General features: G+C 69.5%; 213 protein-coding genes, 1 tRNA gene, 1 pseudogene and 2 riboswitches (1 of these 217 only partly in view). Of the genes and pseudogenes, 118 read left to right on the top strand and 97 right to left on the bottom strand.

The genetic code is table 11. From position 1 onward, the window contains the following. From MRBLMX7_RS04200 to MRBLMX7_RS04150, 11 genes are all read left to right on the top strand, one after another. Positions 1-836, top strand: the 3' portion of a protein-coding gene (locus MRBLMX7_RS04200) for an ABC transporter permease (protein ID WP_363366335.1). Its footprint begins 148 nt before the window's first position; 836 of the gene's 984 nt are visible here — the last part of the coding sequence; its start codon lies off the left edge, out of view; it ends in the stop codon at positions 834-836. After that, a complete protein-coding gene (locus MRBLMX7_RS04195) occupies positions 833-1,696 on the top strand; it encodes an ABC transporter ATP-binding protein (protein ID WP_363366334.1) in 864 nt (287 codons plus the stop codon). Before MRBLMX7_RS04200 ends, MRBLMX7_RS04195 begins: the two co-directional genes overlap by 4 nt. Further along, positions 1,693-2,529 carry an ABC transporter ATP-binding protein gene (locus tag MRBLMX7_RS04190; protein WP_050721446.1) on the top strand — a complete coding sequence of 279 codons (837 nt, stop codon included), beginning with the start codon at positions 1,693-1,695 and terminating at the stop codon, positions 2,527-2,529. The genes MRBLMX7_RS04195 and MRBLMX7_RS04190 overlap by 4 nt, the downstream gene beginning before the upstream one ends. 80 nt (positions 2,530-2,609) lie before the next feature. Next, a riboswitch (glycine riboswitch) is annotated at positions 2,610-2,704 on the top strand. A 1-nt stretch (position 2,705) separates the two neighbouring features. After that, positions 2,706-2,792: riboswitch (glycine riboswitch) on the top strand. A gap of 54 nt (positions 2,793-2,846) precedes the next feature. Then, on the top strand, positions 2,847-3,953 hold the full coding sequence (gene gcvT, locus MRBLMX7_RS04185) for a glycine cleavage system aminomethyltransferase GcvT (RefSeq protein WP_363366333.1): 1,107 nt from the start codon (positions 2,847-2,849) through the stop codon (positions 3,951-3,953). Continuing rightward, the gene (gcvH, locus tag MRBLMX7_RS04180) at positions 3,950-4,327 is read left to right on the top strand and encodes a glycine cleavage system protein GcvH (protein ID WP_363366332.1); all 378 of its coding nucleotides are present in this window, start codon (positions 3,950-3,952) and stop codon (positions 4,325-4,327) included. The genes gcvT and gcvH overlap by 4 nt, the downstream gene beginning before the upstream one ends. Before the next feature lie 61 nt (positions 4,328-4,388). Next, entirely contained in the window at positions 4,389-7,211 is a 2,823-nt protein-coding gene (gcvP, locus tag MRBLMX7_RS04175) for an aminomethyl-transferring glycine dehydrogenase (RefSeq protein WP_414685136.1), read from the top strand. A gap of 207 nt (positions 7,212-7,418) precedes the next feature. Beyond that, positions 7,419-9,089: a peptide ABC transporter substrate-binding protein gene (locus MRBLMX7_RS04170; protein ID WP_363366330.1), complete on the top strand. Its 1,671-nt coding sequence runs from the start codon at positions 7,419-7,421 to the stop codon at positions 9,087-9,089. A 101-nt stretch (positions 9,090-9,190) separates the two neighbouring features. Next, positions 9,191-10,117, top strand: a complete 927-nt coding sequence (locus MRBLMX7_RS04165) for an ABC transporter permease (RefSeq protein ID WP_363366329.1) — start codon at positions 9,191-9,193, stop codon at positions 10,115-10,117. Beyond that, positions 10,110-11,054, top strand: a complete 945-nt coding sequence (locus tag MRBLMX7_RS04160; protein ID WP_050721441.1) for an ABC transporter permease — start codon at positions 10,110-10,112, stop codon at positions 11,052-11,054. Before MRBLMX7_RS04165 ends, MRBLMX7_RS04160 begins: the two co-directional genes overlap by 8 nt. After that, the gene (locus MRBLMX7_RS04155) at positions 11,051-12,724 is read left to right on the top strand and encodes an ABC transporter ATP-binding protein (RefSeq protein ID WP_363366328.1); all 1,674 of its coding nucleotides are present in this window, start codon (positions 11,051-11,053) and stop codon (positions 12,722-12,724) included. The genes MRBLMX7_RS04160 and MRBLMX7_RS04155 overlap by 4 nt, the downstream gene beginning before the upstream one ends. 2 nt (positions 12,725-12,726) lie before the next feature. After that, entirely contained in the window at positions 12,727-13,287 is a 561-nt protein-coding gene (locus MRBLMX7_RS04150) for a PH domain-containing protein (RefSeq protein WP_363366327.1), read from the top strand. A 12-nt stretch (positions 13,288-13,299) separates the two neighbouring features. On the opposite strand, the gene MRBLMX7_RS04145 is transcribed toward MRBLMX7_RS04150, so the two are convergent. Next, positions 13,300-14,085: a CPBP family intramembrane glutamic endopeptidase gene (locus MRBLMX7_RS04145; protein ID WP_363366326.1), complete on the bottom strand. Its 786-nt coding sequence runs from the start codon at positions 14,083-14,085 to the stop codon at positions 13,300-13,302. A gap of 102 nt (positions 14,086-14,187) precedes the next feature. Here MRBLMX7_RS04145 and typA point away from each other — a divergent pair, with 102 nt between their 5' ends. The 3 genes from typA (at position 14,188) to glsA (ending at position 18,278) form a co-directional block, all read left to right on the top strand. Next, positions 14,188-16,101 carry a translational GTPase TypA gene (typA, locus tag MRBLMX7_RS04140; RefSeq protein WP_050721438.1) on the top strand — a complete coding sequence of 638 codons (1,914 nt, stop codon included), beginning with the start codon at positions 14,188-14,190 and terminating at the stop codon, positions 16,099-16,101. Positions 16,102-16,273: 172 nt separating this feature from the next. Then, positions 16,274-17,146, top strand: a complete 873-nt coding sequence (locus tag MRBLMX7_RS04135; protein ID WP_363366325.1) for a phospholipase — start codon at positions 16,274-16,276, stop codon at positions 17,144-17,146. Positions 17,147-17,264: 118 nt separating this feature from the next. Further along, on the top strand, positions 17,265-18,278 hold the full coding sequence (glsA, locus tag MRBLMX7_RS04130; RefSeq protein ID WP_363366324.1) for a glutaminase A: 1,014 nt from the start codon (positions 17,265-17,267) through the stop codon (positions 18,276-18,278). A 12-nt stretch (positions 18,279-18,290) separates the two neighbouring features. Here glsA and MRBLMX7_RS04125 read toward each other — a convergent pair whose 3' ends face one another. Then, a complete protein-coding gene (locus MRBLMX7_RS04125; RefSeq protein ID WP_363366323.1) occupies positions 18,291-18,599 on the bottom strand; it encodes a hypothetical protein in 309 nt (102 codons plus the stop codon). Between the two features lie 21 nt (positions 18,600-18,620). Here MRBLMX7_RS04125 and MRBLMX7_RS04120 point away from each other — a divergent pair, with 21 nt between their 5' ends. Next, complete coding sequence (locus MRBLMX7_RS04120) at positions 18,621-19,937, top strand: MFS transporter (protein ID WP_363366322.1); 1,317 nt, start codon at positions 18,621-18,623, stop codon at positions 19,935-19,937. A 2-nt stretch (positions 19,938-19,939) separates the two neighbouring features. Here the strand turns inward: MRBLMX7_RS04120 and MRBLMX7_RS04115 are convergent, their stop codons facing one another. Beyond that, on the bottom strand, positions 19,940-20,488 hold the full coding sequence (locus MRBLMX7_RS04115) for a helix-turn-helix domain-containing protein (RefSeq protein WP_363366321.1): 549 nt from the start codon (positions 20,486-20,488) through the stop codon (positions 19,940-19,942). Between the two features lie 93 nt (positions 20,489-20,581). Here MRBLMX7_RS04115 and MRBLMX7_RS04110 point away from each other — a divergent pair, with 93 nt between their 5' ends. The 6 genes from MRBLMX7_RS04110 (at position 20,582) to MRBLMX7_RS04085 (ending at position 25,046) form a co-directional block, all read left to right on the top strand. Continuing rightward, positions 20,582-21,292 carry an AzlC family ABC transporter permease gene (locus MRBLMX7_RS04110; RefSeq protein WP_363366320.1) on the top strand — a complete coding sequence of 237 codons (711 nt, stop codon included), beginning with the start codon at positions 20,582-20,584 and terminating at the stop codon, positions 21,290-21,292. Continuing rightward, positions 21,289-21,603 carry an AzlD domain-containing protein gene (locus MRBLMX7_RS04105; protein WP_050721432.1) on the top strand — a complete coding sequence of 105 codons (315 nt, stop codon included), beginning with the start codon at positions 21,289-21,291 and terminating at the stop codon, positions 21,601-21,603. The genes MRBLMX7_RS04110 and MRBLMX7_RS04105 overlap by 4 nt, the downstream gene beginning before the upstream one ends. A gap of 45 nt (positions 21,604-21,648) precedes the next feature. Continuing rightward, positions 21,649-22,134 carry a histidinol dehydrogenase gene (locus tag MRBLMX7_RS04100; protein WP_363366319.1) on the top strand — a complete coding sequence of 162 codons (486 nt, stop codon included), beginning with the start codon at positions 21,649-21,651 and terminating at the stop codon, positions 22,132-22,134. 9 nt (positions 22,135-22,143) lie between these two features. Then, entirely contained in the window at positions 22,144-22,464 is a 321-nt protein-coding gene (fdxA, locus tag MRBLMX7_RS04095; RefSeq protein ID WP_050721431.1) for a ferredoxin, read from the top strand. A gap of 3 nt (positions 22,465-22,467) precedes the next feature. Beyond that, positions 22,468-23,580 carry a succinyldiaminopimelate transaminase gene (gene dapC / locus MRBLMX7_RS04090; protein WP_363366318.1) on the top strand — a complete coding sequence of 371 codons (1,113 nt, stop codon included), beginning with the start codon at positions 22,468-22,470 and terminating at the stop codon, positions 23,578-23,580. A gap of 170 nt (positions 23,581-23,750) precedes the next feature. Further along, positions 23,751-25,046 (top strand): citrate synthase, encoded by a 1,296-nt coding sequence (locus MRBLMX7_RS04085; RefSeq protein ID WP_363366317.1) that lies wholly within the window; start codon positions 23,751-23,753, stop codon positions 25,044-25,046. 104 nt (positions 25,047-25,150) lie between these two features. Here MRBLMX7_RS04085 and MRBLMX7_RS04080 read toward each other — a convergent pair whose 3' ends face one another. Both MRBLMX7_RS04080 and dapD read right to left on the bottom strand, forming a co-directional pair. Then, on the bottom strand, positions 25,151-26,533 hold the full coding sequence (locus MRBLMX7_RS04080; RefSeq protein ID WP_363366316.1) for a DEAD/DEAH box helicase: 1,383 nt from the start codon (positions 26,531-26,533) through the stop codon (positions 25,151-25,153). Between the two features lie 260 nt (positions 26,534-26,793). Then, positions 26,794-27,747 carry a 2,3,4,5-tetrahydropyridine-2,6-dicarboxylate N-succinyltransferase gene (dapD, locus tag MRBLMX7_RS04075; RefSeq protein WP_363366315.1) on the bottom strand — a complete coding sequence of 318 codons (954 nt, stop codon included), beginning with the start codon at positions 27,745-27,747 and terminating at the stop codon, positions 26,794-26,796. A 65-nt stretch (positions 27,748-27,812) separates the two neighbouring features. On the opposite strand from dapD, the gene dapE reads away from it, so the two are divergent. The 3 genes from dapE (at position 27,813) to MRBLMX7_RS04060 (ending at position 30,355) form a co-directional block, all read left to right on the top strand. Then, positions 27,813-28,886, top strand: coding sequence for a succinyl-diaminopimelate desuccinylase (dapE, locus tag MRBLMX7_RS04070; RefSeq protein WP_363366314.1), 1,074 nt, complete (start codon positions 27,813-27,815; stop codon positions 28,884-28,886). Beyond that, positions 28,868-30,085 carry a hypothetical protein gene (locus tag MRBLMX7_RS04065; protein WP_363366313.1) on the top strand — a complete coding sequence of 406 codons (1,218 nt, stop codon included), beginning with the start codon at positions 28,868-28,870 and terminating at the stop codon, positions 30,083-30,085. The genes dapE and MRBLMX7_RS04065 overlap by 19 nt, the downstream gene beginning before the upstream one ends. 96 nt (positions 30,086-30,181) lie before the next feature. Continuing rightward, the gene (locus tag MRBLMX7_RS04060) at positions 30,182-30,355 is read left to right on the top strand and encodes a DUF3117 domain-containing protein (RefSeq protein WP_017203323.1); all 174 of its coding nucleotides are present in this window, start codon (positions 30,182-30,184) and stop codon (positions 30,353-30,355) included. 91 nt (positions 30,356-30,446) lie between these two features. Here MRBLMX7_RS04060 and MRBLMX7_RS04055 read toward each other — a convergent pair whose 3' ends face one another. Next, positions 30,447-31,082, bottom strand: a complete 636-nt coding sequence (locus tag MRBLMX7_RS04055; protein ID WP_050721425.1) for an O-methyltransferase — start codon at positions 31,080-31,082, stop codon at positions 30,447-30,449. Between the two features lie 89 nt (positions 31,083-31,171). On the opposite strand from MRBLMX7_RS04055, the gene MRBLMX7_RS04050 reads away from it, so the two are divergent. Then, positions 31,172-31,558, top strand: a complete 387-nt coding sequence (locus MRBLMX7_RS04050; protein ID WP_050721424.1) for a twin-arginine translocase TatA/TatE family subunit — start codon at positions 31,172-31,174, stop codon at positions 31,556-31,558. Between the two features lie 28 nt (positions 31,559-31,586). On the opposite strand, the gene MRBLMX7_RS04045 is transcribed toward MRBLMX7_RS04050, so the two are convergent. The 4 genes from MRBLMX7_RS04045 to MRBLMX7_RS04030 are packed head-to-tail and all read right to left on the bottom strand — an operon-like array spanning position 31,587 to position 35,055. Beyond that, complete coding sequence (locus MRBLMX7_RS04045; RefSeq protein WP_363366312.1) at positions 31,587-32,063, bottom strand: YcxB family protein; 477 nt, start codon at positions 32,061-32,063, stop codon at positions 31,587-31,589. A 9-nt stretch (positions 32,064-32,072) separates the two neighbouring features. Beyond that, positions 32,073-33,191: an Mrp/NBP35 family ATP-binding protein gene (locus tag MRBLMX7_RS04040; protein WP_363366311.1), complete on the bottom strand. Its 1,119-nt coding sequence runs from the start codon at positions 33,189-33,191 to the stop codon at positions 32,073-32,075. Continuing rightward, positions 33,188-33,739: a DUF1003 domain-containing protein gene (locus tag MRBLMX7_RS04035; RefSeq protein ID WP_363366310.1), complete on the bottom strand. Its 552-nt coding sequence runs from the start codon at positions 33,737-33,739 to the stop codon at positions 33,188-33,190. Before MRBLMX7_RS04035 ends, MRBLMX7_RS04040 begins: the two co-directional genes overlap by 4 nt. Further along, complete coding sequence (locus MRBLMX7_RS04030) at positions 33,739-35,055, bottom strand: magnesium transporter MgtE N-terminal domain-containing protein (protein WP_363366309.1); 1,317 nt, start codon at positions 35,053-35,055, stop codon at positions 33,739-33,741. Before MRBLMX7_RS04030 ends, MRBLMX7_RS04035 begins: the two co-directional genes overlap by 1 nt. A gap of 99 nt (positions 35,056-35,154) precedes the next feature. On the opposite strand from MRBLMX7_RS04030, the gene MRBLMX7_RS04025 reads away from it, so the two are divergent. The 4 genes from MRBLMX7_RS04025 (at position 35,155) to MRBLMX7_RS04010 (ending at position 37,608) form a co-directional block, all read left to right on the top strand. Further along, a complete protein-coding gene (locus MRBLMX7_RS04025; RefSeq protein ID WP_363366308.1) occupies positions 35,155-35,868 on the top strand; it encodes a general stress protein in 714 nt (237 codons plus the stop codon). Further along, entirely contained in the window at positions 35,868-36,488 is a 621-nt protein-coding gene (locus MRBLMX7_RS04020; RefSeq protein ID WP_363366307.1) for a DUF4870 domain-containing protein, read from the top strand. Before MRBLMX7_RS04025 ends, MRBLMX7_RS04020 begins: the two co-directional genes overlap by 1 nt. Continuing rightward, positions 36,488-37,138, top strand: a complete 651-nt coding sequence (locus MRBLMX7_RS04015; protein WP_363366306.1) for an alpha/beta fold hydrolase — start codon at positions 36,488-36,490, stop codon at positions 37,136-37,138. The genes MRBLMX7_RS04020 and MRBLMX7_RS04015 overlap by 1 nt, the downstream gene beginning before the upstream one ends. A 74-nt stretch (positions 37,139-37,212) precedes the next feature. Further along, positions 37,213-37,608, top strand: a complete 396-nt coding sequence (locus MRBLMX7_RS04010) for a VOC family protein (protein ID WP_363366305.1) — start codon at positions 37,213-37,215, stop codon at positions 37,606-37,608. Positions 37,609-37,611: 3 nt separating this feature from the next. Here the strand turns inward: MRBLMX7_RS04010 and MRBLMX7_RS04005 are convergent, their stop codons facing one another. The 3 genes from MRBLMX7_RS04005 to MRBLMX7_RS03995 are packed head-to-tail and all read right to left on the bottom strand — an operon-like array spanning position 37,612 to position 41,029. Beyond that, positions 37,612-38,505 (bottom strand): phosphotransferase, encoded by an 894-nt coding sequence (locus MRBLMX7_RS04005; protein ID WP_363366304.1) that lies wholly within the window; start codon positions 38,503-38,505, stop codon positions 37,612-37,614. A 9-nt stretch (positions 38,506-38,514) separates the two neighbouring features. Then, positions 38,515-39,948: an aminopeptidase P family protein gene (locus tag MRBLMX7_RS04000; RefSeq protein ID WP_363366303.1), complete on the bottom strand. Its 1,434-nt coding sequence runs from the start codon at positions 39,946-39,948 to the stop codon at positions 38,515-38,517. 52 nt (positions 39,949-40,000) lie between these two features. After that, positions 40,001-41,029 carry an endonuclease/exonuclease/phosphatase family protein gene (locus tag MRBLMX7_RS03995; RefSeq protein ID WP_363366302.1) on the bottom strand — a complete coding sequence of 343 codons (1,029 nt, stop codon included), beginning with the start codon at positions 41,027-41,029 and terminating at the stop codon, positions 40,001-40,003. A gap of 85 nt (positions 41,030-41,114) precedes the next feature. Here MRBLMX7_RS03995 and MRBLMX7_RS03990 point away from each other — a divergent pair, with 85 nt between their 5' ends. Next, a complete protein-coding gene (locus tag MRBLMX7_RS03990; protein ID WP_363366301.1) occupies positions 41,115-41,990 on the top strand; it encodes a PHP domain-containing protein in 876 nt (291 codons plus the stop codon). 65 nt (positions 41,991-42,055) lie between these two features. Further along, on the top strand, positions 42,056-43,075 hold the full coding sequence (locus tag MRBLMX7_RS03985; protein ID WP_363366300.1) for a DUF817 domain-containing protein: 1,020 nt from the start codon (positions 42,056-42,058) through the stop codon (positions 43,073-43,075). Here MRBLMX7_RS03985 and MRBLMX7_RS03980 read toward each other — a convergent pair. Further along, the gene (locus MRBLMX7_RS03980; protein WP_363366299.1) at positions 42,985-44,502 is read right to left on the bottom strand and encodes a DEAD/DEAH box helicase; all 1,518 of its coding nucleotides are present in this window, start codon (positions 44,500-44,502) and stop codon (positions 42,985-42,987) included. The two genes, MRBLMX7_RS03985 and MRBLMX7_RS03980, sit on opposite strands and share 91 nt — an antisense overlap. A 167-nt stretch (positions 44,503-44,669) precedes the next feature. On the opposite strand from MRBLMX7_RS03980, the gene MRBLMX7_RS03975 reads away from it, so the two are divergent. Beyond that, positions 44,670-45,383 carry a ferritin-like fold-containing protein gene (locus MRBLMX7_RS03975; RefSeq protein ID WP_050722041.1) on the top strand — a complete coding sequence of 238 codons (714 nt, stop codon included), beginning with the start codon at positions 44,670-44,672 and terminating at the stop codon, positions 45,381-45,383. Between the two features lie 16 nt (positions 45,384-45,399). On the opposite strand, the gene MRBLMX7_RS03970 is transcribed toward MRBLMX7_RS03975, so the two are convergent. Both MRBLMX7_RS03970 and MRBLMX7_RS03965 read right to left on the bottom strand, forming a co-directional pair. Beyond that, positions 45,400-45,687, bottom strand: coding sequence for a hypothetical protein (locus MRBLMX7_RS03970; protein WP_363366298.1), 288 nt, complete (start codon positions 45,685-45,687; stop codon positions 45,400-45,402). A gap of 6 nt (positions 45,688-45,693) precedes the next feature. Continuing rightward, the gene (locus MRBLMX7_RS03965; protein WP_050721410.1) at positions 45,694-45,918 is read right to left on the bottom strand and encodes a DUF3107 domain-containing protein; all 225 of its coding nucleotides are present in this window, start codon (positions 45,916-45,918) and stop codon (positions 45,694-45,696) included. A 157-nt stretch (positions 45,919-46,075) separates the two neighbouring features. Between MRBLMX7_RS03965 and MRBLMX7_RS03960 the strand changes: the two genes are divergently transcribed. Both MRBLMX7_RS03960 and MRBLMX7_RS03955 read left to right on the top strand, forming a co-directional pair. Continuing rightward, positions 46,076-49,315 (top strand): ATP-dependent helicase, encoded by a 3,240-nt coding sequence (locus MRBLMX7_RS03960; RefSeq protein ID WP_363366297.1) that lies wholly within the window; start codon positions 46,076-46,078, stop codon positions 49,313-49,315. Further along, positions 49,312-52,767, top strand: a complete 3,456-nt coding sequence (locus tag MRBLMX7_RS03955) for an ATP-dependent DNA helicase (protein WP_363366296.1) — start codon at positions 49,312-49,314, stop codon at positions 52,765-52,767. The genes MRBLMX7_RS03960 and MRBLMX7_RS03955 overlap by 4 nt, the downstream gene beginning before the upstream one ends. Here the strand turns inward: MRBLMX7_RS03955 and MRBLMX7_RS03950 are convergent. Then, positions 52,713-54,092 carry a hypothetical protein gene (locus tag MRBLMX7_RS03950; RefSeq protein ID WP_363366295.1) on the bottom strand — a complete coding sequence of 460 codons (1,380 nt, stop codon included), beginning with the start codon at positions 54,090-54,092 and terminating at the stop codon, positions 52,713-52,715. The genes MRBLMX7_RS03955 and MRBLMX7_RS03950 overlap by 55 nt on opposite strands. Positions 54,093-54,156: 64 nt before the next feature. Here MRBLMX7_RS03950 and nudC point away from each other — a divergent pair, with 64 nt between their 5' ends. Next, positions 54,157-55,053 (top strand): NAD(+) diphosphatase, encoded by an 897-nt coding sequence (gene nudC, locus MRBLMX7_RS03945; RefSeq protein WP_363366294.1) that lies wholly within the window; start codon positions 54,157-54,159, stop codon positions 55,051-55,053. Further along, positions 55,050-56,771, top strand: coding sequence for an ATP-dependent helicase (locus MRBLMX7_RS03940; RefSeq protein ID WP_363366293.1), 1,722 nt, complete (start codon positions 55,050-55,052; stop codon positions 56,769-56,771). The genes nudC and MRBLMX7_RS03940 overlap by 4 nt, the downstream gene beginning before the upstream one ends. Before the next feature lie 814 nt (positions 56,772-57,585). Here the strand turns inward: MRBLMX7_RS03940 and MRBLMX7_RS03935 are convergent. After that, complete coding sequence (locus MRBLMX7_RS03935) at positions 57,586-59,007, bottom strand: zinc-dependent metalloprotease (protein WP_363366292.1); 1,422 nt, start codon at positions 59,005-59,007, stop codon at positions 57,586-57,588. Positions 59,008-59,124: 117 nt separating this feature from the next. On the opposite strand from MRBLMX7_RS03935, the gene MRBLMX7_RS03930 reads away from it, so the two are divergent. The 11 genes from MRBLMX7_RS03930 to MRBLMX7_RS03880 all read left to right on the top strand — a co-directional run bounded on the left by MRBLMX7_RS03930 (position 59,125) and on the right by MRBLMX7_RS03880 (position 72,735). Then, a complete protein-coding gene (locus MRBLMX7_RS03930; RefSeq protein ID WP_363366291.1) occupies positions 59,125-60,219 on the top strand; it encodes a YlbL family protein in 1,095 nt (364 codons plus the stop codon). A gap of 80 nt (positions 60,220-60,299) precedes the next feature. After that, a complete protein-coding gene (locus tag MRBLMX7_RS03925) occupies positions 60,300-63,191 on the top strand; it encodes a UPF0182 family protein (RefSeq protein ID WP_363366290.1) in 2,892 nt (963 codons plus the stop codon). A gap of 98 nt (positions 63,192-63,289) precedes the next feature. Next, complete coding sequence (locus MRBLMX7_RS03920) at positions 63,290-63,895, top strand: hypothetical protein (RefSeq protein WP_363366289.1); 606 nt, start codon at positions 63,290-63,292, stop codon at positions 63,893-63,895. Positions 63,896-64,014: 119 nt separating this feature from the next. Further along, entirely contained in the window at positions 64,015-64,626 is a 612-nt protein-coding gene (locus tag MRBLMX7_RS03915) for a copper resistance CopC family protein (RefSeq protein ID WP_363366288.1), read from the top strand. Positions 64,627-64,637: 11 nt separating this feature from the next. Beyond that, the gene (locus tag MRBLMX7_RS03910; protein ID WP_363366287.1) at positions 64,638-65,186 is read left to right on the top strand and encodes a copper chaperone PCu(A)C; all 549 of its coding nucleotides are present in this window, start codon (positions 64,638-64,640) and stop codon (positions 65,184-65,186) included. Further along, on the top strand, positions 65,186-66,409 hold the full coding sequence (locus MRBLMX7_RS03905; protein ID WP_363366286.1) for a Dyp-type peroxidase: 1,224 nt from the start codon (positions 65,186-65,188) through the stop codon (positions 66,407-66,409). Before MRBLMX7_RS03910 ends, MRBLMX7_RS03905 begins: the two co-directional genes overlap by 1 nt. Before the next feature lie 85 nt (positions 66,410-66,494). Beyond that, positions 66,495-67,316, top strand: coding sequence for a nitrilase-related carbon-nitrogen hydrolase (locus MRBLMX7_RS03900; protein ID WP_363366285.1), 822 nt, complete (start codon positions 66,495-66,497; stop codon positions 67,314-67,316). A gap of 49 nt (positions 67,317-67,365) precedes the next feature. Further along, complete coding sequence (locus tag MRBLMX7_RS03895) at positions 67,366-68,856, top strand: purine-cytosine permease family protein (protein WP_363366284.1); 1,491 nt, start codon at positions 67,366-67,368, stop codon at positions 68,854-68,856. A gap of 169 nt (positions 68,857-69,025) precedes the next feature. After that, entirely contained in the window at positions 69,026-70,135 is a 1,110-nt protein-coding gene (locus MRBLMX7_RS03890; RefSeq protein WP_363366283.1) for a hypothetical protein, read from the top strand. 615 nt (positions 70,136-70,750) lie between these two features. Beyond that, the gene (locus MRBLMX7_RS03885; RefSeq protein WP_363370801.1) at positions 70,751-71,971 is read left to right on the top strand and encodes an MFS transporter; all 1,221 of its coding nucleotides are present in this window, start codon (positions 70,751-70,753) and stop codon (positions 71,969-71,971) included. Positions 71,972-71,973: 2 nt separating this feature from the next. Beyond that, entirely contained in the window at positions 71,974-72,735 is a 762-nt protein-coding gene (locus MRBLMX7_RS03880; protein WP_363370798.1) for a DUF6875 domain-containing protein, read from the top strand. A gap of 48 nt (positions 72,736-72,783) precedes the next feature. On the opposite strand, the gene MRBLMX7_RS03875 is transcribed toward MRBLMX7_RS03880, so the two are convergent. Then, positions 72,784-72,857 (bottom strand) — tRNA-Met (locus tag MRBLMX7_RS03875). Positions 72,858-72,950: 93 nt separating this feature from the next. On the opposite strand from MRBLMX7_RS03875, the gene MRBLMX7_RS03870 reads away from it, so the two are divergent. After that, positions 72,951-73,781, top strand: coding sequence for a carbon-nitrogen hydrolase family protein (locus MRBLMX7_RS03870; protein ID WP_363366282.1), 831 nt, complete (start codon positions 72,951-72,953; stop codon positions 73,779-73,781). A 16-nt stretch (positions 73,782-73,797) separates the two neighbouring features. On the opposite strand, the gene MRBLMX7_RS03865 is transcribed toward MRBLMX7_RS03870, so the two are convergent. Further along, positions 73,798-74,997: an aminotransferase class I/II-fold pyridoxal phosphate-dependent enzyme gene (locus MRBLMX7_RS03865; protein WP_363366281.1), complete on the bottom strand. Its 1,200-nt coding sequence runs from the start codon at positions 74,995-74,997 to the stop codon at positions 73,798-73,800. A gap of 100 nt (positions 74,998-75,097) precedes the next feature. Between MRBLMX7_RS03865 and MRBLMX7_RS03860 the strand changes: the two genes are divergently transcribed. The 3 genes from MRBLMX7_RS03860 to MRBLMX7_RS03850 all read left to right on the top strand — a co-directional run bounded on the left by MRBLMX7_RS03860 (position 75,098) and on the right by MRBLMX7_RS03850 (position 79,524). Further along, positions 75,098-76,771, top strand: a complete 1,674-nt coding sequence (locus MRBLMX7_RS03860; protein WP_363366280.1) for a S1C family serine protease — start codon at positions 75,098-75,100, stop codon at positions 76,769-76,771. Between the two features lie 66 nt (positions 76,772-76,837). Beyond that, complete coding sequence (locus MRBLMX7_RS03855; protein ID WP_363366279.1) at positions 76,838-78,091, top strand: CDP-glycerol glycerophosphotransferase family protein; 1,254 nt, start codon at positions 76,838-76,840, stop codon at positions 78,089-78,091. Then, a complete protein-coding gene (locus MRBLMX7_RS03850) occupies positions 78,088-79,524 on the top strand; it encodes a CDP-glycerol glycerophosphotransferase family protein (RefSeq protein ID WP_363366278.1) in 1,437 nt (478 codons plus the stop codon). The genes MRBLMX7_RS03855 and MRBLMX7_RS03850 overlap by 4 nt, the downstream gene beginning before the upstream one ends. 24 nt (positions 79,525-79,548) lie before the next feature. On the opposite strand, the gene MRBLMX7_RS03845 is transcribed toward MRBLMX7_RS03850, so the two are convergent. Further along, positions 79,549-80,574 (bottom strand): glycosyltransferase family 2 protein, encoded by a 1,026-nt coding sequence (locus MRBLMX7_RS03845; RefSeq protein WP_363370795.1) that lies wholly within the window; start codon positions 80,572-80,574, stop codon positions 79,549-79,551. A 153-nt stretch (positions 80,575-80,727) separates the two neighbouring features. Between MRBLMX7_RS03845 and MRBLMX7_RS03840 the strand changes: the two genes are divergently transcribed. The 6 genes from MRBLMX7_RS03840 (at position 80,728) to MRBLMX7_RS03815 (ending at position 86,650) form a co-directional block, all read left to right on the top strand. Then, the gene (locus tag MRBLMX7_RS03840) at positions 80,728-82,011 is read left to right on the top strand and encodes a CDP-glycerol glycerophosphotransferase family protein (protein ID WP_363366277.1); all 1,284 of its coding nucleotides are present in this window, start codon (positions 80,728-80,730) and stop codon (positions 82,009-82,011) included. A gap of 2 nt (positions 82,012-82,013) precedes the next feature. Beyond that, entirely contained in the window at positions 82,014-82,784 is a 771-nt protein-coding gene (locus MRBLMX7_RS03835; protein WP_363366276.1) for a biotin--[acetyl-CoA-carboxylase] ligase, read from the top strand. Positions 82,785-82,871: 87 nt separating this feature from the next. Further along, the gene (locus MRBLMX7_RS03830) at positions 82,872-83,390 is read left to right on the top strand and encodes a PH domain-containing protein (protein ID WP_363370793.1); all 519 of its coding nucleotides are present in this window, start codon (positions 82,872-82,874) and stop codon (positions 83,388-83,390) included. A gap of 78 nt (positions 83,391-83,468) precedes the next feature. Beyond that, positions 83,469-84,593, top strand: a complete 1,125-nt coding sequence (locus tag MRBLMX7_RS03825; RefSeq protein ID WP_363366275.1) for a 5-(carboxyamino)imidazole ribonucleotide synthase — start codon at positions 83,469-83,471, stop codon at positions 84,591-84,593. A gap of 138 nt (positions 84,594-84,731) precedes the next feature. Beyond that, the gene (gene purE / locus MRBLMX7_RS03820) at positions 84,732-85,199 is read left to right on the top strand and encodes a 5-(carboxyamino)imidazole ribonucleotide mutase (RefSeq protein WP_363370790.1); all 468 of its coding nucleotides are present in this window, start codon (positions 84,732-84,734) and stop codon (positions 85,197-85,199) included. Further along, positions 85,196-86,650, top strand: coding sequence for an LCP family protein (locus tag MRBLMX7_RS03815; RefSeq protein ID WP_363366274.1), 1,455 nt, complete (start codon positions 85,196-85,198; stop codon positions 86,648-86,650). Before purE ends, MRBLMX7_RS03815 begins: the two co-directional genes overlap by 4 nt. Before the next feature lie 213 nt (positions 86,651-86,863). On the opposite strand, the gene MRBLMX7_RS03810 is transcribed toward MRBLMX7_RS03815, so the two are convergent. Both MRBLMX7_RS03810 and MRBLMX7_RS03805 read right to left on the bottom strand, forming a co-directional pair. Next, entirely contained in the window at positions 86,864-87,436 is a 573-nt protein-coding gene (locus tag MRBLMX7_RS03810) for a hypothetical protein (protein WP_363366273.1), read from the bottom strand. A gap of 143 nt (positions 87,437-87,579) precedes the next feature. Continuing rightward, positions 87,580-89,346 (bottom strand): DUF4012 domain-containing protein, encoded by a 1,767-nt coding sequence (locus MRBLMX7_RS03805; protein WP_363366272.1) that lies wholly within the window; start codon positions 89,344-89,346, stop codon positions 87,580-87,582. 91 nt (positions 89,347-89,437) lie between these two features. Between MRBLMX7_RS03805 and MRBLMX7_RS03800 the strand changes: the two genes are divergently transcribed. Next, positions 89,438-90,511, top strand: a complete 1,074-nt coding sequence (locus MRBLMX7_RS03800) for a glycosyltransferase (protein ID WP_363366271.1) — start codon at positions 89,438-89,440, stop codon at positions 90,509-90,511. Positions 90,512-90,645: 134 nt separating this feature from the next. Further along, positions 90,646-94,065, top strand: a complete 3,420-nt coding sequence (locus MRBLMX7_RS03795) for a hypothetical protein (RefSeq protein ID WP_363366270.1) — start codon at positions 90,646-90,648, stop codon at positions 94,063-94,065. An 89-nt stretch (positions 94,066-94,154) separates the two neighbouring features. On the opposite strand, the pseudogene MRBLMX7_RS03790 reads toward MRBLMX7_RS03795, so the two are convergent. Continuing rightward, positions 94,155-94,718 (bottom strand): annotated as a pseudogene (locus tag MRBLMX7_RS03790) (dTDP-4-dehydrorhamnose 3,5-epimerase family protein); the annotation flags it as partial. Continuing rightward, complete coding sequence (gene rfbB, locus MRBLMX7_RS03785; protein WP_363366269.1) at positions 94,715-95,713, bottom strand: dTDP-glucose 4,6-dehydratase; 999 nt, start codon at positions 95,711-95,713, stop codon at positions 94,715-94,717. The pseudogene MRBLMX7_RS03790 and the gene rfbB, both read right to left, overlap by 4 nt. Positions 95,714-95,859: 146 nt before the next feature. Here rfbB and MRBLMX7_RS03780 point away from each other — a divergent pair, with 146 nt between their 5' ends. Next, the gene (locus MRBLMX7_RS03780; protein WP_363366268.1) at positions 95,860-97,422 is read left to right on the top strand and encodes a DUF2142 domain-containing protein; all 1,563 of its coding nucleotides are present in this window, start codon (positions 95,860-95,862) and stop codon (positions 97,420-97,422) included. Positions 97,423-97,480: 58 nt separating this feature from the next. Beyond that, the gene (locus MRBLMX7_RS03775; protein ID WP_363366267.1) at positions 97,481-98,380 is read left to right on the top strand and encodes a hypothetical protein; all 900 of its coding nucleotides are present in this window, start codon (positions 97,481-97,483) and stop codon (positions 98,378-98,380) included. 24 nt (positions 98,381-98,404) lie between these two features. On the opposite strand, the gene MRBLMX7_RS03770 is transcribed toward MRBLMX7_RS03775, so the two are convergent. The 4 genes from MRBLMX7_RS03770 to MRBLMX7_RS03755 are packed head-to-tail and all read right to left on the bottom strand — an operon-like array spanning position 98,405 to position 101,905. Beyond that, a complete protein-coding gene (locus MRBLMX7_RS03770; RefSeq protein WP_414685135.1) occupies positions 98,405-99,355 on the bottom strand; it encodes a glycosyltransferase family 2 protein in 951 nt (316 codons plus the stop codon). Positions 99,356-99,399: 44 nt separating this feature from the next. Beyond that, the gene (locus tag MRBLMX7_RS03765; protein WP_363366265.1) at positions 99,400-99,825 is read right to left on the bottom strand and encodes a GtrA family protein; all 426 of its coding nucleotides are present in this window, start codon (positions 99,823-99,825) and stop codon (positions 99,400-99,402) included. Continuing rightward, positions 99,822-100,784, bottom strand: coding sequence for a Gfo/Idh/MocA family protein (locus MRBLMX7_RS03760; protein WP_363366264.1), 963 nt, complete (start codon positions 100,782-100,784; stop codon positions 99,822-99,824). The genes MRBLMX7_RS03765 and MRBLMX7_RS03760 overlap by 4 nt, the downstream gene beginning before the upstream one ends. Then, positions 100,781-101,905, bottom strand: a complete 1,125-nt coding sequence (locus MRBLMX7_RS03755) for a DegT/DnrJ/EryC1/StrS family aminotransferase (RefSeq protein WP_363366263.1) — start codon at positions 101,903-101,905, stop codon at positions 100,781-100,783. Before MRBLMX7_RS03755 ends, MRBLMX7_RS03760 begins: the two co-directional genes overlap by 4 nt. Before the next feature lie 90 nt (positions 101,906-101,995). Here MRBLMX7_RS03755 and MRBLMX7_RS03750 point away from each other — a divergent pair, with 90 nt between their 5' ends. From MRBLMX7_RS03750 to MRBLMX7_RS03730, 5 genes are all read left to right on the top strand, one after another. Further along, positions 101,996-102,697: a UDP-N-acetylglucosamine acyltransferase gene (locus tag MRBLMX7_RS03750; RefSeq protein ID WP_363366262.1), complete on the top strand. Its 702-nt coding sequence runs from the start codon at positions 101,996-101,998 to the stop codon at positions 102,695-102,697. A gap of 98 nt (positions 102,698-102,795) precedes the next feature. After that, complete coding sequence (gene rfbA, locus MRBLMX7_RS03745; protein WP_363366261.1) at positions 102,796-103,671, top strand: glucose-1-phosphate thymidylyltransferase RfbA; 876 nt, start codon at positions 102,796-102,798, stop codon at positions 103,669-103,671. 74 nt (positions 103,672-103,745) lie between these two features. After that, complete coding sequence (locus tag MRBLMX7_RS03740) at positions 103,746-105,710, top strand: rhamnan synthesis F family protein (protein WP_363366260.1); 1,965 nt, start codon at positions 103,746-103,748, stop codon at positions 105,708-105,710. Then, a complete protein-coding gene (locus tag MRBLMX7_RS03735; protein ID WP_363366259.1) occupies positions 105,707-106,921 on the top strand; it encodes an acyltransferase family protein in 1,215 nt (404 codons plus the stop codon). The genes MRBLMX7_RS03740 and MRBLMX7_RS03735 overlap by 4 nt, the downstream gene beginning before the upstream one ends. Further along, positions 106,918-108,117: an alginate O-acetyltransferase AlgX-related protein gene (locus MRBLMX7_RS03730; protein WP_363366258.1), complete on the top strand. Its 1,200-nt coding sequence runs from the start codon at positions 106,918-106,920 to the stop codon at positions 108,115-108,117. Before MRBLMX7_RS03735 ends, MRBLMX7_RS03730 begins: the two co-directional genes overlap by 4 nt. Positions 108,118-108,189: 72 nt before the next feature. Here MRBLMX7_RS03730 and MRBLMX7_RS03725 read toward each other — a convergent pair whose 3' ends face one another. Both MRBLMX7_RS03725 and MRBLMX7_RS03720 read right to left on the bottom strand, forming a co-directional pair. Then, positions 108,190-109,041 (bottom strand): NAD-dependent epimerase/dehydratase family protein, encoded by an 852-nt coding sequence (locus tag MRBLMX7_RS03725; protein WP_363366257.1) that lies wholly within the window; start codon positions 109,039-109,041, stop codon positions 108,190-108,192. Next, positions 109,038-110,120 carry an NAD-dependent epimerase/dehydratase family protein gene (locus MRBLMX7_RS03720; protein ID WP_363366256.1) on the bottom strand — a complete coding sequence of 361 codons (1,083 nt, stop codon included), beginning with the start codon at positions 110,118-110,120 and terminating at the stop codon, positions 109,038-109,040. Before MRBLMX7_RS03720 ends, MRBLMX7_RS03725 begins: the two co-directional genes overlap by 4 nt. 213 nt (positions 110,121-110,333) lie before the next feature. On the opposite strand from MRBLMX7_RS03720, the gene MRBLMX7_RS03715 reads away from it, so the two are divergent. Further along, positions 110,334-111,257, top strand: a complete 924-nt coding sequence (locus MRBLMX7_RS03715) for an ABC transporter permease (RefSeq protein WP_363366255.1) — start codon at positions 110,334-110,336, stop codon at positions 111,255-111,257. Beyond that, positions 111,257-112,453, top strand: a complete 1,197-nt coding sequence (locus MRBLMX7_RS03710; protein WP_363366254.1) for an ABC transporter ATP-binding protein — start codon at positions 111,257-111,259, stop codon at positions 112,451-112,453. Before MRBLMX7_RS03715 ends, MRBLMX7_RS03710 begins: the two co-directional genes overlap by 1 nt. 16 nt (positions 112,454-112,469) lie before the next feature. On the opposite strand, the gene MRBLMX7_RS03705 is transcribed toward MRBLMX7_RS03710, so the two are convergent. Further along, positions 112,470-113,483 carry a glycosyltransferase family 2 protein gene (locus MRBLMX7_RS03705; protein WP_363366253.1) on the bottom strand — a complete coding sequence of 338 codons (1,014 nt, stop codon included), beginning with the start codon at positions 113,481-113,483 and terminating at the stop codon, positions 112,470-112,472. A gap of 83 nt (positions 113,484-113,566) precedes the next feature. Here MRBLMX7_RS03705 and glf point away from each other — a divergent pair, with 83 nt between their 5' ends. The 3 genes from glf to MRBLMX7_RS03690 are packed head-to-tail and all read left to right on the top strand — an operon-like array spanning position 113,567 to position 116,269. Beyond that, positions 113,567-114,703 carry a UDP-galactopyranose mutase gene (glf, locus tag MRBLMX7_RS03700; protein WP_363366252.1) on the top strand — a complete coding sequence of 379 codons (1,137 nt, stop codon included), beginning with the start codon at positions 113,567-113,569 and terminating at the stop codon, positions 114,701-114,703. Between the two features lie 10 nt (positions 114,704-114,713). Further along, positions 114,714-115,532 (top strand): ABC transporter permease, encoded by an 819-nt coding sequence (locus tag MRBLMX7_RS03695; protein ID WP_050721367.1) that lies wholly within the window; start codon positions 114,714-114,716, stop codon positions 115,530-115,532. Further along, positions 115,532-116,269: an ABC transporter ATP-binding protein gene (locus MRBLMX7_RS03690; protein ID WP_363366251.1), complete on the top strand. Its 738-nt coding sequence runs from the start codon at positions 115,532-115,534 to the stop codon at positions 116,267-116,269. The genes MRBLMX7_RS03695 and MRBLMX7_RS03690 overlap by 1 nt, the downstream gene beginning before the upstream one ends. 18 nt (positions 116,270-116,287) lie before the next feature. Here the strand turns inward: MRBLMX7_RS03690 and MRBLMX7_RS03685 are convergent, their stop codons facing one another. The 4 genes from MRBLMX7_RS03685 to MRBLMX7_RS03670 form a co-directional block, all read right to left on the bottom strand. Continuing rightward, positions 116,288-116,863 carry a hypothetical protein gene (locus MRBLMX7_RS03685; RefSeq protein ID WP_363366250.1) on the bottom strand — a complete coding sequence of 192 codons (576 nt, stop codon included), beginning with the start codon at positions 116,861-116,863 and terminating at the stop codon, positions 116,288-116,290. A gap of 4 nt (positions 116,864-116,867) precedes the next feature. Then, positions 116,868-117,824, bottom strand: coding sequence for a glycosyltransferase family 2 protein (locus MRBLMX7_RS03680; RefSeq protein ID WP_414685084.1), 957 nt, complete (start codon positions 117,822-117,824; stop codon positions 116,868-116,870). A 91-nt stretch (positions 117,825-117,915) separates the two neighbouring features. Further along, the gene (locus MRBLMX7_RS03675) at positions 117,916-119,214 is read right to left on the bottom strand and encodes an O-antigen ligase family protein (RefSeq protein WP_363366249.1); all 1,299 of its coding nucleotides are present in this window, start codon (positions 119,212-119,214) and stop codon (positions 117,916-117,918) included. Continuing rightward, positions 119,211-120,629 (bottom strand): O-antigen ligase family protein, encoded by a 1,419-nt coding sequence (locus tag MRBLMX7_RS03670; RefSeq protein WP_363366248.1) that lies wholly within the window; start codon positions 120,627-120,629, stop codon positions 119,211-119,213. Before MRBLMX7_RS03670 ends, MRBLMX7_RS03675 begins: the two co-directional genes overlap by 4 nt. 103 nt (positions 120,630-120,732) lie before the next feature. On the opposite strand from MRBLMX7_RS03670, the gene manA reads away from it, so the two are divergent. The 4 genes from manA to MRBLMX7_RS03650 all read left to right on the top strand — a co-directional run bounded on the left by manA (position 120,733) and on the right by MRBLMX7_RS03650 (position 126,991). Continuing rightward, the gene (manA, locus tag MRBLMX7_RS03665) at positions 120,733-121,878 is read left to right on the top strand and encodes a mannose-6-phosphate isomerase, class I (protein ID WP_363366247.1); all 1,146 of its coding nucleotides are present in this window, start codon (positions 120,733-120,735) and stop codon (positions 121,876-121,878) included. 150 nt (positions 121,879-122,028) lie between these two features. Beyond that, complete coding sequence (locus tag MRBLMX7_RS03660) at positions 122,029-122,346, top strand: WhiB family transcriptional regulator (protein ID WP_082297379.1); 318 nt, start codon at positions 122,029-122,031, stop codon at positions 122,344-122,346. An 83-nt stretch (positions 122,347-122,429) separates the two neighbouring features. Then, complete coding sequence (locus tag MRBLMX7_RS03655) at positions 122,430-125,612, top strand: glycosyltransferase (protein ID WP_363366246.1); 3,183 nt, start codon at positions 122,430-122,432, stop codon at positions 125,610-125,612. Then, a complete protein-coding gene (locus MRBLMX7_RS03650) occupies positions 125,609-126,991 on the top strand; it encodes a DUF5719 family protein (RefSeq protein WP_363366245.1) in 1,383 nt (460 codons plus the stop codon). The genes MRBLMX7_RS03655 and MRBLMX7_RS03650 overlap by 4 nt, the downstream gene beginning before the upstream one ends. 49 nt (positions 126,992-127,040) lie before the next feature. On the opposite strand, the gene MRBLMX7_RS03645 is transcribed toward MRBLMX7_RS03650, so the two are convergent. Continuing rightward, positions 127,041-127,463: a metallopeptidase family protein gene (locus MRBLMX7_RS03645; RefSeq protein ID WP_363366244.1), complete on the bottom strand. Its 423-nt coding sequence runs from the start codon at positions 127,461-127,463 to the stop codon at positions 127,041-127,043. Between the two features lie 83 nt (positions 127,464-127,546). Between MRBLMX7_RS03645 and MRBLMX7_RS03640 the strand changes: the two genes are divergently transcribed. Further along, complete coding sequence (locus MRBLMX7_RS03640) at positions 127,547-127,753, top strand: DUF3499 family protein (protein WP_363366243.1); 207 nt, start codon at positions 127,547-127,549, stop codon at positions 127,751-127,753. A 42-nt stretch (positions 127,754-127,795) separates the two neighbouring features. Here MRBLMX7_RS03640 and MRBLMX7_RS03635 read toward each other — a convergent pair whose 3' ends face one another. Further along, complete coding sequence (locus tag MRBLMX7_RS03635; RefSeq protein WP_363366242.1) at positions 127,796-128,605, bottom strand: RDD family protein; 810 nt, start codon at positions 128,603-128,605, stop codon at positions 127,796-127,798. Positions 128,606-128,621: 16 nt separating this feature from the next. Between MRBLMX7_RS03635 and MRBLMX7_RS03630 the strand changes: the two genes are divergently transcribed. Next, on the top strand, positions 128,622-129,614 hold the full coding sequence (locus tag MRBLMX7_RS03630) for a stage II sporulation protein M (protein WP_363370785.1): 993 nt from the start codon (positions 128,622-128,624) through the stop codon (positions 129,612-129,614). 26 nt (positions 129,615-129,640) lie between these two features. On the opposite strand, the gene MRBLMX7_RS03625 is transcribed toward MRBLMX7_RS03630, so the two are convergent. The 5 genes from MRBLMX7_RS03625 to MRBLMX7_RS03605 form a co-directional block, all read right to left on the bottom strand. Beyond that, a complete protein-coding gene (locus tag MRBLMX7_RS03625) occupies positions 129,641-130,948 on the bottom strand; it encodes a DUF58 domain-containing protein (protein ID WP_363366241.1) in 1,308 nt (435 codons plus the stop codon). Beyond that, positions 130,949-131,872, bottom strand: coding sequence for an AAA family ATPase (locus tag MRBLMX7_RS03620; RefSeq protein ID WP_363370783.1), 924 nt, complete (start codon positions 131,870-131,872; stop codon positions 130,949-130,951). It abuts the gene before it with no gap. 163 nt (positions 131,873-132,035) lie between these two features. Further along, entirely contained in the window at positions 132,036-133,226 is a 1,191-nt protein-coding gene (locus tag MRBLMX7_RS03615; protein ID WP_363366240.1) for a DUF4350 domain-containing protein, read from the bottom strand. Further along, positions 133,223-133,861: a DUF4129 domain-containing protein gene (locus MRBLMX7_RS03610; protein ID WP_363366239.1), complete on the bottom strand. Its 639-nt coding sequence runs from the start codon at positions 133,859-133,861 to the stop codon at positions 133,223-133,225. The genes MRBLMX7_RS03615 and MRBLMX7_RS03610 overlap by 4 nt, the downstream gene beginning before the upstream one ends. Next, on the bottom strand, positions 133,858-135,297 hold the full coding sequence (locus tag MRBLMX7_RS03605) for a hypothetical protein (RefSeq protein ID WP_363366238.1): 1,440 nt from the start codon (positions 135,295-135,297) through the stop codon (positions 133,858-133,860). Before MRBLMX7_RS03605 ends, MRBLMX7_RS03610 begins: the two co-directional genes overlap by 4 nt. A 95-nt stretch (positions 135,298-135,392) precedes the next feature. On the opposite strand from MRBLMX7_RS03605, the gene mtrA reads away from it, so the two are divergent. The 5 genes from mtrA to hpf all read left to right on the top strand — a co-directional run bounded on the left by mtrA (position 135,393) and on the right by hpf (position 141,023). After that, complete coding sequence (mtrA, locus tag MRBLMX7_RS03600) at positions 135,393-136,073, top strand: MtrAB system response regulator MtrA (protein WP_050721354.1); 681 nt, start codon at positions 135,393-135,395, stop codon at positions 136,071-136,073. 7 nt (positions 136,074-136,080) lie between these two features. Continuing rightward, positions 136,081-137,754: an MtrAB system histidine kinase MtrB gene (gene mtrB, locus MRBLMX7_RS03595; RefSeq protein WP_363366237.1), complete on the top strand. Its 1,674-nt coding sequence runs from the start codon at positions 136,081-136,083 to the stop codon at positions 137,752-137,754. After that, on the top strand, positions 137,751-139,472 hold the full coding sequence (locus tag MRBLMX7_RS03590; protein WP_363366236.1) for an LpqB family beta-propeller domain-containing protein: 1,722 nt from the start codon (positions 137,751-137,753) through the stop codon (positions 139,470-139,472). Before mtrB ends, MRBLMX7_RS03590 begins: the two co-directional genes overlap by 4 nt. A gap of 113 nt (positions 139,473-139,585) precedes the next feature. Continuing rightward, complete coding sequence (locus MRBLMX7_RS03585; RefSeq protein ID WP_363366235.1) at positions 139,586-140,242, top strand: ComF family protein; 657 nt, start codon at positions 139,586-139,588, stop codon at positions 140,240-140,242. Positions 140,243-140,366: 124 nt separating this feature from the next. Continuing rightward, positions 140,367-141,023: a ribosome hibernation-promoting factor, HPF/YfiA family gene (gene hpf, locus MRBLMX7_RS03580; RefSeq protein ID WP_050721350.1), complete on the top strand. Its 657-nt coding sequence runs from the start codon at positions 140,367-140,369 to the stop codon at positions 141,021-141,023. 87 nt (positions 141,024-141,110) lie between these two features. On the opposite strand, the gene MRBLMX7_RS03575 is transcribed toward hpf, so the two are convergent. Continuing rightward, entirely contained in the window at positions 141,111-142,448 is a 1,338-nt protein-coding gene (locus MRBLMX7_RS03575) for a hypothetical protein (protein WP_363366234.1), read from the bottom strand. Between the two features lie 63 nt (positions 142,449-142,511). Further along, positions 142,512-143,117 carry a PadR family transcriptional regulator gene (locus MRBLMX7_RS03570; protein WP_363366233.1) on the bottom strand — a complete coding sequence of 202 codons (606 nt, stop codon included), beginning with the start codon at positions 143,115-143,117 and terminating at the stop codon, positions 142,512-142,514. A gap of 165 nt (positions 143,118-143,282) precedes the next feature. On the opposite strand from MRBLMX7_RS03570, the gene secA reads away from it, so the two are divergent. After that, positions 143,283-146,090: a preprotein translocase subunit SecA gene (gene secA / locus MRBLMX7_RS03565; RefSeq protein WP_363366232.1), complete on the top strand. Its 2,808-nt coding sequence runs from the start codon at positions 143,283-143,285 to the stop codon at positions 146,088-146,090. A 77-nt stretch (positions 146,091-146,167) separates the two neighbouring features. Then, positions 146,168-147,394: a pyridoxal phosphate-dependent aminotransferase gene (locus MRBLMX7_RS03560; protein WP_050721346.1), complete on the top strand. Its 1,227-nt coding sequence runs from the start codon at positions 146,168-146,170 to the stop codon at positions 147,392-147,394. Here the strand turns inward: MRBLMX7_RS03560 and MRBLMX7_RS03555 are convergent. Both MRBLMX7_RS03555 and MRBLMX7_RS03550 read right to left on the bottom strand, forming a co-directional pair. After that, positions 147,318-148,550 (bottom strand): AAA family ATPase, encoded by a 1,233-nt coding sequence (locus MRBLMX7_RS03555; protein WP_363366231.1) that lies wholly within the window; start codon positions 148,548-148,550, stop codon positions 147,318-147,320. The genes MRBLMX7_RS03560 and MRBLMX7_RS03555 overlap by 77 nt on opposite strands. Next, positions 148,547-149,167: an SAF domain-containing protein gene (locus tag MRBLMX7_RS03550; RefSeq protein WP_363366230.1), complete on the bottom strand. Its 621-nt coding sequence runs from the start codon at positions 149,165-149,167 to the stop codon at positions 148,547-148,549. Before MRBLMX7_RS03550 ends, MRBLMX7_RS03555 begins: the two co-directional genes overlap by 4 nt. Before the next feature lie 98 nt (positions 149,168-149,265). Here MRBLMX7_RS03550 and MRBLMX7_RS03545 point away from each other — a divergent pair, with 98 nt between their 5' ends. Beyond that, a complete protein-coding gene (locus MRBLMX7_RS03545) occupies positions 149,266-149,544 on the top strand; it encodes a helix-turn-helix domain-containing protein (RefSeq protein ID WP_363366229.1) in 279 nt (92 codons plus the stop codon). Here MRBLMX7_RS03545 and MRBLMX7_RS03540 read toward each other — a convergent pair. Then, entirely contained in the window at positions 149,532-150,143 is a 612-nt protein-coding gene (locus tag MRBLMX7_RS03540) for a hypothetical protein (RefSeq protein WP_363366228.1), read from the bottom strand. The genes MRBLMX7_RS03545 and MRBLMX7_RS03540 overlap by 13 nt on opposite strands. Positions 150,144-150,270: 127 nt before the next feature. On the opposite strand from MRBLMX7_RS03540, the gene MRBLMX7_RS03535 reads away from it, so the two are divergent. After that, entirely contained in the window at positions 150,271-150,657 is a 387-nt protein-coding gene (locus MRBLMX7_RS03535) for an Rv3235 family protein (RefSeq protein WP_050721343.1), read from the top strand. Between the two features lie 24 nt (positions 150,658-150,681). Beyond that, positions 150,682-152,166, top strand: coding sequence for a sensor histidine kinase (locus MRBLMX7_RS03530; protein WP_363366227.1), 1,485 nt, complete (start codon positions 150,682-150,684; stop codon positions 152,164-152,166). 69 nt (positions 152,167-152,235) lie between these two features. Here MRBLMX7_RS03530 and MRBLMX7_RS03525 read toward each other — a convergent pair whose 3' ends face one another. After that, on the bottom strand, positions 152,236-152,484 hold the full coding sequence (locus MRBLMX7_RS03525) for a WhiB family transcriptional regulator (RefSeq protein WP_017203224.1): 249 nt from the start codon (positions 152,482-152,484) through the stop codon (positions 152,236-152,238). Between the two features lie 234 nt (positions 152,485-152,718). Here MRBLMX7_RS03525 and MRBLMX7_RS03520 point away from each other — a divergent pair, with 234 nt between their 5' ends. After that, the gene (locus MRBLMX7_RS03520) at positions 152,719-153,102 is read left to right on the top strand and encodes a hypothetical protein (RefSeq protein WP_363366226.1); all 384 of its coding nucleotides are present in this window, start codon (positions 152,719-152,721) and stop codon (positions 153,100-153,102) included. A 44-nt stretch (positions 153,103-153,146) separates the two neighbouring features. Here the strand turns inward: MRBLMX7_RS03520 and bcp are convergent, their stop codons facing one another. The 3 genes from bcp to aroA are packed head-to-tail and all read right to left on the bottom strand — an operon-like array spanning position 153,147 to position 156,022. Continuing rightward, positions 153,147-153,620, bottom strand: coding sequence for a thioredoxin-dependent thiol peroxidase (gene bcp / locus MRBLMX7_RS03515; RefSeq protein ID WP_363366225.1), 474 nt, complete (start codon positions 153,618-153,620; stop codon positions 153,147-153,149). Between the two features lie 9 nt (positions 153,621-153,629). Next, the gene (gene rsgA / locus MRBLMX7_RS03510) at positions 153,630-154,700 is read right to left on the bottom strand and encodes a ribosome small subunit-dependent GTPase A (RefSeq protein WP_363366224.1); all 1,071 of its coding nucleotides are present in this window, start codon (positions 154,698-154,700) and stop codon (positions 153,630-153,632) included. Next, positions 154,697-156,022, bottom strand: coding sequence for a 3-phosphoshikimate 1-carboxyvinyltransferase (aroA, locus tag MRBLMX7_RS03505; RefSeq protein ID WP_363366223.1), 1,326 nt, complete (start codon positions 156,020-156,022; stop codon positions 154,697-154,699). Before aroA ends, rsgA begins: the two co-directional genes overlap by 4 nt. Before the next feature lie 71 nt (positions 156,023-156,093). Between aroA and MRBLMX7_RS03500 the strand changes: the two genes are divergently transcribed. The 3 genes from MRBLMX7_RS03500 to MRBLMX7_RS03490 are packed head-to-tail and all read left to right on the top strand — an operon-like array spanning position 156,094 to position 158,358. Beyond that, positions 156,094-156,756: a sigma-70 family RNA polymerase sigma factor gene (locus MRBLMX7_RS03500; RefSeq protein WP_414685083.1), complete on the top strand. Its 663-nt coding sequence runs from the start codon at positions 156,094-156,096 to the stop codon at positions 156,754-156,756. Then, on the top strand, positions 156,753-156,998 hold the full coding sequence (locus MRBLMX7_RS03495; protein ID WP_050721337.1) for a zf-HC2 domain-containing protein: 246 nt from the start codon (positions 156,753-156,755) through the stop codon (positions 156,996-156,998). The genes MRBLMX7_RS03500 and MRBLMX7_RS03495 overlap by 4 nt, the downstream gene beginning before the upstream one ends. A 52-nt stretch (positions 156,999-157,050) precedes the next feature. Continuing rightward, positions 157,051-158,358 (top strand): GNAT family N-acetyltransferase, encoded by a 1,308-nt coding sequence (locus tag MRBLMX7_RS03490; RefSeq protein ID WP_363366222.1) that lies wholly within the window; start codon positions 157,051-157,053, stop codon positions 158,356-158,358. 84 nt (positions 158,359-158,442) lie between these two features. Here the strand turns inward: MRBLMX7_RS03490 and MRBLMX7_RS03485 are convergent, their stop codons facing one another. Continuing rightward, the gene (locus tag MRBLMX7_RS03485) at positions 158,443-162,138 is read right to left on the bottom strand and encodes a multifunctional oxoglutarate decarboxylase/oxoglutarate dehydrogenase thiamine pyrophosphate-binding subunit/dihydrolipoyllysine-residue succinyltransferase subunit (protein ID WP_363366221.1); all 3,696 of its coding nucleotides are present in this window, start codon (positions 162,136-162,138) and stop codon (positions 158,443-158,445) included. A gap of 159 nt (positions 162,139-162,297) precedes the next feature. Between MRBLMX7_RS03485 and MRBLMX7_RS03480 the strand changes: the two genes are divergently transcribed. From MRBLMX7_RS03480 to MRBLMX7_RS03470, 3 genes are all read left to right on the top strand, one after another. After that, positions 162,298-163,752, top strand: a complete 1,455-nt coding sequence (locus MRBLMX7_RS03480) for a GuaB1 family IMP dehydrogenase-related protein (protein ID WP_363366220.1) — start codon at positions 162,298-162,300, stop codon at positions 163,750-163,752. A 108-nt stretch (positions 163,753-163,860) separates the two neighbouring features. Then, positions 163,861-165,177, top strand: coding sequence for a hemolysin family protein (locus MRBLMX7_RS03475; protein ID WP_363366219.1), 1,317 nt, complete (start codon positions 163,861-163,863; stop codon positions 165,175-165,177). After that, entirely contained in the window at positions 165,174-166,235 is a 1,062-nt protein-coding gene (locus tag MRBLMX7_RS03470; RefSeq protein WP_363366218.1) for a hemolysin family protein, read from the top strand. Before MRBLMX7_RS03475 ends, MRBLMX7_RS03470 begins: the two co-directional genes overlap by 4 nt. Positions 166,236-166,298: 63 nt before the next feature. Here MRBLMX7_RS03470 and MRBLMX7_RS03465 read toward each other — a convergent pair whose 3' ends face one another. After that, complete coding sequence (locus MRBLMX7_RS03465; RefSeq protein WP_363366217.1) at positions 166,299-167,366, bottom strand: NADH:flavin oxidoreductase/NADH oxidase; 1,068 nt, start codon at positions 167,364-167,366, stop codon at positions 166,299-166,301. 67 nt (positions 167,367-167,433) lie between these two features. Between MRBLMX7_RS03465 and MRBLMX7_RS03460 the strand changes: the two genes are divergently transcribed. Genes MRBLMX7_RS03460 through MRBLMX7_RS03440 form a run of 5 tightly spaced genes read left to right on the top strand, consistent with a single transcriptional unit; the run spans position 167,434 to position 171,760 of the window. Then, positions 167,434-168,279 (top strand): NAD(P)H-hydrate dehydratase, encoded by an 846-nt coding sequence (locus tag MRBLMX7_RS03460; protein ID WP_363366216.1) that lies wholly within the window; start codon positions 167,434-167,436, stop codon positions 168,277-168,279. Next, positions 168,276-169,517: a hypothetical protein gene (locus MRBLMX7_RS03455; protein ID WP_363366215.1), complete on the top strand. Its 1,242-nt coding sequence runs from the start codon at positions 168,276-168,278 to the stop codon at positions 169,515-169,517. Before MRBLMX7_RS03460 ends, MRBLMX7_RS03455 begins: the two co-directional genes overlap by 4 nt. A gap of 4 nt (positions 169,518-169,521) precedes the next feature. After that, entirely contained in the window at positions 169,522-169,854 is a 333-nt protein-coding gene (locus MRBLMX7_RS03450; RefSeq protein ID WP_050721329.1) for a thiamine-binding protein, read from the top strand. A gap of 9 nt (positions 169,855-169,863) precedes the next feature. Beyond that, on the top strand, positions 169,864-171,081 hold the full coding sequence (locus MRBLMX7_RS03445) for an MFS transporter (protein WP_363366214.1): 1,218 nt from the start codon (positions 169,864-169,866) through the stop codon (positions 171,079-171,081). Between the two features lie 52 nt (positions 171,082-171,133). After that, positions 171,134-171,760 carry an NUDIX hydrolase gene (locus MRBLMX7_RS03440; protein ID WP_363366213.1) on the top strand — a complete coding sequence of 209 codons (627 nt, stop codon included), beginning with the start codon at positions 171,134-171,136 and terminating at the stop codon, positions 171,758-171,760. Between the two features lie 8 nt (positions 171,761-171,768). On the opposite strand, the gene metX is transcribed toward MRBLMX7_RS03440, so the two are convergent. The 3 genes from metX to MRBLMX7_RS03425 form a co-directional block, all read right to left on the bottom strand. Next, positions 171,769-172,977, bottom strand: a complete 1,209-nt coding sequence (gene metX, locus MRBLMX7_RS03435; protein WP_363366212.1) for a homoserine O-acetyltransferase MetX — start codon at positions 172,975-172,977, stop codon at positions 171,769-171,771. A gap of 63 nt (positions 172,978-173,040) precedes the next feature. After that, on the bottom strand, positions 173,041-173,994 hold the full coding sequence (locus tag MRBLMX7_RS03430) for an endonuclease/exonuclease/phosphatase family protein (RefSeq protein WP_363366211.1): 954 nt from the start codon (positions 173,992-173,994) through the stop codon (positions 173,041-173,043). A gap of 138 nt (positions 173,995-174,132) precedes the next feature. Next, complete coding sequence (locus tag MRBLMX7_RS03425; RefSeq protein ID WP_050721324.1) at positions 174,133-175,455, bottom strand: bifunctional o-acetylhomoserine/o-acetylserine sulfhydrylase; 1,323 nt, start codon at positions 175,453-175,455, stop codon at positions 174,133-174,135. A gap of 192 nt (positions 175,456-175,647) precedes the next feature. On the opposite strand from MRBLMX7_RS03425, the gene MRBLMX7_RS03420 reads away from it, so the two are divergent. Further along, on the top strand, positions 175,648-176,463 hold the full coding sequence (locus tag MRBLMX7_RS03420; RefSeq protein ID WP_363366210.1) for a MerR family transcriptional regulator: 816 nt from the start codon (positions 175,648-175,650) through the stop codon (positions 176,461-176,463). A gap of 59 nt (positions 176,464-176,522) precedes the next feature. Here the strand turns inward: MRBLMX7_RS03420 and MRBLMX7_RS03415 are convergent, their stop codons facing one another. Further along, positions 176,523-176,897, bottom strand: coding sequence for a hypothetical protein (locus tag MRBLMX7_RS03415; protein ID WP_363366209.1), 375 nt, complete (start codon positions 176,895-176,897; stop codon positions 176,523-176,525). Between MRBLMX7_RS03415 and MRBLMX7_RS03410 the strand changes: the two genes are divergently transcribed. From MRBLMX7_RS03410 to MRBLMX7_RS03395, 4 genes are all read left to right on the top strand, one after another. Next, on the top strand, positions 176,884-177,717 hold the full coding sequence (locus MRBLMX7_RS03410; protein WP_363366208.1) for a DMT family transporter: 834 nt from the start codon (positions 176,884-176,886) through the stop codon (positions 177,715-177,717). The genes MRBLMX7_RS03415 and MRBLMX7_RS03410 overlap by 14 nt on opposite strands. An 85-nt stretch (positions 177,718-177,802) precedes the next feature. Further along, positions 177,803-178,585, top strand: coding sequence for an SDR family oxidoreductase (locus MRBLMX7_RS03405; RefSeq protein WP_363366207.1), 783 nt, complete (start codon positions 177,803-177,805; stop codon positions 178,583-178,585). A gap of 2 nt (positions 178,586-178,587) precedes the next feature. Next, entirely contained in the window at positions 178,588-179,298 is a 711-nt protein-coding gene (locus tag MRBLMX7_RS03400) for a uracil-DNA glycosylase (RefSeq protein WP_363366206.1), read from the top strand. A gap of 41 nt (positions 179,299-179,339) precedes the next feature. Beyond that, complete coding sequence (locus MRBLMX7_RS03395) at positions 179,340-179,951, top strand: GNAT family N-acetyltransferase (RefSeq protein ID WP_363366205.1); 612 nt, start codon at positions 179,340-179,342, stop codon at positions 179,949-179,951. Between the two features lie 3 nt (positions 179,952-179,954). Here MRBLMX7_RS03395 and MRBLMX7_RS03390 read toward each other — a convergent pair whose 3' ends face one another. The 6 genes from MRBLMX7_RS03390 to MRBLMX7_RS03365 all read right to left on the bottom strand — a co-directional run bounded on the left by MRBLMX7_RS03390 (position 179,955) and on the right by MRBLMX7_RS03365 (position 185,850). Then, the gene (locus MRBLMX7_RS03390) at positions 179,955-180,749 is read right to left on the bottom strand and encodes an ABC transporter ATP-binding protein (RefSeq protein ID WP_363366204.1); all 795 of its coding nucleotides are present in this window, start codon (positions 180,747-180,749) and stop codon (positions 179,955-179,957) included. Beyond that, the gene (locus tag MRBLMX7_RS03385) at positions 180,746-181,537 is read right to left on the bottom strand and encodes an ABC transporter ATP-binding protein (protein WP_363366203.1); all 792 of its coding nucleotides are present in this window, start codon (positions 181,535-181,537) and stop codon (positions 180,746-180,748) included. Before MRBLMX7_RS03385 ends, MRBLMX7_RS03390 begins: the two co-directional genes overlap by 4 nt. Beyond that, positions 181,534-182,403 carry an ABC transporter permease gene (locus tag MRBLMX7_RS03380; protein ID WP_363366202.1) on the bottom strand — a complete coding sequence of 290 codons (870 nt, stop codon included), beginning with the start codon at positions 182,401-182,403 and terminating at the stop codon, positions 181,534-181,536. Before MRBLMX7_RS03380 ends, MRBLMX7_RS03385 begins: the two co-directional genes overlap by 4 nt. Next, the gene (locus MRBLMX7_RS03375) at positions 182,400-183,347 is read right to left on the bottom strand and encodes an ABC transporter permease (protein ID WP_363366201.1); all 948 of its coding nucleotides are present in this window, start codon (positions 183,345-183,347) and stop codon (positions 182,400-182,402) included. The genes MRBLMX7_RS03380 and MRBLMX7_RS03375 overlap by 4 nt, the downstream gene beginning before the upstream one ends. Positions 183,348-183,363: 16 nt before the next feature. Next, positions 183,364-184,884: an ABC transporter substrate-binding protein gene (locus tag MRBLMX7_RS03370; protein ID WP_363366200.1), complete on the bottom strand. Its 1,521-nt coding sequence runs from the start codon at positions 184,882-184,884 to the stop codon at positions 183,364-183,366. Between the two features lie 96 nt (positions 184,885-184,980). Further along, positions 184,981-185,850 carry an alpha/beta fold hydrolase gene (locus MRBLMX7_RS03365; RefSeq protein WP_363370780.1) on the bottom strand — a complete coding sequence of 290 codons (870 nt, stop codon included), beginning with the start codon at positions 185,848-185,850 and terminating at the stop codon, positions 184,981-184,983. 240 nt (positions 185,851-186,090) lie between these two features. Here MRBLMX7_RS03365 and MRBLMX7_RS03360 point away from each other — a divergent pair, with 240 nt between their 5' ends. From MRBLMX7_RS03360 to MRBLMX7_RS03350, 3 genes are read left to right on the top strand one after another with little or no spacing between them, the layout of a single operon-like run. After that, complete coding sequence (locus MRBLMX7_RS03360) at positions 186,091-186,567, top strand: carboxymuconolactone decarboxylase family protein (RefSeq protein WP_050722022.1); 477 nt, start codon at positions 186,091-186,093, stop codon at positions 186,565-186,567. Continuing rightward, positions 186,564-187,298: a tyrosine-protein phosphatase gene (locus MRBLMX7_RS03355; protein ID WP_363366199.1), complete on the top strand. Its 735-nt coding sequence runs from the start codon at positions 186,564-186,566 to the stop codon at positions 187,296-187,298. Before MRBLMX7_RS03360 ends, MRBLMX7_RS03355 begins: the two co-directional genes overlap by 4 nt. Before the next feature lie 33 nt (positions 187,299-187,331). Continuing rightward, on the top strand, positions 187,332-187,802 hold the full coding sequence (locus MRBLMX7_RS03350; protein WP_363366198.1) for an SIP domain-containing protein: 471 nt from the start codon (positions 187,332-187,334) through the stop codon (positions 187,800-187,802). A 12-nt stretch (positions 187,803-187,814) separates the two neighbouring features. Here the strand turns inward: MRBLMX7_RS03350 and MRBLMX7_RS03345 are convergent, their stop codons facing one another. The 4 genes from MRBLMX7_RS03345 to MRBLMX7_RS03330 form a co-directional block, all read right to left on the bottom strand. Next, positions 187,815-188,270, bottom strand: coding sequence for a Fe-S oxidoreductase (locus MRBLMX7_RS03345; RefSeq protein WP_363366197.1), 456 nt, complete (start codon positions 188,268-188,270; stop codon positions 187,815-187,817). Further along, positions 188,267-189,070, bottom strand: coding sequence for an arginase family protein (locus MRBLMX7_RS03340; protein ID WP_363366196.1), 804 nt, complete (start codon positions 189,068-189,070; stop codon positions 188,267-188,269). The genes MRBLMX7_RS03345 and MRBLMX7_RS03340 overlap by 4 nt, the downstream gene beginning before the upstream one ends. Before the next feature lie 65 nt (positions 189,071-189,135). Then, positions 189,136-189,882, bottom strand: coding sequence for a PspA/IM30 family protein (locus MRBLMX7_RS03335; protein WP_363366195.1), 747 nt, complete (start codon positions 189,880-189,882; stop codon positions 189,136-189,138). 55 nt (positions 189,883-189,937) lie between these two features. Beyond that, positions 189,938-191,983, bottom strand: a complete 2,046-nt coding sequence (locus MRBLMX7_RS03330) for a TPM domain-containing protein (RefSeq protein ID WP_363366194.1) — start codon at positions 191,981-191,983, stop codon at positions 189,938-189,940. 122 nt (positions 191,984-192,105) lie between these two features. Between MRBLMX7_RS03330 and MRBLMX7_RS03325 the strand changes: the two genes are divergently transcribed. From MRBLMX7_RS03325 to MRBLMX7_RS03305, 5 genes are all read left to right on the top strand, one after another. Further along, complete coding sequence (locus MRBLMX7_RS03325) at positions 192,106-192,945, top strand: DUF3097 domain-containing protein (RefSeq protein WP_363366193.1); 840 nt, start codon at positions 192,106-192,108, stop codon at positions 192,943-192,945. Between the two features lie 30 nt (positions 192,946-192,975). Next, entirely contained in the window at positions 192,976-193,701 is a 726-nt protein-coding gene (gene trmB, locus MRBLMX7_RS03320) for a tRNA (guanosine(46)-N7)-methyltransferase TrmB (RefSeq protein ID WP_363366192.1), read from the top strand. Then, positions 193,698-194,591, top strand: coding sequence for a CPBP family intramembrane glutamic endopeptidase (locus MRBLMX7_RS03315; protein ID WP_363366191.1), 894 nt, complete (start codon positions 193,698-193,700; stop codon positions 194,589-194,591). The genes trmB and MRBLMX7_RS03315 overlap by 4 nt, the downstream gene beginning before the upstream one ends. A 26-nt stretch (positions 194,592-194,617) precedes the next feature. Then, entirely contained in the window at positions 194,618-195,010 is a 393-nt protein-coding gene (locus MRBLMX7_RS03310; RefSeq protein ID WP_050721305.1) for a DUF1304 domain-containing protein, read from the top strand. Positions 195,011-195,072: 62 nt separating this feature from the next. Then, on the top strand, positions 195,073-196,149 hold the full coding sequence (locus MRBLMX7_RS03305) for a DNA polymerase IV (RefSeq protein ID WP_363366190.1): 1,077 nt from the start codon (positions 195,073-195,075) through the stop codon (positions 196,147-196,149). Between the two features lie 15 nt (positions 196,150-196,164). Here the strand turns inward: MRBLMX7_RS03305 and MRBLMX7_RS03300 are convergent, their stop codons facing one another. The 5 genes from MRBLMX7_RS03300 to MRBLMX7_RS03280 are packed head-to-tail and all read right to left on the bottom strand — an operon-like array spanning position 196,165 to position 200,061. After that, positions 196,165-196,566, bottom strand: a complete 402-nt coding sequence (locus MRBLMX7_RS03300) for a RidA family protein (RefSeq protein ID WP_363366189.1) — start codon at positions 196,564-196,566, stop codon at positions 196,165-196,167. 55 nt (positions 196,567-196,621) lie between these two features. Beyond that, positions 196,622-197,599 carry a zinc-binding dehydrogenase gene (locus tag MRBLMX7_RS03295; RefSeq protein WP_363366188.1) on the bottom strand — a complete coding sequence of 326 codons (978 nt, stop codon included), beginning with the start codon at positions 197,597-197,599 and terminating at the stop codon, positions 196,622-196,624. Positions 197,600-197,653: 54 nt separating this feature from the next. Continuing rightward, entirely contained in the window at positions 197,654-198,076 is a 423-nt protein-coding gene (locus MRBLMX7_RS03290) for an organic hydroperoxide resistance protein (RefSeq protein WP_363366187.1), read from the bottom strand. A gap of 59 nt (positions 198,077-198,135) precedes the next feature. Next, the gene (locus MRBLMX7_RS03285; RefSeq protein ID WP_363366186.1) at positions 198,136-198,600 is read right to left on the bottom strand and encodes a MarR family winged helix-turn-helix transcriptional regulator; all 465 of its coding nucleotides are present in this window, start codon (positions 198,598-198,600) and stop codon (positions 198,136-198,138) included. 60 nt (positions 198,601-198,660) lie between these two features. Next, a complete protein-coding gene (locus tag MRBLMX7_RS03280) occupies positions 198,661-200,061 on the bottom strand; it encodes a threonine/serine ThrE exporter family protein (protein ID WP_363366185.1) in 1,401 nt (466 codons plus the stop codon). 124 nt (positions 200,062-200,185) lie between these two features. Between MRBLMX7_RS03280 and MRBLMX7_RS03275 the strand changes: the two genes are divergently transcribed. Both MRBLMX7_RS03275 and MRBLMX7_RS03270 read left to right on the top strand, forming a co-directional pair. Continuing rightward, the gene (locus MRBLMX7_RS03275) at positions 200,186-200,683 is read left to right on the top strand and encodes a CGNR zinc finger domain-containing protein (RefSeq protein ID WP_363366184.1); all 498 of its coding nucleotides are present in this window, start codon (positions 200,186-200,188) and stop codon (positions 200,681-200,683) included. A gap of 55 nt (positions 200,684-200,738) precedes the next feature. Next, positions 200,739-201,668: an AEC family transporter gene (locus tag MRBLMX7_RS03270; protein WP_363366183.1), complete on the top strand. Its 930-nt coding sequence runs from the start codon at positions 200,739-200,741 to the stop codon at positions 201,666-201,668. Here MRBLMX7_RS03270 and MRBLMX7_RS03265 read toward each other — a convergent pair. Further along, positions 201,655-203,055 (bottom strand): glucose-6-phosphate dehydrogenase, encoded by a 1,401-nt coding sequence (locus tag MRBLMX7_RS03265; RefSeq protein ID WP_363366182.1) that lies wholly within the window; start codon positions 203,053-203,055, stop codon positions 201,655-201,657. The two genes, MRBLMX7_RS03270 and MRBLMX7_RS03265, sit on opposite strands and share 14 nt — an antisense overlap. A 76-nt stretch (positions 203,056-203,131) precedes the next feature. On the opposite strand from MRBLMX7_RS03265, the gene MRBLMX7_RS03260 reads away from it, so the two are divergent. The 4 genes from MRBLMX7_RS03260 to MRBLMX7_RS03245 all read left to right on the top strand — a co-directional run bounded on the left by MRBLMX7_RS03260 (position 203,132) and on the right by MRBLMX7_RS03245 (position 206,628). After that, a complete protein-coding gene (locus MRBLMX7_RS03260) occupies positions 203,132-204,934 on the top strand; it encodes a glycoside hydrolase family 15 protein (RefSeq protein ID WP_363366181.1) in 1,803 nt (600 codons plus the stop codon). 47 nt (positions 204,935-204,981) lie between these two features. Next, positions 204,982-205,116, top strand: coding sequence for a hypothetical protein (locus tag MRBLMX7_RS03255; protein WP_363366180.1), 135 nt, complete (start codon positions 204,982-204,984; stop codon positions 205,114-205,116). A gap of 163 nt (positions 205,117-205,279) precedes the next feature. Then, a complete protein-coding gene (locus MRBLMX7_RS03250) occupies positions 205,280-206,137 on the top strand; it encodes a tyrosine-type recombinase/integrase (RefSeq protein ID WP_363366179.1) in 858 nt (285 codons plus the stop codon). Positions 206,138-206,301: 164 nt separating this feature from the next. Then, the gene (locus MRBLMX7_RS03245) at positions 206,302-206,628 is read left to right on the top strand and encodes a hypothetical protein (protein ID WP_363366178.1); all 327 of its coding nucleotides are present in this window, start codon (positions 206,302-206,304) and stop codon (positions 206,626-206,628) included. 82 nt (positions 206,629-206,710) lie between these two features. Here the strand turns inward: MRBLMX7_RS03245 and MRBLMX7_RS03240 are convergent, their stop codons facing one another. From MRBLMX7_RS03240 to MRBLMX7_RS03130, 23 genes are all read right to left on the bottom strand, one after another. Then, a complete protein-coding gene (locus MRBLMX7_RS03240; protein WP_363366177.1) occupies positions 206,711-207,106 on the bottom strand; it encodes a hypothetical protein in 396 nt (131 codons plus the stop codon). Between the two features lie 15 nt (positions 207,107-207,121). After that, on the bottom strand, positions 207,122-207,742 hold the full coding sequence (locus tag MRBLMX7_RS03235; protein ID WP_363366176.1) for a hypothetical protein: 621 nt from the start codon (positions 207,740-207,742) through the stop codon (positions 207,122-207,124). Next, positions 207,735-207,995, bottom strand: coding sequence for a hypothetical protein (locus tag MRBLMX7_RS03230; RefSeq protein ID WP_363366175.1), 261 nt, complete (start codon positions 207,993-207,995; stop codon positions 207,735-207,737). The genes MRBLMX7_RS03235 and MRBLMX7_RS03230 overlap by 8 nt, the downstream gene beginning before the upstream one ends. A 25-nt stretch (positions 207,996-208,020) precedes the next feature. Next, positions 208,021-208,914 (bottom strand): M23 family metallopeptidase, encoded by an 894-nt coding sequence (locus tag MRBLMX7_RS03225; protein WP_363366174.1) that lies wholly within the window; start codon positions 208,912-208,914, stop codon positions 208,021-208,023. Between the two features lie 10 nt (positions 208,915-208,924). Further along, positions 208,925-209,569 (bottom strand): hypothetical protein, encoded by a 645-nt coding sequence (locus MRBLMX7_RS03220; protein ID WP_363366173.1) that lies wholly within the window; start codon positions 209,567-209,569, stop codon positions 208,925-208,927. Positions 209,570-209,579: 10 nt separating this feature from the next. Next, the gene (locus tag MRBLMX7_RS03215; protein ID WP_363366172.1) at positions 209,580-210,458 is read right to left on the bottom strand and encodes a hypothetical protein; all 879 of its coding nucleotides are present in this window, start codon (positions 210,456-210,458) and stop codon (positions 209,580-209,582) included. Beyond that, on the bottom strand, positions 210,455-211,573 hold the full coding sequence (locus MRBLMX7_RS03210; RefSeq protein ID WP_363366171.1) for a hypothetical protein: 1,119 nt from the start codon (positions 211,571-211,573) through the stop codon (positions 210,455-210,457). The genes MRBLMX7_RS03215 and MRBLMX7_RS03210 overlap by 4 nt, the downstream gene beginning before the upstream one ends. Positions 211,574-211,583: 10 nt before the next feature. Then, positions 211,584-211,778: a hypothetical protein gene (locus MRBLMX7_RS03205; protein WP_363366170.1), complete on the bottom strand. Its 195-nt coding sequence runs from the start codon at positions 211,776-211,778 to the stop codon at positions 211,584-211,586. A 12-nt stretch (positions 211,779-211,790) separates the two neighbouring features. Beyond that, entirely contained in the window at positions 211,791-212,603 is an 813-nt protein-coding gene (locus MRBLMX7_RS03200; protein ID WP_363366169.1) for a hypothetical protein, read from the bottom strand. 3 nt (positions 212,604-212,606) lie between these two features. Continuing rightward, positions 212,607-215,966 (bottom strand): tape measure protein, encoded by a 3,360-nt coding sequence (locus MRBLMX7_RS03195; RefSeq protein ID WP_363366168.1) that lies wholly within the window; start codon positions 215,964-215,966, stop codon positions 212,607-212,609. A 10-nt stretch (positions 215,967-215,976) separates the two neighbouring features. Beyond that, positions 215,977-216,237, bottom strand: a complete 261-nt coding sequence (locus MRBLMX7_RS03190) for a hypothetical protein (protein ID WP_363366167.1) — start codon at positions 216,235-216,237, stop codon at positions 215,977-215,979. A gap of 101 nt (positions 216,238-216,338) precedes the next feature. Then, positions 216,339-216,776: a hypothetical protein gene (locus MRBLMX7_RS03185; protein ID WP_363366166.1), complete on the bottom strand. Its 438-nt coding sequence runs from the start codon at positions 216,774-216,776 to the stop codon at positions 216,339-216,341. Between the two features lie 106 nt (positions 216,777-216,882). Continuing rightward, entirely contained in the window at positions 216,883-217,473 is a 591-nt protein-coding gene (locus tag MRBLMX7_RS03180; protein WP_363366165.1) for a hypothetical protein, read from the bottom strand. Positions 217,474-217,533: 60 nt separating this feature from the next. Then, the gene (locus tag MRBLMX7_RS03175) at positions 217,534-217,956 is read right to left on the bottom strand and encodes a hypothetical protein (protein WP_363366164.1); all 423 of its coding nucleotides are present in this window, start codon (positions 217,954-217,956) and stop codon (positions 217,534-217,536) included. Then, complete coding sequence (locus MRBLMX7_RS03170; protein WP_363366163.1) at positions 217,949-218,233, bottom strand: HK97 gp10 family phage protein; 285 nt, start codon at positions 218,231-218,233, stop codon at positions 217,949-217,951. Before MRBLMX7_RS03170 ends, MRBLMX7_RS03175 begins: the two co-directional genes overlap by 8 nt. Positions 218,234-218,416: 183 nt before the next feature. Continuing rightward, positions 218,417-218,809, bottom strand: a complete 393-nt coding sequence (locus MRBLMX7_RS03165; RefSeq protein WP_363366162.1) for a hypothetical protein — start codon at positions 218,807-218,809, stop codon at positions 218,417-218,419. Then, positions 218,809-219,330, bottom strand: coding sequence for a hypothetical protein (locus tag MRBLMX7_RS03160; RefSeq protein ID WP_363366161.1), 522 nt, complete (start codon positions 219,328-219,330; stop codon positions 218,809-218,811). The genes MRBLMX7_RS03165 and MRBLMX7_RS03160 overlap by 1 nt, the downstream gene beginning before the upstream one ends. 17 nt (positions 219,331-219,347) lie before the next feature. Further along, on the bottom strand, positions 219,348-219,779 hold the full coding sequence (locus MRBLMX7_RS03155; protein WP_363366160.1) for a hypothetical protein: 432 nt from the start codon (positions 219,777-219,779) through the stop codon (positions 219,348-219,350). Positions 219,780-219,781: 2 nt separating this feature from the next. Next, positions 219,782-221,023: a phage major capsid protein gene (locus MRBLMX7_RS03150; protein WP_363366159.1), complete on the bottom strand. Its 1,242-nt coding sequence runs from the start codon at positions 221,021-221,023 to the stop codon at positions 219,782-219,784. A 15-nt stretch (positions 221,024-221,038) separates the two neighbouring features. Continuing rightward, positions 221,039-221,875 carry an HK97 family phage prohead protease gene (locus MRBLMX7_RS03145; protein WP_363366158.1) on the bottom strand — a complete coding sequence of 279 codons (837 nt, stop codon included), beginning with the start codon at positions 221,873-221,875 and terminating at the stop codon, positions 221,039-221,041. Continuing rightward, positions 221,872-223,407, bottom strand: coding sequence for a phage portal protein (locus tag MRBLMX7_RS03140; protein ID WP_363366157.1), 1,536 nt, complete (start codon positions 223,405-223,407; stop codon positions 221,872-221,874). Before MRBLMX7_RS03140 ends, MRBLMX7_RS03145 begins: the two co-directional genes overlap by 4 nt. Further along, positions 223,407-224,996 carry a hypothetical protein gene (locus MRBLMX7_RS03135; RefSeq protein ID WP_363366156.1) on the bottom strand — a complete coding sequence of 530 codons (1,590 nt, stop codon included), beginning with the start codon at positions 224,994-224,996 and terminating at the stop codon, positions 223,407-223,409. The genes MRBLMX7_RS03140 and MRBLMX7_RS03135 overlap by 1 nt, the downstream gene beginning before the upstream one ends. 24 nt (positions 224,997-225,020) lie before the next feature. Further along, positions 225,021-225,332, bottom strand: a complete 312-nt coding sequence (locus MRBLMX7_RS03130) for a hypothetical protein (protein WP_363366155.1) — start codon at positions 225,330-225,332, stop codon at positions 225,021-225,023. Positions 225,333-225,546 lie beyond the last annotated feature (214 nt).

Genomic DNA, 225,546 nt, shown 5'->3' with positions numbered 1-225,546 from the left:
TCCTCGTGCTGTCCATCGTGCTGTTCGCGATCATCGCGCCGATGTTCACGCAGAACCCGCGGAGCACCGACAACGCAGCCCTGCAGCCGCCCTCCGCGGAGCACTGGCTCGGCACGACCAAGCTCGGCAACGACATGCTCGCGCAGCTCGCGATCGGCGCCCAGGGGTCGCTGCTCGTCGGTCTCGTCGCCGGCGGCATCGCGATCGTGCTGTCGCTCGTGTTCGGCGTGCTCGCCGGATACCTGGGCGGATGGCGCGAGGACGCGCTCGCGCTGCTCACCAACGTCATGATCGTGATCCCCGGCCTCCCTCTGGTGATGGTGATCGCCTCGTTCGTGCCTCAGCGCAGCTGGCAGCTCGTGGCGTTCGTCCTCGGCATCACGTCCTGGGCCGGAGCCGCGTACGTCCTCCGGCTGCAGACCAGGTCGCTGCGCACCCGCGACTACGTCTACGCATCCAAAGTCGCGGGGGAGAGGTCGTTCCGCGTCATCCTCGTCGAGATCATGCCGAACCTCCTGCCGCTGCTGACCGCGCAGTTCCTGTTCGCGATCATCTTCGCGATCCTGGGCGAGGCCGGTCTGTCGTACCTCGGTCTCGGACCTAACTCGTCGATCACTTGGGGCAGCATCCTCAACGATGCGCAGTCCGGACAGGCCCTCGGACGTGGCGCGTGGTGGTGGTTCGTGCCGCCAGGGGTCATGATCGCCGTGCTCGGCGCCGGCCTCGCCCTCATCAACTTCGCGATCGACGAGGTCATCAACCCGAAGCTCCGCAACGCACCGGATGCCGCGCGCCGTGTGCGCAAGGCCGCCAAGACGAAGGGGGTCGCCGCGTGAGCGCTCCGGAGGCCGTGCTGACGGCTCGCAATGTGTCCATCGAGTACCAGGTCGACCCGCCGGTCAAGGCGGTGCGCAACGTGTCGCTGACCCTGAACCGCGGAGAGATCCTCGGGCTCGCGGGGGAGTCGGGCTGCGGCAAGACGACGCTCGCGTACGGCATGAACCGGCTGCTCAAGGCGCCGGCGCTGATGACCGACGGCGAGATCGTGTTCCATGACCGCAGCGGCACCGACATCGACGTGGTCGCGCTCGACGGCGACGGGCTCCGCGCGTTCCGCTGGGACAAGATCTCGATGGTGTTCCAGGGGGCGATGAACTCCCTCAACCCGGTGATCGACGTCAAGGCGCAGATCTTCGACATCTTCGACACGCACCGTCCTGGGATGTCGAAGAAGGACAAGCAGGCGCGGGCCGAGGAGCTGCTCACCCTCGTGGGAGTCGACCCCTCCCGTCTCACGAGCTTCCCGCACGAGTTGTCGGGCGGCATGCGCCAGCGCATGATGATCGCGATGGCCCTCGCGCTGGACCCGCAGGTCATGGTCATGGACGAGCCCACGACCGCGCTCGACGTGGTCGTGCAGCGCGGCATCATCCGCGAGATCATGCGCCTGCGCGAGCGTCTCGGGTTCGCGGTCATCTTCATCACGCACGACCTGCCGATGCTCATCGAGATCAGCGATCGGATCGCCGTCATGCTGCAGGGCGAGATCGTGGAGCAGGGGACGGCCGAGGAGATCTACCGCACCCCTCAGCACGAGTACACCAAGCGGCTGCTGTCGAGCTTCCCGAGTCTCACGGGCGAGCGCGGCGACTTCGTCCGTACGGGCAGCCGTGCGAGCCAGGAGGAGATCCGATGAGCGTCACCACCCTCGAGGCGAGGAACCTCGTCAAGGACTTCCACCTTCGGTCGGGGTTCAAGACCTCGATCCTGCACGCCGTGAAGGACGTCTCGTTCACGATCGAGGCGGGCAAGACCGTCGCTCTCGTGGGCGAGTCCGGGTCGGGCAAGTCGACGATCGCGCGGATGCTGATGAAGCTGGAGACCCCCACCAGCGGGCAGATCCTGCTCGACGGGCAGGAGAGCGGCATGAGCGGCCGCGCCGTGGAGGCGTACCGCTCGCAGGTGCAGATGGTGTTCCAGGACCCGTTCGCCTCGCTGAACCCCTTCCACACGATCTTCCACCACCTCGAGCGCCCGATCCGCCTGCACCACCCGAAGCTGTCGACCGCGCAGGTGCGCGAGCGTGCGCTGGAGCTGCTCGAGCGCGTGCGTCTGACGCCCGCCGAGAGCTTCGCCGAGCGTCGCCCGCACGAGCTCTCGGGAGGTCAGCGCCAGCGCGTCGCGATCGCCCGCGCCCTGGCGCCCGGCGCGCGGTTCATCGTGGCGGACGAGCCCGTGTCCATGCTCGACGTGTCGATCCGCCTCGGGGTGCTGAACCTGCTGGCCGATCTGCAGCGCGAGGACGACCTCGGTGTGCTGTACATCACGCACGACCTCGCGACCGCCCGGCACTTCTCCGACGAGATCATGGTGCTCTACAAGGGCGACGTGGTCGAGCGCGGGCCGGCCGACGACGTGATCCTGAATCCGCAGCACGAGTACACGAGGACCCTTCTCGGGGCGGCGCCGGAACCGGAGAATCTGGGTCGTCTGCGCGACGAGGTGCGGGCGGAGCTCGCCGGTCTCTGAACGGCAGGGACGGGCCCCGCACTGCCGCTACACAGTCCCGCACTCCCGCTACACTGGGACCACAATCGAACATCGGCCGAATGGACCACGCGGGAGAGCCCCGGCGAACGCAGCCGGGCACCGAAGGAGCAAGCCTCCCCGCCAATCTCTCAGGTACGCGTACCGCGCGGTTCCGGCCACTCTGAAAAGCGAGACGCAAGTCTCCGCCGACGGTGAAAGCCCCTCTCGGGGGGCGAAGCTCTCAGGCCCATGACAGAGGGGGAGTTCCGAGGAACGGCGCTGGCGCCGTTCCGCCCGCCCACGCCCGGGAGAACTCCATGTCCGACCCCCGCTACACGCCGCTTCGAGACCGTCACGAGGCGCTCGGAGCCTCGTTCACCGATTTTGGCGGCTGGCAGATGCCGGTCCGCTACACGTCCGACCTCGCCGAACACCACGCGGTGCGCCAGGCCGCGGGCATCTTCGACATCTCGCACATGGCCGAGTTCACGGTGCGCGGAGTGGATGCGGGCGCTTACCTGGACTACGCCCTGGCGGGACGACTCTCCGCCCTCGCCGTCGGCAAGGCCAAGTACTCGCTGCTGCTGGCGGAGTCGGGTGGCATCGTCGACGACGTCATCGTGTATCGCCTGCAGGACGACGACTACCTGGTCATCTCCAACGCGGGCAACCGGGATGCCGTGCGCGAGGCGCTGTCCGCCCGCGTCGACGGCTTCGACGTGGCGGTCGACGACGTCTCCGACGACTACGCGCTCATCGCGGTGCAGGGCCCGAACTCCGAGCGCATCGTCGCCGCGACCCCCGGGATCGACGAGGTCAGCATCCCGTGGTCGGAGCAGAAGTACTACGCCTGGGCCTCCGCGCGCTTCGCCGACGCCCCGCTGCTCCTGGCCCGCACCGGCTACACGGGCGAGGACGGCTTCGAGCTCCTCGTGCCGACGGAGCACGCCGCGGATCTGTGGGATGCCGTGCTCGCCGCCGGGAAGGACCACGGTCTGGTGCCCGCGGGCCTCGCCGCCCGCGACACGCTGCGCCTCGAGGCGGGGATGCCGCTGTACGGCCACGAGCTCACCCTCGACACCGCGCCCGCGCAGGCCGGTCTCGGCCGCGTCGTCGTCACGGCGAAGGAGCGCTTCGTCGGCAAGGACGCCGTCGAACCGGCATCCGACGCTCGCGTCCTCGTGGGACTCGCCGCCGAGGGCAAGCGCGCCGGACGCGCGGGCTACGCGGTCGTCGCCGAGGACGACACGGTGCTCGGCGAGATCACGAGCGGCGCGTTGAGCCCGACTCTCGGCCACCCGATCGCGATGGCCTACGTGACTCCTTCTTCCGCTGAGGAGGGAACCGCAGTATTCCTTGACGTGCGGGGGACGAAGATCCCCGCGACCGTGACCGCTCTGCCTTTCTACCGGAGGACGAAATGACCGATCTGACCACCCTCAAGTACAGCGAAGAGCACGAGTGGGTCGCCCTCGACGGCTCCGTGGCCACCGTCGGGATCACCGACTTCGCCGCTGACGCGCTCGGCGACATCGTGTTCGTCGAGCTCCCCGCGGTCGGCGCCGCGTTCGCCCGCGGCGACGTGTTCGGCGAGGCGGAGTCGACCAAGTCGGTCTCCGAGCTCTACGCGCCGGTGACCGGCACGGTCACGGAGATCAACCAGGCCGTCGTCGACGACCCCGCCCTGCTGAACTCCTCGCCGTTCGAGGACGCCTGGCTCATCAAGGTCGAGGTCGCCACCGACGCGCTCGACGGATTGCGCGACCGCGACGCGTACGTCGCGCACACGGAGGGCTGATCGACCAGTGGTCTCTTTCGCCGATCGTCACATCGGAACCACCGACGCCGCCCAGAGGCAGATGCTCGACGCGCTCGGGCTGGGCGGCGACGCCGCGGACGCCAGTCCGGTCGACGCGCTCATGCGCGAGGCCGTGCCCTCCGCGATCTACACGCCCGCGCGCACCGAGAGCGTCATCCCGGCAGCGGCGAGCGAGACCGAGGCTCTCGCGCACCTGCGAGCGCTCGCAGCGCGCAACACGGTGAACCGGCCGATGATCGGCCTCGGGTACTACGGCACGATCACGCCGAGCGTGATCCAGCGCAACGTGCTCGAGAACCCGTCCTGGTACACCGCGTACACGCCGTACCAGCCGGAGATCTCCCAGGGCCGCCTGGAGGCTCTCATCAACTTCCAGACGATGGTGTCGGAGCTCACCGGGCTCTCGACCGCCAACGCCTCGATGCTCGACGAGTCCACCGCGGTCGTCGAGGGGATGCTGCTCGCGCGACGCGCCTCGAAGTCGGGCTCGAACGTGTTCGCTGTCGATGCGGATGCGTTCCCGCAGACCCGGGCGCTGCTCGCCGCGCGCGCCGAGGCCGTCGGCATCGACCTCGTGACTGTCGACCTCGCGGGCGGGGAGCAGCTGCCCTCCGAACTGTTCGGCGTCTTCGTGCAGTACCCCGGTGCCTCCGGACGCGTGTGGGACCCGAGCGCCGTGATCGACGCCGTGCATCTCGCCGGCGGGCTCGCGGTGGTCGCCGCCGACCTCCTCGCGCTCACGCTCATCTCCTCGCCCGGCAGCCTCGGCGCGGACGTGGCGGTCGGCACGACGCAGCGGTTCGGCGTGCCCATGGGCTTCGGCGGGCCGCACGCGGGCTACATGGCGGTGCGCGCGGGTCTCGAGCGCCAGCTGCCCGGTCGGCTGGTCGGAGTCTCGGTCGACGCGGACGGGCGCCCTGCCTACCGTCTGTCGCTGCAGACGCGCGAGCAGCACATCCGCCGGGAGAAGGCCACCTCGAACATCTGCACCGCCCAGGTGCTCCTCGCCGTGATGGCCGCGATGTACGCGGTCTACCACGGCCCCGACGGGCTGACGGCGATCGCGACCGAGGTCGCGGCGAAGGCCGGTCTGTTGCGTCGCTGGCTCGTCGACGCCGGTGCGGACGTCGTGCACGAGTCGTTCTTCGACACCGTGCAGGTGCGGGTTCCGGGGGCTGCCGCGCAGCGCACGGCCGCCGCGCACGAGCGCGGCATCCTGGTGCATGCGGCGGATGCCGACACTGTGGGAATCTCGGTCGACGAGACGACCGCGATCGGCGACCTCCACGAGATCGTCCGTGTCTTCGGCGGTCCCGACCAGCGGGCGTTCGCCGTCACGGGCGGGAGCACCGCGCTGCCCGACGACCTGATCCGCCAGGACGAGTACCTCACGCACCCCGTCTTCCACGCGCACCGCAGCGAGACCGCCATGATGCGCTATCTCAAGAGCCTCGCCGACCGCGACTACGCGCTCGACCGCGGCATGATCCCGCTGGGCTCGTGCACCATGAAGCTCAACGCGGCCACCGAGATGGCGGCCATCACGTGGCCAGAGTTCGCCGGCATCCACCCCTTCGCCCCGGCCTCCGACGTCGAGGGCTACCTCGAGCTGATCGATCAGCTCGAGGCGTGGCTCGCCGAGGTCACGGGCTACGACGCGGTGTCGCTGCAGCCGAACGCGGGCTCGCAGGGCGAGCTCGCGGGTCTGCTGGCGATCCGCGGCTACCACCTCGCGAACGGCGACGACCAGCGCACCGTGTGCCTGATCCCGTCATCCGCGCACGGCACGAACGCAGCCTCGGCCGTGCTCGCCGGCATGAAGGTCGTCGTGGTCGCGTGCGACGAGCTCGGCAACGTCGATCTCGCCGATCTGCGCGCCAAGATCGAGCTGCACGCGGACGCGCTCTCGGCGCTCATGATCACGTACCCGTCGACGCACGGCGTGTACGAGCAGGACGTGGTCGAGATCACCACGGCCGTGCACGAGGCCGGCGGCCAGGTCTACGTCGACGGAGCCAACCTCAACGCGCTGCTCGGCTACGCGCGCTTCGGCGACCTGGGCGGCGACGTCTCGCACCTGAACCTGCACAAGACGTTCGCGATCCCGCACGGCGGCGGTGGACCTGGGGTCGGCCCGGTCGCGGCGAAGGCGCACCTCGCGCCGTTCCTGCCCTCGCATCCGCTCGCTCAGCGCGCCGAGCACGCCGGAGGCTTCGTGTTCGACGGAGGTCCGATCTCCGCTGCGCCCTACGGCTCCGCCGGCATCCTGCCGATCTCCTGGGCGTACGTGCGCATGATGGGCGCCGACGGCCTGCGTCGCGCGACGGCTGCGGCCGTGCTCTCGGCGAACTACATCGCCGCGCGCCTCGGAGAGCACTTCCCGGTGCTGTACACGGGCGAGAACGGCCGGGTGGCGCACGAGTGCATCCTCGACCTCCGTCCCCTCAAGGAGGCCACGGGCATCACGGTCGACGACGTCGCGAAGCGCCTGATCGACTACGGGTTCCACGCTCCGACCATGTCGTTCCCGGTCGCGGGCACGCTCATGGTCGAGCCCACCGAGTCCGAGGACCTCGGCGAGATCGAGCGTTTCATCGAGGCCATGATCATGATCAAGGCCGAGGCGGACGCGGTCGCCGCCGGACGCTGGCCCGCTGCGGACAACCCGCTCGTGCACGCCCCGCACACCGCGGTGTCGCTCATCGCGGGGGAGTGGACCCATCCGTACACGCGCGAGGAGGCCGCGTACCCGGTGCACGCGCTCGTCGCCGGCAAGTACTGGCCGCCGGTGCGCCGCATCGACCAGGCCTACGGCGACCGCAACCTCGTGTGCGCCTGCCCGCCGGTGGAGGCCTTCGCCTGATCCGCGAGCAAAAACACTCGAGACGCCGTGCTCCCATCCGGGGCACGGCGTCCCGTGTTTCAGCGATATTACGGTTGATCACCACTCAGTAACGGTTCATTAGCCGAGTGCGCCCCGTGCCGAACGCCGGGTTACGCTCAATCCATCCCTACGTGTTCGACGATGAGCGCGCAGTCTGATGAATACCCGTCCACAGGAGGACACAAAGTGAAGCGCAACAAGATCGCCCTTTCGGGCACCGCGCTGTTCGCGATCGGCGCCTTGGCGCTCGCGGGCTGCGCGAGCGGCGGCAACGACGACGGCGGCAACGCCGGCGGCGACGTCAACGCGGATGCCATCATCACCACGAACGGCTCCGAGCCCGAGAACCCGCTCATCCCCACCAACACCAACGAGGTGGGTGGCGGAAAGATCCTCGACGAGATCTTCGCCGGTCTCATCTACTACGACGCCGACGGCAAGCCGGTCAACGACGTGGCCGAGGAGATCACCACCGAGGACCCGCAGAACATCACGGTCAAGCTCAAGGAAGGCGTGAAGTTCACCAACGGTGAAGAGGTCACCGCCGACAACTTCATCAAGGCGTGGAACTACGGAGCTCAGGCGGAGAACGCCCAGCTCTCCGGGTACTTCTTCGAGGACATCGAGGGCTTCGTCAACGACGCAGGTGACCCCAACAACCCCGACGACGACGTGTTCGGCGCCCAGGGCGACATGTCCGGTCTGAAGCAGGTCGACGACTACACGTTCACGATCGCGCTGAACAAGCCGGCGTCCGACTTCGCACTGCGTCTCGGCTACTCGGCGTTCTACCCGCTGCCCGACGTGGCCTTCGAGGACATGGACGCCTTCGGCCAGAACCCGATCGGCAACGGCCCGTACATGATCGACGGCGAGGACGCGTGGCAGCACGACGTCCAGATCGACCTCGTCCGCAACGACGACTACGCCGGTGGCCGCAAGGCAGCCAACGGCGGTCTGACCATCAAGTTCTACGCCACGCAGGAGGCCGCCTACGCCGACCTGCAGAGTGGGGACGTCGATGTGATCGACGCGATCCCGACGGGCTCCCTCCCGGTCTTCCAGGACGAGCTCGGCGACCGCGCCGTGAACCAGCCGTCCGCGGTGTTCCAGTCCTTCACGATCGGACAGTTCCTCCCGCACTTCAGCGGCGAAGAGGGCCAGCTGCGCCGCCAGGCGCTGTCGATGGCGATCAACCGCGAGGAGATCACCGAGACGATCTTCTCGGGCACCCGCACCCCGGCATCCGACTTCACCTCCCCGGTGATCGACGGCTGGTCGGACTCGGTCCCCGGCAACGAGGTCCTCGAGTACAACCCCGACGAGGCGAAGAAGCTGTGGGCCGAGGCCGACGCCATCTCCCCGTGGGAGGGCGAGTTCAAGATCGCGTACAACTCCGACGGCGGACACGACGCCTGGGTCGACGCGGTGAGCAACAGCATCAAGAACACGCTGGGCATCGAGGCTTCGGGCGACCCGTACCCGACCTTCCAGGATCTTCGCAAGAAGATCAACGACCGCACCATCACCACGGCGGCGCGTTCGGGCTGGCAGGCCGACTACCCGGGTCTGTACAACTTCCTCGGACCGCTCTACGCGACCGGTGCAGGCTCGAACGACGGTGACTACTCGAACCCCGAGTTCGACGACCTCATCAAGGCCGGCATCTCCAACCCCGACCCCGACGCGCAGCTCGAGGACTTCACCAAGGCGCAGGAGGTCCTGTTCAAGGATCTCCCCGCGATCCCGCTGTGGTACTCCAACGTGACCGGCGGCTTCAGCGAGGGCGTCGACAACGTCACGTTCGGCTGGAACTCGGTCCCGCTGTACTACGCGATCACGAAGGCCGGCGAGTAAAGTCTGACGGCACTTCACCTGTGAGGCGGTGACGATTCTTCGTCACCGCCTCACAGGCTTGTGTTCGCCTCGCTTTCTTCGCCCCTCAGAAGGGACAGCGGATGCTCGGTTACATCCTGAGACGTCTTCTGCAGGTGATCCCGGTCTTCTTCGGGGCCACCCTGCTCATCTACTTCCTGGTGTTCGCCATGCCCGGCGACCCGATCCTCGCCCTGTTCGGCGATAAGACGCCGAGCCCGGCGGTCGTCACGCAGCTGCGCGAGCAGTATCACCTGAACGAGCCGTTCATCGTGCAGTACGGCTACTACATCGCTGGCGTGTTCCAGGGAGACCTCGGCATGACCTACTCCGGTCGACCCGTCTCCGCCGTGCTCGCGGCGACTCTGCCGGTCACGGGTCGCCTCGCCATCATGGCGATCGCCATCGAGTTCACGCTGGCGATCATCATCGGCACGATCTCCGCGCTGCGCAAGGGCAAGATCTTCGACAACGTCTCGCTTGTCGTGGCCCTTGTCGCGATTGCGATCCCGATCTTCGTGATCTCGTTCCTCGCCCAGTACTTCCTGGCCATCCAATGGGGGTGGTTCAAACCGACGGTCGGCGCCGACAACGGCTGGGGTGGGCTCTGGCTCCCGGCGATCGTGCTCGGCTTCAGCCTCTACGCAGTGAGCATGCGCCTGATGCGCAGCTCGGTCATCGACACGCTCAACCAGGACTGGGTGCGCACCGCGTACAGCAAGGGCCTCTCGCGCTCGCGAGTGCTCCCGGTTCACGTGTTGCGCAACTCCCTCATCCCGGTCATCACCAACTCCGCCACGAACTTCGGCGTGCTGCTGGTGGGCGCGACCGTCACCGAGGGCATCTTCAACGTGCCCGGTGTCGGAAACACGCTCTTCCAGGCGATCCAGCGCGGCGAAGGACCGACCGTCGTCTCGTTCGTGACGGTGTTCGTCATCCTGTACGTGCTGGTGAACCTATTCATCGACCTGCTTTACGGTCTGCTCGACCCGAGGATTCGCTATGCCTGATCCCACCTCTCAGAATCACTACGTGGCCGCCGTCGAGACGGAGTCGATCGCGGTCGACGCCGTCCGGATCTCGGACAAGCCCAGCAACCTCTGGCGCGATGCCTGGCACGACCTGCGTCGCCGTCCGCTGTTCTGGTTCTCGGTCGTGCTGGCGCTGTTCTTCCTTGTGATGGCGTTGTGGCCGACGCTGTTCACAGCCACGCCGCCGAACGACGACTGCCAGCTCTCGAACAGCAACGGCGGACCGGCCGACGGGCATCCCCTCGGCTTCACCTTCCAGGGGTGCGACATCTACGCCCGCATCGTCTGGGGATCGCAGACGTCCCTGGCGGTCGGTCTGATCGCCACAGTGATCTCGTCGATCCTGGGACTGATCATGGGCGCTCTCGCGGGCTTCTACGGCGGGTGGCTCGACTCGATCCTGTCGCGCATCGGAGACATCTTCTTCGCGATCCCGTACATCCTCGCGGCCGTGGTCGTGATGACGGTGTTCCGTGATTCGCGCTCGGTGTGGACACTCGCGTTCGCGATCGGCGGCTTCGCGTGGGCCTCTACGGCTCGCGTCGTGCGAGCGGAGGTGCTCCGAGTGCGCCAGGCCGATTTCGTCATGGCCTCACAGGCTCTCGGGCAGTCGAAGTTCAAGATCCTCCTGAACCACGTCATCCCCAACGCGATCGCGCCTCTGCTCGTGGTGTCGACCCTCGGCCTCGCGGCCGCGATCGTCGCCGAAGCGACTCTGTCGTTCCTCGGGGTCGGTCTCGGCAGCGGCGTGATGTCGTGGGGACTCGACATCGGCAAGGCCCAGGCCTCGTTGCGCGTCGCGCCGATGGCCCTCATCTATCCGTCGATCGCGCTCACCCTCGCGGTGCTCGCGTTCGTCACTCTGGGCGAGCTCATCCGAGACGCCCTCGACCCGAAGGCGAGGGCACGCCGATGAGCGAGCGAGCAGTCGACCAGATCCCTCTGCTCAGCATCCGCGACCTGAAGGTCGCCTTCCGCACGCAGGAGGGATTGCGCGAGGTTCTCCATGGCGTGAGCTTCGACATCCTCCCCGGTGAGACGGTCGCGATCGTCGGCGAGTCGGGCTCCGGAAAGTCGACGACCGCCACGGCGATCGTCAACCTGCTGCCCGGGACCGGTCAGGTGACCGGCGGATCGATCACGCTCGAGGGGCGGGAGCTGACGAAGCTCGGCCGTCGGGACATCGAGGCGGTCCGCGGCCGGGACATCGGCTTCGTGCCGCAGGACCCCATGTCGAACCTCAACCCCGTGTGGAGCATCGGCTTCCAGGTCAAGGAGGCGATCCGTGCGAACGGCATCGCTCAGGGACGCCAGGCCGTCAAGGCCAGGGCGGTCGAGGTCCTGCAGCAGGCCGGGCTCGCCGACGCCGAGCGTCGACTGCACCAGTTCCCGCATCAGTTCTCGGGCGGCATGCGCCAGCGCGCGCTGATCGGGATCGGGCTCGCTGCGGACCCCAAGCTCCTGATCGCCGACGAGCCGACCTCGGCCCTCGACGTGACGGTGCAGCGGGTCATCCTCGATCACATGGCGTCGCTCACGCGCGACAAGGGCACCTCGGTGCTCCTGATCACGCACGACCTCGGCCTCGCGGCCGAGCGCGCGGACAAGATCATCGTCATGAACGGCGGCAACATCGTCGAGGCGGGGCCCAGCCGCGAGATCCTCGAAAACCCGCAGCATCCGTACACCAAGCGGCTCGTCGCCGCAGCACCCAGCGTGGCGTCGCAGCGGATCCAGGCCGTCGTGGAGGATCGCGGGATCGAGACGCTCGAGGACCTCGCCGACATCCCGCCGACGGTGCGGGTCGCGGGGCTCACGAAGGACTACAAGATCCGTCAGGGCGGATTCCGCAGCGAGGACTTCCGCGCGGTGGACGACGTCTCCTTCGAGATCCCCAAGGGCAAGACGCTCGCCCTCGTCGGCGAGTCCGGCTCGGGCAAGTCGACCGTCGCGAAGATGGTGCTCAAGCTCGAGGACCCGACGGCCGGCACGATCGAGATCGACGGCCAGGATGTGTCGAACCTCTCGAATGCTCAGGCATTCGGTCTGCGTCGCCGCATGCAGCCGGTGTTCCAGGACCCGTACGGCTCGCTCGACCCGCTGCGCAACATCGGCAACACGATCGCCGAGCCTCTGCAGATCCACGGCGTGGGTGACCGCACGTCCCGTCGGGAGCGGGTCGAAGAGCTGCTCGATCAGGTGGCTCTGCCGCGCACGCTCGCGACGAGGTATGCGAACGAGCTGTCCGGTGGTCAGCGTCAGCGCGTCGCGATCGCGCGCGCCCTGGCGCTCAAGCCCGACATCATCGTGCTCGACGAGGCGGTCTCCGCTCTCGACGTGCTCGTGCAGGACCAGGTGCTGCAGCTGCTCGCGGAACTGCAGTCGGAGCTGGGACTCACGTACCTGTTCATCACGCACGACCTCGCAGTCGTTCGCGTGTCGAGCGACCTCGTCTGCGTGATGGAGAAGGGCAGGATCGTCGAGCAGGGCACCGTCGACGAGATCTTCGCCAACCCGCAGCAGGAGTACACCGAGCGCCTCCTGCAGGCGATTCCCGGCGCGTCGATCACCCTGGGCGGTCACTGACCGTGTCGCAGGACTCCCGGCCCGGAGCCGCGCGGACTTTCCGCGCGGTCTCCGGGCCCGTGTCATTGGTGCTGTGCTCGCTCCTCGCGCTGTTCCTCCTCGGCGATGCCGTCGTGCGCGCCGGGTGGGGACAGATGCTCCTGCTCGCCCCCTGGGTGCTGCTCGGACTGTGGGTGGTCTACGAGATCGCCTTCGTGTCGACCGTGCGGATCGACGAGCGTGGCGCGACCGTGCAGAACATGCTCCGTCGCACGTCCTTCGGATGGAACCGCGTGCGCGACATCGACCTGCGCTGGCAGCTCGTGTTCTCGCTCGACGACGGTCGTGACGTCACCTGCTACGGCGGCCCGGCGCGTGCGAGGCCGGTGCGGCGCCCGACCGGAGACGAGGAGGCGAAGGTCCCGACCGGCATCGCCGACCTCACCGAGATCCGCGACCGCTGGGAGGCGGCCGGCCTCGGCGCGGATGCTCCGATCACGCGCACCTGGGACCTCGCGGCCCTCGTCGCGCTCGGTCTCATCGTGGTCTGGGCGGCCGCAGCGGTGCTGATCGCCGGCAGCTGACCCGACTCTCGCTCAGCCCGGGAGCCCGAAGAGGTCCGGCCATGTCGCCGCCGCCCACGGGTAGCCCACGAACACGGTCGCGTCGATCAGGAAGTGCGCGACGAGGAATGGCATCAGGCGGCCTGAGCGCTGGAAGAGCCAACCGAACAGCAGTCCCATCGCGAGGTTGCCCACGAACGCGCCCGGCCCCTGGTACAGGTGATAGCTCGCGCGCAGCAGGGACGTCGCCACGATGATCGGCCACGGCCCCCAGCCCAGCTGGCGAAGACGCGCGAACAGGTAGCCGAGCACGACGAACTCCTCCTGGAACGACGCGCGCGCAGCGGCGAGCAGCAGCACGGGCACGGTCCACCAGTGCGCGTCGAGCCCCGCGGGGTTGACCGCCACGAACCACCCGAGCGCTCGCCCGACGATGTACAGACCGAGCCCGGGGATGCCGATCGCGAGGACGAGCAGGACGCCGCGCCCGGCATCCGATCCGATCCTCCTGCCGTCGAGCCCCAGTCGCTCGAGGTGCGGACGTCGCGACTGCCACAGCAGGAAGCAGACGAGGAGGACCGGCACGATCGAGAACCCGATCGACAGGATCTGGTAGATCAGGTCGAACACCTCGCGGTCGCTGCGTGAGGGGTTGAGCGTCGCGGTCTGGTCGGCGAGCGGCGTGGTGTCGGTCAGCCGATAGGCGAGCTGGACGATCGCGTACACCGCGGATTGCCCGAGTCCGAGCGCCAAGACGATCGCGATCTCCCACCAGAGTCGGGAGCGCGAGGGGGCGGGGGAGAGGTCTGCGGCCGTCACGCTCCCGATCGTACTTCTCGTGCTCAGGAACCAGCCGTGCGCGTACGGTAACCTGGAATGTCGGCTTCCCGGCGAAAACCCACACTCTTTTAGGACACTTGCATGGCGCACGCCCTTCGCTCTGACCTCCGCAACGTCGCAATCGTCGCCCACGTCGACCACGGCAAGACCACTCTCGTCGACGCCATGCTGCGTCAGACCGGCTCGTTCGGCGAACACGCCCACGTCGACGAGCGCGCGATGGACTCCAACGACCTGGAGCGCGAGAAGGGCATCACGATTCTCGCGAAGAACACCGCGATCACCTACAAGGGTGCCCACGCGAACGGCGAGGAGATCACGATCAACGTGATCGACACCCCCGGACACGCCGACTTCGGCGGCGAGGTCGAGCGCGGCCTCTCCATGGTCGACGGCGTCGTGCTGCTCGTCGACGCGAGCGAGGGTCCGCTGCCGCAGACCCGCTTCGTGCTGCGCAAGGCGCTCGAGGCCAAGCTCCCCGTGATCCTCCTGGTCAACAAGACTGACCGCCCCGACGCCCGCATCGCCGAGGTCGAGGAGGAGGCGCACGATCTGCTCCTGGGCCTGGCCTCCGACCTCGTCGACGACGTGCCCGACCTCGACGTCGACGCGCTGCTCGACGTGCCGGTGGTCTACGCGTCCGGCCGTGCCGGCGCCGCCTCGCTGAACCGTCCCGCCGACGGCTCGCTGCCCGACAACGACGACCTCGAGCCGCTGTTCGGCGCGATCCTCGAGCACGTCCCCGCCCCGTCCTACGACGACGAGGCCCCGCTGCAGGCGTGGGTCACGAACCTCGACTCGAGCCCGTTCCTCGGTCGTCTCGCGCTGCTGCGCGTCTTCAACGGCACGCTCAAGAAGGGCCAGACGGTCGCCTGGGTGCGCTCCGACGGCACGACGAGCAACGCCCGCATCACGGAGCTGCTCAAGACCCGTGCGCTCGAGCGCTACCCGGCTGAGTCCGCCGGCCCGGGCGACATCGTCGCGATCGCCGGCTTCGAGAACATCACGATCGGCGAGACGATCGCCGACCCCGAGGATGTGCGTCCGCTGCCGGCCATCACGGTCGACGACCCCGCCATCTCGATGACGATCGGCACCAACACCTCGCCCCTCATGGGCAAGGTCAAGGGGCACAAGCTCACCGCCCGCATGGTGAAGGACCGTCTCGACCGCGAACTCATCGGAAACGTCTCGCTCAAGGTGGTCGACATCGGCCGCCCGGATGCGTGGGAGGTGCAGGGCCGCGGCGAGCTCGCTCTCGCGATCCTCGTCGAGAACATGCGTCGCGAGGGCTTCGAGCTCACGGTCGGCAAGCCGCAGGTGGTCACCAAGAAGATCGACGGCAAGACCTACGAGCCCTTCGAGCACCTCACGATCGACACGCCGGAGGAGCACCTCGGCGCGATCACGCAGCTCCTCGCGAACCGCAAGGGCCGCATGGAGAACATGACCAACCACGGCACCGGCTGGGTGCGCATGGAGTTCATCGTCCCCTCCCGCGGTCTGATCGGCTTCCGCAGCGAGTTCCTCACCACCACCCGCGGCACGGGCATCGCGAACGCGATCTCCCACGGCTACGAGCCCTGGGCCGGACAGATCACGACGCGCCAGAACGGCTCCATCGTCGCCGACCGCTCCGGTGTGGTCACGCCGTTCGCGATCATCGCCCTGCAGGAGCGCATGTCGTTCTTCGTGCAGCCGACCGCCGAGGTGTACGAGGGCATGGTGATCGGCGAGAACTCGCGCGCCGACGATATGGACGTGAACATCACCAAGGAGAAGAAGCTCACCAACATGCGTTCGGCCACGGCCGACAACTTCGAGTCGATGACGCCGCCGCGCGTGCTGACGCTCGAGGAGAGCCTCGAATTCGCGCGCGACGACGAATGCGTCGAGGTCACGCCGGAGAGCGTGCGCATCCGCAAGGTCAACCTGGACGCGAACACCCGTGCCCGCGAGACCGCGCGCCTGAAGCGCCAGGACGCCAACGCCTGAGCCTGGGTATACGCAGGTCCTGAGAGGGCCCCGCACCGTTGAGATCGACGGGGCGGGGCCCTCTCTCATGAAGCATCCAGGGTCGATGTTGCAGAATCGTTACCTTGCGCCCGGGGCCGACTCCCGATGAGGGTCCCGCGGAGGGCGCACGACGACCCGAAAGTCGATACCCATGTTGCAGAACACCCGTGCGCTCCGGCGCGCCTCCGACGTGGCCGAAGCGCGTGCCGCGGTCACCTCGCGACGTCCGAAGTGGATCTTCGGCACCGTCGCCGCCGGCGTCGTCGGCGCCGCCCTCACCGTCGGCCTGGTCTCGGCTCCGGCCGCAGGCGCCGAGATCCCGGATGCCGTCGCCGATGTCACATCCTTCGTGACCGGCTCGCCGCAGCCGACCGGCAAGTCGGTGGACGACTCGGCCATTACGATCTCCCTGGCCGAGGACGCCATGTCCGCGGCCGCCGCACTCCGCTCCGAGGTCGCCGCCTCCGGACTCGACCTCGCCGGAGCACCGGCTGCCGTCGACACGACTGACCTGACCGCGTGGATCGACCGGCTCGGCGAGCGCGACGACCTGTCGGCGCGAGAGGTCACGAGCCTGACGGCCTACACCGTCACGGGTACGGACGAGGTCGTCGCCGAGACCGCCGCGCTGCAGCAGGCGTACGCCGCCGCGCAGCAGCGCAAGGTCGCGGAGGAGCAGGCCGCCGCGGCCGCGGCCGCTCTCGCGCAGGCCAACACCGTCGAGGGCGCCAAGGCTACGGCGCGGCAGATGATGTCGAGCCAGTACGGCTGGGGCGACGGCGAGTTCTCCTGCCTGAACTCGCTGTGGACCAAGGAGTCCGGCTGGAACTACCAGGCGTACAACAAGGACGGCGGCGCCACCGGCATCCCGCAGGCTCTCCCCGGCAGCAAGATGGCCTCGGCCGGCAGCGACTGGCAGACCAACGCGGCGACCCAGATCGCCTGGGGCCTGGGCTACATCGACGCGGTGTACGGCTCGCCGTGCAGCGCCTGGGGTCACTCGCAGGCCTCGAACTGGTACTGAGACCCTCGCCTCCCACGACGGCCCCCTGCCTTCGGTCCTCGGACCCCTAGGCAGGGGGCCGTCGCCGCACTACCGTGAGGGAGGACGGGTGGGGCGTCGTCGATCCGGAGGAGGGCGCGTGGATCCCACAGCATTGCAGGGAGTTCCCCAGAGCGTGTCCACCGGTGCGCTGCCCGGCTGGGCCCGCGTCGACGAACTCGTCCTCGAAGCGCACGGCAGGTACGCCGACGACCGGACGGGGACCGTCGCCGACTACATCCCCGTCCTGGCTGCCGTGGACCCCGATCTCTTCGGACTGGCGCTGATCGAGGTCGACGGGGGAGTGCACGACGCCGGCGACGCCGACCATGCCTTCTCGATCCAGTCGATCTCGAAGCTCTTCGTCTACGCCCTCGCGATTCAGGAGCACGGTCACGAGCGGGTGCGCGAGATCGTCGGCGTCAACAACACCGGTCTCGCCTTCAACTCGGTCATGGCGCTCGAGCTCAATGGCGGACACCCCATGAACCCGATGGTCAATGCCGGGGCGATCGCGACGACCGCCCTGATGCCGGGGGCGACCTCCGTGGAGCAGTGGGAGCGGCTGCGCGAGGGGCTGTCGGCCTTCGCCGGTCGGCCGCTGGGCCTGGACGGGACCGTCTACGCCTCCGAGGCCGCGACGAACGACCGCAACCGCGCGATCGGGCGACTGCTGCGCAGCTATGGACGGCTGGAGGGGGACCCTGACGAGATCGTCGACGTGTACACGCGTCAATGCGCCCTGCTCGTCGACGCGCACGACCTCGCCGTTATGGGCGCCACGCTGGCGGACGGCGGGGTCAACCCGGTCTCCGGGGCTCGGGTCGTGTCGGCCGAGGTCTGTCGCGACACGCTCGCGGTCGCCGCAGCCACCGGCCTGTACGAACGCTCGGGGGAGTGGCTGTTCGAGATCGGCCTCCCGGCGAAGTCCGGCGTCTCCGGTGGCATCGTCGCGATCTCGCCCGGGAAAGGAGCCGTCGCGGGGTTCTCCCCACGACTCGACCACGCGGGCAACTCGGTGCGCGCGCAGCTCGCGATCGCGCACCTGTCCCGATCCCTCGGGCTCAACCTCTTCGCCTCCGCGCCCGCTGCAGCGCAGCATCCCGGGGACTGATATCCCTTTCCCTCACCGTCCCAAGGAGCTCCGCATGGCACACACGGCGTCGACCGAGGTCAGGAAGTCCTGGCTCCCGCTCATCAGTCTTTTCCTGGCACAGGTGCTGATGTCGTTCAACGTCGCAGCCCTCCCGATCTCCTTGGGCGGCATCGTGAGCGAGTTCGGCGTGCCGCCCACCGTCGCCAGCACCACGATCGTGATGTACGGGCTCGCGGTCGCCGCGCTCGTGATGACCGGAGCGAAGCTCGGGCAGAGGGTCGGATGGGTGCTGATCTTCCGCGTCGTCATCGTGCTCTTCGCGGGGTCCGCCGTGCTCATGATCGTCTCGCCGAGCGTGGGGTGGGCGATCGTGGGCAGGCGGTCGCGGGCGCGGCAGCGGCCATCATCGTGCCCTCGATCGTGGCGCTCATCGCCGAGAACTACCGCGGCACGCAGCAGGCCACGGCAATCGGGGCGATCGGCTCGGCGCGGGCGATCTCGGGAGTCACCGCGTTCCTCATCGGGGGCACGCTCGGGACGCTCGTCGGATGGCGTCCGATGTTCGTGATCGTGCTCGGGATCGCCGTCGTGGTCTTCGCGTTCAGCTTCACGCTGCGCAGCGACAGCGGCGACGCCTCCATCCGCATCGACCTCGTCGCTTCCCTCCTAATCGGAGCGGCGATCGTGCTGCTCACCCTCGGCTTCAACAACCTCAACGGGTGGGGCGCCGTCGCCGCGACCGAGGCTGCGCCGTTCAGCATCCTCGGTCTGTCGCCCGCACCGGTGTTCATCGTGGTGGGCGTCGTGCTCGGTCAGCTGTTCTTCCTGTGGACCCGTCGGCGGATGGCGGAGGGCAAGGTCCCACTGATCGATCTCAGCGTGCTCGACTCCTCGCGTGAGCGTGCGGCCGTGTACGCGATGTTCATCGTGGTGGCGCTCGAGGCGTGCGTGAACTTCACGATCCCGCTGTACATCCAGATCGTGCAGGGGCGCACGCCGTTCGACACCTCGCTCGCGATGATGCCGTTCAACCTCACGGTGTTCGTGACGGCGACGCTCGTCGTGCGGTTCTACCGCCGCTACCCGCCGCGCGTGATCGGCGTGGCCGGGTTCGTGCTGACGACGGCCGCGCTCGTCTGGCTCTCCTTCGTGGTCGACAACAACTGGGAGACGCTGCCGACGATCCTGGGTCTCGTGGTCTTCGGGATCGGTCAGGGCGCGCTCGTCACCCTCGTGTTCAACGTGCTCGTGACCGCGGCCCCCTCCGAGCTGGCGGGCGACGTCGGATCGCTGCGCGGCACCACGCAGAATCTGGCCTCAGCGGTCGGCACGGCCGTCGCCGGTGCGCTGCTCGTGTCGCTGCTCGGTCTCGGAGTGGCGCGCGCTGTCGTCGAGCATCCCGAGCTGCCGCCGGAGCTGGTCGCGCAGGTCGACCTCGACGAGGTGAACTTCATCAGCAACGACGACCTGCGTGCCGTCCTCGCGCAGACGGACGCGACACCGACGCAGATCGACGCGGCCGTCGAGGTGAACGAGCAGACACGTCTGGGCACTCTGCGCCTCGGGCTGCTGATCCTCGCGGGGATCAGCGCGATCGCGATCCTTCCTGCCTCGCGTCTGCCGCGGTACAAGCCGGAGGAGATCCCCGATCCGTCGCCCGCGACTCGCTCGGACTGAGGTCAGCGGAGCTCGGAGATGAGCACGGCGCGGGTGCCGACGACGGTCGCGTCGAACACGTGCGGCACGTCCCCGGGATAGGACAGGTAATCGCCGGGGTTCAGCAGAATGGGCGCGCCGACGGGGCCGATATGGGCCTGGCCCGACACGAGAATCACGTGCTCGGTGGTGCCGGCGTGATGCGGGTCGGAGCGACGTGGGTCGCCGGGCTCAGCGGTGATCACATAGAGATCGCGTCGTGCCCCGGGCGGGCTCGCCGAGAGCAGCGTCGCACTGTAGGCCGCGGCGGCGGAGGGGACGCCGGCGAGCTCGTCGGCCCGGATCAGGGTCGGCGCGTTCTGCTGCTGATCCACCAGGACGGCGAAGGGGATGCCGAGGGCGACGCCGAGAGCCCACAGTGTCTCGACGCTGGGGTTGGCGGCGCCGGACTCGAGTTGGGAGACCGTGGCCTTCGAGATCCCGGCACGTCGGGCGAGTTCCGAGACGGAGATCGCCGCGGCTTCGCGCTCTCGTCGGAGGGTGCGCGCTATGCGGGTGCGGAGGTCGTCCATTCGTTCATCATGTCAAACGATCGTTCGCTTGACTATCCATCCGTGAATGTTCAGAATTATGACCATGTGTTCAGTGAAGCGAACGATGCTCTCGTGACCGCCGAACGCGAGGTGTGGCGCGAGGCGCTCGGGGTCGTGCTCGCCACCAGTGCGTACGGCGTCTCCTTCGGCGCGCTCGCCGTCGCCTCGGGCCTCGACGTGTGGCAGACGTGCGTCCTGAGCCTGCTGATGTTCACCGGCGGGTCGCAGTTCGCGTTCGTCGGGGTGTTCGCGGCTGGCGGGGTCGCCGCGCTGCCGTCCGCGATCGCCTCGGCCGTGCTGCTCGGCGTGCGCAACGTCGCCTACGGCATGAAGATGTCGCCCATCGTCGGCACGACCGCGGGACGCCGCGTGCTCGCGGCCCACTTCACGATCGACGAGTCCACGGCCGTGGCGGTGTCGCAGAGCGACCCGCGTCTGCGGCGCGTCGGTTTCTGGGTCACCGGCATCGGCATCTTCCTCGGCTGGAACGCCACGACGCTCATCGGCGCGCTCGTGGGCGACGTGCTCGGCGACCCGAAGACGTGGGGGCTGGATGCGGCGGCGGCCGCGGCGTTCCTCGCGCTGCTGTGGCCGCGCCTCAAGCAGCGCCAGGCGGTCGCGGTCGGCATCGCCGCGGCGGTGGTCGCGGCCGCCCTGACTCCCGCGCTCATGCCGGGGTTGCCGGTGCTCGTGGCCGCCGTCGTCGCGATTCTGGTGGGATGGTTCGACTGGCTGGGCCGGGACGTCGACCCCGCTGCGTCGCAGCCCGAGGTGATCCGGTGAGCGTGTGGAGCGCCGTGCTGCTCGCTGCGGTGATCTGCCTCGGTCTCAAAGCCGTCGGCTACCTCGTGCCGCCGAAGGTGCTCGAGCGTCCACGCCCGGCCCGCATCTCCGACCTCCTCACGGTGGCGCTGCTCGCGGCGCTGGTGGCGGTGCAGACGCTGGGTGACGGGCAGGCAGTGATCGTGGACGCCCGCGTTCCCGCGGTGCTCGTCGCGGCGGGTCTGCTGTGGTTGCGGCAGTCGTTCCTCGTGGTGGTCGTCGCGGCAGCAGTGACGGCGGCCCTGCTGCGCCTGTTCGGCCTCGCCGGCTGAGAGGGCGGAAGACGGGTGCACCTCCCGCCCGCGTAGGATCGTTGCGTGCGTAGCGGATGGATCTCCCGAGTGCTGTCGTGGGTGGCAGCGGCCCTGGTCGGCGGTGTGTTCGGCGTCGCCGGGACGATCGCCCACAGCGTGACGTGGGGCCCGGTGCCCACGGGGCTCATCGTCGGCGCCATCGCCTGCGGCGCGATCCTCGTCGCGATCCGGGCGCTCACCCACGACCGTGGCGCGGCTCTCGCGGCAGGACTCGGCATGGTCGGGATGCTCATCCTGATCTCCGGCGTCGGACCCGGTGGGTCGATCGTCGTGCAGGATTCGCTGAGCGGTCAGATCTGGATCTACCTGGTCGCGGGTCTCGTGCTCCTCGTGGTGGCGTGGCCCTCGCTCTCGCGCGTACCGGTGCGTACCGAGGCGCCGGGCGCGGCATCCATCCCGGAGGACACGGCGCCGGCTGACCCGATCACCGAGGTGCCCGGCGTCGTCCCGCGACCCGCGCAGGGAGAGCGCACAGGCCACGGGTCGTAGACTGGAGGGGTGACGTATGTGATCGCCCTTCCGTGCGTCGATGTCAAGGATCGCGCCTGCATCGACGAATGCCCCGTTGACTGCATCTACGAGGGTGAGCGTTCGCTGTACATCCACCCCGACGAATGCGTGGACTGCGGCGCGTGCGAACCCGTGTGCCCCGTCGAGGCCATCTACTACGAGGACGACCTGCCCGAGGAATGGCAGGACTATTACAAGGCCAACGTCGAGTTCTTCGACGAGGTCGGCTCGCCCGGTGGTGCGGCCAAGGTCGGCGTGATCGCGCACGATCACCCCATCATCGCGGCGCTCCCGCCCCAAGGCGAGTAGCCCGTGAGCGTCCACGACCTGGCCGACTACCCCTGGGATGCGGTCGTCCCTTACCGTGAGCGCGCGGCGCAGCATCCGCAGGGCCTCGTCGACCTCTCTGTCGGCTCGCCGGTCGATCCGACGCCCGAGCTGATCCGCCGGGCACTCGCCGAGGCCACCGACGCGCACGCGTACCCGCAGACGGTGGGCACCCCCTCGCTGCGCGAGGCGATAGTCGCCTGGTACGCCCGTCGCCGCGGCGTCGAGGATCTCACGACCGACAACGTGCTGCCCACGATCGGCTCGAAGGAGCTGGTCGCGCTGCTGCCCATGCTGCTGGGCCTGGGGGAGGGCGACATCGTCGTGCACCCCCGCGTCGCATACCCCACCTACGAGGTCGGCGCGCGCGTGGTGGGAGCGACGCCGCTCGCGGCGGATGACCCGGCGGAGTGGCCCGAGGGTGCGAAGCTCATCTGGATCAACACCCCGGGCAACCCCGACGGTCGCACCTGGACGGTCGAGGAGCTGGCTGCGGCCGTGGTGCGTGCTCGGGAACTCGGCGCCGTCCTCGCGAGCGACGAGTGCTACGCGGAGCTGGGCTGGGACGGCCGATGGGCGAGCGAGCCCGTGCCGTCGATCCTTGACCCTCGGGTGACGGGCGGCAGCCGAGCGAACCTGCTGAGCGTGTACTCGCTGAGCAAGCAGTCCAACCTCGCCGGCTATCGCGCCGCGTTCCTGGCGGGGTGTGCGCGCATCGTCGGCGACCTGCTGACCGCACGCAAGCACCTGGGCCTCATGCCGCCCGCCCCCGTGCAGCACGCCATGGCCGTCGCCCTCGGCGACGACGAGCACGTGGCGGCGCAGAAGGAGCTGTACCGGGAGCGCCGCGATGCGCTGCGCCCCGCGCTCGAGGCTGCCGGTTTCCGGATCGACGGCTCGGAGGCGGGTCTCTACCTGTGGGCGACCGCGGGGGAGGATGCCTGGGCGAGCATGGGACGGCTCGCGGATCTCGGCATCCTCGCGGGGCCTGGGCCCTTCTACGGCGCGCACTCCGGCGAGCATGTGCGACTGGCGCTGACGGCGCCGACCGAGCGGGTGCTCGAGGCCGCTCGCCGTCTTCAGTCCGTGAGTCTGTAGGAAACACCCGGCAGATCGTCATTGTTTTGTCGGTTGTCACAGTAGGCCGATGCGACTACTAGGCTGTAAAGGCGATTCGGTCGCGTATCGACGATCTCGATCCGACTCGGCGCACGACGCCGTGACATCGCCACAAAAGGCTTGATGACGACCCCAGAGGAGGCCCACGCGTGAGCGCAGCGGCAGACCAGCAGGCGAAGGCGACGCTGACGATCGGTGAGACCACCGCCGAGTTCCCTCTCGTACGCGGCACCGCCGGGTACGACAGCATCGACTTCTCGACCCTGACCCGCCAGACCGGCTACACGGGTCTCGATTACGGCTACGTCAACACGGCGTCCACCAAGTCGGAGATCACCTTCATCGACGGCGACAAGGGCATCCTGCGCTACCGCGGGTACCCGATCGAGCAGCTCGCGGGCAACACGAGCTACCTCGAGGTCGCCTGGCTCCTCATCTACGGCGAGCTTCCCTCCGCCGCGGAGCTCGCGGAGTTCGACGAGAAGATCCGCCGCCACACGCTGCTGCACGAGGACCTCAAGCGCTTCTTCTCGGCACTCCCGCACACCGCGCACCCGATGTCGGTGCTCTCCTCGGCGGTCGCCGCGCTCTCGACCTACTACGAGGGTCAGACCGACCCCCACAACCCCGAGCACGTCGAGCTCAACATGATCCGCATGCTGGCCAAGCTGCCGGTGATCGCGGCGTACGCGCACAAGAAGAGCGTCGGACAGGCGTTCCTCTACCCGGACAACTCGCTCGGCTTCGTCGAGAACTTCCTGAAGCTCAACTTCGGCGTCAACTCCGAGCCCTACGAGATCAACCCGGTGATGTCGAAGGCGCTCGAGCTTCTGCTCATCCTCCACGAGGACCACGAGCAGAACGCCTCCACCTCGACCGTGCGTCTGGTCGGATCGACCGGCGCCAACCAGTTCGCCTCGATCTCGGCCGGCATCCAGGCCCTTTCCGGTCCGCTCCACGGTGGCGCGAACGAGGCCGTGCTCACGATGCTCGGTCAGATCCGCGACTCGGGTCAGAGCGTCTCGCGCTTCGTCGAGCGGGTGAAGAACAAGGAAGAGGGCGTGAAGCTCATGGGCTTCGGGCACCGGGTGTACAAGAACTACGACCCGCGCGCCAAGCTCGTCAAGCAGGCCGCGGCCGAGGTGCTGGCCGAGCTCGGGGTCACCGACCCGCTGCTCGACCTCGCGCAGGAGCTCGAGGAGATCGCGCTCGCAGACGACTACTTCAAGGAGCGTCGCCTGTACCCGAACGTCGACTTCTACACCGGCGTGATCTACAAGGCGATGGGCTTCCCGACGCGCATGTTCACGGTTCTGTTCGCGATCGGGCGTCTGCCCGGCTGGCTCGCCCAGTGGCGCGAGCTGCAGCTCGACCCGCAGACCAAGATCGGCCGCCCGCAGCAGCTGTACACGGGATCGGCGGAGCGCACGTTCCAGACCCGCTGACCCACGGGTCGCAGAGACGAGAAGAGCGGATGCCGTGACGGCATCCGCTCTTCGTCGTCTCCGCCCCCGCGTCTCATCCTGCGTCGAGAGGTGTGGGGGTGGCGTCAGCGCGCCTGACCGCCGCGTCCGCGGCCGCCCTGGCGAGAGCCCCCGCGCGACTGTCCGCCCTGACCCGTGACCTGTCCGCCCTGGCCGCCGGAGCGGGGGCGGCGACGACGGCGCGACGGCGGCGTCGTCGCGGACGACTTCTCGCCACCCTGCGGGCGCTGCTTCGGCGCTTGACGCTGCTGCTGCTGGACGGGTGCGGGGCGCACGTGCGGCGCGCGCTCCGGCACGAGCTCGGTCACGGCGGCCGAGGTGAGGTCCTCCAGGGGCGCGCTGATCGCGGCCTTGCGGAGCAGGTCCTTCACGTCGCGACGCTGCTCGGGGAGCACGACCGTGACGACGGTGCCGGCTGCGCCGGCACGCGCAGTGCGGCCGGAGCGGTGCAGGTACGCCTTGTGCTCCATGGGCGGGTCGACGTGCACCACGAGGTCGACGTTGTCGACGTGCACCCCACGGGCTGCGACGTCGGTCGCGACGAGCACGCGCACACCGCCGTCCTCGGGGTCCGAAGAGAAGGCGCCGAGGTTGCGCTCGCGAGCGTTCTGCGACAGGTTGCCGTGCAGGTCGACCGCCGGGATGCCCGCCGCGGTGAGCTGCTTGGCAAGCTTCTTGGCCTGGTGCTTCGTGCGGGTGAAGAGGATGCGACGGCCGGTGCCGGACGCGAGGTCGCGCACCAGGGTCGTCTTGTTCTCGGTCGAGTCCACGACGAGCACCCGGTGCGTCATCTCGCCCACCGGGACGCTGGCCTCGTCGACCTCGTGGCTCACCGGGTTCACGAGGAATCGACGTGCGAGCGTGTCGATTCCTCGGTCGAGCGTGGCGCTGAACAGCAGGCGCTGACCGCCCGCCGGGGTGGCGGTGAGGATGCGGGTGACGCCGGGCAGGAAGCCGAGGTCGGCCATGTGGTCGGCCTCGTCGAGCACGGTGACCTCGATCTCGCTCAGGCGCACGACCTTCTGCTTCATGAGGTCCTCGAGGCGGCCGGGGCACGCGACGACGATGTCGACGCCGCCGTTCAAGGCCTGCTCCTGCGGGCGCTGGCTCACACCGCCGAACACCGTGGTGACCTTGAGGCCGGCGGCGGCCGCGAGAGGAGCGACGGTCGCGGCGATCTGCGTGGCGAGCTCGCGCGTCGGCGCGAGGACGAGACCTCGGGGCAGGCCGGCGCGGCGCTTCCTGCCGGAGGCGGCGAGGCGCGCGACGAGCGGGAGCGCGAACGCGATGGTCTTGCCGCTGCCCGTGCGTCCGCGACCGAGGAGGTCGCGTCCGGCGAGGGAGTCGGGGAGCGTGTCGCGCTGAATGGCGAACGCTTCTGTCTTGCCGGACTCGGCGAGCACGGCGGCGAGATCGGCGGGAACGCCGAGATCGAGGAAGGAAGGCATGGGATTACTCCGGCAGCGCGCACGGCGGATCGCACGCGAGGGTTCTGGATGAGGGGTGGCGACGGCGCAGGGAGCGCATCGGTTCGCCGTGCGAAAGGCCAGCAGCGGCTGGTACGGGAGCAGCGTTCCGCGTGCTCGTTTCGGTCCTCGGAGACCCCGTTACGACGACGACATCAGCGGACGGGTCGTCCGGATGACGGTCCCAGCATATCAGCGTCGGGGTCGCCGAGGCTGAGCGACGCGTTCAGGCGTGCCGCGCCTCAGGCGTGGAGCGCCTCGTTCAGGGTCACGCCGACGCCTGCACGGCGCACCGCCTCGACCGCGCCGCTCAGCGAGTTGCGGCGGAAGAGGATGCCGTTCTCGCCCGACAGTTCCGCGCCCTTGACGGTCGGCCGTCCTCCGCCCGCCGTCGCGGGACCGTCGGCGACGACGATCTTGGTGCCGGCGGTCACGTAGAGCCCCGCCTCCACCACGCAGTCGTCGCCGAGGGAGATGCCGATGCCGGCGTTCGCGCCCAGCAGCGTGCGGGCGCCGATCGACACACGGTGGGAGCCGCCACCCGACAGGGTGCCCATGATGGATGCGCCCCCTCCGATGTCGCTGCCATCGCCGACCACGACGCCCTGGGAGATGCGACCCTCGACCATCGACGCGCCGAGCGTGCCGGCGTTGAAGTTCACGAAGCCCTCGTGCATGACCGTCGTGCCGGGGGAGAGGTAGGCGCCGAGACGCACGCGCGAGGCGTCCGCGATGCGCACCCCGGTCGGCTGCACGTAGTCGGTCAGGCGTGGGAACTTGTCGAGGCCCTGCACCTGGATGCCGGCCCGCTGCAGCAGCGGACGCAGGCGTGCGGCGTCGTCGGGATGCACGGGGCCCGCGTTGGTCCAGGCGACGATCGGCAGATGCGCGAAGATCCCGTCGAGGTTCACCTCGTTCGGGCGCACGACGAGGTGCGAGAGCGCGTGCAGGCGGAGGTAGGCGTCGGCGGTCGACGCAGGAGCCGCGTCGAGGTCGATATGCAGCTGCACGGTCTCGACCGTGACGTTCCGCCGCTCGTCCGGCCCCGCGACGGCATCCAGCGTGAGCAGCGCGGCGGCCGCGTCCCCGGGCGTCGGAGCGGTCGTGGACACCCCGGGGAACCACGCGTCCAGCGCGGTGCCGTCCGCGGCGATGGTCGAAAGTCCGGTACCCCACACGGTGCGCGCCTCAGTCATGCCTCCACGCTATCGCTCCCGCCCGGGCGATGACGTCCACGTGACGCGGTAAGTAGGCTGGGGGGATGGTGCTCGATCTGACCGCGTCCTCCCTCGATCTGACCCGCGCGATCTGCGACGTCCCGAGCGTGTCCGGCGACGAGAAGACCCTCGCCGACCTCATCGAGAACGCGGTGTCGGCGTACCCCCACCTCGAGGTGATCAGGCACGGCAACACGATCGTCGCACGCACCGATCTCGGACGGCCGCAGCGGGTCGCGATCGCGGGTCACATCGACACGGTCCCGATCAACGGGAACGTCCCGACCCGTGACGTCGAGATCGAGGGAGAGCCGTACCTGTGGGGTCGCGGCACTGTCGACATGAAAGCAGGCGTCGCGGTGCAGCTGAAGCTGGCGGCCGAGCTCACCAACCCCGCGGTCGACATCACCTGGATGTGGTACGACAACGAGGAGGTCGAGGCGTCCAAGAACGGCCTCGCACTGCTCGCCGCCGTGCGCCCCGACCTGTTCCAGGCCGACTTCGCGATCCTGGGCGAGCCTTCCAACGGTGAGGTCGAGGGCGGCTGCAACGGCACCATGCGGGCGATCGTCCGCACCTCGGGCGTGCGCGCACATGCCGCCCGCGCCTGGATCGGGGAGAACGCGATCCACCGGGCCGCCCCGATCCTCGCCCGGCTGGCCGAGTACCGGGCGAGGGAGGTGCCCGTCGAGGGTCTGCTGTACCGCGAGAGCATGAGCGCCGTGCGCATCTCCGGCGGAGTGGCCGGCAACGTGATCCCCGACGCCTGCGAGATCGAGGTCAACTACCGGTTCGCGCCGAGCAAGACCGCGGCGGACGCCGAAGCACACATCCGCAACCTCCTGGCCGGCTTCGACGTCGAGATCACGGATGCCGCCGAGGGCGCCCGTCCCGGTCTCGACGCCCCGATCGCCCAGGAGTTCGTCGCCGCGGTCGGCGCCGAGCCTCGCCCGAAGTACGGCTGGACCGACGTCGCGCGCTTCTCGGCGCTCGGCATCCCCGCCGTGAACTACGGCCCGGGCGACCCGCACCTCGCGCACCACGATGAAGAGCGCGTGCCCGTCGCGCAGATCGACGCCGTCGAGCAAGGACTGCGTGCATGGCTCAGCTCGCGCTGACCGCCGCGCGCCGCTGGGCCGGCATCCCACTGCCAGGACGGATCGCGATCGTCTACGTCGCGGCACGTCTCGTGACCACCGCTCTCATGATCGTCGCCGCCGTGCAGTCGACCTCGCTGTCGCGCTTCGGAGCCGACGCGGGACTCGCCGACTTCGTCGTCGGCTGGGACGCGCAGTGGTACTGGCTGGTCGCCGAGAACGGGTATCCCTCGGAGCTGCCGCTCACCGGCTCCGGTGACGTCGCGGAGAACGCGTGGGCGTTCATGCCGGTCTTCGCGTTCGCCGCGAAGGCCGTCGGGTTCGTGTTCGGCTCGTGGGGCATGGGCGCACTGCTCGTCTCCTTCGGGGCCGGGTACCTCGCATGCCTCGCGCTGCATCGACTGCTGCGGGACCGCATCGGACGTTCGGCGGCGATGTGGTCGGTGGCGTTCTTCGCCTTCGGGCCGCTCGCGGCGATGTTCCAGGTCGGGTACGCGGAGACGCTGTTCCTGCTTCTGCTGTTCCTCGCGCTCGACGCCACCGTGCGGCGCCGCTACGCCTGGCTGTACCTGCTGATCCCCGTCATGGCGTTCACCCGCCCCGGGATCCTCGCGTTCGCGCTGTACCTCGGGCTCCACGGCATCCTGCGCCTCATGCATCGCCGCGACGATCCGCTGTCGCGCGGAGAGGTCGTGCACATCCTCGTGCTCGGCGCACTCGCGACGGCCTGCGGCTTCGCGTGGCAGGGGATCGCCGCGCTCGTGACGGGAGACCCCGGGGCGTATCTCGCCACCGAGCTGGCCTGGCGCCAGCACTGGATCGCCGGCGGTGTGGACACGTTCATCCCGTTCGAAGGATGGATCCAGTCCTCGTCGTTCTGGTTCGCCCAGTGGGGACTGCCGGGGGAATGGGGCCCCGCGGCGCTCGCGCTGATGGTGGTGGCCGTCGCAGTGGCCCTAGTGCTCCTCCCTCAGGTGCGCGCGCTCGGCGCCGATCTGCGACTGTGGAGCGCGAGCTACCTGCTGTACCTGCTCGCCGTCTTCTTCCCGCAGTCGAGCACCTTCCGTCTCCTGCTGCCGCTCAGTCCGCTCTGGGGAGCGGTCGCCGTTCCGCGCTCGCGCCTCTGGCGCATCGGCGTGCTGGCCGTCTGCATCCTCGGCCAATGGGTGTGGATCTACCAGGTCTACGCACTCGGGAACACGTTCTGGCAGGTTCCGTGATTGTTAATCCTTGATGCATTTCTTCACGGGCGACGCTCAGGTTCGAGTGACACCCGATAAACTGATCGCATACCACCGGAGGAAAAGGAGCCCACGATGGCAGCGATGAAGCCGAGGACCGGAGACGGACCCATGGAGGCCGTGAAAGAAGGGCGACTCATCATCGTGCGCGTCCCGCTCGAAGGCGGCGGCCGTCTGGTCGTCTCCGTGAACGACGCCGAGGCGAAGGAACTCCACGACGTGCTGGCGGCCGTCGTGGCGCCGGCCTGATCGACTCTGGCCCGCTCTGAGGCGGACCCGCAAGAGGGCGACGGATGCGATCCGTCGCCCTCTTCGCGTATCCACGTCGCCTGGGATCGCGTCAGTCGGTGCCGATGCTGAGGAGCTGGAGCAGCCCCTCGGCGGCGGGGGAGACGGTCGCGAGGACAGCGGCCGACTCCTGGGTCTCCTGCACGAGAGAGCGGTATGCGGCGGTGATCTCATCGCGTTGCACCGGATCGGCGACGCGACCGCCGGCCAGCACGCGGGGGACGAGGACCATGCCGCCCGTGCGCACGAGACGCAGACCGTGCTCGACGTACTCGATGACGTTCTCGGGATCGGCGTCGACGAGCACGATGTCGTACGAGGCCTCGTTCATGCGGGGGAGGACATCCGATGCCCGGCCCGTGATGAAGCGCGCCTTGGTGGCCGGGATGCGGGCGTCCGCGAACGCCTGACGGGCGGCCGCCAGATGCTCGGGCTCGTTGTCGATGGAGGTCAGCACGGCCTGAGGGGCGCCGCGCAGCAACCACAGCCCGGAGACTCCGGCACCCGTGCCGATCTCGACCATCGAACGCGCGCCCGTCGCCGCAGCGAGCACGGCGATCTGCGAGCCGAGCGCGGCACTGAGGGGCGCGGCTCCGAGCTCGACGGCGTGGGCGCGGGCACGGGCGATCGAGGACGGCTCGACGATGGATTCACGGAGGAAGCGTGCGTTCGCATCGTTCTCGCTCATGGCGTGGATCTCCTGCCTCAGGGGTCTGTTCTCCCAGGGTATGCGCTCGGCGTGCGACGGGCGGGCAGGCGCGGCGGTAGCCTGGGGAGATGCAGTTCGGGATCACCTTCGAGAAGCTGCTGCTGATCGGTCTGATCGCTGTGCTGCTCGTCGGACCGGAGCGGCTGCCGCGCTATGCCGAGAGCGTCGCCAAGCTCGCGCGCCGAGCAGGCGAGTTCCTTCGCGACACCAAGAGTCGTGTGCGCGACGAGATGGGGCCCGAGATCGACGACGTCGACTGGCGCCGCCTCGATCCCCGCCAGTACGACCCGCGGCGCATCATCCGCGACGCGCTGTTCGAGGACGACAACACCCCGGCTCGCGCCACACCGACGCCCGTGGTCGCGGAGCCAGCCGTCGTGAAGCCGGATTCGCGGGTCGTCCGCCCCGACTTCTCTCGGGACAACCCACCGCCGTACGACCCGGAATCGACCTGACGGGCCGGAATCGACCTGACGGGTTCGGTCAGGCGACGCTGAGCCTCAGCCGGGCGATGTCGTCGTCCGTCAGCAGCACCCGGGGGACGACCGTGACCGCCGTGCTGTTGCGGATGCGCAGGATCACGGCGTCACGGCCCACCCGGATCCCCTCGAACTCGCGGTAGCGGATGTCGGACACGCGGCGGTCGGCACCGATCTGCAGGGTGTCCGGCTCGAGCCGGGCCCAGACCACCGTCCCCGGCGGAGTCGCCGTGCGCACGGCGCGACGGGCGCTCGACACGGTCGCGAGCACCGCGACGACGCCCAATCCGAGCGTGGCGAGGGGCAGCCACGCCGCTGAGTTGGCGTCATCGGCTGCACCGGTGCCGAGCGTCAGGAAGCTCAGGGCGAGGCCGGCAGCCAGCGCCACCCACATCACGATGGCCCACGGACGGGTCAACCCGTAGACGGCCGCGTCGCGCGCCATGCGGCGTAGGAGGCCCTCATCGATCGTGATGGTCATGGGATCCTCTCAGCCGAGGGACATGGGCAGCGGGCGCCCGGACAGGCCGCGCCCCCGGCGCGACAGCGAGCGTGCGAGATCGCGGATCGCCGCGGCGGCGGCATCCGTCGGATCCGCGAGCACGATGGGCGCTCCCGCGTCGCCGCCCGCGCGGAGACCCGGACTGAGCGGGATGCTCGCGAGCAGTGGGACGTCCTCGGTATCGGACAGCGCGTCCGCGACGGCCGTGCCTCCGCCCGAGCCGAACAGGTCGACCACGGTGCCGTCGGGCAGCGTGAGGGGGCCCATGTTCTCGACCACGCCGATCACCCTCTGTCCGGTCTGCCGCGCGACGAGGCCGCTGCGGATCGCCACGTCGGACGCCGCCGCCTGCGGTGTGGTGACGACGAGGACCTCGGCGTGCGGCAGGATCTGTCCGATCGAGATCGCGATGTCGCCGGTGCCCGGCGGCATGTCGATCAGCAGCACGTCGAGGTCGCCGAAGAACACGTCGGTCAGGAACTGCTGCACGGTGCGGTGCAGCATCGGACCGCGCCACGCGACCACGGCCTCCCCGACGCGCAGGAACATGCCGATCGAGATGGTCTTCACCCCGTGCGCGACGGGCGGGAGCATGAGGTCGTCGATCCGTGTGGGCTGGGTGCCGGCGGGGATGCCGAGCAGGCCGGGGATCGAGAAACCGTGCACGTCGGCGTCGACCAGACCGACCGCGAGGCCCTGCTCGGCGAGGGCGACGGCGAGGTTCGCTGTGACCGTGGACTTGCCGACTCCGCCCTTGCCGCTGGAGACGAGGATCACCCGGGTCAGCGAATCGGGGCCGAAGGGCATCTGCCGTGGCGCACGGCCGTCGCGGAGCTTGTCGGTGAGTGCCTTGCGCTCCGCGGGAGTCATGACCCCGACCTCGACCTCGACCTCCTCGACGCCCGGCACGGACGACGCGGCCGCGCGCACGTCGGACTCGATGCGCTGCGCCGCCGGGCATCCGACGATCGTCAGGACGATCGCGACGTGCGCGCGCGATCCCTCCACCGAGATCTCGCGCACCATGTCGAGGTCGCCGATCGGACGCCGGAGCTCGGGGTCCGAGACCGCCGCCACCGCCGCACGGACGGAATCCGCGGAGCTCATGGCGTCGAGCGACCGCTCGACCGGCGCTCGTCGACGTGCTGACCCGTGTGCGTCCCCGACTGGTCGTCGGAGTCGCCGAGCTCGGCCAGCAGCGCCTTGAGCTCCTGGCGCAGCACGTCACGCGTGACGACCTGGGAGTTGCGCTCCTCGAGCGACATGCGCAGCGCCACGATCTCACGCGCGAGGTACTCGGTGTCGGCGAGGTTGCGCTCGGCGCGCTGACGGTCCTGCTCGATCTGCACCCGGTCGCGGTCGTCCTGCCGGTTCTGGGCGAGGAGGATCAGCGGTGCGGCGTACGACGCCTGCAACGACAGCATGAGCGTGAGCGCCGTGAAACCCAGAGCGGCGTCGTCGAAGCGCAGGCGGTCGGGCATCAGGGTGTTCCATCCGATCCACAGGATGCAGAACAGGCTGAGGATCACGAGGAACGCGGGCGTCCCCATGGCGCGGGCGACCCACTCGGTGAAGCGGCCGAACCGGTCGCGGGACGTCGCCCGGGGCCTGGAGGATCCGCGGCCGGGAGCGTCGAGGCGAGGCGAGCGGGCCATCATCCGACCTCCTTCCGCGGGGTGGGAGCGCTCTGTGCGCGGGCGGTGGCCGCACCCGGAGCCGTGGCCTGCACGGGCTCGTCGCTGTCGTGCGTGCGCCAGTCGTCGGGCAGCAGGTAGTCGAGCACGTCGTCGATGCTGATCGCGCCGACCAGGCGATGCGCCGTGTCGATCACCGGCAGCGACACGAGATCGTAGCTCGCCAGCATGCGCGCGACCTCGGCGGCCGAGGCCGTGACGGGCACGGGCTCGAGGCTGTCGTCGACGATCGCGCCCAGGCGCTCGTGCGGCGGGTAGCGCAGCATCCGCTGGAAGTGCACCATGCCGAGCAGGCGCCCCGTGGGCGTCTCGAAGGGCGGCAGGGTCACGAAGACGGCGGCAGCGAGGGCCGGGTGCAGCTCGTGCCGGCGGATCAGTGCGAGCGCCTCGGCGACCGTGGCGTCGGCGGACAGGATGATCGGCTCCGGCGTCATGAGACCGCCGGCCGTGTCGGGGCCGTAGCGGAGCAGCATCCGCACGTCCTCCGCCTCCTCGGGCTCCATGAGCTCGAGGAGCTGCTCCAGACGGTTCGGCGGGAGCTGGGCGAGCAGGTCGGCCGCGTCGTCGGGTTCCATCTGGTCGAGGATGTCCGCGGCGCGCTCGTCGCCGAGGCGGTCGAGGATGTGCACCTGCTCGTCCTCGGGCATCTCTTCGAGAGCGTCGGCGAGACGATCGTCGGAGAGCTCCTCCGCCACCTCGATCATGCGCTGCTGCGGCAGATCGAGGAGCGTGTTGGCGAGGTCTGCGGCGTGCAGCTCCGAATAGGAGGCGACGAGCTGCTCGGCCGACTGCGCCTCGCCGGGCGCGCGCTCCTCGGCGACCTCGCTCCAAGCCGCGAATGTGGTCGATCCCTTCGCGAACGGCGAGGCGCTCGTCTTCGGGCGGCGCAGGAAGAGCTGGCTGATCGCCCATTCCCCGAGCCGGTTCGGCTCGATCGCGACGTCCTCGATGACCGCGTCACCGCTGCCGTCGACCAGGCTCACCCGACGCCCGAGCAGTTCGGCGAGCACTCGCACCTCGCCCGCCCTGGGGGAGAAGCGGCGCACGTTGATGAGTCCGGTGCTGATCACCTGGCCGGAGCGGATCGAGGTCACGCGTCCGATCGACAGGAACACCTGGCGGCGCCCGGGGATCTCGACGACGAGGCCGATGACGCGCGGGGCCGCGGTACTTCGGTACACGATGACGACGTCACGGACCTTGCCGAGCCGGTCGCCCACGGGGTCGAAGACGGCGCAGCCTGCCAGGCGCGCGGCGAATACCCGTTGTGTGCTCACCCGTCCAGCGTAGTCCGCCGGTCGTGCGTGCGACGCGGCATCCGCCTCCGATCCGGCCGCTCCCGGGCCGATCAGGGGGAGGCATGGAACAATGGCGGGATGAGCATGCTGAACCGTCCCGCCGACAGCCGCGACGAAGGGGAGATCGTCGCCTCGACGCGCGATTACGAGGGCGCCCAGAAGACGGTGTCGAAGCTCATCGCCCAGGAGGTGCCCGCGCGCGACATCACGATCGTCGGGCAGAGCGTGCGCACGGTCGAGCGCATCACCGGTCGACTCGGCTACGCCGCCGCCGCGCGATCCGGCGCCATCAACGGCGTGCTCATCGGACTCTTCCTCGCCGCGATCCTCGTGATCGGCAACCCCGAGGTGCCGATCCAGATGTTCGTCGGCTTCGTCTTCATCGGCGTCGCGCTCGGCATGATCCTCAGCCTCGTGACCTACGCGATCGTCCGTCGTCGGCGCGACTTCGCGAGTGTCACGCAGTTCGCCGCGGACCACTACGAGGTGCGCGTGCAGGCCGCATCGCTCGCGAAGGCGCGCCAGGTCCTCGGAGCGGTCCGCCCGGCCACGGTGCGTCCGCCCGTGAACCTCGACGAGCCGCCGCGGTACGGCGAGCGCATCACGCCCGGAAGCGGGGAGGGGCAGGCGCAGCCGCCGGCTCCCGCCGATCAGAAACCGCCCGCGGTCACGGCCCCTCCGGAGGGTGCAGAGGCGCCGATCCCCCCGCGCCCCGCCGACCCGGAGACGACGCCCGAGCAGGAGCCGGGCAGCGGACCGGCCGCCGGACCGAAACCCGCCGAAGGAGCCTGATGAGCGCCGACGAGCCGATCCGACCCGAGACGGCGTCCGCGGTCCCGCAACCGCCGGCGCCGCCTGCCCCGCCCGTCGTGCCGGGGCAGGTCGCACCGCCCGCGGCTCCCGGATTCCCGGCGCAGGCACCGGGACAGCCGACGCAGCCCCCGACGCACGCGGCCCAGGCTCCCGGGTACGCGGCGCCCGCTCCCGGGTACCCCGCTGGCGTCTACCCTGCGGCACCTCCTCCGCGCGGACTCCTGCCGTGGGCGCTCGGGCTGCTCATCCTCGTCCCCTTCCCGTTCGTCGGGGGTCTCGCCTCCGGCATCGCGATGGCGGTGAGCGGGGGAGCTTCGCGCCGATCGGGCGGTGTGGCCGCCGAGAACGCGCGTGTCGCGCTGAACTGGGGCCTCACATATCTCCTCGTGTCGACCGTGCTCGTGATCAGCCATTTCGTGCTGCTCTTCGCCCTCTCCGCACGCGGGCCGATCGAGGGCTTCTTCCCGTTCGGCACGATCATCACGATCTACTTCGCGCTGTCGGTGCTGCACGTCGTGCTCGTGATCGTGGGCATGGTGCGAGCCTCCGCCGGCAAGGTGATGCGGATCCCATTCGCTATCCCGTTCCTGCGCCGCTGATGCCCTCGATCCCGGTCCAGCTGTCCACCGGCTCCGTGACGGTGTCCGCGGACTGGAGCGACGGCACGCGCGATGACGTCGTGGTGATCGCCCACGGGGCCGGCACGGGCAAGGACCATCCGTTCCTGACCGGATTCGCGGAAGCCCTCGGAGAACTCGGCTTCGCGACGTTGCGGTTCAACTTCCCGTACGTCGAACAGGGTCGCCGGATGCCGGGGCCCGCCACTCATGCCGTGGCGACCTGGAACGCGGTCGTGACCTTCGCGCGTGAGCAGGCACCGAACTCGCGCATCTGGGCGACGGGCAAGTCGTACGGAGGGCGCATGGCGTCGATGGCGGTGGCCGAGGGGCTCGCCGTCGACGGCCTCGCGTACCTCGGGTATCCGCTGCACCCGCCGGGTCGTCCCGAGAAGCCCCGCGCCGAGCACCTGCCGGCGATCTCCGTGCCGCAGCTGTTCGTGGAGGGTTCGAACGATCCGTTCATCCAGCCCGTCGACCAGTTCGAGGCCGTCGTGCAGACCTGCCAGGATGCGCGCGTCGTGTGGATCGACGGCGGCGGCCACACGTTCGAGGTCAAGGGACGCAAGCGCCCGGCAGAGCAGATCGGCGCCTCGCTCGCGCCATATATTGCTACGTTCGCACAGGCTTGACAGCATGGCGGGGTGAACCTCGAACCCGGTGCCCCGATCCTCGCCCCTGCCGCTGTTCATCGAGGACTCCCGTCGTGAAGGGCCTGCACCACGTCGAGATCTGGGTGCCCGACATCGAGGAGGCGGCGCGCTCGTGGAACTGGCTGCTCGAGAGGCTCGGACTGGAGCAGACCGGGCAGTGGTCGGAGGGGCGGACGTGGGAGGCGGGGACGACCTACCTGACGCTGACGACCTCGCCCAACCTCGCAGCGCCCGAGCACGACCGGCGTCGTTCCGGCCTGAACCATCTCGCATTCTGGGGTGGGACGCCCGGCGAGGTCGACGCGCTGATGGGCGAGGCGCCCGAGCACGGCTGGAACCCGCTCTACCACGACCGCTATCCGCACGCGGGAGGGCCCGACCACTACGCGGGCTGGCTCGAGAACGCCCAGGGGTTCAAGGTCGAGATCGCCGCCGAGACCGACGATTGACGGTCACCGGAGTGCCGCCAGCTCCTCGTCCGACAGCAGGCGCCCCACGGTCGAGAGGCCTAGTCCGCTCATCGTCGGGTTGCTCTCCACGTAGTACCAGACGAGCCCCATCGCCTGCTGCAGCGCCCAGGCGGCTCCGCGGCGCCAGGCGACGGCATCCGCTCCCAGGCCGTCACGGACGATGTCGCGGCGGTCGGCGTCGAACAGGTGCCAGGCGGCGACGAGGTCGAGTGCCGGATCCGCAGGGCCGAAACCGCCGGTGTCCAGTACCCCCGCCAGGCGATCACCCGCGGAGAGCAGGTTGAACGGCGTGAGGTCGAGGTGGCTCATGACATCGGGTCCGGCCGTCGGCAGATCGCGCAGCGCACGCCACAGTCGCCTCACCCGACCGACGTCCACCAGTCGCGTGCTCTGACCCAGGCAGTGCTCCACCCAGTCGTCGTGGTCGCGCAGCCGACCTCCGCGCCCGCGCCCGTCGAAGACCCGGCCGCGCCGCGGCACCGCGCGAAGAGCGGAAACCACACCGACCACATCGCGAGCGAAGTCGTCGGAGGACTCGTGCGTGACGGGTCCGACCGGATCGCCCGCGACCCACGTCTGCACCGACCACGCGGAGTCGAAGTCCTCCGACGCCGCGCCCACCCCCGCGGGAACGGGCGCAACGACCGGCGAGGCATCGGCGAACTCGACCATGGCCGCGGCCTCGGCGCGCAGCCGCTGCTCCGACTCGCCCACGAGGGGGAAGCGCGCCACGTGATCGTCGCCGATGCGGACGATCGTGTTCACCGTCGCCGCGGTCCGCAGCCGACGCAGCGGCAGGCCGGCGAGCTCGGGGAAACGCTGCGCGATCAGCCGCGCCGCGACCTCGTCGGTGACCCCGAGCTCGCCGTCACGCACGTGCGGCGCTCAGCCCTGCACTCGGGCGATCCACGCCTCGATCTCGTCGGCGGTGCGGGGGATGTCCGCCGAGAGGTTCACCGGGCCGTCCTCCGTCATGAGGATGTCGTCCTCGATGCGCACGCCGATGCCGCGGTACTCGGCCGGAACCGTCACGTCGTCGATCTGGAAGTACAGGCCCGGCTCGATCGTGAACACCATGCCCGGGGCGAGGATCCCGTCGTAGTACATCTCCCGGCGCGCCTGCGCGCAGTCGTGCACGTCGATGCCCAGGTGGTGCGAGGTGCCGTGCACCATGTAGCGACGGTGCTGCCCGCCGGCATCCGCGTCGAGCGCCTCCTCGGCCGTCACGGGGAGCAGACCCCATTCGGCGGTGCGGGCGGCGATGACCTTCATGGCGGCCTCGTGCACCTCGCGGAAGCGCACGCCCACGCGCGCGGCCGCGAACGCGGCGTCCGCGGCCTCGCGCACGGTCTCGTACACACGGCGCTGCACCTCGGTGAACGAACCAGAGACGGGGAGCGTGCGGGTGATGTCGGCCGTGTACAGGCTGTCTGCCTCCACGCCCGCATCCACGAGGATCAGGTCGCCCGGGACCACGGTGCCGTCGTTGCGCGTCCAGTGCAGGTAGCAGGCGTGCGGACCGGAGGCCGCGATCGTGTCGTACCCCTCGCCGTTGCCGTCCTCGCGGGCGCGGCGGTGGAAGACGCCCTCCACGACGCGCTCGCCGCGGGCGTGCGAGACCGCGTCGGGCAGGGCGCGGATGATGTCGTCGAAGCCCTGGGCGGTGATGTCGACCGCGCGGCGCATCTCGGCGATCTCGTACTCGTCCTTGACGAGCCGCAGCTCGGACACGAAGCGCGTGAGGTCCTCGGACTCCTCGAGCACCAGCTCGCCGTCCACGGGGGCGAAGTCGTCGAGGTGCGCGGTCGCGATGCCGAGGTCGGCGGCGACGCCCGCGAGCGAGGGGCGCGGGCCGATCCAGAACTCGCCGACCGTCGCGTCAGCGTAGAACTCCGTGGTCGTGCGGTCGGCGCGCTCACGGAAGAACAGGGTCACGTCGTGGCCGTCGTCGGTCGGCTCGAACACGAGGATCGAGTCGGGCTCGCTGTCGGCGGCCCAGCCGGTCAGGTGGGCGAACGCGGAGTGCGCGCGGAACGGGTAGTCGGTGTCGTTGCTGCGCTGCTTGAGCGAGCCTGCGGGGAGCACCAGGCGCAGTCCGGGGAAGGCGGCGGACACGGCCGCACGACGGGTCGCGGCGTACGGGGCCTGCGCGCGGGGCGAGGGGAGGGTCTCGGGGCGCTCCGCCCAGCCGGTGGAGATCGTGTCGAGGAAGCCGCGGGGGAACGGCTGCTTGCGGTTCGTCGTGCCGGTCTCGGCCGGCTTCTCCGCGGCGGTCTCGACGGCGGGTTCAGCGATCGTGTCGCGTTCTGCGGTGCTCATCCCTCCAGTCTGTCACCTGAGACGGGGAAGCGGGATGCCGCGCCGGAGCGGCTCAGCCCGCAGGCTCCAGCTGCACCACGAGCGCCCGGTGGTCGCTGCCGCTCGCGTGGTCGATCACCTCGGAGCCCGTCGGGGTCCAGTTCGGTGAGGCCATGACGTGGTCGATCGGCGCGCCGAGCAGCGCGGGCAGCGAGCTCGGCCACGTGCCGCTCAGACCGTTGCCGGTTCGTGTGGCGACGTCTCGGCAGTACCCCATGTCCCCGCCGTCGACTCCGAGTCCCGCCATGTGGTCGACGGTCGCGTTGAAGTCGCCGGCGAGCACGAAGTTGCCCTCAGGGCACTGGTCGGCGATCCAGCGGAGGTCGCTGCGCCAACCCTCCATCTCCTCCATGCGCGGGGCCACGGCGTGCACGGCGACGATCGTCGGTGCGTTCCCGTTGCCGCCGACCGGCATGAGCACGGCACTCGGTACCGAGCCGGTGTTGCTCGTGCCGTCCTCCGAGGACTCGATGACCGAGTACTCGCCGAGCTCCGGCGACACCAGCACGGTCGTGAACCAGGACTTCGGGCCGTCGACCACATCGGGCTTGAACTGCACATGGTGCACCCACATCGGGCGTCCCTGATCGCGCAGCATGACGGCGACCTGCTCGCCGACGGCCTCGGTCGTCTCCGGGAGCGCCACGATGTCGGCGCCCTGGTCGAGCACCTCACGGGCGATCTGCTCGGCGGTGACCGCGTCTCCTGCGGTGTTCCAGGTGAGGACGCGGATGCTGGCATCGGTCGCGGCGGGGAGCCCGGCGGCCCCGAACCCCCTCGTCATCCCGACCACGCCGGTCGCTCCGGCCCCGAGCAGCGCCACGATGAGCACGGAGGCGGCGAAGCCGCGCAGCGGGCGCGCGATCGTCAGGAGCAGTGCTAGCACGGCGATGCCGAGGAATGCCGCCAGGACGATGCCGCGTGCCGCGACGGTCTGTGCGAAGGGGTAGGTCTGCTCGAGGTGGAAGAACTGCGGCCACACCACGATCGCCGTCCCGATCGCGAGCAGCACGGTGAACAGGATCCCCAGAAGTCTCAGCATCCCCTCCAGCCTAGGAGGACTCGCTGGGAACACCCTGCCGTGTCCGGGCGCGTCTCGGACCGGCCGCGCTCGGTACTCTCGGAGGATGGCCGTCGTTCGCTCGCACCGATTCGCGGGTCCCGCTGACCTGCACCTGCACTCCAACCACTCGGACGGTACGGAGTCGCCGCGCGAGGTCGTGCGCCAGGCCCAGGCTCATGGGGTGCGCACGCTCGCCCTCACGGACCACGACCGCACGACCGGATGGGACGCCGCCGGCGAGGAGGCCGTGAGCCGCGGCCTGACGTTCCTTCCCGGTATGGAGCTGTCGGCGAAGCACGAGTGGCGCAGCGTGCACGTACTGGGCTACCTCTTCGACCCTGCGCACCCGGGTCTCGTCGCCGAGACGCAGCGGATCCGGGGCGATCGGATCGGTCGCGCCGAGCGCATCGTCCGGAACATCGGCCGCGACTACGACCTGCACTGGGACGACGTGCTCGCCCAGACGACCCCGGATGCGACCGTGGGCAGGCCGCACATCGCCGACGCGCTCGTGGCGCGGGGCATCGTGCGCGACCGCACCGAGGCGTTCGACGGCATCCTGCATCCGCGCGAGGGCTACTACGAGCCGCACTACGCGCCCGACCCGCTCACGGCGGTGCGATTGATCACGGATGCCGGGGGAGTGGCGATCATCGCGCATCCCGTGACGAGCGGTCGCGACCGCATGATGCCGATCCCGTTCATCGAGCGACTGATCGCGGAGGGACTTGGCGGCTTCGAGATCGATCACCGCGAGAACACCGAGTCGGGCAAGCGGACGCTGCGTCGTATCGCCGCCGACCACGACCTCATCGTGACGGGGTCGAGCGACTACCACGGAAGCGGCAAGCCGAACCTGCCGGGGGAGAACACGACGGACGAGCACATGGTGGCGCGGCTCATCGAGCGGGCGACGGGAAGCGAGCCGCGCTACCCCTGACGCGATCGCGACGGAGCACCGCAACACACGGCGAACTGTCGAGGAGCGTCGATACTGTTCCGAGCATGCAGAGAGCAACACCCCTCGAACGACGCATCGACGCGATCGCCCACCGTGTGCTGCGCGATGCTCCCGCGGGGGGTCTCCGGGCCGGTCTCGTCGAGTTCGCGGTCTTCGTGCTCAAGCAGGCATGGGCCTGCGTGTTCGGCGCAGCGCTGCTCCTCGCGATCGTCGCGGCGCGGCTGTGGTATCCCGACGACGCGGCGCTCGCGCGCAACGATGCCCTGACGATCACCGCCGTGCTGATCCAGGTGGCGATGCTCGTGTTCCGCCTCGAATCGGGTCGCGAGCTGTGGGTCATCGTGCTCTTCCATCTCACCGGGACGGCCATGGAGCTGTTCAAGACCGACGTCGGATCGTGGGCGTATGCCGCCGACGGCATCCTCCGCATCGGCGGCGTCCCGCTGTTCAGCGGCTTCATGTACGCGGCGGTCGGCTCCTACATGGTGCGCGTGCACCGGCTGTTCGACCTGGGGTTCACCCGCTACCCGTGGCGGTGGGCGACGACCGTGCTGGCCGCCGCGATCTACCTCAATTTCTTCACGCATCACTGGTGGTGGGATGCGCGCTGGGTGCTGCTCGCCGCCGTCGTGCTGCTGTGGGCCCCGACGATCATGCACGCGCGCGTGTGGCGACGGACCATCCGGCTTCCGCTGCTCGCGGTGTTCGCGGGCGTGGCGGTGTTCATCTACCTCGCCGAGAACATCGGCACGTGGGCGGGTGCCTGGGCTTATCCCGATCAGGTGATCGCGTGGCAGCCGGTGTCGCTCAGCAAGCTCAGCTCATGGTTCCTGCTCATGATCATCTCGGTCGTGATGGTCACGTGGGTCTACCCGCCGCGTCCGCCGCTTCCGAGGCGGGCGGCCGAGACGACGGAGGGGGCGGATGCCGCCGCTGCAGCATCCGCCCCCTCGGACGTCCTGGTCCCGGGCGATCAGGCCCCGGCAACCGGTGTGGTCCCGGCTGCGCCCGAGCCGCCGCGACGGCGGCGACGGCGACGCGCGGGAGCCGGCTTGCCGTCGTGATGCTCCTTGCCGGCGCCGTCGTGCGTGCCGGCGCCCTCCGCGCTGCGGTCGGCGGAGGGAGCAGACTGTCCGTCGCCGGATGACGAGGCGTTCGCGCCCTCGGCGAACGTCGAGCCCACCGAGCTCGCCCCTCCGCGACGACGGCGACGACGGCGCGTGCCGCCCTCCGCGGTGCCCTCGGCCGCCGCGTCCGCCGCGCGCTCGGGGCGCGGCTGGCGGGCGGGCTTCTCGGCCTTCGGCGCCGTGACGAGACGGCCCTTGGTGCCGGCGGGGATGTCGAGATCCTCGTACAGGTGCGGGCTCGAGGAGTAGGTCTCCAGCGGCTCGGGCTGGCCGAACTCCAGCGCGCGGTTGATGAGGGCCCACTTGTGCAGGTCCTCCCAGTCGACGAACGTGACCGCGATGCCGGTCTTGCCGGCTCGTCCCGTGCGACCGGCGCGGTGGAGGTAGGTCTTCTCCTCGTCGGGGATCGTGTGGTTGATGACGTGGGTGACGTCGTCGACGTCGATGCCGCGGGCGGCGACGTCGGTCGCGACCAGCACGTCCTTCTTGCCGGCCTTGAACGCCGCCATCGAGCGCTCGCGCTGATCCTGGCCCATGTCGCCGTGCACGCCGCCGACGTTGAAGCCGCGGTCGCCCAGCTCGTCGACGAGGCGCTGCGCCGCGCGCTTGGTGCGCGTGAAGATCACGGTCTTGCCGCGGCCCTCGGCCTGGAGGATGCGCGCGATGACCTCGTCCTTGTCGAGCGAGTGCGCACGGTAGACGAGGTGCTTGATGTTCGCCTGCGTCAGGCCCTCGTCGGGGTCGTTCGCACGGATGTGGATCGGGTTCGACATGAAGCGGCGCGCGAGCGCGACGATCGGGCCGGGCATGGTCGCCGAGAATAGCTGCGTGTGCCGCACCGCCGGGACCTTCTGGAAGATCTTCTCGATGTCGGCGAGGAAGCCGAGGTCGAGCATCTTGTCCGCCTCGTCGAGGACGACCTCGGTCGCGTTCGACAGGTCGAGCAGACGCTGGCCGGCCAGGTCGATCAGACGACCGGGGGTGCCGACGACGATCTGCGCGCCGGCCTTGAGCTGGTCGATCTGCCCCTCGTACGCCTTGCCGCCGTAAATCGCGACGACGCTCGTGGAGCGGTTGCTCGTGAGCAGATCGATGTCCTCGTACACCTGCACCGCGAGCTCGCGGGTCGGGACGACGATGAGTGCCTTGACTCCGGGCTCGGGGTTCTGGCCGAGCCGCTGCACGACCGGGATGCCGAAGCCGAAGGTCTTGCCGGTGCCGGTCTTCGCCTGGCCGATGATGTCCTGTCCGGGCAGTCCCAGCGGGATGGTCTGCTCCTGGATGGGGAAGGCGTCGACGATGCCCTTGGCGGCGAGTGCGTCGACGATGTCCTGATCGATTCCGAGATCAGCGAAAGTTGTCAATGTTCAGATGCCTGTCCGGCGACCGGTGAGATCGCCACGTTCACGGATCCACGCCGTCTCTTGTGCCACAGGCGCGGGCCCCGCTCCGACGGCGGGGACGGGAACAGCCTACCCCGAGGGCGTGGCTCGGCCTGGAAGTGGAGGTCCGCCCGAGTATTGTGAAGCCCGTGGTGAACTGGTTCTGGAAGCGTCGGACGCCCCGGCGGACGATGACGCTGCGCAGTCGCGGCGATCAGGGCACGGCGACGAGGGTCGACTTCGCCGAGGTCGCTCCCGAGCTCGACCGGTTCCTCGGTCAGGCCGCGTACCTGCAGCTCGGCTACTTCGAGACGCTCACACGCCTGATCCGCGCCACCCCCGAGCTCTCCGAGAAGGAGTCGCTGTCCCGAGCCGCCGGCGCCGCCCTCACCAAGCACAGGGCGATCGTCGATCTGATCGCCGAGCGGGGCGACGACCCGACGCAGCTCATGCTGCCTTTCCGCGAGAACCTCGACGCGTTCCGTCGCAAGACGATCGGGGCGCGTCCGCGCGAGACCCTGCTCTCGGTGTACATCACGGCCGGGATGCTCGACGACTTCTACCTCGCGCTCGCATCGAGCTACGGCGAGGTCGGGGAGCGCGTCGTGGCGATCCTCAGCGAGGACGACGCACGGCACGAGATCGTCGCGATCATCCAGGAGACGATCGACGGCGACGGAGAGTGGCGCTCGCTGCTGTCGATGTGGGCCCGCCGGCTCGTGGGGGACACGATCCTCGTGTGCCGGTCGGCGCTGCGTCAGCCCGAGCTCGCCGCGATGACCGAGGAGCGCGTCGAACCGGTGTACACCGAACTCATGGGCGCACACGCCCGCCGCATGGATGCGATGGGACTCGCCTCGTAAGAGGATCGGCGCCCCGTCAGATGCCGAGGGCGGCCTTGGCCTCGGCATCCGTGCGTCGGCGGATGCCGACGATCAGCACCGTGACGGCGCCGGCCACCACGACCGCGCCGAGCACGCTCGCCAGCCACAGCCAGATGCTGTCCTCGCCGACGCCGAGCCATTGCAGGCCCGTATAGGCGATCGCGGAGAGGGCCGTCGCGAGGGCGGGCGTGAGCGCCACGCCGCGGAGCTCACGCCCCGGCAGGACGAAGTGCGCGGCGACGCCGAGCACGCACGCGCCGATCAGCGCGAGAAGGATGTACATCGCCGGTCAGGCCACGAAGCCGACGCGGCGGGATTCCTCGGTGCCGAGCTCGATGTACGCCAGCTGCGCGGTCGGGACGAGGTAGGAGTTGCCCTTGACGTCGGCGAAGCTCAGGTGCGCCGTGTTCTGCTCGAGAGCCGAGGAGACCTGGGTGCGGACCTCGTCCGCGCTCGCGGCGGTCTCGAAGCTGAGCTCGCGGCCGGTGTTGATGATGCCGATGCGGATTTCCACGCGTACTCCCGTTGTCTCGTCGACCTTGCTGTGCGCCCAACTCTACCCCGCGCGGATGACGCCGGATCGGCGTCAAGGCGCGGTTTCGCCGTGAGCGCACACGCGCGGGGGAGCGGGCAGGAGTCCGATGTCGGCGCACGCCAGTAGCGTGGAGGACATGACCCAGGATGCCGCGCAGACCGCCGTGATCGGCGCCGCGGCGACATCATCGGGCATCATCATCGGCGCGCCGGGCACCGGCAAGACCCGTACGCTCATCGAGCGGGTCGTGCACCTGCTCGACGTCGAGCGGCTCGCCCCGGAGCAGGTCCTCGTCCTGACGCCGAACCGGCAGGCGGCCACCGCGCTGCGCGACCGCGTGGGGGTGCGGATCGGCCAGGCGACACCGGGGCCGCTCGCGCGCTCTCTGGGGTCGTTCGCGTTCCAGATCGTGCGCGGTGCGATGGTGCGTGCCGGCGCCGAGCCACCCGCGCTGCTCACCGGCGCCGACCAGGACCGCCTGATCGCCGAGCTGCTCGCGGGCGACGCCGAGGACGAGGCGATCGTGTGGCCCGACGCGTTGAGCCCGTCCGTACGCGCGTCCACGGGATTCCGCTCGGAGCTGCGGGCGTTCCTCGCCGAATGCGTCGAACTGGGAGCGCATCCGGCCGAGCTGCGCGCTGCGGGCGACCCCGCCTGGACGGCCGCTGCGGACTTCCTGGTCGAGTACCGCGCCGTGCTGGACAGTGCACGCGCCGCCCACCGCGACGCCGCCGATCTGCTCGCCGAAGCCGCGGAGATCCTGCGCACGGCCGACCCCGCCACCCTCGGTCCGCTCGCGCCGCTCCGCGTCGTGCTGATCGACGACGCCCAGGAGCTGACGCGCGGCGGCGTCGCGGTCGTGCAGGCGCTGCGCGCTCGAGAGATCGCCGTGCTCGCCTTCGGCGACCCCGACATCTCCTCCGGGGCGTTCCGCGGAGCGACCCCCGAGCTCTTCGCGGAGCTCGCGGGGACGCTCGGTGAGGTGCACGTGCTCGACGCACCGCACCGACAGGCCGCCGAGCTCACGACACTGACCCGCGCCGTGACGCAGGCGATCGGGGCCGCAGGCCGAGTGGATCACCGCCGGGCGCCCCGGCCCACCGCGAGCGCCGACGACGGCGACCCCGCGGTGCGTACCTTCCTCGCACCGTCGCCGCACGAGGAGCTCGACCGCATCGCCGGTGTCATGCGGGAATGGCATCTGACGGACGATGTGCCCTGGGACCGCATGGCGGTCATCGCGCACGACACGAGGCAGGTCGCCCAGCTCGAGACCGAGCTCGCCGCACGGGAGATCCCGACGAGGGCGGCCGGCATCCAGCGACCGCTCGGCAGCGAGTCCGTCGTGCGCGACATCGTCGGCGTCGTGCGGCTCGCGCTGACGCCGCCGCAGGACCGCACACCCCAGGAGTGGGAGGAGGCGCTGCGCACGCCCTTCGGCGGGATGGACGCGATCGGACTGCGTCGCCTTCGGGCACGGTTGCGCCACGTCGAGCTCGACCTCGGCGGTTCGACACCCGCTCGCGAGCTGCTGCGTCAGGCGCTCACCGAGCCCGCCCACCTGACGCTCATCGACGCGCAGGAGTCTCGTATCGCTGCCCGCTTCGCGGAGGCGGTCGCCGAGGTGTCGGCGGCGGCGGCCGCCGGCGAGACCATCCACGACCTGCTCTGGCGGGTCTGGGATCAGGCGCGGGCGGTCGACGGCCGCCGACTGCGCATCGCGTGGCGCGAGTCCTCGTTGCAGGCGAGCGGCGCGGAGACCGCGCGGGCACTCGATGCCCTCGTGTCGCTGTTCGGCGCCGCGAAGAGATTCGTCGAGCGGACGCCGAACGAGAAGCCGGAGGCGTTCGTGCGCGACGTGCTCGACAGCGAGGTTCCGGAGGACTCGCTCTCGAGCCCCGACAGGCCGGGGCGTGTCACCCTGCTCACCCCGGCGACCGCTCTCGGCACCGAGTTCGACGTGGTCGTGGTGGCCGGTGTGCAGGACGGCGTCTGGCCGAACGTGCGGCTCCGGGGCGGCCTGCTGCAGACCTGGCGCCTCGCTGATGCGATGCATGCCGCCCGCACCGGGGTCGCCGAGCAGCCCCCGGGCGTGCTCGATCGCCGTCGTGCGGTGCTGCACGACGAACTGCGTCTGTTCGTGCGGGCGATCTCCCGTGCCAGGACCCGGCTGTTCATCAGCGCCGTCGACGACGACGACATGACGCCGAGTCCGTTCTTCGCTTTCCTGCCCGCACCGGAACCGCCCGAGATGCACGCCTCGGCCGAGCATCCGCTCACCCTGCGCGGCCTCGTCGCACGCCACCGCCGGACGCTCACGACGGCGACCGCGGCGGCGGCGAGGGAGCACGCGGCGGGCCAGCTCGCGGTGCTGGCCCGCGAGGGCGTGCCAGGCGCGGACCCCGACGAGTGGTACGGAGTGACTCCGACGACGACCGAGGCGCCCCTGCACGATCTGACCGTGGAGGCCGCGCGCGTCTCGCCGTCGCGCATGGAGTCCTTCGAGGAGTGCGAGCTCAACTGGGCCGTGTCGGCGCTGGGCGGCGACTCGGTCATGCCCCCGTCGGCCGGGATCGGCACGATCGTGCATGAGGCGATGGAGAAGGTTCCCGACGGCGAGCTCGACCGCCTCCGGGCCGTTCTGGCCGAGCACTGGCCCGAACTCGACTTCGAGACGGCGTGGATCGGGCGCAAGGAGCGCCGCCGCGCCGACCTCTACATCGACCGGCTGCACAGCTACCTCTCGGCGGTCTCCGCGGAGGGCGGTCGTGTGCTGGCCGGCGAGGTGGAGTTCCGCTTCGCGGTGGACGTCCCCGACGACGGCGACGGCGACCTGGAAACGGGGCCCGGCGTGCACGACGTGACCGGCGACGGGGACCCGCAGCCGCACCGGGCGATCGTGCACGGCTTCATCGACCGGGTGGAGGCCTACGCCCCCGGCGGCGGCGAGCACGCCAAGGCGCGCGGCCAGAAGTGGACGCGGATGGCCGCACCCGAGGCCGAGCGCGTCGTCGTGGTCGATCTGAAGACCGGCAAGTACGAACCCGAGAGCGAACAGAAGGTCGCCGACCACGCGCAGCTCGCCGCGTATCAGGTCGCCGTCCAGCAGGGACTCATCGAGGGGGCGGCCCCCGCAGCGCTCGCCGGCGCGCGACTCGTTCTCGTCGCCAAGACCCTGTCCGGCAGCGACTTCCGCGTCGCGCACCAGCACACGCTCGCGGGGGAGGAGCGCGTGCAGTTCCTCGGGCGCATCGCGGATGCCGCGCGGGGGATGTCGGCGTCGAGCTTCACCGCCCGTGTCGACGCCCACTGCGCCGACACGCAGTGGCGCGTGCAGCCCTGCCGCATCCACACGGTCCCGGCGGTGAGCTCGTGACCGTCTGGGACGGCACCGGGCACGGGGTGTCGGCGCTCGATGTCGCCGCGGCGCTCGGCCTGCCGCCGCCCACCGCCGCGCAGCAGCGCGTGATCGAAGCACCGCCGACTCCCGCGCTCGTCGTCGCGGGAGCCGGCAGCGGCAAGACCGAGACCATGTCCGGCCGTGTCGTATGGCTGGTGGCGAACGGGCATGTGCGCCGCGACGAGATCCTCGGACTCACGTTCACGCGCAAAGCGGCGGGGGAGCTCGCCGAGCGGATCGCTGCCCGGCTTGCGCTGATCGACGAGTACGGTCGCCGCGGCCTGCTGCCGCATCTGCCCGAGATCGTCGCGACAGGAGCGCTCGAGCGGGTGGGGAAGGCGGCCGCCGGTCGTCAGCGCGAACTCGTCCGCGCGCAGGTGCTCGACGACCTCGCGGCGCGCTTCGGCACGGTCGAGGGCGGAGCGGCGGCGCCGGCGGTGGAGGATCTGCTGATTCGGCCGCGCGTGTCGACGTACAACGCCTTCGCCGACGGCATCGTGCGCGAGCACGCGGCGCGCATCGGCCGGGACTCCGACGTCGCGATGCTCAGCCAGGCGGCGTCATGGATGCTCGCGCGCGACATCGTGCTGCGCGCCGATCTCCCCGAGCTCGAGGAGATCGACCGGTCCCTCAACGGAGTCGTGGACGCGGTGCAGCGGCTCGCGGGAGATGCGCTCGACCACCGCGCCGATCTCGGACGCGCCGACCGGATCGCGCTGCGCCAGGCCGAGGCGTTCGCGCCGTACGCGAGCCACGCCGACATCGGCGGTGTCTCCGCCAACCTGCGGGCGCTCCCGGCGCTGACGAGTCTGGTCCGCGAGTACATCGCCGAGAAGGAGCGTCGGGGCGTGCTCGACTTCGCGGACCAGGTGAGCGGCGCCTACGACATCGTGGAGTCCTCCGCGGACGTGCGCGAGGAACTGCGGGATCAGCACCGGGTCGTGCTCCTCGACGAGTACCAGGACACCTCGGTCATCCAGACGCGATTCCTCGCGGAACTGTTCCGGGACTCGGCCGTGATGGCGGTCGGAGACCCGCACCAGTCGATCTACGGATGGCGTGGCGCGAGCGCCGACAACCTCCACGCGTTTGCGCGCACCTTCGCCGACCGCGAGCCGGTCGAGAACTACAGCCTGATGACGAGCTGGCGCAACGACCGCGGTGTGCTCGACATCGCCAACGAGGTGCTCGGACCGCTGCGCCGAGCCGGTCTGGACGTGCCGCCGCTCGAGCCTCGCCCCGGTGCGGGCGACGGCGCCGTCGACATGCGCTTCCCCCTCACGGTCGACGACGAGGCACGAGAGGTCGCCGCATGGTTCGCCGAGCGGCGGGCGGCTCATCAGAACGCGACGACGCCGCACACGGGCGCGATCCTGTTCCGCTCCAAAAGGCACATGCAGACCTTCGCGGCGGCGTTGGCCGGGCGCGGCATCCCGCATCGCATCCTCGGTCTCGGGGGCCTGCTCTCGACCCCCGAGGTAGTGGACGTCGTGTCCACCCTGCGGGTGCTGCACGACCCTACGGCGGGGTCCGCGCTGATCCGTCTCCTGGTGGGGCCGCGGTTCGCGGTGGGAGTCGCCGACATGGCCGCGCTGCAGGGTCTCGCGGCCGAGCTGTCCCGACGCGACAGCGGGCTGCTGCCCCTCGACGACGAGCTGCGGCAGAGGATCCGGGCATCGCGCGGGGCGGACGAGGCGTTGTCGATCGTCGATGCCGTCGACGTCGTCCGAGGTCTCGCCGACGACTACCGCCTGCTGGCGGAGATCACCCCGGAGGGTCGTGCGAGGATCCGTGCGGCGGGCGAGATGCTCGAGCGGCTGCGGCGCTCCTCCTCGCTTCCGCTGCCCGACCTGCTCCGATTGATCGAGCTGGAGCTGCGCCTCGACATCGAGCTCGCGACCAACGAGACGCGCGGCCCGGCGCGCATCGCCGCGACGCAGCTGCGTGCGTTCACGGACGAGGTCAGGGCGTTCCTCGCCGCCGATGAGCGCGGCACGATCTCGAGTCTGCTCGCCTGGCTCGACAAGGCGGAGAGCACGGACGAGCTCATGCCGCGCCCCGAACCTCCGGAGCCCGGCGTGGTCCAGCTGCTCACGATCCATGGGTCGAAGGGACTCGAGTGGGACGCGGTCGCCGTGGTGCGGATGGTCGAGGGGGAGCTCCCCTCGCGTCCGACCGACACCGCGGGGTGGTTTGGGTTCGGGGTGCTGCCGTTCGCGCTGCGCGGCGACAGCGCCGCACTCCCGACGTTCACCTGGATCCCCCCGACGGATGAGGAGCCCGACCCGGCGAAGCGCCTCAAGGCGGGGATCGCCTCGCTCACCAGTCGCAGTAAGACCGCCCCGGGCGCGCTCACGGTGTTCAAGGACTCGTACCGCGAGTACCAGCAGGAGGAGGAGCGCCGCCTCGCCTACGTGGCCGTGACCCGTGCGCGCAGCGACCTGCTGCTGACGGGCGCGCATTGGGCGGGGCAGAAGCAGCCCAAGGCGCCGAGCCCCTACCTGCTCGAGGCGATCGAGGCGAGCGGTGCACGCCCGATCCCCGAGGTCGACCCCGAGGACAACCCCTACGACGGCCCCGGCGCGACGCTCACCTGGCCGCTCGATCCGCTCGGTGCACGGCGCCCGATCGTCGAGGCAGCCGCTCGTGCGGTGCGCGAAGCGGGAGACCGGACGGCGGAACCCACGCCCGAGCTCACGCGGCTGCTGGCCGAGCGTGCGGCGAGGCTGAGGGGCACCGACGCCCCGCCGCCCACGCGCGTGCCCGCCTCTCGGTTCAAGGACTACGTCACCGACTTCGGCGACACTCTGTCGTCGATCGTGCGCCCGATGCCGGAGCGTCCCTATCGGCAGACCCGCTTGGGCACCCTCTTCCACGCCTGGGTCGAACACCGCAGTGAACTCGTGGGCGTGGGACGGCGCGTCGACGAGGCGCTCTGGGAGCTGGACGACGAGGACATCATCTCCTCCTCGGACGAGACGGGCGCGGACGTGTCGCCGGCGGACGCGGCCGACCTCGCCGCGCTGCAGGGCGTCTTCGAGCGCAGCGAGTGGGGCGACAGGCGGCCGATCGCCGTCGAGATCGAGATCGACTTCGTGCTCGGCGGCGGACTCGAGACGGTGCCGGAGAATCGGCACATCGTGATCTGCAAGCTCGACGCGGTGTACCGACGCGAGGATCGGGGCGGCCGCATCGAGATCGTCGACTGGAAGACCGGCAAGGCACCGCGCACGGCGAAGGACCGAGAGGAGCGGATGCTGCAGCTCGCGCTCTACCGGCTCGCCTACCACCGCAGATTCGGGGTGCCCCTCGAGGAGATCGATGTCGCTCTCTACTACGTGGGCGACGACCTCGTCATCCGCGGCGACCGCGTCTACTCGGAGGCCGAGCTCCTCCAGCGCTGGAGTGCGGCACGCGCGGCGCGCTGAGCCTCGTCCTCGGGCGATGATGCATCGTCGTGCGGGGCGGTGCGCCCCGAGTCCCGCGCATGGTCGTGCGCTCGTTCCGCCGAGTCGTGCGCGCGACCACGCCTCACGTCGGACAGATCCTCGGTCTCCAGGCTCCCGACCTCCATGCGGTGGGCGGCCGCGCTCGCCGCCTCGGTCAGATCATGGGTGCCGTCGTCATCGGTGCTCGCGGCATCGGCGCTCGTATCATCCGCGCCGTCGTCCGTGGAGCGCTCGTCGGACTCGTCCTGCCACAGCTCGTTCGGGTTGTACGCGTCGGTCTGCATCGACGTGTCCACGCTCGATGCCGCGGATTCGGGCACGCGGTCCAGTGCGTCCATCGCCGAGTCGACGCCGTCTCCGCGGGAGCCGGTCACCGTGAGGTCGTCGGCATGCAGTCCGTCGGCCAGGGCCTCCAGCAGTGCTGCGGCGTCGTCGACGATGTCGGAGCGACGCAGGGAGTCGCCGTGCACGAGCCACCGGGCGAACTCGAGCTCCGCGAGCAGCCGGGCGCGCACCTCCAGGGCCGGGTCCGGCACGCGGTCGACCGTGCGCGCGTACGACGCGTGCACGTCTCCCGCGGCATCCGGCGCCGCCGAGAGCCAGGACAGGTCCAGCGCCGGATCCCCCACCGACAGCGAGTGCCAACCCAGGAGGCCGGTCACCTCGGGGCCTCTCTCGTCGTCGTCGCGGAACAGGAAGGAGGTCGCCTGCACGCCGCCGAGCACGACGGTGGACTCGAATCGCCACAGCTCGTCGTCGGCGACGGCCTCGCGCCAGCGGACGGTGAGTCGCGCGGGAACGCGACCCGTCGCGGCGGCGGTGTCGACCAGCCGCGCCAGCTCGTCGCGGCTCTCCTGCGCCGAGCGCATGAGCAGTCCGGCTCCGCGCACGACCGACGTCGGCAGCGCGTGCACGGCGGCGATCGCGGATCCCATCGACTCGGCCGCGCCGCGCCCGGCGGGAACGAGGGCGGCCTCGATCTGGAAGCCGGGAAGCAGTTCCGTCACGAGCGCGCGTGCGTCGCCGAGCCGCGTCTCTCCGATGTACTCCGGCGCGGCGAAGGGCAGCATCGCTCGTGCTCCTGCGGTGAGCGCCCGCAGGGCGAGGGCCTCAGCGGCCAGTTCACGCGCGGTCTCGTCGTCGTCCGCGACGCGGATCGCGAGCTCCCTGCCGTCGGCGAGTGAGGCGACTGCGGAATCGAACCTGCCGTCGCCGTCGGCGGTCAGCGGGCGGGCTCCTGTCACCTCGGCTCCGGGCAGTGCGGCCGTCACCGCCGCGGCTAGAGTGAATGGAGAGCGTCCCATACCCCCAGGGTAGGTGGGCGCGGGGGCCGTCCCGCCTCCGCCACGCCCGTGAGAGAGGGAGTCGATGACCACGATGCACGCGCCTTTCGACCGTGCGGCCGACCTGCGGACCGAGGTCGGAGTGATCGATCGTCTGCGCGCGGAGCCCGCCACGACGGTGATCGCCGTCCGTGACGGACGCGTGCGCATCGACGGCGACGACCTCGAGGCTCCCGCACTCCTGCGGGTCTCGGCGGACGACGTGGGAGAGGCGACCTGGGCTCTGCTCGGCAGGGACGCGGCTGGCGACGCCGTGCTCCTCGCCGCTCTCGCCCCCGAGGTGGACAGCGTGGACACCGCGCCGGACGAGACCTGGCTCGGGCTCCGCGACCTCGGCGGCCGCCTCGGCGGTGAGGACGCCGAGATCCTGATCGAAGCCCTCGCGCTCGGCGGCTGGCTGCGAGACGCGCCGTTCTGCCCGCGGTGCGGAGGCGGCACCGAGCTGCTGCAGGCGGGGTGGTCCCGCCGCTGCCTGGTGTGCGGGCGGGAGCACTTCCCTCGTACCGACCCCGCCGTGATCGTGGCGGTCGAGAGCGCCGACGGCGAGCGGCTGCTGCTCGGGGCGAACGCCAACTGGGGCGGTCGCATGTACTCGTGCTTCGCCGGTTTCACGGAGGCGGGGGAGTCGCTCGAGGCGACCGTGCACCGGGAGCTGGCCGAGGAGTCGGGGGTGCGTCTCGCCTCACTGCGCTACGTGTCGTCGCAGCCGTGGCCGTTCCCGCGTTCGCTCATGCTGGGGTTCCGGGCGGTCGCACTGGACGAGGACGAGGTGCGCCCCGACGGCGAGGAGATCGTCGACGTGCGCTGGTTCACCCGTGAGGAGATCGGCACCGCGCTCGCCGGCGGCGGTCCGGTCGGTCTGCCCGGCGCGGCATCCATCGCCCGCGCGCTGATCGTGTCGTGGTTCGAGGAGGGCGCGTGAGCGCGCTCGACGCGCTCGACGAACGGCAGCGGGAGGCGGCATCCGTGCTGCGCGGTCCGGTCGCGGTGCTCGCCGGGGCGGGCACGGGGAAGACCCGGGTCATCACGCATCGCATCGCCCACGGCGTCGACACCGGCGCGTACAGCCCCTCACGGGTGATGGCGGTGACGTTCACCGCGAAGGCGGCGGGCGAACTGCGCGGTCGGCTCCGCGCGCTGGGCGTCGAGGGCGTCGCGGCCCGCACCTTCCATGCCGCGGCTCTCGCCCAACTCAACTTCTTCTGGCCGACGCTCGCCGGCTCGCCCGCACCGTCGATCATCGACAACAAGGTGCGGATGCTCGGGCAGGCAGCCGATGCGATGCGCCTGCGCCCGAGCACCGCGACCCTGCGTGACATCGCGTCCGAGATCGAGTGGCGCAAGGTCTCGATGCTCTCGGTCGAGCAGCACGCCGCGCTCGGCCGGAGCGTGAGCGGCGTCGACGCGGCGCAGCTCGCCGAACTGCAGCAGCGCTACGAGGCGCTCAAGGACGAGCGGCACCAGCTGGACTTCGAAGATGTGCTGCTCGCCTGCGCGGGGATGCTGGAGGCCGAGCCCCGCGTCGCCGCCTCCGTGCACGAGCAGTACCGTCACTTCACGGTCGACGAGTTCCAGGACGTGTCCCCGCTGCAGAACCGTCTGCTGGAGCTGTGGCTCGGAGACCGCCGCGACATCTGCGTGGTCGGCGACGCGAGCCAGACGATCTACTCCTTCGCCGGCGCCGAGCAGCGTTTCCTGCTGGAGTTCGAGCGACGGCATCCCGACGCGACGATCGTCCGGCTGGAGACCAACTACCGCTCGCAGGCCCCGATCCTCACCGCCGCGAACGCCCTCATGCGCGGTCGGCCCGGCGCGCTCGAACTGGTCCCGGCACGCGAGACGTTCTCGGCCGACGCCCCCACGGTCACCGCCTATGACAGCGAGCGCGAGGAGGCCGAGGGCATCGCGTCGTCGATCGCGGCGAGCATCGAGGCCGGCGCGTCACCCGCCGACGTCGCCGTGCTCTACCGGGCGCACGCGCAGTCGGCCGTGCTGCAGCAGGCTCTCGCCGCACAGGGCATCGCGACCTCGGTGCTCGGCGGCACCCGGTTCTTCGCGATGCCGGAGGTGCGTCAGGCGATCCTCGCGCTGCGCGCCGCCGCGGTCGCGCCGACCGAGCACGGTTTCCTTCCCGGCGTGCAGCGTGTGCTGCGCGAACTCGGTCTCACCGAGGAGCCGCCGGCGGCGGGGGGCGCGCAGCGCGACGGCTGGGAGGCGCGGCGCGCGATCCTGCGGCTCGCCGAGGAGGCCGCGCCGGGGGAGACGCTGCGCTCGTTCAGCGATGCGCTCATGGCGCGCGCGAAGGATCAGCACGAGCCGACCATGCGCACCGTGACGCTGTCCACCCTGCACGCCGCGAAGGGCCTCGAGTGGCCGCACGTGCATCTGGCGGGATGGGCGGAGGGAGCCCTGCCGATCTCCTATGCCACCGGGTTCGAGGCGATCGACGAGGAACGACGACTCGCCTATGTCGGCGTCACGCGGGCCGCGCGTACCCTCTCGCTGTCGTGGTCGCGGTCGGCCGGACGAGGGGAACGGGCTCCGTCGCGGTTCCTCGCGGAGATCGGGACCACGGCGCGCGGCACCGGCATCCTGCGTGAAACGGCACCGGGTGCCGGGCGCGGCGTCCGTCGCGGCTGATCACGACGACCGATCCGCCGGCCGGATCGTCGGCGAGCATCTGCGCCACGACGGTCGCGGCGCCGGCGATGCGTGCGGCGCTGATCGGGCCGGAGGGGCGGCCGATGAGCTGGGCGTGCATGCGCGGCCACGCGGGGTCGTCGTCCGTGGCCGCGCCGTCCCGGCACGCGAGGCAGGGTGACTCGCCGGGGACGACCAGCGGGCCGATCGTGATCCGCCCCCGCTCGAGCGACACCGGCAGGTGAGCGGTGTCCTCGCGCAGGTAGCGTGCGAACTCGATCGAGGCGGCGGCTCCCTCGACGAGGACGACGCCGATGTCCCCGGGGTCCGAGCGGATGCCGGTGGCGACGCCTTCGTCGACCAGAGCGTCGCGCAGACGCGGGGCGCACCGGCCGTCGTGCACGCCGAGGCTCTCGACCCATGCGGCGCGGGGCGTGGGCGGGTCGTCGAGCAGCAGCGGCTCGAGTCGTGCGAGCAGCGCTCGAGCCTGGGTGCGCGGGGCCCCGGCCGCGTGCGCGATCACGTCGAACGACGCCCGCCGGAACCCGATGGCCATCCGGGTGAGCAGTCGTTCCACCCAGGGCTCGGCGGCGGGGATCCGCAACGTGCCCTCGATCCCGATCTGCAGCGTCTCGCCGTCACGCCACAGCAGCGGGACGGAGGGGTCGAGTCGGGTGAGGACCTTGGGCGTGAGCGGCGGCATCCCTCGATTGTGCGGATGCGACGAGCTCGCCGGGGCGGAGAAAGCCGGATCCGTGGACAACTGCCACGGATCCGGCACTTGGGGAGGAGGAGACGCCGAAGCGCTTCCGACCTATACCGGTCGGTCACCCTCGGGCGCGCCGCCCTCGTCGCCGTGGTCGTCCGCGGGGCCGTCGCCGTCCCCGGCACCCTGGTCGCCCTCTCCGGAGAAGTCGTCGCCGTCGAGCAGACGCGCGAGCGCCTCGTCGAACTCGTCCGTCGCCGGCTGCTCGCCGCGCGCCGTGGCCTGGAGCCGGGCGACCAGTGCGGTCGGGTCGTCGATATCCTCCGACGTCGGCATGAGGTCGGGGTAGTCCCACAGCGCATCGCGCCCCGCGGCGCCGACGGCATCCGTCACGGCCTGCCACATCGCCGACGCCTCCCGCAGGCGACGCGGACGCAGTTTGAGGCCGACGAGCGCACCGAGCGCGTCCTCGGCGGGGCCGCCCACCGCGCGCCGGCGACGCGCAGCCTCCGCGATCCTCGCGCCGTCGGGCAGACGTGCCGTGGCCTGCGCCGTGACCACGTCGACCCAGCCGTCGATCGTCGCGACGAGGTTCTCGAGCCGAGCCAGCGCATCGCGCTGCGTCTCGCTCTGCGTGGGCAGGAGCGCTCCGCCCTCGATCGCCGCGCGCAGCTCCTCCGGGTTCGAGGGGTCCAGGCGGCTCGCGACGTCTTCGAGAGCATCGACGTCGACCGTGACCCCGCGGGCGAAGTCGGTGATCTGCGCCATGACGTGCAGGTGCAGCCACTTGGCGTGCCGGTAGAGACGCGCGTAGGCGAGCTCGCGCGTCGACAGGTACAGTGCGATCTGGTCCTCGGGGATCTCCAGCCCCTCGCCGAACGCGGCGAGGTTCTGCGGGATCACCGCGGCGGTGCCGGCGGGGAGCACGGGGATGCCGACGTCACCGCCCGACACCACCTCGAGCGAGAGGTTGCCGAGCACCTGGCCGAACTGCGCGGCGAAGACCGAGCCGCCGAGACCGCGCATGAGCTTGCCCGCTCCCTGCACGATGCCGCGCATGTCCTCGGGCACCTGGGTGTCGAGCGCGCTGGTGAGGGCGTCCGCGATGCTCGTCGACACGGGATCGGCGATCTCCTTCCAGACCGGGAGCGTCGCCTCGACCCACTCGCCGCGGGTCATGGCCCTGGGCGCTTCGCCGAGCTCCGAGATCGTCGTGGCCTCGCCCAGCCAGAGGTTCGCGAGGGCGAACGAGTCCGCGAGCGAGGTGCGCGACCCCTCGGAGATCCCGAGCCCGTCCCGGTTCGCGATGTGCAGAGCCTGACGGAGCGCGTTCTCCCATGCGTCGCCACCGAAGGCGCCCTGCAGCTGCGACATGATCGTCTGCATCATCGCCGGATCGAGCTGGAGGCCGTCCATGCCGGCGAAGGCGTTCTGGAGGGCCTCGGGGTCGATGTCGCCGGCGCCCTGGCCGGCCATCATTCGTCGGAGGAACTCCTGGAAGTCCTCGGGTGTCGGGTCGTTGTCTGCCATCGGGATCGCCTCTCAGCACGTCTGAAGCCGTGGCATCTACGCTAGTCACAGGAACGGCCGCGAGTCCCCGAACGTGGGCAGATCGCTGTACGCCGCCCGCGAACGACGGAGGAACCTGTGGATCGAACCCGGTCTGTGAAGCTCGGACTGGGAGTATGGGCGCTGGTCGTCGCGTTGATCGCGCTCGTGGTGCTCACCTTCCTTCCCACGCCCTATGTGATCCAGCGACCGGGACCCGTCTACGACACTCTCGGCACGGCCCCGGGCGCAGACGGCGAGAAGGTGCCGCTGATCAAGGTCGAGGGCGCTGAGACCTACGAGACCGGCGGCACTCTCGACCTCACGACCGTCCAGGTCGTCGGAAACCGCGAGCGCACGCCCAGCTGGTTCGAGCTCGCACTGGCCTGGGCGGACTCGTCGCGCGCGGTCGTGCCGATCGAGTCGGTGTTCCCCGCGGGGCAGACGAGCGAGGAGCGCGACGAGCGCAATGCGACGCTCATGGTCGACTCTCAGCACGAGGCCACGGCCGCGGCGCTGAACGAGCTGGGCTACGACACCGGGGCGCAGGTCGCGGTGGTCGACGTCGTCGAGGACGCGCCGGCGCAGGGCGCCCTCGAGCCGGAGGACGTCATCACGGCGGTCGACGGCACCGCGGTGACCTCCGCCACGCAGCTGCGCGAGGCGATCCAGGATGCCGGGGGAGACCCGGTCGCCCTCACGGTGCTGCGTGCCGGCGCCGAGACGACGGTCGAGGTCACACCCGAGAAGCACACGGAGGGCGACGTCACCACCTGGTTGATCGGCGTCACGCTGCGCACCGACTACGACTTCGAGATCGACGTCACGCTGCAGCTCGACAACGTCGGCGGTCCGAGCGCCGGAATGATGTTCGCCCTCGGGATCATCGACACCCTCACCCCTGGCGAACTCAACGGCGGGCAGAACGTCGCCGGCACCGGCACGATCGACGCCGAGGGCACGGTCGGGCCGATCGGCGGCATCCGGCAAAAGCTCTACGGAGCCCGCGACGCCGGGGCCGACTACTTCCTCGCCCCGCAGTCGAACTGCGACGAGGTCGTGGGCCACATCCCCGACGGGCTGACCGTGCTGAGCACATCGACGCTCGAGGAGTCCCTCGCGGCGCTCGAGGTCATCGCGGACGACGGCGACGTCTCGGCGCTGCCGACGTGCGAGGTCGCCTCCGCGCAGTGACTCGGAGGCCGTATGCGTCGTGACCTCCCCGTGACCGGGATGACAGCCGGAGCACAGTGAGGCGTGCCTAGGATGGAGGGGTGACCTCGACTTCCGCACCGAACCCGGCCACTCCTCGAACCTCGCGAAGAATCTTCGGCATCTCGCTGGCGATCATCGCCGCGCTCATCGCGGCCTTCTTCGTCTTCGCCTCGCTCTACACGGAGTACCTCTGGTTCGACCAGCTGGACTTCGCCGGGGTCCTCACGACGCAGTGGATCGCGACCGTGATCATGTTCGTGGTCGGGTTCCTCGGCATGGCGGTGCCGCTGTTCGTGGCGATCCAGCTCGCGTACCGCCTGCGCCCGGTCTACGTGCGACTGAGCTCGCAGCTGGATCGGTACCAGGAGGTCATCGAGCCGCTGCGCCGTCTCGCGATGTGGGGCATGCCGATCTTCTTCGGGCTCTTCGCCGGATTCTCCGCCGCGAGCCAGTGGAAGACGGCCTGGATGTGGCTCAACGGCGTCGCGACCGACACGGTCGACCCGCAGTTCGGCATCGACACCGGCTTCTACATGTTCGCGATGCCGTTCTACTCGATCCTCCTCGCGTTCGTCTCCGCGGTCCTCCTGCTCACGCTGATCGTCACGGCGCTGGTGTCGTACCTGTACGGTTCGGTGCGCATCGGCCAGGGCGAGCTGCGCATCTCGAAGCCCGCGCGCATCCAGCTCGCCGTGATCGCCGGTCTCTACCTGCTCGTCCAGGCCGCCAGCCTCTGGCTCGACCGCTTCAAGACGCTCGTCTCTCCGGACGACCGCATCGTCGGCCCCGCCTACACGGGCGTGAACGCCACGATCCCCGGACTCGCGATCCTCGCGATCATCGCCGCGATCGTCGCCGTCCTCTTCTTCGTCACGGCGGTCATCGGCCGCTGGCGCTTCCCGCTCGCCGCGACCGCCCTGCTCATCATCGCCTCGCTCGTGGTGGGAGTCGGGTACCCGTGGGCGGTCACGACCTTCCAGGTGCGACCGAACCAGAACGCGTACCAGGCGGAGTACTACCAGAAGAACATCGACGGGACCAAGGAGGCGTACGGGGTCGCCGACCTCGAGACCACGCCGTTCGAGGCCGAGACCGACGCCGAGGCCGGCCAGCTCCGTGCCGACGCCGAGACCACGGCATCCATCCGCATCGTCGACCCGGCCGTCATCAGCCCGACGGTCCGCCAGCTCGAGCAGTACCGCGGCTACTACCAGTTCCAGGAGAACATGGACGTCGACCGCTACGAGATCGACGGCGCGATGCAGGACACGGTGGTGTCGGTGCGCGACCTCGACATGAACGGCGTCGACGTCACCAACTGGAACAACCGCGCCGCGGTGTACACGCACGGCTACGGCCTGGTCGCCGCCGCCGGCAACCAGCGCACGAGCGACGGCGAGCCCGTGTTCCTCGAGCGCGGCATCCCGTCCTCCGGGTTCCTCACAGACCAGGAGAACTTCGAGCCCCGCGTCTACTTCGGCGAGAACTCGCCGGAGTACTCGATCGTCGGCGCCCCGGAGGGCAGCGACCCGGTCGAGATCGACTACCCGCGCGGCAAGGACGGCTCGAGCGAGACCAAGACCACCTTCGAGGGCGACGGCGGGCCGAAGATCGGCAACACGTTCACGAAGCTGCTCTACGCCCTCAAGTTCCAGTCCGAGCAGATCCTGTTCTCGAACCTCGTGAACCCGGACTCGCAGATCCTGTACGACCGCGACCCGAAGACGCGCGTGCAGAAGGTCGCGCCATACCTCGAGCTCGACAGCGACCCCTACCCGAGCGTGGTCGACGGTCGGATCGTCTGGATCATCGACGGCTACACCACGAGCTCCTCCTACCCGTACTCGACGACCGTGAGCCTGTCCGACGCGATCGCGGACTCGAACGTCCCGTCGCCGACGCTCGCGATCGACGAGATCAACTACATCCGCAACTCGGTCAAGGCCACGGTCGACGCCTACGACGGCAGCGTGACGCTGTACGCGTGGGACGACGAGGACCCCGTGCTGCAGACGTGGCAGAAGATCTACCCGTCGACGCTCAAGCCGGTCAGCGAGATGTCCGGCGATCTCATGAGCCACGTGCGGTACCCGACCGACCTGTTCAAGGTGCAGCGGGACATCCTCGGGATCTACCACATCAACACCGCGGGCTCCTTCGCGCAGCAGGACAACCGGTGGCAGACGCCGAACGACCCGCGCAGCGACGCGGTGCTCCAGCCGCCGTACTACCTGACAATGCAGATGCCCGGTCAGGACTCCCCGCGCTTCTCGATGTTCTCGACGTTCATCCCGAGCGCCTCAGGGAGCGGTGGCAACCGCGACGTGCTCATGGGGTACCTGGCGGTCGACTCGGATGCCGGATCGGAGGCGGGCAAGAAGTCCGAGGGCTACGGACAGCTCCGGATGCTCGAAATCGATACCGACACGACGGTCCCCGGCCCCGGACAGGTGCAGAACACCTACAACTCCGACACCTCGGTCGTGCCGCAGCTCAACCTGCTGCAGCAGGGTGAGTCGGAGGTCCTGTACGGGAACCTGCTGACGCTCCCGGTCGGCGGCGGTCTGCTGTACGTGCAGCCGGTGTACGTCCAGTCGTCCGAGGGCACGAAGCTGCCGCGACTGCAGAAGGTGCTGGTCGCCTTCGGCGACAAGGTCGCGTTCGAGGACACCCTGACCGCGGCGCTCGACACGCTGTTCGGCGGCGACTCCGGTGCGACCGGTGGCGACGACCAGGTGGAGCCGACGCCGGATCCCGACACGGGCGAGGTGCCCACGGAGCCGACCACTCCGACCGACGCCCAGGCGGACGCGCTGGCGGACGCGCAGCAGGCGCTGCTCGACCGCGACGCGGCACTCAAGTCCGGCGATCTCACGGCGTTCGCCGAGGCCGACAAGCGCCTCACCGATGCCGTGAACATCCTGCTGGAACTCGAGGGCTCCGGCGAGTAGATCCGCGCCTCACGCACGAGAGGACGTCCCTCGGGGGCGTCCTCTCGTCGTATGCGGACGCGTCAGCGTCGGTGCACGAGGCATGGCAGACTGAGACGGTGACCTCCACCCGGAAGCCTGCCGTCGTCCGCGGCATCGCTGCTTCCTCGGTCGCGATCTTCGTCGCGCTGGCGGGTCACATGACCGGCGGCGGCGACATGCCCGGCCCGCTCGGTGTCGTCGTGCCCTGGGTGCTCTCGCTCATGGTGTGCGTGCTGCTCGCCGGTCGACGACTGTCGCTGATCCGGCTGTCGCTGTCGGTCGGCCTGAGCCAACTCCTGTTCCACGTGCTCTTCGTCCTCGGCACGATCACGCCGTCGGGCGTCTCGGCTCCGCACGTGCACGGAGGTCCACTGGTTCTGCCTCGGGGCGCTGGAGTCTCCGAGGCGGTGGCCGCCGACGGCGGGATGTGGGCAGGGCATCTGCTCGCCGCTCTCGTGACGATCGCCGCGCTGCATCGCGGCGAGCGGCTCGTGATGGCACTGTGCGCCCTCGCCGCGCAGGCGGTCCGCTGGGTGCGTCGTCGCGTCGACGCCGCGCTCATGCGCCCCTCCGTCCCGCGCATCCGCAGCCTCCGGGTCGTGCTGGCCCCGGTGCTGTCCGCGGCCTCCGCGCTCCTCGCGACGCTCCGCGGCCGCGCGCCGCCTCTCTCTTCTGCGATCTGATCCCTTCGCGCCGCCGACTGTCCTGGTCATGACGGCGCCGTCGTCGCGCGCGCACTGCGCTCGACATCCGAACGCAGTCACGACGTCGTGCGTCGACGTCCGTCGAGAGGTCCTTCCCCATGTCTCCTTTCCGCAGAGGTGCGGCGGGGGTGATCGTGGCGGCCATCGCGGTCTTCGCGATCGCGGCCCCCGCTTCCGCCCACGATCAGCTGGTGTCCAGCACTCCGAGTGACGGAGAACAGTTGGCGGCGGCTCCCACGAGCGTCACGATGACGTTCTCGGGCGAGCTGCTGGTGCTCGACGACTCGGCCGCGGGCGCTGTCGTGCTGGTGGTCGACGAGTCCGGCGTCGACTGGTCTGCCGGCAGCGTCACGGTCTCGGGCAGCACGGTCACCGCCGAGCTGCGTCCCGACATGCCGGTCGCGGGCTACCAGGTGCGCTGGCAGGTCGTCTCGGAGGACGGACACCCGATCTCGGGGGTCATCCCGTTCACGATCGGGGACGCCACGCCGTTCACGATCGCGGGAACACCGTCCTCGGCAGGGGAGACGCCCGACGCCGCGAACTCGGATCAGGTCGCACAAGAGACGAGCGGGGTCGTCCGGATCCTCCTCGTCGCGGGAGGCGGAGCGGCAGTCGCCGCAGCCGTCTTCGTCCTGTATCGATTCCTCCGCCGTCCTCGGACGGCAGCCGCCTCGCCGGAGTCCGGCGCGGCGGCCGATGATCTGTGAAAGGCATCATCATGAACACCCGTACCACCACCCGCACCCTGCCCGCCTCGCGCCTGTTCGGCGTCGTCGCGGTCTCCCTCCTCGCGCTGACGGGATGTGCGGCCGAGTCCGCACCAGCCGAGTCCGAGCCGGTCGTCGCCGGCGAGGTCGTCACGATCGACGACGCCTGGGTCAAGTCGGCGGAAGAGGGCATGTCGGCGGCGTTCGGCACACTCTCCAACGGCGGCGACGCGGACGTCACGGTCGTCTCCGTGGCGTCTGAGGCCTCGAGCATGATCGAGCTCCACGAGACCGTCGAGAACGAGTCGGGGGAGATGGTCATGCGCGAGATCGACGGGGGCTTCGTGATCCCCGCCGGCGGGACGCTCGCCCTCGAGCCCGGTGCGAACCACATCATGCTCATGGATCTCGCGGGCCCACTGCGCGCGGGCGACGAGGCGACCTTCACGCTCACGTTCTCGGACGACTCGACCTATGAGTTCACCGCCCCGGTCAAGGACTACTCCGGTGCGAACGAGAACTACGAGTCGGGCGACGAGCACGAGGGCATGGATCACTGATGCCCGCGCCCACTGAGGGCGCCCGCACCCGTCGCGCCGGGTCGACCCGGCGGCAGTTCCTCCTCGGAGGGGCTGTCGCCGGCGTCGGCGCGGTCGCGGCGGTCGGCGCCGACCTCGTCTTGAATCGTCCGGACACCGCACCTGCTCCCGCGGCCCCCATGAACGGCGAGGGGACCGTGCCGTTCCACGGCGTGCATCAGGCCGGGATCGACACGGCCGCGCAGGCGCACGGTGTCTTCGCCGCCCTCGATCTGCACGCCGACATCGACCGCGAAGGCCTCATCCGTCTGCTGCGCATCCTCACGGACGATGCCGCCCGACTCACGCAGGGGCGTCCGGCGCTCGCGGACTCCGAGCCCGAGCTGGCGCTGTCTCCCGCGAACCTCACGGTCACGTTCGGGTTCGGCCCCGGACTCGTCGCTCGCGCCGGCGGAGCCGCGCCCGCGTGGCTCGCGCCGCTGCCTCCGTTCCGCGTCGACCGGCTGCGACCCGAGTTCTCCGACGGAGACCTCCTGCTGCAGATCGCCGGCGACGATCCGCTCACGGTCGCGCACGCGACGCGCATGCTGCTGAAGGACGCTCGCGGTTTCGCGGATCTGCGGTGGACGCAGCAGGGGTTCCGTCGCGCATACGGCACGGAGCGCCCCGGCACCACGATGCGCAACCTGTTCGGCCAGGTCGACGGCACCACGAACCCCGAGCCGGGGACCGCGGACTTCGACCGGGTCGTGTGGGCCGAGGACGCCTGGCTGGCGGGAGGGACGGGCATGGTCGTGCGTCGGATCCGGATGGACCTCGACAAATGGGACCGGCTGGATCGCAGCGGTCGCGACGCCTCGGTGGGGCGGACCCTGGCGAACGGCGCGCCCCTGACCGGCACCGAGGAGCTCGATGAACCGGACTTCGAGGCGACGACCGCGATCGGGTTCCCGGTCATCCCGCAGTTCGCGCACATCCGCCGCGCGCGGGGCGACGGAGCGGAGCGCATCTTCCGGCGTGCCTACAACTACGACCAACGTCCGGTCGGGGTGGAGGTGTCGGAGTCCGGGCTGATCTTCGTGTCGTTCCAAGCCGACATCGACCGGCAGTTCACCCCGATGCAGCGTCGTCTCGACGAGCTCGACCTGTTGAACGAATGGACGGTCCCGATCGGCTCCGCGGTGTTCGCGATCCCGCCGGGATGCCGTGAGGGCGGGTTCGTCGGCGAGACGCTGTTCGCCTGACCGCGTGGGTGCCATCGGCTCATCCGATGGCACCCACAGGATCCGCGGGATGGGACGATGCCGTGCGCGGGCCTACTGTTGCTGCATGGTCGATCCGTCTGTGCGTGCCCTCGAAGCGGTCGCCGTCAGCCCGGCCGTCGAGGTCGGCGACCTCGACGGCAATCTCCGACGTCTCGCCGCGGCCCTCGACGGCTTCGGCGACGATCGCGTCCGACTGGTCGTCCTGCCGGAGCTCGCCACGAGCGGGTACGTGTTCCGGGATCGGGCGGAGGCGCAGGCGCTGGCGCTCACGCGCGACGACCAACGGCTGACCGGTCTCGGGCGTCGTCTGGGCTCCCGCACGATCGCGGTCGTCGGCTTCGCGGAGAGCGACGGTGACGACCTCTACAACTCCGCCGCGGTCCTCTCCGCCGACGGCATCCTCGCGGTCTACCGCAAGTCGCACCTATGGGCTGAGGAGAAGCGGGTGTTCGCACCCGGGACGGATGCCGGGATGCTCGTCGACACCGCCGTCGGACGTCTCGGTGTCGCGATCTGCTACGACAACGAGTTCCCGGAAGTCCCGCGCGCGCTCGCGCTGGCCGGGGCCGACCTCCTCGCGCTGCCCGTGAACTGGCCCCTCGTGCCGCGTCCCGATGGCGAGCGCGCTCCCGAGACCATCCAGGCCATGGCCTCGGCGCGCTCCTCGCGGCTTCCCACCGTGATCGCCGACCGCCGCGGCTCCGAGCGCGGCGTCGAGTGGACGGGAGGCACGGCCGTGATCGACGGCTCCGGCTGGGTGGTCGCGGAGGAGAGCGACGGCGTCGCCGCGGCATCCCTGGAACTCTCCGCGGACAAGGCCCTCGGACCGCACAACGACCTGTTCGCTGACCGGAGGCCCGAGCTCTACCGTCCGCACGAGTCCTGAGCGCTTTCCGCCCCGACATCCCCCACCCTCACCCGAGAGGACCGTCCTCATGAACGACCCCCGCAGCAGCGTCCCCGAACCCGGGATCGTGCAGACCCCGGTCGCCGTCCCCGCGACCAACGGCATCGAGGTCAAGTCCATCGACTGGATACCGCTGACCGAGCGCACCGGCACTCCGTCCAGCCTGTTCTCCCTCTGGTTCATGTCGAACGCGAATCTCACGACTCTCGCGACCGGCATGGTCGGCGTGGCGATGGGGGCGAACTTCTTGGTGTCGGTCCTCGCGATCGTGCTGGGCGTCTGCGTCGGCACGGTGTTCACCGCCTTCCACTCCGCCCAGGGACCTCAGCTCGGCCTCCCGCAGATGATCCAGTCCCGCGCGCAGTTCGGCTACCGGGGCGTTGCGATCGTGTGCCTGGTCGTCGTCGCGAGCATCGTCGGCTTCAACATCTTCAACCAGCTGCTCGCCGGTCAGGTGCTCACCACGACGACCGGAGTGGATGCGGGGGCATGGTGGTACGTGCTCATCACGGCGCTCGCGCTGACGCTCGCCATCGTCGGCTATCACTGGATCCACCGGGTGCAGAAGTGGCTGACCTGGCTGTTCCTCGCGACGTTCGGGGTCTTCACCATCGTCGCGCTCTTCGCGCTCCCTCTGGCTCCGATCGACTTCTCGCTGGGGGAGGTGAACTGGCCGGCGTTCCTGGTGCAGTTCGCCGCCGCGGCCGCCTACGCCCTCGGCTGGGCGCCGTACGTATCGGACTACTCGCGCTACCTCCCGCCGCAGACGAGCCCTCGGAAGGCGCTGTTCCACACCGCGTCCGGCGTGATCGTCGGCGCCGGCTGGCTGATGATCCTCGGCGCGTTCGTCGCCTCGCTGTTCACCGAGTCCGATCCGGTGGAGGCGATCGCGGCAGCCGCCGACGCGATCGTCCCGGGTCTCGGCGTGGTGCTGCTGTGGTCGGCGCTGCCGGCGCTCATCACGGTCATCACGATCAACATCTACGCCGCCAGCATTGAGCTCATCACGGTCGCGGACTCGTTCCGCCCCGTGCGGCCGACGCGGACGACGCGCGTCGTCGCCTGTGCGCTGGTGGGCGTCGCGGGACTGCTCGGAGCAGCGTTCTCGACGGGCGCGTTCCTCGATTCGTTCGGCAGCTTCCTGGTCGTGCTGCTGTACGTGCTGGTGCCCTGGACCTCGGTGAACCTCGTCGACTACTACCTCGTGCGCCACGGGCGGTACGCGGTCGCGGAGATGTTCCGCCCGCACGGCCTCTACGGGGCGTGGGGCTGGCGGGGTATCACGGCCTACGTCGTCGGCATCGTCGCCATGATCCCGTTCGTCGTGACGACCTGGTTCACGGGTCCGATCGCTCAGGCGATGGGCGGCATCGACATCGCGCTGTTCGTGGGACTCGTGGCCTCGGCGGTCGCGTATGTCATCCTGGCCCGCGGACTCGATCTCGATGCCGAGCGCGATCTCGCGCGCGAGGAGGCTGCGGCTATGGGGGTCCGCTCCGTGAGCTTCGGTGCGCGTTAGGGCGGAGCTGCGCGCCGGCGACCCGAGCCCTACCGCCCGCACGAGTCCTGAGCCCGCGTTCCGCGGGCATCAGCCCTGTCGTCGAAGGGTGGCGCACGGTAGGTTCGCAGATACGGCATGGTCGTGGGGGTGACCACCTGTCGTCGACCGAACGTCTGGGGGCACGGGGATGGATCACCACGTCGAGAGCTCGACCGATCGGAAGGCGTTGAGTCCGCTGATAGCGGGAATCGCACTCGCCGCGCTCAGCGCAGCAGTGGCGGTCGCGTCGATCTACTTCATCGCCGACCCGAGAGTGGGCGTCTTCGCGGCGATCGTGCTGTCGTTCGGCTGCGTCGGGGCCGCGGCGGGTCTCGTCCTCGCTCGGAGGAAGAGCTGGTCCGATGCGACGTGGCCTCCGGACACGCCCGCAAGAGCATGGAGCGTGCGACGTACTCGGCGGGTCTTGCTCGTCTACGGTGTGTTCCTGGTCGCGATGGCGCTGGCCGTGGGGGTCGCCACCGCGATCGGGGGAGAGCCGGGCGAGCCCGACGATGTCGGCCAAGGATGGGTCCTCGTCGTGCTCCTCGCGGTCGCCGGGGTGGTGTCGATCGTTCTGGGGTTGCGCCGAACGCCGGAGGCGGTGCAATCCTCCGAACGTCCGACGGGATCGACCGACGAGGGCGAGGAGTGGATACGCCTCGGTCCGGCTCGTCCCCGCGGATTGTTCTCCTGGTGGGCCGGTCTCGTCTTCACGGGGCAGCCGTTCCTCGTCATCGGTGCTGTCGGTGGGCTCTTCCCCCTGCTGTCGCTGCGTCTCGGGGCGTGGACCTGGGCGCTGGCCGCAGTCGGAGTCCTCGCGGCGGTCCTGATCGCCGTCATCGTACTGCGTCGGCGGTCGCGCGCGCCGAGCCTCTCGCGCGACGCGACACGCTTTCTCGTCAGGGAGAAGGAGCTCCCGGCCGCGGACGTCGTCAGCGCCATGGTGATGGTGTCACGATGGGAGCCGGACGCTACAGCGCGGAGTCTCGCGATCGTCTTCAGCGCGCGGGACAGAGCGCGAGCCGTGGTGGAGCTGAGAGACCGGGGGCACCTGGCGCTGACCGAGGATGAGACCGCACTCCTGATGGCGGCGGTCGAGCGCAGCCGCATCGATCTGCCGCGTGACGAGGAGGACCCGCGGGGACGGTTCTCCCGAGCGCTGTACCCCAACTATCTGACGAAGGAGGAGGCCGCGCAGATGGTCGAGCGCCCTCCGGGGGACGGCGATCCGCTGCCGGTGAGTCCGCCGACGGCGTGAGGGAAGCGAATGTCGACGGCAGCGAGCATCACGGCGGGGGAAGTTGTCGATCAGCCGCTGGATGGTCACGGGCGCTATGCGATCGCGGAGATGTCCGACCACACGGCATCCACGGCGACTGGGGCTGGCGGGCATCACCGCGTACGTCGTCGGGAGGGTGGGGCTGATCCCGTTCGTCGTCACGGCCTGGTTCACCGGTCCGGTGGCGACTGTCATCGGCGCGATCGACATCGCCTTGCTCATCGGGCTCATCGCCTCCGCGATCGTCTATGTCGTCCTCGCGCGGCCTCGATCTGGATGCCGAGAACCGCCTCGCTCGCGAGGAGGCGGATGCCGCGGGCATCGACTCGGTGAGCTTCGGCGCGGACCGGGGCTGAGGCACGCTCGAGAGCGAGTTCTGGGATACCGGAACGCTGCCCGCGTTATCGTCGCGTGGGCTGCTCCCGCCACCTAACGTGCTGAATGATCACCATTGTGGTCGAGTCGATGCGATACGGGCGAATGGAGCAGTATGTCTTACTTCGAGCGCGCCCCTGAGGAGCGACTGAGCCTCGCAGGACGGGTGCGCAAGGTCCTCAACACCGTCATCGGGCGAAAGCCCACCATCGGTTGGAAGTGGTGACGGCACCATCGCGAGCAGAGCGGACCCTCTTCGGTGGGTCCGCTCTTTCGGCTTTCGGAACCGGGCTGACGTTCCCGTACCTCCTCATTTACCTGGTGGAGTCGATCGACATTCCCTTGCATATGGCCGCCGTGAGTCTCGCTCTACCGGCCATTGTCGGACTCATCGGGATCGCGTTTATCGGCCCCGCCATCGACCGCGTCGGGCCGTTGCGGTTCGCTGCGCTGGCGTCCTCGTTGAGCGCGCTCGGATGCGGAGCGCTGGCTCTCAGCAGTTCTTCCAGTGTGTGGATGGCGCTCAGTGGTGTTGTCGCACTCGAGTGCGGCATGTCGATGACCGGAACAGCGCTTCAGGCCGCGGTCGGCGTGCTGGTCGAGCCGGATCGCCGATCGCGATTCTTCAGTGCGCAGGCAGGATGGTCGAATGCGCTCTTCGCCCTGGGCGCTGCCGGTTCCTCGCTGGCCGTCGTGGAGCACGGAGTGAGCTTCGCGGCAGCGATGTTCGGGGTGAACACCGTCACCTATGTCGCATCCGGAGCGTTGTTCGCCATTCTCACGCGATCGGGACAGCGGTCAATGACACCCGACGATCGTCGGGCCAGCGTGTGTCACTACGTCGCTTCCATAAGCATCCCGCTTCGTGATCCTCACTTTCTTCGGCTCGTGGTGCTCACGTTCTTCATCTCACTCGTGATCATGAATCAGAGCGAGTACGCATACCCCGCGTTCGCCGCTGGCTCGAGCCTTCAACCGTGGGTCGGATTCGGATTCACGGTGGGTTCTATCGCCGCTGCACTCACTCAGATCCTTGCAGCCCCGCTCTTGAGAGCACGGCTCAATCGCCTGTACGTGACTGTCGCAGCGGGCACAGTCGCAGCGTCGTGGGTGCTGCTGTGGGCGGCGACCTGGGGAGGCGCAGGATTACTCCTCGGCTTCGCCGCGCTGCAGAGCGCGGGTGAGGCTCTCATCATCGCCGTCGTGCCCGCTGTCGTCCTCGGAGCGGCTGCAGAGTCGCAGGTTGGAAGGTACATGGCGTTGAACTCATTCGCCTTCCAGTCCGGGCGCGCTGCAGCGCCGCTGCTGCTCAGCGTCATCGCGATCGGAGGCAAGGAGACGATCCCGCTCTGGATCGCCCTGGGTTCGGTCCTGGTCGGCATCGCAGCCATACGCGTTCTGCGACGCGCTCCATCTCCGGTGAGAGGAGACGAGCCGTGAGCATGCAGCCCTGGGATATGTTCGATGAGGCCTCAGCACCACATGATGACTATCCGTGGCTCCGTGAGTCCATCGCCTTGGTGCGGCCCTACCTGGAAGAGTTCCTCGTCTCGCGTCACCCGCTGCGCGCAGGTCCCGTGTGCCCGTTCATGCCGTCGGCATTGAGAGCGCATCAGGTCTTCTTCGCCGTGGGCGATATCGCGCGAGGCTCGCGCGTCGAGTCACGCCGAACCATGGACATCGCTCGGACGGTCTGGGCAGGCGAAAAGGGCAAGTTTCGATATTCTGCTCTCGTCATCCTCTATCCGACATCTTCCCCGTCCGAGTTCGTCAGCGAAGTGCAGCGCAGGGCCAAGGTCGCCGCCATCCGGGAGGGCCTGATGGTCGGGGCTCTGTTCGCGGGCAATAATGCCGAGAGCGTGCATGGAGACAACTATTTCCCGTTGCGCACGCCCGTCCCCACTGTCGTCTATCGGGACATGGTGCCGTTCGACCTTCTGTTCTTGAACGAGCCGCGATTCAGCGCACGACGTCGTGCCGAGTTTCTCCGTCGATACATCGAGCAATACGAGAACGCGAAGTACGGCTGGGAGCGCGAGGGCATCGAATCCGCCCGCACACAGCTTCAGGAGTGCGAGCACATGATCAGGCGCGGCGAGAGGGTCAGGGCCGTCGCCGTGTCGCTCGGCGCCGCGGTCGTCGCCCGAGCGGTTCCGCGATGGATAGCAGTCAAGAGTCGTCGACTACGAGCCCGACGCCGGTAGTGAGGAGCGAAAGAGGCCCGATCCTTGCGGATCGGGCCTCTTCATCTGTTGCGGGGACAGGATTTGAACCTGCGACCTCCGGGTTATGAGCCCGGCGAGCTACCGAACTGCTCCACCCCGCGGCACAAGGAATAACTTATCACGGTTATCGGACGTGCGCGAATCGGGGCCGGGATGCGCGCCCCGACGGGCGTGTCGTGGGGGAGGATGAGGGGATGACCTCCGTTGAGACACCCACCGAGACCGCGGCCGCCGTTGCCGTCGCCGTCTGCCAGTTCGCGCCGACGTCATCGCGCAGGGACAATCTCCAGCGCATCGCCATCCTCACCGCCGAGGCCGCGTCGAGGGGCGCGCGGCTCGTCGTCTTCCCCGAGTACTCCAGCTACTTCGTGGACCCCATGGACGAGAGCCTCCCGGCGAACGCGGAGACACTCGACGGCGAGTTCGTCACGACGCTGACGGCGCTCGCCGCAGAGCACGGCCTCGTCATCGTCGCAGGTCTCGCCGAGCAGGCGTCGGATGCGGATCATGTGCGCAACACGCTCGTCGCGGTGCGCGGCGACGGCATCCTCGCGACGTATCGCAAGCAGCACCTGTACGACGCGTTCGGTCAGACTGAGTCCGATTGGGTCCAGGCGGGGGAGCTGGGCGACGCCTCGACGTTCGAGGTCGCCGGCATCCGCTTCGGGCTGATGACCTGCTACGACCTGCGCTTCCCGGAGGTCGCCCGCACGCTCGTGGATGCCGGAGCCGACGCTCTCGTCGTGCCGGCCGAGTGGGTGCGCGGCCCGCTCAAGGAGCATCACTGGACGACGCTGCTCGCGGCGCGGGCCATCGAGAACACCGCCTACGTCATCGCCGCCGATCACCCGACACCGATCGGCGTCGGCCACTCGCAGATCGTCGATCCGCAGGGGGTCGTCCTGGCGGGAGTCAGCGTCGCGGAAGGCATCGCCGTGGGCGCGGTCGAGAGGGCGACGATCGAACGCGTGCGCGCCACGAACCCATCGCTCCGCGTGCGTCGCTACCGGGTCGTCCCGCGCTGAGCGCGCGGCGCGGAGGTCAGAAGCCCGCGGCGAGACGGGCGGCGGCCTCCTCGAGCACCTCGACCCGCTTGCAGGCCGCGAATCGCACGAGCCCCGCGTACTCCGCGTGGTTCCCCGTCGAGACGAACGCCGTGAGCGGGATCGCCACGACGCCGGCGCGCTCCGGGAGCGCCCGGCAGAAGTCCGCGGCATCCGTTCCTCCGAGTGCGGTCGCGTCGGCGACCGTGAAGTATCCGCCCTGCGGCGCGAAGACCGAGAACCCGGCCGCCCGCAGTCCGTCCCCGAGGATCACGTGCTTGTGCGCCAGCGCGGCGGAGGCTCCGGCGAAGTAGTCGTCCCCCAGTCGCAGTCCGACCGCGACCGCAGGCTGGAACGGCGATCCGTTCACGTAGGTCAGATACTGCTTCACCGTGAGCACCGCCGTGATGAGCTCCGCGGGACCGTGCACCCAGCCGATCTTCCAGCCGGTCGTAGAGAACGTCTTGCCGGCGGAGGAGATCGTGAGAGTGCGCCCGGCGGCGCCGGGCAGGGTCGCGATCGGCGTGTGCGGCGCATGGAACGACAGATGCTCGTACACCTCGTCGGTCACGATGACCGCGTCATGACGCTCAGCGAGACGCACGACCTCCTCGAGCACGGAGCGATCGAACACCGTGCCCGTCGGGTTGTGCGGATCGTTCACGAGGATGATCCGCGTGCGGTCGGTGACGGCGTCCGCGAGAGCATCCAGATCGGGCTGGAAGTCCGGCGCGCGCAGCGGCACCGTGCGCAGGCGGGCGCCCGCGAGGGCCACGGCCGCGGCGTAGGAGTCGTAGTACGGCTCGAACACGACGACCTCATCGTCCGGTCCGTCGATCAGCGCCAGCAACGTCGCCGTCAGGGCCTCGGTCGCGCCCGCGGTCACGACGACCTCGCTGGCGGGGTCGACCTCGAGGCCGTAGAACCGGCGCTGGTGCTCGCTGATCGCCGCCAGAAGGTCGGGGATGCCTCGACCGGGCGGGTACTGGTTCGCGCCGTGCGCGATCGCGGATCGGGCCGCCTCCAGGACCTCGGCGGGGCCGTCCTCGTCCGGGAACCCCTGGCCGAGATTGATCGCGCCGGTTCGGGCCGCCGCAGCGGACATCTCTGCGAAGATGGTGGGCGCGACGGTCCCGTCAGGGGCGAGGAGTCCGGCTCCCGCTGCCGTGCGCCGCCATGCGCCGGGGATGACACTCATGAAGAACAGGCTAAGGCCATAGCCGAAACTCATCCTCGACATACGAAACGCACAGATACGGGGCGCACTCTGAGAGGGCGTTGTTGAAGGAGCACACACCATGAACGAAGACAGCACCCAGGACCACTCGGCACCCGCGTCGAACGACGCCGTGCCGTCCACCGAGGCCGCAGAGACCGTCGACCGTTCGACGACCCCCGCCGCCGCTGAGGCCGGCGCCGCGCCCGGTCAGGGGCACGAGGTGCCTTCGACGTTCACGTCGACGCCGGCAGCGAAGGCCCCGGCACCGACCGCTCAGACCCCGCAGTCACCGGTCTCCGCGGCTCCCGCATCGACGGACAGCCCGGCCAGTGGCGCTCCCGCGTTCGAGGCCCCGGCAGCGCAGCTGCCGCAGGCCGGCCCGCACGCGCCGACCGCCCCCCGGCATCCCTTCGTCGTCCCCGGCGTTGCAGGTTCTGGTCCGCAGGGCGCACCGGGCGCTTCCACCGCGTCCGCGCCCGGCGCCGCCTTCGGCATCCACACCGCGACCCTTCCGGGTCAGCCGGTCGGCGCCCCCGTCAAGGCCAAGGAGAAGCCGCGCGCCGGCGTGAAGTTCGCGGCGATCGTCGTCGCGGCGGCCCTCGTGGGCGGCGTCGCGGGCTTCGGCGGCGGGGCCATCCTCACCGGCATCTCGAACCAGAACTCCACGGGCGTCGCCCAGGGGCCCGAGACCGTCACGGTCAACAACCCCGGCTCCGTCAACGAGACCACCGCGGTCGCGACCGCCGCCCTGCCCTCGGTCGTCACGATCGAGGTCGCCGGCTCCGACCAGGCGGGGAGCGGCTCGGGCGTCATCATCAGCGACGACGGCTACGTGCTCACCAACACGCACGTCGTGACGCTCGGGGGAGCGGTCGCCGACCCGACCATCCGCGTCACCACCTCGGACGGGCGGATCTTCTCCGCCACCGTGGTCGGCACCGACCCGATCTACGACCTCGCCGTGATCAAGCTGACGGATGCCTCGGGGCTCACGCCGATCGACTTCGCCGACTCGTCCAAGCTCAACGTCGGCGACACCGCGGTGGCGCTCGGGGCGCCCCTGGGGCTCTCGAACTCGGTCACCACCGGCATCGTCAGCGCGCTGAATCGCAGCATCCAGATCCAGTCGTCGGCCCTGCCCGACTCGTCCACCGAGGACGCGCCGCAGGAGCAGCAGTCGCCGGACGAGAACGACAGCCAGGGCCCGTTCCAGTTCGACCTCCCCGGCAACGGTCAGCAGCAGAGCTCCGACAGCATCTCGATCGCCGTCATCCAGACCGACGCGGCCATCAACCACGGCAACTCCGGTGGTGCCCTCGTCAACAGCAAGGGCGAGCTCATCGGCATCAACGTCGCGATCGCCGGGGCGGGCAGCTCCGAGGAATCCGGCTCGATCGGCATCGGGTTCGCGATCCCCTCGGACATCGCCAAGCGCGTGTCCGAGGAGATCATCGCCGAAGGCGCTGCGACCCACGGCCTGTTGGGCGCCTCGGTGCGCGACGCCGCGAGCGTCGAGAACGCCTCGGTCTCCGGCGCCTACATCGCCGAGGTGACCAGCGGCGGAGCCGCAGCCGGAGCGGGCCTGAAGGCCGATGACATCGTCACGAAGTTCAACGGCGTGCCGATCACGAGCGCGAACGACCTCACCGCTCAGGTGCGGGCCGCGGCGGCCGGGAGCGACGCCAAGGTCACGTACATCCGCGGCGGCAAGGAGTACGAGGTCGACGTGACGCTCGGCGAACTCGCCGGCTGACGACAGGCCGACCGACCCGAGAAGACGGTTCAGAGAAGGGCGCCGCCCGCGCGATAGGCTCGCGGGGTGGCGTCCTTCTCTTTCGGCTCCGGCAATGCGGCCAAGCTGCTCCGGATCCCTCTGTACGTCATCGGACGCCTCGGCGCCGCGCTCGTTCCGCGCGGGGACCACTGGGTGTTCGGGTGCGGCGCCGGCGTCGGCGACGGCGCTCTCGCGCTGCAGCGTCTGGCGTCGGCGCAGGGCCACGACACCGTCTGGCTCACCTCGTCGGAACGTGAGGACCGCGACGCGGCCGCCCTCGGCATCCGGACCGTTCCGAAGGGCGGTCTCCGCGGGTGGTGGGCTACCGCACGCGCCGGCGTGGTGATCGTGACCCACGGTCTGGGAGACGCGAACCGCTACGCGATCGCCGGCGCCTTCGTGGTGCAGCTGTGGCACGGCATCCCGCTCAAGCGCATCGGCCTCGACTCGCCCGCGACGACGCAGGTGCCTGCGGTTCCCGGTGCCGCGCTGCTGCGTCGCCTCGTGGGCATCCTCTACCGCGGTGCCGCGCAGCGCATCCGCGTGCTGCCCGCCGCCTCCCACCGTTCGCGAGGACGGCTCGAATCCGCCTTCGGCCTCGGCGACGACCGCGTCGTCGTGACCGGCGAGCCCCGCGTCGACGTGTTGTCGACGGGGGATCCGTCCGAGCGCCGCGCCGCGGCATCCGCCCTCCTTCGGCAGACGCTCGACGGTCTCCCGGACGGTGCGCTCATCGTGCTGTACGCACCGACATGGCGCGACGGCGCAGCCGATCCCGCCATCCCCAGCGCGCCGGAATGGGTGCGCATCGTGCGCATGCTCGAGGAGCGCGACGCCGTGCTGCTGGTCCGCTCGCACCCTCTGGGGGAGGGCGGCTACGTGCCACCGCTGCCGACCCGTCGGGTGCGGATGCTCGGCTCCGCGCTCCTCGCCGACGTGACGCCTGTGCTGCCCGCGGTCGACGTGCTCGTGACGGACTACTCCTCTCTGGCCTACGACGTGGGCCTGCTCGGTATGCCGGTGGTCTACCTCGCGCCTGACGCGGAGGAGTACGCGCGCACCCGCGGGTTCTACGGGCGGTTCGAGGATGTCGCGGGCGACGACGCCGCACGCGACTGGGGCGACGTCGTCGCACAGCTCTCCGCCCTGCTCGACGACACGGCGCTGTTCGCGTCGAGGTCGGAGCGGTCCGCTACGCTCAGCGCGGAGATGCACGCGTTCCGCGACGGTCGGAACACCCGTCGCGTATATGACACGATCCGAGCGCGGGGCATCCCCGCGCCGAAGGGAGCAGCATGACAACGGCCCGGATCGATGAGGCGGCAGAGACGCTGATCATCGCGGGGACCGGACAGCGTCCCGCCACGGCGGACCTGATCGGTCCGCGGGCGCGGGTGGAGGGCCGGATCACCGGCGGCGGCAAGACGTGGAAGGCCACCTTCCCGCTGCGCGCCGCACGCTGGGGCGGTCCCGAGCTTCCGCTCCCGGCCGGCTCCTACGAGATCCGCATCCCCGAGGCATCCCTGGACGACGTCGTCGTCGACGCCCACGTCCTCACCGGCGTCCGCATCGCGGTCGCGGACGGCAGAGCCCGGATCGCGGCGCCGATCGACCCCGTGTACGACACCGTGGAGGGTCAGTCGACGCTCGAGGGGCGATACGTGGCGCAGACCGGCGGCACCGAGAACGCGGTGTTCTTCGAGAGCTTCTACGGACGCAGTGTGGGCTGCAACCCCCGGGCCATCGACCGCGCGCTGTCGGCGCAGGCGCCCGAGGTCACTCGGTACTGGAGTGTCGTCGACCTGTCCGTCGCGGTCCCTGAGGGCGCGATCGCGGTGGTCGAGGGCAGCCCGGAGTGGTGGCGTGCCCGGGCGGCGGCGCGTCTGCTCGTGGTGAACGACTGGCTGCGCCGGCGGTTCGCGCGCAAGGAGGGGCAGAAGGTCCTGCAGACCTGGCACGGCACACCCCTCAAGCGTCTGGCGTTGCACCGGCCCGGGTTCGATCCCCGCCGCATGGCCGCGGTCGTCAAGGAGTCGCGCCGGTGGGACGTGCTGCTGGCGCAGAACCCCTACTCCGAGCGCATCCTCCGCAAGGCCTACGCGTTCTTCGGACGGCCGATCTGGGTGGAGGGGTACCCGCGCAACGACGCGCTCGTGACCGGGGACGCCGCCGCGATCCGCACCGCCCTCGGCATCCGCGACGGCGAGCGCGTGCTGCTGTACGCGCCGACGTGGCGCGACGATCGCGCCGAGATGGTGGACTTCGTGGATGCCGAGCACCTCGCGCAACAGACCGATTCGGTCGTGCTGGTGCGCGGGCACTCGCGCACGATCGACACGGGGCGCGACCGGGCGGGCGCGCGGGTGATCGACGTGACGGGGTATCCAGAGACGGCCCAGCTGCTGCTCGCTGCCGACGCGCTCATCACGGACTACTCCTCCGTGATGTTCGACTTCAGCGTCACCGGCAAGCCGATGTACTTCCTGGTGCCTGACCTGGACCACTACCGCGGGCAGCTGCGCGGCTTCTACTTCGACCTCGCGGAGCGAGCACCCGGTCCGCTGGTGCGCACGCAGGACGAGCTGGTCGCCGCGCTCGCCGACGACGATGCCACGGACCGCTACGCCGAGAAGTACGCCGCGTGGCGCGCCCAGTTCAACGCGAGGGACGACGGGCACGCTGCCGAGCGGGTGGTCGCGCGCATCCTAGACCAGGGTTTCGTCGCGCGCTGACGACCGCCCGGAGTCGCTGGCCGGTCAGGGGAGCGGGGTGTTCCGCGTGCCCAGTCGGGACGCGTCCACCGTGTCACGCGCTCCGCGCAGCACGCCGCCCAGGAATCCGAGCCCCCAGGAGAGGTGCATGGTGGGCATGACGATCGCCGTCCACAGTCGCTGACACGGTCCTCCGCCGCCGGGCAGACCGGCCACCGCGAGCACCAGCAGCACGTAGGCGATCAGCGGCAGATACAGCAGGATCGACAGCACGATCGAGGCCGGGCCGCCGATCACCCGGGCGAGCTGCAGGACGCCGAGCACGATCGCCGCGGCCACGAGCACGACGAGTGCGGGCGGGGCGAAGAAGCGGATGCCGTTGCGACGGCCGAACCGGCGGACGAGCTCGCCGCGCCAGGCGCCGGTGGCGCGGAACTGGCGTGCGAGACGGATCCAGCTCTCCCTCGGCCAGTACGTGACCGACAGCGCGGGGTCGAACCAGACACGGTGCCCCGCGCGTCGGATGCGGAGGTTGAGCTCCCAGTCCTCACCGCGGCGGATCGTCTCGTCGAAGAGCCCGACCTCGTCGAGCACCTCGCGGCGCATGACGCCCAGGTACGCGGACTCGGCCTCTCCCTCCCGTGTGCCGCCGTGGTACGCGCCGCCGCCGAGGCCGACGGGGGAGTTGTACAGACGGGCGACGGCGCGCTGGAAGGGGGTGCGGCCGTCGGCGTGCATGACCCCGCCGACGTTCGCCGCTCCGGTGCGCTCGAGGGTGGCGAGGGCCCGTGCCGCGTAGCCGGGGGAAAGCTCGGAGTGCGCGTCGACCCGGATGATGGTGGCGTAGCGGCTCGCGCGGATCGCGGCGTTGAGTCCCACGGGGATGTGCGCCTGGGGATTGTCGACCAGACGGATGCGGTCGTCGGTCGCGGCGAGGCGCTGCGCGAGCTCGGTGGTGCCATCGCTCGAGGGGCCGAGAGCCAGGACGAGCTCGGCGGGTACGGAGAGCTCCTGAGCGAGGACGGAGCGCACCGCGTGCTCGAGGTAGGCCTGTTCGTTCAGGACGGGCATGACGAACGACACCCCGATCTCGGGCGCGGAGATGTCTTCGTCTGGCACACCACGATCATGGCACGGGCTGCGCGAACGTTCCCTGATTCCTCATCGCCGTGCGGCGGCGCTCTCTCGTCCGGGCGCTTCGACGTCACTCGGTATCCTGGAGTGATGGGTGCAGCGTCCGATGCGAAGAAGGCCTACCGTCTGCTGAAGCGGGCGCTGATCTCGCGCACCGCCGTGCAGCGGGTGCGTCGCCGCCTGGTCGATCGCGAGCCGCACCCGCCCGAGCACTACAAGGTGGCCGTGTACTTCGCCGACGGCGCGGTGAACATGTACCAGATGCGCCAGTGGTATCGGCCGCTGGCGGAACTCGCGAAGACGTGGCCCGTCGTCGTGCTCTCCCGATCGGCGACCGGAGCGGACAAGCTGCTCGACGAGGACGCCCCTCCGGTGGCGTTCGTGCCGACCGTGCGCGATCTCGAGCGGTTCATCGCGACGCAGGACATCCGCATCGTGCTGTACGTGAACCAGAACACGCGCAACTTCCAGATGTTCAGATACGGCCGCCGCTGGCACGTGTTCATCAACCACGGCGAGTCCGACAAGATGTACATGACCACGAACCAGTACAAGGCCTACGACTACGCGCTGGTCGCTGGTCAGGCCGCACGCGACCGTCTCGCGCGCACGCTCTGGGACTACGACATCGACGCCCGCACGATCGAGATCGGCCGTCCGCAGGCCGATCATTACTCGGGCGCTCTGCCGTACGAGCCCGACGAGCGCACCGTCGTGCTGTATGCCCCGACGTGGGAGGGCGACCGTCCGAGCGCGCACTACGGATCCATCGCGACCCACGGGGAGGCGCTGGCCGCAGCGGTGCTGGCGTCACCTGCGCATCGGCTCCTCTATCGGCCTCACCCGCGCAGCGGGGTGGTCGATCCCGAGTACGGGGCCGCGCACAAGAGGATCCTCGCCGCCATCGCCGCAGCGAACACCGCCGATCCCGCCGCGCAGCACGTGTACGACGACGGCCCGGAGCTCGGCTGGCAGCTCGCGGCAGCCGACGCCGCCGTGGTCGACATCTCCGCCATGGTGTACGACCGGCTGGCGGTCGGCAAGCCCCTTATGGTCACGCGCCCCGCTGACGAGCGGGCGGATGTCGACACGAGCGGCTACCTCTCGGACTGCGAATGGCTCACCGCCGGGAACGCCGGGGACATCCTCGCCGAAGTCGAGCGCGTGCGTGCCGACGAGGCGGCCACGGCACGCCTGCGCATGTGGGTGCAGCACTACTTCGGAGACACCGCTCAGGGCGTCGCCACGGCCAAGTTCCACGCCGCGATCGAGCGTCTCCTGACGGAATGGGACGAATGGCGCGCTCGTGAGGTGGGTGCGGTCCGCCCAGACGAGGACGATGACGACGACGAGGTCGACGACGAGGAGGACTGATCGTGGAGCTGAGCCGTGCTCGGGAGATCGCATCCCGCGTCGAGGAGCTGCCCGAGGTCGGGTCGACCAATGCCGCGTTGCGCGCGTTCGCCGCGGATGTCGAGGCCTGGCCGCACCTCTCCGTGCTGCTGACGGACACGCAGACGGCGGGCAGGGGACGCCTCGACAGGACCTGGACGGCGCCGTCCGGCGCCTCGCTCGCGATCTCGGTGCTCCTGCGTCGGCTTCCGGTCGATCCGCGCGCCCGGGGCTGGATCCCCCTGGCCGCCGGGGTGGCGATGGCGGATGCCGTGGCCGCGCAGCTTCCCGGTGCAGACGTCTCCGTCAAGTGGCCCAACGACGTGCTCGTGGGCGGACGGAAGATCTGCGGCATCCTCGCCGAGGCGGCCGCCGACGCGGTGATCGTCGGCACCGGCGTGAACACCGAGATGACGGCATCCGAGCTCCCCGTCCCAACCGCGACGTCCTTCGCCGTGCTCGGGGTCGTGGCCGATGCCGATCGTCTGCTCTCGGACTACCTCGTCGGGCTGGACGGCATGATCGCAGGTCTCGCCGAGACCGGCGACGCGGTGGCCAGCGGGCTGCACGCGGCGGCATCCGCGCGCTGCTCCACGATCGGCCGGGAAGTCCGTGTGTCGCTGCCGGGGGATCGGATCCTCGAAGGTCGTGCCATCCAGCTCGACGAGGACGGCCGGCTCGTGGTGCGAAGCGACGCGGGGGAGCAGGCCGTCGCGGCGGGGGACGTCGTGCACGTGCGCCCCGTGCAGGGCTGACACGCCCGGGTGGCGCACGGCGTTGTCGGCGACGACAGGCACAATGGAGGGGTGACCCAGCCCGTGACGCTCGGCGGACGGCCGACGATGCCGCCGCCCGGCGTGCCCGCCGAGGAACTTCTCATCGCCCGGTTCCGCGGCCATGCGCGCCGACTGTTCTGGTCCGCGCTCGTGCTGATCGGCGTGTTCGGCGGTACGGCTTACTTCTTCGACAACCTCCCGGCCCCCTTCGAGAACTGGATGCTGCTGAGCGCAGCCGGACTCCTCGTGGTGCTGCTCGTCGTCGTCCCGTGGATCATCTGGTGGTCGCGCACCGTGACCGTCACGACCCGCCGTGTGATCGTGAACCACGGCATCGGAGCCCGGAGCCGCAGCGAGATGTCCCATGCTCGCGGCTACACCATCGGCGTGCGCCGAGGGCCGCTGCAGCGCCTGTGGGGAGCCGGCACGATCACCCTGTCGAACGGGGTCGATGCGCCGCTGCGTCTCGCGAACGTGCCGAATGTCACCCTGGTGCACGAGACGTTGGCCGATCAGATCGAGGTGAGCCAGATCCTGGCACATCGCGACGCGCAGTCCGGACACGACGGCACCGCGGCGTTCTGACTCGAGCGGCTACGGAGAGGGCTGTCACCGGCCGCTCGGCCGATGCGGGACAATGGTCCTGACGAATGGAGGCGGCACATGGCGCTGCGCGTGGGCGTGATCGGTGGAGGTCAGCTGGCGAGGATGATGATCGCTCCGGCGGTCGAGCTCGGACTCGAGCTGCGCGTCCTCGCCGAGGGCGAGGGGATGTCCGCGCAGCTCGCGGCCACCGCGGTGGGCGACTACCGCGATCTCGAGGCGGTACGCGCCTTCGTCCGCGACGTGGACGTCGTCACCTTCGACCACGAGCACGTGCCGCAGGAGGTGCTCCGCGCGCTCGTCGCCGACGGTGTCGCGGTGCATCCCGGACCTGACGCGTTGCAGTTCGCCCAGGACAAGCTCGTGATGCGGGCTCGCCTCGCCGAGCTCGGCGTCCCGCAGCCGGACTGGGCTCCCGTGCGCGATGCGCAGGAGCTGCAGGAGTTCCTCGACGCGCACGACGGCGCCGGCGTCGTGAAGACGCCGCGCGGCGGCTATGACGGCAAGGGCGTGCGCGTCGTGCGCGCAGCCTCCGAGGCTCAGGACTGGCTCGACGCGCTCGCCGCCGGAGAGGCCTTGCTCGTCGAGGAGCTGGTCGGCTTCGTGCGCGAGCTCGCGCAGCAGGTCGCTCGACGTCCCGGCGGCGAGATGGTCGCCTATCCGGTGGTCGAGACCGTTCAGCGCGACGGCGTGTGCGCCGAGGTCATCGCTCCGGCGCCGGCGGCCGCCGACCGTCTGGTGCAGGTGGCCGAGGGCATCGGTCGCACGATCGCCGAAGGACTCGGGGTCACCGGGATGCTCGCGGTCGAGCTCTTCGAGACCGACGACGAGCGCATCCTCGTGAACGAGCTCGCGATGCGCCCGCACAACAGCGGGCACTGGAGCCAGGACGGTGCCGTGACGGGGCAGTTCGAGCAGCATCTGCGCGCGGTCGCCGACCTGCCGCTGGGCGACCCCTCGCCGCGCGCACCGTGGTCGGTCATGGTGAACATCCTCGGCGGACCGCAGGACGCGGCACTCGGCGAGCGCTTCGCCGGTGCGATGACCGAGCACCCCACGGCGAAGATCCACACGTACGGCAAGGATCCGCGTCCCGGACGCAAGGTCGGGCACGTCAACGTCTCGGGAGACGACCTCGACGACGCCGTGTACGTCGCGCGTGCGGCGGCCGCTCACTTCGATTGACGGGGGGCGTGCCGCCGACACCGGAATGCAGGTACTCGACTTCGCGCGCCGTTCGGGGGTTCTCCCAGCAGCAGACCATACCCTGAGTGGGTGACTGAGCCTCTCCACTCCTCCGCTGCTCCGCTCGTCGGCGTCATCATGGGCTCCGACTCGGACTGGCGCGTCATGAGCGACGCCTCGCAGGCGCTCTCGGACTTCGGCATCCCGCACGAGGTGGAGGTCGTCTCGGCCCACCGCACTCCCGACAAGCTCATGTCGTACGCGCGCGAGGCCCGTGGTCGTGGCATCCGTGTGATCATCGCGGGCGCCGGGGGAGCGGCGCACCTCCCCGGCATGGTCGCGTCGATGACCGCCCTCCCCGTCGTCGGCGTCCCCGTTCCGCTCGCGTACCTCGACGGCATGGACTCGCTGCTGTCGATCGTGCAGATGCCCGCCGGCATCCCGGTCGCGACTGTGTCGATCGGCGGGGCGCGCAACGCGGGGCTGCTGGCGGCCCGTATCCTCGGCGCCGCCGACGGCGACCTCGCCGACCGGGTCGAGGCCTACGCCCGCGACCTCGAGTCCCAGGTGCAGGAGAAGAACGAACGGCTGAAGGGGTCGCTGTGACCCTGGCGCCGCCGCGCGGTTCCGCACGACCGCTGATCGAGACGCGGCCGCTGCGGCATCCTGACAGCACGGACGCCGGGATGATGACCAAGCGCGGGTGGTGGCTCGTGCTCCTGAACGTTCTCGTGCCCGGCTCGGCTCAGGTGCTCGCCGGCAACCGCCGTCTCGGACGCTTCGGTCTGGGGGCGACGCTGCTCGCCTGGTTCCTGGTGATCGTGGCGGCGGGTCTGGCGCTGTTCGCGCGTCCGGTGATGCTGTGGCTCTCGGTCGGCGGAGGGTTCCTCTCGGCGGCGATCCTCACGATCGTGCAGGTGCTGCTGGTCGGCTACGTCGTGCTGTGGATCGTGCTGACGTTGGATGTGCTGCGACTGGTGCGTCTCGTGCGCATCCCCGGTCCGTCGAAGTTCGCGATCCCGCTCGTCGCCCTTCTCATCCTCGGGCTGCTGGGGGGAGGAGCAGGATACGCGGCGACCATCGTCGGTTCCGTGCGCTCGACCATCAGCTCCATCTTCGGACAGAGCGGGCCGAGCCTCCCGCCCAGCGACGGCTATTACAACATCCTGCTGCTCGGAGCCGACAGCGGCGACGGCCGCGATTCCATGCGGTTCGACAGCATCTCGGTCGTCTCGGTGAACGCGTCCACGGGAGCGGTCACGATCACCGGCATCCCCCGTGAGCTGCCGAATGCGCCGTTCAGCGAGGGCAGCCCCATGCAGGCGCTCTACCCGAACGGGTTCGAGGGTCACAGCTCCAACACCTGCGGCTGGAACGGCTGGATGAACCACGTCCGCAACGCGGCGGAGGTGTGCCGTGAAGACAAGGGTGAAGAGCTGTACCCGGATGCGATCGCACACGGTTCCGACCCCGGGATCGAGGCCACGAAGGATGCCGCAGAGGGTGTTCTCGGAATCGAGATTCCTTATTACGTCTTCGTCGACATGCACGGCTTCGCCGATCTCGTCGATGCACTCGGTGGCGTGGACATCAACGTCACCGAGCGGCTCCCCAAGGGTGGACCGCCGGACGGCGTGAACCCGCACGATGTCGACGCCTGGGCGATCGGCTGGATCGAACCGGGCCAGCAGCACATGGACGGCGACACCGCGCAATGGTATGCGCGTTCTCGATACACGACGAGCGACTGGGATCGCATGAAGCGCCAGCGGGAGCTGCAGGAGGCCATCCTCGCGCAGTTCACTCCGCAGACGGTCCTCACGCGCTTCAACGAGGTCGCGGCGGCGGGGACGGCGCTCATCAGCACCGACCTCCCGCAGGACAAGCTGCCCGAGTTCTTCGACCTCATGACGAAGGCGAAGGAGCAGACCGTCACGACGATCGAGCTCACGCCGGAGAACGGCATCGACGAGCACTCGCCGGACTACGGTTACATCCACTCGATGGTCCAGCAGGCGCTCCACCCGCCGACCGAGACGCCCACGCCGACGCCCTGATCAGAAGTGCGCTGCGAGCACGGGAGCTTCCACGACATCCCCGGTTGCGCAGCGCGTCCTCTGGACGCGCGAATGAGCCCACGTCCGCCGTTCGAGAGTGAAGGAGGCGGTCGTGGGCTCTCCGGTTGGTCACCGGATTCGCCAGACGACGGTGATCGGAGGGGGAGGGATCACCGTCGCCCGGTCGACCCCCGCGCAGTGCGGGGATCTGATCTAGGCGCGCTTGCGGCGGACGACGCCGGTCGCGACGAGGGCACCACCGGCGACGAGCGCAGCGGCTCCTCCGCCGACGATCCACGGCGAGACGCTGCCGCCGGTGAGCGCGAGCTCGAGACCGTCGCCCGAGAGCGGCATCTCGGTGCCGGCGCCGACGACACCGGGGTCGTGGTCGCAGCTCACTGCCGAGTCATGTCCGTGCGACACCGTGATGAGCGCCGTGTACGAGCGCGAGCCGGCGAACGCGAGCGAGTACGATCCCTCGCCGTCGGACGGCGGGCGGAACGTCAGCACGAGGCTGCCGTCGGCAGCGGCCGTGTTGCCGGACACCGCAGAGGCGCCGGCGTTGAAGCCGGACACCGAGACGCCCACGTTCTCGGACGGCTGGAAGTAGCCCGCGCCGAACACGACAGTGGACACCTCGCAGATGTCGATGACCGGGTCGCCCACGGAGACGCGAGGCTTGTCGGCGTATGAGTCGGACGCAGCCGACGCGGCAGAGGCGACAGCAGGTGCCATGAGCACGAGTGCGCTAGCGGTCAGGCTGATGGCAGCCAGTTTCTTCAGCATGATTCTCCCCAGAAATTCACGCGGAATCGCCCTCGGATACACCCCTGCATCCGTTGGCGTGGGCTCATCCTGTCCCCACGACAGGATTGCAGAACCCAGATATTCCCCAGTGGACACGAGACTACATCATGGTTGGACGAAAGTCACGAACCGCAGCGCAATTCCTCAGGGGAGATGTCGGGGGTGCGGATCATCGGGGTGTGGTCGACCGTCGTGAGGCGGTTTCCCGTGCCGTCTCCCTGGTACTCGACCGTGATCGTGGCGGACTCGCCCGGTGCCAGCAGGACCTCCTGCTGCACCGCTGTACGGCTGCCGAGGAGTGTCGTCTGTGCGCCCTCGTCGCCCTGGCCTCCCTCGCGGTCCACGAACGAGGGCGTCGCCCCCTCGGGGCCGTACACCGTGATGAGTGTGCGCACAGTGCCCGGATCCACCCCGTAGGTGCCTCCGCCCGTCACATACGCCGGCAGGGCGGTCGCTGCGTCCGCCGGAGCGTTGTTCGTCCAGGTGACGCGCACCTGTGTCGTGGGTGCCCCGTCGCAGCGGCCGATCGCCGTCGTGATGGTCGCGTCCGTGTAGTAGTCCATCTTGGCACCCGTGGTGTCGTTGAACAGCACTCCCACGTGGCTCGTGGCGTCGTCCTCGGGGATCGCGCCGCCGAGCTCGCTGGCTGCGAGGAGGCGCTCCTCGTCCTCGTGCGCGCTCCAGATGCGGATGCGGTCCTCGTCGGCGGATGTCGCGAGGGCGGCGACGAGATCCTTCGGAGCCGCGGACGTGAGCGCGGCTCCGAACAGGGCGCTCGCGGCCTGCGCGAAGACCTGGTCCTGCACGGCTGGATCGGGGATCGTCGTGTAGATGTCCGAGAGCAACAGGCTGACGACGTTGTCCTCCGTGGCGGTGAACGGCCCGAACGTCAGGGGGCCGGTCGCCGCGAGGAGGTTCTTCGTCATGACGGCGTCGACCGCGATCACTCCGTCGACCGGCGTGCCGAAGCGCTGCTGCCAGCGCTGGGCGATGACCGGGGCGGCCTCAGTGAAGTCCGGGATGTTCGTGATGTTCTGCAGAAAGCGGCCCGGGCGGTCCTCGAACAGCGCGACGGTCGACTCGCTCAGAGGGAGGGCCTGCTCCAGCGGGGGAAAGTCCGTCGTGGACGCCTGCTGGACGAGGGAGATCCGTCCGCCCTCCGCGTGCAGCAGGGCGATGGCTCCGATGATGCCGCCCGACGAGCGGAGCTCCGCGTTGTTCTGCATGGCCACGACGTAGTTCCGTGGACCCTCGGCGCCGAGCATGCTGGGCAGCAACGCGGATGCCCCGTGCAGAGCGCCGACCACCGTCGATGCCTGGGTGACCGCGGAGCGCATCTCCCGCACCGCATCGGCGAGCGGCGGCAGGGTAGCGTCCGCGTCGATGCGCAGAGCGCGGTCCTCGGCCGAGGCCAGCGTGGCACTCGCGTCGGCGAGAGGAGGCTCGATCGCGGCGAACGGCGCGAGGTCGATGATTCCGCCGGACAGGCCGAGGCTCGCGAGGTCCAGCTCGCCCGCCGCGTCGAGGACCGGCACGAGCGCATCCGACGCCACCTGGTCGGCGATCGCCGCGACGTCGCTCACGGCGGAGAAGTTCGGCCCGAGCCAGGGCACGACCCCGAAGGCGTGCCATACCGGATCGGACGTCAGATCGTGCGCGGACTCCGCGTGATGCGCGATCCGGCCGGAGAGTGTGGCTGCGCGATCGAGATCCCCCTCGCCGATCGCCGCCTTGAGCTGCGACGCCGAGGCTGACACCCGCTGCAGATCGTTCACCGCGCCGATGCCGCGGACCGTGACCCAGCCGATCGCGAGCACGAGCAGCGTCAGGACAACGCCGACGACCCATCGCACCCATCGATGCTGTACCGGCATCCGTCCGTCGCTCACTCCTGCATTCAAGCACGAAGCGGCATATCGGCGGCGTGACTCGGGGGCCGCGCTCCCAGGTTCTTCGAGACGCGGACATTATTGTTGGTCCATGGGTGCTCGGCTGCGTGTTGTTCTGGATCAGCTCGAGCATGTCCTCGATCCGGACGTGGCCTGGGCGAGTGTCGATCTCGCGGCAGCACTCGTCGAGACCGCTCCTTCCGGATGCGACGTCGAGGCGATCGTCCCCGCGGGAGGCGATGTCGACATCCCCGGGATCGCCGGCACGCACCGGCTCTCGCTCGCCCGTCGTGAGCTCGCCACCGCGTGGCAGCTCGGCCTCGTTCCCGGGGTCGGGGGAGGACTCATCCATTCCGCATCGCTCATGGCTCCTCTCGTGCGCCATGATCGCGTTCACGACAACGACCAGACCACGGTCACGATCTGGGACCTGCGCGCGTGGGAGGAGCCCGAGGCGCTGCCGAAGTCGATCGTGGCGTGGCAGCGGGCGATGCTGAAGCGGGCGGCCAAGCACGCGGACGCAGTGGTGGTGCCGACGCACTCGATCGCCGAACGGCTGGGCGAGACCGTCAAGCTGCGGGGGCGCATCCGGGTGATCCCCGGAGCGATGCCCACCGGATTCGTCGTGCCGTTCGACGCCGCCGAGCGACGAACGGCTCTGGCCCTCCCTGAAGGCTATGTCGTGCTCACGGGGACCGCCGCGTCGCTCGAGACCGGATTCCGCGCGGCCGCTGCCGCGGGGACGAACGCCGTCGTCCTCGACGCGGCGGAGGGCTCGGAGCCACGACTCGCGGAGATCGCCTCCGCGGCCGGACTGCCCGAGACGCGTGCGCACATCAGAACGAGTCTCCCGATCGCCGATCGAGCAGCGACTCTCGCGGGCGCGTCCGCGCTCGTGGCGACGAGTGCGGTCGACGCATGGCCGTGGCGCGTGCTCGAGTCCATGACGCTGGGTGTTCCGGTCGTCGCGATCGACAGCGGAACCAATCGCGACGTGATCGTGGACGGCGGCGCACTCGTGACCGAGAGCGGCATCGGGGATGCCGTCGTCGACGCCGTGGGAGCAGGGGGCCGGCGACTGAGTGTCCTGGGCACCGACCGGTCGCGGGCGTTCTCCTGGCACGGTGCCGCAGAGCGCGTCTGGGCCCTGCACGCCGACCTCTGATCCCCTGAACGTGGGCTGTGTCTTGGGCGACACGCCGACACGCCGGTGGCCAAAATACTGCAACAGTGGCATCATCGCGCAACTTCCGTCACACTGGTCACATGTCTCGACGTGCCCCACGCTCTCGAAACACCATGAGGATGCCCCGAATCCTCGCCACGTTCGTCGCCGTCACGGCGCTCGTGGTCGGTGTCATTGTCCCTGTGACCGCTGCCCAGGCAGCGCCGTCCGCGGGCAAGGGCGTGCATACGCTCAAGTTGAAGATGTCGCTCGACGGGTTCGACGCCGGGAACATCATCAGCGACGCTGTATTCACGGACCGTAACACGATGACAGAGGCGCAGATCCAGGCATTCTTCAACAGCAAGGTGTCCCGGTGCCAGGGCGGATCCGACAAGTGGGGCCCGATCATCTGCCTGAAGGACTTCACGATCTCGTCGGTAAACCGCCCCGCTGATCGTTACTGCCAGGGCTACACGGGAGCGCCCAACGAATCGGCCGCGCGGATCATCTACCGGGTCGCGCAGTCCTGCGGCATCAACCCGCAGGTGCTGATCGTGATGCTCCAGAAGGAGCAGGGACTCGTCACGCACACGTGGCCGAGCATGAACCGCTACAACGCCGCCCTCGGCCAGGGCTGCCCGGACGGCGGCGTGCCCTGCGACCCGAGCTACGTGGGGTTCTTCCACCAGATCTACGGCGCAGCCCGCCAGATGCAGATCTACATGGAGGGCCGCTACTTCACCTACTACGCGCCGGGTCGGACCTGGAACATCCTGTACAATCCGAACCGCGCCTGCGGCAGCTCACCCGTCTACGTCGCGAACGGCGCGACGTCGGCGCTCTACTACTACACGCCTTACCAGCCCAATGCTGCCGCGATGCGCGCGGGGTATGGCGAGGGCGACGGTTGCTCGGCCTACGGCAACCGCAACTTCTACAACTACTTCACGGACTGGTTCGGCTCGACGAAGTCGTCCGGAGCGCGCGTGCTCAAGGACTCCGCGACCGGCGCGAGCTTCCTCGTCGTGGGTACTGTGAAGTACTCGTTCCCGACGGCCGAGCGTGCGGTGCAGTTCACATGGATCTCGCCTACCCAGACGGTGAGCACGGCGCAGCTCGCGGGCTTCACCAACGGCGGTGTGGCTCCCCGCGCCGTGCGCACGGACCAGCATCAGGTCTTCCTCCTCGACAGCGGTCGACGATTCCGCATCCCGACGTGCGAGCTCGCGGCAGACTACGGCTGGAGCTGTGCGACCCTGCCCGTGGTCGCGCAGGGGCAGGTAAACGCGTATCCCGATGCTGGCTACCTGACGCCGACCGTCCGCGGCCTCGCCGCGAACTGGCTTATCCAGGGCGGTGTCAGACGAGAGATCGTCGATCAGTCGATCCTCCTCCAGTACGGCATGTCGCCGAGCGTCAGCGTCGTCGCCGACGCGCTCGTCAACGAGTACAGCCTGGGGGACCCCGTCCTGGGTGCCGGCGTATACGGCGACCCCGCAGGGAAGACGGTCGCGGTCCTCCAGGGCGGGAGCACGTACGACGTGTCGGCGCAAGGGCAGGTCGATGCGGTCCGGGCCGCGACGAGGCCCCTCTCGACTGCGTCGATCGGACGCCTCAAGATCGCTGGCACCCTCCCGCTGACGGCCAAGGTCGATGGTGTGTCCTACGTGCTCGGCAACGACGGGTGGATCGCCTCGAACGCCTACGGGACCGCGGTGCCGTTCGCGTCCTTGCCGACCCGGGCGCTTGCGTCGATGCCTCAGGCCGCAGCGGCGAACGGCCCCCACTTCGTGCGCGAGCGCTCCAGCCTGCAGGTCTTCCTCGTCTCCGGTGGCGTGCTCCAGGCCGTGAATGCTGAGGAACAGCGCTGGATCACGGCCGCCTACGGGGTCTCCGCTCAGATCAGGGTCATCGCCGACTCCGCATTGGGCAAGAGTTCGACGGCCGGATCGGGAGTCGTGAAGACGCCGGAGGGGGCCGTGTATCTCATCGACGGCACGAACCGCTACCGCTTCCTCACGTGCGCGCAGGTGGCAGACTGGGGGCGCGACTGCGCTCAACTGCCCGTCGTCGCCGCTTCGCAGGTCTCCCAGATCACCGACCGTGGATCGCTGACGCACCTGGTCCGCAAGTCCGACGGCACGACCTGGCTCGTGCAGTCCGGATCCCGTCGAGAGGTCGTCGACGCGTCCGTGCTCGCTCCCTACGGCATCGGTGCGGCGACGACGACTCTTTCGAACTCGCTGGTCGAACCCCTGACAGTGGGCGCGCCGGTACTCAGCCCCGGCGCGTACAGCGACGGAGCAGCGGCCATCGCGCTGGTCAACCCGGCCGGAGCGTTCTCGGTGTCGGCGGAGAACCGCATCCCCGTCATCGTCGGGGGAGTCCGCAAGCTCACGGCGGCCAGCTATGGCCTCCTCGGAGTCACGCAGGTGCTGCCGTCTCGTCTGGTGAGCGACGGCAAGGCCATGGTGCTCACCGATCAGGGCTGGCTGCAGGTCGATCCCGCCCAGTACGGCGGCACCCAGCTGTTCACGACTCTCGCCTCGAACGCCTGGCTGGGCGTACCCCTCGCCGGCTCGGACGCACGGCCGCACTTCGTGCGGGAGTCCGCGTCGGCCCAGATGTTCCTCGTGTCCGGGGGCTACCTCCAGCCGGTGGAGAACGACGCGGCGCTGTCGTGGATCGTCGCCCGCTTCGGTGTGTCCTCGAAGCTCTGGAAGCTCGCAGACGGCACCCTGAAGAGCGTTCCGCTGTCCATGGGAATCGTGTTCCGCGACGGAAGCGAACGCGCGTTGCTGTCCAGCGGTACCACGTACTTCCAGTTCTCGAGCTGCGCTGCGGCCGCCGGTTACGGCACGGGTTGCGACGGAGCGCCGACGATCGCGCCCGAGCAGCTCGGGATGACGAACTCGGGCGTCCTCGCCTCGCTGCTGAAGTCGCCCGACGGCGCGCTGTGGCTCGTCCAGTCGAACCAGCGCCGTGAGGTGCCCGACCCCTCGGTCCTCGCGCAGTACGGCATCGGATCCGGGTCGACGGCGGTCCCGGCCGCCCTGGTGAGCAGCTTCGCTCTCGGGGCGCCGGTCGTGACGGCCGGTCCGTATCGCAACCCATCGGGCGCCGTCCGGCTCGTCACAGCGACCGGCAAGGTCGTCGACGTACCCGTCGACGTCAGAGTCGACGCCATCACCGCGAAGATCAAGAACCTGTCGGATGCCTCGTTCACACAGCTCTCGCCCACCGGTACCCTCACCGCGCGCGCCGAGGCCGGAGGCTCTTACTACGTCTTGTCCGCCCAGGGCTGGGTCGGCGTGAGTCGTGCGAACTTCGGCTCCCTCGCCTTCACGTCGACCACCGCCGATGTCATCGCGGCTGTGCCGTCGGCCGGAACGGCCACGGGGCCGAGGTTCGTGAAGGAGTGGAACAGCGCCCAGGTCTACCTGGCATCCGGGGGACTCACGCCGGTGACGGCCGAGGAGCAGGCCACCATCTCCCGGCTGTACGGGGTGCCCAGCACCGTGTTGGTCCTCGCGACCGGCGCGCTGCGCTGACCGGCACTGCCACCATCGAGAAGGCCCTCCACCCGTCGGGGTGGAGGGCCTTCTCTGCGACGGTCAGCAGGGGTGAATCAGCTGAAGCTCATCGGAACGACGTCCGCAAGGCGTGGATGCGCGAGGTCCTTCTCCGAGAGCTCCGCGTCAGCGAGTGGCACGGGCCAGGAGATGGCCGCCGTCTCATCCGCGAGGTTCAGGAAGGTGTACTCGGCCTTCGGCGACCAGTGCTCGTTGACGAGGTAGCTGTACGCCGTGGAGTCCTCGAGAGTCTGGAACGCGTTGCCGACGCCGCGCGGCACGTAGATCGCCACCGACGGAGTGATGACGGCGGTGTACACCGTGCCGAACTCGTCGCCGTCCCGCAGGTCGACCCAGGCGCCGAAGACGCTGCCGGTCGCGACCGAGATGAACTTGTCCCACGGCTCCGCATGGATTCCGCGAGTCGTCCCCCTGGTCTTGTTGAAGGAGATGTTGTTCTGCACGGGGCCGAGATCGGGCAGGCCCAGTGCCACCATCTTCTCCCGCTGCCAGTTCTCTTTGAACCATCCGCGGTTGTCGCCGTGGACAGGGAGGTCGAGACGCAGGAGACCCCGGATGCTGGTGGAGTGGACGGCGAGCGGGAGCCCGAACTCGAGATCCGCGCCGGTCACTGCCCGGTCTCCGAGTACTTCTTCTCGGTGGCAGCCTTCTGGGGGCGCCACCAGTTCTCGTTCTCCTGGTACCAGCGGACCGTGTCGACGATACCGGTGGAGAAGTCCGAGTAGCGGGGGGTCCACCCGAGCTCGTTCCGCAGACGCGACCAATCGATCGCATAGCGACGATCGTGTCCGGGACGGTCGGTGACCAGATCGTATGCCCCGGCATCCTGACCCATCGCCTCGAGGATCATCTCGATGACCTCGCGGTTCGTCTTCTCACCGTCGGCGCCGATGAGATAGGTCTCGCCGATGACACCGGCGTCGAGGATCCGCAGCACGGCCGAGGAGTGATCGTCGGCGTGGATCCAGTCACGTACGTTCAGGCCGTCGCCGTAGAGGCGCGGACGGACTCCGTCGATCAGGTTGGTGATCTGACGGGGGATGAACTTCTCGACGTGCTGCCTGGGCCCGTAGTTGTTGGAGCAGTTGCTGATCGTCGCCTGCACACCGAAGGAGCGCACCCATGCGCGGACCAGGAGGTCGGAGCCGGCCTTGGTCGAGGAGTAGGGGCTCGACGGGTTGTAGGGGGTGTTCTCGGTGAAGCGCTCGGGGTCGTCGAGCTCGAGGTCGCCGTACACCTCGTCGGTCGACACGTGGTGAAACCGGATGCCTGACGCGCGAGCGGCTTCGAGCAGGGTGAACGTGCCGATCACGTTGGTCTGCACGAAGGGCGCGGGGCCGGTCAGCGAGTTGTCGTTGTGGGATTCGGCCGCGTAGTGCACGACGGCATCGTGCTCGTCGAAGAGTCCTGCGACGAGACCCGCGTCGCAGATGTCGCCCTCCACCAGCCGGAACCGGTCGGAGGGGAGCCCCGCGAGCGATGCACGGTTTCCCGCGTAGGTCATCTTGTCGAGCACCGTCACGGTGTCATCGGTGTTCTCAAGTACGTAGTGGACGAAATTGGAGCCGATGAAGCCGGCGCCTCCGGTGACCAAGAGTCTTCGCATCGGACAATGATACCGGGAGCACCTCCGCCACCCGACCCACGGCTCCGGGGGGTGCTGCCGATGCCCGATACAATGTCCGGGTGGCTGAACATCGCAACCGAACCCCATCCTTCCGGCGAATCGTGGCGATTGTCCCGCTGCTCCTGATGATCGCTCTGAGCTCGTGGGCGGTCGCGTCTCCTGTCGGCGGTGCTCCGGATGAGAACTTCCACATCGCGAGCATCTGGTGCGGCGCGGGCGATCGGCCCGGCCTCTGCGAGACGGATCCGGACGAACCGGGGAAGCTGGTGCCGTGGGGCACGGTGGGAGCGCAGTGCTTCGCCTTCCGCCCCGACATCCCCGCGAGCTGCCAGGACGAGGTGCTCGGAGACGATCCCGAGCGACTTGTGGCCACCGAGCACGTGAACGCCTACGCCCAGTTCTACTCACCGGTCTATTACGCGGTGATGAGCCCGCTCGCCTCGACGAACGTCCCGGCATCGGTCGTGGCGATCAGGATCGTGAACGCGGCGATCTTCGTCGCGATCGCCTCTGTCCTGTTCTTCCTGCTGCCGTCCCGACGGCGCCCCCTCCTTGTGGCGTCGCTCGCGGTGACTCTGATTCCGTGGGGCATCTACCTCCTCGCCTCGGTCAATCCGAACGGGTGGGCGGTCCTCGCCGGCGGCACTCTCTGGCTCGCGGTTCTCGGATTCCTCGAGACCACGGGCAAGCGAAGGATCGCTCTGGCGGCGGTCGCAGCCGTCACTACGGTCATCGGCGCGGGCGCGCGGTCCGACATGGCCGTGTATGCGGTGCTCGGGATGGCGGCAGCAGTCGTCCTCTCCGGGCGCTGGAAGACTAGGGACAAGCGTTTCTGGCTATCCCTGATCCTTCCCGCGGCGCTGTCGATCGTCTGCTTCCTTCTGTTCCTCTCAGCCCAGCAGATCGGGATCTGGCAGAACGGTGTCGCTCCAGGAAGCGGGGGGAGCGCCCGACAGGGGGTCAGCCTCCTCGCATACAACCTCCTGAACCTCCCGTCGCTGTGGGTGGGCTCTCTCGGAACCTGGCCGCTCGGCTGGAACGACGCGGCGATCCCGCCCTTCGTGTGGGTGGGCACGATCTTCGTCGCTGCGGCCGCCATTTTCACCGGACTGGCCACCATCTCCTGGCGCAAGGCGCTTGTGCTCGGCGTGTCCGGCCTCGCGCTCATCGTGCTTCCGCTCTATCTGCTCCAGCGCAGCGCCACCGAGGTCGGCGGACTCGTGCATCCCCGGTACCTGCTGCCTCTGATCATCATGTTCGTCGGATTCGCGCTCTTCCCGGTGGGCCGTCGCCTCCTGAGGGTCACGACCCTGCAGGTCTGGCTCGCGGTCGCGATCCTCTCCGTCGCGAATTCTGTCGCGATGTACAGCAACATCCGGCGCTACACGCTCGCGGGCCAGCCCGGAGTCTGGCTGAGCGCGCCCGACAGCTGGTGGTGGGAGGCGGGTGTGCCCCAGCCGATCGCCGTGTGGATCATCGGGTCGCTCTCCTTCGCGGGCGTGCTCGCCGTGCTCGCCGCCGTGTTGCTCGCGGCGCGGGGCCGAGCGGACGAGGTCGGCGTCGGAGCGGGGCCGTCGCTCGAACCCGCGGCGACGACCGCGCCCGCTGCCGCGACGCTCGAGTCCTCGGAGGATCCGGTGCCGGCGTCGGCGGATCCGAACGGACGCAACCGGACAGACAGGCACTGAGGGACTCGTGCCCGGCGATGGCCTCGCCGGGCACGCTCATCGGCGCTACGGTGATGCCATGGAGAGAACCCGGGCCACCGTATCGCGTCGCCGGAACCGCGCACCCCGCTCGCGCATCGGCATCATCGGAGGGGCGATCGCGATCGCCGCGATCGTCGCATCAGCCGCGAATCCGGCCACGCAGGCAGTCGCGGAGATCAAGCCCGTTCCGGTGGCATCGGGGTACGACTACAGTCCTGGCGAGCCGGCCATCTGGGGCAGCATCGCGGGGACCGTCGGGGCCTACTACGACAAGGCCTGCTCCGGCGGCTTCGCCATCGCAGGGGATTCCGGATTCTTCTTGACGACCGCCGCGACGTGCGGATGGATGATCGCTTCGGACAGAAGCATTCGCGGAGATTCCGGCTACTACGCGGACGTCTTCGCCACCCGGGCGACGGATCCGACCGTGCTCCTGCGCATGCGATCGGGGAACGATGCGCACCAGATTCTGGTCGATCCGACGACGGGCGTCTCGCCGGGAGACGGCCGCGTGCAGGGGTGGACGCCCACGTCGAGTCAGTCCGTCGGGATGCTCGTGGGGAAGATGGGCATCGACACGGGGTGGACGGAGGGGAAGATCCTCGGCATCGCGCCCGGTCGCTTCGGCGAGTACTTGATCTGCACCGACGCTCCCGCTGGTCCCGGTGACGTCGGCGGGCCGGTATGGCGTTGGGATGCCTCGGGTCTGCGGGCACTCGGAACGATCGCGGGAATCACGGAGGCCGGCGGCGCGTGCTACCGGCCCATCCAAGAGACTCTCTACGCGTACGGCGCGTACCTGCCTTCGTTCGGCGCATCGCAGGGTCGCCCGAGCTGGGGGACGTTCGCGCCCGGGATGGTCGACTACACGGCGCCGGTCAACGTCACGTATACCGGGCGGATCATCGACAAGGGCGACGAGTGGAGGCTGCCCTGAACACGCGGCATCCGCGCCGTCGGGTCAAGCGGTCGGCGGCGTATCCCTCGTCGTGAAAGGGTCGTAGTCCGGCGACGACGGGCTGCCCTGGATATCCAGTTGCAGCGCGCTGATCAGCATCTGGGTCCCTAGCATGAGCGGCAGGGCGGCGAGCATCACCGTGGCCGCGGTGGCGACGACGGAACTCGCGATCTGGAAGCAGACCCAGATCGCCACGCCGAGCCCGACGGCGGAGAGTGCGAGGCCGAAGAAGAGGAGCAGCGCGACGGGGGAGAAGGACCACAGCACGTAGCGGTACCAGATCCGCCGCCAGAATCCGCGGAAGAGGAGGTTCACGAGCTCCGGCACGACCTTGGAGAGCTTGATGCTCGAGACCTCTTCGCCGTAGACGGCGGGGATGGGCACGTCGACAGCGCCGACCTGCAGGATGTTGAGGTGGATCAGCAGGTCGTTTTCGAAGCTGTATCGCGGGGACACGCGGTCGAGCGGGACGCGCTTGAGAACCTCGGTGCGAACGGCGGTGTAGCCGTTCTGCGGGTCGAAGAGGTTCCAATAACCGGAGGCGAGCTTCGTCATGAAGGACAGGACGATGTTGCCGAACACCCGGTAGCCGGGCATCCCTTCAAACGATTCGGGAGCGAAGAACCTGTTGGCCTTCGCGAAGCCGTATCCGTCCTTCGTCACGCGGTCGAGCAGGTCGGGGAGGAAGGCGGGGTCCATCTGGGCGTCGCCGGCCATGACGACGTTGACGTCTGCGCCGAGGTTCATGGCCGCGCGGTGGGCCGTCACGATCGCACCGCCGACGCCCTGGTTCACCTCGTGCCTGATCAGCGTGACCCGTGGGTCTTCGACGGCACGCACCGCGCCGCTCGTGTCGTCGGGGCTGTGATCGTCGACGATGACGATGTGGTCGACGTAGTCCGGCATTGTGGTGATGACCGTTGAGATCATCTTCTCTTCTTTGTACGCCGGCACGACAGCGGCGATTCGGGCTCCGTTGTACACGGTGTCCTCTCTGTTCAGCGGCTGCGGTCTGCGAAGACCCAGTACCGGTACGCGAAATAGTTCCAGATGGTCGTGGCGCCCGTGGCGACGACCTTGCCGACGGCCCAGCCCAGCGGAGTCGCGTCGATGAGCGCGACGATCCCGGCTGTCGCGACCGTGTTGAATGCGACGAGGAGGGCGTATTTGAGCAGCGCCCGTCCGTGCGGGACCTGGGATCCGAAGGTGAAGTATCGCTGGATCGTGTAAGTGAACGCGAAGCTGATCACGAAGGCCGTGCCGGCCGCGAGCCAGGTGGGCCAGCCGAATACCTCGCGCAGGAGCGCGAGCAGTCCGAGGTCGACCAGGAATGCCAGGCCTCCTGCCAGGAGATACCGCAGCGCGCTGTAGCGGCGCGTGGTCGTCCCGGCCGAACCGTCGTCGCTCGGCGGGACCGAGCTCATACCCGCGTCCGTTCCTGGATCACGTGATCGATCACCTGGTGGGACGGCAAGATCGTGGCTCGCTCGGCCGCGGCATCCTCCCGACCGTCGATGACGTCCAAGAACCGCGCGAACTGCGCCGTGAGCGGTTCGGGCGACGGCGGGATCTCCGGGATCTCGATGATGGTCTGCTGCCGGTAGCTCGGCCCGTCGTCGACGGAGCCCTCGGAGACGTGATGGTAGATCGTCAGGTTCCGTCGGAGCAGGTCGACCTCGATGAGGCGATCGAGCTCGTGGATCGCGAGCGTGCGCACCTTGTGCTGTCCGACCCTGCTCGCCGAGATCTGCGCGACCGCGCCTCCCTCGAAGCCGAGGATCGTCGAGGCCACGTCCTCGGCGTCTGCGGCGGAGTCGGGGTGGAAGAAGCCGAGCTTCGACGACACGCTCGACGGCTCGGCCCCGACCAGGTTGATCGCCAGATCGACGTCGTGCACGAGCAGGTCCCACGCGACACCGGTGCGGATCCGCGGTGCGTATGGGGAGTGCCTGGTCGCCGTGACGTGCAGCGGCTCTCGCATGGCGGCGCGCGCCGTGATCACGGCCGGGTTGTAGCGCTCCAGCAGCCCGCACATCATGGGCAGGTCGCGGGCGTTCGCGAGTGCGAGGATCTCCTCGGTGCGCAGGAGGCTGTCGGCGACGGGCTTCTCGATGAGTAGCGGCCGGTCGCTTCCCAGCACCTGCATCGCGAGCTCGTGGTGCGCCTCCGTGGCCGCGGCGACGACGACCGCGTCGTACGAGTCGAGGTCGGGCAGTCTCGGCGCCCAGGTGGCCCCGAACCGGGCTGCGACGGCCGAGCCGACGTCCTCCCGAGGATCGACGAGGACGGAGAGCTCCGCACCCGCCGACTGGCTGATGACGCGTGCATGGTGGGAGCCCATGTTGCCGGCTCCGACGAGGACGACTCGCTTCTTCGCGCTCATGAGGCCGCGGCGACGATCTGGGCGACGACTTCGGCCACGCGGTCGAGATCGCTCTCGCTGAGAGCCGCGTGAACGGGGAGGGAGAGCGACTGCTGCGCCAGCGACTGCGCGACGGGGACGTCGCTGATCCGCACCTGCGGGTTGGAGCGGTACGCGTCGTAGTCGAACACGAGTTTCGGGTAATAGATGCCGTTGCCGATGCCGTTCTCGCCGAGCTTCTGAGAGAGCTCGTCACGAGTGACTCCTGACTCTTCCGTCACACGGATCGTGTACTGGTGCCATACGTGTCCGCGCCCCTCGATCTCGCGCGGAACCACGATGCCCGGCACGGAGGACAGCGCATCGGACAGGCGGGCGGCGTTGCGCCGACGGCGGGCGACGGTGTCGTCGTAGCGCGCCATCTGCGGCAGCGCCAGAGCGGCCTGCAGATCGGTCAGCCGGTAGTTGTTGCCCGCCATCTCGTACTGGTAGCGGGCGCGCATGCCCTGATTGCGAAGGAGACGGAGCCGATCGGCGAGCCGGTCGTCGTCCGTGGTGATCATGCCCCCTTCGCCGGTGGTCATGTTCTTCGTGGCGTAGAACGAGAAGGTGCCGATTCCGTAGGTGCCGGCGAACCGACCGCCGTACGTGGCGCCCTGGGCCTGTGCCGAGTCTTCGAGGATCCGGAGGCCGTGCTCCGTCGCGATCTGCTGGATCGGGTCCATGTCGGCCATCTGACCGTACAGGTGCACCGGGGCGATGACCCTGGTCCGGTCGCCGATCTGTGCGCGCACCGCCTCGGGATCGATCGTGAAGTCATCGGCGCGGGTGTCGGCGAAGACCGCCGTGGCGCCGGCCTGCAGGATCGCGTTGAGCGTGGCGACGAAAGTGAACGGTGTCGTGACGACCTCGTCACCGGGCTTCAGATCGAGAACCTCGAGCGCCGCGATGAGAGCCGTGGTGCCGTTGTTGACGGCGATCGCGTGGGCCGCTCCGTATCGCTCCGCGAACTCCGCCTCGAGCTGTGCGACCTTGGGTCCCTGAGCGATCAGCCCGGAGCGGAGGACCTCGAGGACCAGCGCTTCTTCTTCTTCGCCGAAGCGGACGTCGGTAATAGGTATCATGTGCTTCCGTATGGTCATCTGGGAATCCGCGCATCATGGCATGCCAGAGCGCGCAACAAATCTATCCGAGCTTACAGCTCGACGCGATCCACGACGGCGAGGTGCCCTATGAACACCATTCATCCCACAGCGGTGATCTCCGATGACGTGGTCCTGGGCGACGGGAACACCGTCGGGCCGTTTGCCGTGATCGCTGGACCCGTCACGATCGGCGACGGCAACTGGATCGGCGCCGGTGCCATGATCGGCGCGCCGCCCGAGGTCCGGGGTTTCCCACACCCGAACGCGCCTTCGGAATCTCAGGGGAACGGCGTGGTCATCGGGAATCGCAACACGATCCGCGAGTACGCGCAGATCCACCAGGGCTGGAAGGACCGCACCCGCATCGGCGACGACGCCTTCATCATGAACCAGTGCTACGTCGCGCACGACTGCGTGCTCGAGGACGGCGTGACGCTCGCATCGAGTGTGCTCCTCGCCGGGCACGTCGTGGTGGGAGCGCGGGCCAACCTCGGCCTCGGCGCGTCCGTCCACCAGTTCACTCGGATCGGCGCAGGGGTCATGGTCGGCATGGGGTCGGTCGTCGTCCGCGAGATCCCCCCCTTCGCGAAGGCGTTCGGCACCCCCGCGGCGGTGCGCGGGGCGAACACCGTGGGCATGCAGCGTTCGGGCGTCGACGACGCCCTCATCGCTGTGCTGTCGGAGCTGTACGGTGGCCCGGAGGCGGACCCACGCGCCCTTCTCGAGCGGATCGCCGACGACGCGGTGCGCGACGCCGTGGCGGGATGGCTCGGCGCAGTGGAGCACTAGAGTTCGACGCCGCAGAGCGGCGAGGGCATCCTGGAGCCGCGGGTGCCGTGCCCGTGCGCGTTTGCCTGCTCATCACGAGATGGGGGAGACTGTCTCGCATGCGTGGCATCATTCTGGCCGGCGGGACCGGCTCTCGACTTCACCCGATCACCCTTGGCACGTCCAAGCAGCTGGTCCCCGTCTATGACAAGCCGATGATCTACTACCCGCTCACCACCCTCATGCTGGCGGGCATCAAGGACATCCTCGTGATAACGACTCCGCACGACGCGGAGTCCTTCGAACGACTCCTGGGTGACGGCTCGCAGTTCGGGGTGTCGATCAGTTATGTGCAGCAGAAGTCGCCCGACGGACTCGCGCAGGCGTTCACGCTCGGTGCCGACCACATCGGCACCGATACCGCGGCGCTGGTTCTGGGCGACAACATCTTCTACGGCCCCGGCATGGGGACGCGGCTGCGACAGTTCGCCGACCTCGAAGGCGCGGCCGTCTTCGGATACTGGGTAGCCGATCCGACCGCGTACGGAGTCGTCGAGTTCGACGATGCCGGCCGGGTGCTGTCGATCGAGGAGAAGCCTGCGACGCCGAAGAGCAACTACGCCATCCCCGGCCTCTACTTCTACGACAACGACGTCGTCGAGATCGCGCGCGACCTCAAGCCGTCGGCGCGCGGGGAGCTGGAGATCACCGATCTCAACCGCGTCTATCTCGAGCGCGGCGATCTGCGCGTCGACATCCTGCCTCGCGGGACCGCGTGGCTCGACACGGGGACCTTCGACTCGCTGAGCGAGGCGACCGAGTTCGTCCGCACGGTGCAGAAGCGCCAGGGCCTCTCGATCGGCGCGCCCGAGGAAGTCGCATGGCGGATGGGCTTCCTGTCGGACGACGAGCTGCGAGAACGCGCGCAGCCGCTCGTCAAGAGCGGTTACGGTCAGTACCTGCTCGACGTCGTCGAGCGGGGCCTGGTCAGGTAGGTCGACTAGAATCCGAGGGGCGTGCCGCGTGGCGCCCCTCGGATTTTCATGTGCGCCCGGAATAACGATTGAGAGTGCAGATAGTGAAGCGTCAGGCCGTTCCGCAGGCGAAGCCGTTCCCCGACGGGGGCAAACGAGTCATCTTCTACCTTCTGTACGACGAGCGGGGCGAGGTCGACGACTACATCCCGTACAAGCTCGAGCGGCTCAAGCCCTACGCCGATCACCTGTTCGTGGTCTCCAACGGCCAGCTGAAGCCCGAGCACCGGGCCAAGATCGACGGCATCGCCGACACGGTCTGGGAGCGCGAGAACGAAGGCTTCGACGTCTGGGGCTACAAGACGGCCATGGAGCAGTTCGGTCGCGACCGCCTCGCGGAGTACGACGAGCTGATCCTGATGAACTACACGTGGTTCGGGCCGGTCCGTCCCTTCGGCGACCTGTTCGAGCGCATGGACAAGGAGCCCGCCCATTTCTGGGGGCTGTCCGACTATCCGCGGTTCAAGCCGAACCCCTACACCAACAAGGGTGTGCTGCATCGCCACCTGCAGTCGCACTGGATCACCGTGCGCAAGGAGATGTTCCTCAGCGACGAGTGGAACGAGTACTGGGACACCATGCCGCCCGTCAGGTCGTACGTCGACTCGATCCTCGGTCACGAGTCCCGGTTCACCCATCACTTCGAGGAGCGCGGCTACAAGAGCGCCGTGGCCTTCGCCCGCAAGGACTACCCGTCGACGCATCCTGCTCTGTTCAACGCGGACCTCCTTCTCGACGACGGATGCCCCGCGCTCAAGCGCCGCGGCTTCTTCCATTACCCGCCGTACCTCGACCAGCATGCGGTGATCGGTCGCTGGACGCTCGAGCGCGCCCAGGAGTACGGCTACCCTGTCGAGCTGATCTACCAGAACCTCGTCCGCAACTCCAAGCCGCGCGACCTGCACGCCGACGCCTCGATGCTCGAGGTGCTGCCGGACGTCGACGTGTCGTTCGATCCCGAGCGGCCTCCGAAGGTCGTCGCCACCGTCCACATCTTCTACGAGGACATGACGGATGAGCTGCTCGACCGCCTCGTGATGCTGCCGGTCCCGTTCGACCTCGTCGTCACGACGACGAGCGACGAGAAGGCCGTCGCGATCAGGGAGATCATCGACCGCCGCGCGGATGAGCGTGTCGCAGGCATCGACATCCGCGTGCTTCCGTCGAACCGCGGGCGCGACGTGAGCGCGTTCCTCATCGCCTGCAAGGACGTGCTCGAGCCCGGGCGCTACGACCTCGTGGTGAAGATCCACTCGAAGAAGACCGCCCAGGATTCGTTCAACGCCGGGCGCTACTTCAAGGCGCAGCAGCTCGACAACGTGCTGCACTCGCCGGGATTCGCGGCGAACGTGCTCGCCCTGTTCCAGAAGGAGCCGGGTCTGGGCATCGTCTTCCCGCCGATGATCCACATCGGATACCCGACCATGGGCCGCGGCTGGTACGCGAACCGAGAGCCGGCGGAGGAACTCGCGAAGGAACTCGGCATCCGGGTCCCGTTCGACGACGTGTCCCCCCTCGCGCCGTACGGATGCATGTGGGTCGCGCGCCCCGAGGCTCTCACGATCCTCACCCAGCACGACTGGGAGTACGAGGACTACGCGGCACCGGACGAGCACCGCGACGGCAGCCTCGCACACGTGCAGGAGCGCCTGGTCGCGTACGCGGCCGCCGAGCGCGGTTACCACGTGCGGACGGCGCTCAGCCTCGAGCACGCATCGATCAGCCACACGGCCCTCGACTACAAGCTCGACCAGGTCAGTGCGACCATGCCCGGATACTCGATCGACCAGATCCAGTTCCTCCACCGGGCCGGATGGCTCGGACACGGCGGCATCGGCGCCCTCACCCGGGTGTATCTCAAGCTGCACTATCCGCGGGTCGCGGAGTTCCTTCGGCCGCTGGACCGGCCGCTTCGCATCGCGATGATCCGGCTGCGCCCGGTCCTGCGCCCACGGCAGTGGCTGAGAGAACGCCGTCAGCGGCAGGAAGACGAAGCATGATCTCGTTGAAGGACGCGTTCAACCCGCGGAGCAACAGCATCGGGTTCCTCCGCTGGTTCCTCGCATTCGTCGTGATCTTCTCGCACGCCGGACCGCTCGCGGGCTTCTACGGCGGGCATGATCTCGGCACACAGTTCAGCACGGAGCAGTCCCTGGGCGGCGTTGCGGTCGCCGGGTTCTTCTTCCTGTCGGGATACCTGATCACCAAGAGCAGGATGGGCCGCTCGTCGACCATCCGGTTCTTCTGGCGCCGCATCATGCGGATCTTCCCGGCCTGGTTCCTCGTTCTCATCGTCACCGCCTATGTGCTCGCCCCCATCGCGTGGAACCAGGAGCACGGCACGATGGACGGGTTCTGGAACGCGAAGGAGGAGTCGCCGTTCACGTACTTCTCCAACAACATGTGGCTGCCGCTCGTCCAGCACAACATCGCCGGCATGGGCAAGATCATCCCGTTCTTCACCATCCATGGCGGATACGAGTGGAACGGCTCAGCCTGGACGCTGGCGTTCGAGTTCACCGCCTACATCCTCGTCGGCGTGCTGGGAATGGTCGGTGCGCTCTCCAATCGGATCGTCGGCACCATCATCGCCGGCGGCATCATCGGTCTCGCCATGATGCAGTGGTTCGGATACGGGACGCCCACCAACCTGTCTCCGCTGTTCAGCGACTACCGATTCCTCCTTCTCATGGCGCCCTTCGCCTTCGGCATCCTGTTCGCCCTCTGGGATGACAAGATCATGATCGACAACCGACTCGCCATCGTCCTCGGGCTGATCGCCGTCTGGACGTACGGCAAGGGCGGCTGGCTCGTCTTCGGACAGTACGCCTTCTGCTACGTCGTCATGTGGTTCTCGATCAAGGTGCAGTTCCTGCGCAATTGGGACAAGCACGGCGACTTCTCCTACGGGATCTACATCATCGCCTGGCCGTTGATGCAGTTCGCCGCCTACTTCGGTCTGGAGAAGGCCGGCTGGCTGGTCTATCACGTGGTGATCGTGGTCGCGTGCCATGTCTACGCCTACCTCAGCTGGCATCTCATCGAGCGTCCCGCGCTGCAGCTCAAGGACTGGACACCACGGTGGGGTACGTGGCTCCTCGACAAGACACAGCGTCAGCGGATGAAGGTCATCGGGTGGATCGACCCGACGTACCCGGATCGCGCCGCCGCACGGACTCCTGCTCGCCGCGCGGAAGGAGTCCCGGCATGACCGCGCCCGGCGTTCCCGTGCACGGTGCGCAGATCCCCTCCCCTGTGTGGTGGCGTCGGTACCGCAACATCCCGCTCGCGATCCTCACGGTGCTGTCGCTCGTCGCCGCGATCGTCGGATGGACCGTGCAGCATCAGCTGGACAGCTCCAACAACGCCGCAGCGCCGGTGCCGGGTTCGGGGGAGACCTCCGTCGACGGCGCCATGGCGGCCTGCCGTCAGCCTGTCGACCTGCCGTCGCAGAACCCGTGGGTCGACGATCCTGCGGGAGCCGAGGCCGCATGGAAGGCTCAGGCGGATCAGCTCGCGGGACCGGTCATCGAGGGACGCGACGGGTGGTACTTCTACAACGACCAGATCGAGCAGAACTTCTCGCAGGCGATCGGTCGTCGACTGCTCACCGTCTCCGAGCTCTCCAAGTGGACCGACTACTTCACCTCGATCGACGAGGCGCTGGAGGACCAGGGCATCGAGCTCAGCATCCAGATCACGCCGTCTGCCACGAGCGTGTACCCCGAGAAGCTGCCCGAGTGGGCGGAGGAGCTGCGCGGACCCACACCGCTGGACCAGCTCCTGCTCGCGACGCCCGACCTGCCGATCGTCGACTTCCGCGCCGATCTGCGCACAGCGGCCGCCGACGACGCCGTGTACACGCCCGTGAACAGCCATTGGACCGACTGGGGTGGCTACATCGGCTGGCAGACGTTCGCGGCCTGCCACGCTGAGCTGTACCCGGACAACCCACCTGTCGTCGTGCCGGCGGTGACCGGCACCAAGGACACGGGCACGTTCAACGAGTACGCGCAGTACGGCGTCGCGGACACGACGCCGTCATGGAATGCTCCGGTCTTCGCGGAGACGCTTCCCGAGGTCAAGGTCGTCGACAACAAGGAGGAGACGAAGGTCGTCTCGGGGACCACTCCGGTCGATCTCCTCGCCCTCCCGGCGACGACGCTCAACGACGCGTCGGCGAGCCCTCAGAAGGCCCTCATCCTGCGGGACTCCATGGGAGGCGCGCTCTCGCCGTTCTGGAACCAGCAGTACGCGCAGACCTGGCAGCTGCAGCACCGGTACGACGACTGGTCGAACCCGCCGAACTACGCCTCCCTCGTGAACCAGTACAAGCCGGACGTCGTCATCATCCAGCTCGCTGAGCGGCACCTCGTGAACGCGCCTCCGGGGACGAGCGGGTTCTGACCCGAAGGATGCGAAGAGAGGGGCCTCATGACCCGAACGGTCATGAGGCCCCTCTCTGCATCGTGCGCGAGGTCAGCCGTCGCGGCGCATGACCTCCTGGATCGCCGTCGCGTCTCCCCACACGCCCGGAGAGTCGTAGGCGCGGTCCGGGAAGGCGCCGTACTGGAGCGTGATCCCGAGGTCGTGCTCCGCGATGAACTGCTCGACCTGGTCAGCCAGGGACTTCGGCTCGCCGGTGCTGCAGTTGAGCGTGCCGACGACGTCGGTCGCATCGGTGAGCGCGGCGATCTGTCGTCCCAGCTCCTCCACACGGATGAAGTCGTACAGGTTCTTGCCCGTGGTGAACGGGAACTCCGTGCGACCTTCGTCCGCAGCCTCGAGCAGCTTCCGGAAGACCGAGTTGCTGCGCCGATCATCGCCGTAGATGTAGTACGCCCGTGCCCAGGCAAGACTCGTGGACTCGGGCAGGGCGAGCGGCAGAGCCGCGCGCAACGCCTCCTTGGCGATGCCGTACTGCGAACTGGGCGTCGTCGGGGTCTCCGCCGTGATGGCGCCCTCCCAATATCCGACCTCGTGCATGGTGCCGAGCGCGACGATCCGCGGGACTCCGGCGGCGGCGACGCCGGTCAGGAGGCGGTAGTGGGCGGACAGGTGCTCCATGTGTGCGGGGGAGTTGTGCTGGAAGCCGTCCTTCCACGCGAGATGGACGAACGCGGACGCGCCGGCCCATTGCGCGGGGTCGAGGTCGTCTCCGAGGACGTCGATCTCCTGCACGGTCGCGCGCGGGTCGAGCGCGACGGTCGACCCCGGGCGTACCAGAGCGACGACGCGGTGGCCGCGCTCGGCGAGCGCGGAGACGACGTGCGGGCCCAGATAGCCCCCCGCGCCGGTGACGATCACGGTCGTCTGCTCTGCCGAGGTCATCGTCCTGCTCCGTTCCGCTCGAGGTACCAGTTGACGTAGTCGGTGATCCCGCTTCTCCAGTCGACTCGGGGCGACCAGTCGAGGTGGGCCACCGCGTCGTCGATGTCGCACCAGGCGTGACGTACATCGCCCTCGCGGTAGTCGCCGGTGATCACCGGGCTCGGAGCTCCGAGTGCGCTCGCGATCGCCTGAGCGACTTCGAGGACGGACGCCGGGACGCCCGTGCCGATGTCGTACGTGGTGGCGCCACGTGCCGTGTAGTCAGGCGAGATCACCGCGGCGAACGCACGCGCGACGTCGTCGATGTGCACGAAATCGCGCAGCATCGCGCCGTCCTCGTAGACGGGGATCGCCTCGCCGGCGGCGGCGAGGCGCACGAAGAGCGCGAGGATCCCCGTGTACGGGTTGATCAGCGACTGGCCGGGGCCGTAGACGTTCTGCAGGCGGAGGACGCTCAGGTCCACACCGTGAGAGGAGCACCAGGCGGACAGCAGCCCCTCCTGTGCCAGCTTCGTCGCGGCGTAGACGTTGCTCGTGCTGGCGGGAGTGACGTCCGCCCTCGCGGCGAGAGGGCGCGCTCCGGGGAAGTCCCACTGCCCCGATTCGAGCTGTGCGTGCGAGCGCTGAGAACGGGTCCGGGCGGCGCCGGCCTCGTCGGTCCAGGTGCCCTCGCCGTAGACGGCGCGCGAGGAGGCGACGACGATCCGGCGGGGTGTGACGTCGTGGCGGCGCAGCGCTTCCATGAGTTGCGCCGTGCCGTCGACGTTGACCGTGGAGAATCGCAGCGGGTGGTCGAGCGAGAGGCCGGTGTCCGTCTCGGCGGCGAGGTGGACGACCACATCGGGAGACCAGCCGTCGAGGACACGGTCCCAGGTCTCGGAGTCGACGATGTCCCCGACCACGAGCTCGGCGCTCTCCGAGAGGGCCGCTGGGCGCTCCTGGGATTCGTGGATGCGCGGGTTCAGTGTGTCGATCGCCACCCAACGGCGATTCGGGGTGGCGGCCAGGCGGGAGAGCGCGCAGCCGATGAAGCCCGCTCCGCCCGTGACCAGCACATCCCCAGGTGTGGCCTCGGTCATGAAGTCCCTCTCTTGCCGTGCGCGGCACGGATAGACGCGTTTCACCGACGGATAGGAATCGCCGACCGGCATATCCATCCGAGACTACCGGATCGTCCATCGTCGACGCTGTGCGGGCGGACGACCGACACGCCGGTTTACCGCACAATGGAGAGGGCTCCCAGGTGCCCAGCGCGGGAGCCGTAAGATGGAGTATTCACGTTGACCCGGACGATGGTGGAGTTGGTGGACAAGAACGACCGGTATGCCCGGCTTGAGGTGGCGCCCTTCACCCGAACAGACGCTGGCGGTTTCCGCGTCGCCGCTCGCGGTGGCAAGATCAGAGAGATCTTCGAGCGTCGCGAGCTGCTCCGACTCCTGGTGCGTCGTGATCTGCAGTCGCGCTATCGCGACAGCGTTCTCGGATTCCTGTGGACGATCATCCGACCGATCATCGTCTTCCTCATGTACTACGTGGTGCTGGGAAAGTTCCTTCGTGCGGCCGAAGGTGTGCCCGATTTCGCGGTCTACCTGTTCTCCGGTCTGACGCTCTACGGATTCTTCGCCGAGATGGTCGTGGGGGCCACAGGCTCGATCCTCGCGAACTCCGGGCTGGTGAAGAAGATCTACCTCCCCAGGGAGATCTTCCCGCTCGCCAGCATCGGCGGTGCCGGATTCATGTTCCTCGTCCAGACGCTGGTGCTGCTCGTCGCCGCGATCATCATGAACGCGCTTCCCGCCCCGGTCGAGATGCTGTGGTTCTTCCCGTCCGTCGCGCTCATTCTCGTCTACGGGCTCGCCGCCGGTCTTTTCCTCGCGGCCGTCAACGTGTATCTCCGCGACGTCCAGTACCTGACGGACCTGCTCATCATGCTCGCCATGTGGGGTTCCCCGATCGTGTACACGTGGACCATGGTGACCTCGGCCTTCCAGAGCATGAAGCTTCCAAACTGGCTGTTCGACATCTATATGAACAACCCCGTCACGCTCGGCGTGCTCGGATTCCACCGGGCGTTCTGGAGCGGCGGCACGAGTGCGGACTATCCGCCCGAGCTCGGTCTGCGCATGCTCATCGCCGGCATCGTCGGCGTCGTCCTCGTCTTCCTCGCGCACCGCGTCTTCACGCGGCTGCAGGGCAACTTCGCACAGGAGCTCTGATGGTCGTCTCCTCCACTCCCGGTCCCGATGTCGTCAAGATCGAGAACGTCACCAAGACCTTCCAGATCCGGAAGGACAACACGCTGAAGGACCGGCTGTTCCACCTGGGCAAGCTCGGCCGTCAGCACCGCAGCCACTACACCGCCGTCGACGACGTCGACGTGACGATTCAGGCGGGGACCACTGTCGGTCTGCTCGGACCCAACGGCTCGGGAAAGAGCACCCTGCTGAAGATCATCGGCGGGATCATCGCGCCCACGTCGGGACAGATCCTCACCCGAGGGCGCATGGCCGCCCTGCTCGAACTCGGCGCGGGGTTCCACCCGGACCTCAGCGGTCGAGAGAACGTGTTCCTGAACGCATCGATCCTCGGGCTGACCCGTGAGGAGACTTCGCGCCGTTTCGAGGCCATCCACGAGTTCAGCGGCATCGGCGAGTTCATCGACACCCAGGTGAAGTTCTACTCGTCCGGCATGTTCGTGCGTCTCGCGTTCGCCGTGGCCATCCACACCAACCCCGACATCCTCCTCGTGGACGAGGTCCTCGCGGTCGGTGACGAGGCGTTCCAGCGAAAGTGCATGGAGCGGATCGCGCAGTTCCGTGCGGACGGGTGCACGATCATCCTCGTGTCCCACTCCGCCGCTCAGGTCCAGGAGCTCTGCGATCGCGCGCTCGTCCTGAACGAGGGGGAGCTCGTGTTCGACGGAGACGTCAACGACGGCGTGGCCGCCCTCCGCGACGTGCTCGAAGGCCGGCGGGTCGGAGAGGCTCCCCAGCGCGACGAGGACCGTCCCATCGAGCTCACGTCGATCTCGCTCCACGATGAGGACGGCCGCACGATCGACTCCGTGCGCAGCGGCGACCCGCTGACCATCCGGCTGCACGTCGACGCCCACCAGGCGATGGAGCGCTGGGAGACGGGATTCAGCATCGACACGCCGCTCGGGCAGATGCTGCTCGCCGCGAACACCGAGCGTCTCGGGATCACGCTCCCGGGGATCGGCCAGGGGGCGAATCACATGGACTTCCGGATCGACGAGGTGAACCTCGGCGCCGGGCAGTACTTCATCAACGCGAACGTGTCGGAGATCATCGACATCAACTCGCACGTGCTCTGGCAGGGCGCGAAGTTCAGCGTCGTCGAGGACACCAGGAACCTGGGACCGATCTCCGCGCGCATCACCGCGGCGTCCTGATCGGCTCGGCGTCGGCCTACGACCGCCGGTGGACCGTCCGGTCGTAGACGAAGACCTCGGCGCGTCGCAGGAGCAGGAGGGCGGCGCAGCGAACCCGCTGGGTCCAGGTGAGCGTCGCGAGGAGCGACCGCACCAGCGCGCGGTCCGAGGCGTAGACGCTGAGCTCGTCGGTCGACCGCGCGGCCCGCCGCTCGTAGCCGAGAGCCGTGAGTCCGTAGTAGGCGCGCGCGGGAAGGATGCCGTTCTCGAGCGCGTCCCGGAAGGAGCGCGCGTGGGCGGAGACGATGTCGTGGAAGTACGACGCCGAACGCAACGAGTGGGACACGCTGTCGCCTCGCTGCAGCCAGAAGTACAGGCGGTCGCTGCAGGAAGCCACCCGCCGCATGCGAAGGTACAGCTGCATGGCGACGGCGACATCCTGTGCGTACCGGCCTTCGGGGAAGCGCAGGCCCTCGAAGAGCGAGCGACGATAGAGCTTGCCCCAGTTCGCCTCGCTGAAGTACCGGAGCTCCTGTCGCGCGAGGCGCCGGATGGCCAAGCTGAAGACGGTCTGGTAGTTGCGGGCGGCGTCGTCGAAGACGATCGATACCCCCGGCGCATCGTCGCGGTGGCGCTGGAGCTCGGCCTGCGCCACGCTCGCCCCGACGTTCCACCACCGGCAGCAGCTCATGTCGGCGTCGGCATCGAGGAGGATGCTCAACAGGCGCTCGACGAGGTGAGGGCTCATCAGGTCGTCATTGTCGCAGAAGGTGACGAAGTCGCCGACGGCGGCGTCGAGCCCGGCGTTCTGGGCCGCACCGATGCCGCCGTTCGCCTGGTGGATCACGCGCACGCGGTCGTCGGACCGCGCGATCTCGTCGCAGAGCGCACCCGATCCGTCCGTCGAGCCGTCATCGACCAGGATCAGCTCGAGCTCACGGTGCGTCTGCGCGAGGATCGACTCTATGCAGGCACGGAGGTGGGCCACGGCGTTGTACACAGGGACGACGACGGATACCGTACGCTCGTAGGCGGGGCGATCTGTGGACATCACGATCAATAGTACCCATCACCGGTTCCCGGTTCCGGTCTCCACGGTCATCGCCGCGCGTCGGTACGGAAGGAAGCAGTGTCATGGATCTCCTCGTCGTCGGGTCGGGCTTCTTCGGTCTGACCACCGCCGAGCGCGCAGCGAGCGCCGGCCGCAAGGTCACGGTCATCGACCGTCGTCACCACATCGGTGGCAACGCCTACAGCGAGGCCGAGCCCGAGACGGGCATAGAGGTCCACCGTTACGGCGCGCACCTCTTCCACACCTCGAACGCGACGGTGTGGGAGTACGTCAACCGCTTCACGTCGTTCACGAACTACGTGCACCGCGTGTACACGACGCACAAGGGCACAGTGTTCCCGATGCCCGTCAACCTCGGCACCATCAACCAGTTCTTCCAGTCGGCTTACACTCCCGATCAGGCGCGCGCTCTGGTGCGCGAGCAGGCCGGCGAGTTCGATGTGAAGTCCGCCGCGAACTTCGAGGAGAAGGGCATCGCGCTCGTCGGACGCCCGCTGTTCGAGGCGTTCTTCCGCGACTACACCGCCAAGCAGTGGCAGACCGACCCGCACAAGCTCTCGGGCGACATCATCAGCCGTCTCCCCGTGCGCTACACCTACGACAACCGCTACTTCAATGACACGTGGGAGGGCCTTCCCACCGACGGCTACACCGCGTGGATCGAGCGTATGGCCGACCACCCGAACATCGACGTCGAGCTCGGCGTCGACTTCTTCGACGAGACCCAGCCCCTCAATAAGAAGGCGATGGTCGGACAGGTCCCGATCGTCTACACGGGACCCGTCGATCGCTATTTCGACTACGCCGAGGGCGCGCTGAGCTGGCGCACGCTCGACTTCGAGCAGGAGGTGCTGGACGTCGGCGACTTCCAGGGCACGAGTGTCATGAACTACCCGGACATGGACGTGCCGTACACGCGCATCCACGAGTTCAAGCACTTCCATCCGGAGCGCAGGGACGTGTACGAGTCCGACAGGACCGTCATCATGCGCGAGTTCTCCCGGTTCGCGAACCGCGAGGACGAGCCTTACTACCCCGTGAACACCCCGTCCGACCGGGAAGGGCTGCTGGCCTACCGCGACCTCGCCAAGGGGGAGAAGGACGTCCACTTCGGTGGACGGCTGGGCACCTACCAGTACCTCGATATGCACATGGCGATCGGCTCGGCGCTGTCGCTGTGGAACAACTTGCTCTCGTAGACTCGTCATCGTGAGTCACGCTGCTGTCGGGGCGCCCGGGACGCCCCGGCGCTACCTCCACTCCCTGTGGCTGTTGTCGGCCCGCGACCTCAAGGTCCGGTACTCGACCAGCTTCCTGGGGTATCTGTGGTCGGTGCTGGATCCGCTGGTCATGAGCGCGATCTACTGGTTCGTCTTCACGCAGATCTTCCACCGTGACGTCGGCGAAGAACCGTACATCATCTTCCTCATCAGCGCGCTGCTGCCGTGGGTATGGTTCAACTCCTCGGTGTCGGACTTCACCCGCGCGTTCAAGAAGGACGCCAGGCTGGTGCGCTCGACCGCGATCCCCCGATCCATCTGGATCAACCGGATCGTGCTCAGTAAGGGCATGGAGTACCTCTTCTCGCTCCCGGTCCTCGTGATCTTCATCGTCGTGAATCTCATCGTCGAACTCGACCCTGCCCAGACCGTGCAGATCGGCTGGGGAATCCTGTGGCTGCCCGTCGCGGTCTTCCTGCAGACCGTCCTGCTCGTGGGGCTCGGGCTGCTCGTCGCCCCGCTGTGCGTGATGTACGTCGATCTCGAGCGCACCACCGCCCTTGTCCTCCGCGCGATGTTCTACGCCACCCCGATCATCTACAACGTGACCGACCTGCCCGGGGTCTTCCAGACGATCGGCGCCTTCAACCCCCTCGCGGGCATCATGATGCTGTATCGGATGCCGTTCTTCCCTGATCAGTGGAACCCCTTCACCCTCCTCGTGAGCGTGGCGATGACCATCGTGATCCTCGTCCTCGGAGTCTGGACCTTCCGCTCCCTCGAGCGCCCCGTGCTGAAGGAGCTGTGATGGCGCCGGCGATCGATGTGCAGGGTCTGGGAGTCCATTTCCGCCGGAACAGGCGAGGTCGTCGCAGCTTCAAGGACCTCTTCGCGGGCGCGTCGCGGCGTTCGCGGCCGGGGGAGTTCTGGGCGCTGCGAGACGTGTCGTTCTCGGTGCAGCAGGGAGAGTCGATCGGCGTCGTGGGTCGCAACGGACAGGGGAAGTCGACGCTTCTGCGCCTGGTCGCCGGCGTCCTGCTCTCCGACGAGGGAAGCGTAGAGGTGAACGGCGGCGTCGCGCCCCTCATCGAGATCACCGGCGGATTCGTGGGCGACCTCACGGTGCGCGAGAACGTGCGGCTGACGGCAGGGCTGCACGGCATGTCGCGCGATGAGGTGTCCCGCCGCTACGACGACATCATCGCCTTCGCCGAGCTCGCCGGATTCGAGGACACCCCCTACAAGCACCTGTCCAACGGGATGAAGGTGCGGTTGGCCTTCTCTGTTGTGTCGCAGCTCGAGGAGCCCATCCTCTTGGTGGACGAGGTGCTCGCGGTGGGGGACAAGGCCTTCCGCGACAAGTGCTACAAGCGCATCGACGAGCTGCTCGCCGCGGGGCGCACGCTGTTCTTCGTGAGCCACAACGAGCGCGACCTGCGGCGCTTCTGCACGCGTGGTCTCTACCTCGACAAGGGCGGCCTGGTGCTGGACGCCCCCATCAGCGAGGTGCTCGACCGCTACAACGCGGACTACAACGCCCGCTGAGCGCGGCGCGGTGTCGTGTCAGAGCTCGACGAGGGTCGCTAAGGACTGAAGGGTCGAGCGCGCCGCGTCGAGAGCCTCGGAAGCGTCCGTTCCAGCCGACACAGCGCTCCGGACATCGACGAGGTTCTGGGAATAGGTGGAGACGCCGTCACGCCATGCGTCTGCGATCGACGACGGCGGGAGCACGCCGTTCAGGCGTTCGGCGTCCTCCTGCAGGATCGACACCGATGACAGGGCGTCCTCGCCGGTCGAGTTCGCCACGATGTCGAGACCGCGTGCGCCGTCGGAGAGCCAGGCCTCGACCTGCCCCCGGAAGGCCTCGACGGACGGATCGACCGGCTCGGGCGCCGTGGTGACCGGAGGGGTGGTGGGCTCGTCGGTCGGGTCACCGGGCGTAGCGGTCGCCGACGGCGTCGGCGTCGCAGTGGCACCCGGCGCGGACTCGTCGCCGCGAGGCAGCAGGAAGAACAGCACCACGCCGACGATGACGAGAGCAGCCACGACCAGGCCGACGATCAGCCACACCCGTCCCCGGTTCCGCGGCTTCGGCTCCATCGGTGCCCAGCGGACATCCGGCTGCTGCTCGTCGCTCATCTCGTCAGTCCTCCAGGGGTGCCATCGGCTGCCAGGAGCGGTCACGTCCGAGACGTCCGCCCTCCTTGAGCCCGCGGAACAGGTTGCTCGTGCCACGCACCGTGCGCTCGACGAAGACCAGGCGGATGAGCTCCTTCGCGAAGGTCATCGCCGTACCGAGTCCGAACAGGACCGGGTTGTAGACGCCGTGCACGCGGTAGTACTGCTTGATGTACGCGCGGTTGCGCATGATGTAGAACCGATAGGCGTTGCTCGACGCGTTCATGTGGCGGATGCCCATGTCCCACTGCTTGATCTCGCGCGTGCGGCGCAGCACGAACTCGTCGACGATCACGGCGGTGGTCTTGCGCGACGCCAGCCAGCCGTACATCTGGTCGTCCCAGTAGATGAAGAAACGCGGGTCGGGCAACCCGATCTGCGTCACGATCGACCGGTGGATGAACATGCCCTCGAAGCATCCGCTGTTCATCTCCTTGAACCCGGACGCGTCGAAGCCCGACGGCGCGAACGGAATCGGGATGCCCATGCGCTCGGCGATGCGGTACTGCCAGTAGAACTCGCTGCCGTCGTAGTCGTAGCGGCGGCCCTGGATGCTCTTGAAGCGCGGCGCCCACTTGCCCATCTTCGCCAGGCCGTCGGGAACGACCTCGACGTCGTCGTCCATCATCCAGATCCATTCGGACCCGAGTTCGTACGCGGTGCGCATGCCCTCGCTGAATCCGCCGGAGCCGCCCGTGTTCGTCTCCAGGCGGCGGTAGACGAGGTCGGTGCCGAGGCGCGGACGGAAGGACTCGACCACCTCGGTCGTGTCGTCGGAGGAGGCGTTGTCGATGATCACGACGTGACCCGGCTTCGGGTCCATCGTGATGATGCTCTCGAGGAGTCCGGTCAGCAGATGCGTCCGGTTGTAGGTGACGATGACGATCGTGGCGGACGCCGGGGCGAAGGGGACGGTTGTCACGAGTGAGATTCTCCGAAGGGTGAGGTCCCGCGGAACGCCGCGAGCAGACCCCAGCCTACCCGCAGGTGCCAGGAGTTCCCGGTGGACCCGCTCAGCGCTCCGGCCGCAGCGTGGGGATCGCCCCGGTGTGCGCGGCGTCGATGTTCTCCCGCCAGGAGCGGGACTGCCCGGCGCGCAGCGCGCACAGCACGAGGAGGAACCAGCCGGCCCCCTCGAGCGTGAAGCTCTCGAACATCGAGTCCACCGCGAGGGTCACGAGCATGAGCGGCGTCCACGCGTACACGACCGAGCGCCGCACGCTGGCCACGAGCCAGGACCGCACGGTCGCCGCGCCTCCGAGCGCCAGGAACAGGACGAGCCCGGCCCATCCGAGCTGCAGCATCACGTCGAAGTAGGCGTTGAGGCCGCTCTGGTGATGATCGTCGAGGAGGAAGTTGATGTACGTGAAGGGGTACTCGCCACGGGCCCATGGGCCGAACCACCCCCATCCTGTGATGGGTTTCAGCGACACGAAGTCCAGCATGGTGTTCCACAGCGTCGCCCTGATCGAGAAGTCGGACCCTGCGTCGAGCAGCGCGATGATCGGATGCCGCAGCGCGAAGGCCGCCGTCAGGGCGACGGCCACGAGGATGCCGAGGACCCACTGCACGAGTCCGCGTCGCTCCGACGGCGTGTGACGCACGATCGTGAGCGCGACCGTCACGATGCCGACGGCGGCCGCCAGCACGATGACCGTGGGGGAGGACGACAGGAAGGCGAGCAGGGCGGCCAGCGCGACGGACGGGATCGCGATCGGTGCCGTGACCGATTGCGAGCGCCACTCGATGACGAACGTGATGAGGGCGAGCACGGCGACGAAGCCGAGCATGTTCCGACTGCCGAACAGGCCTTGCACCGGCCCGCCCAGGGCGAGGTTCCCCTGGATGCCCAGGAACCCGAAGGGCATGTCGAACAGGATCCCCGAGAGGATCTCGACCCCGAGCGAGAGCACGAGCAGGACGCGGAGCGTGTCTCCCAGCGCTCGCACGGTCTGCAGCGTGTCGCGGATATGGCCGACCGTGATCGCGAGGAAGGCGAAGCCGAAGAGCGCCATCCAGCCGAAGGCGGTGTCGGACTTGTCGGTGGTCCAGAAGAGGCTCACGAGAGCCCAGGCGAGGAAGGCGAGCAGGGACGACGGGGCGAGTCGCAGGAGCGACAGCTCCTCGCGTCGAACCCACAGGATCGCGGCGCCGACGGCGCACAGCACCGTGATGACCGTGGCGAGCGTCACCTGCGAAGTCATGCGCTCGATCGCGAATGAGGTGAAGACGGCGCTGAGCACCGCGATCGTGAACGCGCGCGCGAACTCGGCCGAGCCGAGGAGGTCGACGAACCGCCGGCCCGCCGTCACGGAACCCGCCGCGCTCTCTCGCCATGCTCGATGACACGGTCCCGCTCGCCGACGCCGATCAGGGGGATCGACTTGATCTTGAACGACAGCATCACGAGGAGCATCCAGCCCCACAGCATGATGGGCGTGGACTCGGTGAGGCCCTGCACGAGCAGCACGACTGTGAAGAGGCTCGGCAGCAGGGTGATCGGGGAGTACGGACGGTCGCTCGTCAGATCCCACCGCGGGCGGTCGACCGCGAAGAACCAGGATCGCCACAGCAGGCTCAGATAGGCGAGCGCCATCAGCACGACGCCCACGACGCCGAGCTGCATCAGCACGTCCAGCCACATGTTGTGGGCGTGGAACACCGTGATCCCGTGGTCGACGATCCACCCGTCGAACGCCGGATCGTAAGGCACCCAGGGGCTCGAGAATCCGTTGCCGAACACGGGATGCTCCGCTGCGCGCTCCAGGACCTTGGTCCAGATGCGGTCGGAGCGTCCCGTGAGGTCGCCGCTGCGGCCCAGCAGCGACAGGAGCGGCTCGCGCAGCGCCCACGCGGCGGCGAGGAGCACGGCGCCTCCGCCGAAGAAGATCACGTACAGGCGGGTGCGGCCGCCCGGAGTGCGCTGGCGTCGCATCAGGAGCGCCACCACCAGCACCACCCCGGCGGCGGCGGCGCATGCGTACGCGGTCGCCGAGCCTGCGCGCAGCAGGAAGTATGCGGCGAGCAGCATCCACAGCGCGAGCGTGGTCCGCCAGCGGGCGCGCGCCGCGAAACGCACGCCGAACGTGATGATCGCGAAGAGGCTGATGATGGCGAGCAGGTTCGAGTTGCCGACGATCCCCTGGATGCGGTCGCCGTCGAGGAGGTTGCCGCGCACCCAGTACCAGTGCGCGTTGATCTTCTCGCCCTCCGGACGGACGAAGAAGTTCGGGAGGATCGGCCCGTGCACGATCAGTGCGACCCAGAGCTCGAGCGCGAGGGAGAGCCCGAGGATCCACTTGAACGCCGAGGCCAGCGCGCGCACGATCTCGTTCCACGAGAGCACGTTGACGATGAACAGGGCGTTCACGGTGACCGTCGCGAGCAGCGCCCAGGTGAGGAGCGTCGATTCGCGCCACTGCGACCAGGCGACCGAGATCAGCGCCAGAGCCGTGTAGGCGGTCGCGGCCCAGGGCAGCCGACGCCAGGCGAAGCGCTGCGGACGGCGGCGGGCGATCATCGGGATGCCGATCGCGAGCGTCGCGACGAGGAAACCGGCGAGCACCGCGGCCGCACCGTAACCGCCGACGAGGTTGTAGACCGCGGCGTGGGCGAAGACGGCGAACAGCACGAGGATGATGTAGCCGCGCAGCAGAAGATGCCCCGTCGACTCCCGCTCAGGGGCCTGGGGCGGAGCTGCCGCCGGATGCTTGGTGTACTGCGCCATCGCGTTCAGGCTACCGCGCGCACCCGAGCGCGCACCGGGTGCGACGCGCACGGCGCCCGCGTCCGGGTCGCATCGTGTCGGCGCAGACCCCTACCCTGGTCACATGCTGCTGAGCCTGACGAACGTCCCGCGCGACTACGCCTGGGGATCGCACACCCTTCTGGCCGAGCTCGAGGGGAGAAGCCCGTCCGCCGTTCCCGAAGCCGAGGTGTGGTTCGGCGACCACCCGGGCGACCCCGCCGACGTGGCCGGGGGAGGAACCCTCGATGCCGTCACCGGCGGACGGCTTCCGTATCTGCTCAAGCTGCTCGCCGCAGCATCCCCGCTGTCGATCCAGGTCCATCCCACGATCGCCCAGGCCAAGGACGGCTGGGCTCGCGAGTCCGCTCTCGGAGTGGACGATCCCACCCGCAACTACCGCGACGACAATCACAAGCCCGAGCTGATCGTCGCCCTCAGCGATCGATTCGAGTCCCTGAGCGGGCTGCGGCCGGTCGATGCGACGCTCGAACTGCTGCGCGCGCTGGGTGACGGTGAAGGCGTCGCCGCGCTCGCCGCCCGGTTGCGAGGCGACGGCGACGTTCTGCGCGACGCGATCGGCTGGCTGCTCTCCGGGCGCGCACAGGTCGAGGTCGACGAGGTGATCTCGTCGGTCCGCTCCGCGGCGACAGCGGAGACGGGGAAGTGGGCGACCACCCTCCGGGCCGTGGCGACGATCGCCGACACCTACCCGGGCGACCCGGGCGTCGTCGTCGCCCTTCTCATGAACCACGTCGTCCTGCGTCGCGGCGAGGGCGTCTTCCTCCGCGCGGGCCTGCTCCACGCGTACATCTCCGGCTTGGGCGTCGAGATCATGGCCGCGAGCGACAACGTCCTCCGCGGCGGCCTCACCCCGAAGCGGATCGACGTGCCGGAGCTGCTGTCCGTGCTCGACACCGCGCCGGGTGAGGTCCCGGTCCTGCGACCCGATACGGAGGGAGCGCTCACCGAGTACTCCGTGCCGATCGAGGACTTCGCGCTCCGTCGCGCGGAGCTGACCGGGGAGGAGCTCGAGCTGATCGTCGAGGGTCCGACGATGGTCCTCGCCACGGCGGGGGAGGTCTCCGTGACGGGAGCGGACGGGAGCACGACGCGCGTCCCCGTCGGCACGGTCGCCTTCGCCGGCGCTGAGGAGACGTCGCTCACCCTGTCCGGCCGAGGCGAGGCCTTCATCGCCACGCCGGGTGCTGCACATCGCTCGCGAGCGTGACTCGACGGGCGCGACACGCCGAAGAACGTCCATGAACCTTCAAGACATGATTGAGGGTTTACGATCCGCGACTTGACCGCAGCGAATCACACGGGTGTAATTAGTGGTGCACGGCCCGCCGAGGGGGCGGAACAAGGGTTGGAGATCGAGATGACGGGTTACCGTTCGGACGTACCGGAGAACTGGTTCGTCGATCCGATCAACCTCGGCGTTCCCGGGGTTCGAAAGGTCGAGTCCGACGACGACAACGCTCTGGCGTGGCAGACCGACGCCCTGTGCTCGCAGACGGATCCGGAGGCCTTCTTCCCCGAGAAGGGCGGTTCCACCCGCGACGCGAAGCGGATCTGCACATCGTGCGACGTCCGCGGAGAATGCCTCGAGTACGCGCTCAACAACGACGAGCGATTCGGCATCTGGGGCGGTCTCTCCGAGCGTGAGCGCCGCAAGCTCAAGCGCCGCGCCAGCTGACCAGCCGCGTCGCCTCCGGCTTCGCGGCCACGCCGGAGCCACTGCCGCAGACCCGGTGCCGAGCCGCTTAGGCTGACCACGTCATGCCAGCCCGAGTTCATGCCATCATCGTGGCGCGCCCCGGTTCCTCCGCTCGCGCGCAACTGCTCCGCACGCTCGACGCGCTGCGTGCCCTGTCCACCCGCCCCGTCGCGATCACGCTCGTCATGTGCGGTGACGCCACGACCGCGCGCGAGAGCGACGCGGTGGCCTCCCTGGTCGAGGGCGTCATCGAGGCGCGCAGCAGCACATCCTTCGCCGAGGCCGTCGAACTCGCGCGGCCGCGCGTCGCGGCCGGCAGCGCCGTGTGGCTGCTCGCACATGACACCGCACCGCATCCGCGAGCCCTGGAGCGGCTGATCGGCACGCTCGAGCGTTCACCCTCCGCCGCGATCGCGGCTCCCAAGCTCGTGCACACGGATGACGATCGCGAGATCGTCTCGCTCGGGGTCAGCATGACCGGTCTCGGCCGGTCCGTCGAACTCGCAGCCGGCGAACTCGACCAGGGGCAGCACGACGGCCGGGATGACGTCCTCGGCGCCGACATCCGAGGGATGCTCATCCGCTCGGAGGTCCGCGACGCCCTCCGTCCTGACCCTGCGCTCGCCGGCGCGGACGAGGGGCTGGACCTCGGCGTCCGCGCGCGCCTCGGTGGGGGGCGCGTCGTCCTCGCGCCCGCCGCGCGCATCTCCGTCTCGCCCGACGGACCCGCCGCCCTTCCCGTCGGACGCAGCCGCCGCGCGTTCGCGACCAGGCTCGCCCAGCTCCACCGACGGCTCGCCTACGCTCCCGCCGTCGCCGTGCCCCTGCACTGGCTCAGCCTGCTCCCGCTCGCCCTGTGGCGTTCGGTGACCCATCTGATCGGCAAGCGTCCCGAAGCGGTCGCGCCCGAATGGGGCGCGGCGGTGACGGCCATGGCCCGCGTTCCCGCGATCACGAGGTCGCGAGAGCGGATCCGCGCCTTCCGCACCTCCAGCTGGTCGAGCATCGCCCCGTTGCGGGTCACGCGCGGAGATCTGCGTCGACGACTCGACGACGGGCACGGCAGCGAGCACGGCGCCGTGAGCGAGCTCCGGTTCTTCTCCGGCGGCGGCGCCTGGGCCGTGCTCGGTGCGCTCGTCGTGAGCGTCGCCTCGTTCACCACCCTCCTGGCCTGGCCAGTGCTGGGCGGCGGAGCCCTGCTCCCGCTGCGCACGACGGTCGGCGCGCTGTGGGCGGACGCCGCCTGGGGGCTCCGCGGCCTGGGCGTCGACGTGATCGGGCCCGCCGACCCCTTTGCGGGGGTGGTCGCCGTGCTCGGCTCGCTGTGGCCGGCCGGACCCTCGTTCTCCCTCGTTCTGCTCTGGATACTCGCCCTCCCGCTCGCCGTCGTCGGCGGCTGGTTCGCCGCGACACGCGTGACGGACCGTGCGGGCCTGCGGATCTTCGCCGGGATCGTCTGGGCGCTCGCGCCGACCTTCCTGACAGCGTTGGTCGACGGCCGTCCCGCCGCCGTGCTGGTGCACCTCCTCCTCCCGTGGCTGTTCCACACCGCCGTCGTGGCACACCGATCGTGGGGTGCCGCGGGCGCTGCATCCCTCGTGTTCGCCGCGGTCGTCGCGTGCGCGCCCTCTCTCGCACCCGCGCTGCTGCTCCTGTGGGTCGTGGCCGTCGGCATCAGCCTCGCCGGCGCACGCATCCGCGGCGCCGTGCGTCTGCTCTGGGTCCTGGTCCCCGCTGCCGCGCTCTTCGTGCCGCTCGTCTTCTGGCAGGTGCGCCACGGGAGCCTCATCGCCGTGCTCGCGGATCCCGGGTACCTGTGGGCCGGCCCCCAGGCGGCCGCGGACGCTGCCGGTCGACTCGGACTCGTCTCGGGATTCCCGTCGCCCGACATCGCGAGGTGGGACACGCTCGTCGGGGCGGAGATCGCTCCGTGGGCCGGTGTCCTCCTCGCTCCTCTCGCGCTGCTCGCACTGGTGTCGACGGTCTCCCCGCGCTGGCGGGCCGGCATCACGCTGCTCGTCGTCGCATCCTCGGGGCTCGCCACGGCGCTTCTCGCAGTGGGGATCACGGTCGCGTTCGCCCAGGGGGTTCCGGTGGCGATCTGGCCGGGCACCGGACTGAGTCTCGCCTGGATCGGCGTTCTCGGGGCCGCGCTGGTGACCCTGGACAGCGCGATCACGCTTCCACGGCTCCGGGTGGTCAGTGCGGCGGTCGCGGGTCTCGCGATCGCCGTGTGCGCCGTCCCGGCGCTCGCCGCACAGCACGCGGATACGGAGACGTCCGTTCTGACCGACGGCCCCGCATCGACGCTGCCCGCATACGTGGCAGCGCAGGCAGGCGGAGATCGTCCGGTCGGCACTCTCGTGCTCACCCCGCAGAACGACGGAGGACTCTCTTCCGAGGTCGCCTGGGGCGCGAGCGAGACCCTGGGCGCGCAGACGACGATGCTCTCCACAGCGACGGAACCGCGCGGACAGGACGTCACGACGCTGTCGGTGGATCTGCTCTCCGCCCGAGACTTCGACGCCGCCGGCGAGCTCGGCGAGTTGGGCATCTCCTATGTGCTCCTCGCGCAGGTGCCCGGGGACGAAGCCGACCGCGCGCGCACGCTGCGCACCGCAGCGGTCACCGCCCTCGACCAGCGGGCAGGTTTCGTGCAGGCGGGGACGACCGATCGGGGCGTGCTCTACCGTCTCGAGGCCGACGCGGAGCCGCGGGCGACGCTCCCCGCCGCGCAACAGACCACTTCGCGTCTCGTCATCACGCTGCAGCTCGTTCTGGTCTTCGCCGCTCTGCTGCTGTCGATCCCGACACGGGCGTCGCGGCGTGCTGCCCGTGCAACGTCGCGCATCGTCGGCCTCGCGCCGGAGGAGCGGATGATTCTGCCGCGCCATGTCGAGGACGGGGAGTTCACGGACGCATCCGAAACGGCACCGGACTCCGTCGAGACTGCGGCGAAGTCCGACGGGCTCGCGGGCGAGACTCCGGCGGGTAGCGACCTGGCGGGCGATGCCTCGGCGGATGACGACGACCTCGACGTCCCCGCAGCCGATGATCCGGCATCCGGAGATCCCCTGTCCGATGCTCCGCCATCGGACCAGCAGGATCGGCCCGAGCCCGAGCCCGAGCCCGAGCCCGAGCCCGAGCCCGAGTCCGAATCCGACTCCGAGTCCGAGTCCGAATCCGACTTTGAGTCCGATGCATCCGCCTCGTCCGATCCCCGTCCCGAGGAGGAGAGCCGATGAACGGCAACCGAGTCTTCCGTGTGGCAGCGACGAGCGCCCGCGTGCTCACCGGGGCCGTGGTCGCGGCCGCGTGCGTCGTGGGCGCCGTGCTCGCGATCGCCGCGCCGTGGCCCACCGTCTCGCACGAGCCTGCTCAGGCCGACGTGACCCCGATGCCGGGCGACACGGTACTCGTGTGCAACGGCGACTTCCGTGCTCTCGGACGCGACTCCGCCAATCCGTTCGAGATGGTCTCGGCGGCGACGCCGACGATCACCTCGGGAGGGTCCGACGGCGCACCCGAATCGACCGCCCTCCGCGTCGACGACCTCGTCGGAGCTGGAGACGTCCGTCGGCTCGTCGGCGAGGTGGATGGGCGCATCGCGCCGCTGCTCGGGGCGACCGAGTCCGTCAACCTGGCGGAGCAGGATCTCTTCGGGTTCGCCGCGGCCCCGTGCCGCCCGACGAGCACCGAATCCTGGCTGCTCGGTGGCACGGTCGCGACCGGGGCGAAGGACCTGATCGTGCTCACGAACCCCGGCGCGGTGCCCTCGACGGTGACGCTGTCGCTCTTCGGCACCGTGCGCGCGTCGACGTCCGTGATCGTACCGGCCGGAGCGCAGGTCGCCCTTCCGCTGACGTCGATCGCGAGCGGCTCGGAGATCCCGGTCGTGAAGGTCGCGACCACGGGGTCCCCGGTGCGCGCCGTGTTGCAGTCCTCGCTCACTCGGACCCTCGACCCCGCCGGCGCCGACCTCCAGGATGCCGTGACGGCTCCGCAGCGGCATCCCGTTATCCCGGGCGTCCAGGTGATCGAGAGTCCGGCGGACGGCAGCGAGATGGCGGTCGTCCGCCTGATGTCGCCCGAGAAGGATGCTCAGGCGGTCGTGACCGTCCGCACGGTCGGCGAGTCCTCCTCCGTCGTGGAGTTGCCCATTCCCCTCACGGCCGACGAGCCCACCGAGCTCTCGCTGTCAGCCGTGCCGCCGGGGGAGTACACCGTCGAGGTCGATTCCGACGTCCCCGTCCTGGCCGGTGTGCGCGAGCAGGACGGCTCCGGACCGCAGACCGACTTCGCGTGGCTCCTGCCCGCCCCCGAGTTCGACTCCGAGGTCCTGGTGGCGGTCCCCGACGGTCCTGACCCTCGGCTGGTCCTCGTGAACGACGAGGAACAGGATGCCGAGGTCGAGATCGCGGAGCAGGGGGCCGGGGACCCCACGACGGTCACCGTGCCCGCCGGCTCCTCGGCTGCCGTGGACCTCGACCCGCGTACCGTCTACTCGGTGAGACCCTCGTCTCCGGTGCACGCCTCCGTGACGATGACCGCCGCCGGGGCGCTGGCCGGCTGGCCGGTGTGGCCGGCAGCGGGAGCGCAGCAGAGCATCACGGTCTATCCCTGACGCACAGCGAGGCGAGCGGTCTTCGTGACGTGAGCCTCGGGGCGTCCGTTCAGTGGTCGTGACCGAGATCCCAGGGCTCCCGGCCCACGTACTCGGCCGCGGCACGGAACACCGCGCTCTCGATCGCCATGCGCCGATGAGCGCCGTCGTCGTGGCCCGGCGGCAGCATCCGTTCGATCGGGAGCCGGAACAGCACGATGCGGCGGTTCTGCCGGTCCAGGTACCACCGCGGGACCTCGTCGCCACCGTCGAAGGAGGGCATCGCGCCGATCTCGAACCGCACCCCCTCCAGTTCGGGCCACGTGCCCCTGAGGAACTCGACGGCGGTTCCGACGGTCAGGTCGAACCGGTCTATCCGCCCGTCCAGCGGCGCCAGCGGCGGCCGGACGACCTCGCTCCGCCCCAGACGTCCGTGCCGTCCGTGGCGCGCTCCACGACGAGGGGCGGCGGAGGAGCGGGCACGACGAGGCATAGCGAAAGTCTAGGCCGAACCGAGGGAGGAACCGGCGGCGCGGCATCCACGAACCGAGTCCGAGCGGACGTAGCCTGACGGTGATGGACGGAAGACTCTGCTCGAAGGTCGGCTGCGCGCGAGAAGCGGTGGCGACGCTCACCTACGACTACGGGGACCAGATGGCGGCGCTGGGCCCGCTCGGCGCCGCGAATCATCCCCACGCGCACGACCTGTGCGCGCCGCACGCCGATCGGCTGTCGGTCCCCTCCGGCTGGCTCGTGGTGCGGCACGAGGCGCTCCGCGCCTGACGCGTCGTCACCACACGGTCGATCGACGACGCCGCGGCGGCCTCAGACGCCGACGCGACGTCCGGTGAGCTTCTCGGCGCGACGGTCGGCGTTCTCGAGCGCTCGGCGCTCTCGCTCGCGCCGCAGCACCGTGATGCCGACGAGCACCTGCTCGGCCGGGACCGGGGGGAGCGGGGAGACGAAGGCCGACGCCTCGGCGAGCAGATCGTGGGCGACGCGCGCCCGTGCGGTCGGCACCAGCCGTGGCGCGGTCTGCAGGAACTGCGAGATGCGCCGTGCGAGACGGTCGGGGAGCCGGGCGACATCGGCGATCTGGGCCCACCCCGCGAGGGAGGGCGGGAGCACGGGAACGGAGGGTGCGAGCTTCGGCGTCCGTACCCGCTGGCTGTACGTCCCCGCGACCATGTCGCCGAGGCGCTGCGAACGAGAGCTGAAGACACCGGAGAGCACCGCCACGCTCCCCAGCGTCATGTAGATCTCGAGCACGCCGAGCAGGGCGCGGATGAAGGCGTGACGGAATCCCGTCGCACCGCCGTCGATGCGCACGATGCGACCGCCGACCGCGAGCTTGCCGAGGCTGCGGCCTTTGAGTGCCACCTCCATCGTGATCGGCAGCACGACGAAGCTCACCACGAGCGCGCTCACGGTCGCGATCCGATCGGTCGCCTCGTCGAGGACGCCGGCGTCGAGCAGCCAGACGCGCAGGAAGATCCACAGCAGGAAGACTCCGAAGCCGACGGCCATGTCGATCAGGGCGCCGGCAGCCCGGAGGACGAAGCCGACGGGCTGCACGTCGATCGCGACGGCCTCCCCGGAGAGCACCTCGTCGGATGTATCGAGCGGGGCAGACATGAGTACAGTAAATCAGGTGGATGCCGATGCGCTGACAGATGCACGCCGGGCCGAATGGGAACGCCTGGACGAGTTGAGCCGTGCGCGCCTCGACGGAGCGGGCGTCGACGAGTTGATCGTCCGCTACCGCGCGGCATCCGCCGATCTCGCCGAGCTGAAGACCTCGGTGGGGGAGTCCCCGCAGGGGTCCTACCTGTCGACGGTGCTCGTGCGCGCCCGGCTGCGACTCACCGGGGCCTCGGACAGCGTCCTCACGCAGACTGCGCGGTTCTTCACGCTGCAGCTTCCCGCGGCGCTATACCGACTGCGCTGGACCACCCTCGTGATCGCCGTCGCCTTCATCGCGGTCGCGGTGGGCACCGCGGCGTGGATCTCCTCCGATCCTGCGCTGATCGCGACGCTCGGGCCGCCCGACGCGCTGGAGCAGTATGCGGACGAGAGCTTCACCGGCTATTACACCGAGAACCCGGCGGCCGTCTTCATGGGGATGGTGTGGACCAACAACGCCTGGATCGCCCTGCAGTGCGTGCTGTTCGGCGTCACGGGGATCTGGCCGGTGTACGCGCTGGTGCAGAATGCGATGGGCCTGGGGGTGTCAGGCGCGGTCATGGCCGCACATGACAAGGCCGACATCATGGTGCTGTACATCCTGCCGCACGGGATGCTGGAGATGACGTGCATCTTCGTAGCGGCCGCGGGCGGTCTGCACCTCTTCTGGTCGTGGGTCGCTCCAGGTCATCGTTCGCGCACCGAGTCGCTCGCGGCCGAGGGGCGCTCCCTCGCGACCGTCGCGATCGGCCTCGTCTTCGCGCTGTTCCTCGCGGGGCTCGTCGAGGGCTTCGTGACCGGCTGGACTCTGCCGTGGCCGGTGAAGATCGGGATCGGGGCCGCGGCGCTCGCGGTGTTCCTCATCTACATGCTCGTGATCGGCGGCCGTGCTCACCGACGCGGTGAGACCGGTGACCTCGTGGAGTACGAGGCGGGTACGCCGCGTCTCGTGGCAGGCTGACGCGGGGCGCGCCCCGACATGCAGTGTCAGAGCCGACCTGCGGCCTTCAGCTCCAGGTAGCGGTCTGCGATGCGCGGCGGCATCGTCTCGGGGTCTGCGGCGATCGCCTCACCGCCCGCACGGCGGATCGCGTCGGCGACGTTCTCCGCATCGCGCATGGTGCGTTCGGCGGCGGCGGCGAGATAGATCTCCTCGCGCGATCCCCGCTGCGTCGTCAGATCGGCGATCCCGTCGTCGGTGACCGAGCCCACGAGGATCGAGGTGGCACGACCGGCATCAGGGAACGCGCCGAGGAAGCCGCGGGCGGACTCCGCGGCGTCCTGTGCCGTGAGCACCACGATCAGTGAGGGGCGGGTCGTGAGAGTGCGCACCGCCGCGAACGCGCCGGACCAGTCCGTGTCGACGAGTCGCGCGTGCACGGGGGCCATCGCGTCGGTGAGTGCGGGCAGGAGCGCCGCACCCTCGACCCCGGTGACCCGTGCGCGCACCACCCGGTCGTACATCAGCAGGTGCACATGATCTCCGGCCCGGGCCGCCAGCGCCGCGAGCAGCAGCGATGCCTCGAGCGCGGCGTCGACGCGGGTGCCGTCGCCGACGCGTGCTGCCGCCGTGCGACCCGTGTCGATGATGATCACGACGTGACGGTCCCGCTCGGGGCGCCAGGTGCGCAGCATGGTCGTCCCCGCGCGCGCCGTGGCCCGCCAGTCGATAGAGCGGACGTCGTCGCCGCGCACGTACTCCCGCAGCGAGTCGAACTCGGTGCCCTGGCCGCGCACCTGGATGCTCGTGTTGCCGTCGAGCTCCCGGAGACGGGCGAGCCGGGACGGCAGGTGCTTACGCGAGGAGAACGCCGGCAGCACTCGCACCGTCCCACGCACGCGGTGCCGCGCCTGACGCCCGGCGAGGCCCAGCGGACCACGCGAGCGGATCATCACGAACTCGCTCACGAGCTCGCCACGGCGCCTGGGAAGCAGCGGGATGTCGATTCGCCGCCTCTCGCCCGGGGGGACGTGGAGGCGCTGGCGGTCACTGCCCGCACCCGCCGTCGGCTGCCACGCGTCGCGGATCAGCGCGTGCAGCGTGCGGGTGCCCTGGTTCTGCAGCGCCACGCTCACGGGCACGAGCTCGCCCAGGCGAGTCCTCGTCGGCACGCGTCGGGTGACGACGACGGCGCGCGGGCTGGGGGCGAGCAGCACGTCGAGCGCGACGAGCACGGCGCACAGTGCGATCCAGATCCCCAGCGCCGCGTACGGAGGGAACCAGGCGAGCCCGGACAGGACGACGGGCACGACGCCGACGGCGACCGCGAGCGCGAGACGACCGGTGACGAACACCTAGATCGGCACCCGGGTCTGCTGCACGACCGAGGTGAGCACGGCGTCAGCCGAGACCCCCTCCATCTGTGCATCGGGTCGCAGCTGCAGCCGGTGCCGCCACACGGGCACGAGCATGGTCTGCACGTGGTCGGGTGTCACGGCGGAGGAGGCGTTGAGCCATGCCCAGGCCTTCGCCGCGGCGAGGAGCGCGGTCGAGGCACGCGGGCTCGCGCCCAGCTCGACGGACGGCGACTGCCGCGTCGCACGGGCGAGGTCGACCACGTAGCCGAGCACGTCGTCCGTGACCTCGACACGAGCGGCGGCGTCCTGCGCCGCCCGGATCTCGTCCGCCGTCACGGTCGACTGCACCCCGGTCAGCTCGCGCGGCGAGAAGCCGGAGGCGTGTCGCCGCAGCACCGAGACCTCGGCGTCGCGTTCCGGCATCCCGACGACCAGCTTCATGAGGAAGCGGTCGAGCTGCGCCTCCGGCAGCGAGTACGTGCCCTCGTGCTCGATGGGGTTCTGCGTGGCGGCCACGAGGAACGGATCGGGCAGCGCGCGGCTCGTGCCGTCTGCCGACACCTGGCGCTCCTCCATCGCCTCGAGCAGCGCCGCCTGCGTCTTCGGGGGCGTGCGGTTGATCTCGTCCGCGAGCAGGATGTTCGTGAACACGGGACCCGCGCGGAAGTCGAACTCGCCGGTGCGCGCGTCGTACACGAGAGATCCGGTCACATCGCCGGGCATGAGGTCGGGTGTGAACTGCACGCGTTTGGTGTCGAGGCCGAGTGCGCGTGCGAACGAGCGCACGACCAGGGTCTTCGCGACGCCGGGGACACCCTCGAGCAGGACGTGGCCGCGGGCGAGAAGGGCGACGAGCAGTCCGGTCACGGTGCCGGCCTGACCGACGACGGCCTTGTCGACCTCGGAGCGCACCCGGTGCATGGCCTGGCGGAGGTCGCCGTCGGAGGCGGTCGCCGCCGTCGCGGAGGGCGCCGCCGTGGGGGAGGGGGAGTCGGTGGTGGGGTCGGTGGTCACGCGGTGTCCTCGGCTTCCGGTCGAAGGCTGATGGGAGTGTCTGTTCGTGGGGTCATCGGATGCGATCGGGTCATTCGGGTCTCCGCATGTCCGCGAGAGCAGCATCGACGGCGGCCTCGAGCTCCTGCAGACGCCGGGAGTACTCGACCAGCGCAGGATCGTCGCCGGGCAGCGGTCCCGACAGCAACGACTGCAGCGTCCCGCGGGGGATCCGCAGACGGTCGGATGCCGCGTCCGCGACCTCGTCGGGCGTGGCATGCACCGCGAGACCGAGACGACGCGCCAGCCGTCGGCGGCTTCCGTCGCGAATCGCCTCCGCGGCATGGCCGGCGTCGCCGGACTTCGCGGTCAGGCGGGCCCGGCCGTGCATGGTCTCGGAGGCGCGGACCGTCACCGGCAGGGTCTCCGCGACGAGAGGGCCGAAGCGCTGACCGCGCCACAGGGCGGCTGCGAGTCCGGCGAGCAGCAGCAGGAGGATCGCGGGCGTGACCCAGCCGGGGGTGAGCGACCCGAGGGTGTCGGGGGACTGCCCCTCGATGTCGGTGTCTTCGAAGCTGGGCACGTACCAGACCACGCGATCGGTCTGGCCGAGCAGAGCGAGTCCGAGTGCCGCGTTGCCGTCCTCGGTCAGGTAGGCGTTGCTGAAGAGGCGCGCTCCCTCGACCAGGATGCGGGTTCGGCCTTCGGACTCGTCGAGCAGCACGGCGGCGGCGTCCGCGGATCCGAAGCATCCCTCCACGCCGTCGGCCGGGTCGAACAGGCGGTCGGGGCGGATCGTGCCGACATCGGCGAACTCGGGGACGTCGCACGACGGCCCGACGGCGGCGGAGTCGGGGGCGGCGTTGCCGCCGAGGTCGAGGAGCGAGAGCAGGTGCGTGCCGGAGGAGAGGAACACCACGCGGTCGGCGGGTTCGATGAGGTCGAGGATCGCATCGTCGGTGAGCGTGTAGGGATTGGCCAGCGCGAGTGTCGCGTCGTCGGTCAGCGCCGTCCGGACTTCCGCGCGAGTGCGCGCGACGGTGACGTCGACGCCCTGGTCGCGGAGGAGCTCGGCGAGGGCCATGCTGCTGGAGTCGCCCACTCCCTCGGGGTCGAGCGATCCCCGACCGCCCGGCATCTGGACGCCGACCTGAGTCGCGACGAACACCCCGAGCAGAACGAGTGCCGCGACGACGGCCCAGCCGCCGAGACCGCGGAGCCGTCGACCGGGCTGGGGCGCCTCGGCGGTCGACGCCGGAATCTCCTCGACGACCGCGCTCATGCGCTGACCAACCGTGGGCGCGCCGCGCGCAGTCGCTCGTCCGTCGCGGCGAGTTCGGCGTAGCTCTCGGACGTCGCGGGACGCCGCAGGTAGCGGACGTCGTCGAACGAGACGGCGGCGGCGCGGACCGCGCTGGACTCCTGAGAGAACACGGAAGACACCTCGCGGGCGATTCCCTGCGCCGTGGCCCCCGGAGCGGGATCGATCAGATCGCGCTCGAGGAGGTCGCGCGCGAGGGCGCGGAAGCGCAGGATCGTCGCCGCGTCCCAGTCCCCGTCCCGGGCGCTGCGCTCGGCGTCGGACCTCAGCTCGGCGGCGCTGCGGTCGTCGTCGGCGCCGAGCAGCCCCGCGAACGGCCTGCGCACGGCCTGCGAGCGCCGCGGGCGTCCCCAGACCAGGAGCGCGACGATCAGGGCAGCCACCACGATCACGCAGACGACGATCAGCGCCGCCGGCCCCTCGGTGGCGCCGTTGTCGGCGCTGAACAGGTCGCCGAGGAAGCGTCCGATGTCACGCATGAGGAGATCGAACCAGGTCGGCTTCGCGTCGGCGTAGCGCGGGTTCGAGAGTTCCTCCTCGGCCCAGCGCCTGGCGTCGTCCCCGTCGGGAACGAACACGTCGATCGGTCGGATCATGCGCGGCCTGCACCGCCGGAGTCGGAGCTCGAGCTGCCGGGATCCGGTGCGCCGGAGGCGTCGTCGGCCGCGGGCGGCGGCGCGTAGGGTGGTGGCGCGGATGCTCCCGACGGCTGTGACGAGTACTGCGGGGCCGCGTACTGCTGTCCGGGGTACGGCGGGGCAGGAGGCTGCGCCGGATACTGCTGCGCCGGATACTGCGGATATGCGGGCTGCTGCTCCGGGTAGGGGGAGTACTGCTCACCCGGGTACGGGGAGTACTGCTGACTCGCGTACTGCTGACCCGGATACTGCTGACCGGAGTACGGGTCGCCCGCGTATCCCGCGCCGAGCGCCCATTCGGGTACCTGCTTGGGCGGGGGAGCGCTCGTGACGGCCCGGGCGGGGTCGACCGCGAACGGATCCTCGAGATGCTCCTCGGTCCAGCCGAGATCACGACGTTCCACGTAGCTGATGAGCGCCTGGTCGAGGCCCTCGTAGCGCATGCGGGAGTCGAGGTACACGAGCGTTCCCGCCGAGCTCTGCACGACGAGTGTGATGGCCTGCAGCACGAGGAGGAGGATCTGCGGTGCGAGGAGCGCGAACACGAATCCCATGATGGCCGCGGGGTCCTGGGAACCGGTCGGGGCTATCACTCCGCCCAGCATCGTGCTCAGGAGGCTGACGGGCAGATTCACGACCTGCATCGCGATGCCCATGATCGCGCCGATCAGGAAGGTGACGCCCCACGCGACCCAGAACCGGCCGCGCGTGAGGCGCCACGAGCGCACCAGCGCCTCGCGGAACCGCGCGCGCTCGAGCACCAGGATCGACGGCACGAGCAAAAGCTTGGTGGTGAGCCACACGACGAGCGGGATCGTGGCGAGGACGAGGAGGACGACGATGATCACGAGGCCGCCGATCGCCTCGACGGATCCGCCCAGGCCGCCGGCGACGAACGCCGCGATGATGAGGAAGACGAGCACCATCACGCCGAAGACGAACACGATCGACAGCGAGGCGAAGCCTGCGAGCCGCCAGAAGGCGGGGATCATCTTCTTCCAGAGCGCCCCCAGCGACGCCTTCACGCCGAGCGCCGCGTTGCCGATCTCGGCGGCGACCACTCCCTGCATGAGAGCGGTGAAGGCGATGGATGCGAGGCTGACGGCGATGCCGGCCACGATGCTCATGCCGATCGTGCCGGCCAGGATCGCCTCGAAGTCGGGCGACGAGGACGAGAGCGACTCGAGGCGCGTGAACGCGGTCGCGAAGACGAACCCCATGACCGCCGCGCTCAGCACCACCACGGCGAGCTGGATCACGACGCCGAACCCGAACAGCACCTTCGGGTTGTGCCGCAACGCCGAGAACGAGCGTCCGAGCAGCATCCCGAAGGTCATCGGATGCAGGGGGATGATGCCCTTCTTCGGGGCAGGGGTCCACGTCTGGCCGGTCACCGGCACTCCCTCCGTCGTGCGCTCCCATCGTGTCATAACACACCTCGCCTGCGCAGACGTGGGGCCGTGGTACTCAGTGCCATAAGGTAACAGTTATGACCTCACGCATCCTTGTGGTCGATGACGACACCGCGCTCGCCGAGATGATCGGCATCGTGCTGCGCACGGAGGGCTTCGAGCCGGTGTTCTGCGCGGACGGCGCGAAAGCGGTGGAGGAGTGGCGCACGCAGCGCCCCGACCTCGTCCTCCTCGACCTCATGCTGCCCGGAATGGACGGCATCGAGATCTGCACGCGGATCCGAGCCGAGTCGGGCGTCCCGATCATCATGCTCACCGCGCGCAGCGACACGTCCGACGTCGTGCGCGGCCTCGAGGTCGGCGCTGACGACTACATCGTCAAGCCGTTCAATCCGAAGGAGCTCGTCGCCCGCATCCGCACCCGGCTGCGCCCAGCGCCCACCACGGTGGGGGAGCAGCTGCGGGTCGGAGACCTCACCGTCGACGTCGACGCGCACGAGGTCCGCCGCGGTACGACCCCGATCGCGCTCACGCCGCTCGAGTTCCAGCTCCTCGTCGCCCTCGCATCCAAGCCGCAGCAGGTCTTCTCACGCGAGATGCTGCTCGAGCAGGTGTGGGGCTACCACTACAAGGCCGACACTCGTCTCGTGAACGTGCACGTGCAGAGGCTGCGCGCCAAGGTCGAGCTCGACCCCGACAACCCGAGGATCGTCATGACGGTGCGCGGCGTCGGCTACCGGGCCGGGAGCCCGGCCTAGGCTCGTCATGGCTGCGACGACAGCGACCACCACGGCGATCGCTGTCCTGCGCGACTGGCGGGGCTGGCCGGGGGTGCTCGGTGCCCTCTGGCGTCGCTCGCTGCGGTTCCGGACTCTTACGATCACACTCCTGCTCACCTCGACCGCGATCCTCATCACGTGCGTCACGATGGCGCTCGTGATCCAGAGCGATCTGTTCGAGTCGCGCAAGAACGAGGCGCTCGAAGACGCCCGGCGGTCCATCGATCAGGCGCAGATGACACTCGACGCGACCGCACTCGGCGACAACCCCGGCGCGCTGTCCGAACTGTGGGACAGTGTGCAGGAGGATCTCGGCCGCAACTCCACGGCGGAGGGACTCGCCGGGTTCCGGATCGACGAGGACGTCGCCGGGCCCCTGAACGGCTTCACCGCAGGGCTCAGCGCCAACTTCATCACCCCGGCGCTGCGCAATCGAGTCGTCGAGTTCGACGACTGGCAGTCGTGGCAATCGGTCTCGCTCGACATCGGAGGCCGAAGTGTGCCGGGCGTCATCGTCGGGCAGCAGCTCCAGGTGCCGGAAGCCGGACCGTTCGCGGTCTACTTCGCCTACGACTTCGCCGACGCGGACAACACGCTCACCTTCGTCCAGCGGACCTTGTGGATCGCGGGCATCGGCCTCGTCGCCATCGTCGCCGCGATCTCCTTCGTCATCCTGCGGACGGTGTCGACTCCGATCGTCCAGGCCGCGGAGACCAGCGCACGGCTCGCGGCCGGCAACCTCGGTGTCCGCATCGATGTGCACGGCGAGGACGAGCTCGCGACGCTCGGCCGCTCGTTCAACGCCATGGCCGACAGCATCGAGGCGCAGATCAAGGAGCTCGGCGAACTGTCGCTCGTGCAGCAGCGCTTCGTGTCGGACGTCTCGCACGAGCTGCGCACGCCGCTCACCACGATCCGTCTGGCGGCGGACATGCTCAACGACCAGAAGCAGGAGTTCGACCCGACGACGGCGCGGACGACCGAGCTCCTGCACACCCAGGTCCAGCGCTTCGAGACGCTGCTCTCCGACCTCCTCGAGATCAGTCGCTACGATGCGGGGTCGGTGCAGCTCGAGTTGGAGGCGACGAGTCTCGCGCATCTCGCGGAGGACGTGATCGACCAGATGCGACCGCTCGCTGACGGTCGCGGCAGCGAACTGCGACTCGTGGCGCCGGGCGGCTACTCGCCCGTGGACATGGACCCGCGGCGCGTCCGTCGCGTCCTGCGCAACCTGATCGGCAACGCGATCGAACACGGCGAAGGTCGTCCGGTCGTCGTCACGGTCGACAGCAACCAGCATGCGGTGGCGGCGGGGGTGCACGATTTCGGACTGGGTATGGACCCGGCGGATGCCGAACGCGTGTTCGACCGCTTCTGGCGCGCGGACCCTTCGCGGCAGCGTACGATCGGCGGCACCGGCCTCGGCCTCTCCATCGCCCTCGGCGATGCGACGCTGCACGGGGGCACCCTCGCGGTCTGGTCCGAGTTGGGCGTCGGCACGAACTTCGTCCTGACCATCCCGCGGGGCGAGATGCTCGACGGGCCATCGCCCATCCCCGTCGAGCCGCAGGACGCGCTCGGCGAGGTCGGCGATGCGACGCAGCCAATCCAGCTCGCGGACCTCCCCGCCGAGCTCTTCGATCGAGGGAGTCTGGAATGAACGCGCGTGCTCGCCGTGCACTCCGAGGTCTCGCGGTCGGAGTCGTCGCAGCGCTGCTGCTGTCGGGCTGCACGGGGCTCCCCACGACGGGAGACGTCCAGCCAGGTCTCGCCCTCGGCGCTTCTCCCGAGGATCCGGACTTCCTCCCGCTCGCGTCGGGCCCCGCCGAGGGGGCGGGGCCGGCTGCGATCGTGGAGGGCTTCATGGAAGCGGCGATCACCCCGGCCGACAACTGGGACACTGCACGAACGTTCCTCACGCCCGATCTTGCCGCGACCTGGCGTCCCGGAACGGGAGTGTCGGTCGACGTGAGCGCGTCCACCCGGTCCTTCGACTCGAACGTGGAGAACGACGCGGAGACCGAGGACGGCGATCGCGCGGACGTGCGCGTGACCTTCGACCAGATCGCGAGCGTCGACGGCACCGGCGCCTACAGCGAGGCGATCGGAGCGTCGAACTCGGCGTTCGTGGTGGTGAAGAGCGACGGGCAGTGGCGCATCTCCGAGGCGCCGGACGGCGTCGTCCTCGACGAGGCGCGTTTCTCCCGCGTGTACGACGACTACGCCCTGCAGTACTACGACGTCACCTGGGAGCGGCTGGTGCCCGATGTGCGCTGGTTCCCGCGGCGCGCGACGGTAGCGACGACCATCGCGCAGACGCTGATCGGCGGGGCGCCGAGCCCGTGGCTCGACCCGGCCGTGCAGAGCGCGTTCCCCGCCGGGGTGCAATTGGCGCGCGACGCGGTGCCCATCGACGCCGACCAGGTCGCGGAGGTCGCGCTCAACCGGGCGGCCCTCGGCCTCGATCCCGTCACTCTCGCACGCATGCGGACACAGTTGCAGGCGACCTTCACGGCGTCCCAAGTGCAGATCAACCAGGTGCGTTTCACCGTCGACGGTCGCCCCCTGGAGGCCGGCGTCGCGAAGATCGTCGAGGATCCGCCGGACGGCGGCAGCCTCGTGCTCAAGGACGGCACCTTCGGGACCCTCGTCGGGGGCGAGATCACGCCTCTGCCCGGGGTGACCGAAGAGGTCCTCGCCCTCACCCAGCCGGTCGCCGCGATCGACGTGTCGGCGAGCGGAGCGCACGCTGCCGTGCAGCTCGCCGACGGGCACGTCTGGATGGCGGGCGACGGCAACTTCGACGAACTCGATCCCCGGGCATTGTTGGTGCGCCCGTCGATGGATCCGTTCGACTACACCTGGTCGGTGCCGTCGAGCGCGCCCGCGGCGCTGCAGGCGATCAGCACGGACGTCCGGGCGCTCGAGATCGCCTCGGCGTGGCCCGAGGCCTCGCAGGTGTCGGCCATCCGCGTCTCCGTGGACGGCGCGCGCATCGCAGCCGTGATCGTCGTGGGCGGCGAGCAGTGGCTCGTCGTGTCGGCGATCATCCGTGACGAGACGGGTACGCCGACCGAGCTCGGGCCGACGGAGGAGGTCGCCCAGCTCGACGACGCTGCGCTCGGACTCGTGTGGCTCGGGCAGGACCGCCTCGGCGTGCTGAGCTCCGGTGAGGACCGCACGGTGCTGACCCAGATCGTGGGAGGCGCCGGCACGGTCGAGGCGGCACCGACCGCGGCGATCTCGATCGCGGGGTCCCGCTCGAACTCCGGCGTCCGGATCCTCTCCTCCGACGGCTCCGTCTTCGCGCGCAGCGGATCCGCGTGGAGCGAGTCCACCGACGGCGTGCTCCTGCTCGGCACCCGCGCCGGTCACTGACCCGCCGGGACCCCTCCTGCACGGCCGACCAGCCTGATCCGGCTCTGCACAGACGCCGGGCACACGCCGGGGCATCGCGTTCCCCCGCGGCAGCGGTGGGCGATGCTCGAGGAATGTTCGGCGACCTCCGTCTCCCCGCCTCCCTCCGCTCGCTCGGCACGGAAGTCCTGGGTCTGCTCCTCGCCGCGTGCTGCGCGGGCTGCGGCGCTCCCGAGGTGATCCTGTGCGAGGCGTGCAGGGGAGAGCTGTCCGCCGCTCCGATCGACCTGCGCACCCCGGGCGGTCTCGCCGTCCGCGCGGCCCTGCCGTTCGACGGCGTCCGCGCGCGTTGCGTCCGACGCCTGAAGGACGACGGGGAGACTCTCCTCGTACGCCCGCTCGGTGCAGCGCTCGCGGCAGCGATCGCCCGCTCCCCGGTTCCGTCCGCGGCTCTGGTGCCGGTGCCGACCTCGCGGCGTTCGATGCGTCGGAGAGGGTTCAGAGTGCCCGAGGTCCTGATCCGCGGCGCTGGGCATCGTCCGCTGCGCGTGCTCTCGACGGTTCCCGGTCGACGCGATCAGAGAGGTCTCGACGCCGCCGACAGAGCGGCGAATGTGCGGGGGAGCATGCGCGCACGGAGTGGAGGCGGCGGACGCGAGGTGATCCTCGTCGACGACGTGATGACGACGGGAGCGACGCTCGACGAGGCGGCGACGACTCTCGCGCACGCGGGATACCGGGTGTCCTCCGCGGTCGCGCTCGCCGCCACGCCGCGTCACAGCGAACCCTGAGCAACCGCATGGGCGACACGGAGGAAATGACCCGTGACATCCGGTCGCATGCGGACTACCGTGGGGGGTCACAAGGCGACCACGGTCCGCCCTTGGCCGGGAGGACCGGGACAAGGAGGCAGCAATGGAAACGAGCATCGTCGGCGTCGGAGTGGGTATCACCGATCGCTTCCGGTCCGTTGTCGAGGAGAAGATCGCCAGGATTCAGACGCTCGCCGCGCGGGCGCAGCGACTGGACATCAAGGTCACCCATCGGGTGTATCGCAACGGGCAGGTCCCCGAGGAGACCGTGGAGCTGACGCTCGTCGGCAAGGGGCCGATCGTCCGGGCCGAGGCCACGGACGGCGACAAGTTCGTCGCCCTCGACCTCGCGGTCGACAAGATGTCCGAGCAGCTCCGTCGCGCCAAGGAGAAGCGGGTCGATGGCCGACAGCATCCCCGCGGAGCGCACTTCGAGAAGGGCAGCGGCTCCCTCGAGGGGATCGACGTCGAGCCCGCGTCCGCAGACGTCCTGCGAGCCGTGGCGACCGGCAGCGTGCCCGTGCAGAGCGACGAGGACGAGACCTACTCGCCCGTCGTCATCCGCACCAAGAGCTTCGACGCCGAGTGGATGACGGTCGAGGAGGCCGTCGACCGCATGGAGCTCGTCGGTCACGACTTCTTCCTGTTCGTGGACGCGCGCACCGACCACCCGAGCGTCGTCTACCGGCGCAAGGGCTGGGACTACGGCGTGATCGCGCTCGACACCCAGGCGCCCCCTGCCGAGGCGCTCGCATCCTGACCGCTCGATGAGACGAGAACGGCCCGCCTCGACACGAGGCGGGCCGTTCTCGGTCCGGGGGATCCATCCGCCCGGATAGTTGGCGGTTCAGTCGAACATGCCGTCGAGGAGACTGCCGATCACGAGGCCGCCGAGGATGCCGGAGGCGATTCCGCCGCCGCCGCCGCCGCGTCCGCCGCCGCCCCAACCGCCGCCGCCCCAGCCGTCTCCGCCGCCCCAGCCCTGGTCCTGCGGGCGGGAGGAGTCGATGTCGCGCTGAGCGAGCTGCAGTGCTTCGGCCGCGAGGTGCGCGACGCGGCGTGCACTCGCCAGCGCCTGGTCCCGTGTGTCCTCGGCGGGGAGGAGATCTGCGAGGTCGACGCGCAGTCGCTCGGCCTCCGCGAGCCGGGTGCGCGCATCCGCACCGATCCAGCCGCGGTGGCCGGAGATGAGTCCGCGGGCCACGCCGAGCTGTCGGTCCGCGTCGTCCATCGCATGCTGCACCTGCGCGATGCTGGGCAACGGATGCTCCGCGCGGTGGCGAGCCTTGGCGATCGCGTCGTCGAGAGCGGTGTTGGCAGCGCGCAGCTGCGAGAGCTCGGCGAAGGGGTCGCCGGGGGAGCCAGCAGGGGAGAGCGCGCTCAGCGCGTTCTGCAGGTCGCTCACGGCCGCGGCCACGGCGGGTACCTGCGGGGCGGTGCGCGCGGCGATGAGATCTCCTCGCGAGTCGGCCACGACCTCGGCGAGCGTGGACTCGGCGCGCAGCGCCTCGATCTCGAAGTCCTCCACGGCGTCGAGCAGCGCGGAGGCGCGACGTGTCGCCTCGGTGGCGGTCTCGAGCGCGAGGTTCGCCTCCTCGTTCTGCTTGGCCTCGCGCCTGCGTTCGGAGACGTCGGCGCCGTGCGTGGCGAACGCGATCAGCTGCTCGGCCTCCGCGGCGCTCGCGGTGATCTGGTGCATGGCCGAATCCGCGTAGCGTGCCGAGAGCCGCGCGACGGTGTCGTTGGTGTGTGGGATCCGGGAGCTGAGCGCGGCGGCGTCCGCACGCACCTGCGCGATGATCTCGGGGGCGCGGCGCACCTTCGCGATCGATTCGGCGAGGTCGGACGTCTTCTCATCGAGAAGATCCTGCGCCCAGTCGCACAGCTGCACGATGCGCGCGTTGCGCGTGCGGAGCTCCTCCGCGGTGTCAGGGATCTCGTCGTGGTTGAGCTGGTGGAGCTGGAAGGCCTCGCGCAGATGAGTGCGCACCGCGTCGAGTGCCTTCGACAGGTCGCCCGTGAGCGAGTCGCCGAGCTCGGCCTGCGCGAACACCAGCTCGTCGGAGGTGGACCGGATGCGCTCGTCGGCGGCGACCAGCGCCTGCTCGGCCCGGCGCGCCAGATCGGCGTCCTGTGCGGCGAGTTCTTCCTGCTCGCGCTTGCGTCTGCCCCAAATTCCAGCCATGTCTCAGATCCTAGTTTCCCGGGGCTTCAGACGGGCTGTGCATCCGCTCCAGGCGAACGGGGATCAGACGGCGAGCACGGAGCCGGCGATGCGGGCCGGTCGCCCGCGCCGGGGCCGTTCGGGGTCGAGCTCGAGGGCCAGAGCATGCTGCGGATGCTCCGCGAGACGCGTGCGCACATGATCGAGCCAGCGCAGCTCGGCTTCTGCCGCGAAGATCAGCGAGTCCAGCACCAGCGAGCGCGCCAGGCCCTCGGCGTCCACGTCGTCGTGTGACGAACGGCGGGCGAGGAGGTCGCGGAGTCTTGACGTGCTCTCCTCTCGCTGTCGATCGATGATCTCTCCGGCGTCGGCCCCGGGGAGTGTGGCGGCGACCGCGATCTTGATCGTCAGCTCGTCGCGGGCCACGGTGCTGCGTGCGACCGGGGCGAGGAGCCAGCGGTCGACCTCGTCCGCTCCCGCCGCGGTGATCTCCCAGTAGACATGCCCCTGAGCGTCCGCGGCTCCGCGCTGCACGAGGCGGTCGCGCTCGAGCCGCTCGAGCGTGTTGTAGATCTGCCCGACGTTGAGCGGCCACACCGACCCGGTGCGGCGATCGAACTCGTGGCGCAGCTGATAGCCGTAGCACGGTCCCTGGACGAGGATCGCGAGCAGCGTCTGGCGCACCGACATGAGGCCTCCTGGAGTCGAGGACCACTATATGCATACTCGGAAACCGACAGGCGGCGCGCCATGCAGGCCACGTGCAGGTCACGGCCCGGTAACATGGCAAGGTATGCCTGGCGCGACGCCCCAACCGACGGCGCCGCCGGACCCATCGACAGGGAGATGACATCTGTGGCCAATCCTCTTGAGAAGCTGCTGCGCGCCGGCGAAGGACGGGTCATCCGTCGCCTGAACCAGGTGGTGAAGGCCGTGAACGCGCTGGAAGAGGACATCTCGAAGCTCACCGACGAGGAGCTGCGCAACGAGACGACCGAGCTGCGTGCGCGATTCGAGAAGGGCGAGACGCTCGACCAGCTCATGCCGGAGGCGTTCGCGGCCGTGCGGGAGGCGGCCCGGAGGACTCTCGGCATGCGCGCCTACGACGTCCAGATCATGGGCGGTGCGGCGCTGCATCTCGGCAACATCGCCGAGATGAAGACCGGTGAGGGCAAGACCCTCGTGGCGACGTTCCCCGCATACCTCAACGCCATCGCGGGCGAGGGCGTGCACATCATCACCGTCAACGACTTCCTGGCGAGCTACCAGGCCGAGCTCATGGGGCGGGTGTTCCGCGCGCTGGGCATGACCACCGGGATCATCGTGTCCGGTCAGACTCCCGCCGTGCGCCGCGAGCAGTACGCGGCCGACATCACCTACGGCACGAACAACGAGTTCGGCTTCGACTACCTGCGCGACAACATGGCATGGCGCAAGGAGGATCTCGTCCAGCGCGAGCACTTCTTCGCGATCGTCGACGAGGTCGACTCGATCCTCATCGACGAGGCGCGTACGCCGCTCATCATCTCGGGACCGTCGTCCGGCGAGGCCAATCGCTGGTTCGCGGAGTTCGCGAAGATCGCCCGCACACTCGTGGCCGGAGAGGACTACGAGGTCGACGAGAAGAAGCGCACCGTGGGTGTGCTCGAGCCGGGAATCGAGAAGGTCGAGGACTACCTCGGGATCGACAACCTGTACGAGTCCGCGAACACGCCCCTCATCTCGTTCCTGAACAACTCGATCAAGGCGCTCGCGCTGTTCAAGAAGGACACCGACTACGTCGTCATGAACGACGAGGTCATGATCGTCGACGAGCACACCGGTCGCATCCTCGTGGGTCGTCGCTACAACGAGGGCATCCACCAGGCGATCGAGGCCAAGGAGGGCGTGCCGGTCAAGGCGGAGAATCAGACCCTCGCGACCGTCACGCTGCAGAACTACTTCCGTCTGTACGACAAGCTCGCCGGCATGACCGGTACCGCCGAGACCGAGGCGGCGGAGTTCATGTCGACGTACAAGCTCGGCGTGATCCCGATCCCGACGAACCGTCCCATGATCCGCAAGGACCAGTCCGACCTCGTCTACAAGAACGAGACCGCGAAGTTCGCGCAGGTCGTCGAGGACATCGCCGAGCGTCATGCCGCCGGCCAGCCCGTGCTCGTCGGAACGGTCAGCGTCGAGAAGAGCGAGTACCTCTCGCGACTGCTCGCGAAGAAGGGCGTCAAGCACGAGGTCCTCAACGCCAAGAACCATGCACGCGAGGCGGAGATCGTCGCACGTGCCGGCCGCCTCGGTGCGGTCACGGTCGCGACCAACATGGCCGGCCGTGGTACCGACATCATGCTCGGCGGCAACGCGGAGTTCCTCGCGGTGCAGGAGCTCAAGAGCAAGGGACTCGACCCCGTCGAGACCCCCGAGGAGTACGAGGTCGCCTGGGACGAGGCGTACGAGTCCATGAAGTCCGTCGTGGCCGAGGAGGCCACCAAGGTGCAGGAGGCCGGTGGCCTGTACGTGCTCGGAACGGAGCGCCACGAGTCGCGCCGCATCGACAACCAGCTGCGCGGACGTTCCGGCCGTCAGGGCGACCCCGGCGAGAGCCGTTTCTACCTGAGCCTCACGGACGACCTCATGCGGCTGTTCCAGTCCGGCGCGGCCGAGGCGATCCTGGCGCGCACGAACTTCCCCGACGACGTCCCGATCGAGTCGGGCCTGGTGTCCCGTGCGATCCGCAGCGCCCAGTCGCAGGTCGAGGCACGCAACGCCGAGATGCGCAAGAACGTCCTCAAGTACGACGACGTGCTCAACCGCCAGCGCGAGGCCATCTACGCCGACCGTCGGCACATGCTCCAGGGCGACGACATCGCCGACCGCGTCCAGCACTTCATCGAGGATGCGATCAGCGGCGTCGTGCGCGATCACACGGGCGAAGGCCACAACGAGAGCTGGGACTTCGACGCCCTGTGGACGGAGCTCAAGACCCTGTACCCGGTCAGTGTCACGATCGACGAGGTCGTGTCGGAGGCCGCGGACCGCAAGGGCGGAATCACGGCCGACGGCCTGACCCGCGAGCTGCTCTCCGACGCGAAGATCGCGTACGAGGCGCGCGAGGAGTCGCTGGGCGAGGCCGCGACCCGTGAACTCGAGCGTCGCGTGGTGCTGCAGGTGCTCGATCGCCGGTGGCGCGACCACCTCTACGAGATGGACTACCTGAAGGACGGCATCGGCCTCCGCGCGATGGCCCAGCGCGACCCGCTCATCGAGTACCAGCGCGAGGGCTACGCGATGTTCCAGTCGATGATGGGTCAGATCAAGGAGGAGTCGGTCGGCTACCTCTACAACCTCGAGGTCGAGGTGCGTCGCGCCGGGGACTCCGAGACCGCCGAGGTCGAGGCCAAGGGCCTGTCGGACGGCGCGGGCGAGCAGCGACTCGAGTACTCGGCGGCGAACGACGCCGGTGAGGTCGAGGTCCGCAACGAGCGCGGCCAGGTTCAGCAGGCGGCGACCGACCGCATGCGGCAGGCGGCCGCTCGGGCGCAGGCAGGACAGCAGGAGGAGCCGCAGCAGGATGCTCCGCGCGGCGCCTTCGGTCAGCGCACGGATGCCGAGGCGCCGGCCGCAGGCAACCGCGAGCAGCGTCGCGCACAGTCCAAGAAGAAGAAGTAGCACGCGGGGACACGCGTCGCGAGAAGAGGGCCATTCCGTGCGGAGTGGCCCTCTTCGCGTCCCTGTAGGCTTGCGCAATGACCCCATCGCGCCACTTCGACCAGTCGTCGAAGCTCAAGAACGTCCTGTACGAGATCCGTGGAAACACGCTCGTCGAGGCGGCGCGACTCGAGGCAGAGGGCCACCGGATCCTCAAGCTCAACACGGGGAATCCGGCGATCTTCGGCTTCGAGGCCCCTCATCAGATCGTGCACGACATGCTCGCGGCGCTGCCGACGGCCCACGGCTACAGCGACAGCAAGGGCATCGTGTCGGCACGTCGCGCGGTCGTGAGCCGCTACGAGCAGATCGAGGGCTTCCCGCGCTTCGACCCGGAGGACGTCTTCCTCGGCAACGGCGTGTCCGAACTCATCACCATGACCATGCAGGCGCTGCTCGACGAGGGCGACGAGGTCCTCATCCCGGCGCCCGACTACCCGCTGTGGACGGCCATGACGAGTCTGGCCGGCGGCACCCCGGTCCACTACGTCTGCGACGAGGACGACGAGTGGCAGCCTGATCTGGAGGACATCCGCTCGAAGATCACGCCGCGCACCAAGGCGATGGTCATCATCAATCCGAACAACCCGACGGGTGTCGTGTACTCGAAGGAGATCCTCGAGGGCATGGTGCAGATCGCGCGCGAGCACGAGCTGCTGCTGCTGTCCGACGAGATCTACGACCGCATCCTCTTCGACGATGCCGTGCACATCCCCACGGCCACCGTCGCGCCGGACCTGCTGTGCCTCACCTTCAACGGCCTGTCGAAGACCTACCGCGTCGCCGGCTACCGCTCGGGATGGCTCGTGATCACGGGCCCGCAGTCCCACGCGAAGGGGTTCCTGGAGGGCATCACGCTGCTGGCCTCGACGCGCCTGTGTCCGAACGTGCCCTCCCAGCACGCGGTACAGGCGGCGCTGGGCGGTGTGCAGTCCATCGACGCGCTGATCGCGCCGACGGGACGGCTGCACGAGCAGCGAGATGTCGCCTGGCAGGGTCTCGAAGCGATCCCCGGCGTATCCTGCGTCAAGCCCCAGGGAGCGCTCTACGCCTTCCCTCGACTGGACCCGAACGTGCACGAGATCAGGGACGACGCCAAGCTCGTCTACGACCTCCTCGTGTCCGAGCACATCCTGCTCGTGCAGGGCACCGGGTTCAACTGGGCCACTCCCGACCATCTGCGCATCGTCACGCTCCCGGAGCCGCGCGTCCTCGCCGAGGCCGTCGAACGGCTCGGGAACTTCCTCGCGAGCTACCGGCAGTAGTCGGGGCGGAGCCTGCGGCGAGCTCTGCCGCGACGCGCCGTACGGCGGCGACGAACGCCGAGCGCGGGGCGACGTCGGACGGCGGGCGCGCCTGCAGCAGCGCGGAGTCCGTCGCACGATGGTCGACCGGGAGGAAGGCGATGTCCGTGACGCCCGCGAACCTCTCGAGGGTGCGACGGATCTGACCGCGCGCATCGAGTCCGAGCGGACCCGGCCGCACCTTGTTCACGACGATCCGCAGCGGGGCGCTTCCGATGAGACGGCGCAGCTCGGCGTGATCGCGGAGGAAACGGCTGATGCTCAGCGGGTCGGCGGCGACGACGGCGACGACGGCGTCCGCCTCGGCCAACGCCGACGTCGTCGCGGCGTGACGGCGAGGCCCGGCGATGTCGAACGTCACCTCGTCGTCGGCGTCGAAGGCGCCGGACACGTCGACCACGCAGTCCTCGGCCCAGGCCCGACATGCGCCGAGTGCCGCACGGAGACGCTCGGCTGAGAGCTCCGGCCATCGCGACGGACGGTTGATCCCGCTCAGGACGGCGATCTCGCCGGCGCTCGTCGGCAGGGCGACCGCCAACCGGGTGAGCTCGGCATCGTCGAGGGAACCGAGCTCTGCGCGTCGGCAGGCGGCGGCGATTCCGGGTGCGTCATCGCTCAGCCCCAGAACAAGGGCGAGCGACGGAGCGACGGTATCGGCGTCGACGAGTGCGGTCCGCCGCCCGTGGCGAGAGAGCTCGACCGCGAGCTGCACCGCGACTGTGGAGCGGCCCGGTGCGCCGTGCGAGCCCCACACGACGATGATGCGGTGGTCTCCGTCGTGCTCCGACGGTGGCAGGGGGTCGGCGTCGCCGAGTGCGGCGAGCACCTCCCAGCCGGGCGCGTCCGCGGCGAGGGTGGCAGGCAGCCCGTGTCGCGCGAGCGCCCTGCTGTCATGATCGCCCACCGGGACGACCCGCACGGCTGCGCGGTCGCAGGCAGCGATGAACGCGGGCGTCAGCAGCTCGCGTCGTGCGGGGACGACGACGGCGTCGGCGCCCGCCAGAGACGAGAGGAGCGCTTCGGCCGGCGCGATCATCGCGACGGCCCCCTCGAGCTCCAGCTCGGCGGCCAGGGCGCCAGCGCGCGGCTCGGGGAGGCCGATCAGCACCGTGGTCATCGGTCGGTCCCGACGGGGACGATCGCCAGTTGCGCGCCTCCGGCGATCGCGGCGAGCACGTCCGTCACCGCACTCCGTTCGATCACGATCTCGACACCCGTGTGTCCGCCGGAGAGCACGCTGTCATCCGCGACCAGTGAGTGCACGATCGCGTCGCCGACGAGGACGCGCGGCGCACCGACCAGGCCGTCCTCCGTGGCCTCCGGGGTCTCCCACAACTCCACCACGGTCCCGGGGACGACGTCGCGGGGGACACCGGTGCTGCTCGCGATGACGACGGTGGTCGTGCGGCTCGCCTCCGGGTCCCCGAGAGCCGAGTGCGGGACGAGCTCGCCCTCGTCGAGAGTGCGCGCGGCCACGACGCCCTCCCGCACGGATGCGGGGGAGAGATAGTCGTCGACGAGCGGGCCGAGGTTCGCCTCCACGACACGCAGGTCGTCGGCCGTCACGACCTCGCCCTGCACGATCGTGCGCGAGGCCTGGAGGACGGGCGAGGTCGCTCCCGCGGAGGAAACCACGAGCCCGACGCCGGCGATCGATGCGGCGATCAGGGCGAGGCCGATGACGAAACGGAGGTCGACCCAGAACGCGCGACGGGGTCGGGGGAGGATGCTCATGCGGGACATGCAAACAGAAATCGGCGGTGGACTCCGCGAGTTATCCACACCGTCGGATGGATCGGGGAGCATGACCGCCACAGGGGGAGAATGGGGGCATGTCCGAGTCCTCCGCCCCTGCCGCGCGCTACCTCGCTCCCGCGCAGGTGGCGGAGCTGCTGGGCATCGAGGTCGACGAGGTCGTCGAGCTCGTGTACCAGGGGCGGTTGCGCGGATCGAGGCTCGGTGCGCCGCCGCGATGGCGGATCGAGGAGCCGAGCCTCGCCGGATACCTCGCAGAGCAGGTCGAGGAGGCGCGGCGCATGGCGCTGTGGCGTCAGGCCAACGAAGCGAGCTTCCCCGAGCTGTGGGGCGGCGTCCGCGCTCAGGGCATATGATCCCCGACGATCTGCACCCCGGCGAGAGAGCTGAACGGCACGATGCAGAAGCTGCGAACCGCGCTGACGGTCCGCGGCGCGCCGGCATCGTGGACCGCGAGATCCAGGTGATCCGCCCCTGCGCGGTCGATCGTCCCGTGCAGCTCTGAGTCTCCGACCCTGAGGACGCGCACCGGGACCCGACGGCGCGCGAGGTCGCGGAGCACGAAGCCGAGGGTCATCCGCTCTTGGAGCACTCCGTCGTCGCGGTCGGCGCCGTCCAGGCTCGCGAGCAGCTGGCCGTGGTCGACCCCGATCCCGCGGATCGCGTGCACCGGCACGATCCGGGTCGCGCGAGCCCGGAAGGCGCCCTCGGGCTCCGCCAGGGCCACGGCCGTCCAGTCCGCGCCGAGGGCCTGCAGGCGCACGCGGATGCGATCGCCGCCCGCGACGTCGACCGTGGCCGCGGCCCCGGAGTCGCAGAGGACCCGCAGCCGGTCCCGCAGGTCCAGACGGGAGATGCGCAGACGCTCCGACTCGGCATCCAGCGCGGCGCGCTCGCTCTCCCACTCGGAGGCGAGCTGACCCTCGAGGTCTTCGAACAGACGATCCCAGTGCACCCGAGACACGGTAGGCGACCGCATGGTTCGGGCATACGAGTTATCCACACACTTCGGCGGAAGCCCCGATCCGGTGTGATCCCGCGTGCTCTACTGACCGCAGTTCCCCGGACGGAGAAGGTCCCAGATGTCGCTTCACGAGTACTTCGGCCCGCAGCCCACACCACGCCTCGAGCTGCCGGACCCGCTGCCGCTGCTGCGGAGCCTGACGAGAGGCGTGCTCGAGGTCCTCGCAGGGATCAGGGAGGTCGATCAGCTCGCCCGCTGGTTCAGCGAGGACGCCTACCGCAGCCTGGTGACCCGTGCGAACCTGTCCGCGCGGGCCCGCAGTGCGCGCGGTGTGCCACCGGCGCGTCCGTCGTTCGAGATCCTGAGCATCCGCGCCTCGGAGCCCGCGGACGGCATCGTCGAGGCGGTCGTCGTGGTCGCGGGGCCCGGACGCACCAGGGCTGTCGCGATCCGCCTGGAGGGGCTCGATCGTCGGTGGCGCTCGACATCGCTGGCGATCCTGTGAGCCGGTGCGCTCTAGGCTGGACGGGTGTCTACACTCAGTGATCTCGCCCACGCTCAGGGCCGCCTGACCGACAACGACGTCGAATGGCTCCATCGACTCGCCGGTGACGGCCAGCTTCTCGCGGACCTCGCCTCCGCCGACATCGTCGTCTGGGTGCAGACCGAGGACGGGTCGTTCATCGCGGTCGCCCATGCCCGCCCCAGTGGGGCAGCCACCCTCTTCTACCGCGACATCGTCGGGGAGCGGGTCCGTCCGCAATGGCGCACGCAGGTGCAGGGCGCATTCGACTCCGCGGAGATCGTCGACTCCTCGTCACCCGACTGGTTCGAGGAGACCCCGACCCGAGTTCGGGCCGTGCCGATCGTGAATGTGCGCGGCGACGCCGGACGTGCCCCGTCGGTCATCGGCGTCGTGACACGGCACACCAACCTCGGCGAGGCGCGCACGCCGTCCCGGCAGCAGATCACGTTCGACGAATGCGCAAACGACCTGTTCCGTATGATCGCCGACGGGAGCTTCCCCGACCTCGCGGCCCCGACCTCTCCCCGTCGCGGGGCCCCGCGCGCCTCGGACGGACTGATCCGCATCGACGTCGACGGCATCACGACGTTCGCGAGCCCCAACGCCCTCTCCGCGTTCAACCGCATGGGCTTCGACGACGAGCTCGAGGGGGAGTCGCTGGCCGAGGTCACGACCCGCCTCGTGCCGCCGTCTCGTCAGGTCGACGAGTCGCTCCCCGTGGTGGTGACCGGTCGTGCCCCGTGGCGCACCGACATCGAGGCGCGGGGTGTGACGGTGTCTCTCCGCGCGATCCCGCTCAAGGACCACGGCACCCGCATCGGCGCGATCGTCCTATGCCGCGACGTGTCGGAGCTCCGGCACCAGGAGCAGGAGCTCATCACCAAGGACGCGACGATCCGCGAGATCCATCACCGCGTCAAGAACAACCTGCAGACGGTCGCCTCGTTGCTGCGGATCCAGGCGCGACGCACCCATTCGGACGAGGCGCGAGACGCGCTGACCCAGGCCATGCGGCGCGTCGACGCGATCGCGGTGGTGCATGACACGCTCGCGCAGGGGCTGACGCAGAAGGTCGACTTCGACGAGGTCTTCCATCGAGTGCTCAAGCTCGTCGCCGAGGTCGCCTCGGCGCCGAACACCCGCGCGCGAACCCAGTCCACCGGTCGTTTCGGGGTGCTGCCGAGCGAGTACGCCACGCCGCTGGCGCTCGCGCTGACCGAGGTGGTGACCAATGCCGTCGAGCACGGTCTGGCCGGTCAGGAGGGCATCGTGACGATCGATGCGACCCGCACGGAGGAGAACCTGCGTGTCATCGTCCGCGACACCGGGCACGGCCTGCCCGAGGGCAGAGTCGGGCAGGGACTGGGCACACAGATCATCCGCACCCTCATCCAGGGCGAGCTGAGCGGCTCGATCGAGTGGCGGGGGAGCGAGGGCGAGGGCACGGAGGTCGTGATCGACATTCCGCTCCGCTGGCTGACCGCCTGAGTGCGAGGCCACGCCTGATACGCCGAAGCGGCCCCGGACGGTGTCCGGGGCCGCTTTCGTTCGTCGTCGTCAGGAGGCGCGGCGGGCGCGAGCGGCGCGGCGCTTGAGGGCGCGGCGCTCGTCCTCGGAGAGCCCGCCCCACACGCCCGAGTCCTGGCTGGTCTCGAGGGCGTACTGCAGGCAGATCTCGGTCACGGTGCAGGTGGCGCAGACGGTCTTGGCCTTCTCGATCTGGTCGACCGCCGGACCGGTGTTCCCGACGGGGAAGAAAAGCTCGGGGTCGACAGTCAAGCAGGCGGCCTTGTCGCGCCAATCCATAGGGGGCTCCTCGGTGTGGGACTTGTGAGCCGTCGCAGCGCGACGACGCGGATTTCGGGTGGCAGTTCGGGTTCAGCTACCCTGTTGAGATACGGACGGTTGCCCGCATTCTGTGATGCGGGCACGAAGCCCGCCCCACGCCGCTGTGGGAGCACATGACGCTGTCTATTCTGTTACATGAACCAGGCGAAATCAAGGGTTTCTTCGCTTCTCATTCGATTCTCAGGAGACAACGTGCGCTCACCGGCCCTGGCTCTCGCGGCCGCTGCGATCCTCGCCCTCGAGGCGCTGGCGCTGGTCGTCTTCGCTCTCATCGAGATCGTCGGTCTCGGATCAGGGGATGCCGCATCTCTGCCCACCGCGATCGCACTGATCGTGCTCACCCTGCTCGGCGCGGCGGCGCTGGCAGCCTTCGCGATCGGTACCAGGACGGGGCGATCCTGGGCGCGTTCGGGCGGCATCGTCTTCCAGGTGCTCGCCATCGCGTTGGCCCTGGCGTCGCTGACGATCCAGCCCGTGTCGTGGGTGTTCACCCTCGCCGTCGGACTGCCGGGGCTGCTGTGCTTCGTGCTGCTGATCGCCACGACGCGCGCGGAGAACGCGAGCCCCTCAGAGTAGGAGGAGCGCTCGGCGAAGGCGGAGCGCTCAGAGCAGAGGAGCGCTCAGGCGTCGATGCCGAGCAGCTTGCGCAGCCGGGCGACGTGCCCCGTGGCCTTCACGTTGTACTGCGCGAGAGCGATCGTGCCGTCCTCGTCGATCACGAAGGTCGAACGCAGAACTCCTTCGACGACCTTGCCGTAGTTCATCTTCTCGCCCCACGCGCCATAGGCGAGGTGCGCGGAGTGGTCGGGGTCGCTCAACAGCGTGAACGTGAGCCCGTCGCGCTCGCGGAACTCGCGCAGCTTCGCCGGCTCGTCACGCGAGACCCCGATCACGCGGTACCCGGCGCCCTGCAGCGAGGAGATGCTGTCGCGGAAGTCGCAGGCCTGCGTCGTGCATCCGGGAGTCATGGCCGCGGGGTAGAAGTACAGCACGACCTTCTCGCCACGGAGGTCCGCAAGCCGGACGGTCTCGCCGTCCTGGTCGAGCAGGGAGAAGTCGGGGGCAGCGGTTCCGGGTTCCAGGCGCACAGTCACGGGTCCAGCCTATCGGCCGGGCGTCTGCTCCGCCTTGTCGGCGAACGTCTGCAGCAGGCGCTGCAGCGAATCCAGACGTGCGAGCCCCGTCTCGCCGAGTTCACCGCGCTCCGCGGCCTCGATCAGTGCGCAGTCCGGAGCATCGGCGAGATGAGTGCAGCCGCGCGGGCAGTTCTCGGCGATCGCAGCGAGTTCCGTGAAAGCGGCGAGGATGTTCGCCGGGTCGACGTGTCCGAGGCCGAACGAGCGGACACCGGGGGTGTCGATGACCCAGCCCGATCCGTCAGCGCCCTCGTACCGCAAGGAGACCGTCGAGGACGAGGTGTGACGCCCTCGCCCCGTGACCTGGTTCACATGGCCGGTGGCGCGCAGCGCGGTGGGCACGAGTGCGTTCACGAGCGTCGACTTGCCCACGCCCGAATGGCCGACGAACACGGTCGAGTGGCCGACGAGCGCCGCGCCGATCTCATCGACCGGCATCTCCGCGCGCGCGCTGGTGAACACACGGAGGTCGAGGCCGTCGAAATGCGAGAGGAACGAGGTGGGGTCTGCGAGGTCCGTCTTGGTGACGACGAGAAGAGGCCGGATGCCGGCATCCAGAGCAGCCACGAGGTAGCGGTCGACGAGCCGTGCGCGCGGCTCCGGATCGGCCGCGGCGACCACGACGAGCATCTGATCGGCGTTCGCGACGATCACCCGTTCGACCTGATCGGTGTCGTCCGCACTGCGCCGAAGGAGCGAGGTGCGCTCGACGATCCCGACGATGCGTCCCAGTGTGCCCTCTTCGCCGGACGTGTCGCCGACGACGCGTGCCTGGTCACCCGTGACGATCGGGGTCCGGCGCAGCTCGCGCGCCCTGGCCGCCGTGATGGTGCGCTCCTCGGGGCCGTTCTCGTCGAGCATGACGGAGTACCGCCCGCGGTCGACGCCGAGCACCCGGCCGATCTGGGCGTCATCGTGCGCCGGACGCCGCTTGGTGCGCGGCCGGTTGGCCTTCGGGTTCGGGCGGGTGCGGATGCTGCTCTCGTCGTACTCCTCGTAGTCGTCCTCGAGGTCGTCGGCGTCGTCGAGCCAGCTCACGCGGACGCGCCTCGCAGCATCCGCTCCCACAGCATCGTGAACTCGGGGAGGGTCTTCGCGGTCGTGCCGATGTCGTCGATCTCGACACCGGGGACACGCAGTCCGATCAGCGCGCCGGTCGTCGCCATGCGGTGGTCGTGGTAGGCCTTCCATGGGCCGCCGTGCAGCGGACGAGGGATGATGCGCAGGCCGTCGGGCAGTTCCTCGGCCTCGCCTCCGAGGGCGCGGAGGTTCGCGATGAGCGCCGCGATGCGGTCCGTCTCATGCATGCGGATGTGACCGATGCCGCGGATCGTGGTCGGCCCGGACGCGAAGGCGGCGAGCCCCACCAGCGTCGGAGTGAGCTCACTGGCCGCAGACAGGTCCATGTCGAGACCGCGGATCTCGGAGCCGGCCTTGACGGTCATGGTGCCGCTGTGGCGACCGACGTGCGCTCCCAGAGCCTGGAGGATCTCCGGCAGCAGCGCGCCGGGCTGCGTCGAGTGCACGGGCCAGCCGGTGACGGAGACGGAGCCTCCCGTGACGAGGGCTGCGCCGAGGAAGGGCGCGGCATTCGAGAGATCGGGTTCGATCGCGATCTCCTTGGCGCGCGGCACTCCGGCTTCGACGAGCCACTCGCCGTGCGCGGGGCGTTCGATGCGGATGCCGCGCCGGCTGAGCGCTTCGATCGTCATGTCGATGTGCGGGAGGCTCGGCAGGTGCTCTCCGGTGTGCACGAGGTGGAGTCCGACGTCGAAGCGCGGCGCAGCGAGCAGCAGACCCGACACGAACTGGCTGGAGGCCGAGGCGTCGATCTCCACACGCCCGCCCATGATGCGGCCGTGACCGCGGATCGTGAACGGAAGCGCCCAGGTGCCCTCGTCGTCGATGTCCACTCCGAGGTCGCGGAGCGCCGTGATGAGCCCGCCCATCGGTCGGTGCAGCGCCGACTCGTGGGCGGTGAGGTGCACGTCGTTCGCCGCGAGTCCCGCGAGCGGCGCGATGAAGCGCATCACGGTGCCGGCCTGGCCGCAGTCGACGGTCGAGCCGCCGACGAGCTTGGCGGGAGTGACGACGAGGTCCGGACCGAACTCGCCCGATCCCTCGACCTCTTCGATCCCGATGCCCAGCGCGCGGAGCGCGTCGACCATCCGTCGGGAGTCGTCGGAGTGCAGAGGCGCCACGAGACGACCGGGGCCGTCCGCGATCGCTGCGATGATGAGCTCGCGATTCGTGAGCGACTTCGAGCCTGGAATCGTCACGGTGGCGTGCACGGCGTCGGAGGCGGTCGGGGCCGTGTAGGCGCCGCGGACCGGGGCGGGGGAATACCTGTCAGCGCTCATCGGTTCCCACTTTAGTGAAGACGAGTCGCCGCCCGACCGAACGGCGCGATCTCGAGACCGGAAGAGAGAGCATGCTCGCCACGCTGGAACGCGAATCCGTGAACCTCAGCGGCCTAGACTGGCCGGTGATGGATGACACCGCACCCGCAAGCACGGTCAGCGACCCTCGACGGGAGTTCGAGGAGCAGGCTCTTCCGTTCATGGATCAGCTGTACGCCGCCGCCATGCGCATGACACGCAACCCGGCAGATGCCGCCGACCTCGTGCAGGAGACGTTCGTGAAGGCGTACGGCTCCTGGTCGACGTTCTCGCAGGGCACGAACCTCAAAGCGTGGCTGTACCGCATCCTCACGAACACGTACATCAACATCTACCGCAAGAAGCAGCGTGAGCCGTTCCAGGGCACGATCGACGAGCTCGAGGACTGGCAGCTCGGCGGCGCGGAGTCGACCACGGCCTCGCACAGCCGCTCGGCCGAGGCCGAGGCGATCGACCACATGCCGGCATCCGTCGTGAAGGACGCGCTGCAGGCTGTCCCGGAGGACTTCCGGCTGGCGGTGTACCTCGCTGACGTCGAGGGCTTCGCCTACCAGGAGATCGCCGACATCATGAAGACGCCCATCGGCACCGTGATGAGCCGCCTGCATCGAGGCAGGCGGATGCTGCGGGAGCTGCTGGCCGACTATGCCGCGGAGCGGGGAATCTCCGCGGCCGACACGAGGAGCAGGAAATGAGCGATTGCGGCTGCGACAAGGCCCGCCAGGACCTTGAGGAGTATCTCCGCAACGAGGTCTGCAAGACCGAGCACTCCGAGATCCGCGAGCACCTCGAGAACTGCCCGTCGTGCCGGGACGAGGCGCTGGTCGCGAAGACCCTGACCGAGGTCGTGGCGCGTGCGTGCAAGGAGACGGCTCCCGAGGAGCTCCGCGATCAGGTCTTCGCGCGCCTGCGCGAGGTTCAGGCCGCACAGCACTAGACCGCAGCGCCACCCGTCCGACGACGTCGCCGCCCACCCGTAGGGTGGTGGCATGACGCTCATCGACGCACGCGACATCCCCGCCGACTCCGCTTCTGCCGATCGCCTCTCCGCAGACGATCTCGACTACCGGGTGATCGACACATCGGACGCCGCGGAGTCCGAGGCGTTCCAGCGCGCCGTCTCGCGAGGCTTCCTCGGACCGGAGCAGAGCACGGAGTCGCTCGCGTTCGGCACCGCGACCTTCGAGTCCCGTCGGAACATCGGCGTGTTCGATCGAGGCGCACCCGATGGCAGACCCGTCGCGACGGTCGACTCCTGGGTCACGCCCCTCAGCCTGCCCGGCGGGGGAGAGCTTCCGATGTGGGCCATCAGCGGGGTCACGGTCTCCGCGACGCATCGTCGTCGCGGCATCGCGCGCGCCCTGCTCGAAGGCGAGCTGCGCGCCGCGCTCGCCGCCGGCGTCCCGGTGGCCGGGCTCACGGTCTCAGAGGCGACGATCTACGGGCGTTACGGATTCGGATCGGCGATCCCCGTCGCGCGGGTCGCCGTCGACACACGCCGTGCGGGCTGGGCGACTCCGGCCGCGCCCGGCCGACTGGAGTACATCGATCGCGACACGCTCGCGACCGAGCTCGGCGCTGTGCACGAGCGCGCACGCGGGTCCAGGTCGGGGCAGATCCCCGGATGGACGGCGCGCTGGCAGCAGATGTCCGGGCTCGCGCCCGCCGACACGGACCGCGAGAGCGTCCGCGGTGTGCGCTACCGGGACGCTTCGGGAGAGGTGCGCGGTGCGATGGCGTACACGCTGGCCGAAGGCTCGGGAGAGGCCGCGTGGCGCCACACCATGAAGGTGCGCCTGCTCGTCGCTGACACGGCGGAGGCGACGGGCGCACTGTGGCGGTTCGCGCTGCAGCACGACCTCGTCGATCGCGTCGAGGCAGACCTGCGTCCGCTCGACGATTCTCTGCCCTGGCTCGTGCTCGATCAGCGTGGTGTGACGCAGACCGTGCATGATCACGGGTGGCTGCGCATCCTCGACGCGACCGCCGCGCTGACCGCGCGGCGCTACATGTCGCCGCTCGACGTCGTGCTGCGCGTGACCGACCCCCTCGGTTTCGCCGCCGGCGACTGGCGTCTCCGGGTCGACGCCGCCGGAGCCGCCGCGGTGGAATCCGTCGAGGCGGTCACACCGGATGTCGACCTCGACGTGTCCGCGCTGTCATCGATCTATGCGGGCGGTGTGCGCGCGGCATCCCTCGCCGGTGCCGGGCGCATCGCAGCGACTCCGGATACGGTCGCGGCACTCGACCGCGCGTTCGTGAGCCTGCCGGCGCCCGTGCTCGACATCTGGTACTGATCGGGCGGCACCGTCGCATCCCCGGCACCGCACGACGAAGGGCCCCGATCAGGAGATCGGGGCCCTTCGTCATGTCGCGCGGATTCAGCCGAGCGTGACCGCTTCGCGGATCAGTGCCGCCTGCTCGGCGGCGTGCACCTTGGACGATCCCGTCGCAGGAGACGCCGAGGCGGCGCGTGCGATCGGACGGAACCTGCGGTCGCCGGGGACGTCCGCGAAGGCGAGCGCGAGGAACGGCCATGCGCCCTGGTTCTCCGGCTCCTCCTGCACCCACACGAGCTCCGCGTTCGGGTAGGTGTCGGTGATGGCCTTCAGGGCATCGATCGGCGTCGGGTACAGCTGCTCGAGCCGCACGAGCGCGATCTCCGGGTTCGGGTTCTTCTCGAGCTCGGACCGCAGATCCCAGTGGACCTTGCCCGAGTGCACGAGCACCCGCTTGACGGCATTGCGGTCCAGTTCGCGGGTGTCGTCGATCACAGGCTCGAAACGGCCCTGCGTGAACGCCTCGACCGGGCTGGTCGCGCCGCGCAGACGCAGCATGGCCTTCGGGGTGAAGACGATGAGCGGCTTGCGCGGACGTGCGTAGGCCTGGCGGCGCAGCAGGTGGAAGTACGACGCCGGGGTCGAGGGACGCGCGACGATCATGTTGTCCTGTGCGCACATCTGCAGGAAGCGCTCGATCCGCGACGAGGAGTGGTCGGGTCCCTGGCCCTCGTAGCCGTGGGGGAGGAGGAGCGTGACGCTGGACTGCTGCCCCCACTTCTGCTCGGCCGCGGAGATGTACTCGTCGATCACCGACTGGGCACCGTTGACGAAGTCGCCGAACTGCGCCTCCCAGAGCACGAGAGCCTCAGGAGCCTCGACGGAGTATCCGTACTCGAAGCCGAGCGCCGCGTACTCGCTGAGCAGCGAGTCGTAGACGAAGAAGCGTCCCTGAGAGTCGGAGAGGTTCGACAGCGGCAGCCACTCTTGGCCGTTCGCGCGGTCGTGCAGGGTCGCGTGCCGCTGCACGAAGGTGCCGCGTCGCGAGTCCTGACCGGCGAGGCGCACGGGCGTGCCCTCGACGAGGAGCGAGCCGAAGGCCAGCAGCTCGCCGAAGCCCCAGTCGATGTTGCCGTTGCGGCTCATGTCGAGGCGCTTCTCGAGCTGCTGCTGCAGCTTCGGGTGCACCGTGAAGCCCTCGGGCTTGTTGACGAAGGCGTCGCCGATGAGCTGGATCACCTCTGTCGAAACGCCGGTGACCTCGGGGGCTCCGACCTGCTCCTCGACCGGCGCCTGCTCGGAGACGACCGGGGTGGCCCCCGTCTCTGCGGCGTGCGTCTCGGCGAACGCGATCTCCAGACGGTTCTGGAAGTCGGCCTTGGCCTCGTCGTACTCCTCCTCGGTGATGTCACCGCGACCCACGAGCGACTCGGTGTACAGCTTGCGCACCGAGCGCTTCGCCTGGATCAGGTCGGTCATGAGGGGCTGCGTCATCGAGGGGTCGTCTCCCTCGTTGTGTCCGCGGCGGCGGTAGCAGACCAGATCGATCACGATGTCGCGGTGGAATCGCTCGCGGTACTCGAACGCGAGCTGCGCGACGTGGATCACGGCCTCGGGGTCGTCGCCGTTCACGTGCAGCACCGGCGCCTGGATCGTCTTGGCGACGTCGGTGGCGTACACCGAGGTGCGCGAGTCGTTCGGCAGGGTCGTGAAGCCGACCTGGTTGTTGACGACCACGTGGATCGTGCCGCCGGTGCGGTAGCCGCGCAGCTGCGACATCTGCAGGGTCTCGACCACCACGCCCTGGCCTGCGAACGCGGCGTCGCCGTGCACGAGGATGGGCAGCCAGGTGAAGGTGCCGATCGGCTTGCGGTCCTGCTTGGCGCGGACGATGCCCTCGAGCACGCCGTCGACGGTCTCGAGGTGCGAGGGGTTCGCAGCGAGGTAGACGGGGAGTTCCGACTCGTCGTCGGCGATGAACGTGCCCTGCGTGCCGAGGTGGTACTTGACGTCACCGGAGCCGCGCTGGTTTCCCGGCGTCTGGGTGCCCTCGAACTCCTGGAACACCTGGCCGTAGGTCTTGCCCGCGATGTTCGTGAGCACGTTTAGGCGTCCGCGGTGCGCCATGCCGATGGCCGCTCCCTCGAGCCCGGCGGTCGCCGCGCCCTGCAGGATCTCGTCGAGCAGAGGGACGAGCGACTCGCCGCCCTCGAGGGAGAACCGCTTCTGGCCGACGAACTTCGTCTGCAGGAAGGTCTCGAACGCCTCGGCCTCGTTGAGCTTGCGCAGCACGCGCAGCTGCTCGTCGTGGCCCGGCTTCTGGTACTTGACCTCCACCTTCTCCTGGAACCAGCGGCGCTGCTCCGGGTCCTGGATGTGCATGTACTCGATGCCGAGGGTGCGGCAGTACGAGTCGCGCAGGACGCCGAGGATGTCGCGGAGCTTCGCGATGCGCCGACCGCCGAAGCCGCCGGTGACGAACTCCCGGTCGAGGTCCCAGAAGGTGAGGCCGTGGCTCTCGATCTCGAGGTCGGGGTGCGAGCGCTGCTGGTACTCCAGCGGGTCGATGTCGGCCATGAGGTGGCCGCGCACGCGGTAGGAGTTGATCAGCTCCTGCACGCGGGACTGCTTGTCGACGCGCTCGGCGAGGTCGACCGCGATGTCGGGATTCCAGCGGATCGGCGCGTAGGGGATGCGGAGCGCGGCGAAGATGTCGTCGTAGAACCCGCGCTGGCCGATCAGGAGCTCGTGGACCTTCTTGAGGAACTCGCCGGACCCGGCGCCCTGGATGACGCGGTGGTCGTAGGTGCTGGTGAGCGTGATCGTCTTGCCGATCGCGAGCTCGTTGAGCGTCTTCGCGCTCGCCCCCTGGAACTCGGCGGGGTACTCGAGGGCACCGGCGCCGATGATGCAGCCCTGGCCCTTCATGAGTCGCGGCACGGAGTGGACGGTGCCGATTCCGCCCGGGTTGGTGAGCGAGACCGTGGTGCCCTGGAAGTCGGCGGCGGTGAGCTTGTTGTTGCGGGCGCGGGTGACGAGGTCCTCGTAGGCGACGAGGTACTCGGAGAACGTCATGGTGTCGGCGCGCTTGATGCTCGGTACCATGAGCGCGCGTGTGCCGTCGGGCTTCGGCAGGTCGATCGCGATGCCGAGGTTGACGTGCGCGGGGGCGACCACGGAGGGCTTGCCGTCGATCTCTGCGTAGAAGACGTTCTGGCTGCGGAACTCGTCGAGCGTGCGGATCAGCGCCCAGCCGATCAGGTGCGTGAAGCTGATCTTGCCGCCGCGTGTGCGCGACATGTGGTTGTTGATGACGATGCGGTTGTCGATCATCAGCTTCGCGGGGACCGTGCGGACACTGGTCGCGGTCGGGACGGTGAGCGACTCGTCCATGTTCGCCGCGAGGGTCTTGGGCAGCCCGCGAAGAGGCGTGACCTTGTCCTCCTCAGCGGCCTCCTCCGTCTCCTTGGCCTCCGGCTTGGGAGCCTGGGCGGGGATGGGTGCCGTCGCGGCGGGCTTCGCCGTGGTGCGGGCGACAGGCTGCGAGCCGATCACGGGGATCGGGGCGGTCACCGGGTGCGCGGCGGAGGCATCCGCGGGCTGCGATGCCGGTGCGGCGGGCGCCGCCGGGGTCACTGCGCCGGCTCCTGCCTCGGAGTGGTACTTCTCGAGGATCGGCCACCACTCCTTGTCGACGGAGTCGCGGTTCACCTTGAACTGCTCGTAGAGCTCTTCCACGAGCCAGGAATTGGCTCCGAACCCCCCGTCGCCGCTGACGCCGGTCACCTGGTTCGACACGCTCGATCGCCCTCTTTCATCGCTGAATTCCACGTGTGCACGTCAGGACGTCAGGATGCGTCCGGGCCCGCACACTCTCGACCATCAAGCCTAACGTGTTTCGACGTGCAATCGTCCAGGCGCGACACCCTCGTCGCGTGATCTGAGTACCGTGGAGTCATGGAGTTCATCGGCGCATCACCCACTGTCGATCTGACGTACTCGGACGTTTTCCTCGTGCCTCGCCGCTCGGCCGTCACGAGTCGGCTCCAGGTCGACCTCTCCCCGCAGGACGGGACCCCGGCAACGCTGCCGCTGGTGGCCTCGAACATGAACTCGGTGACCGGTCCACGTCTGGCCGCCGTGCTCGCACGGCGCGGCGGACTGGGCGTGCTGCCGCAGGACATGCCGCTGCAGGATCTGGATGCCGCGATCCGCGACGTCAAGGCGCAGCCCGTGCTCTGGGACACTCCGATCGTCCTGCCGCCCGAGGCCTCTGTCGCCGACGCGATGCGTCTGCTCCCGGCGGCTCCCGGTCACGGCATCGTGGTGGCGACCGGCTCCGCGCCGTTCGACGTCGAGCGCATCCTCGGTGTTCTCCCCGCCACGCGCCTCGCGACGGCGCTGCCCGACGCGCAGCTGGGTGACCTCGTGCACGCCGGCACCCCCGCACTCGACGCGGACGACATCGGCTCGGAGCGTCATGCGTTCGACGTCATCACCGACGCGGGCGTCGAGACGGTCACGATCGTCCGCCACGGGCACCTCGTCGGCACGCTCAGCGCACGGAGCGCGCTGCGGTCGACTCTGTACCGGCCGGCGCTCGACGCGGACGGGCGCCTCGCGGTCGCGGCAGCGGTCGGCATCAACGGCGACGTCGCGGCCAAGGCGAAGGCACTCGCGGCCGCGGGCGTCGACGTGCTCGTGGTCGACACCGCGCACGGCCACCAGGAGGGGATGCTGGATGCGCTGCGCACCGTGTCCGGCCTCGGCCTCGGCATCCCTCTTGTGGCGGGCAACATCGTCACGGCCGACGGCGTGCGCGACCTCGTCGACGCGGGTGCGTCGATCCTCAAGGTGGGCGTCGGCCCGGGGGCGATGTGCACGACCCGCATGATGACCGCCGTCGGGCGCCCGCAGTTCTCCGCCGTGCTCGAGACCGCGCAGGCCGCGCGGGAGCTGGGCGCGCACGTGTGGGCGGACGGGGGAGTGCGCTATCCGCGCGACGTCGCGCTCGCGCTCGCCGCGGGAGCGGCATCCGTCATGATCGGCTCCTGGTTCGCCGGCACGATCGAGGCGCCCGGCGAGCTGCAGTCCGACGCGGACGGCCGCCTCTTCAAGGAGTCCTGGGGCATGGCGTCCACCAAGGCGGTGCAGGCGCGGTTCGGACGGCTCGACGCGTACGAGCGGGCACGCAAGGAGCTGTTCGCCGAGGGGATCTCCTCATCGAAGATCTACCTCGACCCGCTGCGTCCCGGTGTGGAGGACCTGCTCGACATGATCACCTCGGGCGTGCGCTCGTCGTTCACCTACGCAGGAGCGGCGTCCGTGGCGGAGTTCCACGAGCGCGCGCTCGTGGGCCTGCAGTCGGCCGCCGGCTACGAGGAGGGCAAGGCGCTCCCGGTGAGCTGGTGACGGCCCCGCGCACGGCGTGATCCCGTATTATTTTCTCACTATGGACGACCCTCCCAGTTGCAGTACATCGCCCCACCGCCCGCCTCTCCGCTGTGAGGGGTCACTCTGATGGATTTCATCCTGTTGGGCGTGGGGCTGCTGCTCACGGTCGGCACCGGTCTGTTCGTCGCGAGCGAATTCGCTCTGGTCAATCTCGACCGTGCTGAGGTCGAGGCCCGCCAGGCCCGCGGGGAGTCCCGCCTCTCCCTCACGATCAGTGCACTCCGGCACACGTCGACGCACCTGTCGTCGGCTCAGCTCGGGATCACGCTGACCACTCTTCTGACCGGTTACACGATGGAGCCGGCGCTCTCGAATCTGCTGCGTCCGACGCTCGTCGCGTGGCGTTTTCCCGAGGCGGTGATCGCTCCGCTCGCCACCGTGGTCGCGATGCTCCTCGCGACGGCGCTGTCGATGATCCTGGGAGAGCTGGTGCCCAAGAACTTCGCGCTCGCGCTGCCGCTCGCGACCGCCAAGCTCGTCGTCCCGTTCCAGGTCGCCTTCACGACCGTGTTCAAGCCTGCCGTGGTCGTGCTCAACGGCTCGGCCAACGGCGTGCTGCGCAGCATGGGCGTCGAGCCGAAGGAGGAGCTGTCGGGTGCCCGCACCGCCGAAGAGCTGTCGTCCCTCGTGCGGCGTTCGGCGATGGCCGGCGTGCTCGAGGCCGACACGGCCACGCTCCTCGACCGCACGCTCACGTTCTCTCGACTGTCTGCAGCCGACGTCATGACGGCGCGGCCGAGCATGCACGCGATCGCCGCGAGCGACTCGGCCGACGACGTGCTGCAGCTCGCGCGTCGCACGGGGCACAGCCGCTTCCCGGTGTACGGCGACGACCTCGACGACATCACGGGCGTCGTGCACCTCAAGGCCGCGATCTCGGTGCCGCGCGACCGTCGGGCCGAGGTGCCGGCCGGGGCGCTCGCGACCGAGCCGCTTCGTGTGCCCGAGACCGCGCATGTCGACGGCATGATCGCCGAGCTTCGCGCCCGCGGCTACCAGCTGGCGGTGGTCGTGGACGAGTACGGCGGCACCGCAGGGCTCGTGACGCTCGAGGACCTCGTCGAGGAGATCGTCGGCGAGGTGTCGGACGAGCACGACCGCACCCGGGCCGGTGTCGTCACAGGACGTGACGGCATCACCTTCCCGGGCGAACTGCGCCCCGACGAGCTGCGTCGACGAGCGGGTGTCGACGTGCCCGAGGGCGACGTGTACGACACGGTCGGAGGCTTCGTCATGAGCGTGCTCGAGCGCGTGCCGAGCGTCGGCGACGAGGTGCCCCTCGACACGGGCACCCTGCGGGTCGTGCGGATGGACGGAAGGCGGGTCGACCGCATCCGCTACGTCCCGAACCCCGAGCTCGCGGACGGCGAGGTGACCCGATGAACGATTGGGCGGGACTCGCCTGGCTCGTGGTGCTGCTGGTCGCGAACGCGTTCTTCGTCGGCGCCGAGTTCGCCGTGATCTCGGCGCGGCGCTCGCAGATCGAGCCTCGCGCGGAGCAGGGCTCCCGCGCGGCCAAGACCGCGCTGTACGCCATGGAGCACGCGACGCTCATGCTCGCGACCTCGCAGCTCGGCATCACGATCTGCTCGCTGCTGATCCTCAACGTGTCGGAGCCGGCGATCCACCACCTGCTGGCGGCGCCGTTGCACGCGATCGGATGGTCGGATGCCGTGGTCGACACCGTGTCGTTCACGATCGCACTGCTGGTCGTCTCGTTCCTGCACGTGGTGTTCGGCGAGATGGTGCCCAAGAACCTCGCGTTCTCGGTCCCGGACCGCGCCGTGCTGCTCCTCGCACCGCCGCTCGTGTGGGTGTCGAAGGCTTTCATGCCGGTGATCTGGGTGCTCAACGCGGCTGCGAACGGCGTGCTGCGCCTGTTCCGCGTCGAGCCGAAGAACGAGGCCGCGTCGACGTTCACCCTGGGAGAGGTCGCGACGATCGTGGACCAGTCCCGCAGGGAAGGCGTGCTCATGGATGCCGCGGGCGCCGTGGCCGCTGCCGTGGAGTTCACGGACAAGAAGGCGCGCGACGTCGCCGTTCCGCTCAGCGACCTCGTCACCCTGCCGCAGACGGCGACGCCGGACGACATCGAGAAGGCCGTCGCCCGCTACGGGTTCTCGCGCTATGTGATCGTCGACAGCGAGGGCGTGCCGGTCGGCTATGTGCACCTCAAGGACATCCTGCGCGCCTCGGACGGCCCCGACGCCGAAGCGCGGCTCTTCGAGCCGCTGCCGGCCAAGCGCATCCACCACATGGTGCCGGTGCAGGAGCAGACCGATCTCGAGGACGCTCTGGCCGTCATGCGCCGCGCAGGTAGGCACCTAGCCAAGGTGCGCGACGCGGAGGGCCGCACGACCGCCGTGCTGTTCCTGGAGGACATCCTCGAGGAGCTCGTCGGCGAGGTGCAGGACGCCACCCGGCGCGTGCGCGGGCACTGACACGGATACGACGAGGCCCTCCGGATCGCTGATCCGGAGGGCCTCGTCACGTGCTCGGCACGGTCAACGCCAGCGTGCGCGGTCGTACTGGGGCGGCCAGGCGACGTCCGCACCCAGCTCGTGCGCCGCGCGCAGGGCGAAGTGCGGGTCGCGCAGCCATTCGCGACCGGCGAAGATCGCGTCCGCCGCGCCATCGGCGATCACCTGTTCGGCCTGCTCGGCGGCCGTGATCAGACCGACCGCCGTGACGGGGATGCGACCGCCCTGGCGCACGGTCTCGGCGAGCGGGACCTGGTAGCCCGGGAACACGCTGATCTGCTGGTGCGCGACGAGTCCGCCGCTGGAGACGTCGATGAGATCGGCGCCGTGCGTCGTCGCCCATTCGCCGACGATCGCGGCCTCGTCCGGAGTGAACCCTCCGTCTGCGTGGTCGGTGGCGGAGATGCGCACGAACAGGGGAACGTCGTCCCCGGCCGCCGCACGGACGGCGTCCACGACGCGGAGCAGCAGCCGGGCGCGGTTCTCGAGCGAACCGCCGTACTCGTCGTGCCGGAGGTTCGACAGCGGCGACAGGAACTGATGCAGCAGGTACCCGTGCGCGCCGTGGATCTCGAGAACGTCGAAGCCCGCATCGACCGCTCGTCGGGCCGCGGTGGCGAAGCCCTCGACCACAGCGTCGATGCCGGCTGCGTCGAGTGCGACCGGCGTCTCGAATCCCTCGAAGGCCACGGCCGAGGGTGCGGTCGTCCGCCATCCGCCGTCCGCTGCGGGGACGGTGCCGCGCTGTTCGGCCCAGGGCCACCATGTCGAGGCCTTGCGCCCGGCGTGCGCGAGCTGGATGCCGGCGGCGGCCCCGCGCGCGTGGAGGGCGGCGACGATCGGGGTCCACGCGTCGCGCTGCTCGTCGTTCCACAGCCCGGCGTCGTGCGGGGAGATCCGCCCCTCCGGCACGACGGCCGTCGCCTCCGCGACCACGAGCCCGGCGCCTCCCGAGGCGAACTGCGCCAGGTGCGTGTGGTGCCATTCCTGCACCACGCCGTCCACGGCGCTGTACATGCACATCGGGGAGACCCAGAGGCGGTTGCGGACGGTGACGGACCGGATGGTCAGCGGGGAGAAGAGGATGCTCACACTCCCACGCTACGGTGCGCACGGCGCGTGGGGGTCGTCGGCGTCGGGTGGAGGCTAACGTGGACGCATGCCCTCGGATGCGCTCGACTGGTCCCGCGCCGACACCGCGCGGTTCGTGCGGGTGCCCGATGCGGACGACGACAAGTACTCGCGCGGGGTCGTGGGCCTTCGCACCGGCTCGGACGGGTATCCGGGTGCCGCTGTGCTCGGTGTCGAGGCGGCGTGGCGCAGCGGCGCCGGTTTCGTGCGCTACGTGGGTCCGGGGCGTGCCGCCGACGCGGTGCTCGCGCGCCGTCCGGAGACGGTCGTCGCCGCACATGCCGAGGGGGCTCGCGTCGGCGCATGGGTGATCGGGTCGGGCACGGATGCCGCGCATCGGAGCCCCGACGACGAGGCGGAGCTGCGCAGCATCCTCGCCGGCGACGCAGTCGTCGTGGTCGATGCCGGCGCTCTGGACCTGGCGGCCGACGCGTCCCCGGACGCCACCGCGCCATTGGTCCTCACGCCGCACGCGCGCGAGTTCGCTCGTCTGCGCACGCGGCTCGACCTCCCCGACGATTCCGATCGGGAGCGATCGGCCGCCGAGGTCGCCGCGCTGCTCGGCGCCGTCGTGCTCCTCAAGGGGGCGTCGACGGTCATCGCCGACCCCGACGGCGCCGTGATCCGTGTCGAGGCAGGCACGGGCTGGCTGGCCACAGCGGGGACCGGAGACGTGCTCGGTGGCGTGCTGGGCGCCGTGCTGGCCGCGAACCCCGATGCGAGCACGAGTGAGGCGGTGGCCGCCGGCGCGTGGCTGCACGGCGCGGCCGCGCGGATCGCGGCGGGTGCGGACGATGGTGCGCCGGGGCATCCGATCGTCGCGCTCGACGTCGCGGAGTCGCTGCCGCAGGCCGTCGCCGGACTCCTCCGGTGAGCGCACGCCGCCACGGGCTGCGCCTGCTGCTGCTCTGGGTCGCCTTCGCCGCGGTGCACGCGCTCATCGCGGTGATGGGCTGGATCTATCCGAGCCAGCCGATGGGCGATGTCGTGCTCGTCTACGAGCCCTGGTCGACGGCGGCGCTCACGGGCGGTCCGATCGTCGGGGTCACGGAGACCTGGGTGTATCCGCAGCTCGCGCTGCTGCCGATGCTCGCGACCAAGATCCTCTCCGCACCGTTCGTGGCGGCTTTCGGTGTCTCCGCCGCGTACCTGGTCGCGTGGGCGGTGCTCGTGACCGCGCTCGACGCGGTCGCCTTCGCCGTCCTCCTCGGTCGGCGGCCGGCCGCACCCCGACGCATCGCGGCCTGGTTCTGGGTCGCGGCGCTCCTGCTGCTCGGCCCCATCGGGATGTATCGGATCGACGCGATCACTGTGCCGGTCGCGATCATCGGCGGCCTCTGGCTCTCGCGGCGCCCCGCCGTCGCTGCGGCGCTGCTGGCGATCGGAGCCTGGATCAAGATCTGGCCCGGTGCGCTGCTGGTCGCGGCGCTCGTCGCCGCGCGGGCCCGGATGCGGATGCTCCTGACCGCGGTCGCCGTCACGGCGGTGATCGTCGCGGTCCTGTTCCTGCTCGGCGCCGATGCCGAGATCTTCGGCTTCCTGACGGAGCAGACCGGTCGGGGCCTGCAGATCGAGGCGGTCGCCGCGACGCCGTTCCTGTGGCTCGCGACGGCGGGCGCTGCGCGCATCGAGTACAGCTTCGACATCCTCACCTTCCAGATCGCTGCACCAGGGGCGGATGCCGTCGCCGCCGTGCTCACGCCGCTCATGGCGGTCATCGCGCTCGTGCTGACCGCGCTGGGTGCGTGGAAGGCGATGCGTGGAGCATCCGTCCCCCGTCTGTTCCCGCCCCTCGCGCTGTCGCTCGTCGTGACGCTCATCGTGCTGAACAAGGTCGGCTCGCCACAGTTCCAGAGCTGGCTGATCGTGCCGGCACTGCTGTGGCTCGTGATGGACCGCGCGAGGGCCACCGCGCCCGCGATCCTCGTGCTGGCGCTGTGCGCCCTCACCTGCCTCGTCTACCCTCTGAACTACGACGCCCTGCTGCGCGCCGAGGCGCTGCCGATCGTCATCCTCACCGTGCGCAACGCAGTGCTGGTCGTGCTCCTCGCCGTCGGCCTCCGCGCGCTGCTCCGCGTCCCCGCCACCGACACGTCCACGAACAGGGAGTGACCCCATGCTGATCGCCTTCTCCGTCGCGCCGAGCGGCGCCCCCGCCGACGGCTCCGACCGCGACGACGCCTCCGTGCACGACGCCGTCGCCGCCGCCGTCCGCGTCGTCCGTGAGTCCGGGCTGCCGCACCGCACGACGAGCATGTTCACCGAGATCGAGGGGCCGGACTGGGACACGGTCATGGACGTCGTGAAGCGCGCCACCGAGGCGGTCATGCCGTTCGGGTCGCGGGTCTCGCTCGTGCTCAAGGCCGACATCCGCCCCGGCTACTCCGGAGAGCTCGACGCCAAGATCGAGCGGCTCGAGGCGGCGATCGACGAGTCCGGAGACCGCTAAGCTGAACCGGTGAATCCCTCGACTGAATCGAGGGGTGCGGCGAAGTGGGCGCTCCTCTCTCTCGCCATCGGCAGCTTCGGCATCGGCATGACCGAGTTCGTCGTCATGGGCCTGCTCCCGAACATCGCGGCCGAGCTGCTCCCGACGCTCTGGGCCTCCAGCTCTGAGGATGCGCTGAGCCAGGCCGGCTGGCTGATCTCGCTGTACGCGCTCGGCGTCGTCGTCGGCGCGCCGACCATCGCGGGCTTCGTCGCGCGCTTCCCGCGTCACCGCGTCATCATCTGCCTCGCCATCGCCCTCACGGTCTTCAACGCGCTCACGGTCGTGCTGCCGACGTTCGAGCTCGTCGGCGTCTCGCGGTTCCTCGCGGGGCTCCCGCACGGCGCCTACTTCGGCATCGGAGCTCTGATCGCCGCCGACGTCATGGGCCCGGGCAACCGCGCCAAGGGCGTCGCCTTCATCCTCACCGGTCTCACGGTCGCGAACGTCGTGGGCGTCCCGCTCGGCACGTTCCTCGGGCAGCTGTGGGGCTGGCGAGCGGCGTTCGCCGTCGTCGCGCTCGTGTTCACGATCGCGACCGTGTGCATCGTGTTCTTCGTCCCGGAGCACCCCGGCTCTCCCGGCCGCACCATGCGCCAGGAGCTCGGAGTCTTCCGCATCCCTCAGGTGTGGTTCACGCTGGGGGTCGGCGCGATCGGCTTCGGCGGGTTCTTCGCCGTGTACAGCTACATCGCGCCCCTCGTGACCGAGATCGCCGGGTCCCCGGAGTGGGTCGTGCCGATCGTCCTCGTGCTCATGGGCATCGGCATGACGGCGGGCAACCTCGTGGGCGGGCACCTGGCCGACCTCGACCTGCGACGCACTCTGCTGTTCGGGCTCGCGACGATGGCCGTGGTGTTCGCGCTGCTCGCGGTGCTGTCGTTCTGGATCGTCTCGCTCGCGCTGATGGTGCTGGTGGTGGGCTTCGTCTCCTCGGTGCTGAGCCCGACGATCCAGACGCGTCTGATGGACGTCGCGGGCGACAACCAGTCGATCGCCGCCGCCATGAACCACTCGGCCCTCAACATCGGCAACAGCCTCGGTGCTTTCCTCGGCGGTGCCGTGATCGCGGCTGGCTGGGGATTCACGGCGCCGTCGTGGACCGGTGCGGCGCTCGCCGTCGCCGGCCTGATCATCGCGCTGCTGTCGTACCGCGTCGAGGCGCGACGCCCCGCGCTCATCCGCTGATCGCGCAGCGCTCGTCCTCCCTCCGCCGCAGGGCGAACCGTAGAGTGAGGGGATGAGCGACGCCGCCGACCTCGACCTTCCCGTCGCCGGGACGGTCGTGCTGCTGAGACCGAGCGCCGGTGGCGTCGAGGTGCTTCTCCTGCGTCGACCGGGGCGCGGTTCCTTCGCCGGCGCGTGGGTCTTCCCCGGGGGCAAGGTCGAGGACTCTGATCGCCGTCCCGGCGCACCGGAGGAGGAGGACGCGGGACGCGCCGGCGTCCGGGAGACCTTCGAGGAGGTGGGTCTCGCAGTTCACGATCCCGTGATGCTGTCGCGGTGGCAGCCTCCTGTCGAGGCTCCTGTGCGCATCCGCACGTGGTTCTTCCTCGCCGCGGCGCCGGACGGCGAGCTCACGCCCTCGGAGGGCGAGGTCGTCGATACCGCGTGGGTGACGCCCGCTCAGGCTCTTGAGCGGCACGCCGCGGGGGAGTGGGTGCTGTTCCCGCCCACCTGGATGACCCTCCACGAGCTGCGGGATGCGGTTTCGGTGGAGTCGGCGTTGGCGTCAGCGGGCATCGCCCGGATGTTCACGACTCAGGTGCACGAGACCGATCACGGCACGGCGTTCGTGTGGGACGACCTCCGGCTCGAGACGGGTTCGCTGCCGTGGCGGCTCGTCATCATCGGCGACGACGACTGAGTCATCGCTCAGGAAGCGAGCAGCCGCCCGAGATGGTGTCCGACCGCGGCGGTCTCGATCAGGAAGCCGTCGTGCCCGAAGTCGCTCGTCAGCACCACGGCCTCGGCGCCGTCCAGGGTGTGGCGGATGCCGTGGGCGATGCGGTGCTGTCCGTCGACCGGGAACAGCCGATCGCTGTCGATGCCCAGCACGAGGGTGCGCGCCGTGACGCGTGCGAGCGCCTCCTCGACGCCGCCGCGGTCGCGCCCCACATCGTGGGAGTTCATGGCCTCGACGAGCGTGACGTAGCTGTTGGCGTCGAAGCGCCGCGTGAACTTGTTGCCGTGGAAGTCGAGGTACGACTCGACGGCGAAGCGCCCGCCGTGCCCGAGGGGCGAGACGTCGGACTGCCACGACCGCTGGAACCTCTGGTTGAGCTCGATCGGGCTGCGGTAGTTCAGCAGCGCCATGCGACGGGCCAGGGCGAGTCCGCGATGGGGCCCGTCGCCGTCGGCCAGGTCGTAGTACTCGCCGCCCTGGAAGCGCGGGTCCATGCGGATGGTCTCGAGCTGGACCGTGTTGAGGGCGATCTGGTCGGCCGTCGTCACCGGGGGAGACGACAGCACGGCGAGACGCTCGACGCGCTCGGGGTGCTCCACTCCCCATTCGAGTGCGTGCATCCCGCCCATCGAACCGCCGATCACAGCCGCCCAGGTATCGATACCGAGCGCGTCGGCGAGCCGTACCTGCGCTGCGACCTGGTCGCGGATCGTGAGATACGGGAATCGCGAGGCCCACTCGTAGCCGTTCGGGGCGATGCTGGCCGGGCCCGTCGAACCCTGGCATCCGCCGAGCATGTTGGGGGCGATCACGAACCAGCGATCGGTGTCGAGGGGAGCGCCAGGGCCGACGATGTCCTCCCACCATCCCGCGGTGGGATGCCCCGCGCCGGCCTCGCCGCGGACGTGACTGTCGCCCGTCAGCGCGTGCAGCACGAGGATCGCGTTGTCGCGTGCGGCGTTCAGCTCGCCCCAGGACTCGAACGCGAGTCGGATGCCGGGGAGTTCGGCGCCGCTCTCGGTCGCGAACGCCCCGAATGCGGCGAACCGGCGTCCGCCGAGCGGGTCGCCGTCTCGCCATCCGCCGGTCGCCGGTGGTCGGGCCCGCAGAAGGCGCACATCGGCCTCCGTCACGGGCGCCGAGGGCACCGTGTCCTCCGAGGTCGTCTGCCAGTCCATGCATCCATTCTCCCGTGGGCGGCGGCTCGGATGCCGAACGTTACGGACCTCCGGGAGCGTCGCTCAGAGACCGAAGCTCGTCACGGTCGCCAAGTGGTCGCTGTTGCCCGCGCGGACCGTGGTCGAGGTCAGCACGTCGAGGCCGCGCGCGAAAACATGGTCGATGCGGGTGAGCGGCAGCCCGGCGGGCCAGGTGAACCCGAGCGATCCGTCGGTCGGGCGCACCCAGTCGAGTCTGGCACGCAGGTCGGCGAGTGCGGGGTCGGCCGAGGCGGCGTTGAAGTCGCCCACCACGACGACCGACGATGCGGGGTCGGCGGCGACCGCGTCGGCGATCCCGGACAACATGGTGTCGCGCCCCTGCTGGTGGCCGGGACGGACGGATGCCGCATGCATGACGTACACCGCGACCTCGGCCTCGGGCGTCTCCACAGTGACGCGCATCGCGCGCTTCCAATCGAGCCCGAGCGTGAGGGCCTCGGCGTCGCCGATCGGATAGCGGCTCCACATGCCGACCGTGCCCACCGCGTAGGAGTGGGGGTAGTCGCCGGCGAGGGCGTCGCGCGCGGCGGCGAGGCTCTCGGCGTCCAGCTCGGTCAGGGCGATCACATCGGCGCCGGTCGCGGCGAGCTCCTGAGCGGAGGCAGCTGCTCCGCCGGAGTGCGCGCGGACGTTCTGGCTCACGATCTGCAGTGTCGTCGCATCCGAGGCGGTGGCCGCTGCGAACCCGGGAGCGGACGGGCCCATGGCGAGCGCCCACACGACGACCGGCACCAGGAGCAGCAGCAGCACACGCCGCGCCCGGACGAGAGCGAGCACGACGAGGGCGAGCAGGATGAGGCCGATCCAGGGGAGGGCGACGGATGCCGCGGTGCCGACGATGCCGGGAACCCACGAGGCGACCACGAGCAGCAGGAGCACGAGCGCGATCACGGCGATCACCCGGGCGGTGGTCGAGCGACGGGACGGCCGGGACGCGCGGGACCTGGACGGCTGCGGGTGTGCGACGACGGTCATCGGGGCTCCTCGTGGGCGGCCTCCCATTCTCGTCGGAACGCCTGTGCGTGCGCCGAGCGCTGTGCGGCCGCGTGCTCCGTCCGAATACGACGAAGCGCCCCGGGCGGTGCCGGGGCGCTTCGTGCCGAACGGGCGCTGTCAGGCGCGCGCGGCCTCCGAGACGCGACGTGCGGCCGCGAGGGCCTGGTCGAGGTCGGCCTTGAGGTCGTCGATGTTCTCGATGCCGACGGACAGGCGCACGAGACCGGGCGTGACGCCGGCCGTGAGCTGCTGCTCGGGCGTCAACTGGGCGTGCGTGGTCGACGCGGGGTGGATGACGAGCGAGCGCACGTCGCCGATGTTCGCCAGGTGGCTGAACAGCGACAGGCTGTTGACGAACTCGCGTCCGGCCTCCACGCCGCCCTTGAGCTCGAACGACAGCACCGCGCCGACGCCCTGGGGGGCGTACTTGTTCGCAGCCGCGTACCACGGCGAGGACGGCAGGCCAGAGTAGTTCACGCTCGCGACGTCGTCGCGGCCGTCGAGCCACTCCGCGATGTCTTGAGCGTTCTGCACGTGGCGCTCGATGCGCAGCGACAGCGTCTCGATGCCCTGGATGAGGTTCCACGCGCTCTGCGGTGCGATGGACGAGCCGAGGTCGCGGAGCAGCTGCACGCGCGCCTTGATGATGTACGCGAGAGGGTCGCCCACGGCCGTCGTGTAGCTGGCTCCGTGGTACGAGGGGTCGGGCTCGGTGAGGCCGGGGAACTTCTCGACGTTCTTCGACCATTCGAACGTGCCGCCGTCGATGATCACGCCGCCGATCGTGGTGCCGTGTCCGCCGAGGAACTTCGTGACGGAGTGCACGACGACGTCGGCACCGTGCTCGAACGGGCGGATCAGGTACGGGGTCGCGATCGTGTTGTCGACGATGAGCGGGACGCCGGACTCGTGCGCGACGTCGGCGACGGTGCGGATGTCGAGGATGTTGATCTGCGGATTGCCGATGGTCTCCGCGAAGAACAGCTTGGTGTTCGGCCGGACGGCGCGGCGCCACTCCTCGGGGTCGTCCTGATTCTCGACGAACGTGACCTCGATGCCGAGTTTCGCGAGCGTGTACTTGAAGAGGTTGTAGGTGCCGCCGTAGATCGAGCTCGACGAGACGAAGTGGTCGCCGGCCTGCGCGATGTTCAGCACGGCGAACGTCGAAGCCGCCTGGCCGCTGGAGAGCACCAGCGCGCCTGTTCCGCCCTCGAGCGCCGCGAGTCGCTGCTCCAGCACGTCCTGGGTCGGGTTCTGGATACGCGTGTAGATGTTGCCGAACTCCGCGAGCGCGAAGAGGTTCGCGGCGTGGTCGGCGCTGTCGAACACGTAGGACGTGGTCTGGTAGATCGGCGTCGCACGGGCCTTGGTGACGGGGTCGGGTGCGGCTCCGGAGTGGATCTGCTTGGTCTCGAAACGCCAGGTCTCGGGTGCGGACATGTTGTTCCCCCTGGAACGGTCGAAAGGTCGAAGCGGCGGATGCCTTGCAGTGACAGTACGGAATACTGCTGGGTGTCAACAACGGGTGGGAAATGTGACGTAACACCGCGATGTTCGGCCCACGGCGATCGGATCGCCTGGATCGGTGCGTTTGACCCTCTCACTGTGTCATGGTCGAGTGTGGTCTCCATCATGTACACCATCGGAGAGTTCGCCGCCCTGGGACGGGTGAGCGTGCGCATGCTGCGGCACTACGACGCGATCGGCCTCCTCACCCCGGCGCGGGTGGACGTCCGCACCGGCTACCGCTCCTACGCGATCGACCAGCTGCCCCTGCTGCTGCGGATCGTGGAGCTGCGGGAACTCGGCGTCGGGCTCGAGCACATCGGGGAGCTGGCGGATGCCGAGGATCAGGATGCCGTACTGCGCATCCTGCTCGTCGCGCGTCGCCACGATCTCGAGTCGTCGATCGCCGCCGATCGTCTGCGCATCGCCCGGATCGAGCGACGCCTCCGCCACCTCGAAGGAGACATCATGTCCGACGTCGTCTACAAGCCGCTGGCGCCCGTCACCGTCTACGCCGTCCACGGCGTCGCGCCGGGAATGGGGCCAGAGAACGTCAGCCCGCTCATCGGCCCGCTCATCGAGGGGCTCGATCGAGCGCTCGAGGCGGCCGGTCGACCGCTCCTCGAGCCGGGGATCTTCTGGTACGGATCAGAGGGGGAGGAGGGGGTCGATGTGCACGTCTCGTACACCGCGGAAGCCGATCCCGTCGCCGGTGAGGGCTACGACGTCGTCGAACTCCCGGCGGTTCCCACGGCAGCCACCCTGCAGCACCGGGGCGATATGACCGGCATCGGGGAATCCTGGTCGACGCTGATGCAGAAGCTCGTCGCCGACGGCTATCGCGTGGTCGGCGACACTCGGGAGGTCTACCTCGAGGCCGAGGGGCACGAACCCGGCCCGGACTGGCTGACCGAGCTCCAGGCGCCCGTCGAGCGGGCCTGACCCGCTGAGGTCGGAGGCGAGACGGCCGGATGCGGCAGCGCGGCCTCCGACCGACCCGGTCAGCCCTCGTCGAGAAGCGTCGCAGCCCACCGTCGGGCGACGGCGAAGGGCTCGTCGAAGGTCGCCATGCCGACCGTCACGATGGCGCCCTCGTAGAGCAGCATCATCGCCTCGGCCATCCGGGCGGGGTCCTGCACGCCCGCCTCGGCGCAGAGCTCGGCGAACAGGGCGAGCAGCCACGCCTTCTGACGGGTGACCTCGGGGAACACGGGATGATCGCCGTTGCCCTCTCCGACCTCGGCGCGGGCGTTGATGGCGCTGCAGCCCTTGGGGCTGTTCTCGTCCGACCAGGAGAGGGCGGCGTCGAAGACGGCCAGCACCCGCTCGGGCTTCGTGATCCCCGCGTTCGCGACGGTCGACGTGTCGCCGCTCACCCTGCTCGTCTGGCGCTTCGTCCCCCTCGCCCTTGTCCTCGTCGTCCTCGTCCTCTCCTCGGGCAGAGCGCGGAGCACCGGCATCCGCGATCTCGGGATCCAGGCGATGATCGGTCTCTTCGCCCAGTTCGGCTACTGTCTCGCCGTCTACGGCGCGGTCGCGGCCGGCATCGCCACCGGCACCGTCGCCCTGATCGATGCCGTCCAGCCCCTCATCGTCGCTGTGCTCGCAGGACCGGTGCTCGGACTGCGGGTCCGCGGATCGCAGTGGGTCGGCCTGGCGATCGGCGCGGTCGGGGTGCTGCTCGTCGTGCGCTCCCAGTTCGGATCGGCGGGAGCCGCCCCGGTGGCCTACGCCCTGCCCGCTCTCGCGATGGCCTGCCTGATCGTCGGCACGCTCCTGCAGCGCAAGTACGCGGTCGAGACGCCCGTGATGGTGACGCTCGCCGTGCACGTCGCCGTGAGCGCGCTGCTGCTGCTCCTGATCGCCGCGCTCACCGGCACGATCGCTCCGCCCTCATCGGCGTCGTTCTGGCTCGCGGTCGTGCTCACCGCCGTGTTCCCCACTCTCGCCGCGTACGGGCTCTACTGGTGGCTGCTGCGTCGGGTGGGCATCACCGTGCTCCAGGCACTGCTGTTCCTCATCGCGCCCGCGACCTCGCTCGCCGGTGCGCTGCTGCTGCACGAACCGCTCACGGCCGAGACTCTGATCGGCTTCGTGCTGTGCGGCCTCGGAGTCGCCGTGGTGCTGCTGGTCGAGAGGTCCTCGAACCGCGACCGCGCCCGGGCTCGTGCTTCCGAGGACCGCGTCGAGACCTGAGCGGAGCCGCTTCAGCGGGTCACGCGCTCCTGTCGCGCTCGCGCGGTATACGGCGTCGCTACGCGGAGCATCGTACGGTGGGGGTATGAGCGACAGGCGTGCAGTGGTGACCGGTGCGAGTTCGGGGATCGGGGAGGCGACGGTGCGCGCACTGCGCGCCCGGGGCTGGGATGTCGTCGGCGTCGCGCGACGCGAGGAGCGGTTGGCTGCACTCGTCGCGGAGACCGGCGCCTCGGCCATCGCGTGCGACCTGACGAACGAGGCGGCAGTGGCAGCCCTCGTCGAGGAGCTCGACGCCACCGGACCCGTGCACGCGCTCGTGCAGGTCGCCGGTGGAGCCCGTGGCACCGACCGCGTGGAGGACGGCTCGATCGCGGACTGGCAGTGGATGTTCGACGCCAACGTGCTGGCCACGCAACGCCTCGTCGCGGGTCTCCTTCCCCTGCTCCGCCGCGCCGCGGCCGCGGACGGTCATGCCGACACGCTGTTCGTGACCTCCACCGCGGCGCAGGTCGCCTACCCGGGAGGCGCCGGCTACAACGCCGCGAAGGCCGCCGAGTCGATGCTCGTGCATGCGCTGCGCCTCGAGCTCAACGGCGAGCCGATCCGTGTCGCCGAAGTGGCGCCGGGACTCGTGCACACCGAGGAGTTCACGCTCAACCGCCTGGGTGGCGACAAGGCCGCGGCGGAGGCCGTGTACTCGGGCGTCGAGGCACCACTGCTCGCGGAGGACGTCGCCGACGTGATCGGCTACGCGCTCGAGGCCCCCGGCCACGTCAACCTCGACCTCATCACGATGCGACCGGTCGCGCAGTCCGCGAACCATCTGCTCGCACGCGGGCCGCTCCGCGTCCGCGCGGTCGAGTGACGATGCCGCCGCGCACGCTCGCGGAGCTCGCCTCCGACGGACTGATCGACCCCGGTTGGGCCGAGGCGCTCGCACCGGTGCAGGATACGATCGCGGCGATCGGCGATCGGCTGCGTGCCGAGCAGGCGGAGGGGCGAGGCTACCTGCCCGCCGGCGAGAACGTCCTCCGCGCGTTCCAGCGACCGCTCGCCGACGTGAAGGTGCTCATCACCGGACAGGACCCGTATCCGACGCCCGGACATCCCATCGGACTGTCGTTCGCGGTGGATCCGGCCGTGCGCCCCCTGCCTCGGAGCCTCGGCAACATCTACCGGGAACGGGAGAGCGACCTCGGCATCCCTCCCGCCCCGCACGGCGACCTCACCGCCTGGAGCGACCAGGGCGTGCTGCTGCTGAACCGTGTGCTGACGGTGCGTCCGGGGGAGGCGGCCTCGCACCGCGGCTGGGGCTGGGAGAAGGTCACGGAGCTCGCGATCCGCACGCTCGTCGCCCGCGACCGGCCGCTCGTCGCGATCCTGTGGGGCAGGGATGCCGCGAACCTGCAGCCGATGCTCGGCTCGACGCCCGTGATCGCCTCCGCGCATCCCTCGCCGCTGTCGGCGAGTAGGGGCTTCTTCGGATCGCGCCCGTTCTCGCGCGCCAACGCGCTGCTCGAGGGACTCGGCGCCGACCCCGTCGACTGGAGGGTCGCGGGTGAGCGCTCGCCGGAGTGAGCGCTTGCCGCCATCCCGGGAGCGCGCCCTAAGCTGAGCGCATGCAGTTCGAGCCCGGTGACCGCCGTCGTGTTCTGCCGCGCCATCTGCGCCCCGCCTCTGCTCCCGAGGTGTTCTCGTACTCGATCCGTCCGGTGCGCCCCGGCGATCTCCCGCACGTGCGGGAGATCTACAACCACTTCGTGAGCAACTCCGTGGTCACCCTCGACGAACGGCGCAGCAGCATCCCGTACTGGCGCGAGAAGTTCGCGCTTCTCAGCCGACTCGGACTGCCGTTCCTCGTAGCCGTGTCACCGTCGGGCGCTGTGCTGGGATACGCGCTCGCTCAGCCCTGGGCGGGGAAGAACGCCTATCGGTACACGGTCGAGGACTCGATCTATCTCGGACCCGGGGCAGGCGGCAAGGGGCTCGGGGGAGTGCTGCTGCAGTCGCTCATCGACGAGTGCGAGCAGCTCGGCATCCGCGAGATGGTCGCCGTGATCAGCGACACCAAGGCGGAGGCGTCTATCCGCCTGCACGCGCGGCTGGGCTTCGTCGAAGCCGGGCGCATGGGGCGGGTGGGACACAAGTTCGGACGCGACCTCGGCACGGTCTACATGCGCAAGGCACTGCGTCCGAGCCGGAAGCGCCGGTTCTTCGGCGCCGGCCGCTGATCCTCACTCTCCACGCGCGGGGATCACCGGGATCGCCGCCAGCAGCGTCTTCGTGTACTCCTGCGTCGGTCGCTGCAGGACCTCGTCCGTGGTGCCGCGCTCGACGACGTGCCCGTCCGTCATGACGACGACCGTGTCGCACAGATTCTGCACCACGCCGATGTCGTGCGAGACGAGCAGCAGCGTCAGCTCGGTCGTGCGGCGCAGCTCGATCAGCAGATCGAGGATCTGCGCGCGCACCGTGACGTCCAGTGCGGAGAGCGGCTCATCGCCCACGAGGATCCGCGGACGGTGCACGATCGCGCGCGCGAGGGCGATGCGCTGGCGCTGCCCGCCGGAGAACTCGTGCGGGTACCGCTCGGCCATCTCGGGTTCGAGGCCCACCTGAGCGAGCACCTCGCGCACCCGCGCCCGGCGGTCGCCCTCGATGCCCAGAGCCCACAACGGCTCGCCGATGATGCGGCCGGCCGTCATCCGCGGATCCAGGGAGGCATAGGGGTCCTGGAACACCAGGCCGGTCTCCCGCCGCAGCCAGTGCAGGGATCGCGCGGGCGCTGAGGCATCGACGGCGCGCCCGTCGATCGCGACCGTGCCCGCGGACGGCCGGTCGAGGCCGAGCAGCAGCCGGACGAGCGTGGACTTGCCCGAGCCGGACTCGCCGATGATGCCGAGCGCGGCGCCCGCCTGCACATCGAGGTCGGTGGGCGCGAGCGCCGTCTGGTGGCGCGTGCGCTCGAATGCCGCACGCTTCGGGACGACGAAGTCGCGGCTCAGACCGCGCGCCTCGATCAGACTCATGCGCGGCCCCCCTCCGGACGCCACAGGGTCGCGGTGGCGTCCCGCAGCAGTCCCTGCGTGACCGGCGACGTGGGAGCCGTGAGCAGTTCTCGCACCGGGGCCGACTCGACGACCTTCCCGTCCTCGAGCACGACGCCGTGCGTGGCGACCTGCGCGAGCACGGCCAGGTCATGGGTGATGAACAGGAGCGACATCCCGTGCTCTTCGACCAGGGAGAGCAGGAGCGTCAGTATCTCCGCCTGGATCGTGACGTCGAGTGCGGTGGTCGGCTCGTCGGCGATCAGGAGCTGCGGGCGGCACGCGAGAGCCATGGCGATCGCCACGCGCTGTCTCTGACCGCCCGAGAGCTGGTGCGGGTACCGGTCCACGATCGACGAGGGGTCCGGCAGGCGGACGCGGGACGCCTCCTCGACCGCGCGCTGCCGGGCCGCGCGACGACCGAGTCCCTCGTGGATGCGCACGGACTCGGCGATCTGCCGTCCCACTGTGCGGATCGGGTTGAGCGCGGTACGCGGTTCCTGGAACACGATCCCCATCTCGTCGCCACGGAGTCGAGCGAGCTCGCGATCCGGCATCCCGATCAGTTCGGTGCCGTGCCAGCGGATGCTGCCGCTCGCGACGGCGCCCTCGGGGAGCAGGCCGAGGATCGCGAGGGCCGTCAGCGACTTACCAGAGCCGGACTCCCCGATCAGCCCGAGCCGCGCGGCGTCGGGCACCTCGAAGGACACGCCGTCGACGACGCGACGCCCGTCGATCTCGATCACGAGACCGTCCACGACGAGGCTCATGCGACCACCGCCGGGGTGTGCGTCTGGGCTGCGCGATGACGCAGTGTCGGATCCGTCGCCTCGCGCAGCGCGTCGCCGAGGAGGTTGAGAGCGAGCACCGTGACCGTGATCGCGAGGCCGGGCCAGATCACCGAGAGCGGATGCACGCCGATGTAGCGCTGCAGGTCGGCCAGCAGCAGGCCCCAACTCGGGTCGACGACCGAGGCTCCGAAACCGAGGTACGACAGGCCGGCCTCGGCCAGCACCGCCACGGCCATCGACCACGACAGCTGGACGATGAACACCGGCGCGACGTTCGGCAGGAGATGGCGCGTCAGATTCTGCCCGGTCGTGAGACCCGAGGCGCGCGCAGCGAGGACGAAGTCGCTCTGCTGCACGCGACGCAGCTCCGGGCGGGTGACACGCGCGATGTTGACGCCGAAGCCTATGCCGACGGCCCAGATCACGACCCACAGCGAGCCGCCCCACACCGAGGAGATCATCATCGCGATGAGGAGCACCGGAAACGCGATGAGGATGTCGACGAGCACAGCCACGGTCTCCCGGAGCCAGCGAGCGGTGAGGGCGCCGAGAGACGCGAGAGCGATGCCGACGGCCGTGGCCACGAGGCCCGCGCCGACGCTCACGAACACCGTGGTGCGCGCTCCGGCCATGAGAAGGCTGAGGATGTCGCGGCCGGTGTCATCGGTACCGAGGAGATGGGGCCAGCTGGGCGTCGCCCAGCGAGAGGCGAGGTCGGAGTCCTGCGGGTCGAACGGCGTCCAGACGAGAGAGACGAGGGCGGCGACGGCGACCACGGCGATGACGATCAGGCCGAAGCGACCCGTGGCGCCGCCCCACAGGCGGATGAGCCAACCGGGCATCATGCCTCCCTCTGGCGCGGGTCGATCGCGCGGTGGATCAGATCGACGAGGAACCCTACGACGAGCACGAAGCCCGTGAGCACGAGCAGCTCGCTCTGCACCTTCATGAGATCCCTCGTTCCGACGTCGGTCACGAGCATCCTGCCGATGCCGGGAAGCGTGAAGAGCTGCTCGATCACGACCGATCCGACGATGATGCCCGCGACCTGGAGTCCCAGCACCGTGACGATCGAGAGGCCCACGGCGGGGATGCCGTGCGAGAGGAGCGCACGTGTGCGGGTGAGGCCCTTCGCCGCGGCCGTGCGGACGAAGTCCTGTCCGGCGGCCTGCAGGGTGGCGCTGCGCACGAAGCGCATGAGCATGGCCCCCTCGACCACGCCGATCGTGAGCGCGGGGAGCAGCAGCGACTCGATGGCTCGGTCCGGCGTGCTCCAGCCCGTGCGCGGGAAGCCCTGCGGCGGCAGCCATCCGAGCCAGACGGAGAACACGACGATCAGCATCATCCCCGCCCAGACCACGGGCACCGCGGCGAGGGCCTGCGCCCCGACACTCAGCACGGTGCCGCCAGGGCGGCCGCGGCGCAGTGCGGCGAGGATGCCGAAGGGGACGGCGATCAGCACGGCGATCAGCAGAGACATGATCCCGAGCGGCACGGTCACCTGAGCCTTCTCGACGAGCTCCTCGCCGACCGACGCGCCGGACAGCAGCGAGGTGCCGAGGTCGCCGCGGAAGATCCCTCCGATCCACTCGGCGTACTGCGCCGGCAGTGGACGGTTCAGTCCGAGGGACTCGCGGAGCGCCTCGACCTCGGCGGGCGAGGCCTGGGTGCCCGCGATCAACTGCGCCACGTCACCGGGGAACACCCGCAGCGTGAGGAAGATCAGCACGCTCGACACGAGGAGTCCCGCGATGAGCAGGACTCCTCGGACGAGCGCGTAGCGGATCACGACGTGTGCGCCGCGATCAGTTCTCGGTGGCGACCGTGACCCCGGCCAGGTCGATGCGCGAGTTGATCGAGTCCTGAGGGAAGCCGCTCACGAGCGGGCTCACCGCCGTGATGGTCGCGCCGTTGTACAGCCAATCGGCCGCATGGTCTTCAGAGACGATGCGAGCGGCCTGGGCGAGCAGCTTCGCGGAGGCATCGGGGTCGACCTCCGACAGCGCCTCCGCGTACAGGGACTGCACCTCGGCGTTGTCGTATCCGAAGTAGTACTCGGGGTTCGCGAAGTTGCCGAAGTCACGGGGCTCGACGTGCAGCACGAAGCTCAGATCGTAGTCGTGGTTCGTGTAGACGTCCTCGAGCCAGGTCGGGAACTCGACGGCGTCGACGGTGAGCGTCACGCCGACCTTCTTGAAGTCGGAGATCAGGACCTTCGGCACGGTGGTCCCGTAGAAGCTGGGGATGGTGAGAGTGAGCTCGAGGTCCTCCTGGCCCGCCTCGGCGAGCAGTTCCTTGGCCTTCTCGGGATCGTAGGAGATCACGTCGGACAGGTCCTCGTACCCGGGGTCGAGCTCGGGGATCGGACCGTAGAGCGTGGATCCGGCCCCCACGGCCTGCACGAGCGACTCGTGGTCGATCGCGAGTCGCAGCGCCTCGCGGACCCGGACGTCGTCGAGCGGGGCCTTGGCGTTGTTGAACGCGAGGGTCGCCTTGTCGGTGGTGCGGCCGGTCGTGAGGGTGAAGTCTCCGGAGTCCTCCAGCTGAGGTGCGAGGTTCGGGTCGACCGCGGTGAGCACCTGCACTCCGCCGTCGAGCGCCGTGTTCACGCCGGCCGTGAAGTCGGGGATGTACTGGAACTCGACCGAGGCGACGCCCGCCTTCTCACCCCAGTACGCGTCGTTCCGCGCGAACGTGATGGTGCTGCCCTTGCTCCAGCGCGTCAGCGTGAACGGACCGGTGCCGTTCTCGGCTGTCTTCAGATCGGTCGTGTCGCCGGTCTGGAAGACGAGACCGGCGGGTCCCGTGAGCGAGAACAGGAAGTTCTGGTTCGGCTCCGTGAGCACGATCTGGACCGTTGCGGGGTCCGGCGCCGTGATCGACGCGACCGAGGCGAACTCGGCGTTGCCCTGGAGCGTCGTGTCAGTGCGGACGGCTTCGTACGACGACACGACGTCGGCCGAGGTGAGTGCGGTGCCGTTGTGGAACGCGATGCCGTCGTTGAGCGTGAAGGTGTAGGTCAGTCCGTCGTCGGACATCTCGTAGTCCGAGGCGAGACGCGGCACGATCTCGTTGTCCTCGGTGCGGCTCACGAGGCCTTCGTAGATGTTGTCGATGAGGATCTGCTCGATCGCGGCGCCGCTCGTGTGCCGGATGTCGAGGTTGGTGGGCTCGAGGACGAGTCCGACCTGGAGTGTGGCGTCGGGGTCGGGTTCACCGGTGGGCGCCGTGGTCTCGGGCGCAGCGGTGCCCGTGCAGGCGCTGAGGATGATCGCGCTCGCGGCGATCGCGGAGATCAGCGCGAACCGCCTGGTACGTCGGGACATTGTCGGGTGTTTCCTCTCGGTGCGGCAGGTGCTGTGTGCCGGTGGGACGAGCCTAGGGATGAGCGGGGCGGGCCGGGGCGGGTGTGGAACGGAACGTCACATTCCCGCGGAGGCGTGAGCGGAGGCGACGAGCTCGGCGAGCGGTGCCGGCGCCGTCTCCTGTGCATTGTGGGTCGCGTCGAGTACGACGACACGGGCGTCGGGGAGGCGTCGGGCGAACTCCTCCGCATCGGCGGAGGAGACGAAGCCGTGCAGCGCCCGGACCAGAGTGATCGGCGCGGCGGTGGTGGTGAGATCGTCCCACCCCGAGGCGCTGAGGACAGAGGGTGCGGCCGCGTCGCCCGCGTGATGCGCCTCGAGCGTCTGCGCGGCCAGGTGCGCGAAATGATGCTTCCACTCGACGCGTCCGTCGGCCCGGATACGCGTGTTGTGGAACACGCCGCGCTCGGTATCCGGACGGGCGCCGCCGAACCCGAAGGCGATCGCCCGGTCGACGAGCTCGTCCCGGCTCGCGAAGTCGGTCGGGCCGGCGTAGAACTCCCGCAGTGCGGCGGGACCGGCGGAGGTGTCGATCCCGGGGGTGATGTCGACCACGATCAGCTCGGCGACGAGGTCGGGGCGGGTCGCTGCGAGTGCCGCGCCGGTCAGGCCGCCCAGGGACTGACCGACCACGACCTGCGAGGAGTCGGTCCAGGCGTCGAGCGCTGCCGCGACGTCGCCGGCGAGTGCACGGGGCGTGTAGTCGAGGTCATCCCGCCAGGACGAGTCGCCGTGGCCGGGGAGATCGAGGACGAGCGCGGACTGTCCGAGCGCGAGGACGGTCGTGTCCCAGGTGTGCGCGTTGAGACCGGCGCCGTGGAGCAGCGTGATCCTCGGGGAGGACGAGCCGAAACGCAGGGCGCTGAGCGTCCGGCCGTCCTCGAGGGCGAACGTGAGCCGTTCGACGGGTGGGACGGGTACGCCCATCGCCTCCGCCTGTGTGGGAAGATAGCTGAACTCGGTGATGTCGGTCGGCACCTGATCATTCTGCTCCGACGCGGGGTGCGTGTGGAAATGCGAGATCACTATGACATGCAGTAAGTGCATCTCTCCAGTCATTCTGCAATCCAAACCCTCAAAAAGCTGAGCATTTCGCATTCGAGAGGAATCGGGCGGTCGCAGCACGGTGACGGTACGCGGGACATCGGACCGAATATCATGGACCCCATGAGCGAGACGCGAGTGCACCTCTCCAAGACCGAGCCCACCGCCTACCAGGCGCTGGATGCGTTCTCGAAGACCGTGGGGCAGATCTGTGCGGCGAACGGCATCGACGATCGCCTCAAGGAGATCGTGATGATCCACTGCTCGCAGCTCAACGGATGCGCGTACTGCACCCGCGTGCATGTCGATCGCGCGACCGCCGCGGGGATCGATCCCGACACCATGATGCAGATCGCGACGTGGCGCGAGAGCGACGTCTTCACGGAGCGCGAGCAGGCCGCGCTGGAACTCGCGGAGGCGTTCACCTTCATCTCGGAGGACGGCATCTCGGACGACGTGTACAACCGGGTGGGCGCGATCTTCACCGAGAAGGAGTATGCGGCGCTGAGCTGGGCGTGCATCTCCATCAACGCCTTCAACCGCGTGGTCATCGCGGGGCGCTATCCGGTTCCGCCCCGCGCGCCGCAGGCGCAGGCATGACCGTCCTCCGCATCGAGGGCGTCACGAACGTCCGTGATGTCGGCGGGATCCCCGCCGCCGGCGGCCGCATCCGCTCGGGCGTGCTGCTGCGGTCCGGACAGCTGTCCGGTGCGACGACGGCGGGGGCGGATGCTCTCCGGCACGCCGTCGCGCACATCGTCGATCTGCGCGACGGCGAAGAGGTCGCCGCGGAGCCGAGCGGCATCGAGGGCCCGGAGACCACGCACCTCCCGCTCTTCCTCGGCTCTGTGCGCTCGTTCTTCGAGAGCGACACGAGTCTCGACGACCTCTACCTCCACCTGCTGGAGGAGAGCGGTGACCGCCTCGCCGCGGCCATCCGCGTCATCGCTGCGGGCGAGCCCACCCTCGTGCACTGCACGGTCGGCAAGGACCGCACGGGAGTCACGGTCGCCCTCGCCCTGTCGGCCGTCGGCGCCGACCGTGAGGCCGTCGTCGCCGATTACGCGCTCACCGAGTCGCAGCTCCCGCCCGAGCGGTCTCGCCGCATCGCCGCCTACCTGCAGGCGCAGCATCCCGAGGCCGTCCACGCCGTCGCGCTTGCGACGCAGTCGCCCGCCGCGGTCATGCGCGCGCTCCTCGACGCGGTCGACGAGAGATGGGGATCCGCACGCGAGTATCTGCGCGCGCAGGGGATGACGGAGCCTGAGCTCGAGGCGTTGCAGGATGCCCTGGTCGAGCCCTCGGTCACGGAAGACTCCGACGAAGGTTAGGCAAGCCTTCACTTGGTGTACGATGGAGGCATCATGAGCATCCCCGTCGACACCCGCAGCACGCGCGCCGAGCGCCGTGCCGCGCGTCGCTCCGCGCACCACCTCGTGACCGCCGACGAGCACTCTCTCGTCGAACTCGAGGCTTTCCTCGCGACGCTTCCGCTGTGCGCCTCCGGCCGTATCTTCATCGAGGTCGCAGAGACCGCGGACATCGGCGTCATCGACGCCCCGGGCCGCATGACCGTGACCTGGCTCGCCCGCGACCGTCGCTCCGGTGCCCCGGGAACCGGTCGTGCGTGCGCCCCCGGTCAGGCTCTCGCCCGCGCGACCTGCGCGTGGGCCGACGAGATGCTGTACGACGACGAGGTCGAGACGCACGTGACGCTTCTGGGCGGATACCTCGGTACGGCCGACATCGTCGAGCACCTCACCACCGAGCTCGGCATCGACCCGTCGACGGTCCACGCTCCCGAGCGCTTCGGACTTCTCCCGCTCGACCGCTGAGCGCTCTCCGCCCTATCGTCCCGAGCGCATCACCGGCGTGCCGCGACGAACGTAGTTGCCGTCCTCCAGCCCGGCCTCGATCTCGAAGCGGTTCCGCAGCGGATCGCGCCCGGCGACGGCGTACAGCACCGGCATGAGGAATCCGTAGCGCAGCCACTGCGCCTTGTGCACGGCCTCGTGTCGCAGCACGGCATCCGTCGGTCTGGCGTCGCCGGTGAGGAAGCATCCGCCGACGCAGACGCCGCCGCGGTTGAACGTCCACGACGGCATGCCCCGGAAGACCCAGAGCCCTGCGCGCCGCTCGACGGGTCCGGTGCTCCACAGCGAACCCCACACCCATCCCACCGCGGTTCCCCACCAGTAGCCGATGCGGCTGATCGGGGAACGCAGCAGGAAGGACGGGATGCGGCGATCGAGGCGCCGCCCGCGCGCGAGCGCCTCCTCGGCGGCCGGCCGCCAGTCCGTCATGCGACAGCTCCGACGAGTCGGAGGAGCGCACCGAGGTCGTCGACCGCGTCGGCGGGGGAGCGCGGCGCGAATCCCGCGATCGTGGCACCCGCCAGGGGCACGCGTTCGCGCAGCGCGCGGATCGCGGCACCGAGGGATGCCGGCGCGGCGCCGAACGGCACGGCGGATGAGACGCCCGCGAGGTCTGCGGGATCCAGCACGTCGACGTCGATGTGCACCCAGACGCGCGTCGCGCCCGTGGCCTGCACGGCGTCGGCGAGAGCGTCGACGCGGTCGAGGTCGTCGACCGAGAGCTGCGACAGACCGTCGATCACCGGAGCCTCGTCGTCGTCGAGGGTGCGCATCCCGACCGTGACGACACGATCGCGGGGGATGCCGGGGGAGAGCACGACCTGCGGCTCGCCCTCGCCGAGAACCGCGCGCAGCGCCATGCCGGAGAACGCACCAGACGGCGAGGTCTCGGGCGTGTGAAGGTCGCCGTGGGCGTCGCACCACACGACGGCGAGGTCGTCGGTGCCGCCCGGCAGTGCGGCGAGGGCCGCGACCGTGACGCTGCAGTCGCCGCCGATCACGACGGTGTCGGCAGTCATACTCTCGGCGACGAGTTCGCGGGTGCGCCGCAGCGCGCTGAGCCGCCGGACCCCGGTGCCGAGAGATTCGCCGGCTTCGACGGGCACGTCGAGCACGGTGGTGGCGGCACGGGGAAGATCGCCGGCGATCGCCGAGGCACCGTCGACGAGGAGCATCGCACGCGCGGCAGGGGAGCCCTGCCACTGCGGGACGACGAGGAAACGCACCATTGATGCCTCCCGGGAGGAAGGCGGATGCCCCGGACGCGACGGGTCCGGGGCATCCGCGGGGTGTGTCAGGAGCCTTCGATGGCCTGGCGTGAGGAGTTCGAGCCGCCGGCCTTCAGCTCGGCCAGACGGGCCTCGACCTCGGTGAGCTCGCCGAGATCCTCGAGGCTCTCGAACTGGGCGTCGAGGCTCGACGCCGCGAGCTCGGCCTTGCCCTGGGCAAGGGCCTCCTGGCGACGGACCTTGTCCTCGAAGCGGCCCAGCTCGCTCGTGGGGTCGAGCACGTTGATCGACGACACCGCGTCCTGCACCTTGGTCTGCGCCTCGGCGACCTTGGCGCGGGCGAGCAGCTCGCTGCGCTTGTTCTTGAGCTCGCCGAGCTTGTCCTTCATGCCGTTGAGGCCGGACTTCAGCTTGTCGACGATCTCGGTCTGCGAGGCGATCTGCGGCTCGGCGCCGGTCGCCTCGCGCTCTGCGCTGATCTGGCGCTGCAGGGCGATCTTGGCGAGGCTGTCGAACTTGTCGGCGTCCGCCGTGTTGCCGCTCGAGCGCATCTCGTCGGCCTTGCGGCTGGCGGCGAGGGCCTTGTTGCCCCACTCCGTGGCCGCCTGGACGTCCTCTTCGTGGTCGCGCTCGAGGAGGCGCAGGTTGCCGATGGTCTCCGCGATCGCCGACTCGGCATCCGCGATGCTGTTCGTGTAGTCGCGGACGAGCTGGTCGATCATCTTCTGCGGGTCCTCGGCGGAGTCGAGGAGCGAGTTGATGTTCGCACGGACGAGGGTCGAGATACGTCCGAAGATGGACTGCTTGGTCATGCGTGTTCCTTTCAGAGGGTCGTCGTCGTGGTCTGTGTGAGAGCGTGTGCGAGGGTCAGAAGCGTCGACCTCCTGAACGGCCGCTACGGCCGCTGGAGCGTCTGCCGCCTCCGCCGCCGAAGCCGGAGCTGCGGAAGCCTCCGCCCCCGCTCGAGCGCCAGCTGCTGCTGCGACGCGTGGAGCCGCCGCCTCCCCCACCGGAGAGGAGTCCGCCGATGATGCCGCCGAGGATGTCGCCGCCGAGCCCGGAGCCACCGCCGGACGAGCCGCCGAAGATGCCCCCTCCGCCCCAGCCGTCGTCTTCGTAGCGGCTCGGGTTCATGGCCGAGACGTCGGCCTGCGCAGAGGAGGTCGCCTGACGGGCGAGGTCGAGGGCGCGGCCGGCCTCGGTGAGGGCGGCCTCGGGGTTCGCGGAGCGCAGGTTCAGCGCCTGCGTCAGCGTCGCCTCGGCCTGTGAGAGGCGGGTGCGCGCGGTCGAGCCGACCGTGCCGCGACGCGTTTCGATGTACTCGCGCGCCGCGCGGATCTCGGACTCGGCCTGCGCGAGCGTCTGGTCGAGCATCTGCTGCACGCGGCGGCTGCGCTCGACTGCGGCCGTGCCCTGAGCGATCGCGGCGTCGATCTGGGTGTTCGCTGCGGTGAGCGCGTCGAGCACCCGCTGCGGGCTGCGGGCCGTGCCCGAGAGGCCCGCTTGGGCGACCTGCAGCTGCTGGGCCGTCGCCGAGACGACGCCGGCGATCGTGCCGGAGGTGTCGGGGATCTGCTGGGCGGTCGCCATGTCGCCCTGGAGCTCGGCTACGAGGGCCTGTGCCTGGGCCTCGATGCCGGCGAGCTCGCCGCCGAGGTCGGTGATCGCCTTCACGAGCTGCGCGGACTGCGCCACGGACTGCTCGGCGGTGCGGATCGCGAATGCGGCCTCTCCCGTGCGACCGGCCGTGATCGCCTGGGCGGCGCCCGCGATCGAACGATCCGCGAGGGCAGCGCGTTCGGCCGCCTGGGCGGCGTTGTCGGTGACGGTGCTGAGGGCGCTCTGGTCATAAGTGGCCGCGAGTCCTGCGAGGGCCGCGGAGGCGCCGGCCAGCACGGGCTCCAGTGCGGCCCGCTCGCCGCGCACGCGTTCGAGCTCCTGCGGCGCGTTCTGCTCGAGCCGGCGGAGGGCGTCGAACGCCTCGGTGTTGTCGTCGAGCACGTCATCGATCTCGTCGCACAGCTGGATGATGCGGATGTGCCAGGCCCGTCGGTCGTGGACCGTGTCCTCGATCTCGTCGTCGAGTTTCTGCTTGAGGTCGAACGCCTCCGACATCTTGGCCTTCGCCGTCTCGACGGCGCCGCTGAACTCGGCTGTCGCCGCTTCGCCGAACTGCGCGACCGCGAATCCGAGCTCCTCACGGCTCGACGTGATGGCGTCGTCGGCCTGCACGAGCGCAGCACCGGCCTGGGTCTGCACCTGCTCGTCGGTCAGGGTAGAGAACGGATCGTTCGGGTCGGGCTTCTCGGGCATCGCACCGCGGGCGCGGATCGCGGCGTTGCGCCGTGCGCGGCGGACGAGCGCGATGACGAGCCACATCAGCAGAGCCAGAACCACGATGCCGACGACGATGAGCGTCGCGCGCAGTGCCCCGGCGCCCCCGTCGCCCTGCATCTCATCGGCGGCGAGGATGACTGCGCCGCTCCAGTCGCTGTCGCGCATGAGCGGCTGGATCTTGCCCTCGATGTCGTCGAGCTGACCGCCGCTGACCGAGCCGCCGTCGACGGGCTGCGAGATGTAGTAACTGCGTCCCTCAACTGCGACCGCGAGGAGGTACTGCTCGGTGCCGATGTTGTTCGCGTCAGCGACCGTGTCAGCCCACTCGGCGCTGTCGGACGGCGAGGTGAAGTCGTCGACGAAGACGACGAAGAGCTCGACGGGAGAGTTCTCCTCGAGTTCCCGCAACCGGTCTTCTACGGCCTGCTTCTCGGTCGGGTTGAGCACGCCGGCGTCGTCGGTCACGTATCCGGAGTCGAGGGTGACGGGGTCCGTGGCGAAGGCGGCTGGGGCCGCGAGCATCCCGATAGTCGCGGCCAGCGCCAGCGCAGCCGCTCCGAGCAACCGTGTCTTCATCGCGTTCCCTCCGACCGGCAGCCGAGCCCCATGGCACGAGTCTATGCACTCAGTCCGACACGCGACAGCCTCCCGGGCGGGTTGGCCGTTCGCCCTCAGCGGAGACACATACGCTGGAGGGCATGGACGACAGGTACGGATCGGATGTGCTCGCGGCGGGGTGGAGGCAGCGCGGCGTGAAGCCAGTGCCCGAGGTCCCCGCCGAGCTCGACCTCGTGGTCGAGGTCGCGTCCGACGGCTACGTCGGGGCCGTCACGCGCGTGCAGGCCGGCAACGTCGAGCTCGAGGACCGCGTGGGGCGCAAGCGTCTGTTCCCGCTCGGCGGCGGCTTCCTGATCGACGGGTCCGCGGTGCGTCTGACGCCTCCGGCGGCGAAAGAGCAGGGCGCGAAGCGCACGGCATCCGGATCCTTCGCTGTCGCAGACCAGCGCGCACGGGTCGCCCTTCCGAGCCGCATCCTCGTCGAGGGACGGCACGACGCCGAGCTCGTCGAGAAGGTGTGGGGCGCCGATCTGCGCGTCGAGGGCGTTGTCGTGGAGTACCTGCAGGGCGTCGATCTGCTCGACGAGCTGCTGGCGGAGGAGCCGCCGAGCGCCACCCGCCGCTACGGCGTGCTCGTGGATCATCTGGTCACCGGGTCGAAGGAGTCGCGGATCGCGGATGCCGTCGCCCGAGGTCCGCACGGGCGGCACGTGAAGATCGTGGGCCACCCCTTCGTCGACGTCTGGCAGTGCGTGACGCCGCGGGCGCTGGGCATCGCGAAGTGGCCGGAGATCCCGCGGGGGATGGACTGGAAGAGCGGAATCTGCCGCGCCTTCGGCTGGCCGCACGAGACGCAGGCCGACACGGCGCGCGCGTGGCAGCACATCCTGTCTAAGGTGCACACCTACCGCGACCTCGAGCCCTCGCTCCTGGGCCGCGTCGAGGAGCTCATCGACTTCGTGACCGCTCCCGCATCCTGAGCGCGGTCGGCGGCCGACTACCCTGGAGTCATGCCCGACCCCCGCACTTTCCGTGACGAACCGGTGTCCTTCGTGCGCCGCAGCGGACGGATGTCCGACGCGCAGGAGCGCGCCTTCGAGGAGCTCGGACCGCAGTACCTCCTCGACGTGCCGCGCGACGTCGCGTGGACCTCGGTCCACCCCGAGGCCCGTCTCGACCCCGCCGCCGAGTACGGCCGCGACGCCGACCTCTACGTCGAGATCGGTTCGGGGCAGGGACACGCGATCGTGTCCGCCGCGGCGTCGCGTCCCGATGACGACTTCCTCGCGGTCGAGGTCTTCCGCGCGGGGCTCGCTCGCACCATGCTCGACGCCGACCGCGAGGGCGCGCGCAATCTGCGCGTGGTCGAGGCGAACGCCCCGGAGGTGCTCTCCTCCTACCTGCCCGAAGGATCCGCTGCGGAGGTGTGGATCTTCTTCTCCGACCCGTGGCACAAGAAGAAGCACACCAAGCGCCGTCTCATCCGCCCGGGCTTCGGTGCGACGGTCGCACGCGCGCTGCGCGACGGCGGACTGCTGCGTCTCGCGACGGACTGGGAGGACTACGCGCTGCAGATGCGCGAGGTCTTCGACGCCGAGCCTGACTTCGAGCGCGGGTTCGAGGGAGAGTGGGCCGAGCGCTTCGACGGTCGCGTCATGACCGCGTTCGAGCGCAAGGGCCTCGCGAAGGGCCGAGACATCCGCGATCTCGTGTACCGGCGGAAGCCCCGCGCGTGACGGCCGTCCGAGCCGAGACGACCGTGTGGCCGGGGATCGCACCGGCCGTGCTCGTGTGCCTCGCGGCGCCGGCGTTCTTCGTGCTCGAGATCCCCTGGCTGGGGTGGACGCTGCTGGCGCTCGGCATCCTATCGGCGTGGCTCGTCGAGCGGAGCCGTCCGAGCGTGCCCGACCAGGTCGTGAGCATGGGCTCGCGCCGGGAGACCGCCCGCGTGATCGGGGTGCGCCGACAGCCGTCGCTCACCCGGGATCTGTCGCTCATCGCGCTCGGGATGCTGATCGTGAGCGTGATCCCGCTCGCAGCCGAGCTCGACAACCTTGCGATGCTGCGGTTCACGCTCGCGCTCGGCGGTGCCGTGGCAGTGCCGTACCTCGTGTCGCGCTTCGTCTACCGCGACCGCGCGATCAGCTTCCCGTGGCGTTCCGGCAAGCGCTGGGGGCGGCTGCAGTGGGGCTGGCTCGTCGCGGTGCTCGTACTCGGCTGGCTGATCCTGCCGTTCTACTTCATCACGAGCGGTGTGTATCAGAACTGGCCGGTCGTCGACACGCCCGACCTCATCGCGCGACTGTTCGTCGGGGTCGGCGCGGTGGGCATCTGGGACGAGCTGTTCTTCATCTGCACCGTCTTCGCGCTGCTGCGGCGGCACTTCCCCGATGCTCTCGCGAACGCGCTGCAGGCGATCGTGTTCGTGTCCTTCCTGTGGGAGCTCGGCTACCGCGAGTGGGGGCCCGTGCTCACGGTCCCGTTCGCGCTGCTGCAGGGGTTCATCTTCCTGCGGACCCACTCGCTCGCGTACGTCGTCACGGTGCATCTGCTCTTCGACGCCGTGGTGTTCGCCGTGCTCGTCCACGCGCACAACCCCGGGCTGCTGCCGATCTTCCTCGTGTAGCCCGCCCGCGGCGATACGATCGAGCCATGCTCATCACAGGACTCGTCCTCGCCGCGGCCGCAGCCGCCTTCCACGTCTTCATCTTCGCGCTCGAGTCGCTCAAGTGGACCGAGCCCGAGACGCGCAAGATCTTCGGCGTGGCGAGCGAGGCGGATGCCGTCACGATGAAGCAGCTCGCCTTCAACCAGGGCTTCTACAACCTGTTCCTGGCGCTCACCACCCTGCTCGGCATCGGCCTCACGATCGTCGGCGCACCGACCGTCGGTCTCACGCTCGTGTTCGCAGGCACCGGCATGATGGTCGCCGCGGCGCTCGTGCTCGTGCTGTCGGACCGCACCAAGCTGCGAGCGGCCGCGATGCAGGGGACGCTGCCGCTGCTGGCCGTGATCGCGACCGCGATCGGCGTCTCCCTGGGCTGACCTCGTCCGGCGGCTCGGGGCCAGGGGGTGACATCCCCGCCCCGACCGGTCACACTCGTGGCATGGCCGACTGGGTGCTGCACGTGGACATGGATCAGTTCATCGCGGCCGTCGAGGTGCTGCGCCGCCCCGAGCTCGCGGGGCTGCCCGTCATCGTGGGCGGGCGCGGAGATCCGACGGAGCGCGCGGTGGTGTCGACCGCGTCGTACGAGGCTCGCGCCTTCGGCATCGGCTCGGGCATGCCGCTCAAGATCGCGGCGAGGAAGGCTCCCGACGATGCCGTGTTCCTGCCCGTCGACCATGAGGCCTACGAGTCGGCGTCGACCGAGGTCATGTCCGCGCTGAGGGCGCTGCCGGGAGTGGTCGTGGAGATCATCGGTTGGGACGAGTGCTTCCTCGGCATCGCGACGGAGGACCCGGAGCGCGTCGCGCGAGACGCGCAGTCCGCGGTCCTCGAGGCGACGGGGCTGCACTGCTCGGTCGGGATCGGCGACAACAAGGTGCGCGCGAAGATCGCCACCGAGTTCGGCAAGCCTCGCGGGATGTTCCGCCTCACGGCCGAGAACTGGTTCGAGGTCATGGGGGAGAAGCCCACGCGTGATCTGTGGGGCGTGGGGCCCAAGGTGCAGAAGCGTCTGGCGGGTCTCGGCGTCGAGACCGTGCAGGAGCTCGCTGATGCGGATCGCGAGGCACTGGTCGCGGAGTTCGGCCCGCGCATGGGCGTCTGGTACCGCGATCTCGGTGGCGGGCTCGGACCCGCGACAGTCGACGACACCCCGTGGGTCGCTCGGAGCCACAGCCGCGAGACGACCTTCCAGCAGAACCTCACCACGGCCGAGCAGGTCGAGGACGCGCTGCGCGACCTGGCGGGTCATGCGTTCGACGACTGCGCCGCTGAGGGGAGGGCCGTCGTACGAGTGCACCTCAAGGTGCGGTATGCGCCGTTCGAGACCAAGACGTTCGGGCGCAAGCTCGCGGAACCCACGGAGCGCCGCGACGACGTGATCGACGCGGCCGTCGCTCTCGGCCGCACGCTCGACGCCGAACGCGAGGTGCGCCTGCTGGGGGTCCGCGCCGAGATGACCATGCCCGCGGGCGGCGACGCGGCCGAGCGGACGCCGGTGCGTGGACGCATCTGAACGGCGACGCCGGAATCACTCACGCAGCACGGCGGCGATCGCACTGACCTCGATCATCGCGCCGGGAACGGCGAGCCCCGCGACGAGGGCGGTCGTCACCAGCGGCGGAGCACCGTCACGCGCCAGCAACGGGGCGACTGCTCCGTAGGCCGCACGCAGATCGGCGTCCTGCTGCAGGAAGATCGTCCAGCTGACGACGTCGTCGAGCGACGCGCCCGCGGATCGGAGGGCCGTGCGTGCGTTCTCGACGGCGCGGCGGGACTGCTCCGCGGCATCCGTCGAGACGACTGCCCCGGAATCGTCGACGCCGTTCTGGCCGCCGACGTGGATGGTCGTGGCCCCCGGAGGGATCACGGCCACATGGCTGAAGGCGGGGCTGACGACCAGACCCGCCGGCTGGAGGAGTTCGATGTCCATGCACGGAGTCTGCACCGGGGGTCGGACATCCGGCGCAGACTCCGTACCGGTGGGCTCAGAACTTCAGCAGCACCTTGCCGACGCGTCCGGCGGTGTCGCTCGCGCGCACGGCGTCGGAGATGTCGGCCGCGTCGAACACCGCTGACACGGGCAGCGTGAGGGTGCCGTCGGTCAGACGCTGGATCAGCTCGCCGAACAGGGCGCCGCGCGTCGCGGCATCCAGCGAGGGGATCACCTTGCTGCCCCAGAAGCCCTTCACGACCGCCTGCTTGAAGATGACGTCCGAGGAGGCGATCTCCATTACCGGCGACTGCATCGCGCCGAAGGCCACGAGCGTGCCGCCCTCACCGAGCAGCGACAGGACGTCGCCCGCGGACGAGCCGCCCACCGAGTCGACGCCGTGGGCGATGTGTGCGCCGCCGGTGATCTCGGCGACGCGGTCGCGCCAGCCCTCGGCATCCGTCGCGACGACGTTCTCGATGCCCTGCGCGCGCAGCTCATCTACTCCGCCCGCACGGCGGACGAGTCCGAGCACGTTGATGCCCCTCGCGGCACCGAGCTGCGCGAGCATCCGACCGACCGCGCCGTTGGCCGCGTTCTGCACGATCCAGTCGCCCTCCTTCGCTCCCAGGAACTCGAGGAGGGTGATGGTGCTGAAGGGCATCGACACGAGCTGCGAGGCGCTCTCGTCGTCGATCGCGTCCGAGACGGGGATGAGCCCGGCGGCGTTCGCCACGACGTACTCCGCCCACGCGCCGAAGGTGCCTCCGGTCGCGACGCGCTGACCGACGCTCAGGCCGTCGACGCCCTCGCCGAGCGCGTCGACGATGCCGAGCGCCTCGGTGCCGGATGCGGCGGGGAGGTCCGGCACGAAGCCGTACGTGCCGCGGACCGTCCAGAGGTCGTGGTTGTGGATCGGCGACAGGACGATGCGCAGGCGGACCTGGCCCGGTCCGGGCTCTGGCAGGGGGCGATCCTCGACGGCGAGGACCTCCTCGGGGGCGCCGAAGGCGTGATGGATGAGTGCGCGCATGGGTGTTCTCCTCGTGGGTTCCGGTTCGATGCGGTGTCGGTCGGGGGTGACGGGTCAGTCGTCCGCGACCGTGATCGTGACCTCGATGTTGCCGCGGGTCGCGTTCGAGTAGGGGCAGACCTGGTGCGCCGCATCCGCGAGCGCCTGGGCCTCGTCGTGCGGCAGGTCCGGGATAACGACCTCGAGCTCGACCGCCAGACCGAAGCCGCCCTGCCCGTTCGAGCCGATGTGCACGCGCGCGCCGACGGAGGTGTCGGCGATGGCGACCTTCTGCGTGCGGGCGACGGCTTGCAGGGCCGAGTGGAAGCAGGCGGCGTAGCCGGCCGCGAAGAGCTGCTCGGGGTTCGCGCCGTCTCCGCTGCCGCCCATGGCCTTCGGGATCGCGAGGTCGAACGCGAGACCTCCGTCTGCGGTGACGACGCGGCCGTCGCGGCCGGCGCCGGTGGCGAGTGCTTCTGCGGTGTACAGGGCTTCCATCGTGGGGATTCCTTCCGGTGGTGCGGTCGGCGACCGCGGGTGATCAGGAGGTGCGGGGGTCAGGAGGTGCGGGTGGTCGGGGCCGGGTCGTCGGAGGCGGCGACCGTGTGCAGCAGTGTCGTGAGCTCTCGCAGCTCGGCGATCAGGCGCAGGCGGTCGGCATCGTCCGCCATCCCGGCGAGCGCGGCCACGCGGGCATGCACGGGCGCGACCTCGGAGCGCAGGGTGACACCGGCGTCGGTGAGTTGCACGATCACGACGCGCTCGTCGCCGGCTCGCCGGGCGCGGGTGACGTAGCCGGCCTGCTCGAGCCGACGCACGAGCGGGGAGAGCGTGCCGGAGTCGAGCTGCATCGCCTCGCCGAGTGCGCCGATGCTCTGCTCTCCCTCGTTCCACAGGATCGCGAGGACGAGGTACTGAGGGTAGGTGAGTCCCCAGGGGCTCAGCAGCGAACGGTACACCTGCGTGGTCGCGCGGGCGGCAGAGTAGAGCGAGAAGCACACCATCTCATCGGTCACGGCCATGAGAAGTATTGTGCACAACATAGTTGTGCATCACCTGAACGTGGCGATCCGAGACGCGGATCAGCGGCGCAGGCGCGCGCGGGTCTTCGAGACCCCGGAGAGCGTCGCGCGAACCGGAGTGCCGATGTAGAGGCCCAGCGAGGCTCCGGAGGCGAGACCGATCCCGATCACGGCGGCATCGATGAGCGAGCCACCCGCCCCCACCACGCCGCTCGTCGTGCCGCCCGCGTGCACCATTTCGAGCAGCCCCTGGAAGACCGCGACGCCCGGCACGAGCGGCACGATCGCCGCCGTCGTCACCGCGACGGACGGCACGTGCAGATTGTGCGCGATCAGCACGCCGACGAAGCTCGCGAGCAGGGCGCCGATCGCGCTCGCCGCCGCAGGGTGCACGTTCACCGTCACGGCCCCCGTGTAACCGGCGATCGTGATGGCGCTGAGCAACGCGCTCACGAGGATGATCCTGAGCCCTGCGCCGTTGAAGACCGCGACGGCGACCGCGATGATGATCGCGCCCGCGAACACGCCCAGCAGCGGCCCGAACGGCGCAGGGTCGTCGGGAAGGTCCATCGTGAATCCGAGCAGCCCGCCGAGCTCCAGGCCGACGAGGATGCCGATCACGACTCCGAGAGTCTGCATCGTGAGGTCGAGGATGCGGCCGCCCGCGGTGAGCGCGAAGCCGTCGATCGCGTCCTGCGCCGCGCCGACGACGGTGAGTCCCGCGAGCATGAGCACGATTCCCGAGGCGACGATGATGGATGGGCGGATGCCGACGAAGGGCTCGATCCCCGCCGAGCCCAGCGCCGAGACAGCGACGGCGACGATCGTCGTCACGAACCCTCCCGCGATCTGGCTGAAGAACAGCGGCACCTGGATGCGTGCGAGGCCCGCCTGGGTCAGCGCCGCGCCGAGCGCGGCGAGGAAGGTCAGCCCGACGATCACCGGGGAGGCGCCGAGCAGGATGCTGACGCCGACCGCGAGCATCGCCCGCGCGACGATCACGACCGACTGCTGGTAGCGGAACGGCATCCGTCTGATCGCTCGGAACGAGGTGCGCGCCGATTCCAGGTCCAGGCCGTCGTCGATGTCGGCGACGAGCGCCTGCACGCGCTGCAGCTTGGCATGGTCGGGGGCGGCGACGCGGACCACGCGCACGAGCGTCTCCGGCCAGGCTTCGCCGCTCAGATGGAACGACACCGTGATCGAGTTGTAGGTGACGTCGACCTGCACTCCGCGCAATCCGTAGGCCTCGCTCACCCGGACGATCGCGAGAGTGACCTCGTGCGCCGAGGCGCCGACCGCGAACATCGCCTCGCCGATCCGAGTGGCGAGGTCGAGCACCCGTGGCACTGTGCGCTCATCGATGATCGGCATCATCTCGGTGTGCGCGACGCTCGACGGGTCGGTGTGCAGGATCCGTCGCATGGAGTCGAGCAGTCGCCGGCGCGGGTTCGAGGGCATGCCTCCATTCTTCCGCTCGACCACGAGTGCGCGTGCGACCGCGCGGGCGCGGCTCGGATCCGGGCCGGTACCGTCGCCGGGTTGCGCGTGGTGTAATCGGTCAATGCTGTTCGCCCATGACAACATGCCAGGCGTCCACCTGTCGGCTGCGCTCGTGAACGCCGCGGCAGCCGGGATCGGGAGACCGGCGCTGGAGGCGATCCTCGCCGAGCACGACATCCGACGTCCGCAGCTCACCGGAGAGCAGGGGGAGCTTCTCATCGAGTGGTCGACGCGGTTGCGTGCCGTCTTCGCAGCGGAGGACGCTGATGCGCGCACGGTCGCGGTGAACGCGCTGCTCACCGTCGGCACGACAGGCGTCTACCTCACGACCCACGATGGACGCCGCCCGCATCTGCACTTCACTCCGGAGGACGACGACATCGTCGGCCGGGTGCGCGCGGTCACCGCCGGAGGTCTGGCGATCTTCGCGGTCGAGTCGGAGGGGGAGCGCTTGGGCGCCTGCGCGCGGGCGGGGTGCCGTGCGGTCTTCGTCGACACGAGCAGGAACGGTCGGCGGCGTTACTGCTCCGCACGCTGCGGCAACTACGACGCCGTGCATCGGCATCGTGGCAGAACCTGAAGGTCGCGAACTGTCATGGTTGAAAAGCCCTGACTCCTTGCAGGACTCTCAGTGAGTGCCTCTCGCCCTCACCGCCATCCTGCCCGTCGTCGTCCTGCTCGTGATCGGTTGGATCCTGCGCCACCGGGCGCCGCTCGACCCCTCGTTCTGGCGCGGTCTGGAGTGGATGAGCTACCGGGTCTTCACACCCGCATTGTTCGTGACCTCGATCGGCCGGGCCGACCTCGGAGCCGTGCCGATCGGGCCGTTGGCGGTCGCGCTGACGATACCCGTGCTGCTCGTGCTCGGCATCCTGTTCGGCGCCGCTGGCCTCTTGCGCATCACCGGTCCCCGCCTCACCTCACTCGTCCAGGGGTCCGTGCGCGTGAACACCTATCTGGGGTTGATGTTCGCGACCGCCCTTCACGGCGAGGAGGGAATCGCGACCTATGCGATTGCGAGCGCGGTCATGGTGCCGCTCGTCAACGTGGTCTGCGTCTCGGCCCTCGCCCGGTGGGGCGACGGCGTCGACGAGCCCCGTCCGCGATTCGGACGCGAGCTCGTCACCAACCCGCTGATCCAGGGATGCGTGATCGGGATCGTCGTGAACGTCTCGGGGCTCCGGCTCGACGGGCCGATCGCGACCGTGCTCGATCTGCTCGCGGCACCAGCGCTCGTGACGGGGACTCTCATCGCCGGTGCGGCACTCACACTCGCGTTCCGGCGGCGGGATCTGCTCGATATCGGCATCGCGGTGCTGCTGAAGCTCCTGGTGCTGCCTGCGCTCGCCGTGACATGCGCTGTGCTGCTCGGGATCGACGGCGTGGTCCTCTCCGCGGTCGTGATCATCGCCGCCGTGCCCACGGCCCCGTCCGCCTACGTGCTCGCGCGACGGATGGGCGGCGATCACCGGCTCATGGCGTCGATCACGGGGGTGCAGACGGTCGCGGCACTCGTGACCGTGCCGCTCGCGCTCGCAGTGCTCGAGGTCGTCACGACGCGGTGACGGCGGCCTCCGCGATCCCGGCGGGATCGACCGTGCTCGGCCATCCGTCAGGGCCCGTCGTGCCCGCCGGGTAGTCCTGCAGCGGCACCGTCCCCGCGGCCCAGGCGTCGCGGATCGGCTGCAGGATGCGCCAGCAGTCCTCGGCCTCGTCCGCCCGCACCGAGAGCGTCACGTCGCCGTCGAGCAGCTCGTCTAGCACCTCCTCGTAGGAGCGCTGCTGGCCCTGTCCCATCTCCGCCACGAGATCCTCCTCGCGGAGGTCGAACGGCTCGTCGCCGCTCGTGACGTGGACGCCGAGCGTCATCCGGTCGGGCCCGAGGGCGAACGTGAGCTGCCCGCCGTCGCGCGGCGCGTGCGAGAGGCCGGCGGGGAGGTGTCGCACCGGGCGGAACGTGACCACGACCTCGGAGCGCTTCGCGGGCAGTGCCTTGCCGGAGCGCAGGACGAAGGGCACGCCGGCCCATCGTTCGTTCGCGACCTCGAACACGACCTCGGCGAGCGTCTCGGTCCCGCGAGAGGGGTCGACGCCCTCCTCGTCGACGTAGGAGGGGATGTCCTTGCCGTCGACGGTGCCGGCCGTGTAGCGGGCTCGGTGCGACGCGGTCTCCGGCGCATCCCTCCACACATGAGTCGCTCGCAGGGCCGCGGCTTTCGCGTCGCGCAGGTCGCGCTCGCCGAGCGTCGCCGGCGGCTCCATCGCCACGAGGCCCAGCACCTGCAGCAGGTGGCTCTGGATCATGTCGATCATCGCACCCGCATGGTCGTAGTACCCCGCGCGGTTCTCCAGGGCGAGCGACTCGTCGAAGCGGATCAGCACGGACTCGACGTGCTCGGCCGACCACACCGGATCCCACATGCGGTTCGCGAGGCGCAGTCCGAGCAGGTTCAGGATCATCGAGCGACCCAGGAAATGGTCGACCCGGAAGATCCGGTCCTCCGGCACCAGCGCGGTCAGCGCGGCGTTCAGCGAACGGGCGCTCGCCGCGTCGTCGCCGAAGGGCTTCTCCATCGCGAGCACCAGGTCGTCGGGCAGCTCGGCTCCGCGTAGGGCGTCGACAGCCTTTCGCGTGATCGCAGGCGGCAGCGCGAAATAGAGCACCGTGCCGGGCCCGACCGTGGCGAGGAGAGCGCCGAGAGCCGCAGGGTCGGTCACGTCGGCAGCGGTGTAGTCACCGATCGTCACCCGGCCCGCGGCGCCCGTGCCGACGGCATCCGTCACGGTGGTGCGCCAGCGCTCCTCGTCCCATTCGTCGCGACCGGCACCGCGGACGGTCACCGTGCGGTCGGGGGTGCGGGCGAGCAGAGCACCCAGCGAGGGGAGGAGCAGACGAGAGGTGAGGTCTCCCGACGCTCCGAGGATGAGCAGGGTCCGTGACGAGCTGGTCATGCCGTCGAGGGTATGCATTCGCCGAGTACCTGCGCCACCCCGTGGTCGCCGAGGGCGAAGTCGTGGCACACTGCGGATGGTGACCGCACGGATCGAGGACTACGCCCTGCTCAGCGACTGCCGCACGGCGGCGCTCGTCTCGACGGCGGGGAGCATCGACTGGCTGTGTCTGCCGCGTCTGGACTCCGCCTCGGTGTTCGCGGCGCTCCTCGGCGACGAGCATCACGGCCGCTGGCTGCTGCGCCCGGTCGACGCGGATGCCGTGAGCACACGCCGCTACGAGGGCGACACGTTCGTGCTCGTCACCCGGTGGACGAGCGGCGACGCGATCGCCGAGGTGCACGACGTCATGCCCGTCGGCGCGGATGCGGAGGCCTCGGCGCTGCGCACCGACGTCGTGCGCCGCATCGTCGGCATCCGGGGTGAGATGACCTTCGCGCAGCACCTCACGCTCCGCTTCGACTACGCCCGGGCGATGCCGTGGGTGCGTCAGACCGGCACGAGCGAGGATCCTTGCCTCCTCGCGATGGCCGGTCCGGACGCGCTCGCGATCCGCGGCGCGCATCTGGAGCCGAACGATCACGAGCACACCGGTGATGTCTCGATCCGCGAGGGGGAGACGCGCGACCTGCACCTCACGTGGTTCCCCTCGCACCGGGACGTGCCCGCGCTGCTCGACGCGGACGTCGCGTTCGCCGAGACCGCGGAGTGGTGGCGGGAGTGGGCGGGCAGGATCGCGCACTCCGGACCGCACCATGCCGAGGTGGTGCGGTCGCTGCTGATCCTCCGGGCGCTGTCGAACCGTGAGACCGGTGGGATCGCGGCCGCGGCGACCATGGGGCTGCCCGAGGACCTGGGCGGTGAACGCAACTGGGACTACCGATACGTGTGGCTTCGCGATGCGGCCCTCACTCTGGAGGCGCTCGTCGACCACGGGTTCCTGAGTCTCGCCGACAGCTGGCGCACCTGGCTGCTGCGCGCCGTGGCGGGCGATCCCGCCGATCTGCAGATCATGTACGGTCCGGCGGGGGAGCGCGACGTCACCGAGCGGGAGCTGCCGCAGCTTCCCGGGTTCGAGGGCTCGCGTCCCGTGCGGCTGGGCAACGGCGCGGCGACGCAGTACCAGGCCGATGTGGTCGGAGAGGTGATCGTGACGCTGTCGGCGGCGAGGGCCGCGGGGGTACGCGAATCCGAGTTCTCCTGGGCGCTGGAGAGGCAGCTGCTGCGGTTCGCCGCCGAGCAGATCGAGCGGCCCGACCAGGGCCTGTGGGAGATCCGCGGGGAGCCGCGCTACTTCACGCACTCGCGGGTGATGATCTGGGCCGCGTTCGATCGCGGTGTGCGGGCGGTCGAGGAGGACGGACTCGACGGTCCGGTGGAGAGATGGCGCGGGCTTCGCGACCGGATGCGCAGGGAGATCGACGAGAAGGGGGTGCGCGACGGGCACTTCGTGCAGCACGCCGACACCGACGAGGTCGACGCCTCGCTGCTGCTGCTCCCGCAGGTGGGCTACTGCCGCCCCGACGACCCGCGGATGCTCGCGACGGTCGAGCGGATCGAGCAGACGCTCGTGCACGACGGGTTCGTGTATCGCTACCGCACCGCGACGGGGGTCGACGGGCTCTCGGGATCCGAAGGTGCCTTTCTCGCCTGCTCGTTCTGGCTCGTCGAGCAGTACGCGTGCACCGGGCGCGTCGACGAGGCCGAGGCGCTGATGGACCGGCTGTGCGGCCTCGCGAACGACATGGGGATGCTGTCAGAGGAGTACGATCCGGGCGCCGGGCGTCAACTGGGCAACACGCCGCAGGCGTTCTCGCACCTTGCTCTCGTCCGGGCGGCGGATGCGCTGGCCCGCAAGGCGCACCGCCCGCGGGGCTGAGAACGGCGGAACCCCCACCCGGATGGGATGGGGGTTCTCGCGTATCCGTGCCCCCGACAGGAGTCGAACCTGCGACCTACGGTACCAACGTCCGCATGTTGACGCCGAAGATCCCCGCCGAGTTCGTGCACTCTCGCGCCGACCTCGCTCCCGTGACCCCCATCGGCGAGCGCGTCGCCTGACCTCCACGCGACAGCAGCGGTTCTTGATACCGCGCCGCGGCTATCCGGCCCCGTGAACGACACGCACCGGGATCCACGCTCAAGTCTGGGCGCGGCGGTCGTCGCGGCGCGCTCGCCGCGGTCCATACGGTCAGAGGCACCAGCTATTTCCGAGGGGGAAATGATGAACGATGCAGAGCTGCTTGAGGCGTTCGCCGACTACCAGCGCAGCGGCAACCGAGCCGTGCGCACCATCCGTACACGAGAGTCGATTCTGAGGGCGTTCGCCGCTCGCCAGGAGACCGATCTACTCACCGCAACCGTGTTCCACATGCGCCGCGACGTCGGCCGGGAGGAGATCGCCCCATCGTCTCGAGCGACGACGCGTGCGACGTTCCTCGCCTTCTACACGTTCGTGCATGACGAGGGGCTGCGCGCCGACAACCCGGCGCTGCGCCTCCCGGTCGTGAAGGTGCCGCCGCATCGTCCGCGCCCGTACACGCAGGAGCAGATCGACCGGCTGCTCTCCACCGGGGCGTACAAGCGCACCCGGGCGATGATCCTCCTCGCCGCCTATCAGGGGCTGCGTGCGTCGGAGATCGCCGCCGTGCACTCCGACGACGTCGACCTCGAGTCCGGCACGCTCAAGGTGCTCGGGAAGGGCGGACGCACCGACTACCTGCCGCTACACGAGATCATCCGTGACCTCGCGCCGACGATGCGTGAAGGCTGGTGGTTTCCGGCGCGTGCCGGCCGCGAGGGGCACATCAAGGGGCAGTCGGTCAGCGACTTGCTCACGGATGCTCGCAACCGCGCCGGGATCGTGGATAAGCAGCTCACCGGGCACTCGCTGCGTCACTCGTTCGGCACAGAGCTCGTGCGCGGCGGCGCGAACATCAGAGCGGTGCAGGAGCTCATGCGGCACGCCTCGCTCGCTCACACGCAACGCTACACGCAGGTGCTCGACGAGGACCGCCGCGAGGCGCTCGAAGTACTTCCCAAGCGGGCGATCCCAGCCCGGTCGGGACGACGCGCGGCATAGCCGACGCGGCCACATGCGCGGCTGGGGAGACGCGCGAGAGGCCCCTCCACGCATCTGGGGTGCGGGAGGGGCTTCTCAGCGCTCGCGGCCGCACGCGACGGCTGCGGATGCTGCGACGTCGGCGCCGCGCAGTAGACTCGACGCTCTCGGCCGGAGGAAGGAACATGCCGGCAATGGGGAACCCTGGTGCACGACTCTCGGCCGCGCTCGATCGCCGATCGCAGCATCAGTCGATCATCGCGGCGGCGAAGCACGGGCCGCTGCAGTCGCTGACGGATCGCGAGCTCGAGGTGCGCGAGCAGCCCATGACCGTCTACCCGCGGCCGAAGCTCGTACGCGCGTGGGTCCGCTTCGGACCCGAGTCAGTCCGCGTCGACGCGAAGCTCGTGCGCTCCACCCCTCTCGCCGCCGGCATCGAGTTCCGAGCCGAGGATCACACGTTCCGCTGCTGGGTCTGGGGCAACGCGGTGACCCTCGTCGACGACGACTAGCGGGAGCGCCTGGCGGCTCCTGAGACGCAGAAAAGACCCCCACCCGGCCCGGAGGCTAGGTGGGGGTCTTTCAGCGCGGCAGTCAGGCCGCGAGCGCGTACTGCGCCCGGTTGTTCACGACGGCGAGGAACGCGGCCAGCGCGGTGAGCGCGGTCGACACGGCAGCGAGGATGCTGCCGGCTTGCTCGTCGGTGAGGAGACCGACGGCGACGGCGACCGGTGCGGCGGCCGCGGCGAACGCGTAGATCACGCCACGGCCGATCGTATCGAGCCACACGGCCGCCTCCGACGGTCTGAGGAACGCGAGCGCCAGGAGCGCCTGCAGGAGCTGTAGCAGCGCGCCGGTGAACACGAGCACCAGGCCCGTCGTGTTCTCGGTCGCGAAGCCGAGCTGCACGGCGAGGACGCCGAGCACGGCGAAGAACGCCTGCAGTGCGACGCGCCGATCGTCGGTGAGCCAATCACGGATCTTCTTCATGGGATTTCACCTCCCTCACGGTGTCGGCACCGGGGCGGGCGCAGTGACGGTTGGACGGCAGATCGTCGCGGGCTGACGAGAGAACGTCCCGTACTGCGTCTCGGCCACGGAGAGCCAGACCTGCTGAGCGGTCGACCCCACGGGACACGTCGGTCCTGCAGGGCCGACGGGTCCGGCCGGGCCGACGGGACCCGGGACCTGCGATGCCGCGCCAGGGTCGCCCTGAGCGCCGCGTTCGCCGCGGCACGTGTTGCCGGCGCAGAACGACTGCAGCGCGGCGAGGAGCTGCTCCTGAGTTGGAGCGGGGCCGGGGAGGCCGTCGGCTCCGTCCTCGCCGTCCTGCCCGTCCTTGCCGTTGACGACCGTCGGACTCGTGGACTCCGGCACGGGTTCGACGACCGGTTCCTCTCCGAGCTCGAGGACCTGCTCGCGCAGCGCCTCGATCGCCTCGCCACGCTCAGCCGACTCGGCGTCCCGTCGCTCATCGGCGGCGGCCGCGGCGGTCTCTGCCTGTGTCGCACGCTCGGACTGCTGGAACGCGACGACGCCGAGGACGATGACCCCGACGATCGCGAACGCGTTCAGCATGGCGAGCAGCAGCCCGACACCGAGCTTCCTGCGTCTCGAATCAGTCATAGATGCCCTCCGGCCAGTCCTCGGGAGGCGGCGGGTCGCCGCGCTCGATATGCGCCCTGAGCCGGGATGCGTAGCTCACGGCTCGGAGCTTCTGCTGCTGCGTCTCCCGCTGCCGCTGCTCGGCTGCCGCCCGCTCGGCGTCTTGCCGGGTGAGCATCTGGTAGCGGCGTGTGAGCAGAACACCTGCCCACACGCCGGATGCCGTGATGAGCGCCACCAACAGGGTGACGAGTGGAGCGACCCACCAGTCCATGCGAGTCCCCTCCGTGTTAGATGCCTCAGTTCGCCGAGGATCGGACGAAGACCTCGTCGAAGGCGTCGTCGACGGCCTTGCGCACCTCGTCGTACGGCGTGACGCCGCCCGCCGCGAGGGCCTGCGCGATGCTGTCGCGGAGCGCGTCGACAGAGAGCTCGACTGCGGCCTTGATGGCCTCCGTCTGCCGTGCCTCGCTCTCGCGCAGCTTCACCTCGAAGGCTTCGATATCGGCGGCCTTCGACGGGTCGAGCGCCTTGATCGCCTCGAGGATCGCCGCCTGGTTGTTGGCGATCGCCTGGAAGCCATTCCAGTTCGTGCCGGGGAACCGGCTGACGGCGTCGATCTGCTGACGCGTCTCGCCGCGGAGCACGTTGATGATCGCGGCGGGCGTGTAGTACGCCGAGGCAGTGGGACCGCCCACGACGAGCGCCTCGTAGATCTGGCGCTGCTGGTCATCGGAAAGAGCCATGAGGAAACCGTCCTTCGAGGTGGAAGCGCCGCCGCTGACGGCAGCAAGGTGGTTGGTGAGGAAGGGCACAGGGTCGATCTGTATGCCGTTAACGACGATCTCGAGGTGGTGGTGAACGCCCGACACGTTGCCGGTCTTCCCCATGGCTCCGAGGTCGTGTCCCTCGTCGACGTTCTGGCCGACGCGGACGGTGGGAGAGCCGGTGACCATGTGCATGGATCGGCTGAGGAATCCGTCGTGCTGGATCCAGACCTGCACTCCGCCGCCCGCCCAGCCTGCGGGCGTGCCGACGACGACGACGCGGCCAGGCGCGATCGCGTGGATGCGGGAGTAGCCGACGAAGTCGACTCCGCGATGGAAGGTCGACGCGCCGGCGACTGGTGCGGTTCGCGGACCGTAGGGGCTGCTGATCGCCGGAAGGGTCTTCGTGCCGTTGGGTGAGAGCATCAGATCCTCCTCAGAGGGTGGTGAGCTTCGTCATGTGAAGCGCGCCAGAGCCCGCCGAGGCGCTTCCCGTGACCTTCTGAATATCGACGATGAATCCTTCGGTGCCGTCCGCTCTGAATAGCGACGAGGTAGACATCCAAGGATCGGCCGCGATCACGAATGCTCCACGGCCGAGAAGACCCTGCACCGTTCCTCGGATCTGCACGAACGACGTGCCCGTGGCGACTCCACCCGGGTGCGCCTTCACCGAGAGCATGTAGACCCCGGCCTCGGGCGTGATCTGTCCGTTCGCGCCGTTGTACGCGTACGAGAAAGCCGGTTCCGTGTCCTTCGTCGCGTCCTCGGTCGGCACCTGGAAGAACGTCTGGTTGTCCGTCATGCCGCCGCGGGCAAGCGTGAAGGTGCGGAATGAGATCTCGCGCTTCCACGCGGTGCCGCGACGGATGAGAAGGCATCCCATCGTCGTGTCGAACCACTCCTGACCCTCGACGGCGAACCCCGCGTCCGTGAAGGCATTCCGCTCGTTCGTCGTGCCCTTGAACCGGTTCCCTCGCTGGATCACGAGATTCCGCAGCCTCTGCAGATCGTTGCGAGTCTGCGGCGTGACGTTGAAGTCCGGCGTGCCCTCCGGGCCGATGCCTTCGGTGTACCCCATCGGGTGCCTCCTAGTAGCGGTAGGTCGTGCGGATCGTGCCGCACTGCGGGTCTTGCGCGAGGGAGGCGAAGATGTTGTATCCGCCGTGGTTGAGGCCGACGCCAGCTGAGCCGCCGCCTGACTTCAGCGCGTTGAAGAACGACACGGGGAGCGAGTACCAGCCCGCTCCTGTGACGTCGATCGGCACGCCACCGACGAGCCCCGGGGAGCCCGCCGGCTTCGTAGCGTGAGGGTGCACCGTGAAGATCGGGTCGGCGCCCTGGATGCGCACGGGGTTGAGGTAGATCTCGATCGACGACGGGACAGCGCTCGCGGGGATCGTCCATCCGAGCTTGAGGTTGTAGAACCAGCAGCCCTGGTTGCTGTCTCCCGCAACGACCTGATTGGTCCACCAGCGCCCGCTCTGGAAAGAGCCTGCGTCGATCGCGGTGAACGTCTGTGTGATCAGGGTGCTGCCACCACCGCCCCCGGGATCCGGAGTCGGTGCGACAGGGGTCGACGCCTTCACTCCGACGACGTGGTACCCGCCATGAGCGAGGAGCTTCACCGGTTGTCCGGCTGTGAGCGTCACACCGGTGTTGTACGTCGCGACGACGTTCCCGACGTCGGTCGCGATCGTTGCAACGCCACCCGACACGGAGACGACTGTGCCGTCGGAGGCGAGCGGCGCCGTCGGGCCCATGAGCCATGCGACACCGTCGACGATCTGCACCCACACCGGATCGTTGATGACGGGACGCCACGGTGAGCCGAAGTACGCGGGGACGCGGCCGCCCTCGAAGTCGACGACGGCGCGGAGCCCGTCGAGTCCCCGATATGCGCCGGCGACCATCCGGACTGCGGACTTCCCGCCGACGATCCCGAGCAGGACGTCGCTCTCGTCGGTCATGACGCGACCTCCACCGTGAGCGACTGGCGCGCGCGGTCCGTCCTCCGGATGCCGCGCACCCGTCCGAGCAGGTCGCCACGCGGCTGTTCGATCACGACCACGTCGCCGCGCTCCACGCGCGGGTCGAACGTCATCTCGACGGGCACCACCGAGGCTTTCAGGACCGAGACGGACGGGAGTGTCGAATCAGCCCACGCCTGCGCCTGCGCCTGCGTCGTGATGTACTCGCTCGCCAGGTACCGGGTCCGGGCCCCGAACGGCGATCGCCCGCCACTCGGCTCCCGTACGCGAAGCGCACCCTCGGTGATCTCGGCGACTGCGAGTACCGCTTTCGCCTCGCCGGACGTCGCGCGCACCACGACCCGATTGCGTACCTGCTCCGCGGACATCTTCCGGCCGACGCCGATCAGTTGACCGCCATCGCCGCGACGCAGCGTGCGCACGGGGTTTGGCCATGCCTTCGGGCGGGCCGATAGAGTTCCGTCCGCCCGCATGTGGGGGATGCCGTCGAGCATCACGTCCATGAGCTCGTAGACAGCGTCGAGCTTCGAGTCGGGGTACATGATCGTCCGCGTGATCGGCTTGTCGTCGATCGTGCGCGCGAGCTGCAGTCCTGAGACCCGGCCGATCTCCTGCCACGTCGACGCGAGCCCCGACGGCGCAGAGGGAACGTCGAACGTCTCCTCTCCGACGCCAGCGAGCAGCTCCTTGAGCTCGAGCTCGATCGTCGATCCCGTCGAGATCACCAGCCCGCGGAAGACCATGTCTTCATCGCGCGCCGACGGCACGTCGGTGATCTCGAACACCCCGTACTGCATCCGCTCAGAGAACGGGCCAGCAGTGATGTTCGAGTACACGCGAAGTTGCGCACCGAACGGAGCGAAAGCGTCGGTCACCTCGCGCGGCGCCATCGCCTTGCCGAAGACGTCTGTCCACACGATCCGGCACGAGCCGTCCTGCTGGATGCTCGCGTTCCCGTCCTCGCTGAACGACACGTCCGTGAGTGGCACGTCCTGCAGACGACGCTCACCGTTGTAGATCAGGTCAGCCGACCAGTAGTGATCGAAAGGCCCCGTCAGGACCCCTCCGAGCACCGCAGACGAGAAGCGAGACATGCGCGCCTCCTCACGCGATCGCAGCGGCGATAGCCGCGCGCACCGCCTCGTGTGGAACGTCGACGACGAGCGTGAATCGCACGGTCGTCACCGGATCGTTGAGCAGCCCGATCTCCATCGAGCCCGGATCGAGGTTGAGCCCCTCGAGTCCGGCGGCCGCGATGATCGCCTGTTCGAAGTCGGAGCCCAGGTTCAGAGCTGCCATGTCGCCACCTCGCTATCCCGCCAGCCCGGCGAGCTCGTATGCGCGATCCCTGTCGGTGTACGTGAGCCATCCAGCGTCCTGGGCGGTGTAGTTGCCGAACGCGTCGAGGTCGTCGTACGTCAGCAGCGGTGTGACGAGGCCAGGGAAGGGCGGTTCGACCTCGTCCATCTGGGCGTCGAACCGGATGCGGCTGCCGTTGAAGCGGACGTTCTGCTCGATCTCGCTCAGGTCGCCGTGCACGAAGAACGATCGCGGCCAGCGCACGTTGTCGCTGGTCCGGATACAGAGCACCCCGACCTGCTGCGTGACGTAGGTTCCGAGCATCGCCTGCACACGGTCGGCCGCGTCGATCGTCTCGGTGAGGAACGACACAGGAACGTCACGGAGCCCCTGGCGACGCGTTCCGATCCACTTCGCGACGGACGCGCCCTCGACATAGACCAGCTCGCCGTCGGTCGGACGGCGGAGCGGAGCGACGACGTCGGCGAGGATGCGCACCGGAGCCCACAGCGACGCCGGGACGAGCGGGTTGTGCACGACCGTGCCCTCGTAGTCGACCGTCACGTGCGACGAGTCAGTGAACCCGAGCGAGTTCCCGAGCGCGTCGAACTGCTCAGCGCGGTACGTCGCCGGCGTGCGGAACGGCACCTCGAAGTCGAGAGCAGCGATCCCCGTGCCGATGCCGACGCCGCCACGCACCAACCACTGCCGGTCCTCGCTCAGTCGATACACGGTGACCGTCGACGTACCCGGCGCCACGCTGTCGAAGAACACCTCGACGAACGGGTTGCCGGACACGTCGACGGTCAAGCTCGGACCAGCCATCGCTCACCTCTGCCTTCCGTTGGACAGCGCCACTCGGCGATCGCGCGAGGCCGCGTCGACCTCCGACTTCGCCTCCACGCGCATCCGCCCGATCAGATCGCCGTTGACGTCGACGACGACCAGCTCTCGCGGCATCTGCACACCGCTCGACGCGGATGAACCAGCCGTCGACGAAGCGGCGCTCGCGCCCACCTGCGCCGCGACCGCGCTCTGCAGCGCAGCGACGTTCCCGACGGCGGACGCGAGAGCGCTCGTCGTGGATGCGTCGTTGACGCCCAGCGTGAACTGCTCGAGAAGCGACTGCCCGCCTTCGCGGATCCGACGCCACCCAGAGCCCGACAGCGGACCACGCTTCGCGGGGGAGTGGGGGAAGAACCCGCCGACGAAATCCATCATTTCGCCGAAGGCGTTGCCGACCGCCCCGAACATGTCCTTGACGCCGTCGATGAGCCCCTGGATGAGGGACTTCCCGGCGTCGAACAGCTGCGGGATCAGCGAGACGACCGCCTTCACCAGTTCCGGGCCGAGACCCAGGATCGCCTGGATCAGGTTCGGGATTATCTCCGGCAGCGCCTTCACGATCCCCATGAACAGCTGGATCGCCCCGGTAAGCAGCATCGGGATCATGCTGATCAGCGATGACACGACCTGTGGGATCATCCCGATGATCGCGGTCAGGAGCTGCGGGAGCACGACAGGGATCGCCTGCACGAGCTGAACGAACAGATCCACCGCGGCGAGCAGCAGAGTCGGGATCATCCCCACGAGCGTCGAGATGATCGACGGCAGCATGCTGATCAGCGAGGTGATGAGCTGCGGGAGCACCTCGACGACCGCGAGCACGAGCTGCATGAACAGCGAGATCGCGGTCTCGAGCAACGTCGGCAACATCCCGATGAGCGACTCGAGGATCACCGGCAGCATCTCGACGATCTGCGTGATGACCTGAGGGATCACCTCGATCAGCGCGGTGATCAGTCCGGAGAAGAGCTGGATGCCGGCCTCGATGATCTGCGGGAGCATCCCGACCAACAGCGGCAGGATCTGCACAACCGCGTCGATCAGGCCCGTGAACAGCGTGATTGCTGCGTTCAGCAGTACCGGAATCGCCCCGATCAGAGCCGCGCCGAGCACGGGGATCAGCCCGATGACCGCCGAGATTAGATCCGGGAGGACCTGCACCGCGGCGTCGACGAGCGCGAGGATCAGAGACACGAATCCCTGCAGCAGCACGGGCAGCCCGGAGGCGAGCGCCGAGACCATCTGCGGGATCAGCGTCGTGACCAGCGTGACCACCTGGCCGACGAGACCTGTGACCGTGCTGACGACCAGCGGGATCATCGCCTCGAACCCGCTCGCGAGCGTCGCCGGATCGATCGTGAACACGGCGATCAGAGCACCGATCGCGAGGCCCACCGGGCCCGTGAGCCCGAGGAACAGGCGACCGATGACGGGGAGCTGCGCGAGCAACGGCCCGAACAGCCCCACGACGAGACCGATGATCGGAGCGAGAGCCCCGAGCGATCCGGTCAGGTTCGAGAAGTCCGGCGCCTCGTATCCGCCCGCGAAGGTCTCCTTGATGCCATTGAACATCGTGGTGAGCCGCTCGAGGACCGGGCCGACCTTCCCGGCGATCTGGTCCGTCAGCGCCGCCATGAACGGCCCGACGACCGCGGATGCCGCGTCGAACGCGGATCGCACCATGTCAGCGAACTGCTTGAGGAGCGGGAACAGCCCGCCGACGAGCTTGTCGCCCTCGACGCGGGTGCCGATCAGCGCGACGCCGAACCGCTTGAGCGCGGCGAACGCGTTCTTGTATGACGACGTCGTGGTCTGCGCGACCTCCGCAGCCATGCCGCCCGTAGCGTCTCGGACCGCAGCCTCGTAGACCTCGGCGGTGATCTTGCCCTCAGAGGCGAGGTTTCGGACCTCGTCGACCGAGACACCGATGCGGGACGCCAGCGCTCCCCAGATCGGGATCTGCCGATCCGCGAGCTGGTTGATTTCCATTGTGTACGCGCGACCCGAAGTGCGCACCTTGCCGAAGATCTGCGCGACCTCGGAGAGGGGCACCTTGCCCGCGGTAGCCGCGCCCTTGACGGACTCGAGGTATGCCGCGAGCTCCGGGCCCGTCTTCACGCCAGCGGTGAGCGCCATCGACGCGGCGCCGGCCATCTCGTCGAGACCGAAGGCGGTTCCGACTGCGGCATTCTCGGCGTTCTTGAGAGCCCCAGCGACCTGATCACTCGACAGTCCGAGCCCGCGCATGCGGGCCGTAGCGTCCTCGATCGAGAACAGTCGGGAGAAGCCGCCTCCGATGGCCGCGCCGAGAGTCGTCGCGACGCCGGCCGCCAGCAGGCCAAGTTGACCGCGCGCGAGCGTGACGGCATCGGACACGGTGCGGCCGACGGCGCGCATTCCAGACGCGAATGCCGAGCCGATGCCCGACGCGACCTGACCGGCAACGCCGACAAGGCCTGAGAACGACTGGCCGATGATCCGACCCATGCCGCCGAACGACTGGCCGATCACCGACGTCAGCGGTGAGAGCTTCTGCAGAGCAGGCCCGAACCGGGACGTGACGAACTTCTCCGCGCTCGACAGCGCCGAGGTGACTCGGAGGCCCACCTGCAGCCCGAAGTCGCGCACAGCGACCGCTGCGGGCCGCAGAGCGTTCGTCACGCGCGACGTCACGGCCGACCCGAAGGCCGACATGCGACTCGTGAGCGGCGCGAGAGTGCGCGACGCGAGATCTCCGAGCGTCGAGCCGAGCAGCCTCGCGGGCGCGAGCACATCGGACACGTTCTTGCGGAACGCCGCCCACCCGCCGCCGGCAGCCGCGCGACCGGCGCGCTCCGTCGCGGCAGCCACGGCATCCTGCGCGGTCTTCAGTTTCGACTGCGCCGAGGCCAGATCGGCGGACGCCTTGGTGACCGTCGCAGTCGACACCTCGAGGCGGCGACGCGCTGACGCGAGGCGTTCCTCGGCAGCGATCGCCTGAGAGGAGCCCTCGCCGCTCTTGGCGATTGCCTCGGCGAGCTTCACCTCGGCGACTCGCGCGCGTCCGGCGTCGTCGGCCTGCTTCAGTCGTGCAGACGACAGCGCACGCGTCGTGGTCGTGACGTTCTTCTCGAGGTCCTTAAGTGCCCCGGCGCCGAGGTCCCCGGCGGATGCCGTGAGCGCGGATCGGAGACCGCGGCCGAGCTCCTCGCCGCCGGTCTTCCCGATCCGCGCCATGCCACGTCGAGAGGACTTGCCCGCGTCGGATACGCCGGCGTTGACCTCCTTGGCGATGCCCTTCCGCACTCCGCGGAACGAAGGAAAGATCGCGACGTGGCCGGAGCCGACTTCCTTCGAGGACACGGGAACCCCCTCAGTCGCTGAACGCCGAGTACCGCTGCAGTCGGGCCGTCATCTCGGAGGCCACCTCGGCGGGTACCGGCTCATACGCGGCCGGATCGATGAGGTGATCCCACGGGAACAGCACCGACCCGTGAGGCGGCTTCTGCGTGTAGCGGGTGATCGTCGAGAACGCCTGCAGGAGCTGCGCGACCTCGGTCATGGTTGCGGGGCGCGCCCATCCTGCGACGGCCGCCCCGAGATGCGTGGACGTGTCGAGGGAGAGCGACTGCACGAGAAGCAGCGCCTCACCCCACGAGCACGCGTCGCCGCCGAGCTCGAGCAGGGACAGCCCGAGACCGCGAAAGTCCCGGGCCGCCTCCGGCTCGTGTTTGGTCAGGAGCTCAACGACAGCCCGGATTCCCCCAGGCGCGCCTGCGCGATCTCGTTGAACTTCTCGAAGTACTTCGCGGCGACGACGATCAGCTGGATCGTGTCGTCACAGTCCTCCATGATCTGCTTCGCGTCGCCGACACCGACCTCGTCGATGAACATCTCGAGGTCGGCGAGGGAGTCGCCCTCGGACATGCCGGTGAGGCGCTTGAACGTCTTGTACGGGACCTTCGTCTTCATGATTAGCTCACCCGACGAGAGCTGCGCATGGAAGATCCCGTCGGCGGTCGTGAAGATCTCCGGCTTCGGCCCGGGCTCGCCGGGGCCCGAGACGGGCGCGGAGTATCCAGGATCCGGCGCGACGGCGGTCTCAGCGATCGCCTGGTCGCGCACAGGGGCTTCGGAGGCCGCGGGTGCGGACTCGGGAACGGGAAGGGACATGAGCGTGATGCTCCTTTCGATGGGCAGATGGGCATGAAGTCGGCCGGTGCTGCAGCGTGCCCATCACGCGCTGCAGCACCGGCCTGCTCGGGGGAGAGCCCGCGGGTTACGGGGTCTCGGGGTCGGCGGTGTTCGTGTTGATGAGCCACTCGCCGAAGTGGTTGTTCTCGAAGTACGGCGACCGCTGGTACTTGAACGTGATCGCGTAGCCGCGGATCTCGCCGCGTGTCGACTGGTCGACCTGGACCGAGTCGACCGACGCGACGCCGAGGCGACGGATCAGGATGCCGTTGCGGAAGATCTCCTCCGACCACAGCAGGTACCGGGTCGCGTGCCCGCCGGCGTCGACGGTGATGTACCCGTTCTCGTCGGGCGTCTTGCCCCACGCGACCTCACGCACCAGGTCGTCGGTCTGAGCGAGCGTGACCGCGAGGGTCGCGTTCGCGAGACCGGACGGCAGCGAATAGCCCTCCTGGTACAGCTCGATCGCATCGCCGTCCTTCTCGGTGGTGAGGTTGAACCCACCGTCCTGCTTCAGCAGGCCGAGCTTCCGGTATGCGGCCGGGAGAGCGATCTCCAACACCGCACCGGCAGCCGGCGCGATGACGTTCGCTTCGAGGACCGGAGCGACCCCGAGGTTTCCCGAGATCGGGACTCCTACGGCCCCGAGATCATTACCCTGCGCGTCAGCGACCATGAGCCGCTCCTTTCTGTCTAGGCACCCGACCCGCGCAGACGGAGAGCACCAGCGAGAGGCTCACCCGGCGGGAGAGCCCACCACCGTGTACGTCACGGTGAAGTAGATGCGCGTCCGGTCCTGCGCCTCGGCGACCGTGTACCAGCCGTTGAAGTCGTCGACGGACGCGATGGGGCAAGATCGCCCGCCGAGCGACGGCAGGTCCTCGTCGGTGAACGCACCGAAGATCGGGCGCACGAGATCGACGGCGGGTGCGTCGAAGATCCGGGTTCCGGCGAGGATCGTGATGCCGACCGACCACTGAGCGGTGATGACGGACGTCTTCGTGCCGCCGTCGTTGCGGATGACGATCAGCGCCTCGGGGAACTCGCCGTCGGCGGGTTCCTTGTTGCCGACGTCGGATGTCAGCGCCGCAGCGGTGAGGATCGCGCGCGCGTAGTCGGTGAGCCACTGCTCGAGGTCGGGCCACTCGACGTTAGGCACGAGCACCACCGCCTCCGAGCGAGCGAGCGAGGTTGCCCGTCTTGGACTCGACGCCGAGCGAGTGCGCGGCGCCGGCCACGACGCGGAACACGCAGCGGTACTGCGTGTCGTGGCGCTCGACGTGGATCTTGTCGCGGTACTCGCCGGTGAGGACGGGAGCGCGGCCGCGAGCACGGGACGCGGTCGCGTCGGCAGAGGTCTTGCAGAGACTGACCACGCCGGGGGACTTCCCGAGAGCGGCGAACCATGCATCATTCGCGACGAATGCCTCGACCATCGGGCACCTCCTCGGGGGACGTCGCGAGTACTCGCGCGACGCGTCGTGCGCGGCCGCGGTGAGGGACGACGCGTCGCCCGTCGACGCTCGACGCGTCGTGTGGCGATCGCCGACACGTCGTTGCGACCAGGTGAACGCGTCGGCGAGGACCTCGCGACGCGTCGGCGGCGGATCCGCGACGGATCAGCCGTGAACTTCTTCGAGGGCGATCACGAGAGTCGGTCGCCACCCCGTGAACGGGTTCTTGTCGGTCTCGGGGAACTCCACGCACGCCCACACCTGAGTGCCTCGCCGGATGCGGTCGCCGATCGCGACGTCGGCGCTGGGATCGGTGACCGTCAGCAGCGCTGCGACGTTCGTGAGTCGGCGCTGTGTGCCGTCGGCCTGCGTCTGCCCAACCGTGCCGATCGACGCGCCGGGGATCGTCAGCACGTCCGGATTGGACCAGTCCTGCCTGACCTGCTTCTTCGAGTAGCGGTCCTCGACGAGACCGGCGCGCAGCCGTTCGACCGTCTCGCCGTTCTCGAACCCGAAGCCGTCGCCTCCGGTGCCGATGTACTCGCCGAGCAACACCATCAGGCGCCCCAGACGAGCCGGTACGGGTCCAGCGTTCGCCGTTCGATCTCGAGCAGCGGAATCGAGATAGGCGCGCCGCCGGCGGTGAGGTATCCGACGCTCGAGCCATTCACCGACTGGTTGGCGACGATTCCAGGGGACGATGCGCCGCGGCGTGCGAGCGTCGCGATGAGCGCCGCGACCTCGGGCACCTCGTCAGGGTCGTAGCCGTGGCGGAGCTTCACCGAGATCTTCCCGAGGCGTCGCGTCCAGCGGCCGCTGCGCAGCTCAAGGATTCCAGCGCGCGAGAAGTCGACGTCGGCGGTCACGTCTGTGCCGTCGTTGAGGACCTCGAGCAGCTCGACGACCCGGCCGGACCGGAGCAGCAGCGTGTGGTCGCCGCTCCCGTCCAGCACGAGCGTCTGTTCGATGACGGGTGCGACATGCCATCCGCACTCACGGCGTACAGAGCCGTGAGCGGCGGCCAACCAGAAGTCGGCGTTGATCGCAGTCGACGACTGCACGATCGATTCGATAGCCATGTCGCACCCGTCCTCGATTACTTCGCGGCCGCGCCGCGCTTGGCGGGAGCCTTCGCGGGCTCCGGAGCCGCAGCAGCGCCGTCAGCGCTCTGGGAGGCGTCCGGAGTACCCGTGGCACCCTCGGGGGTGGAACCGCCGTCAGCGGCCCCGGCGTCGCCAGCGGCAGCACCGTCACCGGTGCCCGCATCGGCGGCCGCAGGCGTGCCCTCGGCCGCGGCAGCCTTGGCGGCCTCGGCTTCCTCTGCTGCCTGCTTCTCGGCGGCGGCCTTGTCAGCCTTCGCCTGCTCGGCGGCGATCTTCTTCGCCTCGGCCGCGGCAGCCTTGGCGATCGCCTTCTCGACGGCGGCCACCTCAGCGGCACGCTCGTCGATCACGCGAGCCTCGTCCTCGGTGACCTGCACCGTGGTCCACTGGCCCGCGACCAGGATTCGACGGATGACGAGAGCCATGCTCACTCACCCGCCTCGACGGTCACCTTGACGTACGCCATCGGGCGACGGACCGCGAGCGTCACGCGCTTCTCCGCCAGGATCGTCACCCGGTTGTTGACGAAGTCGTCCTCGTTGGTGTTCGTGCCCGAGAGCACGAACGAACCCTTCGAGTAGACCGTCGACGCCTGCGACGCGCCCACCAGCACGGTGCCCTGCGGGATCGCCGGCGTGACGATGATCGGCAGACCCCAGATGCGCACCGCGTCGTCCAGGGACCCGTTGCCGTACTGGCCGACGAACGGGCCGCCGGCGAGGTACTGGCCGTTGAGGTCCTTGGACAGGCGCACGGTCTGGTAGTCGGCCGGGTTCATCACGACGCCGTCGGCGACGAGACCAGTCGCGAGGGTGACCTTCTGCGAGGCGCGGAAGATCGCCTCGATCAGGTCGGCCTCGCCCGCCGCGGTCTCCGTCTGCAGGCCGGAACGGTTCAGCAGACCCAGCGGGTTCTGACCGGTGCCGTTGCCGGAGAGCAGCAGGATCTCCTCGGCGAGCGCGAGCTCGGCCAGGAGCCGGGTCTCGATCTCGGTGACGAGGAAGGCGGCGTCCTCGAGCATCTCGGTCGAGACCTTGATGAAGCCCGCGACCTTCTTGAGCGTCTCGGTGACCGGGTCCCAGCCCGTGTGGTGCAGCTGGGGCTTCCGGGCGTTCTCCGCGATCGCCGCGACGGCACCCTCGAGGGCTGCCATCTTCTCGACGTAGTACGTGATCGCGTTGCCCGAGATGCTGCCCGAGAGCAGCCAGTCCGTGAGGAACAGGCGGCGCTGGTACTGGCGCACCGGGGTGCGGTCGACGTCGGTGAGCAGCGGCGCGGGGACCATCGACGACACGTGCGTGTCGGTCGCGGCTTTCGTGCCGGTGTACTCCTCGGCCGTCAGCGTCAGCCCGCGATCGACGCCGAGGCGCGCGATCTTCGTGCCGATCGAGTCGACGAAGTGCTGACCGATCGACTTCGCCGCGGTCGACTTCTCGCCACGGAAGGTCTCGGGGACCTCCGGACCGCCGAGAGCGTCGAGCTGCGCCTGTGCGGCCATGACCGATGCGATCTTGGTCTGCACGTCGCCGAGCGACTTCGTGAGGGCGTCGAGCTCCTTGAGCCCGTCGGCGTCGAGCGACTTGGTCGCGGCACCGTCCGCGGGCTCCATGAGAGTCCGCATCTTGGCCGCGATCGCGTCGCGCTCAGCCATGAGAGTTGCAAGATCCACGAGGATCTCCTTTCATCAGGGGTTGATGCCCGCGAGCTGCATCGCAGCCCGTGCTCGGGCGATGGCTGACTCGCCGTCCGCGCGCGACTTGGCCGCGACCGGCTCCTCCGCGTTGGCCGGCGGGACCGGCTCCTCCGCGTTGGCCGCATCCGGTTCCTCGTCACTGGAGGTCGAATCGGGATCACCCGCGGCCAGGTCGGCAGCGGGAGCTTCGGGAGCCGGGGCCTCGGCGGCCTCGACAGGGGAGGGGATCTCGGGAGCCGACTGGGGCACCTCAGTGCCGGGGTCGATGCCGAGCGCCTTGTACGCGGCGTTGATCGCCGCCTGAGCAGTGCGGAGCCCGTCGACGACGGGCTGCACCTCGGCGGACTTCGCGGAGAGGATCGTGGTCGCGGTGTTCGCACCGATCGGCACGACCGACACCTCGAACAGCCGCATCTTGCGGAGCTCGTAGAAGAACCCGAGCTCCTCGGACTCGACGAACGCGGCCTCGAGGACCTCGTACCCGAATGACATCTGCTTCACGCGGCCGTCGACGAGGAGCTGGTGCACGCGCTTGCCCGCGTTCGTGGTGAGGTCGAGAGCGACCTTCACGAGCAGCCCGTAGTCGTCCTCGACAGCCGAGATCGTCTCGCCGATGTTCATGAACGGGTCGGAGAAGTTGTGCGCCCAGTAGCACGGCACACCCGATCCGCCGGGTCCGAAGTCCTCCTCGAGCGACTCCTTGAACGCGCCCGCCACGACGACGTCGCCGTACGAGTCCTTGTTGCCGAACACCGCGGCGTAACCCTCGAACACACCCGTGTCGGGGTCGAACGCCTTCAGCTCGAACGGCCGATCCTTGATCTTCATGCGGACACCTCCTGCAGAGAGGCCGAGCTGGGCTCGGCGGCGAAGTGCGCGAACGCTTGGTCGTTCACGCGGACCGCGAGGACCTGGGCCTCGCCATCGGTGAGCCCGACGTCGAGAAGGTCTCGGCGCAGCTCCTTGACCCAGCGGGTCCGGTCCCACCAGTGCGGATCTCCGGCGCCGCGCTTCGCCGAGATGACCTCGGCCTGACGCGTGCGGAAGCGATCGACGACGCCCTGCACGGACGCCAGAGACTCGATGCCCTTCTGGCCCGATGCCGCGCCGCCGTCGACGGGCGATGCCTGTCCTCCGAGCACGACGTTGAGCGGGACGATCAGCTCGTCAGCGCCCTCGATCTTCGGGAGGTTGAACTTCTTCCGGGCCTCGGCGCGGAGCATCCACGGGCCGCCGACGGCCGCCGAGAGCACCTTCGCCTGCTCCTCGAACGACCCGCGCAGCTTCGCCTCGACGTTGAACTCGAGGTATTGGCCGGCGGGCGCGCCGAGCAGAGGCAGCAGGAACGCGGTGAGGCGCTCCTCGATCCGGGTGATGAGCGGGCCGAGCGTGTCGGTGTAGAGCATCCGACGGAACTCGCGCACGTTCGAGAAGTTCGCGTTGTCGAGCTGCCCGATCATCGTCGGGTTGACGTGGTAGACCTGCGCGACCGTGCCGAGGGAGAGCTGCGTCGCCTCGGCCCACTCGTTCTCGCGCGGAGAGAAGCCGGCGGGCTTCCACTCCATGCCGTCCTCGAGCAGCGGGGTCCCGCCGGCCTTCGAGCCGCGGTTACCGGTGAACGCGTCCCACATGCGCCAGAAGCGCTTGCGGCCGTCGTCGTCCCAGCGCGGGGCGTCCTTCGGGCGGGTGAGGAACCCGCCGAACCGGCCGCCCTTCTTCCACGTCTGCTTCCGGTAGATCAGCGAGGCGAACTGCTCCTCGAGCACCAGGCGCAGCGTCTCGACGCGGGACGTGCCGCGCAGCGGGTTCCCCGGCGTGCAGCCCTTGAACCGGATGACGTCGCGCCCGTCGAACTTGAGCGTGCCGCCCTCCGGGGTCGTGACCGTGTACTTCTTCTCGCCGAAGTACTTCCCCTTGACCTCGACCCACGACGTCGGGAACACCCGCAGCGACTTGTCGGCCATCACGAACACGAAGGCGTCATCGCGGACGGCCCACTCGGTGACGAGCTGCTCGATGAGCTCGGAGAACGTCTGCTCGGCGTTCGCGCGCCGCAGGAGCTCGGCGACCGGCCCCTCGCGGACGCGGTCCACGTCGCCGTCGGCGTTCCGCTCGTAGAGGTGCAGCGAGAGCTGCATCATCTGACGGGCGAGGAAGTCGACGACCGTGCGGAGGTGCGGCTGAGCGGCCCACAGCGTTTCAGGAGCCATCCCCTCGATGCCGCGGAGGTAGTTCTCGGCGTCCATGAACGTGAACGCGGACACGCGCACCTGGCGGCCGTCGTGCAGCGTCACGTCGCCCGTCATCCGGCCGGACTGACCGCCCGCGAGACGAGCCGTGAACTCAGACAGGAACCCCATCAGTCCTCCTCCCACCAGTCGCCGAGGGTCTCCCCGCCAACTGCCGTGTACGCCGACACCGCGGCGGGGCCTTCGCCCGTCTCGAGCCCGAACAGGGCGTACGACTCCGCGACCAGCGGAGAGATATCGACCGGGGACGCCTTGCGGTCCCAGACCTGCATGTCGCCGAGGGTCTTGGTCACCGCGCCGCTCACCGCGATATCGGCGTTCGGCTGCCCGAGATGCCGCAGCGTCTTGTCGCGCACACGGTCATGGATGCGGCCCGTCGCCGAGCCGAGGTCCGACCCACCGATCTCGACGACGTCGAAGCCCTCCTCGCGCAGCGCCGCGATGAACTCGTGCGCCGGCGCGCCACGCGCCTGCAGGGCCACGCGTCGCATGCCCCACTTCTCGCGGATCTCGCGTGCGACTCCGGGCGCCCAGAGCATCCCGGCGCGATCGGCGATCACCTCGACGTGAGCGAGATCGTCGGCACGCCACCCGGCCACCGCGATGTACGTGTGTGAGCGGTCGTGCGCTGTGTCGATCGCGAGGCACAGGTCCGAACCGGGGTCGATCTGCGACTCCTCGTCGACGAGGTCGCCCCACTCCGTCGGGGAGAGGTACGTGCGTAGGTTGGCCGTTACCCACTGGCACAGCACCTCGGTGCGGTACTCGGCGTCGGGCATCGTGCGCGCGTCGGCGATCGCGTCGGCGACGGTCATCGCGCCGTACCCGATCGACGGGTTCGCCTGCAGGATCCCCTCGACGTCCTCCTTGCCGCAGCCCTCCGGCGCCGACCATTCGAAGATCCCGAGGGACATGTCGTGGCCGTTGGCGAACTCCTCGAGCTGCTGCAGCCCGCTGTCGACGTAGCTCTCCCAGTCGGCGATCGTGGCGAGCGCGGCCTCGCGCAGCTTCCACAGGACGACCGAGAGCGCGTCGCCCGCGTTCGAGATGCCCCACATCTGCCCGGACCAGAACGACTTCGCTGTCTGCGAGACAGCCGCCCACGCCGCCCAGGTCTTCTGCTCGCGGAGCTCGTCGAAGATCACGCGCGCCGCGGGCTTCCCACGGGTGTTCGTCGCCGCGCGGACCTCGTAGTGCGCGAGGTTCCGCGCCCGCAGCATCTCCTTGCCGTTCGAGTCGAGCGCCTTCTGCGTCACCGCCTGCAGGTCGGGGACCGCTGCGGCCTGCTCCTCGTCGGTCTCGGGGTCCGGATCGCACCACAGCTTCACCGCGTTCCACGGCTCACGCGCGATATCGAGGCTCTGCGCGACGCCCACGATCTTGAACTTGAGCGGCGGCACCCGATCCGGGTTCCGCTTCGAGTCCACGAACAGCCACCAGGCCGCGAGCACCGAGGACAGCATCGTCTTGCCCTGCTGACGCGCGACGAGCACGATCACCCGCTTGAAGCGGTACGTGCCGTCGACGTTCAGCTCGAGCGCGTGGATCAGGAGCCACTCCTGCCACGGGTACAGGTGCACGCCGAGGATCTCGAGCGCGAACGCGATTACCTCGAACCCGCGCGACGTTTCCGGCGTCAGCTCACGCAGCGGCGGAGTGAACAACCGGGGGGTTGTCTTGCCCTTGAGGGTCGAGATCACCGCGACACCTCCACCCCTGCGCGTCTAGGCGGTGTGCCGCTGCATGAACGCGTCGAGCTTCGTGACCGTCGCCCCCTCGGAGGCGTCCGATTCGGTGCCAGCATCCGGGGCCTCAGAGGGCTCCTCGGGTGCCGGTTCGGGCGGGATTCTGGCCGGTTTGCGCGCCACAGCGCGCGAAACATCCTTCTGAGCGGACAGATACGCCGATATCAGGGCCGCAGAGACCCCATCCATGCCCTTCGAGTCGATCTGACGCGCGGAATCACGCAGAAACTCGACGAGAGCGGCATCCAGACCGTCACAGTCCAGCTCGGCCGCCTTGATGACCTTGTTCACCGCACGGAGGTGCTTCTGAGCCACGAGAGACCCCCAGACGTGAAGAAACCCCGCCCAGAAGGGTCGGGGAGAGAGGACAGGTGCAGGCGGGAGTGGGCGTCGGTCGGGCCTCCTGGCGGCGTTCACGCCCCCTCCCCTCAGAGGGTCGGCGGGGTCGCGACGTAGAGGGGGAGGGGTCCCATTGCGCAGCCTGGGCACGGGAGCGGGCCGGATG

It is taken from the genome of Microbacterium sp. LMX7-1.2 (assembly GCF_040675935.1).
Lineage (GTDB): Bacteria > Actinomycetota > Actinomycetes > Actinomycetales > Microbacteriaceae > Microbacterium.
This window is presented reverse-complemented; position numbering and strand designations above follow the sequence as displayed.

Coding starts and splice junctions, on each gene's coding strand:
- MRBLMX7_RS04190 (WP_050721446.1), top strand. CDS start 1,693: ATGAGCGTCACCACCCTCGAGGCGAGGAACCTCGTCAAGGACTTCCAC.
- gcvT (WP_363366333.1), top strand. CDS start 2,847: ATGTCCGACCCCCGCTACACGCCGCTTCGAGACCGTCACGAGGCGCTC.
- gcvH (WP_363366332.1), top strand. CDS start 3,950: ATGACCGATCTGACCACCCTCAAGTACAGCGAAGAGCACGAGTGGGTC.
- gcvP (WP_414685136.1), top strand. CDS start 4,389: ATGCTCGACGCGCTCGGGCTGGGCGGCGACGCCGCGGACGCCAGTCCG.
- MRBLMX7_RS04165 (WP_363366329.1), top strand. CDS start 9,191: ATGCTCGGTTACATCCTGAGACGTCTTCTGCAGGTGATCCCGGTCTTC.
- MRBLMX7_RS04160 (WP_050721441.1), top strand. CDS start 10,110: ATGCCTGATCCCACCTCTCAGAATCACTACGTGGCCGCCGTCGAGACG.
- MRBLMX7_RS04155 (WP_363366328.1), top strand. CDS start 11,051: ATGAGCGAGCGAGCAGTCGACCAGATCCCTCTGCTCAGCATCCGCGAC.
- typA (WP_050721438.1), top strand. CDS start 14,188: ATGGCGCACGCCCTTCGCTCTGACCTCCGCAACGTCGCAATCGTCGCC.
- MRBLMX7_RS04135 (WP_363366325.1), top strand. CDS start 16,274: ATGTTGCAGAACACCCGTGCGCTCCGGCGCGCCTCCGACGTGGCCGAA.
- MRBLMX7_RS04125 (WP_363366323.1), bottom strand. CDS start 18,599: ATGAGCACGGCGGACCCCGCGAAGAGCACGATGACGACGCGGAAGATC.
- MRBLMX7_RS04115 (WP_363366321.1), bottom strand. CDS start 20,488: ATGGACGACCTCCGCACCCGCATAGCGCGCACCCTCCGACGAGAGCGC.
- MRBLMX7_RS04080 (WP_363366316.1), bottom strand. CDS start 26,533: ATGCCTTCCTTCCTCGATCTCGGCGTTCCCGCCGATCTCGCCGCCGTG.
- dapD (WP_363366315.1), bottom strand. CDS start 27,747: ATGACTGAGGCGCGCACCGTGTGGGGTACCGGACTTTCGACCATCGCC.
- dapE (WP_363366314.1), top strand. CDS start 27,813: ATGGTGCTCGATCTGACCGCGTCCTCCCTCGATCTGACCCGCGCGATC.
- MRBLMX7_RS04065 (WP_363366313.1), top strand. CDS start 28,868: ATGGCTCAGCTCGCGCTGACCGCCGCGCGCCGCTGGGCCGGCATCCCA.
- MRBLMX7_RS04060 (WP_017203323.1), top strand. CDS start 30,182: ATGGCAGCGATGAAGCCGAGGACCGGAGACGGACCCATGGAGGCCGTG.
- MRBLMX7_RS04055 (WP_050721425.1), bottom strand. CDS start 31,082: ATGAGCGAGAACGATGCGAACGCACGCTTCCTCCGTGAATCCATCGTC.
- MRBLMX7_RS04050 (WP_050721424.1), top strand. CDS start 31,172: ATGCAGTTCGGGATCACCTTCGAGAAGCTGCTGCTGATCGGTCTGATC.
- MRBLMX7_RS04045 (WP_363366312.1), bottom strand. CDS start 32,063: ATGACCATCACGATCGATGAGGGCCTCCTACGCCGCATGGCGCGCGAC.
- MRBLMX7_RS04040 (WP_363366311.1), bottom strand. CDS start 33,191: ATGAGCTCCGCGGATTCCGTCCGTGCGGCGGTGGCGGCGGTCTCGGAC.
- MRBLMX7_RS04035 (WP_363366310.1), bottom strand. CDS start 33,739: ATGGCCCGCTCGCCTCGCCTCGACGCTCCCGGCCGCGGATCCTCCAGG.
- MRBLMX7_RS04025 (WP_363366308.1), top strand. CDS start 35,155: ATGAGCATGCTGAACCGTCCCGCCGACAGCCGCGACGAAGGGGAGATC.
- MRBLMX7_RS04020 (WP_363366307.1), top strand. CDS start 35,868: ATGAGCGCCGACGAGCCGATCCGACCCGAGACGGCGTCCGCGGTCCCG.
- MRBLMX7_RS04015 (WP_363366306.1), top strand. CDS start 36,488: ATGCCCTCGATCCCGGTCCAGCTGTCCACCGGCTCCGTGACGGTGTCC.
- MRBLMX7_RS04000 (WP_363366303.1), bottom strand. CDS start 39,948: ATGAGCACCGCAGAACGCGACACGATCGCTGAACCCGCCGTCGAGACC.
- MRBLMX7_RS03995 (WP_363366302.1), bottom strand. CDS start 41,029: ATGCTGAGACTTCTGGGGATCCTGTTCACCGTGCTGCTCGCGATCGGG.
- MRBLMX7_RS03990 (WP_363366301.1), top strand. CDS start 41,115: ATGGCCGTCGTTCGCTCGCACCGATTCGCGGGTCCCGCTGACCTGCAC.
- MRBLMX7_RS03985 (WP_363366300.1), top strand. CDS start 42,056: ATGCAGAGAGCAACACCCCTCGAACGACGCATCGACGCGATCGCCCAC.
- MRBLMX7_RS03970 (WP_363366298.1), bottom strand. CDS start 45,687: ATGTACATCCTTCTCGCGCTGATCGGCGCGTGCGTGCTCGGCGTCGCC.
- MRBLMX7_RS03960 (WP_363366297.1), top strand. CDS start 46,076: ATGACCCAGGATGCCGCGCAGACCGCCGTGATCGGCGCCGCGGCGACA.
- MRBLMX7_RS03950 (WP_363366295.1), bottom strand. CDS start 54,092: ATGGGACGCTCTCCATTCACTCTAGCCGCGGCGGTGACGGCCGCACTG.
- nudC (WP_363366294.1), top strand. CDS start 54,157: ATGACCACGATGCACGCGCCTTTCGACCGTGCGGCCGACCTGCGGACC.
- MRBLMX7_RS03935 (WP_363366292.1), bottom strand. CDS start 59,007: ATGGCAGACAACGACCCGACACCCGAGGACTTCCAGGAGTTCCTCCGA.
- MRBLMX7_RS03915 (WP_363366288.1), top strand. CDS start 64,015: ATGTCTCCTTTCCGCAGAGGTGCGGCGGGGGTGATCGTGGCGGCCATC.
- MRBLMX7_RS03910 (WP_363366287.1), top strand. CDS start 64,638: ATGAACACCCGTACCACCACCCGCACCCTGCCCGCCTCGCGCCTGTTC.
- MRBLMX7_RS03905 (WP_363366286.1), top strand. CDS start 65,186: ATGCCCGCGCCCACTGAGGGCGCCCGCACCCGTCGCGCCGGGTCGACC.
- MRBLMX7_RS03900 (WP_363366285.1), top strand. CDS start 66,495: ATGGTCGATCCGTCTGTGCGTGCCCTCGAAGCGGTCGCCGTCAGCCCG.
- MRBLMX7_RS03895 (WP_363366284.1), top strand. CDS start 67,366: ATGAACGACCCCCGCAGCAGCGTCCCCGAACCCGGGATCGTGCAGACC.
- MRBLMX7_RS03890 (WP_363366283.1), top strand. CDS start 69,026: ATGGATCACCACGTCGAGAGCTCGACCGATCGGAAGGCGTTGAGTCCG.
- MRBLMX7_RS03880 (WP_363370798.1), top strand. CDS start 71,974: ATGCAGCCCTGGGATATGTTCGATGAGGCCTCAGCACCACATGATGAC.
- MRBLMX7_RS03870 (WP_363366282.1), top strand. CDS start 72,951: ATGACCTCCGTTGAGACACCCACCGAGACCGCGGCCGCCGTTGCCGTC.
- MRBLMX7_RS03865 (WP_363366281.1), bottom strand. CDS start 74,997: ATGAGTGTCATCCCCGGCGCATGGCGGCGCACGGCAGCGGGAGCCGGA.
- MRBLMX7_RS03860 (WP_363366280.1), top strand. CDS start 75,098: ATGAACGAAGACAGCACCCAGGACCACTCGGCACCCGCGTCGAACGAC.
- MRBLMX7_RS03850 (WP_363366278.1), top strand. CDS start 78,088: ATGACAACGGCCCGGATCGATGAGGCGGCAGAGACGCTGATCATCGCG.
- MRBLMX7_RS03845 (WP_363370795.1), bottom strand. CDS start 80,574: ATGCCCGTCCTGAACGAACAGGCCTACCTCGAGCACGCGGTGCGCTCC.
- MRBLMX7_RS03840 (WP_363366277.1), top strand. CDS start 80,728: ATGGGTGCAGCGTCCGATGCGAAGAAGGCCTACCGTCTGCTGAAGCGG.
- MRBLMX7_RS03830 (WP_363370793.1), top strand. CDS start 82,872: ATGCCGCCGCCCGGCGTGCCCGCCGAGGAACTTCTCATCGCCCGGTTC.
- MRBLMX7_RS03825 (WP_363366275.1), top strand. CDS start 83,469: ATGGCGCTGCGCGTGGGCGTGATCGGTGGAGGTCAGCTGGCGAGGATG.
- purE (WP_363370790.1), top strand. CDS start 84,732: ATGGGCTCCGACTCGGACTGGCGCGTCATGAGCGACGCCTCGCAGGCG.
- MRBLMX7_RS03810 (WP_363366273.1), bottom strand. CDS start 87,436: ATGCTGAAGAAACTGGCTGCCATCAGCCTGACCGCTAGCGCACTCGTG.
- MRBLMX7_RS03800 (WP_363366271.1), top strand. CDS start 89,438: ATGGGTGCTCGGCTGCGTGTTGTTCTGGATCAGCTCGAGCATGTCCTC.
- MRBLMX7_RS03795 (WP_363366270.1), top strand. CDS start 90,646: ATGAGGATGCCCCGAATCCTCGCCACGTTCGTCGCCGTCACGGCGCTC.
- rfbB (WP_363366269.1), bottom strand. CDS start 95,713: ATGCGAAGACTCTTGGTCACCGGAGGCGCCGGCTTCATCGGCTCCAAT.
- MRBLMX7_RS03780 (WP_363366268.1), top strand. CDS start 95,860: ATGATCGCTCTGAGCTCGTGGGCGGTCGCGTCTCCTGTCGGCGGTGCT.
- MRBLMX7_RS03775 (WP_363366267.1), top strand. CDS start 97,481: ATGGAGAGAACCCGGGCCACCGTATCGCGTCGCCGGAACCGCGCACCC.
- MRBLMX7_RS03765 (WP_363366265.1), bottom strand. CDS start 99,825: ATGAGCTCGGTCCCGCCGAGCGACGACGGTTCGGCCGGGACGACCACG.
- MRBLMX7_RS03760 (WP_363366264.1), bottom strand. CDS start 100,784: ATGAGCGCGAAGAAGCGAGTCGTCCTCGTCGGAGCCGGCAACATGGGC.
- MRBLMX7_RS03755 (WP_363366263.1), bottom strand. CDS start 101,905: ATGACCATACGGAAGCACATGATACCTATTACCGACGTCCGCTTCGGC.
- MRBLMX7_RS03750 (WP_363366262.1), top strand. CDS start 101,996: ATGAACACCATTCATCCCACAGCGGTGATCTCCGATGACGTGGTCCTG.
- rfbA (WP_363366261.1), top strand. CDS start 102,796: ATGCGTGGCATCATTCTGGCCGGCGGGACCGGCTCTCGACTTCACCCG.
- MRBLMX7_RS03735 (WP_363366259.1), top strand. CDS start 105,707: ATGATCTCGTTGAAGGACGCGTTCAACCCGCGGAGCAACAGCATCGGG.
- MRBLMX7_RS03730 (WP_363366258.1), top strand. CDS start 106,918: ATGACCGCGCCCGGCGTTCCCGTGCACGGTGCGCAGATCCCCTCCCCT.
- MRBLMX7_RS03725 (WP_363366257.1), bottom strand. CDS start 109,041: ATGACCTCGGCAGAGCAGACGACCGTGATCGTCACCGGCGCGGGGGGC.
- MRBLMX7_RS03720 (WP_363366256.1), bottom strand. CDS start 110,120: ATGACCGAGGCCACACCTGGGGATGTGCTGGTCACGGGCGGAGCGGGC.
- MRBLMX7_RS03715 (WP_363366255.1), top strand. CDS start 110,334: ATGGTGGAGTTGGTGGACAAGAACGACCGGTATGCCCGGCTTGAGGTG.
- MRBLMX7_RS03710 (WP_363366254.1), top strand. CDS start 111,257: ATGGTCGTCTCCTCCACTCCCGGTCCCGATGTCGTCAAGATCGAGAAC.
- MRBLMX7_RS03705 (WP_363366253.1), bottom strand. CDS start 113,483: ATGTCCACAGATCGCCCCGCCTACGAGCGTACGGTATCCGTCGTCGTC.
- glf (WP_363366252.1), top strand. CDS start 113,567: ATGGATCTCCTCGTCGTCGGGTCGGGCTTCTTCGGTCTGACCACCGCC.
- MRBLMX7_RS03690 (WP_363366251.1), top strand. CDS start 115,532: ATGGCGCCGGCGATCGATGTGCAGGGTCTGGGAGTCCATTTCCGCCGG.
- MRBLMX7_RS03685 (WP_363366250.1), bottom strand. CDS start 116,863: ATGAGCGACGAGCAGCAGCCGGATGTCCGCTGGGCACCGATGGAGCCG.
- MRBLMX7_RS03670 (WP_363366248.1), bottom strand. CDS start 120,629: ATGGCGCAGTACACCAAGCATCCGGCGGCAGCTCCGCCCCAGGCCCCT.
- manA (WP_363366247.1), top strand. CDS start 120,733: ATGCTGCTGAGCCTGACGAACGTCCCGCGCGACTACGCCTGGGGATCG.
- MRBLMX7_RS03660 (WP_082297379.1), top strand. CDS start 122,029: ATGACGGGTTACCGTTCGGACGTACCGGAGAACTGGTTCGTCGATCCG.
- MRBLMX7_RS03655 (WP_363366246.1), top strand. CDS start 122,430: ATGCCAGCCCGAGTTCATGCCATCATCGTGGCGCGCCCCGGTTCCTCC.
- MRBLMX7_RS03650 (WP_363366245.1), top strand. CDS start 125,609: ATGAACGGCAACCGAGTCTTCCGTGTGGCAGCGACGAGCGCCCGCGTG.
- MRBLMX7_RS03645 (WP_363366244.1), bottom strand. CDS start 127,463: ATGCCTCGTCGTGCCCGCTCCTCCGCCGCCCCTCGTCGTGGAGCGCGC.
- MRBLMX7_RS03640 (WP_363366243.1), top strand. CDS start 127,547: ATGGACGGAAGACTCTGCTCGAAGGTCGGCTGCGCGCGAGAAGCGGTG.
- MRBLMX7_RS03635 (WP_363366242.1), bottom strand. CDS start 128,605: ATGTCTGCCCCGCTCGATACATCCGACGAGGTGCTCTCCGGGGAGGCC.
- MRBLMX7_RS03620 (WP_363370783.1), bottom strand. CDS start 131,872: ATGCACCGGGTGCGCTCCGAGGTCGACAAGGCCGTCGTCGGTCAGGCC.
- MRBLMX7_RS03615 (WP_363366240.1), bottom strand. CDS start 133,226: ATGAGCGCGGTCGTCGAGGAGATTCCGGCGTCGACCGCCGAGGCGCCC.
- MRBLMX7_RS03610 (WP_363366239.1), bottom strand. CDS start 133,861: ATGATCCGACCGATCGACGTGTTCGTTCCCGACGGGGACGACGCCAGG.
- mtrA (WP_050721354.1), top strand. CDS start 135,393: ATGACCTCACGCATCCTTGTGGTCGATGACGACACCGCGCTCGCCGAG.
- mtrB (WP_363366237.1), top strand. CDS start 136,081: ATGGCTGCGACGACAGCGACCACCACGGCGATCGCTGTCCTGCGCGAC.
- MRBLMX7_RS03590 (WP_363366236.1), top strand. CDS start 137,751: ATGAACGCGCGTGCTCGCCGTGCACTCCGAGGTCTCGCGGTCGGAGTC.
- MRBLMX7_RS03585 (WP_363366235.1), top strand. CDS start 139,586: ATGTTCGGCGACCTCCGTCTCCCCGCCTCCCTCCGCTCGCTCGGCACG.
- hpf (WP_050721350.1), top strand. CDS start 140,367: ATGGAAACGAGCATCGTCGGCGTCGGAGTGGGTATCACCGATCGCTTC.
- MRBLMX7_RS03575 (WP_363366234.1), bottom strand. CDS start 142,448: ATGGCTGGAATTTGGGGCAGACGCAAGCGCGAGCAGGAAGAACTCGCC.
- MRBLMX7_RS03570 (WP_363366233.1), bottom strand. CDS start 143,117: ATGTCGGTGCGCCAGACGCTGCTCGCGATCCTCGTCCAGGGACCGTGC.
- MRBLMX7_RS03560 (WP_050721346.1), top strand. CDS start 146,168: ATGACCCCATCGCGCCACTTCGACCAGTCGTCGAAGCTCAAGAACGTC.
- MRBLMX7_RS03555 (WP_363366231.1), bottom strand. CDS start 148,550: ATGACCACGGTGCTGATCGGCCTCCCCGAGCCGCGCGCTGGCGCCCTG.
- MRBLMX7_RS03550 (WP_363366230.1), bottom strand. CDS start 149,167: ATGAGCATCCTCCCCCGACCCCGTCGCGCGTTCTGGGTCGACCTCCGT.
- MRBLMX7_RS03545 (WP_363366229.1), top strand. CDS start 149,266: ATGTCCGAGTCCTCCGCCCCTGCCGCGCGCTACCTCGCTCCCGCGCAG.
- MRBLMX7_RS03535 (WP_050721343.1), top strand. CDS start 150,271: ATGTCGCTTCACGAGTACTTCGGCCCGCAGCCCACACCACGCCTCGAG.
- MRBLMX7_RS03525 (WP_017203224.1), bottom strand. CDS start 152,484: ATGGATTGGCGCGACAAGGCCGCCTGCTTGACTGTCGACCCCGAGCTT.
- aroA (WP_363366223.1), bottom strand. CDS start 156,022: ATGAGCGCTGACAGGTATTCCCCCGCCCCGGTCCGCGGCGCCTACACG.
- MRBLMX7_RS03500 (WP_414685083.1), top strand. CDS start 156,094: ATGCTCGCCACGCTGGAACGCGAATCCGTGAACCTCAGCGGCCTAGAC.
- MRBLMX7_RS03495 (WP_050721337.1), top strand. CDS start 156,753: ATGAGCGATTGCGGCTGCGACAAGGCCCGCCAGGACCTTGAGGAGTAT.
- MRBLMX7_RS03490 (WP_363366222.1), top strand. CDS start 157,051: ATGACGCTCATCGACGCACGCGACATCCCCGCCGACTCCGCTTCTGCC.
- MRBLMX7_RS03480 (WP_363366220.1), top strand. CDS start 162,298: ATGGAGTTCATCGGCGCATCACCCACTGTCGATCTGACGTACTCGGAC.
- MRBLMX7_RS03475 (WP_363366219.1), top strand. CDS start 163,861: ATGGATTTCATCCTGTTGGGCGTGGGGCTGCTGCTCACGGTCGGCACC.
- MRBLMX7_RS03470 (WP_363366218.1), top strand. CDS start 165,174: ATGAACGATTGGGCGGGACTCGCCTGGCTCGTGGTGCTGCTGGTCGCG.
- MRBLMX7_RS03460 (WP_363366216.1), top strand. CDS start 167,434: ATGCCCTCGGATGCGCTCGACTGGTCCCGCGCCGACACCGCGCGGTTC.
- MRBLMX7_RS03450 (WP_050721329.1), top strand. CDS start 169,522: ATGCTGATCGCCTTCTCCGTCGCGCCGAGCGGCGCCCCCGCCGACGGC.
- MRBLMX7_RS03440 (WP_363366213.1), top strand. CDS start 171,134: ATGAGCGACGCCGCCGACCTCGACCTTCCCGTCGCCGGGACGGTCGTG.
- metX (WP_363366212.1), bottom strand. CDS start 172,977: ATGGACTGGCAGACGACCTCGGAGGACACGGTGCCCTCGGCGCCCGTG.
- MRBLMX7_RS03430 (WP_363366211.1), bottom strand. CDS start 173,994: ATGACCGTCGTCGCACACCCGCAGCCGTCCAGGTCCCGCGCGTCCCGG.
- MRBLMX7_RS03425 (WP_050721324.1), bottom strand. CDS start 175,455: ATGTCCGCACCCGAGACCTGGCGTTTCGAGACCAAGCAGATCCACTCC.
- MRBLMX7_RS03420 (WP_363366210.1), top strand. CDS start 175,648: ATGTACACCATCGGAGAGTTCGCCGCCCTGGGACGGGTGAGCGTGCGC.
- MRBLMX7_RS03405 (WP_363366207.1), top strand. CDS start 177,803: ATGAGCGACAGGCGTGCAGTGGTGACCGGTGCGAGTTCGGGGATCGGG.
- MRBLMX7_RS03400 (WP_363366206.1), top strand. CDS start 178,588: ATGCCGCCGCGCACGCTCGCGGAGCTCGCCTCCGACGGACTGATCGAC.
- MRBLMX7_RS03395 (WP_363366205.1), top strand. CDS start 179,340: ATGCAGTTCGAGCCCGGTGACCGCCGTCGTGTTCTGCCGCGCCATCTG.
- MRBLMX7_RS03390 (WP_363366204.1), bottom strand. CDS start 180,749: ATGAGTCTGATCGAGGCGCGCGGTCTGAGCCGCGACTTCGTCGTCCCG.
- MRBLMX7_RS03385 (WP_363366203.1), bottom strand. CDS start 181,537: ATGAGCCTCGTCGTGGACGGTCTCGTGATCGAGATCGACGGGCGTCGC.
- MRBLMX7_RS03380 (WP_363366202.1), bottom strand. CDS start 182,403: ATGATGCCCGGTTGGCTCATCCGCCTGTGGGGCGGCGCCACGGGTCGC.
- MRBLMX7_RS03370 (WP_363366200.1), bottom strand. CDS start 184,884: ATGTCCCGACGTACCAGGCGGTTCGCGCTGATCTCCGCGATCGCCGCG.
- MRBLMX7_RS03365 (WP_363370780.1), bottom strand. CDS start 185,850: ATGGGCGTACCCGTCCCACCCGTCGAACGGCTCACGTTCGCCCTCGAG.
- MRBLMX7_RS03360 (WP_050722022.1), top strand. CDS start 186,091: ATGAGCGAGACGCGAGTGCACCTCTCCAAGACCGAGCCCACCGCCTAC.
- MRBLMX7_RS03355 (WP_363366199.1), top strand. CDS start 186,564: ATGACCGTCCTCCGCATCGAGGGCGTCACGAACGTCCGTGATGTCGGC.
- MRBLMX7_RS03350 (WP_363366198.1), top strand. CDS start 187,332: ATGAGCATCCCCGTCGACACCCGCAGCACGCGCGCCGAGCGCCGTGCC.
- MRBLMX7_RS03345 (WP_363366197.1), bottom strand. CDS start 188,270: ATGACGGACTGGCGGCCGGCCGCCGAGGAGGCGCTCGCGCGCGGGCGG.
- MRBLMX7_RS03340 (WP_363366196.1), bottom strand. CDS start 189,070: ATGGTGCGTTTCCTCGTCGTCCCGCAGTGGCAGGGCTCCCCTGCCGCG.
- MRBLMX7_RS03335 (WP_363366195.1), bottom strand. CDS start 189,882: ATGACCAAGCAGTCCATCTTCGGACGTATCTCGACCCTCGTCCGTGCG.
- MRBLMX7_RS03330 (WP_363366194.1), bottom strand. CDS start 191,983: ATGAAGACACGGTTGCTCGGAGCGGCTGCGCTGGCGCTGGCCGCGACT.
- MRBLMX7_RS03325 (WP_363366193.1), top strand. CDS start 192,106: ATGGACGACAGGTACGGATCGGATGTGCTCGCGGCGGGGTGGAGGCAG.
- trmB (WP_363366192.1), top strand. CDS start 192,976: ATGCCCGACCCCCGCACTTTCCGTGACGAACCGGTGTCCTTCGTGCGC.
- MRBLMX7_RS03310 (WP_050721305.1), top strand. CDS start 194,618: ATGCTCATCACAGGACTCGTCCTCGCCGCGGCCGCAGCCGCCTTCCAC.
- MRBLMX7_RS03305 (WP_363366190.1), top strand. CDS start 195,073: ATGGCCGACTGGGTGCTGCACGTGGACATGGATCAGTTCATCGCGGCC.
- MRBLMX7_RS03300 (WP_363366189.1), bottom strand. CDS start 196,566: ATGGACATCGAACTCCTCCAGCCGGCGGGTCTGGTCGTCAGCCCCGCC.
- MRBLMX7_RS03295 (WP_363366188.1), bottom strand. CDS start 197,599: ATGCGCGCACTCATCCATCACGCCTTCGGCGCCCCCGAGGAGGTCCTC.
- MRBLMX7_RS03290 (WP_363366187.1), bottom strand. CDS start 198,076: ATGGAAGCCCTGTACACCGCAGAAGCACTCGCCACCGGCGCCGGCCGC.
- MRBLMX7_RS03285 (WP_363366186.1), bottom strand. CDS start 198,600: ATGGCCGTGACCGATGAGATGGTGTGCTTCTCGCTCTACTCTGCCGCC.
- MRBLMX7_RS03280 (WP_363366185.1), bottom strand. CDS start 200,061: ATGCCCTCGAACCCGCGCCGGCGACTGCTCGACTCCATGCGACGGATC.
- MRBLMX7_RS03275 (WP_363366184.1), top strand. CDS start 200,186: ATGCCAGGCGTCCACCTGTCGGCTGCGCTCGTGAACGCCGCGGCAGCC.
- MRBLMX7_RS03265 (WP_363366182.1), bottom strand. CDS start 203,055: ATGACCAGCTCGTCACGGACCCTGCTCATCCTCGGAGCGTCGGGAGAC.
- MRBLMX7_RS03260 (WP_363366181.1), top strand. CDS start 203,132: ATGGTGACCGCACGGATCGAGGACTACGCCCTGCTCAGCGACTGCCGC.
- MRBLMX7_RS03250 (WP_363366179.1), top strand. CDS start 205,280: ATGAACGATGCAGAGCTGCTTGAGGCGTTCGCCGACTACCAGCGCAGC.
- MRBLMX7_RS03245 (WP_363366178.1), top strand. CDS start 206,302: ATGCCGGCAATGGGGAACCCTGGTGCACGACTCTCGGCCGCGCTCGAT.
- MRBLMX7_RS03240 (WP_363366177.1), bottom strand. CDS start 207,106: ATGAAGAAGATCCGTGATTGGCTCACCGACGATCGGCGCGTCGCACTG.
- MRBLMX7_RS03235 (WP_363366176.1), bottom strand. CDS start 207,742: ATGACTGATTCGAGACGCAGGAAGCTCGGTGTCGGGCTGCTGCTCGCC.
- MRBLMX7_RS03230 (WP_363366175.1), bottom strand. CDS start 207,995: ATGGACTGGTGGGTCGCTCCACTCGTCACCCTGTTGGTGGCGCTCATC.
- MRBLMX7_RS03225 (WP_363366174.1), bottom strand. CDS start 208,914: ATGCTCTCACCCAACGGCACGAAGACCCTTCCGGCGATCAGCAGCCCC.
- MRBLMX7_RS03220 (WP_363366173.1), bottom strand. CDS start 209,569: ATGGGGTACACCGAAGGCATCGGCCCGGAGGGCACGCCGGACTTCAAC.
- MRBLMX7_RS03215 (WP_363366172.1), bottom strand. CDS start 210,458: ATGACCGACGAGAGCGACGTCCTGCTCGGGATCGTCGGCGGGAAGTCC.
- MRBLMX7_RS03210 (WP_363366171.1), bottom strand. CDS start 211,573: ATGTCTCGCTTCTCGTCTGCGGTGCTCGGAGGGGTCCTGACGGGGCCT.
- MRBLMX7_RS03205 (WP_363366170.1), bottom strand. CDS start 211,778: ATGGCAGCTCTGAACCTGGGCTCCGACTTCGAACAGGCGATCATCGCG.
- MRBLMX7_RS03200 (WP_363366169.1), bottom strand. CDS start 212,603: ATGGCTGGTCCGAGCTTGACCGTCGACGTGTCCGGCAACCCGTTCGTC.
- MRBLMX7_RS03185 (WP_363366166.1), bottom strand. CDS start 216,776: ATGTCCCTTCCCGTTCCCGAGTCCGCACCCGCGGCCTCCGAAGCCCCT.
- MRBLMX7_RS03180 (WP_363366165.1), bottom strand. CDS start 217,473: ATGGTCGCTGACGCGCAGGGTAATGATCTCGGGGCCGTAGGAGTCCCG.
- MRBLMX7_RS03170 (WP_363366163.1), bottom strand. CDS start 218,233: ATGGTCGAGGCATTCGTCGCGAATGATGCATGGTTCGCCGCTCTCGGG.
- MRBLMX7_RS03165 (WP_363366162.1), bottom strand. CDS start 218,809: ATGGTGTTGCTCGGCGAGTACATCGGCACCGGAGGCGACGGCTTCGGG.
- MRBLMX7_RS03160 (WP_363366161.1), bottom strand. CDS start 219,330: ATGGCTATCGAATCGATCGTGCAGTCGTCGACTGCGATCAACGCCGAC.
- MRBLMX7_RS03155 (WP_363366160.1), bottom strand. CDS start 219,779: ATGGCTCTCGTCATCCGTCGAATCCTGGTCGCGGGCCAGTGGACCACG.
- MRBLMX7_RS03145 (WP_363366158.1), bottom strand. CDS start 221,875: ATGAAGATCAAGGATCGGCCGTTCGAGCTGAAGGCGTTCGACCCCGAC.
- MRBLMX7_RS03140 (WP_363366157.1), bottom strand. CDS start 223,407: ATGGGGTTCCTGTCTGAGTTCACGGCTCGTCTCGCGGGCGGTCAGTCC.